At 45.2% G+C, this 213,484-nt stretch carries 170 protein-coding genes and 3 tRNA genes; 102 read left to right on the forward strand and 71 right to left on the reverse strand.

Features of this window, described 5'->3' with window-relative positions; translation table 11 throughout:
• The first annotated feature begins 80 nt into the window (after nucleotides 1-80).
• The 3 genes from ABDW33_RS12590 to ABDW33_RS12600 all read left to right on the forward strand — a co-directional run bounded on the left by ABDW33_RS12590 (nucleotide 81) and on the right by ABDW33_RS12600 (nucleotide 2,194).
• Nucleotides 81-1,082 (forward strand): type IX secretion system membrane protein PorP/SprF, encoded by a 1,002-nt coding sequence (locus ABDW33_RS12590; protein WP_343690422.1) that lies wholly within the window; start codon nucleotides 81-83, stop codon nucleotides 1,080-1,082.
• Nucleotides 1,083-1,271: 189 nt separating this feature from the next.
• Nucleotides 1,272-1,583, forward strand: a complete 312-nt coding sequence (locus ABDW33_RS12595) for a transposase (protein ID WP_183288263.1) — start codon at nucleotides 1,272-1,274, stop codon at nucleotides 1,581-1,583.
• Between the two features lie 368 nt (nucleotides 1,584-1,951).
• Complete coding sequence (locus ABDW33_RS12600; protein ID WP_343690423.1) at nucleotides 1,952-2,194, forward strand: hypothetical protein; 243 nt, start codon at nucleotides 1,952-1,954, stop codon at nucleotides 2,192-2,194.
• A gap of 103 nt (nucleotides 2,195-2,297) precedes the next feature.
• On the opposite strand, the gene ABDW33_RS12605 is transcribed toward ABDW33_RS12600, so the two are convergent.
• The gene (locus tag ABDW33_RS12605) at nucleotides 2,298-4,202 is read right to left on the reverse strand and encodes a glycosyl hydrolase family 8 (RefSeq protein WP_343690424.1); all 1,905 of its coding nucleotides are present in this window, start codon (nucleotides 4,200-4,202) and stop codon (nucleotides 2,298-2,300) included.
• 348 nt (nucleotides 4,203-4,550) lie between these two features.
• Here ABDW33_RS12605 and ABDW33_RS12610 point away from each other — a divergent pair, with 348 nt between their 5' ends.
• Nucleotides 4,551-5,798 carry an ectonucleotide pyrophosphatase/phosphodiesterase gene (locus tag ABDW33_RS12610; RefSeq protein ID WP_343690425.1) on the forward strand — a complete coding sequence of 416 codons (1,248 nt, stop codon included), beginning with the start codon at nucleotides 4,551-4,553 and terminating at the stop codon, nucleotides 5,796-5,798.
• On the opposite strand, the gene ABDW33_RS12615 is transcribed toward ABDW33_RS12610, so the two are convergent.
• Nucleotides 5,784-6,959, reverse strand: a complete 1,176-nt coding sequence (locus tag ABDW33_RS12615) for a serine hydrolase (RefSeq protein ID WP_343690426.1) — start codon at nucleotides 6,957-6,959, stop codon at nucleotides 5,784-5,786. The genes ABDW33_RS12610 and ABDW33_RS12615 overlap by 15 nt on opposite strands.
• 79 nt (nucleotides 6,960-7,038) lie before the next feature.
• Between ABDW33_RS12615 and ABDW33_RS12620 the strand changes: the two genes are divergently transcribed.
• Nucleotides 7,039-9,399: a GAF domain-containing protein gene (locus ABDW33_RS12620; protein ID WP_343690427.1), complete on the forward strand. Its 2,361-nt coding sequence runs from the start codon at nucleotides 7,039-7,041 to the stop codon at nucleotides 9,397-9,399.
• Between the two features lie 340 nt (nucleotides 9,400-9,739).
• Here ABDW33_RS12620 and ABDW33_RS12625 read toward each other — a convergent pair whose 3' ends face one another.
• The 3 genes from ABDW33_RS12625 to ABDW33_RS12635 all read right to left on the reverse strand — a co-directional run bounded on the left by ABDW33_RS12625 (nucleotide 9,740) and on the right by ABDW33_RS12635 (nucleotide 11,905).
• On the reverse strand, nucleotides 9,740-10,471 hold the full coding sequence (locus ABDW33_RS12625) for a T9SS type A sorting domain-containing protein (RefSeq protein WP_343690428.1): 732 nt from the start codon (nucleotides 10,469-10,471) through the stop codon (nucleotides 9,740-9,742).
• 278 nt (nucleotides 10,472-10,749) lie between these two features.
• Nucleotides 10,750-11,133 carry a DUF3037 domain-containing protein gene (locus ABDW33_RS12630; RefSeq protein WP_343690429.1) on the reverse strand — a complete coding sequence of 128 codons (384 nt, stop codon included), beginning with the start codon at nucleotides 11,131-11,133 and terminating at the stop codon, nucleotides 10,750-10,752.
• A complete protein-coding gene (locus ABDW33_RS12635) occupies nucleotides 11,111-11,905 on the reverse strand; it encodes a HipA family kinase (protein ID WP_343690430.1) in 795 nt (264 codons plus the stop codon). The genes ABDW33_RS12630 and ABDW33_RS12635 overlap by 23 nt, the downstream gene beginning before the upstream one ends.
• Nucleotides 11,906-12,570: 665 nt before the next feature.
• On the opposite strand from ABDW33_RS12635, the gene ABDW33_RS12640 reads away from it, so the two are divergent.
• The 6 genes from ABDW33_RS12640 (at nucleotide 12,571) to ABDW33_RS12665 (ending at nucleotide 24,113) form a co-directional block, all read left to right on the forward strand.
• Nucleotides 12,571-13,155, forward strand: coding sequence for an RNA polymerase sigma factor (locus ABDW33_RS12640; RefSeq protein ID WP_343690431.1), 585 nt, complete (start codon nucleotides 12,571-12,573; stop codon nucleotides 13,153-13,155).
• Between the two features lie 54 nt (nucleotides 13,156-13,209).
• The gene (locus ABDW33_RS12645; RefSeq protein ID WP_343690432.1) at nucleotides 13,210-14,343 is read left to right on the forward strand and encodes a FecR domain-containing protein; all 1,134 of its coding nucleotides are present in this window, start codon (nucleotides 13,210-13,212) and stop codon (nucleotides 14,341-14,343) included.
• 249 nt (nucleotides 14,344-14,592) lie between these two features.
• Entirely contained in the window at nucleotides 14,593-18,129 is a 3,537-nt protein-coding gene (locus ABDW33_RS12650) for a SusC/RagA family TonB-linked outer membrane protein (protein WP_343690433.1), read from the forward strand.
• Complete coding sequence (locus tag ABDW33_RS12655) at nucleotides 18,129-19,487, forward strand: RagB/SusD family nutrient uptake outer membrane protein (protein ID WP_343690434.1); 1,359 nt, start codon at nucleotides 18,129-18,131, stop codon at nucleotides 19,485-19,487. Before ABDW33_RS12650 ends, ABDW33_RS12655 begins: the two co-directional genes overlap by 1 nt.
• 76 nt (nucleotides 19,488-19,563) lie before the next feature.
• Nucleotides 19,564-21,561, forward strand: a complete 1,998-nt coding sequence (locus ABDW33_RS12660) for a TlpA disulfide reductase family protein (RefSeq protein ID WP_343690435.1) — start codon at nucleotides 19,564-19,566, stop codon at nucleotides 21,559-21,561.
• On the forward strand, nucleotides 21,561-24,113 hold the full coding sequence (locus ABDW33_RS12665; RefSeq protein WP_343690436.1) for a prolyl oligopeptidase family serine peptidase: 2,553 nt from the start codon (nucleotides 21,561-21,563) through the stop codon (nucleotides 24,111-24,113). Before ABDW33_RS12660 ends, ABDW33_RS12665 begins: the two co-directional genes overlap by 1 nt.
• 75 nt (nucleotides 24,114-24,188) lie before the next feature.
• On the opposite strand, the gene ABDW33_RS12670 is transcribed toward ABDW33_RS12665, so the two are convergent.
• On the reverse strand, nucleotides 24,189-24,947 hold the full coding sequence (locus ABDW33_RS12670) for a DUF72 domain-containing protein (protein ID WP_343690437.1): 759 nt from the start codon (nucleotides 24,945-24,947) through the stop codon (nucleotides 24,189-24,191).
• The gene (locus ABDW33_RS12675; protein WP_343690438.1) at nucleotides 24,944-25,609 is read right to left on the reverse strand and encodes a hypothetical protein; all 666 of its coding nucleotides are present in this window, start codon (nucleotides 25,607-25,609) and stop codon (nucleotides 24,944-24,946) included. The genes ABDW33_RS12670 and ABDW33_RS12675 overlap by 4 nt, the downstream gene beginning before the upstream one ends.
• Nucleotides 25,610-25,654: 45 nt before the next feature.
• Here ABDW33_RS12675 and ABDW33_RS12680 point away from each other — a divergent pair, with 45 nt between their 5' ends.
• A complete protein-coding gene (locus ABDW33_RS12680) occupies nucleotides 25,655-25,852 on the forward strand; it encodes a KTSC domain-containing protein (protein ID WP_343690439.1) in 198 nt (65 codons plus the stop codon).
• 46 nt (nucleotides 25,853-25,898) lie between these two features.
• Here ABDW33_RS12680 and tkt read toward each other — a convergent pair whose 3' ends face one another.
• The 3 genes from tkt to ABDW33_RS12695 form a co-directional block, all read right to left on the reverse strand.
• Nucleotides 25,899-27,920 carry a transketolase gene (tkt, locus tag ABDW33_RS12685; RefSeq protein ID WP_343690440.1) on the reverse strand — a complete coding sequence of 674 codons (2,022 nt, stop codon included), beginning with the start codon at nucleotides 27,918-27,920 and terminating at the stop codon, nucleotides 25,899-25,901.
• Nucleotides 27,921-27,983: 63 nt separating this feature from the next.
• Nucleotides 27,984-28,652 (reverse strand): FAD-binding oxidoreductase, encoded by a 669-nt coding sequence (locus ABDW33_RS12690; protein WP_343690441.1) that lies wholly within the window; start codon nucleotides 28,650-28,652, stop codon nucleotides 27,984-27,986.
• A gap of 80 nt (nucleotides 28,653-28,732) precedes the next feature.
• The gene (locus tag ABDW33_RS12695; RefSeq protein ID WP_343690442.1) at nucleotides 28,733-29,140 is read right to left on the reverse strand and encodes a hypothetical protein; all 408 of its coding nucleotides are present in this window, start codon (nucleotides 29,138-29,140) and stop codon (nucleotides 28,733-28,735) included.
• A gap of 123 nt (nucleotides 29,141-29,263) precedes the next feature.
• Between ABDW33_RS12695 and ABDW33_RS12700 the strand changes: the two genes are divergently transcribed.
• Complete coding sequence (locus ABDW33_RS12700; protein WP_343690443.1) at nucleotides 29,264-29,716, forward strand: DUF4157 domain-containing protein; 453 nt, start codon at nucleotides 29,264-29,266, stop codon at nucleotides 29,714-29,716.
• Nucleotides 29,717-29,752: 36 nt separating this feature from the next.
• Here ABDW33_RS12700 and ABDW33_RS12705 read toward each other — a convergent pair whose 3' ends face one another.
• Together ABDW33_RS12705 and ABDW33_RS12710 are read right to left on the reverse strand one after the other, a co-directional pair.
• The gene (locus ABDW33_RS12705; RefSeq protein WP_343690444.1) at nucleotides 29,753-30,715 is read right to left on the reverse strand and encodes a hypothetical protein; all 963 of its coding nucleotides are present in this window, start codon (nucleotides 30,713-30,715) and stop codon (nucleotides 29,753-29,755) included.
• Between the two features lie 224 nt (nucleotides 30,716-30,939).
• Nucleotides 30,940-31,317 carry a hypothetical protein gene (locus tag ABDW33_RS12710; protein WP_343690445.1) on the reverse strand — a complete coding sequence of 126 codons (378 nt, stop codon included), beginning with the start codon at nucleotides 31,315-31,317 and terminating at the stop codon, nucleotides 30,940-30,942.
• A 351-nt stretch (nucleotides 31,318-31,668) separates the two neighbouring features.
• Between ABDW33_RS12710 and ABDW33_RS12715 the strand changes: the two genes are divergently transcribed.
• On the forward strand, nucleotides 31,669-32,253 hold the full coding sequence (locus ABDW33_RS12715) for a hypothetical protein (RefSeq protein WP_343690446.1): 585 nt from the start codon (nucleotides 31,669-31,671) through the stop codon (nucleotides 32,251-32,253).
• Nucleotides 32,254-32,342: 89 nt separating this feature from the next.
• On the opposite strand, the gene ABDW33_RS12720 is transcribed toward ABDW33_RS12715, so the two are convergent.
• A complete protein-coding gene (locus ABDW33_RS12720; RefSeq protein ID WP_343690447.1) occupies nucleotides 32,343-33,779 on the reverse strand; it encodes a serine hydrolase in 1,437 nt (478 codons plus the stop codon).
• Between the two features lie 483 nt (nucleotides 33,780-34,262).
• Here ABDW33_RS12720 and ABDW33_RS12725 point away from each other — a divergent pair, with 483 nt between their 5' ends.
• A complete protein-coding gene (locus tag ABDW33_RS12725; protein ID WP_343690448.1) occupies nucleotides 34,263-35,819 on the forward strand; it encodes a sulfatase-like hydrolase/transferase in 1,557 nt (518 codons plus the stop codon).
• Nucleotides 35,820-36,019: 200 nt separating this feature from the next.
• On the opposite strand, the gene ABDW33_RS12730 is transcribed toward ABDW33_RS12725, so the two are convergent.
• The 4 genes from ABDW33_RS12730 to ABDW33_RS12745 form a co-directional block, all read right to left on the reverse strand.
• Nucleotides 36,020-36,092 (reverse strand) — tRNA-Gly (locus ABDW33_RS12730).
• A gap of 205 nt (nucleotides 36,093-36,297) precedes the next feature.
• Complete coding sequence (locus ABDW33_RS12735; protein ID WP_343690449.1) at nucleotides 36,298-38,457, reverse strand: TIM-barrel domain-containing protein; 2,160 nt, start codon at nucleotides 38,455-38,457, stop codon at nucleotides 36,298-36,300.
• Between the two features lie 22 nt (nucleotides 38,458-38,479).
• Entirely contained in the window at nucleotides 38,480-40,210 is a 1,731-nt protein-coding gene (locus ABDW33_RS12740) for a RagB/SusD family nutrient uptake outer membrane protein (RefSeq protein ID WP_343690450.1), read from the reverse strand.
• A gap of 11 nt (nucleotides 40,211-40,221) precedes the next feature.
• On the reverse strand, nucleotides 40,222-43,209 hold the full coding sequence (locus ABDW33_RS12745) for a SusC/RagA family TonB-linked outer membrane protein (RefSeq protein ID WP_343690451.1): 2,988 nt from the start codon (nucleotides 43,207-43,209) through the stop codon (nucleotides 40,222-40,224).
• Between the two features lie 222 nt (nucleotides 43,210-43,431).
• On the opposite strand from ABDW33_RS12745, the gene ABDW33_RS12750 reads away from it, so the two are divergent.
• The 19 genes from ABDW33_RS12750 to ABDW33_RS12840 all read left to right on the forward strand — a co-directional run bounded on the left by ABDW33_RS12750 (nucleotide 43,432) and on the right by ABDW33_RS12840 (nucleotide 77,353).
• The gene (locus tag ABDW33_RS12750; RefSeq protein ID WP_343690452.1) at nucleotides 43,432-45,042 is read left to right on the forward strand and encodes a DUF6377 domain-containing protein; all 1,611 of its coding nucleotides are present in this window, start codon (nucleotides 43,432-43,434) and stop codon (nucleotides 45,040-45,042) included.
• Nucleotides 45,043-45,093: 51 nt separating this feature from the next.
• Complete coding sequence (locus tag ABDW33_RS12755) at nucleotides 45,094-46,896, forward strand: ATP-dependent helicase (protein WP_343690453.1); 1,803 nt, start codon at nucleotides 45,094-45,096, stop codon at nucleotides 46,894-46,896.
• A 160-nt stretch (nucleotides 46,897-47,056) separates the two neighbouring features.
• Nucleotides 47,057-51,139 (forward strand): two-component regulator propeller domain-containing protein, encoded by a 4,083-nt coding sequence (locus ABDW33_RS12760; protein ID WP_343690454.1) that lies wholly within the window; start codon nucleotides 47,057-47,059, stop codon nucleotides 51,137-51,139.
• A gap of 258 nt (nucleotides 51,140-51,397) precedes the next feature.
• The gene (locus tag ABDW33_RS12765; RefSeq protein ID WP_343690455.1) at nucleotides 51,398-52,525 is read left to right on the forward strand and encodes an endo-1,4-beta-xylanase; all 1,128 of its coding nucleotides are present in this window, start codon (nucleotides 51,398-51,400) and stop codon (nucleotides 52,523-52,525) included.
• A gap of 224 nt (nucleotides 52,526-52,749) precedes the next feature.
• Entirely contained in the window at nucleotides 52,750-55,917 is a 3,168-nt protein-coding gene (locus ABDW33_RS12770) for a TonB-dependent receptor (RefSeq protein ID WP_343690456.1), read from the forward strand.
• Nucleotides 55,918-55,935: 18 nt separating this feature from the next.
• Nucleotides 55,936-57,720, forward strand: coding sequence for a RagB/SusD family nutrient uptake outer membrane protein (locus tag ABDW33_RS12775; RefSeq protein WP_343690457.1), 1,785 nt, complete (start codon nucleotides 55,936-55,938; stop codon nucleotides 57,718-57,720).
• Between the two features lie 133 nt (nucleotides 57,721-57,853).
• On the forward strand, nucleotides 57,854-59,101 hold the full coding sequence (locus tag ABDW33_RS12780) for a hypothetical protein (RefSeq protein ID WP_343690458.1): 1,248 nt from the start codon (nucleotides 57,854-57,856) through the stop codon (nucleotides 59,099-59,101).
• A gap of 30 nt (nucleotides 59,102-59,131) precedes the next feature.
• Nucleotides 59,132-60,145 carry a non-reducing end alpha-L-arabinofuranosidase family hydrolase gene (locus tag ABDW33_RS12785; RefSeq protein WP_343690459.1) on the forward strand — a complete coding sequence of 338 codons (1,014 nt, stop codon included), beginning with the start codon at nucleotides 59,132-59,134 and terminating at the stop codon, nucleotides 60,143-60,145.
• 114 nt (nucleotides 60,146-60,259) lie between these two features.
• The gene (locus ABDW33_RS12790; protein WP_343690460.1) at nucleotides 60,260-62,218 is read left to right on the forward strand and encodes an alpha/beta hydrolase-fold protein; all 1,959 of its coding nucleotides are present in this window, start codon (nucleotides 60,260-60,262) and stop codon (nucleotides 62,216-62,218) included.
• A 171-nt stretch (nucleotides 62,219-62,389) separates the two neighbouring features.
• Nucleotides 62,390-62,938: an RNA polymerase sigma-70 factor gene (locus ABDW33_RS12795; protein WP_343690461.1), complete on the forward strand. Its 549-nt coding sequence runs from the start codon at nucleotides 62,390-62,392 to the stop codon at nucleotides 62,936-62,938.
• 60 nt (nucleotides 62,939-62,998) lie between these two features.
• Nucleotides 62,999-64,117, forward strand: coding sequence for a FecR domain-containing protein (locus ABDW33_RS12800; protein WP_343690462.1), 1,119 nt, complete (start codon nucleotides 62,999-63,001; stop codon nucleotides 64,115-64,117).
• Nucleotides 64,118-64,276: 159 nt separating this feature from the next.
• Nucleotides 64,277-67,582, forward strand: coding sequence for a SusC/RagA family TonB-linked outer membrane protein (locus ABDW33_RS12805; RefSeq protein ID WP_343690463.1), 3,306 nt, complete (start codon nucleotides 64,277-64,279; stop codon nucleotides 67,580-67,582).
• A gap of 14 nt (nucleotides 67,583-67,596) precedes the next feature.
• Nucleotides 67,597-69,024, forward strand: coding sequence for a RagB/SusD family nutrient uptake outer membrane protein (locus ABDW33_RS12810; protein ID WP_343690464.1), 1,428 nt, complete (start codon nucleotides 67,597-67,599; stop codon nucleotides 69,022-69,024).
• 18 nt (nucleotides 69,025-69,042) lie between these two features.
• Nucleotides 69,043-69,831 (forward strand): DUF4843 domain-containing protein, encoded by a 789-nt coding sequence (locus ABDW33_RS12815; RefSeq protein WP_343690465.1) that lies wholly within the window; start codon nucleotides 69,043-69,045, stop codon nucleotides 69,829-69,831.
• Nucleotides 69,832-69,845: 14 nt separating this feature from the next.
• Nucleotides 69,846-71,336: a PKD-like family lipoprotein gene (locus ABDW33_RS12820; protein WP_343690466.1), complete on the forward strand. Its 1,491-nt coding sequence runs from the start codon at nucleotides 69,846-69,848 to the stop codon at nucleotides 71,334-71,336.
• Between the two features lie 28 nt (nucleotides 71,337-71,364).
• A complete protein-coding gene (locus ABDW33_RS12825; RefSeq protein ID WP_343690467.1) occupies nucleotides 71,365-72,297 on the forward strand; it encodes an ABC transporter ATP-binding protein in 933 nt (310 codons plus the stop codon).
• A 5-nt stretch (nucleotides 72,298-72,302) separates the two neighbouring features.
• Nucleotides 72,303-74,753 carry a Gldg family protein gene (locus tag ABDW33_RS12830; protein ID WP_343690468.1) on the forward strand — a complete coding sequence of 817 codons (2,451 nt, stop codon included), beginning with the start codon at nucleotides 72,303-72,305 and terminating at the stop codon, nucleotides 74,751-74,753.
• A gap of 1 nt (nucleotide 74,754) precedes the next feature.
• Nucleotides 74,755-76,056 (forward strand): DNA mismatch repair protein, encoded by a 1,302-nt coding sequence (locus ABDW33_RS12835; protein WP_343690469.1) that lies wholly within the window; start codon nucleotides 74,755-74,757, stop codon nucleotides 76,054-76,056.
• Between the two features lies 1 nt (nucleotide 76,057).
• Complete coding sequence (locus ABDW33_RS12840; protein ID WP_343690470.1) at nucleotides 76,058-77,353, forward strand: DNA mismatch repair protein; 1,296 nt, start codon at nucleotides 76,058-76,060, stop codon at nucleotides 77,351-77,353.
• 76 nt (nucleotides 77,354-77,429) lie between these two features.
• Here ABDW33_RS12840 and ABDW33_RS12845 read toward each other — a convergent pair whose 3' ends face one another.
• Complete coding sequence (locus tag ABDW33_RS12845; RefSeq protein ID WP_343690471.1) at nucleotides 77,430-78,050, reverse strand: hypothetical protein; 621 nt, start codon at nucleotides 78,048-78,050, stop codon at nucleotides 77,430-77,432.
• 288 nt (nucleotides 78,051-78,338) lie between these two features.
• Between ABDW33_RS12845 and ABDW33_RS12850 the strand changes: the two genes are divergently transcribed.
• From ABDW33_RS12850 to ABDW33_RS12870, 5 genes are all read left to right on the forward strand, one after another.
• Nucleotides 78,339-79,178, forward strand: coding sequence for an SGNH/GDSL hydrolase family protein (locus ABDW33_RS12850; RefSeq protein WP_343690472.1), 840 nt, complete (start codon nucleotides 78,339-78,341; stop codon nucleotides 79,176-79,178).
• Between the two features lie 352 nt (nucleotides 79,179-79,530).
• Nucleotides 79,531-80,370 carry an SGNH/GDSL hydrolase family protein gene (locus tag ABDW33_RS12855; protein WP_343690473.1) on the forward strand — a complete coding sequence of 280 codons (840 nt, stop codon included), beginning with the start codon at nucleotides 79,531-79,533 and terminating at the stop codon, nucleotides 80,368-80,370.
• 370 nt (nucleotides 80,371-80,740) lie between these two features.
• The gene (locus ABDW33_RS12860; protein WP_343690474.1) at nucleotides 80,741-81,475 is read left to right on the forward strand and encodes an AraC family transcriptional regulator; all 735 of its coding nucleotides are present in this window, start codon (nucleotides 80,741-80,743) and stop codon (nucleotides 81,473-81,475) included.
• 72 nt (nucleotides 81,476-81,547) lie between these two features.
• Complete coding sequence (locus ABDW33_RS12865; RefSeq protein ID WP_343690475.1) at nucleotides 81,548-82,081, forward strand: dihydrofolate reductase family protein; 534 nt, start codon at nucleotides 81,548-81,550, stop codon at nucleotides 82,079-82,081.
• A gap of 124 nt (nucleotides 82,082-82,205) precedes the next feature.
• Nucleotides 82,206-83,594: a hypothetical protein gene (locus ABDW33_RS12870; protein ID WP_343690476.1), complete on the forward strand. Its 1,389-nt coding sequence runs from the start codon at nucleotides 82,206-82,208 to the stop codon at nucleotides 83,592-83,594.
• A gap of 474 nt (nucleotides 83,595-84,068) precedes the next feature.
• Here ABDW33_RS12870 and ABDW33_RS12875 read toward each other — a convergent pair.
• The 3 genes from ABDW33_RS12875 to ABDW33_RS12885 all read right to left on the reverse strand — a co-directional run bounded on the left by ABDW33_RS12875 (nucleotide 84,069) and on the right by ABDW33_RS12885 (nucleotide 85,331).
• A tRNA-Leu gene (locus tag ABDW33_RS12875) sits at nucleotides 84,069-84,154 on the reverse strand.
• Nucleotides 84,155-84,205: 51 nt separating this feature from the next.
• Nucleotides 84,206-84,278 (reverse strand) — tRNA-Gly (locus ABDW33_RS12880).
• Between the two features lie 201 nt (nucleotides 84,279-84,479).
• Nucleotides 84,480-85,331, reverse strand: a complete 852-nt coding sequence (locus ABDW33_RS12885) for a hypothetical protein (protein WP_343690477.1) — start codon at nucleotides 85,329-85,331, stop codon at nucleotides 84,480-84,482.
• 145 nt (nucleotides 85,332-85,476) lie between these two features.
• Here ABDW33_RS12885 and ABDW33_RS12890 point away from each other — a divergent pair, with 145 nt between their 5' ends.
• Genes ABDW33_RS12890 through ABDW33_RS12900 form a run of 3 tightly spaced genes read left to right on the forward strand, consistent with a single transcriptional unit; the run spans nucleotide 85,477 to nucleotide 87,749 of the window.
• On the forward strand, nucleotides 85,477-86,409 hold the full coding sequence (locus ABDW33_RS12890) for a DUF3667 domain-containing protein (RefSeq protein ID WP_343690478.1): 933 nt from the start codon (nucleotides 85,477-85,479) through the stop codon (nucleotides 86,407-86,409).
• Between the two features lie 8 nt (nucleotides 86,410-86,417).
• Nucleotides 86,418-87,197, forward strand: coding sequence for an enoyl-CoA hydratase-related protein (locus ABDW33_RS12895; RefSeq protein WP_343690479.1), 780 nt, complete (start codon nucleotides 86,418-86,420; stop codon nucleotides 87,195-87,197).
• Between the two features lie 33 nt (nucleotides 87,198-87,230).
• On the forward strand, nucleotides 87,231-87,749 hold the full coding sequence (locus ABDW33_RS12900; RefSeq protein WP_343690480.1) for a hypothetical protein: 519 nt from the start codon (nucleotides 87,231-87,233) through the stop codon (nucleotides 87,747-87,749).
• Between the two features lie 55 nt (nucleotides 87,750-87,804).
• Here the strand turns inward: ABDW33_RS12900 and ABDW33_RS12905 are convergent, their stop codons facing one another.
• A complete protein-coding gene (locus ABDW33_RS12905; RefSeq protein ID WP_343690481.1) occupies nucleotides 87,805-90,081 on the reverse strand; it encodes a Tex family protein in 2,277 nt (758 codons plus the stop codon).
• Nucleotides 90,082-90,242: 161 nt separating this feature from the next.
• On the opposite strand from ABDW33_RS12905, the gene mazG reads away from it, so the two are divergent.
• Nucleotides 90,243-91,004 carry a nucleoside triphosphate pyrophosphohydrolase gene (gene mazG / locus ABDW33_RS12910; protein WP_343690482.1) on the forward strand — a complete coding sequence of 254 codons (762 nt, stop codon included), beginning with the start codon at nucleotides 90,243-90,245 and terminating at the stop codon, nucleotides 91,002-91,004.
• Complete coding sequence (locus tag ABDW33_RS12915; protein ID WP_343690483.1) at nucleotides 90,998-94,765, forward strand: HAMP domain-containing sensor histidine kinase; 3,768 nt, start codon at nucleotides 90,998-91,000, stop codon at nucleotides 94,763-94,765. The genes mazG and ABDW33_RS12915 overlap by 7 nt, the downstream gene beginning before the upstream one ends.
• 162 nt (nucleotides 94,766-94,927) lie before the next feature.
• Here the strand turns inward: ABDW33_RS12915 and plsX are convergent, their stop codons facing one another.
• The 3 genes from plsX to ABDW33_RS12930 all read right to left on the reverse strand — a co-directional run bounded on the left by plsX (nucleotide 94,928) and on the right by ABDW33_RS12930 (nucleotide 96,706).
• On the reverse strand, nucleotides 94,928-95,869 hold the full coding sequence (plsX, locus tag ABDW33_RS12920) for a phosphate acyltransferase PlsX (RefSeq protein WP_343690484.1): 942 nt from the start codon (nucleotides 95,867-95,869) through the stop codon (nucleotides 94,928-94,930).
• Between the two features lie 43 nt (nucleotides 95,870-95,912).
• Nucleotides 95,913-96,107: a 50S ribosomal protein L32 gene (gene rpmF, locus ABDW33_RS12925; RefSeq protein WP_072356725.1), complete on the reverse strand. Its 195-nt coding sequence runs from the start codon at nucleotides 96,105-96,107 to the stop codon at nucleotides 95,913-95,915.
• Between the two features lie 65 nt (nucleotides 96,108-96,172).
• On the reverse strand, nucleotides 96,173-96,706 hold the full coding sequence (locus tag ABDW33_RS12930; protein WP_343690485.1) for a DUF177 domain-containing protein: 534 nt from the start codon (nucleotides 96,704-96,706) through the stop codon (nucleotides 96,173-96,175).
• Between the two features lie 193 nt (nucleotides 96,707-96,899).
• Here ABDW33_RS12930 and ABDW33_RS12935 point away from each other — a divergent pair, with 193 nt between their 5' ends.
• Complete coding sequence (locus ABDW33_RS12935; RefSeq protein ID WP_343690486.1) at nucleotides 96,900-98,909, forward strand: ATP-binding protein; 2,010 nt, start codon at nucleotides 96,900-96,902, stop codon at nucleotides 98,907-98,909.
• Here the strand turns inward: ABDW33_RS12935 and ABDW33_RS12940 are convergent, their stop codons facing one another.
• Nucleotides 98,910-99,788, reverse strand: a complete 879-nt coding sequence (locus ABDW33_RS12940) for a fructosamine kinase family protein (RefSeq protein WP_343690487.1) — start codon at nucleotides 99,786-99,788, stop codon at nucleotides 98,910-98,912.
• Nucleotides 99,789-99,805: 17 nt separating this feature from the next.
• On the opposite strand from ABDW33_RS12940, the gene ABDW33_RS12945 reads away from it, so the two are divergent.
• Nucleotides 99,806-100,891 (forward strand): DUF3810 domain-containing protein, encoded by a 1,086-nt coding sequence (locus ABDW33_RS12945; RefSeq protein WP_343690488.1) that lies wholly within the window; start codon nucleotides 99,806-99,808, stop codon nucleotides 100,889-100,891.
• 16 nt (nucleotides 100,892-100,907) lie between these two features.
• Nucleotides 100,908-103,520 (forward strand): glucosidase, encoded by a 2,613-nt coding sequence (locus ABDW33_RS12950; RefSeq protein ID WP_343690489.1) that lies wholly within the window; start codon nucleotides 100,908-100,910, stop codon nucleotides 103,518-103,520.
• Between the two features lie 74 nt (nucleotides 103,521-103,594).
• On the opposite strand, the gene ABDW33_RS12955 is transcribed toward ABDW33_RS12950, so the two are convergent.
• Nucleotides 103,595-104,542, reverse strand: coding sequence for an arginase (locus ABDW33_RS12955; RefSeq protein WP_343690490.1), 948 nt, complete (start codon nucleotides 104,540-104,542; stop codon nucleotides 103,595-103,597).
• 240 nt (nucleotides 104,543-104,782) lie between these two features.
• Here ABDW33_RS12955 and ABDW33_RS12960 point away from each other — a divergent pair, with 240 nt between their 5' ends.
• From ABDW33_RS12960 to ABDW33_RS12975, 4 genes are read left to right on the forward strand one after another with little or no spacing between them, the layout of a single operon-like run.
• Nucleotides 104,783-105,922 (forward strand): acyl-CoA dehydrogenase, encoded by a 1,140-nt coding sequence (locus tag ABDW33_RS12960; RefSeq protein WP_343690491.1) that lies wholly within the window; start codon nucleotides 104,783-104,785, stop codon nucleotides 105,920-105,922.
• 11 nt (nucleotides 105,923-105,933) lie between these two features.
• Nucleotides 105,934-106,131 carry a hypothetical protein gene (locus tag ABDW33_RS12965; RefSeq protein ID WP_343690492.1) on the forward strand — a complete coding sequence of 66 codons (198 nt, stop codon included), beginning with the start codon at nucleotides 105,934-105,936 and terminating at the stop codon, nucleotides 106,129-106,131.
• 43 nt (nucleotides 106,132-106,174) lie between these two features.
• Nucleotides 106,175-106,852, forward strand: coding sequence for a YggS family pyridoxal phosphate-dependent enzyme (locus ABDW33_RS12970; RefSeq protein WP_343690493.1), 678 nt, complete (start codon nucleotides 106,175-106,177; stop codon nucleotides 106,850-106,852).
• 38 nt (nucleotides 106,853-106,890) lie between these two features.
• A complete protein-coding gene (locus ABDW33_RS12975; protein WP_343690494.1) occupies nucleotides 106,891-108,129 on the forward strand; it encodes a TlpA disulfide reductase family protein in 1,239 nt (412 codons plus the stop codon).
• An 80-nt stretch (nucleotides 108,130-108,209) separates the two neighbouring features.
• On the opposite strand, the gene ABDW33_RS12980 is transcribed toward ABDW33_RS12975, so the two are convergent.
• From ABDW33_RS12980 to ABDW33_RS12990, 3 genes are all read right to left on the reverse strand, one after another.
• On the reverse strand, nucleotides 108,210-108,512 hold the full coding sequence (locus tag ABDW33_RS12980) for a YtxH domain-containing protein (protein ID WP_343690495.1): 303 nt from the start codon (nucleotides 108,510-108,512) through the stop codon (nucleotides 108,210-108,212).
• 98 nt (nucleotides 108,513-108,610) lie between these two features.
• Nucleotides 108,611-109,339: an SRPBCC family protein gene (locus ABDW33_RS12985; RefSeq protein WP_343690496.1), complete on the reverse strand. Its 729-nt coding sequence runs from the start codon at nucleotides 109,337-109,339 to the stop codon at nucleotides 108,611-108,613.
• Nucleotides 109,340-109,446: 107 nt separating this feature from the next.
• Nucleotides 109,447-110,076, reverse strand: coding sequence for a hypothetical protein (locus ABDW33_RS12990; protein ID WP_343690497.1), 630 nt, complete (start codon nucleotides 110,074-110,076; stop codon nucleotides 109,447-109,449).
• Between the two features lie 103 nt (nucleotides 110,077-110,179).
• Between ABDW33_RS12990 and ABDW33_RS12995 the strand changes: the two genes are divergently transcribed.
• Complete coding sequence (locus ABDW33_RS12995) at nucleotides 110,180-111,022, forward strand: DUF1080 domain-containing protein (protein ID WP_343690498.1); 843 nt, start codon at nucleotides 110,180-110,182, stop codon at nucleotides 111,020-111,022.
• A gap of 44 nt (nucleotides 111,023-111,066) precedes the next feature.
• Here ABDW33_RS12995 and ABDW33_RS13000 read toward each other — a convergent pair whose 3' ends face one another.
• Complete coding sequence (locus ABDW33_RS13000; protein WP_343690499.1) at nucleotides 111,067-111,249, reverse strand: hypothetical protein; 183 nt, start codon at nucleotides 111,247-111,249, stop codon at nucleotides 111,067-111,069.
• A gap of 145 nt (nucleotides 111,250-111,394) precedes the next feature.
• On the opposite strand from ABDW33_RS13000, the gene ABDW33_RS13005 reads away from it, so the two are divergent.
• The 6 genes from ABDW33_RS13005 to ABDW33_RS13030 all read left to right on the forward strand — a co-directional run bounded on the left by ABDW33_RS13005 (nucleotide 111,395) and on the right by ABDW33_RS13030 (nucleotide 118,668).
• Nucleotides 111,395-112,048 carry a DUF2625 domain-containing protein gene (locus ABDW33_RS13005; protein WP_343690500.1) on the forward strand — a complete coding sequence of 218 codons (654 nt, stop codon included), beginning with the start codon at nucleotides 111,395-111,397 and terminating at the stop codon, nucleotides 112,046-112,048.
• A 142-nt stretch (nucleotides 112,049-112,190) separates the two neighbouring features.
• A complete protein-coding gene (locus ABDW33_RS13010) occupies nucleotides 112,191-112,901 on the forward strand; it encodes an RNA ligase family protein (protein WP_343690501.1) in 711 nt (236 codons plus the stop codon).
• Nucleotides 112,885-113,991, forward strand: a complete 1,107-nt coding sequence (locus ABDW33_RS13015; RefSeq protein ID WP_343690502.1) for an AAA family ATPase — start codon at nucleotides 112,885-112,887, stop codon at nucleotides 113,989-113,991. Before ABDW33_RS13010 ends, ABDW33_RS13015 begins: the two co-directional genes overlap by 17 nt.
• 267 nt (nucleotides 113,992-114,258) lie before the next feature.
• Nucleotides 114,259-114,903, forward strand: coding sequence for an START domain-containing protein (locus ABDW33_RS13020; protein ID WP_343690503.1), 645 nt, complete (start codon nucleotides 114,259-114,261; stop codon nucleotides 114,901-114,903).
• A gap of 341 nt (nucleotides 114,904-115,244) precedes the next feature.
• On the forward strand, nucleotides 115,245-116,693 hold the full coding sequence (locus tag ABDW33_RS13025) for a DUF1080 domain-containing protein (protein WP_343690504.1): 1,449 nt from the start codon (nucleotides 115,245-115,247) through the stop codon (nucleotides 116,691-116,693).
• Nucleotides 116,694-116,721: 28 nt separating this feature from the next.
• Nucleotides 116,722-118,668 (forward strand): c-type cytochrome, encoded by a 1,947-nt coding sequence (locus ABDW33_RS13030; RefSeq protein WP_343690505.1) that lies wholly within the window; start codon nucleotides 116,722-116,724, stop codon nucleotides 118,666-118,668.
• Between the two features lie 119 nt (nucleotides 118,669-118,787).
• Here the strand turns inward: ABDW33_RS13030 and dcd are convergent, their stop codons facing one another.
• On the reverse strand, nucleotides 118,788-119,324 hold the full coding sequence (dcd, locus tag ABDW33_RS13035) for a dCTP deaminase (protein WP_343690506.1): 537 nt from the start codon (nucleotides 119,322-119,324) through the stop codon (nucleotides 118,788-118,790).
• A gap of 33 nt (nucleotides 119,325-119,357) precedes the next feature.
• Here dcd and ABDW33_RS13040 point away from each other — a divergent pair, with 33 nt between their 5' ends.
• From ABDW33_RS13040 to lpdA, 7 genes are all read left to right on the forward strand, one after another.
• Nucleotides 119,358-119,972 (forward strand): 4'-phosphopantetheinyl transferase superfamily protein, encoded by a 615-nt coding sequence (locus ABDW33_RS13040; RefSeq protein WP_343690507.1) that lies wholly within the window; start codon nucleotides 119,358-119,360, stop codon nucleotides 119,970-119,972.
• Between the two features lie 27 nt (nucleotides 119,973-119,999).
• Complete coding sequence (locus ABDW33_RS13045) at nucleotides 120,000-120,509, forward strand: shikimate kinase (protein WP_343690508.1); 510 nt, start codon at nucleotides 120,000-120,002, stop codon at nucleotides 120,507-120,509.
• Nucleotides 120,502-120,903, forward strand: coding sequence for a DUF423 domain-containing protein (locus ABDW33_RS13050; RefSeq protein ID WP_343690509.1), 402 nt, complete (start codon nucleotides 120,502-120,504; stop codon nucleotides 120,901-120,903). Before ABDW33_RS13045 ends, ABDW33_RS13050 begins: the two co-directional genes overlap by 8 nt.
• A gap of 8 nt (nucleotides 120,904-120,911) precedes the next feature.
• Entirely contained in the window at nucleotides 120,912-122,336 is a 1,425-nt protein-coding gene (locus ABDW33_RS13055; RefSeq protein ID WP_343690510.1) for an alpha/beta hydrolase, read from the forward strand.
• A gap of 268 nt (nucleotides 122,337-122,604) precedes the next feature.
• A complete protein-coding gene (locus tag ABDW33_RS13060; RefSeq protein WP_343690511.1) occupies nucleotides 122,605-125,205 on the forward strand; it encodes a DNA translocase FtsK in 2,601 nt (866 codons plus the stop codon).
• A 188-nt stretch (nucleotides 125,206-125,393) separates the two neighbouring features.
• Nucleotides 125,394-126,062, forward strand: coding sequence for an outer membrane lipoprotein carrier protein LolA (locus tag ABDW33_RS13065; protein ID WP_343690512.1), 669 nt, complete (start codon nucleotides 125,394-125,396; stop codon nucleotides 126,060-126,062).
• Between the two features lie 218 nt (nucleotides 126,063-126,280).
• Nucleotides 126,281-127,687, forward strand: a complete 1,407-nt coding sequence (gene lpdA, locus ABDW33_RS13070) for a dihydrolipoyl dehydrogenase (protein WP_116855940.1) — start codon at nucleotides 126,281-126,283, stop codon at nucleotides 127,685-127,687.
• 87 nt (nucleotides 127,688-127,774) lie between these two features.
• Here lpdA and ABDW33_RS13075 read toward each other — a convergent pair whose 3' ends face one another.
• Nucleotides 127,775-130,534, reverse strand: a complete 2,760-nt coding sequence (locus ABDW33_RS13075; RefSeq protein ID WP_343690513.1) for a S8 family peptidase — start codon at nucleotides 130,532-130,534, stop codon at nucleotides 127,775-127,777.
• Nucleotides 130,535-130,999: 465 nt separating this feature from the next.
• Between ABDW33_RS13075 and ABDW33_RS13080 the strand changes: the two genes are divergently transcribed.
• Nucleotides 131,000-131,830, forward strand: a complete 831-nt coding sequence (locus ABDW33_RS13080; RefSeq protein WP_343690514.1) for a M57 family metalloprotease — start codon at nucleotides 131,000-131,002, stop codon at nucleotides 131,828-131,830.
• Nucleotides 131,831-132,031: 201 nt separating this feature from the next.
• Here the strand turns inward: ABDW33_RS13080 and ABDW33_RS13085 are convergent, their stop codons facing one another.
• Together ABDW33_RS13085 and ABDW33_RS13090 are read right to left on the reverse strand one after the other, a co-directional pair.
• Nucleotides 132,032-132,928: a class I SAM-dependent methyltransferase gene (locus ABDW33_RS13085; protein ID WP_343690515.1), complete on the reverse strand. Its 897-nt coding sequence runs from the start codon at nucleotides 132,926-132,928 to the stop codon at nucleotides 132,032-132,034.
• Between the two features lie 105 nt (nucleotides 132,929-133,033).
• Nucleotides 133,034-134,656 carry a methylmalonyl-CoA mutase family protein gene (locus ABDW33_RS13090; RefSeq protein ID WP_343690516.1) on the reverse strand — a complete coding sequence of 541 codons (1,623 nt, stop codon included), beginning with the start codon at nucleotides 134,654-134,656 and terminating at the stop codon, nucleotides 133,034-133,036.
• Between the two features lie 48 nt (nucleotides 134,657-134,704).
• Between ABDW33_RS13090 and ABDW33_RS13095 the strand changes: the two genes are divergently transcribed.
• Nucleotides 134,705-135,631 (forward strand): M23 family metallopeptidase, encoded by a 927-nt coding sequence (locus ABDW33_RS13095; RefSeq protein ID WP_343690517.1) that lies wholly within the window; start codon nucleotides 134,705-134,707, stop codon nucleotides 135,629-135,631.
• A gap of 38 nt (nucleotides 135,632-135,669) precedes the next feature.
• Here ABDW33_RS13095 and ABDW33_RS13100 read toward each other — a convergent pair whose 3' ends face one another.
• The 5 genes from ABDW33_RS13100 to ABDW33_RS13120 form a co-directional block, all read right to left on the reverse strand.
• On the reverse strand, nucleotides 135,670-136,143 hold the full coding sequence (locus ABDW33_RS13100) for a hypothetical protein (RefSeq protein ID WP_343690518.1): 474 nt from the start codon (nucleotides 136,141-136,143) through the stop codon (nucleotides 135,670-135,672).
• Nucleotides 136,144-136,323: 180 nt separating this feature from the next.
• Complete coding sequence (locus tag ABDW33_RS13105) at nucleotides 136,324-137,523, reverse strand: pyridoxal phosphate-dependent aminotransferase (RefSeq protein ID WP_343690519.1); 1,200 nt, start codon at nucleotides 137,521-137,523, stop codon at nucleotides 136,324-136,326.
• A 105-nt stretch (nucleotides 137,524-137,628) separates the two neighbouring features.
• The gene (locus ABDW33_RS13110) at nucleotides 137,629-139,248 is read right to left on the reverse strand and encodes a S8 family serine peptidase (protein ID WP_343690520.1); all 1,620 of its coding nucleotides are present in this window, start codon (nucleotides 139,246-139,248) and stop codon (nucleotides 137,629-137,631) included.
• Nucleotides 139,249-139,305: 57 nt separating this feature from the next.
• Nucleotides 139,306-140,022, reverse strand: a complete 717-nt coding sequence (locus ABDW33_RS13115; protein WP_343690521.1) for a DUF4397 domain-containing protein — start codon at nucleotides 140,020-140,022, stop codon at nucleotides 139,306-139,308.
• A gap of 40 nt (nucleotides 140,023-140,062) precedes the next feature.
• Nucleotides 140,063-141,247 carry a serine hydrolase gene (locus ABDW33_RS13120; protein WP_343690522.1) on the reverse strand — a complete coding sequence of 395 codons (1,185 nt, stop codon included), beginning with the start codon at nucleotides 141,245-141,247 and terminating at the stop codon, nucleotides 140,063-140,065.
• Between the two features lie 255 nt (nucleotides 141,248-141,502).
• On the opposite strand from ABDW33_RS13120, the gene secDF reads away from it, so the two are divergent.
• Both secDF and ABDW33_RS13130 read left to right on the forward strand, forming a co-directional pair.
• Nucleotides 141,503-144,688 (forward strand): protein translocase subunit SecDF, encoded by a 3,186-nt coding sequence (gene secDF, locus ABDW33_RS13125; protein ID WP_343690523.1) that lies wholly within the window; start codon nucleotides 141,503-141,505, stop codon nucleotides 144,686-144,688.
• A 182-nt stretch (nucleotides 144,689-144,870) separates the two neighbouring features.
• Nucleotides 144,871-144,996, forward strand: coding sequence for an alanyl-tRNA synthetase (locus ABDW33_RS13130; protein ID WP_343690524.1), 126 nt, complete (start codon nucleotides 144,871-144,873; stop codon nucleotides 144,994-144,996).
• Between the two features lie 97 nt (nucleotides 144,997-145,093).
• Here the strand turns inward: ABDW33_RS13130 and ABDW33_RS13135 are convergent, their stop codons facing one another.
• The 6 genes from ABDW33_RS13135 to nusB all read right to left on the reverse strand — a co-directional run bounded on the left by ABDW33_RS13135 (nucleotide 145,094) and on the right by nusB (nucleotide 151,579).
• Complete coding sequence (locus ABDW33_RS13135) at nucleotides 145,094-146,185, reverse strand: cellulase family glycosylhydrolase (protein WP_343690525.1); 1,092 nt, start codon at nucleotides 146,183-146,185, stop codon at nucleotides 145,094-145,096.
• Nucleotides 146,186-146,210: 25 nt separating this feature from the next.
• The gene (locus ABDW33_RS13140; protein WP_343690526.1) at nucleotides 146,211-149,060 is read right to left on the reverse strand and encodes a DEAD/DEAH box helicase; all 2,850 of its coding nucleotides are present in this window, start codon (nucleotides 149,058-149,060) and stop codon (nucleotides 146,211-146,213) included.
• A 113-nt stretch (nucleotides 149,061-149,173) separates the two neighbouring features.
• Nucleotides 149,174-149,770: a dephospho-CoA kinase gene (coaE, locus tag ABDW33_RS13145; protein WP_343690527.1), complete on the reverse strand. Its 597-nt coding sequence runs from the start codon at nucleotides 149,768-149,770 to the stop codon at nucleotides 149,174-149,176.
• A 74-nt stretch (nucleotides 149,771-149,844) separates the two neighbouring features.
• Nucleotides 149,845-150,192: a preprotein translocase subunit YajC gene (gene yajC / locus ABDW33_RS13150; protein ID WP_343690528.1), complete on the reverse strand. Its 348-nt coding sequence runs from the start codon at nucleotides 150,190-150,192 to the stop codon at nucleotides 149,845-149,847.
• A 41-nt stretch (nucleotides 150,193-150,233) separates the two neighbouring features.
• Nucleotides 150,234-150,668: a DUF1573 domain-containing protein gene (locus ABDW33_RS13155; RefSeq protein ID WP_343690529.1), complete on the reverse strand. Its 435-nt coding sequence runs from the start codon at nucleotides 150,666-150,668 to the stop codon at nucleotides 150,234-150,236.
• A gap of 14 nt (nucleotides 150,669-150,682) precedes the next feature.
• Nucleotides 150,683-151,579: a transcription antitermination factor NusB gene (gene nusB, locus ABDW33_RS13160; protein ID WP_343690530.1), complete on the reverse strand. Its 897-nt coding sequence runs from the start codon at nucleotides 151,577-151,579 to the stop codon at nucleotides 150,683-150,685.
• A 355-nt stretch (nucleotides 151,580-151,934) separates the two neighbouring features.
• On the opposite strand from nusB, the gene ABDW33_RS13165 reads away from it, so the two are divergent.
• The 3 genes from ABDW33_RS13165 to ABDW33_RS13175 all read left to right on the forward strand — a co-directional run bounded on the left by ABDW33_RS13165 (nucleotide 151,935) and on the right by ABDW33_RS13175 (nucleotide 155,265).
• Nucleotides 151,935-152,216 carry a co-chaperone GroES gene (locus ABDW33_RS13165; protein WP_072356767.1) on the forward strand — a complete coding sequence of 94 codons (282 nt, stop codon included), beginning with the start codon at nucleotides 151,935-151,937 and terminating at the stop codon, nucleotides 152,214-152,216.
• Nucleotides 152,217-152,272: 56 nt separating this feature from the next.
• Entirely contained in the window at nucleotides 152,273-153,907 is a 1,635-nt protein-coding gene (groL, locus tag ABDW33_RS13170) for a chaperonin GroEL (RefSeq protein WP_343690531.1), read from the forward strand.
• 137 nt (nucleotides 153,908-154,044) lie between these two features.
• A complete protein-coding gene (locus ABDW33_RS13175) occupies nucleotides 154,045-155,265 on the forward strand; it encodes a hypothetical protein (protein WP_343690532.1) in 1,221 nt (406 codons plus the stop codon).
• Nucleotides 155,266-155,407: 142 nt separating this feature from the next.
• On the opposite strand, the gene ABDW33_RS13180 is transcribed toward ABDW33_RS13175, so the two are convergent.
• Nucleotides 155,408-156,196 (reverse strand): 2OG-Fe(II) oxygenase, encoded by a 789-nt coding sequence (locus tag ABDW33_RS13180; RefSeq protein ID WP_343690533.1) that lies wholly within the window; start codon nucleotides 156,194-156,196, stop codon nucleotides 155,408-155,410.
• Between the two features lie 237 nt (nucleotides 156,197-156,433).
• Between ABDW33_RS13180 and ABDW33_RS13185 the strand changes: the two genes are divergently transcribed.
• From ABDW33_RS13185 to ABDW33_RS13195, 3 genes are all read left to right on the forward strand, one after another.
• Entirely contained in the window at nucleotides 156,434-156,919 is a 486-nt protein-coding gene (locus ABDW33_RS13185) for an FKBP-type peptidyl-prolyl cis-trans isomerase (protein ID WP_343690534.1), read from the forward strand.
• A 265-nt stretch (nucleotides 156,920-157,184) separates the two neighbouring features.
• On the forward strand, nucleotides 157,185-158,615 hold the full coding sequence (locus ABDW33_RS13190) for an L-serine ammonia-lyase (RefSeq protein WP_343690535.1): 1,431 nt from the start codon (nucleotides 157,185-157,187) through the stop codon (nucleotides 158,613-158,615).
• 336 nt (nucleotides 158,616-158,951) lie between these two features.
• Nucleotides 158,952-161,741 (forward strand): hypothetical protein, encoded by a 2,790-nt coding sequence (locus ABDW33_RS13195; RefSeq protein ID WP_343690536.1) that lies wholly within the window; start codon nucleotides 158,952-158,954, stop codon nucleotides 161,739-161,741.
• A gap of 406 nt (nucleotides 161,742-162,147) precedes the next feature.
• Here the strand turns inward: ABDW33_RS13195 and ABDW33_RS13200 are convergent, their stop codons facing one another.
• From ABDW33_RS13200 to ABDW33_RS13210, 3 genes are read right to left on the reverse strand one after another with little or no spacing between them, the layout of a single operon-like run.
• Nucleotides 162,148-162,642: a hypothetical protein gene (locus tag ABDW33_RS13200; RefSeq protein ID WP_343690537.1), complete on the reverse strand. Its 495-nt coding sequence runs from the start codon at nucleotides 162,640-162,642 to the stop codon at nucleotides 162,148-162,150.
• 58 nt (nucleotides 162,643-162,700) lie between these two features.
• Entirely contained in the window at nucleotides 162,701-165,352 is a 2,652-nt protein-coding gene (locus ABDW33_RS13205; protein ID WP_343690538.1) for a valine--tRNA ligase, read from the reverse strand.
• A gap of 45 nt (nucleotides 165,353-165,397) precedes the next feature.
• Complete coding sequence (locus tag ABDW33_RS13210) at nucleotides 165,398-166,420, reverse strand: GntG family PLP-dependent aldolase (RefSeq protein ID WP_343690539.1); 1,023 nt, start codon at nucleotides 166,418-166,420, stop codon at nucleotides 165,398-165,400.
• Nucleotides 166,421-166,748: 328 nt separating this feature from the next.
• Between ABDW33_RS13210 and ABDW33_RS13215 the strand changes: the two genes are divergently transcribed.
• The 8 genes from ABDW33_RS13215 to ABDW33_RS13250 all read left to right on the forward strand — a co-directional run bounded on the left by ABDW33_RS13215 (nucleotide 166,749) and on the right by ABDW33_RS13250 (nucleotide 172,387).
• Entirely contained in the window at nucleotides 166,749-167,606 is an 858-nt protein-coding gene (locus tag ABDW33_RS13215; RefSeq protein WP_012793808.1) for an RNA polymerase sigma factor RpoD/SigA, read from the forward strand.
• A 167-nt stretch (nucleotides 167,607-167,773) separates the two neighbouring features.
• Complete coding sequence (gene trxB / locus ABDW33_RS13220; RefSeq protein ID WP_343690540.1) at nucleotides 167,774-168,727, forward strand: thioredoxin-disulfide reductase; 954 nt, start codon at nucleotides 167,774-167,776, stop codon at nucleotides 168,725-168,727.
• A 57-nt stretch (nucleotides 168,728-168,784) separates the two neighbouring features.
• The gene (locus tag ABDW33_RS13225; protein ID WP_343690541.1) at nucleotides 168,785-169,135 is read left to right on the forward strand and encodes a dihydroneopterin aldolase; all 351 of its coding nucleotides are present in this window, start codon (nucleotides 168,785-168,787) and stop codon (nucleotides 169,133-169,135) included.
• 80 nt (nucleotides 169,136-169,215) lie between these two features.
• Nucleotides 169,216-169,971 (forward strand): hypothetical protein, encoded by a 756-nt coding sequence (locus ABDW33_RS13230; RefSeq protein WP_343690542.1) that lies wholly within the window; start codon nucleotides 169,216-169,218, stop codon nucleotides 169,969-169,971.
• Between the two features lie 70 nt (nucleotides 169,972-170,041).
• A complete protein-coding gene (locus ABDW33_RS13235) occupies nucleotides 170,042-170,917 on the forward strand; it encodes a DUF3822 family protein (protein WP_343690543.1) in 876 nt (291 codons plus the stop codon).
• Complete coding sequence (locus ABDW33_RS13240; RefSeq protein WP_343690544.1) at nucleotides 170,908-171,459, forward strand: RsmD family RNA methyltransferase; 552 nt, start codon at nucleotides 170,908-170,910, stop codon at nucleotides 171,457-171,459. The genes ABDW33_RS13235 and ABDW33_RS13240 overlap by 10 nt, the downstream gene beginning before the upstream one ends.
• Before the next feature lie 7 nt (nucleotides 171,460-171,466).
• Entirely contained in the window at nucleotides 171,467-171,937 is a 471-nt protein-coding gene (gene coaD, locus ABDW33_RS13245) for a pantetheine-phosphate adenylyltransferase (RefSeq protein WP_343690545.1), read from the forward strand.
• Nucleotides 171,938-171,955: 18 nt separating this feature from the next.
• On the forward strand, nucleotides 171,956-172,387 hold the full coding sequence (locus ABDW33_RS13250) for a hotdog fold thioesterase (protein WP_343690546.1): 432 nt from the start codon (nucleotides 171,956-171,958) through the stop codon (nucleotides 172,385-172,387).
• A 60-nt stretch (nucleotides 172,388-172,447) separates the two neighbouring features.
• Here the strand turns inward: ABDW33_RS13250 and ABDW33_RS13255 are convergent, their stop codons facing one another.
• A complete protein-coding gene (locus ABDW33_RS13255; protein ID WP_343690547.1) occupies nucleotides 172,448-173,074 on the reverse strand; it encodes an NUDIX domain-containing protein in 627 nt (208 codons plus the stop codon).
• A gap of 161 nt (nucleotides 173,075-173,235) precedes the next feature.
• Between ABDW33_RS13255 and pyrE the strand changes: the two genes are divergently transcribed.
• Nucleotides 173,236-173,874, forward strand: a complete 639-nt coding sequence (gene pyrE, locus ABDW33_RS13260; RefSeq protein WP_343690548.1) for an orotate phosphoribosyltransferase — start codon at nucleotides 173,236-173,238, stop codon at nucleotides 173,872-173,874.
• Nucleotides 173,875-173,913: 39 nt separating this feature from the next.
• Nucleotides 173,914-174,291: a heavy-metal-associated domain-containing protein gene (locus ABDW33_RS13265; protein ID WP_343690549.1), complete on the forward strand. Its 378-nt coding sequence runs from the start codon at nucleotides 173,914-173,916 to the stop codon at nucleotides 174,289-174,291.
• A gap of 69 nt (nucleotides 174,292-174,360) precedes the next feature.
• Here the strand turns inward: ABDW33_RS13265 and ABDW33_RS13270 are convergent, their stop codons facing one another.
• A complete protein-coding gene (locus tag ABDW33_RS13270) occupies nucleotides 174,361-174,816 on the reverse strand; it encodes an LEA type 2 family protein (RefSeq protein WP_343690550.1) in 456 nt (151 codons plus the stop codon).
• 328 nt (nucleotides 174,817-175,144) lie between these two features.
• Here ABDW33_RS13270 and ABDW33_RS13275 point away from each other — a divergent pair, with 328 nt between their 5' ends.
• Together ABDW33_RS13275 and ABDW33_RS13280 are read left to right on the forward strand one after the other, a co-directional pair.
• Complete coding sequence (locus tag ABDW33_RS13275) at nucleotides 175,145-175,777, forward strand: WbqC family protein (RefSeq protein ID WP_343690551.1); 633 nt, start codon at nucleotides 175,145-175,147, stop codon at nucleotides 175,775-175,777.
• Between the two features lie 235 nt (nucleotides 175,778-176,012).
• Entirely contained in the window at nucleotides 176,013-177,410 is a 1,398-nt protein-coding gene (locus ABDW33_RS13280; protein WP_183288118.1) for an arginine decarboxylase, read from the forward strand.
• A gap of 503 nt (nucleotides 177,411-177,913) precedes the next feature.
• On the opposite strand, the gene ABDW33_RS13285 is transcribed toward ABDW33_RS13280, so the two are convergent.
• On the reverse strand, nucleotides 177,914-178,753 hold the full coding sequence (locus ABDW33_RS13285; RefSeq protein WP_343690552.1) for a hypothetical protein: 840 nt from the start codon (nucleotides 178,751-178,753) through the stop codon (nucleotides 177,914-177,916).
• 123 nt (nucleotides 178,754-178,876) lie between these two features.
• Entirely contained in the window at nucleotides 178,877-179,344 is a 468-nt protein-coding gene (locus tag ABDW33_RS13290; RefSeq protein ID WP_343690553.1) for an Hsp20/alpha crystallin family protein, read from the reverse strand.
• Nucleotides 179,345-179,575: 231 nt separating this feature from the next.
• Here ABDW33_RS13290 and ABDW33_RS13295 point away from each other — a divergent pair, with 231 nt between their 5' ends.
• From ABDW33_RS13295 to ABDW33_RS13360, 14 genes are all read left to right on the forward strand, one after another.
• Nucleotides 179,576-179,989, forward strand: coding sequence for a BrxA/BrxB family bacilliredoxin (locus ABDW33_RS13295; protein WP_072356791.1), 414 nt, complete (start codon nucleotides 179,576-179,578; stop codon nucleotides 179,987-179,989).
• Nucleotides 179,990-180,179: 190 nt separating this feature from the next.
• Entirely contained in the window at nucleotides 180,180-181,478 is a 1,299-nt protein-coding gene (locus tag ABDW33_RS13300) for a prolipoprotein diacylglyceryl transferase family protein (RefSeq protein ID WP_343690554.1), read from the forward strand.
• A gap of 2 nt (nucleotides 181,479-181,480) precedes the next feature.
• Nucleotides 181,481-181,909 (forward strand): hemerythrin domain-containing protein, encoded by a 429-nt coding sequence (locus tag ABDW33_RS13305; protein WP_343690555.1) that lies wholly within the window; start codon nucleotides 181,481-181,483, stop codon nucleotides 181,907-181,909.
• Nucleotides 181,910-182,297: 388 nt separating this feature from the next.
• Entirely contained in the window at nucleotides 182,298-184,745 is a 2,448-nt protein-coding gene (locus tag ABDW33_RS13310) for an outer membrane beta-barrel family protein (RefSeq protein WP_343690556.1), read from the forward strand.
• A 173-nt stretch (nucleotides 184,746-184,918) separates the two neighbouring features.
• A complete protein-coding gene (locus ABDW33_RS13315; protein WP_343690557.1) occupies nucleotides 184,919-185,488 on the forward strand; it encodes an RNA polymerase sigma factor in 570 nt (189 codons plus the stop codon).
• Nucleotides 185,488-186,039 carry a hypothetical protein gene (locus tag ABDW33_RS13320; protein WP_343690558.1) on the forward strand — a complete coding sequence of 184 codons (552 nt, stop codon included), beginning with the start codon at nucleotides 185,488-185,490 and terminating at the stop codon, nucleotides 186,037-186,039. The genes ABDW33_RS13315 and ABDW33_RS13320 overlap by 1 nt, the downstream gene beginning before the upstream one ends.
• The gene (locus ABDW33_RS13325; protein WP_343690559.1) at nucleotides 186,023-187,111 is read left to right on the forward strand and encodes a hypothetical protein; all 1,089 of its coding nucleotides are present in this window, start codon (nucleotides 186,023-186,025) and stop codon (nucleotides 187,109-187,111) included. Before ABDW33_RS13320 ends, ABDW33_RS13325 begins: the two co-directional genes overlap by 17 nt.
• Nucleotides 187,112-187,146: 35 nt before the next feature.
• Nucleotides 187,147-187,863: a head GIN domain-containing protein gene (locus tag ABDW33_RS13330; protein WP_343690560.1), complete on the forward strand. Its 717-nt coding sequence runs from the start codon at nucleotides 187,147-187,149 to the stop codon at nucleotides 187,861-187,863.
• Between the two features lie 171 nt (nucleotides 187,864-188,034).
• On the forward strand, nucleotides 188,035-188,526 hold the full coding sequence (locus tag ABDW33_RS13335) for a YajQ family cyclic di-GMP-binding protein (RefSeq protein ID WP_343690561.1): 492 nt from the start codon (nucleotides 188,035-188,037) through the stop codon (nucleotides 188,524-188,526).
• Nucleotides 188,527-188,686: 160 nt separating this feature from the next.
• Nucleotides 188,687-188,938: a type B 50S ribosomal protein L31 gene (locus ABDW33_RS13340; RefSeq protein ID WP_146966223.1), complete on the forward strand. Its 252-nt coding sequence runs from the start codon at nucleotides 188,687-188,689 to the stop codon at nucleotides 188,936-188,938.
• A 72-nt stretch (nucleotides 188,939-189,010) separates the two neighbouring features.
• Complete coding sequence (locus ABDW33_RS13345; protein ID WP_343690562.1) at nucleotides 189,011-190,180, forward strand: putative sugar nucleotidyl transferase; 1,170 nt, start codon at nucleotides 189,011-189,013, stop codon at nucleotides 190,178-190,180.
• A gap of 31 nt (nucleotides 190,181-190,211) precedes the next feature.
• Nucleotides 190,212-190,973 carry a triose-phosphate isomerase gene (gene tpiA, locus ABDW33_RS13350; RefSeq protein ID WP_343690563.1) on the forward strand — a complete coding sequence of 254 codons (762 nt, stop codon included), beginning with the start codon at nucleotides 190,212-190,214 and terminating at the stop codon, nucleotides 190,971-190,973.
• A gap of 203 nt (nucleotides 190,974-191,176) precedes the next feature.
• Nucleotides 191,177-191,788 (forward strand): 2'-5' RNA ligase family protein, encoded by a 612-nt coding sequence (locus ABDW33_RS13355; protein ID WP_343690564.1) that lies wholly within the window; start codon nucleotides 191,177-191,179, stop codon nucleotides 191,786-191,788.
• A gap of 648 nt (nucleotides 191,789-192,436) precedes the next feature.
• Nucleotides 192,437-192,715 carry an acylphosphatase gene (locus tag ABDW33_RS13360; protein WP_343690565.1) on the forward strand — a complete coding sequence of 93 codons (279 nt, stop codon included), beginning with the start codon at nucleotides 192,437-192,439 and terminating at the stop codon, nucleotides 192,713-192,715.
• A gap of 136 nt (nucleotides 192,716-192,851) precedes the next feature.
• Here ABDW33_RS13360 and ABDW33_RS13365 read toward each other — a convergent pair whose 3' ends face one another.
• The 7 genes from ABDW33_RS13365 to ABDW33_RS13395 all read right to left on the reverse strand — a co-directional run bounded on the left by ABDW33_RS13365 (nucleotide 192,852) and on the right by ABDW33_RS13395 (nucleotide 201,131).
• A complete protein-coding gene (locus ABDW33_RS13365; protein WP_343690566.1) occupies nucleotides 192,852-193,985 on the reverse strand; it encodes a C1 family peptidase in 1,134 nt (377 codons plus the stop codon).
• Between the two features lie 118 nt (nucleotides 193,986-194,103).
• A complete protein-coding gene (locus ABDW33_RS13370; protein WP_343690567.1) occupies nucleotides 194,104-196,095 on the reverse strand; it encodes a M56 family metallopeptidase in 1,992 nt (663 codons plus the stop codon).
• Nucleotides 196,096-196,106: 11 nt separating this feature from the next.
• Nucleotides 196,107-196,499 (reverse strand): BlaI/MecI/CopY family transcriptional regulator, encoded by a 393-nt coding sequence (locus tag ABDW33_RS13375; protein ID WP_343690568.1) that lies wholly within the window; start codon nucleotides 196,497-196,499, stop codon nucleotides 196,107-196,109.
• Nucleotides 196,500-196,800: 301 nt separating this feature from the next.
• Nucleotides 196,801-197,436, reverse strand: coding sequence for a hypothetical protein (locus ABDW33_RS13380; protein WP_343690569.1), 636 nt, complete (start codon nucleotides 197,434-197,436; stop codon nucleotides 196,801-196,803).
• Between the two features lie 86 nt (nucleotides 197,437-197,522).
• The gene (locus ABDW33_RS13385; protein WP_343690570.1) at nucleotides 197,523-198,401 is read right to left on the reverse strand and encodes a DUF4249 domain-containing protein; all 879 of its coding nucleotides are present in this window, start codon (nucleotides 198,399-198,401) and stop codon (nucleotides 197,523-197,525) included.
• 5 nt (nucleotides 198,402-198,406) lie between these two features.
• Nucleotides 198,407-200,785: a TonB-dependent receptor gene (locus ABDW33_RS13390; protein ID WP_343690571.1), complete on the reverse strand. Its 2,379-nt coding sequence runs from the start codon at nucleotides 200,783-200,785 to the stop codon at nucleotides 198,407-198,409.
• A 130-nt stretch (nucleotides 200,786-200,915) separates the two neighbouring features.
• Nucleotides 200,916-201,131, reverse strand: coding sequence for a hypothetical protein (locus ABDW33_RS13395; protein WP_343690572.1), 216 nt, complete (start codon nucleotides 201,129-201,131; stop codon nucleotides 200,916-200,918).
• A 94-nt stretch (nucleotides 201,132-201,225) separates the two neighbouring features.
• Between ABDW33_RS13395 and ABDW33_RS13400 the strand changes: the two genes are divergently transcribed.
• Nucleotides 201,226-202,224, forward strand: a complete 999-nt coding sequence (locus tag ABDW33_RS13400; protein ID WP_343690573.1) for an AraC family transcriptional regulator — start codon at nucleotides 201,226-201,228, stop codon at nucleotides 202,222-202,224.
• 18 nt (nucleotides 202,225-202,242) lie between these two features.
• Here the strand turns inward: ABDW33_RS13400 and ABDW33_RS13405 are convergent, their stop codons facing one another.
• From ABDW33_RS13405 to ABDW33_RS13450, 10 genes are all read right to left on the reverse strand, one after another.
• Nucleotides 202,243-202,872: an NAD(P)-dependent oxidoreductase gene (locus ABDW33_RS13405; RefSeq protein ID WP_343690574.1), complete on the reverse strand. Its 630-nt coding sequence runs from the start codon at nucleotides 202,870-202,872 to the stop codon at nucleotides 202,243-202,245.
• A 56-nt stretch (nucleotides 202,873-202,928) separates the two neighbouring features.
• Nucleotides 202,929-203,342, reverse strand: a complete 414-nt coding sequence (locus tag ABDW33_RS13410) for an Rrf2 family transcriptional regulator (protein ID WP_343690575.1) — start codon at nucleotides 203,340-203,342, stop codon at nucleotides 202,929-202,931.
• 234 nt (nucleotides 203,343-203,576) lie between these two features.
• The gene (locus ABDW33_RS13415; RefSeq protein ID WP_343690576.1) at nucleotides 203,577-205,790 is read right to left on the reverse strand and encodes a sodium-translocating pyrophosphatase; all 2,214 of its coding nucleotides are present in this window, start codon (nucleotides 205,788-205,790) and stop codon (nucleotides 203,577-203,579) included.
• A 133-nt stretch (nucleotides 205,791-205,923) separates the two neighbouring features.
• Nucleotides 205,924-207,438 carry an NAD(P)H-hydrate dehydratase gene (locus tag ABDW33_RS13420; protein WP_343690577.1) on the reverse strand — a complete coding sequence of 505 codons (1,515 nt, stop codon included), beginning with the start codon at nucleotides 207,436-207,438 and terminating at the stop codon, nucleotides 205,924-205,926.
• Between the two features lie 71 nt (nucleotides 207,439-207,509).
• Complete coding sequence (locus ABDW33_RS13425) at nucleotides 207,510-208,022, reverse strand: hypothetical protein (protein WP_343690578.1); 513 nt, start codon at nucleotides 208,020-208,022, stop codon at nucleotides 207,510-207,512.
• Between the two features lie 64 nt (nucleotides 208,023-208,086).
• On the reverse strand, nucleotides 208,087-208,545 hold the full coding sequence (locus ABDW33_RS13430) for a hypothetical protein (RefSeq protein ID WP_343690579.1): 459 nt from the start codon (nucleotides 208,543-208,545) through the stop codon (nucleotides 208,087-208,089).
• A 63-nt stretch (nucleotides 208,546-208,608) separates the two neighbouring features.
• Complete coding sequence (nhaA, locus tag ABDW33_RS13435; protein ID WP_343690580.1) at nucleotides 208,609-209,703, reverse strand: Na+/H+ antiporter NhaA; 1,095 nt, start codon at nucleotides 209,701-209,703, stop codon at nucleotides 208,609-208,611.
• Between the two features lie 9 nt (nucleotides 209,704-209,712).
• Nucleotides 209,713-211,800: an OstA-like protein gene (locus tag ABDW33_RS13440; RefSeq protein ID WP_343690581.1), complete on the reverse strand. Its 2,088-nt coding sequence runs from the start codon at nucleotides 211,798-211,800 to the stop codon at nucleotides 209,713-209,715.
• Nucleotides 211,801-211,808: 8 nt separating this feature from the next.
• Entirely contained in the window at nucleotides 211,809-212,807 is a 999-nt protein-coding gene (locus tag ABDW33_RS13445) for an MlaD family protein (protein WP_343690582.1), read from the reverse strand.
• 330 nt (nucleotides 212,808-213,137) lie between these two features.
• Nucleotides 213,138-213,484, reverse strand: a 347-nt coding sequence (locus ABDW33_RS13450) for a hypothetical protein (protein ID WP_343690583.1), incomplete at its 5' end; no start/stop codon positions are given.

Below are 213,484 nucleotides of genomic sequence, written 5' to 3' on the forward strand. Positions count from 1 at the left end.
ACCTGATGGACATGAACCATCAGTTCCTGCATCGCCGCGATATACAAAGGTTATGTTGAGTTGATTACGAGATAAGCAAAATGATTAAAAGAATTTTTACCATATCATTTTTCATCCTGTACTTCCTGCGTGCGCATGCACAACAGGAAGTACAGTTCAGTCAGTACGTTTTTAACGGGCTGAGTGTAAATCCTGCATACGCAGGATACAAAGAACAACTATACCTTCACAGCAGCTACAGGCAGCAGTGGGCAGGATTTCCGGGAGCACCGGTCACCGGTACCATTTCTGCAGATGGGCTCACTGATTACTCGGATGGAAGAGTGGGATGGGGAGTTTTAGCTGCTTTCGAAAAACTGGGTCCGCAATCCTCAACAGCGTTATTTGTAAATTATTCATACCGTATTCCCATGGGATGGGAGGAGGAAAAACGGTTGGCAGTAGGATTAGGCGTGGGCGTTACAAATTATAGCGTGGATGGGAGCAATCGTAAATACGTAGATGCCGATGACCCCGAAGTGATACTGGGACGTCAGACGACACTTGTACCCGATGCAAGGGTAGGCGTTTATTACAACTCCGCCACTTCCTTTGTAGGTCTTTCTGTATTGAACCTGTTTTCTGCCTATACCAGCGGGAAGATATTTTTAGGGAATGGTTTGCTGTATTCTACTTTGCGCAAATCAAGACACATGTACCTTTCTGCCGGTACCATATTTCCATTGAACCAGGATGTGCAGCTGAAACCTTCAATTATGGTAAAGGGCGATTTTAAAGGCCCCGTGAATGTCGATGTGAATGTCTTTGTTTTACTGCAGGAGACATTGTGGATCGGCGCTTCTTACCGTACCGGGTTCAATTACCCCGGTAATACGAGTTTACCACCCAATTTAGACCCTAATAATGCCTTCAGCCTGATGATGGAGGTATATGCCTCTGACAACTTCAGAATAGGCTATTCTTACGACTTTTCTACCAACGGCATTTCACGTTATCAGCGAGGTTCCCACGAACTGAGTATAGGCATTACAATACCCACCAGCGCAAGCATGAATAAGGTGCAGTGTCCGCACCATTTTTAATGTACAAGTGATTGTTTTTCAATAGTTAATTCGATGCTGAAATATGTGGATAACTTTATCCACATAGGGGGCACTACGCAGAATCAATAGTAAGTGAAAGGGTAACTTTGATATTGAACAAAATAACCTGGTACCCGGCATCCATGCAGCAGGGCGAATCAATCAATCACAAACAAAAGAATTAAAGATATGCGAGGACAACACACTCTTTTCAATCATTTCATCGAAAACCCTGTCACCAAAACAGTGCGCAAAGGTCGCTCCGCCGATATGATCGCCCTGAGAGACGAATGCCTGCTGCACCGGTATTATTATTACATCAAGCTACAGCAAAAAAGGTACGATTCCGCTATCGAGGAATTATCCAAGGAGTTCTACATTAAGAACAGTAATATTATTTACCGCATGCAATGCAATAGCGAGCGCCTTGAACAGATTATGAAAAGAGAACAACCCGACCTGAAGCAATTGCGGTTGCTTTATCCATGGCTGACCTGGTAATGTCAGTGATTGTTAACCCTTAAAAAAAAGCCCGTATCTTAATTGATACGGGCTTTTTTAAATGTTGATGGATTTGTTTTTTGTTCACCCTGAACATACTTTTTAATTGTATGTCGGCAGCTTTTTCTGAGTGAATAATCCAGGTAAGTACCGCCCCGATCAATCGCGCAAAAATGCAATTCATCAATGATTATACAAAATATAAAATCTGAACAGACAATTAAAGCATAAACATTATTTCACGATTTTTTCAGCGTACAGAAAAGTGGTTCCTTTGTATTGTTATCGCTTGCAACACACATGAAAGAAGCATTGGAAAATACATAAAGAAGCACCTATCCGTTTAAACCCTAAATTGTTAACCTCAGATGTTACTATTAAATGAAATGATTGATGTTAACCCCGGAAACGTCCTCTTCCAGCGGCTTGGAGACCAGGCCTTCTCTGTAATTGTACTCATCGGCATCGCGTGGATATTGTGGAAGCGCCAGATCAAACTGGAAGACCGCCTCGCGCAGTATCTCAATGATGATCGTGAAAAAATGCAGGGAGTGATAGAAAATAATACAAAGGTCATGGAGCGCCTGGAAAGCGTACTGGAAAGACGTTAGAATTGTCCCCTGTTTAAAAACAAAAGCACCCTCTGTCAAGAGGGTGCTTCCCTGTTTGCAGGCTGAACCAGGCGGCTGTCCGGTGCAGCAGCCTGGTTCTCTCTTAGTTTTTAATGATTTTCTTATTGATCATTTTCCCGTTATGCACCAGCTTTAGTAAATACACACCTGCCGGGATATTAGTGGCATTAAAAGTACGTGTATGTTGCCCGGCATTTAATATTTCGTTTGACAGCACACGCACCTGGTGTCCATCCATTGCATATACAACCAGTGAAGTCTGCCCCGCATCCTGCAGCGTAAACTGAACGGTCATGTCCTGCGAGAATGGGTTGGGATAAGCATGCACAACAGCCGCCTTGCCGGAAACGTCATCTGAAACAGCCATCTGCATTTTACTGTTACTGCTTTTCTTAATTTGTACTTCAGTAATACTATTCCACGCATTTACACTATTGCCATGCCCTACAATCCGAACATATTTCGCACTTGCGGGTGCAACTGAGAAATGCTCCAATGCCAGTGAGGTGCCACTACTCTTCAATCCGGCAGCCGCGGTCGTCCAGGTATTGCCCGTTGTACTGGTCAGGATATCAAAAGTCGCCACCCGCGTATTTCCCTGGTAAAACGCAATGTCAGCACCCGTCACAGTCGTCACTGCATCCAGGCAGAACTGTAAATACTGGCCGTCTCCAGAGGCAGACCACCTGGTATCGAAACTTCCATCCAGCACATTTCCCGGTACATTTCCATCATCTGCGCTTGCACTCACGGGCACGCATGTATTTGCCGCTGCCTGTGGCTTCCACCAGTTACCAGAAATAAACAACTGGCAAAGCAAACTATAAGAATCGCTGTAATAACCGGATTTCCTGGTGGTTAAAAATGTCCAGCCGCTGTTCAGGAAAGACTGATTGCTGCTGTTTACGACGGATGCTGCTACAAAGGGTGCGACAAATACAGCTTCGGGATCACTGCCCCTGGTAGTTCCATCTAATTTATAGCCATCCTTAATATTAGAAGGATTGCCGCCTGATTTCGTAATAATCCAGGTTGCCATTTTATTTGCCAGTGTATAAGCATTGGCATTACCATACAATGCATAATCCATTACCACTCTCAATGGCACGCGACAGGCATTGTAATTGTATTCATTTGTTTGCGGACCTTCATCAATAAAATTCTGAGGTGCCGGTTCGGGAGGATTCTTGACTACGAAGTCGGAGATCAGGCCTGTATTAGGTGAATACGTGGCAGTAAATGAATTGTATACGCTGTACAGGTTATTGATCAGCGTGAGCCAGGTTGCATCCCCTGTCTCCTGGTAGAACGCGCGCAGGTGACTCAACATCCAGTCAGACGGCCTGGTGTTCAGTGCACTCTTGCTATCCCAGTCTCCCAGGTTCAGGCGATTGGTACTGGTCACATTCGCTGCTTTGATACCGTTTGTGATCATCTTCTTTGCTTCATTGAGGTAGTTGATAGTACCATTGCTACCCCACTGATAATGAGCCAGGATCAGCGAATAGGCGATGTCAATATCACCATCTGTGGCAGAATCGAAATGACCCTGTGCCCCGGTGGCATCCGCTACCACCCAGCCCATCAGGTTTGAATTAACAGAACTGTGAAAGGCCCTGGCTGTTTTAAACAACCCGTCAAAGATGGTTTTTGCATTTGGATCATGTCCCGCCATGAGTGCCGTGATCACCATGCCATAACCCTGTCCCTCGGAAGAGCCCAGCGGGGTATAGCCCTCCGCGTCTCCGCTGATCTCTCCTTTGATGTAATAGCCACCAGGAAGGGTAGACAATGTTTTTACATACCTGGCTTTCCAGTAATCATAATAACTTGCAACACTTGCATTCATGGACGCCTGTGTCACGTTACTGGGTTTGATACAGTTAGCATAGGTTACAGCCTGTGGAAAAGGTTTGTTTTGCGCTTGTACAGAACTATTGACAATACAGCAGGTGCTGATCGCCAATATAGCAGATCGTAGAATCATGTGGTTAATTTTAAGGGTGACTGAAATTGATATAGGTTTTACCGGAATTTTTAATTTGCTGAAAAGCAATGAAAAGCTTGTTGAATAAGTGGTTTTAAAGTTGTTAAATAAGGGTTGCTACAGGTCGTCAGATAACGGGTGGATAACGGGCGTCAAATAAGCGTATTAAACGTTCGCTAAGAGGGACCTTAACAGGTTTTTAAATAAATATGGCAGTTCTCAGTCAGTATAGTCATACTAAAAATAGGGAATTTGCAAACGATTGCAAAATAAAAGAAACAACGTTGATTTAATACCCGTTTTAATAGATTCCTTCCGACATTTGCAGCTCAAGAAATCAAGACCAGTATGAAACACATTACCCTGGCGATGCTGATCTCGCTGTCAACTCATTTCGCTGTTGCACAGGATACGGCACAACACATTGTTCAAGGACGTACCAACAGCAGGGAACAGGAAGTAAAGCCTTATGTCATTATGATTTCCATTGATGGCTTCCGGTATGATTATGCAGAAAAGTTCCAGGCAAAAAACTTGCTGCAGCTGTCTGGCGAAGGCGTGAAAGCTACGGCCATGCAGCCATCTTATCCCAGTCTTACTTTTCCGAATCACTATACTTTGATCACGGGCCTCTATCCGGCGCATCACGGGCTCGTAGACAATGGCTTTTATGACCGCGATCGTAAACAGTCCTATGATATGAAGAATAGAGATGCGGTGGAGGATGGCACCTGGTATGGAGGAACACCGCTGTGGGTAATGGCTGAGAAGCAACACATGTTAAGTGCCAGCTACTTCTGGGTAGGATCGGAAAGTCCTATTCAAAATACACGCCCTACCTATTACTATCATTACCAGGAAAAAACGAAGATCGACGATCGTATTCAGTCTGTCGTAAACTGGCTGAAACTACCTGAAGCACAGCGACCACACCTGATCACTTTTTACTTCCCCGAAGTAGATCATGCCGGGCATACCTATGGCCCTGCATCTGAGCAGTTGGCTGAGCAGGTGAAATTTGTTGATGAAAGTATTGGTAAAATGGTAAGGGCGGTAAGTGCGCTGCATCTGCCGGTTAACTATATCGTGGTATCTGACCATGGGATGGCTGCTGTTGATACCGTACACCTGATCCAGCTGAAAGATATGGGCCTGAAAATGCAATGGGGTGGACAGCGGGTCATGTATTATGGCGATGACACAGCGAAGGTGAATGCGGCATATGCGTACTACAAATCGCACGAAGAGCATTTCAGGGCTTACAGGAAAAATGAAATGCCTGCAAGATGGCATTATGGTACTGAAGATAAATACAATCGTATTGGTGATATCGTACTGGTACCTGATGCTTATTATATTTTCGCACAGCCTGAAAAGGAAAAACAGCATATCGGTCATCATGGCTTTGATAATAATCTTACAGACATGAATGCCGTGTTTATGGCCTGGGGACCTGCTTTTAAAAAGCATCAGCAGATCGGCACATTTGCTAATATACATGTGTATCCGCTGGTAGCTGAAATATTAGGTTTACAAATTACTGAACCGGTAGATGGTCAGCCTGAAGTATTACAACCTATATTAAAGGGCAGATAACACTCTTTTCACCATTTCATCCATTGCTTTGTACTCTATCCACCTCATCACCACTACCAGGTCATGTTCCGGGTCCACATAGATCAGGTTACTCCCATTGCCTACGTGAACAAAGGCCTTCTCCGGCGCATCCGGTAATAGTTTTTTATCTGTATTCAAAAACCAGTTCATATAGCCATACCCTGTATTCGCTGATGTTGGTGTCAATGCCTGTTTTACCCACTGCTCTGACAGCAACTGTTGTCCGTTCCAGTTACCTCTGTGTAAAGTGAGCAACCCAAATCTTGCCATATCGTATGCATTGATAAACATACCGCCACCCCAATGACCGCCACCACTCACCGACTGTACCGGTGCACCGTCCAGCACAATCCATGCATTCCTGTATCCGTACCATCTCCATGTATTCGAAGCCCCGATCGGATCCATGATCTGTGCTTTTAATACCTGTGGCAATGGTTGCCGCCATACACTGGTTGCGGCCAGTGCCAATGCATTGACCCGTACATCATTGTATTTCCACACGCTACCCGGCGTATGCCTGGGCCTTGTTTTCCACTCCTGGTAATTCCCTTCAGGTCTGTCTGCCCAATCAGGTTTTCCCCAGAGTGTACCCTCCCAGTCACTCGTCTGGCGGAGCATCACCTCCCATGTCAGCGAACGGTTATGTACCGTAGCAAAAGGATAGATAACTTCTCCCGTCCCGTATATTTCAACAGGTGGAACATATGCGGCCACCGTATCATATACACTACGGATGAGTCCTTTATCCACTGCTACGCCAATAACGGCATTCAGAAAACTCTTGGTCACACTATGCGTCATATCCACCCTTGCAGGGTCTCCCCATTTACCTACGATATATCCTTTATATACAATGATCCCCGTCGGAGCCCCTCGTTCTGCAAAAGGACCTACGCCTGCACTGAAGGGTTCTTTCCCAAAGGAAATGGCCTGGGCGAGCTCCATATCCCGGGGCGCTTTTGTTTCATTCTGAATAGCAAAGGCAATGGCTGAATCGAGTTTTACCGGGTCAAGTCCCATAGTTGCAGGCGGCTTTTCCTGCCAGCCACCCGGGGGTGGAAAATACCCCTTTCTGGATTGGGCAACGCTGTACCAGGAGATGCTAATGAGCAGGAAAACAAGGATGGGTGATTTCATATATGCAAGATATGAAGAATTGAATGTATGGTGCCAAATTTGCTATACGTATACAGCTTTTCGCTATCTTCAAACAGCAATGGAAAAAATAACGCTGAATGTATCGGGGATTGAGGTCTCCAGTATGGAGCTGGATACCGCTATATCATTCCAACCATTTATTAATCGCCTTCGCGAACGGATCAATCATGAGCAGACGGTGAAGAATGCACTGTATGAACAGGTGCTGGCTACCTACGAGCAATACCACCTGCTGCAGGAAGAGATCCCGCTGGAAGACATTCACCAATACGAAGCTTTACTGGAACAGATGTATGCCTGTCTTTCGCCTGTCATGACGGACGAAAAGGAATTGGCATGGGCCATGAACATGCCTTTCCAACCGGTTATCTTCTACGGGACAACCCTGTTTTATGAACTGATGCGCAACCGGCGTGATGACCACGATATTTATGTGACCACGAAAACGATTGACGACTACAACCGCGATCGCCTCAAGTTATTATACTCCTTCATATTGCAGAAGCTCTATAACTTCCACGCGCCTGTGCAACAGGCGGATGTACATGCAGGTATTAATGTGACCACCGGTTTACTGCAATACTATACCATGAAGATCGATATGGATTACATAGAAGTCACTGCCAAAGGTCCGCTGCCGGAGCTCGATTTCAGTGAACTTTACATGCGCATGAGCGAAGGAGAGGGGTACGATATCCTGCAGGAGATGTTGCCCCTGTCGCTCTTTAAAATAAGAGGTATCTGTATCCTTAACCTTACCGACGTCACTGCCGAAAAAGCAGTGGAGAATATCGAGCGGGTTCGCCTGAACCGGACGCCGGATAATGATGGCGAGAATTACCAGTATGTGATCAAATCCCTGAAAACGCTTGTGAGGAATAATGAGATTGAATTTGATCTCTTTCCGTTTGTGAGGGTCAATAATGAACCCGTTTACGGATATGTAAAAGGTGGTACGGGGATCCTATTCGAAGTATGGGGGGAGGGCCGTGTATCTCCTGAAGTATTCCGCCGGCAGGCCAGGGGGTACTTCTCTAATCCTTCTTTCTTTTTTTCACCAGATATTTTTTCGGAGAAACAGCAGCGGCAGGATTACCTGGATCATTTCCGTAAACTGGGCGTGCGTTCCCTGGCGCTGATGCCGGTGTTTCACAACCATGTACCGGTAGGGGTAGTCGCGATCCATACGTGGCAGGATGCTTCCTTCGATGAGAAGATCGTGGTATTGTTACAACCGGCGCTGGCAGCCATAGGCCGTTTATTGCAAATCTATATTGATGAGTTTAACTATGAAATAGAGGGAATCATCAAGGAAAAATTTACTTCTATTCAGCCAGCAGTGCAATGGAAGTTCAATGAAGTAGCCTGGCAGTATCTGCATGACAAGAAACGGCATTTGCCTGAAAAGGAATTCAACATCCGCTTTGACGGTGTCTATCCGCTATACGGTGCCGTAGATATCCGCAATTCAACAATAGAGCGGAACAAGGCCATTGTAGCCGATCTGGACGCACACCTGTGTTTACTGGCAGGTACGTTGGCCACCTGCCAGGAACGTTATCCTTCCTCTCTGCTGGAAGAGATGATCTACAAGTGCTGCAAGTGGCAGGAGATCCTGGCATCCGGCCAGTTGTATGCCAATGATGAAGACAAATTGCATACTTTTCTGAGAAGTGAAACAACGCCTTTCCTCAGTCATCTTGCATTGCAGCATGCTGATACGAAGGTATTGATAGATGAGTACCTGAAAGTGCTGGAGTCCTTCAACAACAGTACTACGGGGGAAAAGTATTCACTGGAAGTGTCTATGCAGATGGTGAATGAAGCGGTGAATGAGTATTTTGAGAATGAGAAAAACCAGTTGCAGTCCCTGTATCCCTGCTACTTTGAGAAGTTCAGGACAGATGGGATAGAGTATGATGTTTACATTGGTCAGTCAATCGCGCCAAAGCATCCTTTCAATCATTTTCATGTCAAGAACCTGCGGCTCTGGCAGTTATCATCTATGGCAGCAATTGCACGCATTACACGTGCCCTGTTGCCAGACATGCCAAAGGTGTTGCGTACTACACAGCTTATTTTTGTTCATAATCATACAATAGATATCAGTTTCCGGGCCGATGAGAGACGGTTTGATGTGGAGGGAGCTTACAACATCCGTTACCAGATGATCAAGAAGCGCATTGATAAGGTACACATTAAGGATACAGAAGAACGGCTGACACAGCCTGATAAGATTGTGTTGATCTATTCTGATGATAAGGATGTGGAAGATTACCTGCCTTTCATTGAATACCTGCAGGAGAAGGAAACCCTGTGCAATGACCTGGAGTATTTGTTGCTCGAGGACCTGCAGGGGTTGAGTGGGCTGAAGGCATTGCGTGTAGGAGTCAATTATGATAATTCAGTGAACGATTAGATGTTTTGTGTTCTGATTCTGCCAGTGATGAATTGTGGCATATATGCTCATTGAACGATTGGCTGCTTTCTTCTGGTGCTGTCGATAGTGAGTGCAACATTCCTGCTCAGGTGAACGATCAGGTCTTTTTTCTGATTCTTTCAGTAGTGAGTGCAATATTCCTGCTCAGTGAACGATCCGGTCTTTTTTCTGATTCTTTCAGTAGTGAGTGCAACATTCCTGCTCAGGTGAACGATCCGGGCTTTTTTCTGATTCTTTCAGTTGTGAGTGCAATATTCCTGCTCATTGAACGATCAGATCTTTTTTCTGATTCTTTCAGTTGTGAGTGCAATATTCCTGCTCATTGAACGATCAGTTTCTTTGTTTCCTTTATCCCTTTTGATGTGAGTCGTACGAGGTACATACCTGATTCCAGGTCGCTAATGCCTACATTCAGCCGGGTGGTACCTTCCTGCAATCCGCCAAGGAATGATTTCACCAGGGTACCCCTGCTATTATAGAATTCAATTAATACTTCCCCGGCCTTTGGTAAGGCATATTTGATATTAACATTGCCGGAAGCTGGATTGGGAAACACGTTCAGGTTCGCGGTTTCAGTTTTTTCTTCCTGCGGGGATACGGAGACAGCGCTCCAGGTAAACGTGGTCCCGGTATTGATAGCTGCACTGTTACAATTCAGGCTGAGCAGGTTACTTTCCATAAATACATATTCCCCTTTCAGGTTTTGCAGGGCTACTGTATTGGTGCCTAGTCCCACCCATTTAAAACGGCTATTGCGGTCAATCAGGGTACTGTTACAGCGTATAGGACTGGTAGCGGTTACATAGCGGCCATTACTGCCTTGCAGGGCGATGGTGCTGTCGCCTGCATCAACGACGATGAATTGTTCAGTAGTACCGATAGTAGTGTGATTGCATTTCATAGGGCCGTATGGATCGGCGGCAGACATGAGCCAGACATCATTAAGCAGGTAGATAGTGCTGCCCACAGGTGCAGGGGGGATGGTATCCTGGCCTTGTACAGACAGGATAGTCATCAGCAACAATATGCAACATAAACAATAATGTTTCATGGATAGGTTTTAGTATCGATCAATAAAAGATATGGCATAGCGTGATAGAACGGTATTGACCCGTTTTCAGGTGTTAGTGGCAGCCGCAGGTATTCGCATATTATAAAACAAACGCGCTACTGATCTCATAACAGCACAGACACAGGAGATCCTCCTTTAGCGCCACTATCGCCATCCGTCACCGATACAATATAAATGAGCCCCTGCCTGATAACAGCACAGGCAGCAGAAGAAGCCTTCATGCTGCCTGTGATAATAACGTAGTAAATAAAATTTTATTATAAAACTAATTGTGCATGCAGGCGCTGCAAGGTGCCGGGCAGGTCCCCGCACAACCCCGGATGGATCTTTGAAGATTGAATAACCGTACTTCTTGTAGCCGTCAGCCATCTGAAACGGGAGGGGAGATCCAGTTTGGCAATAGGCCCGCCATCAGGTTGTCCCGCCGCGATCTTTTCAAATGCCACCAGGTAAGCCATCAGTTCCTCCAGGTCAAATTCCGGTGCCAGGGCCCTGATCTTGTCTTCATTTACAGAAAAAAGGGTTTGCAGGTACCGCTGTTGTTTACAATACAGGATCACACCTATATTGAGAAACTCTTCGCGTACCACATTGGGAACTACGCGAATGACAGCATACTCATATAAGTGCTTCTCTTGCATGTTGTGCTTCTTTTACAAATATTTCAGACGCGGCGAGGCGTGTAGTTAAGAATTGATAGTAAACTTCCCTGACCCCATCCGGAGATTCGCCGGAAGGCCATTCCTGTAACCAGTCGTCAGGAATCAGGTTGACGATTCCCCGGATCTTTTCAGCAGAAAGGAGGGGGCGCAATTGCGCATCTGCTTCAGCAATTTTACTGGCCTGGGGCAGTAGCACATGGTCTTTTACCTGAACAAAAGGTTTTTGGGCAGATGCTTCCCAGTTACTCCAGTTGTGGTGGAAATAGAGAGAAGCACCATGGTCTATGAGCCATAGTTCCCTGTGCCACATCAACATATTGGTATTGCGGGGGGTACGGTCTACATTGGTGAGCAGGCAGTCCATCCACACGATACGGGAAGCCAGTTCAGGGTCTATCCGGGTCACTACGGGATCGTAGGTGACAGAGCCGGACAGGTAATGAACACCCAGGTTCAGGCCAACACTGGCCTTGAGCAGGTCCTGAATTTCTTCGTCGGGTTCGGTACGACCGAACGCGCTGTCCAGGGTGGCAAATACGATCTCGGGCATTTTAAATCCCAGTGTACGGGCTATTTCTCCTCCTATCAGTTCGGCGATCAGGGCTTTGATACCCTGGCCGGCCCCCCGGAATTTCAGTACATATAAAAAGCCATCATCGGCTTCGGCAATGGCCGGTAAAGAGCCACCTTCCCGAAGCGGCGTGATATACCTTGTTACGCTAACGGTTCTAAGTTCAGGTTGTTGATTCATGGCTGCAAGTTAACGAAAAGTGCACACCTGGATGGATTGGCCCGTGCGCAACGTGTACACCTATATTAGGCCCGGACCAGCATTGTAAACTTCAAACAGGACTAATTAACCAGCTTGCACTCCTATATTAGGCCCAGACCAGCATTGTAACCATCAAACAGGACTAATTAACCAGCTTGCACACCTATATTAAGCCCAGACCAGCATTGTAACCATCAAACAGGGCTAATTAACCAACATGTACACCTATCAGGCTCAGACCAGCATTGTAACCATCAAACAGGACTAATTAACCAGCTTGCACACATATGTCAGGCCCAGACCTGCATTGTAACTATCAAATAGGGCTAATTAACCAGCTTGCACACCTATATTAAGCCCAGACCTGCATTTTAACCATCAAACAGGGCTAATTAATCATAGTGTAAACCTATAGCAGGACTAGACCGGACCAGACCCTTCTTCGGAGATATCCCGCCTATATCCCGCAGATAACCCGCTTATAACCCGCCCATATCCCGCATCTATAAAAAGGCGGGATATCTGCGGGTTATCCCCGTAATATCCCCGGGTTACTTCCACCTCTCAGTTAATCTTGAATAGGATTTCGTTACCTCAACATGCTTTTTAGCCGTATCTTGCACAATAATTTCTTCTTATTTCATTTGACGGATCAGATCATAACATGGGTGCGTGAAGCGGCAGACGGTAATCAGCTGGCATATGGTTATTTATATACCCATCATTACCCGCGTTTGCAGGTAGCTATCACGTTTATTACCCAGGATAGGGATGAAACTGAAGAGATCCTGCAGGAAACCTTCCTCCGGATCTGGAAAACCAAAGAGAAACTACTACTGGTCCGTTCATTCGAAGACTTTGCCTTCCGCGTAGCCAAAAACCTGCTTTTTGACCACTTAAGACGTAAAAAGGTGCACCTGAAAGCCATCGATGCCATCACCCGCCAGCAGGATGAGGCCATCATCGGGGGAGATCAGCAGCTCGTCTATAAGGAATACCACGACATTGCTACCCGGGCAATCGATACCCTTGACCCCCAGAAAAAAGAAATTTTCCTGCTTCGTACACAGGAAGGACTGAGTTTTGAAGAAATTGCCGATAAATATGGCATAGCTGTAGTCACCGTCAAAAAACATTTTTACGCCGCCTTTCATACCCTCAAAAAGCTCCTGAACGAGCATGGTGGCGTGTTTACCTTTCTGCTTATCCTCTGGTCCAGGGGGCGCTGAAAAAAAAGTTTTAAAAAGGCGTATACAAATCTTTCGTGAGTTCGTCTCTACTATATGCGCGACGAAGAGATCATCCGTTTAATTCATAAATACAGGAGCGGTACCCTGACCGAAACAGAAGAGCTGGCTTTTTTTAGCTGGTATGCTGATGTGGAATCAGAATCGTTTCATCGTATCCTGCAACAGGCAGGGGAAGTGGATTATGCGCCAGCGTCGCCAGCGTTCCTGTCTTCACTGGAGGAGCGTCTACAACAGAAAGAAGTAGTAGTCAGGAAAATGCCGATCCTGCGCCGTGTTGCTGCCGCGGCAGCCATCATTGTACTGGGCGCCTCCGCCTGGTATGTTTTCCAACCAGCCCGCAGACCATTAACACCTATAGTTGCTGCGAAAGTGAATGATGTACAGCCCGGTAAAAGTGGCGCTATGCTGACCCTTGCCAATGGCCAGGTCATTGCCCTGGACAGTACAGGCAATGGCGTAATCGCCAACCAGAATGGTACCACGGTTACATTAAAGAATGGTAGTCTCGCCTACAATGCAGACAAAGCTGCCGCCGTGAGTTATAACATGATCCGTACACCCAATGCCAGACAATTCAAACTTGTCTTGCCGGATGGTACGACGGTATGGCTCAATGCAGGTAGTTCCCTCAAGTATCCAACTGCTTTTACCGGTAAAGAGCGAATCGTCACTATTTCAGGTGAAGCCTTCTTCGATGTGGCAAAAGATGCAGCGCATCCTTTTGTAGTCGAGGTAACCGATCAGCTGAAAGTGCAGGTACTGGGTACACAGTTCAATATCAATGCCTATACCGACGAGAAGCAGATCAACACCACCCTGCTGCAGGGTAGCGTCAAAGTAAACAAAGGCGCTGCATCGGTTATTTTACAGCCGGGACAACAGGCACAGGTGAAAGAGGGAATCACTGTGAACAATCATATAAACACAGCACAGGTAACAGCCTGGAAAGATGGGGTCTTCAACTTTGATGATTTGGGGGTAGAAGCTGTCATGCGTCAGCTGGCCAGATGGTATGATATAGAGGTGGTTTATGAACAGGGTATTCCGACCAACAGGTTCTATGGCGAAATAGGCCGCAACCTGAGCCTGGCACAGGTGCTGGAAGGACTAAAAATGTCAGGAGTGCATTTTAAAATTGATGGTAAGCGTCTGATCGTTTTGCCGTAAACACCACAACCATGTGAATTGTTTTTCAATATAAGTTCGTCTAAACGAAAAAACCGCCCAGAGGTAGGATTCTGAGCGGTCAGGGTCTGGATGCACTGAATAGACAATTATTTAGGGACAACTGAATTTTTCAATCAACCAAACCAAATGCAAGGTATGCAAAAAATTGCTTTTTGTGACCGGGTCGACCGTGTCATGCCTTTTTACCGGCTTTATGGAAGCCGGTTGTCAGCCAAAATCATGTTAGTTATGAAGCTAACCATCGTATTAATGACCGTTGCATTCATGGGGGTATACGCAAGTGGTCGATCTCAATCAGTGACAATGTCCGGCAATAATATCTCGCTGGAAAAGACATTTTCTACTATTCGAACACAGACGGGATATCTCGTTTTCTGTGACCGCGAATTATTATCAGCAGCAGCACCAGTATCTGTTGCAGCGACTAATATGCCGCTGAACCAGTTCCTGGAATTGATCTTTAAGAATCAATCCCTGCAATACCTGATCCGTGAGCAGACCATCTTTGTGAGTAAGAAGGTGAAGCTGCCGGGAACTCCTGAGGTGCTGAGCTCAGTGCCCGTGGAAGGTATTGTGCATGCAGAGAACGGTTATCCGCTCGAAGGTGCAACCGTGAAGGTAAAGAATGGCCCTGTTTCTGTGATCACGGATAGCAAGGGTTACTTCGACCTGAATGCCAATGTAGGTGATGTATTGGTGATTTCTTTCGTGGGTTTTGTACCACAGGAAATAAAGATCACCAACAGTACCAAGCTGGATATCACGATGAAAAGACAGGTGATAAATGTTGATGAAGTGACGGTAAGTGTATCTACAGGTTATCAGACCATCTCTAAAGAGAGAGCGACTGGTTCTTATGGTACTATTACCGCAAAAGAACTGGAGAGAACACCTTCTAATGACATCCTGCAAAGACTGGAAGGTAAGGTGCCGGGTGTGAATGTCGATGTAAATTCTGGTAAAGTACAGATCAGAAGTGTAAATACGTACACGAATAATTCAGAACCCCTGATCGTTATTGACGGTTTCCCGATGATTGCGATTGGCGATAAACAGTCACTCGTATCAAAAGGTGGGGTACTGATGTCTAATAACGCGATCCTTTCCACTATCAACCCGGCAGATATAGAACAGATCACCTTCCTGAAAGATGCGGTGGCAACTTCTGTTTGGGGTGCCAAGGGTGCCAATGGTGTAATCGTGATCACGACCAAGCATGGTAAAAGAGGGGTGCCTAGCCTTAATTTCTCTACAACTGTAGGACTGGCTGCTGCACCTAAGTTTTCGAAAATGCACTGGATGAGTACAGCGCAGTATGTGGATCTGGAAAAGGACCTGGTGAACAAAGGCTTCATTACTGATAGTAAGCAAAGCCCATACTACGACCCGCTGTATACGCAAAATCCCAGTGAAGTTCAGGAATGGCTCTTCAAAGCACAACGTGGCGAAGTAACACAGGCGGAAGCCAATGCAGCGATCGATGAAATCTCCAAACGTAACAATGAAGGTCAGATCAGGAAATACCTGCTGCGTGAAGCCATTTCCCAACAGTACAATTTATCCCTTTCCGGTGGAAATGAGGTGAACTCATACTATATAGCAGCTAACCACAATAGGGATAACCCTATTTACAAAAGTAATGGTAGCAATAACACGAACGTGACTGCTAACCTGACCAACAAACTCTGGAGCGATAGAGTGACGATCAGTACTGGTTTTATGTACCAGTTTAATAATAATAACTCGAATCTTGCAGCGGTAGATGCATTAGGGGCTACTTCAACTTCCCTGCGCCCTTACGATATGCTGGTGAACAGTGATGGCAGCCAGATCAAACGGAATATTCAGTTCCGTCCTGAATTTGCAGATAGTCTTACGAAACTTGGCTATTTACCCTTTACCTATAACGCTATTCAGGAGCTGAACTATAGTACTACCAAATTGAATTCTATCACCGCCCGTTTTTCTTCTGGTATCAACGTGAAGATCTCTCCATGGCTGACTGCAGACGTATCCGGTCAGTACCAGCGCTATAACAGCACTATCACTACCATCAATGATATTGATAGTTATGCGGGCCGCATGTTCATGAATAATTACACGACGGTTTCTTCTGTTACTAATCGGGTAGTTTACAGCGTACCTTACGGAGGATCCTATTACCTGGCACAGTCCATGAACAGCGAATATGCGATGCGCGGACAACTGAACTTTAATAAAACTTTTCTTAGCAACCATCACATCACCGGACTGGCGGGTACTGAAATCCGTCAAACATATACCAAAGGTGATAACTCAACCCGATATGGGTATGACAAGGATGCAAATACTTTTGGTGCCATCAACCCTACTGACTATTATATGACCATGTATGGTTATACCCAGCAGATAGGTAATAACCTGAGTGGGATTTCAGAACAAAGAAATCGTTACCTGTCTTACTTCGGTAATGTAGCATATAATTACAAGGCGAAGTACGACTTATCTGGTAGCGTACGTTTTGACGACTACACACTCTTAGGTATAGAACGTAGCAAGCGTGCAAAACCTTTCTGGTCTGTAGGTGCCAAGTGGAATGCACAACAGGAAAATTTCCTGCAGCCTTATACATGGCTGAGCAACCTGAGCCTGAGAGCAACCGTTGGTACCGGTGGCTCCGTGCCGCTGGGCGGGTACAAAACGGCTATTGTCAACCTGGGTAATACCGACCCTAATACACAATTGCCATACGGTACTATTTCTAACCCGGCTAACCAGCAATTGCAATGGGAAACAACCCGTACCCTGAATGGTGGACTGGATATCGGTTTATGGAATAACCGTCTCACTGCCAGCCTGGATGTGTACCACAAATGGAGTTACGGAATTCTTGTGAGCCAGCCGTATAACAGTGCTTATGGCTGGTCTTATCTCGACTTCAACTCCGGTAAGATGCAAAGCCACGGTATTGAACTGGGCCTGACTGCTACCTGGCTGCAAAATAAAGACATGGCCTTCAGGACCACCTTCAACTTTGCATACAGCAATAGTAAGGTGACTGATAGCCGTTATAACAACCTTGCTGTCTATTCCTTGTTAGGAGGTTCTGCCATCGTCAATAATTATCCGATCGGCGCTATGTTCACCTATCGTTCCGCAGGCCTGGACGAAACCGGGCAGACACAAATCTATGATAAGGACGGTAAGATCATCAATAGTACACAGAATTTACCAAGTACTTTTAGCATGGCCGACCTGAAATTTGTAGGTGTGAGAAATTCACCATACTTCGGCGGTTTAATGAACAACTTTAGTTATAAAAATTTTGATGTGCAGGTGCAGATCACTTATTACATGGGTGGTAAGTTCATCAAGCCTTCTGTTAACGGTTATCCGCAATACTCTTCTTTCTACGGTACACTGGGTAAGCAGGAAGATTTTGCTAAAAGATGGCGTGTAGCGGGTGATGAAGCAAACACGATTGTACCTGGCCTGGATAACCTGAACTATAATAGCTTTGTCCGTTATGCCAACTCTGATAAGCTGGTAAGAAGTTCTGATAATATTCGCCTGCAACAGATTTCACTGGGTTATCATTTCCCGCAGTCTATGTTGCCTAAAGGGGTGATCAAGGGACTTTCTATTAGTGGTAACGTGCGTAACCTGGGTATGATCTGGGCAGCCAACAAGGAGAAGTATGATCCGCAGTACCTGAATAACAGTAACCAGTTTTACAGTGCACCTCCGGTAACCAGCTATTTGTTTAACATTAATGCATCATTCTAATGAAAAAAGTAATTTTCTATATAGCGGTTGCACTGTTAGCCACAGGTTGCCGCAAATACGTGGAGATAGACCAGATAGGTACAAGAACCATGACCTATACCAGCGATTACAGGGCACTGATGGATAACAGCGGTGAAATGGAAAGCGTATGTGGATTACAGATTTATTCTAACGATGATACCCGTATCCTGGATGCTAACAAACAAACCCAGCTGACAGATATTTACTACAATGCTTACCAGTGGAAAGCTGCCTATTATTCTGACACACAGGCCGATGCTGACTGGGATAGAATGTACCGTACCATTTACAACAGTAACCTGACACTGGAAGGCGTGCTGACCAGCGAGAAGGGTACCGATGCCGATAAAAAGCAGATCTATGCAGAAGCACAGGTACATCGTGCATTTACATACTGGACATTGGTAAACATCTATGCTAAGCAATATGACAGTGCAACAGCTTCCACTGACCTCGGGGTGCCGATGGTAGTCAGCACCAATCTGTATGCAAGTCTGAAAAGAGGCAGTGTACAGGCAGCATATGACCTGATCCTGAGCGATCTGCTGGCAGCTGTGGACGCATTGCCTGATCTGCCTGACTACAATACACGTCCCTCCAAAGCTGGTGCTTATGCTGTACTGGCAAGGGTATACCTCAGTGTAAGACAGTTCGACAAGGCACGCAGCTATGCTGAAAAAGCACTGGCATTGCAGAATGGTTTGCTGGACCTGCGTAACTACCAAACCAGCACTGCCTCTTTCCCCCAGCGTCTCAATGACCCTGAAGTGATCTTCTCCAAAGTGAGTAATGGTTATTACCAGGGTATTCAGCTGGATACTGCTTTGCTCACATTGCTGGGTACCCGCGATCTTCGTTATAAACTTTTCGTAAGACCAGGTAGTTCTTTCCGTCCTTCCTTTACCGGTTACGGCTATTGGAGATATACCTACACCCGTGAGTTCAGCAAAATGTATCAGGGACCAAACGTACCTGAAATGATGCTGATCGTGGCAGAAGCAGCAGCCCGTTCTAATGATGCCAATACTGCTGTGAGCATGATTAACGCCATCCGTGAAAAACGTTTTGCGACCACTGACTACACTGCTGTGAGTGCAGCTGATGGGGCAGCAGCGATGCAACTCGTGATCGCCGAAAGAAGAAGAGAATTCTTCGGCACCGGTCTCAGATGGTTTGACCAGAAACGCCTGAACAAAGATGCCGCTTATCAGATCACTGTCACCCGTGATTTCAAAGGTGTCACTAGCACGTTGTTGCCAAACAGCAATCGTTATGTATTCCCGATTGCCAACAAATACATTCTCTTAAACCCGGAAATACAACAAAATCCAGAGTAACAATAACCAACCATAATAAGGTGTTCCGGAGGGAGTGTCACAGCTCTCTCCCATACACCTTGAAAACAACCCAACAATGAAGTATACATGGATCAGTGCGCTGGCTATGGTGCTGGCAGTGCCCACAATGGGCTTTAGCCAGCAGACGGATAGCAGCAGGTTACAAAAAAATGGAGTGCCGGTAGCCGGCGATACAATGACCATTCATTACAATCCCGCCGGCGGTCCGCTGGCCGGAAAGGATCATATCCGCGGTATGGTGTACACTTTCAACAACTACAGGTGGGGATTGGACGATGTGAACCTGCAGTTGCACAACGGCGTATATGATGCTAAATATTTTGTACCTGCAAACTGTGCATTCCTTGCATTCAAATTCTATGTAGAGCAGGATGGTCAGATCGCCGCATCTGACAACAACAATGACCGCGGCTTTGTTGAAACGACTGTTAACAAGGAGGGAATGGCATTGCCTGGTGGTGCACTGGCATGGGGTGTATTCCGTAAACCTTCTTTCGGCAGCGCGCCGCAGGGATACTTCGATAAATTCGAAATTGGTGATGAAGCGATTGAAATGTGGATACGTAAGGAAATGCGCAACTATCCGCAATACATGCCCCGTTACTTCGGTGACTACCTGACTATGTTGAAAAAGAGCCTGGGTGATGAATACAATGAAAAGGTGGAAAGAAACCTGGTTCGACTGGCTGGTTTACCGAACATAGACGAATCTAATTATTACCAGATCTTCAGTGTGTACCAGTTTGAACTCAAAGATACCCACAAGGCTGATTCTGTAAAAGCACTGATTCTCTCTAAATACCCGCATGGGCACCTGGCACGCCACGAAGCGTATACAGCGGCTTACATGGGTCAGCACAATGAGGCGAGCATAGAAAAGATGGAGAAATTTCTGCAGGATTTCCCGGTAGTAGAAATGCGTAAAGATTCCAGTGCAGACCAGCAGTTTATGTATTATGGTATCTACAGGGAATTGGCAATAGCTTATGTCGCATCAGGAAAAATAGATAAACTGATTGCTTTACTGCCACAAATGGACTTCGCTTCCCTGGCAGAGATCTATCGCTGGGATGTTGAACGTCATTTTATGACAAACAGCATGCCGGTAGATAGTGTATATCCTTTGGGTAAAGCTGTCATCACCGAAGCTATTGCAAAGGTGCATGATGGTTCTTTTAAAGAAAATTTACGCTTTACGCCGCAGCAGGCAGATGAATTTGCCATTAGTCAACTGGATAAAAGACTGGCAGCACACGTGCGCCTGCTGGATAAAATGGGGCGTTATGCAGAAGCTTTGACTTACCTGCGTATGATCTCTCCTGAATTTATCTACACCAATGCAAAACTGAACGATGCGCATATCGACATCCTGGAACATACCAACAATGCTGTACAGGCAGCAGCAGTACTGGAACAGGGCGTGCGCAATAATGCCGCTACACCGGCTATGATTGAGAAACTGAAAAAGGAGTATGTAGCGAAGAATGGTAAAACCGATGGTTTCGATGCTTATATGGAAAGTCTGAAACCCGCCGCTGATATAGAAAAGTTCAGAGCTGAAATTAAAGCAGCCCTGATCAACGAAAAATACACACCATTTAAACTGAAAGACCTGGCGGGTAAGGTTGTCAACAGCGCGGAGTTCAAAGATAAGATCGTGGTGCTTGACTTCTGGGCTACCTGGTGTACGCCTTGTAAGTCTGCCTTCCCGGGTATGCAGATGCTGGTAGATAAATATGCAAAGGATAAGAACGTGGCAGTTTATTTTATAGCTACGCAGGCAGCCAGCAAGAATTATAAAGAGGAAATCAGGAACTATATCAGCAAATCAGGTTACCGCTTTAATGTACTGCTGGATGAAGTGACTGCCAAAGGTGCACAGGACCAGGTATTCAGATCTATGGCACCTGTGTTCAAGTCATCCGCTATTCCGCGCAAGGTAGTTATAAAGAACGGCGTCATTCGCTGGACTGCTGAAGGGTATGGTGGTAGTGCCAGCAAACTGGTGGATGAACTGAGCTATGTAATTGAGCTGTTAAAAAATGAAAACTGATGAAAGGAAAATTAATGCTGGCAGCGCTGCTGGGAATGCAGGTGGCAGTTGCCCAGAAGAAAACGATCGATACATCAGCGTATAATGAGTGGAAGCGGGTAAGTTCACCCTCCTTGTCTTACGACGGACAATGGATGTTGTATCACTATAGCCAGGATGAGCAGGAATTACAGTACCTGGTCAACACAGCCACTGGCAAATCCACCACTTTCAGCGATATGAGCAGTCCCGAGTTTATCGGGCAGGGCAAGTGGATGAAGTTTACCCGGAACGATTCTATGGTGCTGAGACGGCTGAAAGACGGGCATGAGGAATACTGGACCAGGAGCAGCTATTTTATTGGGAATGACAATGGTACTACGCTGAGCTACAGTGCCCCCGGCAAGCAGGTCGTAGTAGATCTCAATACCGGTGATAGCACGGTGTTAAAAGATGTGAACAGATGCAACTTCTATGATGGAGGTGTGGTGTATGTGAAAGGAGACCAGCTATTGGCAGGTCCTTTAAAAGGCAAACATAAAGTGCTGTTTACCGGAACGATTGATGATTTCAGTTTTAACAAAAGTGAAGGTACCATCTTATCCGGGACGAAGCTGTATTATTATAATGTAAAAGGTGGCCAGGCTACTTTCGTGCTGGACTTCAATGATATCAAAGCACCTGCTGGTTATAACGTTTCCCGGCAGGCATTGAACATCACTGCCGGTACCAAACAATTTTTACTGGATGTAACGCGTGCAGATGAGCAGTCCAGGCGCCCGCAACCGCCTCAGAAAAAAGATTTTGAGCTGGAACTGTGGACATGGAATGAGCCGGTGACACAGCGTTTACAGCGCAGAGGGGTGTATGACAAGAACATGATGAACCAGGCGAAGTTCGTTTACAACGTGGATACAAAGACGGTTGTAGAAGTAGCACCTGAGATGTCTGGCCAGGTGCTGGCTCCATCCAGCGGGACATTCGATTATGTGATTGCACTGGACCCTGCCCCTTACAAAGTGGATATCGATTACCGCTATAACAGCAATGTAGATATCTACCTGGTAAATGTGCATACAGGTGAAAGAAGACTGATTGCAAAAGATAGTTATGAGACGCCCAGCTGGAGCCCGAATGGTCAGTTTGCGATCTACTATGATACACAAAATAAAGTGTGGGAAAAGATTGATCTGAGTACCGGCAAGTTTATAGATATCTCCGGCCAGATCGGTTTCCCTGTGAATGATGAAGAATGGGATCAGCCGGGCCGTAATCCTGCTTATGGATTAGCTGGGTGGCTGGATGGTGGTAATACCGCTGTGCTATATGACAGGTACGATATATGGGCAGTAGATATGACCGGAAAGCAAAAACCTTATTCGCTGACAGGTCAGTATGGTCGTCAGCATAAGGTGGTGTTACGTATGTATGGCGCAGAATACGTAGAGGGTATGAGCCTGAGCAAGCCACTTTTACTCCGCAGTTTCAATGAAGCAACCAAATCGCGCGGTTTGTACAAACTGCAATCGCTGGCGAAGGTAGAGAAGGTGGTAGACAATCCTGACTATGATGTGAAAATTACTGATATTTCAGGGGATGGCCGTTCCTGCATTTTTGAAAAGGAAAACTTCCAGATCAACCCGGATGTATGGTACGGAGATATGGATTTTAAGCATTCAAAACAGCTCACAGATTACAACCCTCAGCAGAAAGATTATAAATGGGGGAGTGTAAAGGTGATAAAATGGAAGACGTTCGATGGAAAAGAGGACGAGGGCCTGTTGTATATGCCGGAAGGATATGATTCCACTAAGCAGTACCCGATGATTGTAGATTTTTATGAAACACATACGAAGGATCTGCATGATTATATTGTGCCGGAGTACAGCACCAGCACGATCAATATTACTACCTATGTCAGCAATGGCTACCTGGTGTTTCGTCCGGATGTACATTATGTAATTGGTAAACCAGGTGAGAGTGTGTACAATTGTGTAGTAAGTGGTGTGAAATACCTGACTGATAAAGGTATTGCAGATAAAGACGCAGTCGGATTACAGGGACATAGTTTTGGCGGATTTGAGGCGGCTTACCTCGTGACGAGAACAGATGTATTCAAGTGCGCGAATATCGGTGCAGGCGTTGTGAATATGACTTATAACTATACCGCGGTGAGACAGAATGGTGCTCCATGTCTCTTTAAGTTTGAATCAGAGCAGTATAGAATGGGAAAGAGCCTGTGGGAAGATAAAGAAGGATATGTGGCCAACTCCCCGATTTTTAATGCGGATAGAATTCATACACCATTAATGATCTTCCATAATGATAAAGATGGAGCCGTACCATTCACGCAGGGCCTGGATCTTTTCCTGAGTATGCGCAGACTGCAACGTCCGGCCTGGTTACTGAATTATAAAGGAGGAAATCATACACTGGAAGAATTGCCTGCGCAGAAGGACTTTACCCTTCGTCTGCAGGGCTTCTTTGATCATTACTTGAAAAAGAAACCGATGCCACGTTGGATGAGTCAGGGTATTAGTGTGGATGAGCGGAACGTGGACCCGAAATATTAAGCACTTTTGGTTAAGAGCGTAAATACTTTGATTAAATTTTTTGATTTTGATTTTGGTTGATAAAATGAGTCGCCACTACCTTTCAAGGTGGTGGCTTTTTTTTAAATTCTCTAAGAGTGTACGTGCGTTCCTGATGGCATAACCATTACCGTCATTGTTGAAGAACACCCATATATGATGGCCGGCCTGCTGCCATTGTACGATCTTATCAGCATACTGCTGCAGAAAGGAGGCGGAGTAACTGGTCGCATAATTACCTTCAGGACCATGAAAGCGGATGTAGATATTTTTGGCTGTGATAAATTCACCTGAAGGGAAGCGGTTACCGGAATGGGCAATGACAAAGGCAATTTTGTATTTTTTTAGCAGTTGTATGGCCTCCGGCGTCATCCAGCTTTCATGCCGGGGTTCCAGCGCAAAATGGTATCCCTTGTATTGCACAAGTGCCTCGAAAAAAGTTTTCACTCTTTCCTCATGAAAATGCAGGTTAGGAGGGAGTTGCAGCAATACCGGTCCCAGTTTTTTGGTAACATGATCAAATACTTCAAAAAAGCGGGGAAGGGTCTGGTCGGGATCGTTGAGCTTTTTCGTATGCGTTACGTACCTGCTGATTTTAGGACAGAACCTGAAGCGGGGCTGAACGGTAGCCACCCAGTCCTTTACGGTCGAAACCAGTGGCAGTCTGTAGAAGCTGGCATTGATCTCTGCGGTACTAAAATACTGCGCATAGTAAGCCAGGTAATCTGCTGTTTTTACCCCGTCCGGATAGAAATTCCCTTTCCAGTGTTTGTAATGCCAGCCTGAGGTGCCGATGTAAATGTTTCCTGCTTTCATAGTTCATCGAAATATTCCATGACCACATTACCGATGGCTTTCACCAGTTTCTTATCTTCCACAAGATCCATTTTCCATCCGCTTTTTGCGTAGCGGAGTATGCCCAGGTGTTCATCGTTGAGCGTTATATCAACTTCGTAGCAAATCCCTTTTTCGCAGGTTTGGGAAACGGGTATACCTTCTCCTTTATACGTGACGCCATCGTACTCAAACGCAATGGGGATAGGTGCTTTTTCTAACTGGTCAATGATCTCTTTCAGGAATTGAACGAGGTGTTTTCTTTGGGTAGGCCCGGAGATATTCCACTTGCCTTTATCCGCCCGCTTGTGTGCCAGTTTAAATTTCAGGCCCGTCATAGTAGTAGAGTAGTCATTGGCGTTCAGCTTGGTGACATTTTGATGTGCGAGAATGTACCATTGATAGCCTGTGCCCACAGGAACACCGGAACCTTCGGGGGCATGGCCGGTTCTGCGCTTGGTCACGGCGTAGGATATTTCCCAGAGGTCGGGTGTGATCTTGGTTTCCTTCCAGTCGCCCTGGTCGTAGTGCCAGTGGTGACCTCTGCCAATTTGTACGCCTGTATATTGTTTCCCTTCGTATGTTTTGAAGCGGTTGTAGGATGCGGACAGATCTTTTGTCTTTTTTCGGGTTTTTGTAGCCATAAGAAAATGCTTTTGTTTTGGCATAATCTTTTAACCCAAAAAATCATGCCTTCATCAGTAATCTCATATATGACTTACGACCGGGAAGCACAACGGCTGCGGGTTCACTTTTTATCGGGAGCGATTTATGATTATATTGATGTGCCTGAAGAAGTGTATCTGCAAATGAAGTCGGCAAAGTCGAAGGGGATCTTTCTTAATAAGCGGATAAAAGGGAAGTATTCATTTGATAAAATAAATTAAGGGAAGGCTTCCAATAGGAGGCCTTCCCTTTTTTATATGCTTGCCATTAACCGATAAGTTGCTTAGCCTCGGCGACCACATTCTCTACAGAGAATCCCAGTTCCTTCAGCACTTCTTCTCCCGGTCCGGATTCACCATAGCGATTCAGGCCTAATACCTTTCCTTCAGTACCTACATATTTATCCCATCCAAAAGGTGTGAGGGCTTCGATAGATAATCTTTTTACTATTTTTTTAGGGAGCACACTTTCTTTGTAAGCAGCATCCTGTGCTTCAAACAGCTCCCATGATGGCATGCTGACCACTCTGCTGGAAATTCCTTCTTTAGTCAGTTGCTCCTGCGCGGCCAGGGCCAGCGATACTTCAGAACCTGTAGCGATGAGGATGAGTTGTATATTGTCGCCACTATCTTTCAGGGTGTAAGCACCTTTGCGAACATGCTCAGCAGAAGGGAATACTGACTGATCTAATACGGGTAGTTTCTGACGGCTTAAGATCAGTGCCACGGGGCCTTCTTTTCTCTCCAGCGCCAGTCGCCATGCCTGCACTGTTTCATTGGCATCAGCAGGACGAATAGTGACCAGGTTCGGTACAATTCTCAGGGCTGCTACCTGTTCGATCGGCTGATGGGTAGGACCGTCTTCACCCAGGCCCACGCTATCGTGCGTAAAAATATAAGTGACAGGCGCTTTGGTGAGCGAGGCCAGCCGGATGGCCCCTTTCATATAATCTGAGAAGGTCAGGAAGGTACCGCCATATACACGTACGCCTTTATGTGCCGCCATACCGTTCATGATGGCTCCCATGCCATGTTCACGCACGCCGAACCAGATGTTGGTTTCTTCGTAATGATCGGGTTGGAAGCTCAGTTTGGAATCCAGCGGCATGTCATTGGAAGAGGCAAGGTCAGCACTACCTCCAAAAATGTACGGAATAGCCTTTTTTAAGGCCAACAGCGCCTTCCCATGTGCCTGGCGGGTAGCTAGTGCTCCATCGGCCGGCGTAAATACAGGCAGGCTCTTTTGCCATCCTTCCGGCAGCTCATCATGTGCTCCCAATTCCAGTTCTTTTCCTTCATCTGGGAAGGCGGCTTTATAAGCATCAAATTGTTTGTTCCATTCTTCCTGCAGTTTAGCGCCTTCTTTTGTGCGGAGCAGCATATGTTCCTTTACTTCAGCAGGCACATAGAAATGTTTATCCGGGTCCGCGCCGTAGAATTCTTTTGTCTTACGTACATTTTCTTCGCCCATGGCGCTGCCGTGTACTTTATTGGTATCAGCGAGCGGGCTACCATAACCGATAATGGTACGTACGGCAATGATAGAAGGTTTGTCAGTGACCTGCTGTGCGTTTTTGACAGCGGCTTCTATGGCATCCAGGTCATTCCCGTCTTCCACGATCTGCACATGCCAGTCATACGCCTCGTATCGCTTCAGTACATCTTCTGTAAAGGCGAGGTTGGTAGGACCATCCAGTGAGATCTTGTTATCATCATACAGGCATATGAGTTTCCCGAGTTTCAGGTGGCCGGCAAGTGAGGAGGCTTCAGAAGCGACGCCTTCCATCATGTCGCCATCGCTGGCAATTACGTAGGTGAAGTGGTCTATGATCTTGTGATCAGGACGGTTATATTTAGCAGCCAGGTGTGCTTCCGCCATGGCAATACCGATAGCGTTGCCGAGACCTTGTCCCAAAGGACCAGTAGTGACTTCCACACCTGGGGTGAACATGCTTTCAGGATGCCCGGGCGTTTTGGAATGTAGTTGTCTGAATTGTTTCAGGTCATCGAGAGAAAGGTCATACCCTGTAAGGTGGAGCATGCTGTATAGTAAAGCAGAGCCATGTCCGGCAGAGAGTACGAATCTGTCGCGATTGAACCATTTCGGGTCGCTGGAATTGTAGCGCATGAAGCGGGTGAACAATACATACGCCATCGGAGCTGCGCCTAATGGTAGTCCAGGGTGACCGGAGTTGGCTTTTTGAACGGCATCGATAGACAAAAACCGAATGGTATTGACAGAAAGATTGTCTATTGAGGTAGACTTTACAGTTGCTGAAGTGTCAGACATAAAATTGATTAATTAGGTGAGTGTATGTGTAGTTTATCTACAGGTTGGTAAAAAAGGGCGTCATTATTTTTCGAATACAACGGCATCTGGTTTTGCGCCCAGTTCTTCCAGAGCGGCACTGATGTCCTGCACCATCTGGTCAGGGCCGCATACATAAAAGTGTTTACTAAAATCCGTGATCTGCTCCTGCAGGTAGCTGGCATCTATTTTCCTGCTGTCGAAGCCCTCTTTCTTTTCCCTGGTGAGGGTAAAGCAGGCGTTTTTGCCAAGCATGTGGGTTAGCTCCGACTCATAAATGATATCAGCAGCTGTTTTGTTCGAAAAGAACAGATAATTATCGGTTATTTTATTGTCTTTGTACAATTGACGAAGGATGGCGATAAAGGGAGTAATGCCTGCACCGCCGGCAATAAAGTAACCCGGGCCTTTGTAAGTGACGGCACCCCATACATCATGAATATTTATGGTATCTCCCGGCGTGAGGGCATGCAGGCGTTTGGTAACACCATTATGATCCGGATATCCTTTGATGGTGAATTCCAGGTAAGGTGCCTCGTTGAGTGCCGTGAAGGTGAACGGGCGTCGTTCTTCTTCCCAGCCGGGAACAGAAAGGGTGATCTCAGTAGCTTGTCCGGGGACAAAAGTGTATCCATTGGGCTTTTCCAGTCTAAAGCATTTAACGTCGTGTGTCACATCGTGGATTTCGATGATCTTAACGGCATGTGATTCCATAATTCCTATTTGGGGAATTGGCAGCATATAAGATGCCACAAATTCATTAACAATAGATTATACAATAAATTGAAGGGAAACTACAATGAATAAGGCAACTCGAACTGTTCAGCCGGCTCCCAGAGCATTGAAGGTGGTTTCTGATCCGGGTTGTGAAAGAATTCAGTGATGATTTCCATGGCTTTTTCCCGGGAGACAAATGAGAAAAGGGGAACATGGTATTCATCACCTGCATCGGTGAGGATGGTAGTATTAGGTTTGGTAACGCCAAACCATGCAACCCCGGGATGATCATCGTACCGGAATGAAATATTTTCAGGATCCTGTACTTTGCAGGTCATGACCAGCGTGTGATGCGGGGAGTCAAAACAGCCGTCGTTTGAACACCTGATATCTTCCGGCCGGATAGCACGGATGGTATTCAACACCTGTTCCAATGAAAGTATTTCATTGTTTATTTGAGAAAATAAACTCGTCTTAATACTCATTGAGGTTAATTTGTATTAAATTAGGAAAAATTTCTGAAGTAAGGAAGTCCTACGCCTGTCAATATGGCCCCGGATTACCTGAAATTCAATATTTTTCGACAGATTACAGTAGATTCAGATCTTATGACCTACGAACCTCAAAAGACCCACAACGCACCGTCCGTTACAGACGAATCTCATTCTCATGCGGGCATCTCCCATGAAGCGGTACAGGCTTTCCCATTACAACGAAAGGAAAATAATACGGGTATGCCAGAAAACCTGAAGGCGGGTATTGAAGACCTTTCGGGGATGGCGATGGATGATGTGAAGGTGCATTATAACTCATCGCAACCGGAAGGGTTGCAGGCACATGCCTATGCGCAGGGAACGGATATCCATATCGCGCCCGGGCAGGAGCGGCATTTGCCACACGAAGCGTGGCATGTCGTGCAGCAGAAGCAGGGGAGAGTGGAGCCGACCACACAGTTGAAAACCGGCGTACCTATTAATGATGATGACGGGTTGGAAAAGGAGGCCGATGTGATGGGCGCCCAGGCAGGCCGGTATGAAGACACCATTTCAAAACCGGTGTAACTATTTGAAATAGTGTTCCCGTTGTACAACCCCTTTTTACCCTTTCAGCTTCTGTACAATTATCTGGTACTTTGCCACTTTCTTACCCGGCATGATATGCGCTTCACAACTCTTCATCGTAATCTTCACCTGGAAAGTATCATCTCCAAACGTCAGCATGGGGGTACTGCTACCCGGTTTTAATTCCAGTGTCTGTGCATTGTGGTCGTTTCTGTTCACGGTTACTGAAATAGCGCCCGTCTGTTCATTGATATTATTCACCTTTACAGCAATCCCTTCAATGATCTCACTGGTATTGCCCAAAGCCGTATACCTGTCCAGGTCATATACAATCTCATAGTTCTTTTCAGCCGCAGGCAACGAAACGGGTGGATGGATCATGCGCTCGGCTGCATACTTTTCTGCGTTCAGTTTGATATTCGCAAACCTGTTCAACCGTAACTGGCTTGTTGAAATACTATCTCTCAACTGTTCCTGCTTCTCCTGAAGCTTTACTATTTTCTCCGCATTGCAGTCAAATGCTTTTGCTTTCGCGAGGGTATTGATCTTTACTTCCAGGTCCTGCTGCGCCTGTTTGAAACTATCCACTTTTATAGATACGACCGAAACAGAGTCCTTGTACCGGCCGATAGAGTCCGTGATCACCTGGATCTTTCCCTGAAAATAACGTCTCAGTGAATCCCATCTTTTTTGCATTTCTACATCGGTAGTCGCAATTGACAGGACTTCGAACATCTCGGCAATCTTATCATATTTACCGAGGGAGTCAGCGGTGTACAGGTTGTTGTATTGGGTAATGTAGGAGTTGAGATATTCATTCTCCGTTTGCCGGGAAGATATTTTCAACTCATAACCTTTGTAAATACAGGTAGTGATAATGCCTGCTGCGCCGATGATGAAAGTACCCAGGAAAAACTTCCAGAAATCGTAACGGTACTCTTTGATTTTAATAATAGCCTCCTCTGAGAGCGGTGTGGTGTTCTCTTTTGATGTAAGCATAGGAATATTCAATAGGATCTGAAAACAAATGCAAAAATACATTAATATTTTTTATAGTCCGGTAATAAACCCTTGTTTCTTCATTTCATTGTACACTGCTTTTGAAGAAGACTTCATGAGTTTATCAACGCCGGTTGTCCCGCCAGCTCTGTTCGATATGAGTAGAACTGCAACTGCTTATGCCAATGGCCAGCACTAATGCACAAAGTATCTTTTTCATCAGCTTATATTTCTGTGATCTGGTATTTGGGTGACAGGGAGTGTACTTTGGTGTACGATCCTGCACCAATTTCAAATAAACCCACTAGTACGTATGGAATCCAGGATACTTCCCAGAAATCAAATACCCAGGGTGCTGTCATTAAAACCATTCCGCTTAATACATCTATTGTGAGATGGGCACTCATCTTTATCCTGCGGAAGACGCCAAGCTCATAATCGGTGAACAGGCTGTAAACAATAGTGGACACGCCCATTGCAACAGGTACCCATACTTCTCTTCCGCTGTCCGCTGTACCAAAGATGACCAGTGGTGCAATGATTAAAAGGAAGCCGACCAGGTAGTCTATTATTCCATGTAACCGCGTATTGATAATTCCCATTGTGATTGTTTTTCCTATAGAAAAACATACGCCATGCCATCTGGCCGGGAGCGGATTTGCAAGGATGAGGCAAGCATAGAAGTGTTGACTGGTTTCCCTGTTAAGGGTAAATATAACCGGGTTGGATGTTAAGAAAGCACATGAAGGAGCTAATGGGGAAAAAAGGTCGTGCCTGCATAAAAATGTTTCTCTCTGTTCAGCATAGCACTGCATTTGTACGGGAACGGGAAATTACATCATGAGCCTGTTGTGGCACAGGATATATCAATGAAATGATGTGCGATACATTTGAGATAATACGTTAGGTATTAATGCTAACAATTCTTTACATTTAGTGCCAAATTACAACCTGTGAACTATAAAATTGTACTGTTAGCTTGTACCCTTGCATTATCCGTAGCCTGCAATAAAGATAAAAATGAAGTTGCCCAGGTCTGGTTGTCTACGCCAGAACAGGTGTATTCTTTTGTTGGCAAAGACTGGAGTGTCGTGCAGCCTGCCATTAGCAACAAGAAAGACTACCTGTATGCCGAGTTGGATAACCAGCAGGTAAAATCTTATGTAGAAGTAAAAGGTATTGACACAGCAGCACCAGCACAGCATTATAAATTGTCATTCAATGTAGGAAAGGATAATAAAATTACTTCTCTGATTTATTCATGTACAGATCAACTGGACAAGTCCACCGGCAGTAAGAACTTTATTTATTTCTACGAGCATGCGGCACTCAAAATGACAGGTGTTACACAGCGGCACCAGTGGGTGCAGGAGACCTATAATCCTCAGCAAATGATCACCCCCGATTCCTTGTTGGTGGCATTGCATGCAGGTAGTGCCACACAGCCTTTTCTTGACTGGTATACTGACAGCAGAAGGGTAGGCCTGGTGTATTTTAGTACAACCGGAGAGTTCAGAATGGAATTAAACGGTTATTAAAAGATATATAGCAATATCTTCCTGCATTGAATCCGTTCGGATGCGGACCGGAACAATATGCCTGGTGACAGTTGTGGTATCCACAGCAACTACTTGATTTTTTTTGCTTCCTGTTGTTGTCCATTTTGATAAAGTATCAGGGCATTTATTTTCCCGGTGGTATCCGCTGTGAATTCAAGGTATGCTGCAAATTCTCTTGGAAAGAACCTGGTCTGTGTTTCCGCTACCAGTTCAAAACTTCCCTGCCGGGTAGCCTGTGCATATATTACTTTCCCTTCTTTGTAGATGGTGATAATAAAGTTAGGGGTGAGTTCATATTGTCCAACGTAGCTTTTCAGTATTGAATCCGGTACAGTTACTGATGTTTTGACGGTAGATTGGTACAGTCCTTTGAAACCATAGACCTTTGCCACACTGTTTGTCACTTCCTGCAGAATGCCACCGTTGTCGGAGTTCACCATCACGACGAGTCCATTCCCGTCTTTCAGGCTACCGTAGTACTGGGAGCGAAATCCATCATTGGCACCGCCATGTTCAAAATATCCTACACTATCCGTGTCAATAAATACGCCTAAAGCCGCGCTTTTATCGAGGTAGGGGGTTAGTCTGAGCCGGGTCGTTGCCTGGTTCAGTACTTTGGCAGACCGACCTTCATAAGCCAGCTGTGTTTCGATGATGTATTTTGCGAGGTCGGTTGGATTTGTCCATAATCCTGCGGGCGCTTGTTCTGGATAGATATGGTAATTCCCCTTTACGGGTGTTCCATCTCCGCGATAACCGGTAGCAAGGAGTGTCGGCTTAGTATCTACAGGTGGTTGTGAGAATGTACTGGTGGTCATGCCGAGCGGTAGTAATACCTCTTTTTTCATGTAATCGGCATAGGGCATATGTGTTACATCCATCACAATCAGCTGAGATATCACCGTACCTCCACCTGAATATTCGGATTTTATGCCAGGTGCATACATTGACCGTACGCGGGCTGAATTAGCCGGTTGCTCACCATTCAGTATCTGTACGACTGTGGGGAGCGGAGCGCCCGGGGTGTATCCTTCGAAACCATGTACAGTCAATCCGGCTGTATGACTCAGCAGGTTTGCGATGGTGATCTTTTTCCCATTGGCTATGCTGTCATAAGGGAAGTGCCAGCTGGTAAGGTAAGTGTTGATATCAGTATATAAATCAAGTTTTTTATCCTGTACGAGTTTCAGTACACCCACGCCATTTAAAGATTTACTGATAGAGGCTGCCTGGAACAGCGTTTTTGTTGTTACCGGTATTTTTAAGCTGTCGTTTGCCCAACCATAACCTTTGGCCCAGACCAGCTTATAATTTTGTATGACGGCGATACTTAATCCCGGAATTTTGTAATGTACCATTCGTTCCGCTATTGTCCAGGGCTTTTCATCCGCCAGTTGTATCGTCCCGACGAGGTTTGTCTCTACTTGTGCTATTTTTTCTTTGTCGGTTTGCGCGTAAATGGTCAAATGTATTAACAGCAGAAGTGGGAGAAGGAGTGGTTTCATTATTGGGAATTTGGGTGATTAAATGGGACATACTAATATACGGAATAGGTGGGAACCAGGGAGGCTACATGAGCAGTTGCCGCAGCATTCATTGACGGTAAACAAAACAGTGCATATCTGGAAATGGAAGAAGACGAAGTTTTTTGAACAAAATGGAGAATATTTAGTTTATTATATACGAACATTGAAAGTGACAAGATGCTGCTAACGCTCGTATTGGAATGAATGCCTTCGCAATCGTTTATGAGAATAAAAGATTGGTCTGATTTATCTTTTTCGTTCTAACATTATAAACTACAACAATAGCGTATTCACGGATATAATCAATACAGTGCAAAATATGCTGAGTGCCTTATGGGCAATTCCACGATATATTTAACCTGGTTATCCACCCCTAATTTAGCTTGATCCGATATAGCCACAACATGAAAATTATTCCAGTTTAGCTGGTATTATATGAACTCCCAAATAAATACATTCACCATGGACATTAAAAAAAAGTTAGCACAACTTGGCAAGCAGCCAGACATTATCCTTATTATAACAGATGAACAGCGGGCTACACAACATTTTCCTCCGGGATGGGAGGAGAAAAATCTTCAGACATTGACATTCCTGAAAAAGAATGGTTTCAGTTTCGACAGGGCATTCTGCAATACCTGTATGTGTTCTCCCAGCCGCGCTACATTATTTACAGGAATTTATCCGGCTAAACATAAGGTTTCCCAAACACTGACGATTGGTGGCCCGTTATCTCCTGCTGAACCAACGCTCAGTACTTCCCTGCCTACCATTATGAATGTGCTGTGGAATGACGGTTATGACGTACAGTACCGTGGTAAATGGCACATGAGTAAAGGTGTTGCCGGCAATGGGATGGTGACCAATTACGATAACCTGACACCGGCGGACATCTCTTTATTTGGCGCCATGGGCTGGATAGCTCCGGATGCAGGAGAAGATGTAAATCCGTTAAACTTTGGCGGTGGATTTGCCAATCATGATGCCCGGTATGTGGCAGAAGCCATCAAATATCTGCAGGAGGTAAAAATAAAAAGGGCCGCAGGTCAATATCAGCCTTATTGCCTGATCGTATCGCTCGTAAACCCACATGATGTACTGGCTTATCCCAAGACTGCAGGTACTTCCGGATATCATCCTGAAGCCTGGTCACAAAGGGACATTGGATTGCCTGACACGGTGGACGAACATTTACTGGCTAATAAAAAACCTATGGCGCAGGAACAGATCTTATTAGCCATGGATGCTTCATTAGGGGCATTACCTAACGTAGAACAGCAATTAGATTATATAAATTTTTACGGGTATCTATTAACGCTTGTCGACAAAGAGATCGGTAAACTGATCACTGAGTTGTATGCCAAAGATGGAAATGGAAACAGCCTCGCTGATGCAGCGATAGTGACTTACACGTCTGACCACGGAGAAATGGGGCTTGCACATGGCGGACTACGCCAGAAAACCTTTGTGGCTTATGAAGAAGCATTACGGGTGCCCCTTGTTATATCCAACCCTGTTTTATTTTCAGATCATCCTATTCAACAATCTATGGCGCTGGCTACGTTGGTGGACATTATGCCTACGTTTATGGAGATTGCCAATGTAACTAATCCTCCTGCGGGACTGGCAGGCGTAAGCCTGTTGCCGGTAATAGCGGATGGTACGGCTGTACAGCATAGTATATTGTTTACCTACGACGATACGAAGGCAGGATCAAATAGCAAATGGTCGGCGGTGAATGCTGCAAATCGTATTCGATGTATCCGCACAGAGAAGTGGAAGTATAGCTGCTATTTTGATGCTTCGGGTGCTTATTACAACCAATATGAACTCTATGACCTGGTAAACGATCCATCTGAATATACCAATCTTGCATATGATCCTGCTTACAACGAGATTCGGAGTGAGCTGGAAGCACAGTTGCATCAATTGGAAACAGAAAAACTAAGAGTGCAGACACCTCCCCAGGATGATAGCGTCCAGGAACCCCAACCGCATTATATGTTAGCCAGACCATAAAAGCATTATCAACAATCATCCTGCATGGTTTAAAGCAGGTATCTGACGGCAGGGGGGCTATTGATAATTGCGGGGGAGAATATGTTCCACGGAACTTTTAAAACAGGATCGCTGCTGAATGAAGTTTGATGGGAGGAACATCATAACGTGCTAAAAGAAAGAGGGTACTCATAAATAAATGAGTACCCTCTTTTTCTATGAGCGGAAGACCGGGCTCGAACCGGCCACCCCGACCTTGGCAAGGTCGTGCTCTACCAAATGAGCTACTTCCGCTTGCGTTTTTATTTGTTTCCCGTTGAAATAACTGGTGTTTGTTTCGTTGGGAGTGCAAAGATATGTATTTAATTTTATAAAAAGCAAATTTTGTATAAAAAATGTCAGTGATAATATTGACGAATTATTGTGGGCAATTCTATACGCTAAAAAAAAGCACCGGCAAATTGCCGATGCCTTTTACGTGGACCTGATTCAACCATAATTAATAATTTGACCTTATCTCTCCGCCTTTCAGCTGTATTGTACCTTCGTATTTTTGTCCATTTTTTAATACGACTGCCTTTACAACTTTCACATCCATTGCTATATCATACTTCCCTGTCCGTGAAGACAGTTTAATTTTCGTCACTCCGTTTTCTTCTTTCGCCTGGTAATGCAGGTAGCTATATACTCCTTTCTTAAACTCCCATCCCTCACCAGCATCCCAATATAATTCTCCATTTGCTTTACCTGTACCATCCAGGCAAATAAACAATGTCAGTTCTGACAGTGAATGATCATTTGTATACTGGATCTTTGTTCCTACAGGCAGGATACTCCCGCCTTTCAACAGCAGTCTTGCCTGGTGCGCATCCTGGCTATCTCCATCCACCAGCTGCAATTGTTCCCATTTTCCTTTGGGTAACGCAGGGTTTTGTGCAAAGGAAGGAATTACAAGCAGGTCATCGCCCAGCAGGAAAGCCTGCTCTTCGGCTCTGAGCCTGCTATCTGCAGGATCATTAAAGAAGACGGGCTCCATGATCGGTAAACCTGTCTGATGGGCTTTATAAAACAAGGTATAGAGGTAAGGCAGTAAGCGGTACCTGCGTTCCAGTGCAATGCGGGATGTTTTTTCAATATCCGGTCCGAATGCCCAGGGCTCTTTGTTATTCGTACCTGCACAGGCATGACCTCTTGCAAATGGCAGCAATGCACCAAAGCCAATCCAGTCTGCCCAGAGTTCACTGGATGTATTTTCCAGGAAACCGCCAATATCTGGTCCGCTGAATGGTTGTCCTGATAACCCCAATGTAATTGACATGGGTACGGACACTTTCATAAATGGTGTAGCTGCCAGGTTATCGCCCGTCCATGTTGCGGCAAAGCGTTGTCCACCCAGCAGATTGGCACGGGTGAGGATGAAGGGGCGCTTATCCGGGTTCGCTGCCATTACACCTTCGCGGGTTGCCTGTACCATTAATCTGCCGTAAGCATTGTGGTATAATAAATGCGGACCTGCGGGTAATGTACCACCGCCGCGATGTGGCGTATGATATGGCATGGTACCCAGCCTTAATGCTGCCGGTAGTTCACCGTCCATTACTGCAGGTTCATTCATATCATTCCAGATCCCATCGATATCATTGGCCATGAAATTGCGATACAAGCCTGCCCACCACTGCCGTGTACGTGGCATGGTAAAATCAGGAAATGCACAATCACCCGGCCATACTTTACCATGATATTCTTTCCCGGTTGTATCCTTTACCCACACGTCCTGGGTAGTACCGGACCGATACACTTCGTAAGAAGGATCTGCTTTTACACCGGGATCAATCATGAACACGGAATGAAAGTTTTTTGCATGCAGGTCTGCATTCAACTGTTTCGGATCAGGGAAGTTGTTTTTGTTAAATGTAAAGACCCTGAAGCCATCCATATAATCTATATCCATCCAGATCGCATCGCAGGGGATTTGTTTGAGCCGGAAGGTATCGGCAATTTCCCTTACACGTTGAGCTGTGGCATAGGAGAATCTACATTGCTGATAGCCTAGTGCCCATCTGGGCGGCATCTCCATTGTACCGGTGAGTGCTGCGAGTCCTTTCACTACTTCCTGTGGAGAAGACCGATCGATCACAAATACCCGGAAGCGGGGACCTCCCTCCGTATTAAATGATATCTTGTCGGAGTGGGTGGTCAGCGTCGCTTTCCACTGGCTGTCGAACAGGATACCGAAGGCTGTTCCGTTTTTCCTGACACCCATCACCCAGGGGTGTGTCTGGTATAATCTTCTACCACTATCGGCTCCATACGCGCCGTTGTCTGTATTCCAGAGGTGAATGGTCTGTCCGTTTCTCAGCAAGGGACCTGTTACTTCTCCACCCCCATACAAACTCACTTCACCATCCAGAGATACACTGGCGCCTGTTGCTGAAAAGGAAGGGACTATCTGCCAGTCTGCCGGCACCCTGCCTTTGATAACCGGCTCCTGCTGCAGCATTAACGACGGCGTTTTCGATAGATCAAAGCCTTCCGGGATAAACACTGCAATTGAATTGCCTACCAGGCCTGACTGCTTCACTGGAATTGTTTGCGCATTCATCGCGCCCCAGTACATGACAGTAAGGATAAACAGGAAACGTTTTGAAACTTGAATCATCTATTGTATTGTTAATTAAAAATCATTCATAGCCGGGGTTTTGTACAAGCTGTGGATTCGCACCCATGATATCTTTACCGATGGGGAAGATGGCGGTATGATTGTCAGCATCAGGTTTTTTGTCCCACCAGGTGCCGGTGTTAAATACGCCCCAGCGAACCAGGTCTGTACGACGACGATTTTCACCCAGGAATTCTCGGCCCCATTCATCCAGCATTTCCTGGTCGGTGAGCTGGCTGCCATCCGCCTTATACAGGCTTGGAGACCCTTCCGGATAGTTCCGCCTGCGTACTGCATTCAACAGTGTGGCGGCTGTTGCTTTATCGCCTGCCCTGTATTTGCATTCGGCCAGGGAGTAATAAATTTCTGACAAACGTACTTCAGCGTAAGCAGATGTAATACGATTTGGATCAGGCGTAGGGTAGAGTGGATATTTGAGCAGGAAGATGCCTGAGTTGTGGTCTGCATGATTCATGTCAGATTCTTTGTCTGAAATCTTTGTACCTGGTTTGGCATCGAGGAACCAACCCACCTGATCGCGGATAAATAAAGGATAGGGTCCTTTGTTGCCACGAACGGTATCGGTTACGGTGTTGCCATTCACGACGCGCTGGTAAGGCAGGTAGCCAAAGAGGAACATTCCTTCGCGGGTACTGTTGCCCAGGTTCTTGTATAGTTTAAGGCGATAATCGTCCGGATAACGCTGGAACTTTACAAAGGGTTTACCAAGTGCGAATGGGTATTCCACGCTGTCTACATCTCTGCCGGGTTGCAATGCAAAGCGGGGATTGGCCTGGCCAAAGTCAGTAAACTTACAGTACAGGGGGGCTGCATCGTAAGTCATACTCCAGAAGAACATGCCACCGTCGTACTGCCAGTGGGTACGTGAAAGACTACTTGGGAATCCGTAGATGGTTTCTGAATTGACGGTACTGTTTGTATAATCAAATGGCGCATCCCAACGGGTATCCAGTACATAGGTGCCGTACTTGCCATTGATGATGTCCTGTGCTACGGTGGCACAGTCTGTGAACCTGTCCTGACCGATGTATGCCTGTGCATTCAGGTACAGGCGAACCAGCAATGCGGCAGCGCCGGCCTGTGTCCATCGGCCAATGCCATTATTGCCCAGGTCAGCTCTTTTAGGCAGATCAGGTATGGCAGCTTTTAATTCTGACTCGATGTAAGCAAAAGTTTCTTCAGGTTTAGACTGTTTATTACCTGTGGTGGTATGTTTTACATCCGTGATGATTTCGATGTTGCGATAGAAATCAAATGCCCGTAGGTAGAACCATGCCCTGAGTGTTCTCAGTTCTGCTTTGAAATCGGCCAGTTCAGTAGGGGTGATGTTGAGCTTTGCGGGGTCGGTGATGCTTTCCATATCCTGCAGGGAATTGGTCGATAATACAATTCCCTGGTAGAATGCTGTCCAGGCGCCGCTTGTAAACCCATCCTGTGTGGTCCAGGTGTGGTAGTGCATGCGTTGGTAATAGTTACCATCCTGCCAGTCACCCTGCCTGTTGTAGGTCGCTATTTCGTCAGTAGCGTTTTCACTGGCAGCATAGATATCATTCCCCTGGATGCTCCAGTAGGCGTGTTCAAAAGGGCGGAGAAAGTCCCTGATCACATCATCTCTTCTCGTGAGGAACTGGCCAACGTCGACCTTGTCGTAAACGGTTTCATCCAGTTTTGTACAACTGCCCAGCAAAAGTAAAGTGGCCAATGCAGCTTTTACTATATAGTTATTTTTCATGATTATCTTTTTTAGAAGGTTACCTGTACGCCGCCCAGGAACTGGATGGTAGCCGGATAGAAATTTAAATTGCCCTGAACGCCTGGTGCAATGCCGTTTACGGGATACAGGTCGGGATCACCGCCTTTGAAGCTGGTGAATGTATGCAGGTTGCTCGCGGCTGCATATAACCTGAATGCCTGCAGGTATTTTGAATTGACTTTGCGGCTATAGCCCAGTGTCACGTTGTCGAGTTTTACAAAGGAGCCTGATTCCAGGAAGTAATCAGAGGCCAGTGACAAAGTAGAAGAGCTGGTCAGCTTGTTGTATTTACTACCGGCATCGTAAGCAGATCGCAACGTATTGGCATCCGTTTGTGTAGCAGGTGTACCTATATAGAAGGCCTGCATGTTAAATAGTTTGTAGCCGAAATTGCCACGGAAGAAAATGTTCAGGTCCCAGTTCCTGTAGGTGAACATGTTGCCCAGTGAACCGGTGAACTTAGGCAGGCCATTGCCTACAAACTGTTTGTCATCGGCATTGGCATTGTTGGCTGTTACGACAGTACCATCTTTCTTATATACCAGCAGTGCACCATTCTTATCTACTCCTGCGGATTTCAGCATATAGTAGTCTCCAATGCGGTGACCTTCCTGCACACGCTGAATCGTACCCGGACTACCCGGTGCAGGTAGTCCTGCTACATCGAGGTAAGGAGAGCCCTGATATATCTTGTTGGAGAAGGAAACGAATTTGTTATTATTGAGCGCAGTGGTGAGAGAGACATTGTAATTAAAGTCACTTTGCCTGATGACCTGTGCGTTCAACTGTATCTCAAGTCCTGAGTTCTTCATAGTACCCACATTGGTGAAGGTCTGTGACTGTGGGTTGGGAGGTAGTGGTACATTATAATAACCCAGCAGGTCTTTATTGGTCCGAACGTAATAGTTCACGGAACCACTCAGCCTGTTGTTGAGGATATCGAAATCGATCCCTGCGTTGAAGTTGATGGCTTTTTCCCAGCTCAGGTCAGGGTTCACGTTTTGTGAAGGGCCATACACCTGGTAGGTGACACCATTGAAAGTAAAGTAACCATATCCACCGTAGAGTAGCAGGGAGAGATAGTTACCAAAATCCTGGTTACCGGTGATGCCATAGTCGGCTCTCAATTTCAGGTCGTTCAACCAGCTGATCTTATCTTTCAGGAAGCCCTCGTCAGAAATGCGCCATGCAACAGACACGGCGGGGAAATTTCCCCATTTATTGTCCGTACCGAATTTGGAGGAGCCTTCATGCCGGAGGCTGGCGGTAATGATATATTTATTATCGAAGTCGTAATTGATCCTGCCAAAAAATGCCGCCAGTCGGGAATCATTTTGCGTAGAGGAAACGGCGCCCTGGCCATTGCCCTGTCCGCCACCATTCCAGGTACCGGAGCCGAGGTTATTCCATTCGAAAGTATCGAAGGGAAAGTCGTAGTTGTTGGCACTGAATTGCTGATAATTGAAGTAGCTGTAAGAATAACCGCCCAGCAATTTGACATGATGCCGTTGCAGGTTGAGGGCATAGTTCACCGTCCATTCAATATTCTGCTGATTGTTGTCTACCTGCTCCTGGGAAGCGTAGTTGGTTTTGGTGGTCTGCCCGCTATGTACTATAGTCGTCATGGTAGACGGCTGGAAGTAAAGATTTTTGTAGGAAGACCTGATATTGGAGATGGTAGCGGTAGAATACAGGTTCTTCAGGATATTCACTCTTACAGAACCACTCATATCCAGTTCCTTGATCTCGGCCTGGCTTTTAATCAGTTTGGCATTTTCCACCGGGTTGTTGGCAAAGAAGCCGGTATTGAGGTAATGAAAGCCTGAGCTGTCATATACAGGTTGTGTTGGATTGAGGGTGATTGCGTTATTGAAGTTGAATTGATCGGCATTGCTGGTTTTCATATACCGTGGTGCTACGTTCAGCGATACGGAATAGACGTCATTTTTTGAAATATGATTCAGGTTCAGGCGGGCGCCGTATTCCTTTTTCCAGGCACGCAGGTCAATACCGTTGGCGTTGCGGTAGTCGGCAGAGGCAAAGTAATTGTCATTGGCAGTACCGCCGGAGAGCTGCAAGGTATGTTTCTGCCCGTAGGTGGGATTGCGGGTCACGGCTTTCATCCAGTCCGTATTGGCGCCATAGTCGATACCCTGGGTAGGGGTGGCATGAACGCGGTATTGCCTGAATTCGTCTGCCGTGAGTACGCGGGGAGCCATGGTGATCTTATCGATGCTGACGTAGCCATTGTAGACCATTTTTGAATCGCCTGTTCCTTTCTTCGTAGTGATGATGATCACACCATTGCTACCACGGGTGCCATAGATGGCAGACGCAGCACCACCTTTGAGTACATCGATCGATTCGATATCGTTCTGGTTAATATTATCGATATTACCGCCGGGTACACCGTTCACAACATACAATGGACCCAGGCCGGCACTGCGGGAGGATACCCCCCTGAGCTGGATGCTGGGAGAGGAGTTAGGGTCCGCAGTGGCAGTATTGGTAATGGTAAGCCCCGCTACTTTGCCCTGCAGGGACATAAGGGGGTTATTGCCCGCGACGGATTTCAGTTCATTCGCGCTGACATGCGTAATAGCACTGGACACCTCTCTCTTATTCAGGGTGCCATAGCCAACACTCACTACTTCCACCCCTTTTAGTTCCTGAACATTTTGGGCCAGTTTTACTAATAAGGTATTTTGATTGGAGAGTTGAATGGTTTTCGTCAGGTAGTCAATAGATGAAAATGTGAGTGCCTGGTCGGTTGTAGTGACGGACAATACAAATGAGCCGTTGGCGTCAGTAGTGGTACCTGTTTTGGCACCTACTACCCTGATTGTCACCCCCGGCAAAGGATCATTGGTGGTAGAATCAATGACCTTGCCTGAAATTGCCCTGTTTTGGGCAAAGGTGGAATTCCCCAGTGTGATGAAAATGAGACAAGTAAAAAGTCGTAAAAAGTTTTTTAGCATAACGGAGTGCTTAAATAGTTCACGTGGATTTTTTTTAATATCGCTGCAGCAGGTCAAAATAAATGAGTAATTAAGGGAGTTGTGTAAGGGTGTCATTTTACAAAGCGAAAATCTAACTGTTTATAAATGCAAATTTTTGATTGTCAGTGTATTGCTGCGTCGGGTGGGGCGAAAAATCTAAGGGGCCTAAGAACAAAAAATGTACTTTTAAGGTACTTATATATGAATAGAATATTATTTATCACTGTTTTTTTGCTGTCTTTTTTTCGGGGATATGCACAGCATATCGATGCCGATAGTTTGATCGATGTACTAAAAACAGAGCTGAAAAAAGAAGGTGTGTACGACCAGGGCCGGCAAAATCGGATTGCAGTATTGCGCGATTCATTGCTTCTGGCAGACAGCAATAACTTTGACTTACTATATAGGCTATATTCCGGCATATATGATGAGTATTCGTCGTTTAAGTTTGATTCTGCCTATGTATATGTAAAGAAAAGGATTGCGCTGGCAGAGCAATTTCATAAGAAGGATGAGTTGATAGCGAGTGAGATCCAGCTGGGATATACCTTATATTTTTCCGGGTTTTATAAAGAAGCGTTCGATGTGATTGGAAAAATGGATACCCTTCATTTTTCAAAAACGCAGCGGAGCGATTACCTGACTATGCGGGCCAGGTTGAACCAGAGTATTGCAGATTATGACAACGATCCATTTTTCTCAAAGGGGTATTATGAGCAATCAGATCTGGATTTCAGGAGTGCACAGGTGATCACTCCATTTAATGAATTTGAGAAGAAGATAGACATGGCATTTTTGCCGGATTCAATCAGGCCCCAAAATCTGACCCCTGATTACTTTTTCAATCTGATCATACAACAGGATTTGTCGCCCCATCGCGTAGCGATGGTAGCTACCCGTATCAGTGCTGCCTATAGGGGGAAGGACAGGGTGATGTTTTTAGCATTGGCCGCGATAGGGGATATCCGGTCTTCCACCAAGGAAACGCTGGCTATTTTTCTGCTGGCGCAGGAGTTGTACCATATGAACCAGACAAATGATGCATACATATTCATGCAGGCGGCAGCCCGCAATGCCAACTTTTATGGTACGCGCAACCGGGCGGTGCAGATAGAATCGCTGCTGCCAATGGTGGCCGGGAAGGTGATAGCCGCAAAGCAGCACCAGCGGGATAAGTTATTGATAGGCTTCCTGACTTTCCTGATCGTGGCAGTCGTGTTGTTCTTTTTGTTGTTCATCTACCGAAAGCAGCTAATGCGGATAAAAGCAAGTGAGGCCCTGATAAAGGAGAAGAATACACAGCTGGAGAATGTGAATGAACAGCTGTGGGAGTCATCGAAGATAAAAGAGGAATTGATCGGGTTATTTTTAAAGACCTGTTCTTCTTATATAGAGACGTTGGAAAGGATGAAACAATCAGCTTTGCATAGCATTAAACTGAAAAAGTATGGCGAGGTGAATGACCTGATGAAGGGGATGGACGTCAAAGAGGAGAAGGAGCGTTTGTATACAATGCTGGATACCGTGTTCCTGACGATGTTCCCCAATTTCATTACTTCATTTAACGGTTTGCTGAAGCCGGAAGATCAGATCTGGCCCAGGTCGGGCGAGACACTGAATGCCACGCTCCGGATATTTGCGCTGATGCGGCTGGGCATCCATGAGCATGAGGCCATTGCAAAGATCCTTGATTATAGTGTGAGTACAGTATATACATATAAAACGAGGATAAAATCGAGGGCATTGGTGCCGGCAAATGATTTTGAGCACAAGATTATGGAGATCAAGTTTATAAACGGGGAAAATGGTTAAGTTTGGACGAATCGCTTTTTTATTTCGGGGTTTAGCCGGTAATTTGCAGTTATGGAACAAGGGAATGGCTATTCTTCAGTAAAGTTAACAAAGGAGCAGGTTGCGATCATTCAATCGAAGGGCAGTGTCCGGATCAATGCCATTGCTGGCTCCGGTAAGACGACAACTATTATAGAATATGCTGCATCCAGGCCGGGCAACCCTTCTATATTGTACCTGGCATTTAACAAATCGGTAAGGCTGGAGGCGACCCGTAAATTCGAAGCGAAAGGGCTTTCGAATGTAAGGGTGGAAACTGCGCACTCGCTGGCGTATAAGACGATTGTATTTCAGTATAATTACAAGGTGCGCGGACAAGGGTATAAGAATGGGGAGATCGTGGATATATTAAGATTGAAGGGAAATGGTGATAAGCATAGTGAGTATGTGATAGCCACGCACATTAATAAGTTCCTGTCTTACTACTGTAATAGCAGTACCGTTAAAATAGTAGAGCTCAATTACCTGGAGACGCTGACAGATAAGGAGGCCATCGCGTTTGTTACAAAGTTCTATACAACGATAGAGAATGGCACCAGGGCCATGCTGAATAAAATGAATACCGGTGAGATAGAGATTACCCATGATTTTTATCTGAAAAAATTCCAGCTGGTCAATCCTGTTTTATACTACGATTATATTCTTTTTGATGAGGCACAGGATGCTTCGGGGGTGATGCTGGATGTAATATTAAAACAGGAAGGTACGAAGGTGATAGTAGGGGATGTACACCAGCAGATCTATGGCTGGCGGCATGCAGTGAATTCACTGGAGAAAGCAAATTTTGACCTGCTCAGGTTATCCACGAGTTTCCGTTATGTACAGGACGTAGCCAACCTGGCAGCGGAAATCCTCTACTGGAAGAATCATTTGACAGCTACTCAAAAGGTCACCATCTTTGGTAGGCCTAAGCCGGTAAAACCGGGCAACCTGAAAGCGACGATAGCAAGAACGAACCTGGGCTTGCTGCTGAATGCAATAGATTTTATAACAGATCATCCAAAGGTAAAGCATATTTATTTTGAGGGGAATATCAATTCATATACCTATGCGGATGATGGTACGTCGTTGTATGATGTATTAAACCTGCAGAACGGAAATCTCGACAGGGTGAACGATAAGGTGGTGAAGTCTATGAGAAACCTGGAAGAGCTGGAGGAGTATATAGAAAAGACAGAAGATGTGCAGCTGGGTACAATGGTGGAGATTGTGAAAGAATACGGGAATGAGATCTTCGGAATCATGAAGAAACTGAAAGCACTGCATGTGGGAGATGATCAGCGGCATAAGGCGGAGATGGTATTTTCTACAGTGCACCGGGCAAAGGGAATGGAGTATGATACTGTATACCTGGTGAATGATTTTATTGCGGAAGAAAAGCTGAAGGAACTGAATAAAAAAGAAGATTCAGATGTAGACCGGTTGATGGAAGAAGTAAACTTATTGTACGTGGCTGTGACCCGTACCAAGGGACAGTTGAATATCCCTGAAACATTAGTGCCTGCCGGTTTCCCCAGCTCTCCTTATATCAATGTACTGAAGGTGAAGGCAGAGGGAAATCCTTATAATAATATCAAGTCATCATCACTACGACGGTTAAATAAGCATACACCGGAAGAAAATAAAGCAAAAACATTTATAAAGAAGAGAGAGTCAATTAAAGAGGCGGGTAAGCCGTGGACGGCGAGGCAGGACGAGGAGTTGAAGATCATGTTTGAAAAAGGAATGCCGGTGAGCCGGCTGACAGTTTACTTTGACAGGACGAAGGGTGCAATATTAGAGCGATTAAAGAAACTGGGATATTACCTGGATTAAGATATATTCAATTAATGGGTCGGTTCCTGGTTTTACCCCGTGCATCGGGGCAGCCGAAAAAAATATGTTCTCCTATGTTATCATGCCGATAAATTCATTAAATTGTCAGAAATACACTTTACCTGTCAATCTATAAGAGACCCACTAATTCCATGTTTTTGTGAAATATATTTTTTATATATTATTCCTGTTGTTTGTCCCACAGGTAGTTATTTCGCAACAGAGTGATTTCAACTTTGTCAATTTTACTACCGGTAATGGTTTGTCTTCCAACACAGTAAATGCTATTCTGAAGGATAAGTATGGATTTATGTGGTTTGGAACTGATGACGGACTGAATCGGTTTGATGGGCTTACATTCACGGTTTACCGGCATAAAGAGGGAGATTCATCCAGTCTGGGCGGTAATTCGATATTCGCTTTGCACGAAGACCGTTCCGGTAATTTATGGATAGGTACCAACAATACATTGTCATGTTACAACCGTAAGCAAGACGCCTTCATCAATTACAAATTTACCTTTAATAATACAGCGCGCACCCTTTTCTGTGATCATACCGGGCAGGTGTGGATCGGGAGCTATATCGGTCTGTTCAGGTTAAATCCCCGGACTGGGGGAGTAGTCCGTTATACGGCAAATCCCGGCAAGCCGGGCTCGCTGTCGTCTAACGTCATTACCTGTGTAATGGAAGACAGCCGCCACCGGCTATGGATAGGAAGCAATGCAGGCTTGTACCGGTACCAGGCGGAAGGGGACTACTTTAAGCATTTTAGCCATGAGCCGGCAGACTCACTTTCTTTGCCTGACAATTCCATCAAAGCCATCACCGAAGATCATAACGGGAACTTGTGGATCGGTACAGAAGATGATGGGTTATCAATGTTACTACCCGATGGCGGGCATTTTCGTACTTATAGGCATAGCAACACCGATAAGAATTCCCTGAGCAGTAACCGTATCTGGTCTTTGGCAGCAGAAAATGCAAACCGTATCTGGGTAGGAACCGAAGAAGGGCTGAATATTTTCGACCTGCAAAAGAAGACCTCGCAGCGCATAGAGCACGATGCCAGGAATCGTTATAGTTTACAGGGCAAGTCAGTACGGAGCATATACATCGATAACAATGGTATTTACTGGGTGGGCACCTACCAGGGAGGTATCAGTAAATACGACAGGAACCTGGCTTTTTTTAATCTCAGGGAGAGTAACCCGTTCGACCCGGAGGGATTGACGGCTCCGATAGTGACGTCTTTTTCTGAAGATGCCAATGGCGACATTTATGTGGGCACAGACGGCGGGGGGATCAATCTTTTTCACAGGAATACAGGCCTGTTCAGCCATCCCGTTTTCTATGAGGAGGGCAAGCCCCCGGCGGTACTTTCTCTTGAACATGCTGACGGGCTACTCTGGATAGGTACTTTTATGCATGGCATCTACACACTGCATCTGCAAACGGGTAAGGTGCATCATTATTTAAAAGGCGATGATGATCATCAACCCTCCGGCAATGATATTTTTTGTCTGAAAAAAGACAGCCGGGGTAATATCTGGATTGGCACTAACGGGAATGGTGTGAATGTGTATGACCCCGTATCCGGCGTGTTCAAACGTTTCGATCCGGTCATCCATTATAAAAATGACAGCATTACGGTACTACACCAGGGTTTTATCAGAACGATAGAGGAAGATAAAGCAGGCAATATCTGGATAGGAACAATTGGGGCAGGCATATTTATGTTAGATCCATCAGGTAAGATCATCAGGACGTTTACCATGCAGAACAGTGACCTTCCTGCTAACAATGTACAAACAATATGCGCCGGGCAAAGCGGTAGAATCTGGGTAGGTATTCACAGTGCAGGACTATGCCTGTTAGATCCAAAAACCGGCAAATTTCAACGTTATGCCGAACAGGAGGGATTATCCAATGCCGTGATCTATAAGATCCTTGAAGATGATGCAGGGAAGGTATGGGTCAGCAGCAATAAGGGAATCAGTAGTTTTGACCCGTCCACCAGCACCTTTAAGAACTATTACCAGTATAATGGGTTGCAGCGCAGTACTTTCTGCCTGGGAGCAGGGATAAAGACAGAACGGGGAGAACTTTTTTTCGGCGGACTGGAAGGGTTTAATTATTTCAATCCCAGGTTCCTTAATTACAACAGGATTGTGCCCCGCATTGTATTGACTGATCTTAAAATTGGCAATACCTCCGTGATTCCGGGAGCACATGCGCCTATCCAGTCACATATATCGTTAGCGGATTGTATCCGGCTGGATTATAAGCAACACTTCACCATCAATTTTGCTACGCTGAACTATACGGCACCCCAGGAGAGCCGGTATTCCTATATGTTGCAGGGGTTCGATAAAGGCTGGAATGATATAGGTTCATCCCGCATGGCCGTGTTTTCAAATCTGCGGCCGGGCAATTATGTATTCAGGGTCAGGGCCAGCTGTGATGATGGGGCATGGCATACCGAGGAAGCTGTTATCAAGGTATATGTCAGACCTCCTTTTTGGTTGACTATTTATGCATACCTGTTTTATCTCGTAGCAGCTATTGCAATTTTGTGGGGACTGCGGTACAGGGCTATCCGCAAACTGAAAGCCCGGTTTGCACTGGAGCAGGAAAGGATACAGGTGAGGCAGGCGATAGAAATGGACCGGAAAGAAGCAGAAAGACAACGAGAATTTGAACAGGCGAAGATCAAATACCTGGTGAACCTGAGCCACGAATTCCGCACACCGGTTTCGCTCATTGCCGGGCCGGTTGATAAACTCATCCATAACGAAATGGCGCCTGAAAAACTGAAGCAACTGAACCTGGTGAAGCGGAACGCGCGGCGCCTGTTGAACATGGTCAACCAGTTACTGGATTTTCGAAAACTGGAAGAACAGGAGACGAAACTGGACCTTACCCGCGATGACATTATCACATTTATAACTGAGGTGATAGAACTGTTCAAGGACATCTCTGAGCACAGGCAGATCAGCTTTATGTTTACCAGCGCTATTCCTCATTATTGCACCGCTTTTGACAGGGATAAGCTGGAGCGGGTGTTGTTTAACCTGCTTTCCAACGCATTTAAATTTACCCCGAAAGGCGGTGCTATATCACTGAGTGTAGACCCAGACCCGGAAGCCGGCATTATCATTAAAGTGACGGATACTGGTATTGGTATGACGCCAGACGTGCAGGGCAAGATCTTTCATCGCTTTTACCAGGGAAATGAGAATCCCGCTATTGTGAACCAGGGTAGTGGCATAGGGCTTTCTATAACAGCTGAATTTGTGAAAATGCATGGCGGGTCTATCAACGTGGAGAGCATTCCCGGAAAGGGAAGCACATTTACCGTCTTACTGCCATTGGAAAGATTGGAGGAGATGGAAGTACCGGACGCAGAGACAACGGAAGAACCGGAGGTACTTCAACCTGTATCCTGCCAACATGCGGAAGTGGCTGCTGCAGATAAACTAACAGTGCTGCTGGTGGAGGACAACGAGGACTTTCGTTATTATCTGAAAGATAATTTACAGCCATTTTATAAAGTTGTGGAGGCGGCAGATGGGAGAGAAGGATGGCAGAAAGCGCTGTCTGCACATCCGCTGGTCATAGTGAGTGATATCAATATGCCTTATATGGATGGCATACAATTAAGCCGGAAGGTAAGGTATGATAAAAGGACCAGCCACATTCCGGTTATTCTCCTGACAGCCCTTACCGGAGATGCCTTTCACATTCAGGGACTGGAGACGGGTGCCAGTGACTACCTGACCAAGCCTTTTAATATTGATATATTAAATATCCGGATCAGGAACCTGCTCTTATTAAATAAACGTCTTAAAGACACCTATAGGCGGCAGTTGGATGTAATGGTCTCTGTGGAGGATGTGGAATCAGCAGATGAAAAGTTCCTGGTAAAAGTGACACAGTATATAGAAAGCAATATTAACAACGACAGTCTGAGCGTAGAGGAATTGAGCCGGCATCTTTTTATGAGCCGGGCTTCCCTGTATAATAAAGTTGTGCAGCTGACGGGAGAAACGCCGGTTGAATTTATCCGTTCTATCAAACTAAACAAGGCGGCTTGTTTGCTGGAGACGAGCGATATGAAAATTGCCCAGATTGGTTATGCCGTAGGATTTTCTACGCCCAACTATTTTGCGCGGGCGTTTAAAGCCAAGTTTAACCTGCTACCTTCTGAATACCAGGCCCGGAAGAAGAGATCCGCCGATTGATAGTATGTGTAATTGTTTTTATGTATTAAGTGTTGTTTATTAGTTTTAATGTTAGCGATAGTGGCGACTTTAAACATTTGTGCTATTCATTTTTACAAATAAGCTACTAATAATGCAGCTGTCCACCTACATTCGTTCATGTAATTTCCACGACCAGTAAATCAACTAAATCTGATAGGATGCTGCGCTCTGATTGCAACTGCCCGCAGGAATGCAGATAGTTGCATAGCAGCGTCCATCCTTTAAAAGTCAGGCATTATGGATAAAGTGATTTCTTTTGTCCTTGTAGTTTTTATCTGTTGTATCTGCACAGGTGGCAATGGCCAGTCTGCTGCCGGGGAGATCCCTTCCCTGAAAACCGTCTTTAAAGAAGATTTCCTGGTGGGTGCGGCGCTTAACAGGCACCAGGTGAATGAGACTGATCCTATGGCTACTGCATGTATAGCCAGGCAGTTTAATACCCTTACACCTGAAAATGATATGAAAGCTGCACTGATACATCCTGAATGGGGTCGTTATAATTTTACAGAGGCAGATAAGATCATTGCTTTTGGTGAGCGGCACCAGCTGCAGATCAATGCGCATACACTTATATGGCACAGCCAGTTACCCGCATTTGTGATGCATATGCATGACAAGGATTCGCTGCAACGTTTCTTTAAAGATCACATCAGTGTAATTGCTTCACGGTACGATGGGAAGGTATATTCCTGGGATGTGGTCAATGAAGCCCTGAATGAGGATGGTACTATGCGCAAATCGCTGTTCCAGCGAACTCTCGGGGATGATTATGTAGTGCAGGCATTCCAGCTGGCCGGGCAGGCAGCCCCGCATACAAAATTGTATTATAATGATTACAACATAGAGCGACCTGAAAAACGTGCCGGTGCGGTGGCACTGATCCGGAAAATACAGGCAGCAGGTGTGCGTATAGATGGTGTCGGTATCCAGGGGCACTGGCACCTGGGAAGGGTGCCTTTGAAAGATATTGAAGAGAGCATACTTGCATACGCTGCTTTGGGAATTGATGTCATGTTCACAGAACTGGATATCAGCGTGTTGCCAGATCCCAAAGGTGTGGAAGGTGCAGATGTAAACCAGCAGAAAGGGTATAACAATGCACTGAATCCTTACGCCGGTTCATTGCCTGACAGTGTGCAGCAACAGTTGGCCAGGGACTACGAGAACCTGTTCCGGCTCTTCCTGCGATATAAAGATAAGATAGGCCGGGTCACTTTCTGGGGGGTGAATGATGGCGATTCCTGGTTAAACAACTGGCCCGTACCTGGCAGAACAAATTATCCATTGTTATTTGACCGGCAATTCAATCCTAAAATGGCTTTTAATAAAGTAATAGCACTTAAAACTGGTACTGTAACAAAATAACAACCACAGATACAACTATAGCCCTAACAAATAAAGCAACGATGTTATGAAGTAACTGCTTTCCATCAGGAAAACGTCCTGGCGACTGATGGAAATATCAACCAATTCCCTGCTACGATAGTAGAACAGATTTATGTACGCCTCATGGTGTCAATATTCCCTGCATTTTAAGCATGCAGGGCCGGGACTGCTTTTTTTAGAAAAACTGAATTAAAACCACGATTATGAATTTTTCTTTTACGCATCAATTACAGAAGGCGTCATCCTCTTTTAGTTTACTACTGAGGATAACGATGCTGTTATTTATTTTCCTTTGGGGCACGTCTTATGGGGTAGGACAACAAATTACTGTCAGCGGACGCATTACCGGCGAGGACGGTAACAGGATACCTGGTGCCAGCATCCAGGTAAAAGGCACAAAGGTAGGGGTGCTCAGTAACGATGAAGGTTATTTTAAGATCAACGCGCCTGCCACCGGTACCCTCATTATCACATCTGTAGGGTTCGTGAACAGGGAGGTGAATGTAAACCGGCAGACGACTATCAACGTTTCGTTGAAACCCTCTGTCAGCGATCTCGAACAGGTGGTCGTAATTGGTTATGGTACCGCAAAAAAGAAAGATGTAACAGGCGCCACCGTATCTGTGAAAGGAGAAACACTGCGGGAACTGGGGGTGCCGAACGTATACAATCAGCTGCAGGGTAGGGCTGCAGGGATTGATATCGTGAACAACAGCTCCAGTATAGGAGCCGGTGGAGAGATCAGGATCAGGGGAAACCGTTCCCTGGCATCAAGTTCATCGGCCAATAATTCGCAGAATGGTCCGCTGATTGTAATTGATGGGATACCACTTTCCGGCGGTAGTATAAATGATATCAATCCCAACGATATTGCTACTATCGACGTATTGAAAGATGCTTCTGCTACTGCTATTTACGGTTCCCGCGGCTCAGGTGGGGTGATTATCATTACAACCAGGAGAGGCCGACCCGGCAAATCTGTTACCAGTTATGACGGATATATCGGCATGTCCGAAGCGACCAATACTTATAAGCTTTTTAACGGCCAGGAATATGCAGCATTTAAAGACGCAGCAAAACAGGGACAGCCGAATCCGAACAATCCTAACCCTAATGCACTCACTCCTATTGAGCAGGAAAACCTGGCTAAAGGTGTCAATACAGACTGGCAAAAATTACTGCTTACCAATGCCCTCCGCACTGATCATAATGTGAGTGTGGCAGGTGGTAATGAAACGACACTATACAGCTTCGGGTTTGGTGTATTCCGCGAAACAGGTATCATACCGGATCAACGATTCGACAGGGGATCATTTCATATCGCTATCGATCACAAGATGAGTGAACGGTTAAAAGTGGGACTTACTACTACAAATACAATGAGCTGGGCCAATCGTGTCAACACCAGTGCACTGGGTGCGGCAACGAGACTGAGCCCGCTGTACCTGCCATACAACGAGGATGGCAGTATTAATTTTCAGCCTGCCATACAGCAATCCAATGATGCACAACAGATAAGTCCTCTTACATCGATCGGTAACAATGATAAGATAAAAGCCCGCACACGCAGGTTCAGAACATTGACCAATGTATATGGAGAACTGGAGATTATAAAAGGACTGAAACTGAGATCCAGCCTGGCGCTTGACTGGATACAAACAATGAACAATAACTATAATGGTCCTGGTACTGTATTTAACACCAATACCACTACAGCAGGCGCTACGCTGAGCCAGTCCAACGACGAAACATGGAGCTATACCGTCGATAACTCACTTACCTACGAAAAGACAATTGCAGAAAAACATAAAATACAGGTGACGGCCTTGCATGAAGTGGTGAAGAACTTCAATCAAAGTCAGAATATAAACGGGCAAGGTGTACCGGCAGACTATATCCAGGATTATAATTTACAGTTAGCTAATTCACTGACTGCAGATCCTTCGGGCTACAGTAACAGGGGGCTGTTGTCTTATATGGGACGTGTTTTTTATACCTATAATGACAGGTATATGTTAACGGCGACCGTGCGTACAGATGGTGCTTCTGTGCTTGCCCCGGGTAACCAGTGGTTTACCTATCCGGCTATATCAGCAGGCTGGAACATCGCGAATGAAGGATTTATGCACGATGTAAAATGGATCAATAACCTGAAACTTCGTGTAGGATGGGGTATCAGTTCAAACCAGACGATCGCACCTTACACAACGATCGGTAGTCTTTCCTCCAATTTTTACAACTATGGGTCAGGTACCTCAGCGAACATCAACTATGTATCAGGCTACCTGGTGAATACGTTGCCTAATCCAAAGCTTACCTGGGAATCTACGCGGGGATATAACCTGGGGCTTGACTTTGGTTTGTTTGACAACCGTATAAACGGTGCTGTTGAATATTATAATGTCAATACAAGAGACATACTTTTAAGCAAAGAATTACCCAGAAGCAGTGGTGCCAATTCTGTACTTGTGAACCAGGGAAAAACGGCCGGGCATGGGCTTGAGATCACACTTAGCAGCCTGAATGTAAAAAGCCGTAACGGATTTACCTGGAGTACAGATCTTAACTTCTCCATGGCGAGAGAAAAGATTGTAGCGCTGCAACCCGGATTGAAGCAGGATGTGGGTAATGGCTGGTATGTAGGGCAACCACTGACTGTTATTTATGATGTAAAGAAAACAGGCATCTGGCAGACCAACGAGAAGGACAAAGCGGCTACCTATGGCGCTGCACCGGGTGATATTAAAATCCAGGATGTAGATGGCAACGGTACGATTGGCGCTGAGGACAGGCAGGTGATTGGCAATTTTCAACCCAATTTTGTATTCGGTTTCAATAACAGGTTTACCTACAAGAATTTCGATCTGAACATTGTAACCTTTGGCCGTATAGGTCAGACTGTGGTCGTGACCTATCTGACTGCCGATGGGGGCGCAGCTGGCTATCCTTTCTTCATGAACGGAAGGGTGAACCAATACAAAGTGAATTACTGGACACCTGACAACCCTACGAATGATTTTCCGCAGCCTGATGCCAGCAGGGATGCATTGCAATACACCTCTACATTGTCTTACCGGGATGGGTCGTTTATAAAGGTCCGGACCATCAACCTGGGATATAGTCTTTCTTCAAAAATTACAGGAAAAATAGGGCTCAGTTCATTGCGTTTTTACCTGGCGGTGCAGAATCCATTTATTCTCTGGGCACCATTGGTACGGGATGGCCTGGGGATAGATCCGGAAGGTAATGGCAACGGTAACGCTGTTGGTTCTACTGCCGGTGGAACCCCGGTGGTAGCGCGCGCCATCACCGTTGGTATGGGCACGCCTCCTACAAGGCAGTATATGTTTGGTGTTAACGTGAAATTTTAATTCTGAAATTAAGTTATTATGAAATTCAATATAAAATTATACGGGCTGGTTTTATTGTCATTACTTACAATCAGCACGGGTTGTAAAAAGATCCTGGAAGAACAACCCCGTGCGACTATCGATCCTGCATACTTCAAAACGCCGGAGGGTTTAGCAGGCGGTGTGGCCGGTATTTATTCTTCTTTTCGCGGTCATTGGGGTACGCAGATCTTTACGCAGTTGTTCAATGGAGGTACTGACGAGATGATCAGGGGTGGCGCCGCAGATGTGCAGCATAACTTTACCTATTCGCTGCTGATGAAGAGTAATACGAATGATTACAGTGGTTTCTGGAACTCTCTTTACATAGATATCAATACGGCCAATGGCGTGTTGCAGTTCGGACCGGGAGCAAGCATGGATGAAACGAAGAAAGCGCAACTGCTGGCCCAGGCCAAATTTCTCCGGGCATTCTGTTATTTCCAGCTGGTAACAACTTTCGGGGATGTGCCTTTGCATCTTACATTTAATACAAACGTTTCAGCGGCTGATAGCAGAACGCCTGTTGCTGATGTATACGAGGCTATCATCAGTGATCTGAAAGATGCAGCAGCCAGTCTGCCAGATCAGCCGGCACCAGGATTGGGCAAACCGGCATTTAAAGCAACCGCTTTGTACCTGCTTGCAAAAACCTATTTATGGAGAGGGTGGTCTACTGCCGCAAAAGGAACTGATTTTACCGATGCATTTAATACGGCAAAGAGCATCATTGATAATAAAAGTGCTTATGGCCTTGACTTATGGCCTGTATTTGCACAGGGATTCCTGGAAGGGAATGAATATGGCAGGGAGACACTGATGGTCGTAGATCATACAAAGGATCTGAAGTTTGGAGAGAACTCCCAGACTGGTACCGGTGCTTCTAACCTGAAAGAAAATAAATCCAACTTTTTCTTCCGGCCAAACTATCCGACCGTGAATGCAAATTATCCTGCTACAGGTGGTGCTTATGTATGTGTAAGAGATATACAGAACGGTCGTCCATGGCAAAGAATAAGACCTAATATGCGCTATGTACTGAGTGTTGCTTTTGCGAACCGGGCTACGGATTCAAGGTATAACGGCACGTTCCAGACCATCTGGTTGTCTAATAGTGTAGCGTCGTCTGTAAAAGGCACTACAGGTGCTGTTACGCCCAGGGGCACCCTGGTGAATGGCGTAGATACTGCGATATGGATGGCAGACCGGGTGGTGACGCCTGCAGAAAGGGCGGCATTCAAGGGGATTATCTTTGAACCGGATTACCTGCCGGGGGCTACCGTACCCTATACCAGCCTGTTATATCCTTCTTTACGGAAATGGGATGATTCGACAAGAGCAGATATGAATGATTATTCTGACAGACCTTACATCCTGTTCCGTTTTTCAGAAGTATATCTCATCGCAGCAGAAGCCGCACTGAAGGGCGGTGGTACACTGCAGCAGGCTGCAGATATGTTAAATGTGCTCAGGATCAGGGCCGCCCGCATACCAGGCCAAACGGATGATCAGTATGCGGCAGCTATCGCGGCACAGACAATCACAGCTGCAGACGTGACCCTTGATTTCATACTTGATGAGCGCACCCGTGAATTGTATGGCGAATGTAACAGGTGGTATGATCTGTCAAGAACGAAGACACTGGTTGCAAGGGTACAAAAATACAATACAGAGGCAGCTGCCAATGTGGTAGCCGAACATATGCTGAGACCTATTCCGCAGCAGCAGATCGACCTGGTTACTGAAGGTCCTGCATTCCCTCAAAATCCATGGTATAGTAATTAACAAGTATAACCATCAAATTGAAAGACCATGAAAGAAAACCCACCTATCTAGCTGCCTATAAAAGGCTCACACAACTGGTGTGGGCCTGTTGACAGCCATTTAGAAAAACAGTTAAGTAACAAACAATGAAACTATGAAAACAAACCCTTTTCTCAGTAACCTGGGAGTATCTTTTCTTTCCCTCATTTTAATGATTAGTTCCTGCACAAAGCCGGGTGCAGATGTATCTGCTGTAGACAACAAGCAAAGCGGTGATGCAACAGCAGCAGCCGAAGTAGGTGTGATGGCAACAGCCATCGTCGATGCCAATACTTCGCAACAGACAGTCCAGGGATTTGGTGGTATGAGTGTGCCAATCTGGATAGGTGATTTAACAGCCGATCAGCGAACAAAAGCTTTTTCTACCAGCAGTGGTATCGGGTTGAGTATTTTGAGAGTAATGGTGCCTCCCAACAGTAGCCAGTTTGCCGCCGAAAAAGCAACGATTGATGCTGCCAAAGGTTTTGGTGCAAGGGTGATCGCCACTGTATGGAATGCTCCTGCAGGCATGATGGATGGTGCTTACCTGAAGGCCAGCTCGTGGGCTGACTTTGCCGCACATTTAAGGTCTTATACGCAGGCAGTGGGCGGTGTATATGCATTGTCGCCCTGGAATGAACCTAATTACCTGGCGTCAGAATGGATGCATGCTTCAGCTACAGAGGTCGCCAATTTCGTGGCGGCGTATGGTGATAACTGCGGTGCCCCGATCATGGCGCCGGAACCATTTAACATGGATCAGACATTTATCAATACATACCTGAGCAATGCAACTGCGAAATCGAAAACACTTTTCGTCAGCGGTCACATTTATGGCAAAACCCCTTATAACCTGGGTAATATCGGTAAGTCGGTATGGATGACAGAGCATTATACAAATTCATCTATCAGTGGTAATGACTGGGCCAATGCCATGAATGCAGCCAAGGAGATCCATGATTGCATGACAGCCGGTTGGTCAGCATATGTATGGTGGTATATCCGCCGGTTTTACGGGCCAATTGACGAGAACAGTGCTATCACCAAGGTAGGTTATGTAATGGCGCATTTTGCCAGGTATGTGCGTCCGGGCTACGTTAAAATTGCCTGTGCAGCCAATCCCAGCACTGGTGTATATACAACAGCTTACCGGAACGGATCAAAGATTGTGATCGTAGCTATTAATACAAATGCAGCTGTGACCTATCAACCATTTACAATCGCCGGGGTAACAGTTAATAGTTTCAGTCGTTATGTCACAACAAGTGCTTCTAACCTTGCATCAAGTTCGCTGAGCATTTCCAATAATGCATTTGGCATTAACCTGCCAGCGTCCAGCATCACAACGCTGGTTTCGAACTAATCCTGGTCTTTCACCATAATTGTTACCAATATGAAACAGCTAAGATACATAGGTGCGGGTATGCTATGTTTATTGATGTATAGTGCCTGTACAAAGAAACCGTTGGATGGGGCAGGAGTAAAAACAGAGAAAAACGGGGTAGCCGTAACAGCTGCTGCCATTGCTAATCCCACCTGGTATGCAGAGGCGAGATGTTTCCTGGATGGGCCTGCGGGCGCATTTGATGACCTGGCAGTAAAAGATCCGTCGATCGTTTACTCCGGCGGCAAATACCATCTCTTTTACACTGGCCGGGACAAGGGAACAGGAGGACTCTGGCGGATGGGGTATGCAGCTGCTACATCTATAGCCGGGCTCAAAACTGCCAGCCGCACCTACATGAGTGCATTGAATGCAGGTTCCTATTTCTGTGCACCACAGGTATTCTGGTTTCCTGCCAAGGGAAAGTGGTTCCTGATCTACCAGAGTGGACAGGGTGCTTCTTTTTCGACATCGACAGATGTAGGTAATCCGGCATCATGGACACCTGTAAGAAGCATGGGATTTACGGATGGGATTGATTTCTGGTGCATTTCTGATGGTACCTACGTGTATTGTTTTTATTCAGCCCAGGATGGTTCGCGCACGATAAAAAGGCGGAGAACAACGGTGGCCAATTTCCCATATAACTGGGAGGCGCCTACTGTAGCTGCCACGAATACCTTTGAGGCGGTACATGTGTATAAAAGCAAGGCAGATGGAAAGTATTATATGATCGTAGAGGACATCAACCGTTACCAGGAACTCTGGACAGCCAGCTCCCTGGGAGGTACGTGGACACAGGTGGCCGAGAAGTGGGCCGCCCGGGATAACCTCCGGTTCCTGTCAGAAGTATGGACAGACCAGGTCTCTCATGTGGAAGCGATCCGCTCCGGTACTGACGACAAGCTGGAGATCGATAATATTGACAGATGTCAGCTATTGATACAGGGTGTGCCGAACGGTAATTATGGCGACTATGGTAATATTCCGTACGATCTTGGTGTGATCAGGAATTATCAGTAAAATACGATAATATACAGGATAAACAACGCAAAATGACCGCACTGAAAGTGATTACATTGAGCGTTGTTTATCCTGTATCATAGTCATCCATGCAATTGTTGTAAAAATCCACATATGAAGTATTCATTTTTATTGCCGGCCCTCCTTTGCGTATTTGCATTGACTGGCTATTCCCAGGAAATTGTTCAGCAGGCACCATCAGGCTTTGATTCGCTGCGTGCAGGTATTCCTCATGGTACCATTGATACCATTCATTATCCCTCCAAAACTGTGGGTGTGACCAGAAAAGCGTTGGTATATACACCCCCTGGTTTTTCGCGTGGGAAAAAATATCCTGTATTATACCTGCTGCACGGCATTGGTGGCGATGAGAAAGAATGGTTGACGGGTGGAAAGCCGCAGGTGATCCTGGATAACCTGTACGCGCAGGGAAAGATTGCACCGATGATAGTGGTGTTGCCTAACGGCAGGGCAATGGCGAATGACAGGGCGACCGGCGATATCATGGCAAAGGATAAAATTGAGGCTTTTGAGAGATTTGAGAAGGATCTGCTGAATGACCTGATCCCCTTTATCGAAAAGAAATACCCGGTGCTCTCCAACAGGGAAAGCAGGGCTATTGCAGGATTGTCAATGGGAGGTGGACAGTCGTTGAACTTCGGACTGGGTAACCTGGATAAATTTGCATGGGTGGGAGGTTTTTCTTCTGCACCTAACACGAAGGCGCCGGAGCAGTTGGTCCCTGATCCCCAAAGCGCCGCCAAACAACTCAAATTACTATGGATATCCTGCGGGGCAGATGACCGGCTGATCAGTTTCAGTCGCCGTACGCATGAGTACCTGGTAAAGAATAACGTACCACATATTTATTACATAGAGCCGGGGGTTCATGATTTTAAAGTATGGAAAAACGGCTTGTATATGTTTTCCCAATTGCTGTTCAAACCTGTAGATACTTCTCTCTATTCAAAGTATATCTATTCAGGACCGGGCACGCCTGCCAACACGAATATTCCTGGTCAGAAATATCCGCAGATCATGCCAGACAATCGCGTGGTGTTTCGCATAAAGGCGCCGGAAGCCGCGCATTTACAAATTGACCTGGGCAGGAAGTATGATATGAAAAAAGATACAGGGGGCTATTGGACCGTTGTTACAGACACTATACCTGTAGGATTTCATTATTATTCGCTGATCATTGATGGCATACCGGTGGTAGATCCTGCCGGGCAGACTTACTATGGTATGGGACGTATGGCAAGTGGAATAGACATCCCTGATCCTGATGGGGATTATTATGTGATCAACAAGGTCCCTCATGGACAGGTACGGTCAGTTTCCTATTATTCTGCGATTACCGGCAGCTGGAGAAGTGCGCTTGTATATACACCTCCTGGCTATGACCGGGATATTGATAAAAAATATCCTGTGCTTTACCTGCAACATGGGGGTGGGGAAGATGAAACGGGTTGGCCAAGGCAGGGGAAGATGAATATCATCATGGATAACCTGATAGCGTCAAAAAAAGCAGTGCCCATGATAGTAGTCATGGAGAGAGGGTATGCGACCGATCCCCGGCAGCCCGTTGCCAGTCAGCCAACAGGTCTTCCTGGCATGTCCGGCAACGTTTTCCCGGATGTATTGGTCAACGAGGTGATTCCCATGATCGATTCATCGTTTCGGACACTTACTGATAGAAAAAACCGGGCCATGGCCGGGTTATCTATGGGCGGCTTTCAGACATTCCAGACGACAATGACGCACCTCGATCTGTTTTCTTATATCGGCGGCTTTAGCGGGGCAGCTTTCCTGCAGCCAGATATTGATATCAGGAAGGCGTTCAATGGCGTGTGGGAAAATGCTGCTGCATTTAATGAGAAGGTGAAGTTGGTATACCTGAGCATAGGAACAGCAGAACCCGAAAGAATGTACAAGAGCGTGAATGGTTTTCATGAAGCGCTGGACAAGGCAGGTATTAAACATGTATATTATGAATCGCCAGGTACTTCACATGAATGGCAAACCTGGAGGCGGTCATTGCGGCAATTCGCCGGTATGATCTTCCATGAATAAAGTAGCAGGGAGTGATCACCGGTGTCCTGCATACCGGTGCTCCCTGCATCCTTGCAAATCCGGCCATAAATCCATAAGTTTGTATCCATACATCATGCATTCATGTGTTACCACCAAAACCACCATCGATAAAATTAATAAACTCAACCAAAAACTAATTGTCAGTCAAGCTTGGACAGTACCAATCATAATAAAGCATCAAAAGCCGCTTTCAAAGCAGTGTACGATAAATACTGGGAAGATCTGTTTCAGGCTGCCTACAAGCGTACCCGCCATGCAGCAGATGCCAGCGACCTCGTCCAGGATCTGTTTATCTCTCTCTGGGATCACCCGGAACGGCTGCAGCAGGAAGAGGATCTGGGAGCATATCTCTTTGTTGCACTCAGGAACAAAATTTTCAACTATTTCGAAAAAAAGACGGTGCGCCTGAATTATCTCCTGGCGCAGCCATTTAAACCTGTAGAATCAGAGGAAGCCATTTTCAGCAATATTCGCACCCGCGAAATAAAGAACTGTGTAGCGGCTGCCATCTCTGCCATGCCCCCCCGTATGAAAGAAATATATATCCTCAGCCGTGAACAGCACCTGTCTATTGCTGAAATAGCCGGACTACTGGGTATATCTCCCCAAACGGTTAAAAATCAATTGCATACGGCCCTTGGAAAAATCCGCACCCAGCTGAACGACAACGGTCTTTCGGCTTTTTCCATTTTTTTTTAGCTACTTATAGTACTACCTGATTAGTTACCTGTTCTTGTATATAAACAGGCATACTACACCGTGAATGCAACACCAAAGAATATATCTGAGCTATTAAAAAAATACCGTACCGGCAAAGCTACTCCGGAGGAAAGCGCATTGCTGGAAGCATGGTACCATGCCCTGGAGTATGATACCACGATGTTTACAGATGAGGAGCTGGTGCGGCAAATGCAGGCAGAGGGTTGGGAGAAAATCAGGAAAAGAACGCCTGTTGTACGCCTGGTGGGGCGTTACTGGATGGGTATGACGGCAGCCGTATTGCTGTTGCTTGCCGGGGTTTTCTATTACAATATGCAAAGAAAACCTGTTGTTCCCGTTTATGCCGTCATTCAACCGGCCAGTGATAAGGCTACGCTGACACTCTCCAATGGCCGGCAGATCATACTGGAAGATGCAGATAGCGGAATGATAGCAGAACAGAATGGCAGCCAGGTAGTGAAGCAGCCAAACGGGCAGTTGACCTATCTTAAGCACAATGATGATCACTTACCAAACGTATATAATACATTGACTACGCCCCGCGGAGGTCAGTATAAAATAGTGCTGCCTGATGGTACAGTGGTGTGGATGAATTCAGCCTCTTCGTTAACTTATCCGACAGCTTTCAATGACCATGAGAGGATCGTGAAACTGAGTGGAGAAGCCTATTTTGAAGTGGCTCCCCGCGCTGCACAACCTTTTAAGGTGCAGGTAGATCAGACGATTGTGGATGTGTTAGGAACAGCCTTTAACATTCATGCATATGCAGATGAACCGGCTGTAACAACGACCCTTGTAACAGGCAGTGTACGGGTAACGCACACGATGGCTGCAGGTAATAAATCAGCGCAACTGGTGCCGGGACAGCAGGCCATTGGCGCGGCCACTTACCTGGTAACCAGGAAAGCTAATATGCGCCAGGTATTGTCATGGAAGAACGGACTTTTCATTTTTGAAGATCGTAAGCTCATCGATGTACTCCGTGAAATATCACGCTGGTACGATATAGATATTGATATGCAGGCAGGGGACAATGATACGCGTTATGGCGGTGTCATTAACAGGAACAGCCCGCTGCCAAAAGTCTTAGAACTGCTGGAAAGCAATGGAATCAGACATTTTAAAATAGAAGGAAGAAAAGTGATTGTTCTTCCATAAATCAACCAACCGCTTGTATTTGTAAACAATTGCCTATGATGTAAAGGGGACTTACAATGATGTAAAAAGAAATCAATCAAAATCAACAATGAAACAGTATGCCATCCTTATAAAGGATAAGGAATGCTATTGCTGTAGCCACCAGAAATTATTGCTTTTATGAAACTTTCTACCTTACTTATCACCCTGGGGTGTATGCTGATTGCTGTAGCAGCATTATCACAGAAGGTGACGCTTTCTGTAAAAAAGCAACCTCTGCATGAGGTGATCAATGAAATTGCTGCCCAGACAGGGGTGAACATGATCTATAACATGGAGCAGCTGCGGAGTGCGGCACCTGTAACGGTCAATTTAAAACAGGCATCACTTGACGAAGCGCTGAAAGCCATCTTTAAAAACCAGCCTTTTAGTTATGAATTAAGAGATGGAACGGTCGTCGTTATCCGGCCGAAGAATGGAATTGTTGTAGCCGTGCCGGTTCCTAATGGGAGTGAAACAGCCATGGACTTTCTCGATGTCAGCGTAAGAGCGGTTGATGAGCGAAACAGGCCTGTTCCTAATGTGACTGTAAGTATTAAATCAAGGCAGGAGATCCTGATCACCGATGCGAACGGCCTCGCATTGCTGAGGAAAGTCTTGCCGGGTACCTTAGTCACCTTTACCAGCATTGGCTATGAAGAACAGGTATTACCTGTGACACCTGGCATGCAGGAACTGGTCGTGCGCATGAAGCAGAAGATCAGCCAGCTAAGCACGCTGGAAATCAGTACAGGGATATCTTCGCGTAAGCAGGAAAGTTTTACCGGGTCTGCCACTGTGTTCACTGGTCAGCAACTAAAGACAACCGGCAACAGGAATGTACTGGAAAGCCTGAAAAGCCTGGATCCTTCGTTTGTAAAAGTGACCAATAACCTGGCAGGCAGTAATCCGAATAAACTCCCCAACTTTGAAATAAGAGGCAGAACCAGTATCAGTACTATCAACCTGAACGACCAGTTTAATGCTGATCCTAACCAGCCTTTATTTATCCTGGATGGTTTTGAAACCACCCTGCAGGCCATCTATGACCTGGATATGAACCGGGTGGCTACCATTACAATTTTAAAGGATGCGGCGTCGACAGCATTGTATGGTTCCAAGGCAGCAAACGGTGTTGTCGTAGTGGAAACAAAGCGTCCTAAACCCGGTAAATTGCAGTTGAGCTATACAGGCGATTTTTCTGCAGATATACCGGACCTGAGCAGTTATAACCTGATGAATGCATCGGAGAAACTGCAGTTCGAAAAGTTGTCAGGCAGATACAGTAGTAAAGGTGAACAGGCGTGGCGGAATGAAGAAATTTATAATGCGCGGCTGGCTAATGTACAGCGGGGTATCAATACCTACTGGCTAAGTGAACCGGTAAGAACAGGCGTTTCGAACCGTCATTCTGTACAGATCACGGGCGGTAATACTGACCTGATGATGAATGCAGGTTTTGTGTACGGCATGCAGGAAGGTGCTATGAAAGGCTCTAATCGTGAAAACTGGAGTGCAAATCTCAACCTTACTTATCGCAGGGGTAATGTGAATATATCAAACCTGTTCACTGTAAATGGAAATGATGCACATGAATCACCGTATGGTTCTTTTGCTACATATGCAAAAGCAATTCCCTATTACAGCAAGAAAAATGCGGATGGTACGATCCCCAGGTACCTGGATCCTTTATACGATACTACATTGATCAACCCCTTGTACGATGCTTCACTTTACAGCAGGAATGAAACCTCGCAGTTCAGTTTTCAGAACAACCTGCAGGCAATTGTGACACTTTCGCCTGACTTACGGTTACAGGGAGGATTGTTACTTGGAAAAGGCAATAGTAACGGCATTGTATTTATTCCACCCGATAACTCCGCATTTGTAACACTGCCGGCCAATCAAAAGGGAAATTATATCAATACCCGTCAGGAAAACAGCCGGTATAACGGTAACCTGATGCTGACCTACTCGAAGGTGACCAACCAACATTCATTCACTGTAATGGTAAGAGGGGAGGTACAGCAGGCGACAGCATCCAGTGTTGGATTTACGGCGGTGGGTTTTCCTTATGGAACAGATGGCAGTCCTGAATTTGCCTATGGTTTCCTGCCTTACAGCACACCACAATCCAGTACTGTTACCAGCAGAAGTGTAGGTTTTCTTTCAAGCCTGAACTATGTATATGATCAGCGTTTCATGTTCGATGGTGTGTATAGATTGGATGGTAGCAGCGTCTTTGGCAGTGACCGTCAGTTCAAACCATTTTTGTCAGCGGGCATGGGCTGGAACCTTCATCACGAATCCTTTATACGGGATATAGAATGGATCAGTCTTTTAAAGCTGAGAGGGAATATTGGCTATACCGGCAACCAGAACCTGGGCAGCTTTAGTTCCATATCCCTGTACAGTTATAATGCGGGGAATGTAAACAATTTTGGACAGGGGCTTAACCTGGCATCATTGGGCAACCCGGGACTGGATTGGCAAAAAACACTGCAGGCCAGTTATGGTGTTGACTTTGCCATGTGGAATAACCGGGTAAGTGGCTCGCTGGAATATTATAATAAAAGAACGGATCCACTGGCAGTAGGAGCTGTTGGTACATTGCCATCATCAGCAGGTGTAAATGAAAACTATGTGATCAACCTGGGACACCTTACTACCAAAGGTTATAGTGTGAATGTACGGGTTTCTCCGGTGTACAATATGAAGGACCGCATTATCTGGACTGTAGGGGTAATGGGTAACAGGAATGTAAGTACATATGGTGGTTTCAATAACAGGCTGGCAGAATTGAATAAAGCAGAACTGGCAGCGAAGGGATTGAGCAGGTACTACGACGGTTATAGTCCCGACGATATGTGGGCTGTAAAATCACGCGGAGTGGATCCGGCCACCGGTCAGGAAGTATATGAGAAGAAGAATGGTACGCTGACTTTTGATTATGATCCTGCTGATATCGTAAAAGTAGGTAATACCCGGCCTGTGGCGGAAGGTAATATCAATACCAGCTTTGCCTGGAAAGACTTCACCTTCAATGCGGTCATACGGTATGAAATAGGTGGCTATGTTTTCAATGGTGCGCTGTTTAATAAGGTCGAGAACTTTTCCGCATTGGGTACTAACCAGAACCTTGACAAACGTGCTTTGTATGACCGTTGGCAGCAACCCGGTGATATCATGCCATTCATTGGTATCAATAGCTTCTCGAATGGTGTCATGTCCTCCCGCTTTATTCAGAAAGACACTCATTTCACCGGGGAATCTTTCAGCCTGGCCTATCGTATCACACAGGGCTGGATTAAAAAGCTACGGATGCAATCGCTGAACCTGAGTCTTTACATGAACGATATTTTCCGTATTGAGAGTATCCTCAGCGAAAGGGGCATTGATTATCCCTATGCCCGTACCGTATCATTTAGTGTGAATGCATCCTTCTGATAAAAATGAATAGTATGTTACAGAAATATAGACTCTTATTATGCTGTTTTTTATTTACAGCGATCAGCAGTTGTAAAAACTACCTGGATGTTCAACCTAAAGGTGCTTACACCGCCGACCAGGTATTCAGCAATTCTTCTGCCATGCAACAGGCGTTGAATGGTCTTTATATCAGCCTGGCAGATAGTACGCTATACGGCCAGTTTATGACGACTACTATCATTGAGATGCTGGGGCAGCGTTACCAGCCGCCCACCGGTACGGAGTCAGATAGCTGGTTCGTGGGGCAATTTGAAAATTACCAGTATTCGGATCCCAATGTACAGGCAGCCTTTGATGCACTGTGGAAAAAAGCATATGGCACCATACTGGCCGCCAATGTATTTATAAAGAATGCCGGTGATGCTGTGAACAGGCATGTAGTAAGTGATAAAGAAGGGCAACAGTTGATAGGAGAGGCCATTGCAATCAGGGCTATGCTCCACTTCGACCTGCTTCGGTTATTCGGACCGGTGTATGCATTGAACCCGGAGGCGCAGGCGATTCCTTATTATTCCGGTACGGATGGCAATGCTCAACCTTTACTGAGTGCCAGCAAAGTAATGGAAAGGGTATTGTCAGATCTGAATACAGCAGCAGCAATGCTGTCTGCAGATCCTGTGATCACAGGTGGTGTTGTCAGCGTGAATGATTTCTATTATGGTTACCGCAATCAGCGATTGAACTACTATGCAGTGAAGGGATTAATGGCGCGCGCCTACCTGTGGGCGGGGCAAAAAGACCAGGCGCATAAACAGGCGCTGGAAGTACTCACGCAGGGAGAGAAGTGGTTTCCCTGGACAGATCCGCAGGCCATACAGCCGCTGCAGGATAATCCTGACCGTATCTTCTCAAATGAGATCCTCTTTAGTGTATATAATCCCAGGATGTATAATGCTTACTTCACGTTCTTTAGTCCGGACCTTGGAAATGATCATGTACTGACAGCTGACCCTGACAGATTGCAGGAAGTGTATGAAGGCATTGCCAACGATTACCGTTATAATGAGAATACATGGAGGGCTACTATTATCACCAAGAAGACCTTTTTCAAATTTGCTGATGTACCGGATATTTCCCGGCCATTCCGTTTCCTGCAGCCAGTGCTGCGCAAAACAGAGCTGTATTATATTCTGGCTGAAACAGAAACTTCTCCTGCACAGGCGTTGCAATACCTGAATACAGTGCGCTATAACCGGAATCTTGTTGACCTCACGGGCGATGCAGATATCACGGTGGAAACCGCGAAAGAGTATATGAAAGAATTCTGGGGAGAGGGTCAGCTGTTCTTCTATTACAAGCGAACAAACACCAGCTTCCTGCCTAGCGGAGAAAGCCCATATTATTCAGTAGTGCCTTCTTATGTAGTGCCATTACCGCTTTCAGAAACCACTCCCCGATAAACATCAAAATGAAGTAACATGCGAATAGCTTTTTATAAATTATTCATCGTATCGTTACCGGTATTACTGTTTGCCTGCAGGAAGGATAAACTGATGACTTATAATGCCGGTGACAATATTTATTTCCAGTATAAGGTGGGCGTGGATTCTGCCGCAAATCAGCAGGGGTTTATTGACGATACCCTGGATTACACCTTTGCTTACTCTCCGGACAATGTGAAGGATACACTATTCCCTATTCCTGTTGCAGTGACCGGCGAGCCTGTTAATTCCGACAGGGTGTATAAGGTGATTGTAGACCCTCATGCTTCAGCAGTAGAGGGAACGCATTATGAATGGCCTGCTTTAGTGATCCATGCGGGCCGTGTAAAAGACACGCTGTATATGCGTTTTAAGAGAACTGCTGATCTCCGTAAAGGAAAAGTGGAAATGACATTGCACCTGATGCCCAATGAAAATTTTGCGACGAACCTGCCATTTATACTGGCACATTCGATAGATACCATTGATGTGCTCCATCTGCATATCTCATTGTCAGATGTACTTACTGCCGGTCCGGATTGGGATATATACTTTGCTTCTTACTTCGGCACTTTCAGCGAAAAGAAAATGCGACTGATGAATGAGGTCGTCGGATTGCCGCTTGACTTCTGGGCAACGTCCAGTATGAATAGCGCACAGGTAGCAGCGGCTACTTATTATGCAACAGCTATGGGGCGTTACCTGCGACAGCAGGCATTGAGCGGGAATGTCATCTACGAGGCAGACGGTATTACACCGATGAGAATGGGCGACGATTATCAATAAATTAAAAGTACTACATGCAAAAGAAACTGATATACCTGATAGCAATCATCGGCTGCTGCTTTGCTATGGGGTGTTATAAAGACAAAGGTAATTACGATCTGCATCCGATCAACGAAGTATCTGTCAGTGCATTTGATACTGTACAGGGATATGTGGCTTACTTTGGAGATACACTGCGTATCCAGCCGGTAATTACGGGATCGCTTGACATGAGTGGCAGCGCTGTGTATGCTTACGAATGGTCAATACAGGATCCTACTTTGGTCACTACGGTGATTGGCACGGAAAAGAACCTGCAATATAAGATAGACAAGCTGCCAGGGGACTATTCACTCCGTTTAAAAGTAACTGATAAGGCATCTGGAGTGCTGTATCATTTCAGGACGAATTTACAGGTAAGTACAGCAGTGTATGAGGGCTACCTGGTGCTGAATGACGTAAATGGTCAGTCGAGGCTGGATATGCTGAGCTATCAAAACAACACACAGCAGTTTACCCAGATTACAGATGTATTGGCAAAGATGGGTTCTTCGCTGCCGCCACAGGGAAAACCTGTCAACATCTTTTGTATGCAGACCAGTGTTAACGTAGCCGCAGATATCAACTCCTACAAGATATACCTGTCTACCGCATCCGGGACGAATAATCTCAATTCTGAAACTTTTGATTATAAAGAAACCCAGAACATCAGTTATGAAATGATCGGAGATGTGCCGGCAGGTTTTAAAGCGACAGGATTTTTTGGAACGTTACGTTTTGGCATCATTCCTACTATTTACATGGTGGCAGATAACAGTGTATTTATCCGTCAGAACGGATCCCCGGTATTTCCGTATGCACCTATAAATGCCTATGAAGGGGCCGCGACGACATTTAAAGCATCTCCCTACATCGCAGCAGATCCTAATTTTTGTATGATATTTAATATGGATAAGCGCACATTTACACGCACGGCATCATTCTCTGCTACCAGTGTGTACGACATGCCGGCGGCATTGAACTATCCAACCGGTAAGGACCTGGTGTATATGGAAATGTCGTATACCAGCGTGATCCATGCTATCCTGAAAGATCCTTCGTCCGGGCAGTATTCTATCATTCGTTTCTTCCTGGGGGCAACGCCCACCTATAACGAGGAGATCACCGCAACAGATTTCGACCAGGCCACTCATTTTGCCATGAGTCCTGATCGTGGATACCTTTTTTACAGTACCGGTGGAAAGGTCTACGAGTACGACCTTTCATTGAAGACCAGTAAGCTCATGCTGGACAAAGGAAATGAAGAAATAACCTACCTGGCTTTTCAGAATTTCTTTTCCCGCACGTTCAACAATAACTATAGTAACTGGGCCAATCTGCTGACAGTAGGATCATACAATGCATCGTCCGCAAATGGTACACTGGAACAATATACAGTGCCGCCGGTAAACGGACAGCTTGTGAGAACCGCGCGATGGAGCGGATTCGGGAAGATCACGAGCATCGCCTACAGGGAAAGAAGATAATCATTTATAACAATCAATAAAACAGACAATGCAACATACGATTGTCAGGATCGAACATTTGTCACACCGGTATACAACCGCCTGGGCTATCCGGGATATTAACATGGAAATACCCAGCGTTGGTATCGTTGGCCTGCTTGGGTCTAATGGTGCGGGTAAAAGCACGACAATGAATATTCTTTGCGGAGCACTGAATCAAACGGAAGGCGAAGTCATTATTGACGGCATCAATATGCGGGAGCAGCCCCGGGAGGCTAAAAAAGCAATAGGGTTCCTGCCACAGCACCCCCCATTGTACATGGATCTTACCGTGGATGAATACCTGCATTATTGCGCAGGTCTCCGCCTGTTACCGAAAGAAAAAATGAAACAGGCGATAGACGAAGCGAAGGAACGCTGTGGCATATCACATTACAGTAAGCGGCTGATCGGTAATCTGTCTGGCGGGTACCGCCAGCGCGTAGGTATTGCCCAGGCAATTGTGCATAAACCCCGGCTCGTAGTACTTGACGAACCCACCAACGGGCTTGATCCTAACCAGATCACAGAGGTAAGGGCCCTGATCAAAGATATTGCTGCAGAGAGGGCTGTGATCTTTTCTTCTCACATATTATCGGAGGTCCAGGTATTGTGCAGGGATATTGTGATGATAGAAAGTGGAAGGATTGTATTTGCAGATACAATAGATGCATTTAACAATTATGTAGAGCCTCATAGTTTGCTGCTGCACCTGGAAAATCCACCTGCTGCTGCAGAACTGGAAAGGATCCCCGGCATCACGAAAGTTGACTTCCTGACGGAAAGACAGGTACGCCTTTATTTCAGCGGTGACCAGGAGATTGCGGAACAGGTAGTAGCTACCAGTGTACAGCAAGGCTGGCGCCTGAGAGAGATCAGTCTGGACAAAACAGCACTGGACGAAATATTTAAACAGTTGTCTTCAAATAAAGCGAATAATTAATCAGAATGAAAACAATCATACGGGTAGCGAAAACAGAATTAAAGCTGTTATTTTTCTCACCTATCGCCTGGTTCCTTTTAATTGTATTTCTCATTCAATGTGGTGTCACGTATTTCAATGCCATGTCCGGTTTCGTCCGTTTGCAGGATATGGGCGATTTTGGAACGCGCTTCCTGGATACATTGACCTCCCGCGTGTTTTTAGGTAGAAGTGGATTGTTCGGCTCAGTTATGCAGAACCTGTTCCTGTACATTCCATTGCTGACAATGAGCCTGATCAGCAGGGAGGTCGGCAGCGGTACCATTAAATTATTGTATTCTTCACCTGTCAGCATTTACGAGATCGTATTAGGCAAGTACCTGGCGATGGTTGTATATAGTCTGCTGCTGGTGGCGGTGATAGGCATATTTGTAGTCTGTGGGGTATTCAATATTGTCCATGCAGAAACACCGATGTTGCTGTCTTCATTACTGGGCTTCTTCCTGCTGTTATGTGCATATGCAGCCATCGGTATTTTTATGAGCAGCCTTACCACTTACCAGGTAGTCGCTGCGATCTGTACCTTTGTAATGATTGGCATATTAAGTTATATTGGTTTACTGTGGCAACGTGTTGCTTTTGTGAGGGAACTGACCTACTTCCTCTCTATCAACGGACGTACTATGAAAATGCTGTCAGGGTTGATCACAACAAAAGACCTGGCGTATTTTCTGGTAATAGTGTATATATTTCTTGGTCTCACCATTTACAAACTGAAAGCCGGTACAGAATCTAAAACCCCGATGGTGAAGACTATCAGGTATGCAGCCGTGATTGCTTCCGGATTGATGATCGGGTACATTGCTTCTATTCCTGCGCTGACTGGTTATTTTGATGTAACCTTCAATAAGAATCGTACCATTACTCCCCGTGTGCAAAAGATACTGGCGGACCTGGGAGATGCTCCGCTGGAAGTAACGGCCTATGCCAACCTGCTGGATCAAAACGGATTCATGGGCAACCCTGAGTATTATAATGATAATGAAGCGCACTGGGAGTTATATCGCCGTTTTAAGACGAACATCCATCTGAAGACTGTCGCTTATTACGACTCTGCCTATGGCAATTCAGTCATATTTAACGGTAGGGAAGGGCAGACGTTGAAGGAGCTGGCAGAACAATCGGCAAAGATGAATGATATGAAGCTCAGTTATTACATGACGCCGGAACAGATCCATAAAATCATTGATCTGCGGCCGGAAAGTAACCGGTATGTTATGCAGCTGCAGTGGAAAGGTAAAAAGACATTCCTGCGGGTTTTTAACGATCAGATGGTATGGCCGGGTGAAACGGAGGTAGCAGCTGCATTAAAAAGATTACAGGATGCAAAGGTGCCGGTGATTGGATTTCTGACAGGCGACCTGGAAAGGGACATAGATAAGATGGGAGATCGTGACTATAAGGGGCTGGCGAATCTCAATTCCTTCAGGAACTCATTGGTCAACCAGGGCTTTGATGTACAGACCATCTCACTTGAAAAAGACGAAATTCCTGCCAGTTTTGCTGCGCTGGTACTGGCAGATCCCAGGATTGAACTAACGCCTGCGGCTGTTTCAAAAATTCAGCAGTACATCAGCAATGGTGGGAATATGTTTATTGCCGGGGAGCCGGGCCGGCAACAGTTACTGAATCCGCTGCTGGCCCAGATAGGTATCCGGCTGGAAGGAACAGTATTGCAGGAGGATCCGGATGATTCACCGGAAAAGATACTATGTACAGCAACTCCGTTTTCCGTAGATCTGTACAAACCAATGGAAAAGATGATAGCAGACAGTATGTTGCTGCGTATGCAAGGTGCTACTGCTGTTAACTATGAGCAGGCCAGTGGTTTTACTGTCCATCCGTTGCAATTGTCCGATGCCAGGAAATCCTGGAAAAGGGTAAAGCCGGTAGATCCTGAGATGCTCATCAATGGAGCCGCAGGACCGGTATCAATGGGAGGTGATGTAGTAGCGGTGGTAGAGGAAGGAAACGGATCGTCCCATGCAAGATCATCTGCAGGAAATAAGCCTGGAGAGCCCTCTTCGCGGCCTGGTGCTGACAGGGCGGCGGCAGGTACGGTGCATTTCTCACCTGAAGATGGCGATCAGAAAGGGCCGATAGTGACGGTCGTGAGCATGGCCAGAAAAGTAAATGGAAAAGAACAGCGGATCGTCGTGGCAGGAGATGCAGATTTTCTTGATAACAAGGAACTGTTATCTCCGGGCAGGTCTAACTTCCTGTTTAGTACATCTATCTTCAGTTGGCTCAGTAATAATGAGTTCCCGATCGATACATCGAGACCGGATGCTAAAGACAAAAGGGTGACTATTAATTCCGACCAGCTCGAGATGTTACGTATCGTATTGATCTGGATATTACCTGCGCTGATATTTGCATTTGCGGCTATTCTACTGATCCGGCGTAAAAGAAAATAAGATGGTATTTAATACGGACAAACAAACCCGTGACGATCTGAAGATACTGGGAAGACAGGGGAGCGATGCCATATCGAATTTATTCCAGCGCTGTGTTACCCGTGGGGGAGCAGCTATGCTGGAAGAGATGTTCCTGTATCCACTGTCAGATGAAAGAGCTATTAACCGGCGAAGCTGTATGATCCGGTATTTTTCATCGAAAGGCGAACGTTTTCCATTTAGTGTAGCGTTATTCGATCCGGTAGAAGCTTATCTGGCTAATACAGATAAACGCTCACTGTTAGCAGACCGGACCAATTCAGTCAGCGACCGCATCGGAAGGCTGGTGGGCAATGACGTGGAAGCGCAACAACTTTACCAGGGACTGGAATCCCTGGTAAAGTTGCTGAAGGAAGTGAAAAGGTTTGTCGAACAACCGGGCGATACATACGGTGAAGAGGCGGCTATCCTGGCAATCCTGTCACATCCTGACCTTACTCCCGTTTTTGCAACGGGGCAGCCGGGTATATCAGCCTGTGATGAGTTGCTGCGTTTTCACCACCGGGAGGCCATGTTGCAGCTGTTACGACATCTTTACCTGCTGGATGTATACATTGCTGTCGGGATAGTAGCGAGAGAAAGAAATCTTTGTTTTGCAACTGCTTTACCGGGTGAGGAGGCAACACTTTTACTAGAAGGCGTGTATCATCCACAGTTGAAAAACGCGGTTCCCAACCAGCTGGATATGAAGGCAGACAGTAATCTTGTATTCCTGACGGGAGCGAATATGGCGGGTAAGTCTACATTCATGAAGTCGGTTTGTATTGCGGTATACATGGCGCATATGGGATTTCCGGTGGCAGCAGCAGCCATGCAATTCAGCGTGCTGGACGGAATTTATACCACCATTAACCTGCCGGATAACCTGGGTATGGGCGCCAGCCATTTTTATGCAGAGGTATTGCGGGTAAAAAAGATAGCACGGGCATTGCAACAGCAGCAACGGTTGCTGGTCGTTTTTGATGAACTGTTCAGGGGAACAAATGTAAAAGATGCCTGCGATGCGACAATAGCCATAGTAGGAGGATTTGCAGCGAAGCAGCGTAGCCTTTTCATCATCAGTACGCATATTATGGAGGCAGGAGAGGTGCTGCAGAAGAAGTGTCCTTCCATACAATTTTTGTTTATGCCGACGACAATGCGGGATAATAAACCTGTATATAGTTATAAGGCATCGCCCGGTATCAGCGAAGATCGTCATGGAATGGTGATCATACGAAACGAGGGCATACTGGATTTACTGCGCAACGGTAAAAAGAAATAGGATGAAATTCATAATAGACAATCACACGCTGGAAGACTTAAACCTGTTAGGGAAATTTAAACCTAATTCGATATTCAGCATTTTCAACAGGGTAAAGACAGCAGGAGGAGAGCGCCTGCTGGAAAAGTACTTTAAGGAGCCATTGACAGATCCGGCTGCCATAAACAGCCGAAGTGGTATGTTTCAATATTTCGCGGAGAAACAGTTGCGATTCAGTTTCGAAGGTATAGAAGAGATGCTGCAATATATGGCCCTTCCGGGAGCATCTTCGTTGCCACTTGCGATAGCGGGAATGGTGAAAAATAAGCTGCTTAAGAGCCTGGTGCATGACGACAGGTATGATAAGGCAGACCAGGGGCTTCGTGCCACTATATCGTGTCTGAATGCCGTTAAGTCTTTTTTGCCTTTGCTTTCAGGTTATCCGCAGCCTGAGCAGCTGCAGGAGGTGCAGCAATTATTGCAGCAGGATCGTTTAAAATGGCTGCAGGATGTGTTGCCATCAAAACTGCCTGCGCGCTGTCACTATCTGATGCACCATGTATTCAGGCATGAGATAGAAAATCTCATATCGTTATTGTACTACTGGGACGTGATGATGGCAGTAGCGGGCGTAGCACGTGACAGGGGATTCTTTTTTGCCCGGGCATTACCGGCGGAGGCACATGCATTTAAAAGTTCCGGTATCAGTCATCCGGCGCTGAGCAATGCGACGGCTAATCCTATTGCTGTTGATTCCCGGCAGCATTTGCTCTTCCTCACCGGAGCAAACATGGCAGGTAAATCTACATTGATGAAGTCCTTTGGTATAGCGGTTTACCTGGCACACCTGGGTTTTCCTGTAGCGGCCAGGGAGCTGGAATTTTCGGTGATGGAGGGATTATATACTTCCATCAATTTACCTGATAATCTGGCACAGGGATACAGTCATTTTTATGCGGAGGTACTCAGGGTGAAGAAGGTGGCAGAAGACGTGAGCAAAGGACATCACCTGGTGGTGATCTTTGATGAGCTTTTTAAAGGAACAAATGTAAAGGATGCATATGATGCCACGCTGGAAGTAACAAAGGCATTTGGTGAATATGAGAATAGTTTCTTTATGATCTCCACCCATATATTAGAAGTGGCAGATGCATTGGTGGAGAGTAATACGCCGGCAACCTTTTTGTACCTGCCTACCATCATGAACGGTGCGGTGCCTGAATATACTTACAGGCTTACCCCGGGAGTGACGAATGATAGGCAGGGAATGGCAATAATAGAGAATGAAGGAATATTGGAAATGCTGGAGTTGAAGTGAAATCATTGACCAACCATTTTGTAAGCCCGGTAGTGTCTATTACCGGGTGTTTGTTTTGTAGGTTTATGTAGGAGTGTTATCTCGGTATCAATGAATACCGGGCTTCATTAAAATAAAGATTGCCGGTGAGGTAGGAGGGATCCGCTTTGATTGTTTTTCTTTTTAGTTTGACCTTTTCTTCAATACAGTTTACCGTGCAATTGAAGAAGGAGACCCATTTTTTGTTTTCATAGCCAACAACATCTACATTATAGACACCACGTTGTTTTGTTGAATTGAAGTGATAAAAGATGGAATCACCTTTGTCTTCCAATTCGAATCTTTTAGCGGCGACATGAGCATTGATAGCTATCAGTCTGATCGCGCTTTCCGGAGAGGCGGTTACTGTTCTCAGTTCACGGTTAAATTTCTCTTTCCAGTTTTTTCCGTATTTGGCGACCAGTGGCCTTTCAGCAATCTTATTACATGCCTGCAGGCTATCCATTTCCTGTTGTGTGACGACACAACCCATTTCTTCCCTGTAAAATCCCCATTTTGTGCACAGGTTTGATTCTTCCGGGTAAGTGGGAAAGTGGGGCATCCCAAAGGTATAGAGCCTGATCAGGGTATCGGGTTGTTGGTGTCGGGTGATGGCTGTATGGTAGGTGCGGCACTGGCAGAGGGTGAATAGAATGAAAACCGGGATGATATATTTCATGTTTTTTATAGTTTAGGATTGAGTCAGATGCTATGGTAATTATTTAAGGCCCTCGTCCTGCTCCAAAAGTAAATCCAAATAACAGTATTGCAAATTGTTGATTGTTTTGAGTGAAGATGAGGTTGTTTTGGGTAATGGCGGAATAGGCGGCAGTCTTGACGAGATCCTCATCCAGAATTGTTGAAAAAAGGAGAGAATGTGGTGGTTGTTCTATATTAATTTATTTTATTATTATAAATATTTAACAACCATAAGTCGCTTTGTTACGTATATAGCACAAAAATTACGATGAAAGCGTACAAACTATTTCCACTGTTACTCTTATTGACAGTGGTATTCAGCTCATTTATGCCGCCTGGAGAGATTACCTGGACCGCTATTGGCGATTCATTTACATATTTGAACGATCACCTTAATGAAAGCGAGTACCGGGTAAAAAAAGGCTGGATCACCAGAACAACTGAACTGGTACCGGGTCTGACTTATACGAACCAGGGCCACAATTATTGGACAGCGAAAGAAATTGCTGAAAAGATAGAAAAATTCGACCTGGAGTCATCGGATATTTATACCATATTCCTGGGTGCCAATGATTGGTGGGTAGGTGTGAAACTGGGAACGATGGACGATTATGTCAATAATACAGGTGCTGGTACAATGTATGGGGCTTACCGGGTGATTATTAATAAATTAAAAAGCCTGAACCCTAAGGCGCATATCATATTGATCACACCTATGCAGCGGGGTGATTTCGTTTATCTGCTTAATACGAGGATCAATGGTTATGGGTCTTACAGGGATAAGAATGGTCAAAGCCTTGAATCTTTTGCAGATGCGGTGAAGGCGATAGCAAAAGCAGAGCAGTTTGAGGTAGTGGATCTGTATAAGGAGCGCAGGTTAGGTATCAGGCAGGCGGTAAAATTTAAATACCTGCGGGATCCCCAGACATACGAGTATAAAGAATATACTTATCCCGATTATGTAGATATTCCATATAATGAGGCAGACGAGTATCCTTATCCTACAAGGGCGATCGATATGACGTATGATGGTATTCATCCTTCAGATAAAGGTTGTGCGGTGATAGCGGAGATGTTGGCCAAAGTGATAAAGACGATTCAGTTTTAACGGAGGTTTTGCTTATAAACGGTAATCATAAAGAAAGGGCATCGACAAACTGTCGATGCTTTTTTATGTTTATGATAGTTGGTTTGAGAGGGTATTGCAGTTAATGAAGGCTTCCGGAGTAAGCGGCTTGCATATCGTCTTATAACATCCGGGAAATGGAAGAGTATAGATTTCAGGTGTTCGAGTTGTAGACCAGTTGTTGTGTGACTTCACCCGGTGGTGGTGGAGTGATTCCTGCATTTTGAGCGTGTTTATCTTTTGGGGCAATAAGTGATAAAAGAAATAGTATAATTTACATAAAACATACAACCAAAGTTTTATATAATACGTATATGCTATTTAAAACTATTTTATGCAGGTTCGTATATTGTTACCACTGTTGTTACTTTTGACAGTGTCGATGAGCTCCTTTATACCACAGAAAACCATCACCTGGACCGCCATTGGCGATTCGTTTACGTACTTAAATGACCACCTTGAAGAGAGTCAAAATCGTGTAGGAAAGGGGTGGATAACAAGAACTGCGGATCAGGTACCGGGTCTGACGTATATTAATAAGGGTCAGAATTACCTGACGAGTGTTGAGATTGCATATAAAATAGATGACCTGGGACTGACGTCTTCGGATATTTACACCATATTCCTGGGTACTAATGACTGGTGGCTTGGCGTAAAACCGGGTACATTGGATGACTATAAGAACAACACCGGGATTGCTACTTTAAATGGTGCATTCAGGGTGATCATCGATAAATTACGCAGTCTTAACCCGAAAGCACATATCATATTGCTGACGCCCATGCAGCGTGGCGATTTTGTTTACCTGCTCAATCATAATTTCAATAGCTGGGGATCCTATAAAGACCAGGAGGGGCAGAGCCTGTTGTCTTTTGTGAATGCGGTAAAAGCGATCGGTAAGGCGGACAACCTGGAAGTGGTGGATCTTTATACTGAGCCCAGATTGAGTATAGAAAATGCGGTTAAATTTAAATTACTCAGGGATCCTCAGACGCGGGAGTATAAGGAATATACTTATCCTGAGTATACTAAGATACCTTTTTATGTAGGGGATAAATATCCTTATCCTGAGAATGCGATAGATGTGACGTATGATGGGATACATCCTTCGGATAAAGGAGGGGCTATTATTGCGGAGATATTGGCCAAGGTGATAACGGGTATTCAGTTTTAGAAGACCGGCGATTTGCGAGGTAAAAATAATGGAGGGCATCGACGGGAGTCGATGCCCTTTTTTTGTTAAGGGGGCTGCGACGAATTTCTCCTGTTTTTGCTGTTCTTCCTATAGCCATTTGAATAGGTTATTAAGATATCAACAAATTGAGAGTGATATCATTCTCCCCGAGCCTTGTGCCGGCAGATGCTCATACCGGTTTGAATATTCAAAGAATATGTGTAGCTATACCATGAATTTCAAATTTAACTAGAAGTACCATTTGTATAAGTGGGGATTTTTCCTGTATTTATGAAAGTTTCGCATAGATGCCTGCTAATATAGAATCGTTATTTTTGAGTGGTTATTATAAAAAAGACACCTTGCACAAATGGAGTATAAAGAAATAAAACCTTGTAAAGGATTAGCCTCTTTTATTCATTCTTACTGGGAGTTAAAAGGTAACGAACCTGATAGACAATGGGAGCGAATTTTTCCAGATGGCTGTGCCGGGCTGGTCATAAATGTAGGTAGTACCTGTTTAACAGACAATGGTGCTGTTAATATGGCGTTTGGGAAAACTTATGTTGTTGGTGCGATGACTACATTCAAAGATAGTTTTATTGACAATGGAACGCATCTATTAGGTGTGTGCTTCAAGCCCGCAACATTTGATAAATTTTATAATTACGCTTCGCAAAATGAGTTGATTAACGATACTGTTGAGTTTGAGAAAATCAATTCATTTAGCATTGATAAAATACTTGACAATCCATACAAATACCTGAATCAGTTTTTTTCTGATAGAATCCAAAACAAATCCAATCTGCTGGAATCCGTTATCAATGATATTCGTACAACAAACGGACAAATTAGTATTTATGAACTATCTAAGAGAAATTTCACAACGGTAAGACAATTAGAACGGTATTTTAAAAAGTACATTGGATTATCTCCGAAGGAATATGTTAATATCATTCGCTTTCAGCATGCTTTGACCATTATTAAAAATTCAGATAAAGACCGGAGTTTACTAGATATTGCTTTTGAATGCGGCTATTATGATCATGCGCATCTTACCAATGAAATCAAGCGACATACAGGACTTTCCCCATCATTGCTTTAATTTGTCGCATTTTTACAAAGTATGATTGGTTGGCAGGAAGTAATTTTGCAAAAACATTAAAATTCAAAACAGATGCGAAAGATTTCACTTTTCATTGCGACAAGTTTAGACGGCTACATTGCAAAGCCTAATGACGACCTTAGCTTCTTAAAACTCGTTGAAAAGGAAGGTGAAGATTATGGTTATGCGAAATTTACAGATACGATTGATACGTTGATCATCGGCAGGAAAACTTATGATTATGTCGTTAAAGAGATTGGTCCCTCTCATTATGACAATGGACAAAGAGATGTGTATGTAATAACAAGAACTGAAAGGCCACAGGTGGGTAGAACGATTTTCTATAGCGGGAGTTTGGTTGAATTGGTTGACCGGTTAAGATCGGAGGGTGGTAGGAATATTTATTGTGACGGTGGGGCAGAGGTGATCAATGAGTTATTGAAGAGTGGGTTGGTAGACGAGTTTATTATATCGGTTATCCCGGTTTTATTAGGTAATGGGACAAGGCTTTTTAAGGATGGAAGGCCTGAGCAGGTGCTTGAATTTGTGGATGCGAAGGTGTTTGAAACTGGGTTGGTGCAGTTGTGTTATAGGCGGAAGGGTTAATACCTGTAGAATTTGCAGGCTTACATTGAATGATCTGGCAAGTATTCCTTGGAAAAATACAAACTAGTTGGTATAGGTAAATTAATGCATCTCTGTTAATTTCACGCTATAACAACTTACCCCCATGAAGACTGACCCACAACTTTTAAAGCGATATGGTCTTATCGTATTGTTTTTTACCCTACAGGTCTCGCTTTATGGGCAGGGTTCCATAAATTTTGATGCTTTTAAGGTTGACAATGATGGCCATAAAAAGTTAAATGACGAAAACTCATTCAAAAGACTCATTAATGAACAGTTTAGTGCACTAATTACGGGGAGTACGAAAAATAGCTTGGGTAATTTTGCGTCCGTAGATCTTGCGGATGCCTCTGTTTCACTCGCTGGCAATCTTATCGCAAAGAATGGTTCAATATTTACCGTCAAAGCTAATGGTGGTACAACGGACGGTTTCTTCGCCATTTTTGATAACTCAAAACTAAACACCCAGGTCGCTATTGATCTTCAGTATAACTTTCTTTCTTTAGACCAGCAGCAGCTTCAATTTAATACAGATTCGGCTGATGCTTACAACGGCAGCATTAACAAAATAGCATATGACTATCATCTGAAAAAGATAGAGCTGGTTCCGAAAAGGAATGCTGATTTACTGAACTTACAGCACAAAAAAGATACATTAACCCAGAAAATTAGCCAGTTAAATGACCGGCTTAAAACTGAGACTGATCCTGATAAAGTATTATCGTTGCAGACAGATCTGGCTAAAACACAGCTATTAGCGGATTCCATAAATAGCGCAATTACAGATTACCCCTCACTTGGTCAGCAGACATTGAGCCTTGAAAATATTACACTGGCAAAATTGAACGGACTTTCATTTTCATCAAAAATAATAGGGTTCGCTTTTGGCTGGTTTTCTGTTGGCTATAAAGTGAACAACAATGCGTTTAAGTGTTTTAATCCAACTGCGGCATATGATTTACAGGTAACAGATACTTCTTTTGTAAGCCATGAAGTAAGACTCCAATATTCCTATTATAAATGGGCAAACAACAGTCGTTCATATTTTTATGATGCAGGAATTGCATTTGATTATACGGATAATTTCGACCAGCTGAAGAAGAAAACCATTACAGAGAAAAGAGATTATGGCAGTACTGTTGATGAGAGAAGCACTACAAAACAATATAATGCTTATCAAGGTACGTATCAGCGGGACCTGAAACAGTTAAAGTTCTATGGTGATGTGTACTGGTTTTTCTTTAACAGAGGGGCATTTCACCTGGCACCGGAGTGGTTGGTTAAAAGTAATGAGAAGCCTATAGGTAATGCCTCTATAGGTTTTTTAATGGGCTTGAAAGATAGTAAAAAGAACGATGGCTCTATTGTTAATATTGAGTTGTACTATAAATTCCTGGACGTATTTAAAGCTACGGACACAGATTATAAATTGTTTGAACGCAACAGTATCGGCCTCAGATTTACCTTTCCTTTACAATTTAAATATAAATAGTTATGGGTGACTCAATATATTATCAGGCCGTTTGCGATGATTGTGATTTTAGTGGCGACAAGAGGAGCCTTAAATCAGACGCATATGATGATGCATTGGCGCATAAGGCTGAACTGGGCAAGCAAAATCATACGGTAAATGTTATTACGACAACAACAAAAAAGCCGCGATTTTTAAGTTTTATACATAGGGGGAAATAGAAATCAAGTTTCTTTATTGGGTACAAAATTCTCTTTTTTAGAATAAGGTACAGACTGATAGGAATATAGTGTCGCACTCTTGGTTGCGGGGAAGTTTCCGTTCTCAAGACAATAGGTTAATTAGGTTTTATATGACAGTCTTGGTTGAGAAGTTATTTACTGGCATGTCCGCGATAATAGGAAAAATAGACAGGAGTATTATTTAGTAATAAAAAAGGCATCGCTCATCGCGATGCCTTTTTTATCAACTATTTCGAAGCGCCAGCTTCATCTGTACCCGGGATGGGAGTTGAACCCACACTCCCATTGCTGGGAACGGGATTTTAAGTCCCGCGTGTCTACCAATTCCACCACCCGGGTATCCTCAAAACAAAAAATCCAAACTGCAAGCAATTTGGAAGTCTGTTCGGGAGCGGAAGACCGGGCTCGAACCGGCCACCCCGACCTTGGCAAGGTCGTGCTCTACCAAATGAGCTACTTCCGCTTGTGTGTAAGAACTTTATTTCCCTCAGAAACAACCCGTTGTTTTTTCGTTGGGATTGCAAAGATAGGATTTGTTTTATAAAAACAAAAAAATCTTATCCTTATTTTTTGAAATTTGTCTCTCTACCCAGCAAACCCAAGCCCAGCAAAGTATTAAAGTAAATAAAAAAGACTGCGATATCGCAGCCTTTTCTAAAAATCTTTAAAATTTATATTTATACCTGACCACACCCACCTGCACTTTCTGCCTTCCATACACATCCTGCCCCTCCAGCAAATTCATGTCATTATACGTATTTCTATAAATGATATAATCCCCCGTTTCCACATTGACCGTTGTCGTAGCGCCAATCCTGTTCTTTGCATCATAATCAAATACATAATCAGGCAACATTTTCTGTTTGGATGGGTAGTAGCGGTAAATGTCCGTCAGTAACCCCTGATCATTGTACTTGTAATAGATCTTGCCCTTGCCCGTTTCCTGCTCTTCTACAATACGCCCTACACTGTCCTGTACAAACTTTACCGTTGTGGAGTCTTCCAGCTTTTCGCCCCGGAAATGGATCATCCTCACTGGTTTATTGAGAGAGTCGTATACATACCTTCTCGTCTCTGATACCGAATACTTATTCTTAGGATCTTCAGTTTTTACGTAGATCTCTTTGATATTATGTGACGAATCGTATTTATCGTACGTGTAAATAGTAGTGGTAATAATGCTACGGGTACTATCTATAATCTTGGTCAGATGTCCTTTGGTATTGAAGTAAGTCCGCATAATCGAACGGCCCGTTGCTGCTGAAGCAGTCACTGTCACCAGTTGCCGGTAGTTGTCAGAGAAATCACGCTCACTTCTGAAATCATAATCCGTTTTACGCCCCTCGGCATCCAGGCTGAATACGATCTGTGACACCACCTTGGCCTTTTTATAATTGGCCTGGTTTTCCTCCGTCTGCCTGGTATTGAGAATGTCCAGGTAGTAAAACTGTGCATGGGCCCCGGTGTAAAGTCCCAGAAATATGGCTATGGCAAATAAAGTTTTTCTCGTGTACATATTAAATGCAAAAATAATGATTTAGGGAATGTTACGTATGAAGGATTTGTAAATTGTTGAGATCCAGTACAATCCCCTTTTTTATTCCCCTTAAACGTAAAACAGATTAAAAAAATTATATTTATAGGACTAACACTTTAACCATTTGAAAACACAACCTATCCGGGCAGAAAAAAACTGCCTTAACTGCGGCACGGAAGTTCCGGAGCGTTACTGTACCCATTGCGGCCAGGAAAATACTGTTCCCCACGAATCTTTCGGCCACCTGTTCAACCACTTCTTTGCTGATGTAATTCATTATGATTCAAAGACCCTGATCACCCTGAAATACCTCCTGTTCCGACCGGGATTCCTCACCCAGGAGTATATTGCCGGCAAAAGGGTACGGTATGTGAACCCGATCAAGTTCTACATCTTTACCTCTTTCGTCTTTTTCTTTAGCTATTTCGCTTTTACACACGAAGAGGAGGGAAAAGATGTAAACTCCACAGTGATTGTGGCCGAAAGTTACCATCCGGGCGATTACGACAAAACTGATAGTATTGCCAATACCTGGGCAAAGAAACTGGACAGGTACAAGAATGAAGAAGATTACTTAAATGCCCAAAAAGCGCTGCCGGCAAATAAGCGGGACGGTGCTTTTACCAGGCTGGCCGTGCGCCAGTACTTTAAACAAAAAGAGCGGAAGGAAAAAGGAGAAGCAGGAATGGATGAGCGCTTTCAGCACAACTATCCCAAGATGATGTTCATCCTGCTACCGCTATTTGCCCTTTATCTTAAATGGTTTTATCGGCGCAGTAAAAAATGGTTTTATGCTGACCATGCTATTTTCTCGCTGCACTTCCACACATTTTTTTTCATTTTCTACCTGTTCACGACCATACTTGACTGGTTGTTCAATGTAGATTTCATTTCCCTGGCCGGTCTTGTTGTCATCTTCATTTACCTCATACTTTCTCTCAAACGGATCTATGGAGGTAAACCTTTCTGGAAGGCTTTCTGGCTGGTATTATTGTATAGCTTCACCCTGCTGGTGGTCTTTACCGGGTTTACAATAATCATCAGCTTTTTGATGTAAATTAGGAGATGCAACCTGAATTTATAATCATACACCAGCAAGTGGCGCCCTATGTAGCCCACATCCAATTGAACCGCCCCAAAGAACTGAATGCCCTCAATCTGCAACTAATGACAGAGCTGAAAGAGGCTTTAAAAACACTGGATGCAGACGATAGTGTACGCGTAATCGTAATCAGTGGAAATGACAAGGCATTTGCGGCCGGTGCTGATATTAAACAGATGGCAGGGAAAACTGCCATGGATATGTATAATATCGATCAGTTCAGTACCTGGGATACAATAAAGAAAACAAAGAAACCGTTGATTGCAGCAGTAAGTGGTTTTGCTTTAGGCGGTGGTTGTGAGCTTGTTATGCTTTGCGACTTGATCGTTGCCAGTGAAACCGCCCGCTTCGGACAACCGGAGATCAAGATCGGCGTCATGCCCGGAGCAGGAGGGACCCAGCGCCTCACCAGGGCCGTAGGCAAAGCGCTCGCCATGGAAATGGTGCTGACAGGAAAATTTATTACCGCAACCGAAGCATTAAATGCAGGACTAATTAACCGTATCGTTCCGGTTGAACTATATTTGCAGGAAGCATTCCAGTTGGCAACAGAAATTGCATCACTGAGTCCACTCGCTGTTCGTATGGCGAAAGAGTCTGTATTGAAAGCCTTTGATAGCTCGCTGGAAGAAGGTTTGCATTTTGAAAGGAAGAACTTCTACCTGCTGTTTGCCTCCGAAGATCAGAAAGAAGGCATGCAGGCTTTTGTAGAAAAACGTACACCTGTATTTAAAGGAAAATGATAGCGGCTTTGGAAAGCCGTGAACAATGAAATCATGACATTTACCAAACATGTGACAGCCATGACTGTGTTGGCTGCATGCATCTTAGGATGTAAAGAACCCACTACGACTAATGCAAGGGAAAAAAAAGACAATATTGCAGCACCGGAGACCGATACCATGATTACCACCAACGACGCAGTTGAACCGGTGAAAGTTACGTCGTGGAAGCATTTTGAACAGTACGACGGTAAGTATATTACAGAAACAGATATACTACAACATGAACCGCTCAAATCGCGGCTCAGAAGTTTACTCGGAAATGAAAATAATACCCTGCAGCAACGCTTTGATGTCGCTCCTCCTATCGAGGTTGAAAACGATATTCTGTATAACCAGGGATGTCGTAAACACTATTGTGGGGCCGACGAAGCTGCGATCGCAATCGATATGAAACATGATGTTGTGTATGCAGGTGTGGCGGTAAACGGGGTTGTAAAGCTGTATACCGAAGATGCGGCAACACGATATCCTGAGAAACTCCTGAAGTGGAAAGAAAAATTTGGTGAATAAGCACATAAAAAAGCGCCCATTCTTGTACAGAATGGGCGCTTTCCCTATAAAACTATTAATTGAATTTCTTCTTCAATTCTGCCAGTTTAGCCTGAAAATCATTCAATGGTGCAGGTGCGCCGCTCTTTCTGTTCCCGTTGTTATCCGGTCTTCTGTCTCCCGTACCCCTGTTCTCCCTTCTCTGACCACCGCCTTGCTGTGCCGGCTCATTGGTCTTCATAGACAGTGATATACGCTTACGGCTCGGATCTACTTCCAATACGGTTACAGTTACCTTCTGGTTCAGCTTCACTGCTTCATTTGGATTACTGATATACTTATTGCTCAGATGAGAAATATGCACGAGACCGTCCTGTTTCACCCCAACATCCACAAATGCGCCGAAGTTAGTAATGTTAGTTACCACACCCGGCAATGTCATACCGACTCTCAGGTCTTCCATGCTCTTAATGCCTTCCGCATATTCAAAGATGGCAATTTCATCGCGAGGGTCACGACTTGGCTTATCCAGCTCCTTCAGGATGTCTTCCAATGTGAGCAGACCCACTTCTTCACTTACATACTCCTTAGGATTGATTTGCTTACGCAGCTCTTCCTTTGTCATCAGGTCCTGTACAGTACAATGCTGCTTGGTTGCCATGCTCTCAATCAGTTTGTAGCGCTCAGGGTGTACTGCTGAATTATCCAGTGGATTATCGCCATTCTCAATACGCAGGAAGCCCGCACATTGTTCGAATGCCTTTTCACCCAGACGGGTTACCTTCTTCAGTTGTAAACGGTTGCTGAACGCACCATTCTCCTTGCGGTACTTTACAATATTCTCTGCCAGTGAAGGTCCTAAACCAGACACATAGGCCAGCAGGTGCTTCGAAGCTGTATTCAGGTTCACACCTACATTGTTCACGCAGCTTACGACCACCCTGTCCAGGCTCTGTTTCAACTGTGACTGGTTCACGTCATGCTGGTACTGGCCTACACCAATTGCTTTCGGATCAATCTTTACCAGCTCAGCCAGCGGATCTATCAGTCGGCGACCAATAGATACAGCACCACGTACCGTTACGTCAAATTCCGGGAACTCCTCACGCGCTACTTCCGATGCAGAATACACAGAAGCACCACTTTCATTCACCATGAATACGTTGATCTTTTTACCAAAATCAATCTTCTTCACAAATTCTTCAGTCTCTCTGCCGGCAGTACCGTTACCAACCGCGATAGCAGAAGTATCATAGCGATCCGCCCATTTTTTCAGCAGGGCCTCCGCGTCATCACGTTTATAGTTCTTTTCCAGTGGATAGATCACATCATTATCCAGCATATTACCCTGGTTGTCCAGCGCTACTACCTTACAACCGGTTCTGTAACCCGGGTCTATGGCAATCACGGCTTTAGGCCCCAGTGGTGCAGCAAGTAACAGCTGACGCAGGTTCTCTGCAAATACTTCGATGGCTTCCTGATCTGCCCTTTCTTTTGCAAGTGCACGGAATTCATTTTCCAGCGATGGACGCAGCAAACGCTTGTAAGAATCGGTGATGGCCTTTCCTACCTGCTCGCTGGCAGCATTTCTGGTGGTAATGAATTGTTTCTCCATGATATCGATCGCTTCTTCTTCGTTAGGAGCGATCGTACCATACAGGAATCCTTCGGCTTCTCCACGCAGGATGGCCAGTACACGGTGAGAAGGAATCTTGCTGAAATCTTCATTAAAATCGAAGTAATCTTTGTATTTATTACCCTCTTCTTCTTTGCCTTCGATCACTTTGGAGGTTAAAACAGAAGTATGGGTGAAAAGCTTACGCATTTTGTCACGCAGCTCAGCATTTTCGTTGATCCACTCTGCCATGATATCACGGGCACCTTTCAGGGCTTCTTCCGTAGACGCTACCTGCTCATTAAGGAACTGTTCTGCAAGGGATTGTGGTACACCATCCTGTTGTTCGAACAGCATTTTAGCCAGTGGTTCCAGACCTTTTTCGATCGCCACAGTAGCCCGGGTCTTACGTTTGGGTTTGTATGGCAGATAAATATCTTCCAGTTCTGTCAGTACCCAGGTGTTTTCCAGTTTGTCCAGCAGTTCCGGAGTCATTTTCTCCTGATCTGTAATGGTTTTGATAATGAACGCACGACGTTCATCGATTTCCTTGTAACGTTTCTGCAGGTCTTCGATACGGCCTATCTGCACCTCATCAAGGCTGCCTGTCACTTCCTTACGGTAGCGACTGATAAAGGGTACAGTAGACCCCTCTGCCAGCAAATTCATGGTATTCTCAGCTGAACGGGCTGGAATGCCCAATTCAGACGAAATAAGTGCAATGTGTTTGGTATTCATGAAACGAAAATTAGTCTTTTTACGGTTATTAAACCGGCCGACAAATGTAACTAAAATGCCTTTGTCATCAACAAAAAGAAATTAACATATGATGGCCGCCCGGCTACCCTCAAATTTCGGCCCGAATTTAGCAGCGGAGACATATTCCTTATATTTGACAAATGGAAAATAACGCAGCCTTCGAACGGCTACTCAGTATCATGGATGATCTCAGGGAAAAATGCCCCTGGGATAGAAAACAAACCATCCACACCCTGCGTCAGCAATCAATTGAAGAATTATATGAACTGGCAGATGCCATCACCACTTCTGACTGGACTTCTATTAAAGAGGAACTGGGTGACCTGCTGCTCCATATCGTGTTTTATGCCAAAATAGGCGCGGAACAAGGCCAGTTTACCATTACAGACGTGATCAATGGCATCTGTGAAAAGCTCATTTCCCGCCACCCGCACATCTATGGAGATGTGAAAGCAGAGGACGAAGAAGCAGTAAAACAAAACTGGGAGAAACTGAAACTGAAGGAAGGCAAAACCTCCGTACTCAGTGGCGTACCTCAATCCCTGCCTGCGCTGGTAAAGGCAATGCGCCTCCAGTCCAAGGCCAAAACAGTAGGTTTTGAGTGGGATACTACCGAACAGGTATGGGAGAAAGTAAAAGAAGAAGTACAGGAACTCGAAGAAGTAGTGGCAACTGGTAACCCTGAGGAGATAGAAGGGGAATTCGGCGACGTACTCTTTTCTCTGGTAAACTATTCACGGTTCCTGAAAATAGACGCTGAGAACGCACTGGAACGCACAAATAAAAAATTCATTCGCCGCTTCCAGTATATCGAAAAGAAAGCGGCCGAAAAAGGCAAAACGTTGGATGAAATGACGCTGGGAGAAATGGATGAACTCTGGAACGAAGCTAAAAAATGTTAGACATTAAAGAAATACGGCTCTTCTTCATCCGGCACGGATACTTACTGATCGTAGCAGCGTGGCTGTTTACCTTTTCCTTTCTGTTTAGTAACTACTGGTCGTATTATTCCTCTCCGATGGGGGTAAAGCGCAGCCTGGAAAAGAGCATCTCCCAGCGCGAAGCGTCATTTGAGAAATTGATCAAAGACCAGTTCCTGCTCAACCATCTTTTTTCAAGAAATTATAATGAGAAGGAAATAAAAAGTCTGGATACTAAGGACTTTTACGTGTTTGCCTACGATAGTAGCGAGGCCGGCCGATGGCTGGTATTCTGGAGCACCAACATGGTAATGCCGGAAGAATGGCAGGTGCCGCTGGTAGATGGGAACCACTTTGTGCAATTGAAGAACGGATACTACGAAGTGCTATGTCGCAAGGTGTTTAGTCCGGAGGCCGGGCATGAACGCTTTATGGTCGGTGTGATCCCGGTAATGATGGAATATAGTTTTTCAAACAATTACCTCGTTAATCATTTCTACGATAAGCCGGCACTGGGAAAAGAATACAGCATCAAACTCAAGGCGCCGGGTATACCTGTGCTCAATGGGAAAAATGTGATCCTTTTTTACCTGGACTATGACCGGGCCATGGATACGAAACCGCCTAACCTGCTAAGTGTCATACTCAGGGTCATGGGCTGCATCTGTGTGCTGATCTTTATTAACCTGTTTGCCGCAACGCTGGCCAGACAAAAGAGTGCGTTGAACGGTTTCCTCTTTCTGGCGGCAGTGGTGGTCATTTTCAGGTTATTGAGCTACCTGTACCCGTTTCCATTCAACCTGCGCACGCTCAATATCTTCACACCTCTGATCTATGCAAAGGATGAGATCTTCCGTTCGCTGGGCGACCTGTTAATAAACGTATCGCTCACTTTCTGGCTATTGCTGTTTTTCAGACAACATGTGAAGTCCATCAAGGCACCTCCCGTAAAGAATGCATGGCAACAAAGGCTGGTGATCATACTGAGCAGCTACGTCATGTTTGTGGTAGGCCAGTTCCTGTCTGAACTCATTCAGAGCCTGGTAATTGACTCCCGCATCTCTTTTGATGTGGCTAACCCGTTCAGTCTGAATGAATATAGTATCATCGGAGCCATTATCTTAGGGTTCATTGCCTTCAGCTTTCTTTTCTTTTCTCAGATTGTCAATTCGCTGCTCAATGAGCTCACCAGTTTCAGGCATCGTACCAAGTATGTATTCCTGGCTATCGTCGGCGGACTATGGTTAGTGTTCAGGATACATAATCCTGAGCTCCATTATTCCATTGCACTGGTGATCTGGCTGGTGATCTATGTGATATTGCTGGATGTACTGGCCGTAAAGTTTGAGAATAGCCTGGCAACGGTGCCATTTTTGTTCTGGTTGTTTTTGCTCACGATCACTACCTCTGCTGTGCTGGTATATTACAATGACCAGAAAGAACAAAGCCAGCGTGAACGCATGGCAAGGGAATTATCCAAGCAGAAAGATCCATATCTGGAGATGCTGCTCACAGATGTAACCAAGCAGATGGAGCAGGACGAATTGTTGCAATACTTCTTCCAGCAGAACAATGGAGGCAATATGCCAAGAAGTACACTGGAAAATGAGTTGAAGCAAAAGTATTTCAAAGGATACCTGGGACGATTCAAGGTCGATATTTACGCCTTTGATGAGAATGGGATGCCAATTTATGGAGGGGATACCAGTTCTTTCTATGGCTTAAGCAGGAAGATGCTGGTGGAGTCCGAATTGATCGGGAATGACCTCTATTATAACTCAAGAGGATTCAATGACTATAGTTATATCGGGCAAAAGGATTTTTATCGCAACGGTGAAAAGGCCGGATACCTTGTATACGAACTAACGCCCGCGGTCGTTAATTCACAACGATTGTATCCTGAATTGCTCGTGTCAGGCGAAATTTATGACCCTGAAAAGGAATCGAACGCCGCATATTCTTATGCCATTTATGACAAGGGACAATTGGTAAGTAATAACAATGATTACGCTTTCCCTGTCAGGTTGTATGATTCGGATGTGCCTGCGGATGAAGTGACGGTAAAGAAAGTGAATGGATATTCGCTGATGTACTACAAAGCTTCCAAGGAAAAGGTGGTGATTGTGGCGAAAGAGATCAGGAGTTTTATAGAATTCATCACGCTCTTTGCCTACATGTTCTGTTTGTTCCTGCTTATTATCGCAATTTATCGGGTGCTGGATCTGATGGTCAAGGCGCGGATGCGGATCAGTAATATGAAATCACTGGTAAACGTAAATATCAGAAGAAAGGTAACAGGCACCATCATATTTATCGTCGTATTTGCATTTGTGATCCTGGGTTTGACGACGGTATTATTCTTTATTGATCGTTCAGAGAGAGAAAATAAGGAGCGGCTGAGTCATACAATCAATGAGGTAACGCATGATGTAGAGAAGGTGTTTGCCAACCAACGGATGTTTGACGACCTGGAGGACCTGTATGATCCGATTTTCCAATCCAGTTTGTCAGAATCGATCGGGGAGATTGCAGATGAGCGGGCATTGGATATCAATATTTATGACAGGGATGGCAACCTGCAGGTAACTACGCAGCCACTGATCACAGAGAAAGGGTTGTTATCAAGGAAGATCAATCCGGACGCTTATATGCAGTTGGGCCGTCAGCAAAAGATTCAGTGGATCCAGAAGGAAAAGATAGGTTCCATGGGATATTTATCAGGTTATGCGCCTTTACGTAATAACGGGGAGATCTTCGCTTATCTGAACGTACCTTACTTTGCCACGCAGACGGAATTGAATCAACAGATTTCGAACTTCCTTGTGGCGCTGATCAATTTCAATGCATTCATTTTCCTGATAGCAGGTTTACTGGCATTGCTGATCACGAACTCAATTACCAAATCGTTCTCACTGGTTACTGAGCGTTTGCGACATGTCAGTTTAGGGCAGCAGAATGATGAGATAGAATGGGAGAAAGATGATGAAATTGGCGCGCTGGTAAAGGAATATAATAAGATGGTACGGAAACTGGAGGTAAGTGCGGCGAGACTGGCAAAGAGTGAACGTGAGGGTGCATGGCGAGAGATGGCGAGACAGGTGGCACATGAAATCAAGAATCCGCTTACACCGATGAAACTGAGTATTCAATACCTGCAAAGGGCCATTGATAACGATGCACCAAACGTAAAACAGCTGTCTCATAATGTAGCCCGCACACTGGTAGAGCAAATAGAGCACCTGGCGAATATCGCTTCAGATTTCTCTGCATTTGCAAGAATAGGGGAGGCGAATAGCGAGGTGTTGCTGCTCAATGAGGTATTACATTCATTGCGGGAGTTGTACCAGAGTCACGAGCATAGTCAGATCCTTTTTAATCACCCGGGGCATGCATTTTATGTATTTGCAGATAAAACGCAGATGAACAGACTGTTTACCAATCTCTTGCAGAATGCAATACAGGCAATACCGGAAGATAGGGAAGGGATGATCACGATTAATATGGAGGAGGTAGATCCCGGTTGGGTAACGGTGAGCGTGTCTGACAATGGAGATGGTATTCCCCCCGAAATTCAGTCTAAGATCTTCGTGCCGAACTTTACGACGAAGAATTCGGGAACCGGTCTAGGATTGGCCATGTGTAAGAATATCGTAGAGCAGGCGAGGGGAGAGATCTGGTTTGAAACGCAGTTGACAGTGGGCACTACATTTTATGTAAAACTGCCGTTAGAAAGTAATCAATAGTGAAAAGGATGTATCTCAGATAGCACAATAGCTGTCTTCATCCCATAAAGGAATTAAAAAGGGCCGGTATCTGGAAAAAGATACAGGCCCTTTTTAATTGCCATAAAAAAATACCGGTCTGCAGACCGGTATCAATAATTTTTAGTTCAAATAGGATGTAAATTATTTCACAAAACTTTCCCGGATTTTCTCCAGCAGTTTCGTTTCGATCATTTGTTGTGCCAGCACGATCATGTTCTTAAAGGCTGTATCTTTCGATATACCATGACCAATGATCACCGGCTTTGATACGCCTAGTACAGGTGTACCGCCATAGCTCTGGAAGTTAAACCGGTCCATGTACTCATCTTGAATGTTCCGCTGTACTGCAATGTCATGCAGCGATTCGGCCATTTTGAGCACAACATTACCTGTAAAACCTTCACAAACAATGACATCAGCCTTGCCGGTCAGTACATCACGACCTTCCACATTGCCAATGAAATTCAATTCCGGGTGTTCCTTCAGCAAAGGGTAGGTGGCTTGTGCCAACAGGTTACCTTTACCTTCCTCTTCTCCGATATTGAGCAGGCCTACAGTAGGATTACTAACATTCAGGATATGTTTGGAATAGAGAGAACCCAGTATTGCAAATTGGAGCAGGTTCTCGGCTTTACAATCGGCGTTGATACCAACGTCAAGTAACAGCCCGATAGAGCCGTCCAATCTTGGCACCGGTGTAGATATTGTTGGTCGCTGAACCCCTTCAATTGCTTTGATGGAATAGAAAGTACCAACCATCATTGCTCCAGTGTTACCTGCACTGATGAAGGCATCTATCTTCCCGCTCTGTAACAGGTGGAACCCGATACTGATAGAAGAATGTTGCTTTTCCTTCAGCGCCTTGGTAGGATGTTCATTCATCCCAATTACCTGGGATGAATGAACAACTGAATATTTTGATTGGTCCAACTGCGCTTCAGATAATAAGGGAGCCAGGGCCGCCTCATCACCAATCAGCACCAGATGTGCATCTGCTGCAACAGTATCTAAAAATAATTTTACTCCTTTTACTGCTTCGACGGGGGCATAATCACCACCCATCATATCTAGCCCGATTCTCATGAACGTTTAAATTTGTCTTTGCTCGGGGGTAAAAATAGTAAAATTATTTAGCGCTGCTTTGTTTTTCCAATACAACTTTTCCTCTGTAGTACAGTTTGTTCTCTACCCAGTGAGCACGATGTCTCAGGTGCACTTCACCAGTTGCGCTATCTGTGCTTAAAGTATCCGCAAAGGCCTTGTAATGCGTCCTTCTCTTAGCTGATCTTTGCTGAGAATGTCTGCGTTTCGGATTTGGCATCGTATTTAGTTTTTAATTGTCCTAGTTTAATGTTTCAATAAGTATCTTTTCCTCAAACCCCCGGCTCAATTACTCCGGAATTTGTCCAGGTCTTTCCAGATTGGATTGTCCTGAGCATCAGATTGTTTGTTCATCTGGTCCAGCATCTCTAATACTTTCGGATCACAGGTGCTCTTACCATCTACATCCGGGTGTATTTTCTGCATAGGAATGCTCAGGTTGATGAATTCATATATCCATTCACCGACATTCAGGTGCGATTCCGTCCTCGAAATATAAGATACTTCCGGATCCTCATCACCTTCCATCTCCTCAGGATTCTCCACCATCTTCACTACCTGGGTGAAATCATCCCAGAGCTGAAGATTAAATGGTTGCCCACAACGGTCACAAATTACGCTCACAGTTCCGCCAATTTCAAACTTTAACAGGAAAAAATCACTTTTCTTGTCCAATGTCAGCTTTACTGTTGCTTTACAGTCGCTGAAATCCTGCGGTCCGTAGTTTTCAAAAAAACTATCCGTAACTTGGTATTCAAACGTATGCTCTCCGGGTTTGAGTCCCACAAAGGCAATTTCAAATTGACGGAGTTGTTTCATAATAAAATCCTCACTTTTAGAGGGATGCAAAGGTAACCAAATATTTGCAAATGCAAAAATTTCCTACATTAGCCTTTTCACAATAGCCCAAATATCAGGATTATACAGTTAGGTTAGTGAAAACCAATTAATTAATTATTATATTCGTGCAGTATAAAATCCTGCATCACTGTACACCCTGCATTCATAACCAATGGCCCGGATCAAAGGTACGAGAAAACATCCCATTACCCGAAGCATTTCGCCACCGGACATATTTTCATTGCCAATCAGCGTCTACTTCCAGCATACCAATGCTGGTATTCTTCTGCTCGATGCCGAACAGGAACTCGTGTGGGTAAATGCTGTGTTTCAGCAATATATAGGGAGCGATATCGACCTGGTACCCGCCCTGCCCTTTGTCACCATTGCCCGGCACCTGGCCCGGAGAGCCCGGAATCCGGAAGCCTTTCTCGCCACCGTCGAAGACCTCCTGCAACAAAAAAATCCTTATTTCGGACAGGAACTTCCTTTCTCCGATGGGCGCATTTTTGAACTGAACTATACACCACTATGGCATAATGGTGTCTTCAATGGCAGTATGTGGAAGGTGACCGACGTTTCCCGGCGACAACTCCAGCAGGCCACCCTGGAGCAGGCCCGTCAGCAGGCGGAAGACGCCCGGGGCGCACAAAAAGAATTTCTGGCCAGTATGAGCCATGAAATCCGTACACCCCTCAATGTCATTATCGGCATGACCCACCTGCTCGAAGAAACTGAGCTCGACAGCCGCCAGCAGGACTACATTAATATATTAAAACACAGTTCCAATATCCTTCTTGGACTGATCTCTGATATCCTCGACATCTCAAAGATCGAAGCAGGGGAACTCCAGGTCAATCAGCGGGAATTCAACCTCACTGCCCTTGTCCAGTCTCTCCGCCACACTTTTGAACTGAAACTGGGCCAGCGCCCCGTAAAAATTTCTGCTACCATCGATCCCCGGATCCAGAATCGCCTGGTCGGAGATGATACACTTTTGAACCAAATCTTAATGAATCTGTTAGGAAATGCAGAAAAATTTACACCGGAAGGGGAGATCGCTATCCGCGTAACGCCCGAAAGCTGGCAGGATGATAAAGTGTGGATACGCTTCCGTGTATGTGACACAGGAATTGGCATCAGCAACGACAAACTGAACCTGATATTCAAAAATTATAAACAGGCAGAACAGGAAATCAGGGAAAAATACGGTGGCACCGGTCTTGGACTCGCCATTTCCAAACAACTTGTTGAATTACAGGGAGGAACAATCTGTGTGGAAGAAAGTGCGGAATACAATACCTGTTTTTCATTTAACCTGCCTTTTATCGATACCCGGAAGTCCGCCGTCGTTACGCCAGGCGCCGGATCACATAGCAAACAGGCCAGTTTCTCAGGGTCAAGTGTACTTGTGATTGAGGATAATGCAATGAACCTTCATTACATTAACAGCCTGTTGGAAAAATATAATGTACAGCACCAGCTTGCTACCAATGGTCCTGATGCTTTATATTTCCTGAATTCCAGGCAGTATGACCTGGTATTAATTGACATCCGTATTCCTGGCCTCAATGGATTGGAGCTGGCGGGCAGGATCCGCGAAGATGAAGATAAACCAAACGTTGCTACCCCACTGGTAGCCACGACAGCCCTCGCCATGGAAAGTACTTTTACCCAGGCAAGACAGGCAGGCATTACTGATATACTAACGAAACCATATACGCCGGATCAATTGTTACAGATATTGAACAAATATCTCAATGAGGACGAAACTGAACTTATAATGGAAGAAACAAACAACATGTCTGGATTTGAGTTCCACAAAGATCTTGATGTAAAATATCTCAATACCCTGTATGAGAACAATATCTCGTACGCGGCAGATCTTTTTGAAATATTCCTGAAAACGATCAGGGAAGAACTGGTGAAAATTCAGGCTTTAGTAGATGCGCGGGATTGGGAACAGCTGAAATTTCAGGTACACAAACTAAAACCCAATTTTTCTATGGTGGGACTTACATGGATCAGTGCCCGTATGCAGAATCTGGAAAATACTTTAAATGCAAACACATCCCTGCCTCCCGAAGAAGTGGATGCGTTATTTGCCAATATCTCTGAAGAAGTGGAAAAATTCTATCCTATTATAGAAGCCGAGTACGATAGAATGAAGATCTATCAGTAATCAGAATTCATCAAGAATCTCTTTCACACTATTATAATAGCTGCCTCCGAATAAAAGCAGGTGAACCATAAGCGGGTATAACTGGCAGACACCAATTCTGGACTGCCATCCCTCAGCCAGGGGATACATGGTCTGATAGCTGAAGTAAAAACGCGTATCAAAACCACCAAACAGTCTGGTCATCGCCAGATCCATTTCCCTGTGCCCATAATAGACCGCCGGATCATATACACATGCCCTGCCATCCTTGCCTACCATAAAGTTGCCAGACCAGAGATCACCATGCAGCAATGCCGGTTTCTCGTCAGGGAACATCGCTGGCAGCTGCTTCCACAGGTGCTCCATTTGCACCACCATTCCCTTATCCATCACCTGCTGGTCGTAAGCCGCCCTGGTGAGGGGCTGCAACCGGTTAAAGGCATAGAATACAGGCCAGCTGCTGTAAGGTGTATTATATTGCTTGAGGGTACCAATGTAATTGGTCTCGGGAAAACCATAGTAAGTCTGGGTATGGCGATGTACTCTCGACAGGCTGGCCCCGAAGTTTTCCCAGAAATCAGGCGTAACACCGCCTTTTTCCATAAATTCAGTCACCAGAAATCCTTTGTCTCCAACAGTACCCGTTGCTAAGGGGCGGGGTACGTTGATGGCATTGGTATTGCGAAGTATATTGAGCCCGTTTAGCTCTCTGACGAACATGTCCGGATAAATATGCGCATCATTCATCTTCAGAAACAATGATCCGTCGTTTGTGGAGAGCTTATATGTTTCATTAATATCTCCGCCGGATATTTTTTCTGCGTAATTAATGTGTATTTTCACTCCTGACTGGCAGGATAGCGCTGTCGTAAGTTCGCCCAGTAAGATCTCATCTGTCATTTTACGCGCTGATTAGTATGGATACAAATGCAAAGATAAGGCACACAGGAGTACGTATTTTGGTAACAATTTTGTGCGTCATCATTTTGAAAGGGCTGTTCACATTCAGCCATAGGTTTGAAGGGTGGTATTTTCATAGGTTCTACTTTTGGATAAGTAACTTATTAAGGGCGGTATTGGGATCCATACCCTTTAGTGTTGGCGACGTAATTTATGCCGCCTGGGTTATAACAGGTAGCATTTATTTGTTAAAATTATGTTATAAACTGATCAAAACCCAATGGAAAGAAAGTTTTTTATATTTCCTGAAGGGAGTCAGTGCCATTTTAACACTATACCTCGCCTTCCTGGTACTGTGGGGCTTTAATTACGATCGCTTTTCACTGGAGAAAGATATGCAACTGCAGGTCAATGAATATGGTACACAGCAGTTGTACAAATTAGCCGATACATTGTTGCAACAGGTAAATGCCAACCGGGTGGAAATGGAAGACACCGTGCATGCCACACACCCTGGCGCAGACAGCGCACAGCTGTTCCAGCGGGCTGTAGTGGCATATGATCAGGCAGCACAGCAGTGGCCGGTGTTAAATTACACCCATCCCTGTCTGAAGAGATCCCTGTATGGTACCTGGATGAATTACATGAACGTGGGAGGTTACCTCAATCCCTTCACAGGCGAAGCACAGGTAAATGTAACAACGCCCGGATTTTTACACCCTTTTACGATCTGTCATGAAGTGGCACATCAATTGGGATATGGGGCGGAAGAACAGGCTAATTTTATCGGTTACCTCGTCGCTGGTCATGCAAAAGATGTTCGGTTCCGGTATGCTGCTAATTTTGAGATGTTTATGTATAGCATCCGGCAGCTGCGATGGCAGGATACCACCATGGCAAAGGAACTCTGGCAGAAAGCCGTTCCCGGCGTGCATGAAGACTACAAACAGCTAAAGAATTTCTATCACAAATATAATAGCCCGGTAGACGATTATACTTCTATGATCTATGATCAGTACCTGAAGGCTAACAAGCAGGAAAAAGGAATACGTAGTTATAGTGAAGTGGTGGGATGGCTGGTAGCTTACTTCCATATTCAATGATCAAAAGCAGCATACGATGAATCAGGAACAACAACGCCTTCAGATACAAGGCTGGAAGAAATGGGGATCTTATGTGAGTGACAGACAATGGGGAACTGTACGTGAAGATTATAGTGAGAATGGCAATTCATGGGACTACACCACCCATGATATGGCAAGAAGTAAAACCTGGAGATGGGGAGAAGAAGGAATCGGCGGTATTTGCGATGAAAAACAACTATTGTGTTTTTCATTGGCATGCTGGAATAAGAAAGACCCCATCTTAAAAGAACGTTTTTTCGGGCTGAATAATGCAGAAGGCAATCATGGCGAGGATGTAAAGGAATTGTATTATTACCTCGATGCAACCCCGACCCACTCATATATGAAGATGCTGTATAAATACGTACAGCAGGAGTATCCCTACGATCAGCTGATACGGGAGAATGCCCGCAGAGGCAAAGAAGAAGAGGAATATGAACTGATCGACACCGGGCTCTTTAATGAAGATAAATACTTTGACATCTTCATAGAATATGCGAAGGAGGATATGGATGATATCCTTGTAAAAATCACTATTCACAACAGGGGTAATGCCGATGCACCCTTAACTGTATTGCCTACCGTATGGTTCCGGAATACCTGGGTATGGGGGCGCCGGCCTTATAAACCTGCTTTGTGGCAGGAAGATGCAAAGACAATCCGTTTTGAACATGAGAAACTACAGGTACAATACCTGTATCAGGAAGGAGGACAGGAGATGCTGTTCTGCGAAAATGAGTCCAATAATAAGCGGTTGTATAATATAGATTCCATTACCCCTTTTCCAAAAGATGGGATCAATGATTATATTCTACACGGTGCAGATACAATCAACCCGGAAAAAAAAGGCACCAAAGCTGCTGTGCACTATGAATTGAACATACCTGCTCACGGTTCCCACACTATCAGATTAAGATTGACTGACAAAGCAAAGGAGCAACCCTTTGCTGGTTTTGAAGATCTTTTTGCAGCAAGGGTGGCAGATGCCAATGCCTATTATAGCGAATTACAGTCAGAGATCAGCGATGAGGATGAGAAGTTGATACAGCGGCAGGCACTGGCGGGAATGCTGTGGAACAAACAATTCTATTATTACAAAGTACAGCGCTGGCTGGAAGGAGATCCTTCCCAACCCATGCCTCCGAAGGAACGTTGGAACGGAAGAAATAAGGAATGGAAACACCTGGTGAATGAGGATATTATCTCCGTGCCGGACAAATGGGAATTTCCATGGTATGCGGCCTGGGATCTGGCATTTCATTGTGTGACACTGGCAATGGTAGACCCGGATTTTGCCAAACACCAGTTACTGCTGATGACCGAAGAATGGTACATGCATCCCTCAGGAGAATTCCCGGCATACGAATGGGCCTTTGGAGATGTGAACCCTCCTGTACATGCAGGTGCTGTATACCGTGTATTCAAGCAGGATGCGGCACTAAAAGGGGAAAAAGATTACCATTTCCTGGAAGCCTTATTCCATAAACTACTCATCAACTTTACCTGGTGGGTGAACAGAAAAGATAGTAGCGGCAGCAATATCTTTGAAGGTGGTTTCTTAGGACTGGATAATATTGGTGCGTTTGACAGAAGTCTGCCATTACCGGATGGTGTTCGGGAAGAACAGGCCGATGCTACCAGCTGGATGGCGACATATGCTTTGAATATGCTGCATATTTCACTGGAGTTGTGTAATCATAACAGGGTGTACAACGGAATGGCAACGAAGTTCTTCGAACACTTCATGTATATTGCCGGCGCAATGGCAAGTATGGGTACAGGTAATAGTGGATTGTGGGATGAGGAAGATGAATTCTTCTACGATCAGTTGCGTGCCCCTGATAACCGTATCCTGAAATTGAAGTTCAGGAGCATGGTGGGATTGATTCCTTTATGTGCGGTCGAAGTTATTTCAAAAGAAGCGTTAGAAAACAACCCTGTATTTGCCGAACGTATGTCGTGGTTCCTGCGTCACCGGCCAGATCTGGCGCAATTGGTATCAAGGTGGTATGAAGAAGGAAAAGAAAATAAACACCTGCTGAGTTTATTGCGAGGGCATCGTATGAAACGATTGCTATACCGGATGCTGGATGAAACCGAATTTCTCAGTGAATATGGCGTGCGCTCCCTTTCTAAAAAGTATGAAGCTGATCCGTACCGGCTACAGGAAAACGGTACTGAACTCATTGTAAAATACGTACCCGGCGAAAGTGATACCATCACATACGGCGGTAATTCAAACTGGCGCGGGCCGGTATGGATTCAAATGAATTTCCTCCTGATCGAAAGTCTGCGCAAATTCCATTACTTCTACACAGATGATTTCCGTATAGAATATCCAACATCATCCGGATGTTATTATTCTCTGAAAGAAGTGGGTACCTTTTTGGCAGATCGTTTATTAAAGATCTTCCGAAAAGACGAGAATGGCCGCAGACCTGTGTTTGGAGATAATGAGAAATTACAGAAAGATCCTCATTTTGCTGATCTGATCCAATTCCATGAATATTTTCATGGAGATAGTGGAAAGGGGTTGGGCGCCGCACACCAAACGGGGTGGACGGGGTTGGTAGCAAACCTGATCAGGATGAAGCACACAAATCCATGATAAAACAAAGTAGCCTGTATCTAAGAAGAAAGATACAGGCTACTTTATTCGTAAAATCAATTTCAATACGTCAATTAATTCATCAACAACACATTCACACTCCGCTGCAATATATTAAACGCAATTTCCGCCATCAGGTTCTCTTTATCTAATGTCGGATTCACCTCCGTAATCTCAAAACAACAGATCTTCCTATGCTGCATAAATTTAGCAATCAGGTCTTCCACCTCCCGCTCTCTCAGCCCATTTGTCACGGGTGTTCCTGTTCCTTTTGAAATAGACGAATCCAGGCTATCCACATCAAATGAGACATAGATATACTCGCAATCACTCAGGTATCTGAACACAGCTCTCGCCACCTGTTCAGCACCCTTTCTCCTTACTTCATTTGTCGTGATTACTTTCATCCCATACTGTTTAATCAACGCGTCTTCCTCCTTCTCATAATCTCTCAATGATATAAACACAATATCCTCCGGCAACACTTTTGGTGCAATACCGCCAATGTTCTTTAACGCTTCCCACTGCTTAATCGTATTATCATCCAGGTCATGCACCTTACACTCCAGGTTGTCTTCTGCAATTGAGATCGCTACCGGCATCCCATGCATATTCCCCGAGGGAGTTGTATAGGGTGTATGGAGATCTGCATGCGCATCGATCCATATCGCTCCTATTTTTGCTTTTGGACGGGCCATTTTCAATCCTGCAATCGTAGCACCGGCCGTACTATGATCTCCTGATAATACTACCGGAAACCAGTTCGCTTTCACGGTTTCACACACACTTTTACTAATCCGCTCATATAAAGCCACCGTACCTTTAATCCTTTTCGCATAAGGGGATTCTATTGGCTCAAACAGCAGTTTATTTTCTGTCTCAATTGTTTCAGTAGGGAAATGCACAAAAAAGTTGCTCATAAAGTCCAGTGCAGCTATCTTGATCGCTTCCACTCCCAGGCTGGCGCCACGTGTTCCCGCGCCAATCTCTGATTTCACCTCAATGATCTTAATATTTTTCATAAAAGGATGTTATTCCTGTTTAGCAAGCTAATGGTTTTTAAATGAACGGGCGGCCGGCCTTACTGTGGAGGTATATACATACCTGCATGAAAACATATAATAATTCCAATAAGGACACAGTATCTTCAAATAATCTTTAATGTTTTCACGATAAAAATGGATAAAGATTAAATGTGGAATTACCATGTATAAAAACGATAAATTCGTTCATATCAATAACTCCTACAAAACGTAAATTCCATGGACTTTCAACTCACTGAAGAACACCTGATGATTCAAAAGGCTGCCCGGGACTTTGCCCAAAATGAACTATTGCCCGGCGTCATAGAAAGAGATGAAAAACAAATTTACCCCGCAGCACAGATCAAAAAACTGGGAGAGTTGGGATTTCTCGGAATGATGGTAGATCCAAAATATGGCGGATCCGGTCTGGATACCATTTCCTATGTACTGGCAATGGAAGAAATTTCAAAAATTGATGCTTCCACCTCTGTGTGTATGAGCGTTAATAATTCATTAGTCTGCTGGGGCCTGGAGCATTATGGCACAGAAGAGCAGAAACAGCAATACCTGGTACCCCTGGCCAAAGGTGAAATCACAGGCGCCTTCCTGCTCAGTGAGCCTGAAGCTGGCTCCGATGCAACCTCTCAGCGTACAACCGCCGAAGATAAAGGTGACTTTTACCTGCTCAATGGTACGAAAAACTGGATCACGAATGGCAGCAGTGCCAGTGTGTACCTTGTAATTGCCCAAACCCACCCCGATAAAGGCAGCAAAGGTATCAATGCCCTGATCGTAGAAAAGAACAGCCCCGGCGTTACGATAGGAGCCAAAGAAAACAAAATGGGTATCAGGGGTAGTGATACCCACAGCATCATGTTCCAGGACGTGAAAGTACCCCGGCAGAACAGGATAGGGGAAGATGGATTCGGTTTTAAATTTGCCATGAAAACACTGGCAGGTGGCCGTATCGGGATTGCCTCCCAGGCATTGGGTATCGCATCAGGCGCTTACGAATTAGCAGTCAGCTACTCTAAACAACGCAAGGCTTTCGGAAAAGAGATCAGTCAGCACCAGGCAATACAGTTTAAACTGGCAGATATGGCTACCCGTATTGAAGCAGCCAGGTTGCTTTGCTTCAAAGCAGCATGGGAAAAAGATCAGCATAAAGACTACACCCTCAGTGGCTCGATGGCAAAGGTATATGCCTCGGAAACAGCAATGTGGGTAACTACAGAGGCCGTACAGGTGCATGGTGGCTATGGATATGTGAAAGAGTATCATGTAGAGCGACTGATGAGAGATGCAAAGATTACGCAGATCTACGAGGGTACCAGCGAAGTGCAGCGGATCGTAATCGGGCGTAGTATACTCGGCTAAAATCCGTTTTTATGTCAAATAAAAAAGATCCCTCCGGCGATTTTTCTCATTTCCTGAAGCTCACCATCATCAGTGTGGCGCTGTCAGTTCCCTTTTGGTTTATTGCCCCTTCTGTAGCGGCAGTAGCATTTATGATCCTGCTGGTATCGCTGAATGCAGCCTGGAATAAAAGGCAGGAAAAACGGGAAAAGATCGGTGGAGGGTCTTAAATTCTTCCTTGCAGCCGCAGACCACAATTACTACCTTTGCGGCATGTCAGTAAATCTATCCGCTTATAATAAGGTCATCGCCGAACTGGCTCCTTACCAGGCCCAACTCGTGGCTGTCTCCAAAGTGAAACCGGCCTCCGACATACAGGCTCTGTATGACGCCGGCCAGCGTATCTTCGGTGAAAACTACGTGCAGGAACTACAGGAAAAACAACCTATCCTCCCTGCCGATATCGAATGGCACTTTATCGGCCACCTGCAATCTAACAAGGTAAAATACATCGCTCCCTTCGTATCTATGATCCACGCAGTCGATAGCCTGCGCCTCCTGGAGGAGATCAATAAACAAGCCGCCAAACACAATCGCATTATCCGTTGCCTCCTGCAGGTCCACATTGCGGAAGAGGAAACTAAATTCGGGCTGGACGAAGCAGAATTGACAGATATCCTTTCCCAATGGAAAGATCAACCCGATAAATTCAAACATATCCAGATCGCCGGCTTTATGGGCATGGCTACCAACACAGACAATATGGAGCAGGTGAGAACCGAATTCAGACACCTGAAATCCCTGCAGCAGCAGTTGAAAGCTTCCTTTGCCCCGGAAGGGAACCAGCTTACCACACTCTCTATCGGTATGAGCGGCGATTATACCATCGCCCTGGAAGAAGGAAGTACCATGGTCCGCATTGGCAGCATGCTTTTTGGTGCCCGGTATTAATTCCCTATCTTTACCCCATAAAATTAATAGACTAATCTATGTTCAAGCATTGTTGGTTGCTGGCGGTACTGCCGGCATTTATATTCGGTAAAAGCCTGGAAAGATACGACCTCCCAAACGGCACCTGGAAAGGTAGCCTGCATCGCGCAGATGGTGCAGACATCGTGTTTAACTTTGAAGTGAAAGACAGTGCGCGCAGGAAAGTGGTCTACATCCTCAATGCACAGGACCGTATGCTCGTGGATGATGTGAAACAGAAGGGAGACTCCGTATTTATCAAAATGCCTTTCTTCGATTCTGAATTCAAAGCGGTCATCGTCAATAATGATGCACTTAAAGGATTATGGATCCGTCACCTTCCTGCCGGAGATGTGACCATCCCATTTTCCGCTGCATATAACGTAAAGGAGCGTTTTCACCCCCAGGCGCCTGCTGGCGTAAACGTGACCGGCCGCTATGCCACCTGGTTCTTTAACGCAGGTAAACCGGATTCTTCCTTTGCAGTAGGGGAGTTCAAACAAAACGGCAGTAAAGTAACAGGCACCTTCCTCACTTCTACCGGTGACTACCGTTTCCTGGAAGGGATTGTCGATGGCGATAGCCTGAAACTCTCTACTTTCGACGGTTCCCATGCTTATTACTTCACTGCACAGGTGAAAGATGGATCCCTCGAAAACGGAACTTTCTATGCAGGGATCGGCGCAGGCAAGGAACAATGGGTAGCCCGTAAAGATGATAAAGCCGCTTTGCCGGATGAGCGTTCACTGGCCACTACCAAACCGGGGAATAACCGCCTCGATTTTACTTTCCCTGATATGAACGGGAAAAAGGTAAGCATCCGGGATAAGCGTTTTGCAGGAAAGGTAGTAGTAATTACACTGATGGGTAGCTGGTGCCCGAACTGTATGGACGAAACCGGTTTTCTGAGTACCTGGTACAAAGAGAATAAAGCCCGTGGGGTAGAAGTGATCGGACTTTCCTACGAAAGAACCACTGATTTTGCTACCTCTAAAAAGGCATTGTCCGGATTCCTGAAAAGATTTGATGTGACTTATCCCGTATTGATCACAGGTGTGACACCGGGCGATCCGCAAAAGGCAGAAAAGTCCTTGCCACAATTGACAGGAATTAAGGGATTTCCAACTACAATTTTCATTGATAAGAAAGGAAACGTGAAAGAAGTACATACCGGTTTTTCCGGGCCGGGTACAGGAGAACATTATGAAGCATTCAAGAAGGAGTTTAATGCGCTCATAGATTCACTACTGGCTGAATAAATATCATTATAAATAAAAAGGTCCTGCTGAATAAGCAGGACCTTTTTTTTTGAATTGCGTGGCCATCCGTTTATATGATCTTACGAAAGTGCCTCTTTCTTAAACTTGCTGTAAGATTGATTACTTTCATCTATAATCTTAAGTACACGTTCCTTCACGTCATCTTTCAACCCGGTTGTCTCATTCTCGAAAATGTACTTCAGCTCTGACAAACCATCTGCACCTTTCCCAACAATGCGTTTGAAACGATTATTCACATCACGGGCAGATCTTTTCAGTTTTTTTCTTGTTTCTTCACCACTTTCTGGTGCAGTCAATATACCGATTGCAACTCCCGCTGCCAATCCTGCTAATGCGCCGTATATTAATTTCATTGTACTCATAAAAAAAGTTTATAAGGTTAAACAAAATGCATGTATCAAGTGCCAAATATCAGGCCAGACACAGCCTGTCGAATGTGAAAAAAATGTGAAACCGTGCGTTACAAGGCCGTGATCTCTCCTGTTTCAACATAGTTCTTAAACCTCAGAATATCTTTTCTGATCATGTTCTCAAACGCAGGGTTCAGAATCCATGCCAGTCCCGTACCTACATAGCCTGCAGGAGGACGGTACGTAATGATGACTTCCATTTCAGTACCACCACTGATCGAGTCACTAAAGGTAATTTTACCAGCAGTTACTAAGTCAGAGCCGGGTGCAGATCGCCAGCCAATCAGTTCACCGGGTTCATCTTTTATGATCTCAGCATCCCATTCTATGGTGCCGAGTTTGCCAGGACCGGTAGCTACCCAGTGAGAATGATGACTATCTTTTTCAGTCACTACAGCTAAATGACGCATAAAATGCGGTAAGTTCTCTACAGAACGCCAGAAACTGTACACTTCAAAACGTGGCTTGTCAACGATGAATTTAGTACGGATATTGATCGCACTATTGTGCTTATCAGACGAGCTTCTTCCCGCCATAGCCGAGATGGGACAATTCCCTGAAATACCCCTGTATAAAAGATAACCGCCGGCAATCAGTCGGATCAAACTGCGAATGGGATGTTTGCTGACATTACTGATAGCATTGGTTGTCATCATGGCGCCGCCTACGATAGAGGCAATTCGCCCGGGTTTACTCACATTCAGTACATTGGAGTGTTCGTATAAAGCGGTGGCTCTGGGTTCGCCATGACCATTCAAAGGATGATTATACTTGCTCATAATAACACTTTTTAAAATTTACAACGCTAAAATGCTGCTAAAGGTTCAAGTGGTTGATATTCAATATTTATTAAGAAATTTAATTGAGTAACGAATTTCACAGACTGCTAGTCTTTATAATCAGCAGCCAATTGCTCGTAGATATCATTCCCCCAGTGAGGGGCAAGGGCATTGTCTGGTTTGAAAGCGGCAAATCGCTGGCCAGCTGCTGCAACCAGTGGCGCTGCCTTCTTTTTACCGCCTCCGAATAGGGCAGGAGTATGATATACGACTAATGCCTTCAGCAGATAGGCTCTTGGGTTGGTGCTGTCTGCCGCAATTGCTTTATCAGAATAATCTTTACTATCACCTCCCAGGGTTGCGCCCCTGGTAGGACTTGCATTTATTCTTGCTGACAACCAATACTCCATCAGCGTGAGTGCCTCCGTATTTTGCGGCATCATACCGAGCGCTTTTTTTACGTAAGTTGCTGCCTTTTCAGTCAATGGTTCAGCTTGTCCTTTCGGCGCCTGGAAACTGGATTGCGTACATGCCCAGCCCGTGTAATATTGTAACAGGAATTCACCCGGGTGAGCTTTGGTCAGGGTCTCCAGCGAATCTATGTTCCGTAACCAGGTATCATAAGCCCTGGCAGTATCCAGTTGGGTTAATACTTTTTGCAGGGGTTGTTGCCATGCGTCCTGTGCGAAACTGACATAACCGGAAAGGAGAAGGAGGACAGTGAACAATGCTTTCATGCGAAGATATTTAATGAGAATTGCCCCAATAACATGCCAACCCATATTATGAAATATTGTCAACATGACATATCTTAATACTTCTAAAATCAAAAACAGAGTTATGAAAAAACTGTTGACGGCTGGTTGCCTGCTTTTGTCCCTCGCTTGTTCGGCCCAGCAAAAATCGAAAAAAGGATGGATTCAACTCTTTAACGGTAAAGACCTGAAGAACTGGGATATCAAGATCAGAGGCCATAAAATGAACGATAATTTCGGTAATACTTTCCGTGTAGAAAACGGTATTCTCAAAGTGCGTTATGATCAGTACAAAGAATGGGGAGAGCGCTATGGCCACCTGTTTTATAGAAAAAATTTCTCCGCATATCTGCTAATTGCAGAATATCGTTTTGTAGGCGAACAGGTGAAAGGCGGACCCGCATGGGCATTGCGTAATAACGGCCTGATGCTGCATGGCCAGAGTGCGGCCAGTATGGGATTGAACCAGGATTTTCCCATCTCCCTGGAGAATCAGTTGTTAGGAGGGAATGGCAAAGATCCCCGCTCTACAGGTAATTTATGTACACCCGGTACAAATGTCGTGATGGACGGAAAGCTGATCACAGAACATTGTATCACCAGTACATCCAAAACCTATCATGGAGAACAGTGGGTAAAAGTAGGCGCCCTTGTGTTAGGTGACTCTGTAATTAAACACATCGTATTTAATGATACCGTGATTGTATACAATAAACCCCAGGTAGGCGGTGGAAATGTGACAGATGCTGACCCGGCGCTGCTGAAGGAGGGACGTCTGCTGACTGAGGGTACGATCTCCATACAGAGTGAAAGTGCCCCGACTGATTTTAGAAAAATTGAATTATTTGACCTCTCACCTTACATGAAAGATCCTAAAAAGCTCGATGCGATCATCCATAAATTGCAGGAAGAAACAAGAACAAAATAATTTCAGATCAAAGAGGCTTCTGCTATAGACAGAAGCCTCTTTTTTTATCTTATGGCTACCACCGGTGCCTGGAAGCTGGTATCCGGTATCATTACATGAATAGCTCCATGGGGTGGTGCTGGAGGCTTTGGTGGACTTGGTGGTCTTGGCGGACCATTACGCGGAGGTACACAACTGGCTCCCCACACGATTATCCCCAATAACAATGGAATGAATCTGTGTTTCATATAGTAAACATTTAGTTTCACAGGTGAAAAATCAAATTGCATGCCTACCTTTGCCAGTAATCCCAAATTGCACCTTATGAACTATATATGGCTACTGTCATGTTTATTATCTTTAACCGTTAACACATTTGCACAAACTCACCCAATGCGCTCAGTAGAAGAACTCATCAATAATGAAGATCCGGGATGGCCAGTGGTACAGGAATGGATTCAACATGCAACGAACGCCGTGGAAGTACTCGCCGTCGATGCTGAAAAGGGAAGGGACGCACTTTATAAAACACAGGTAACTACCCGCTCTCCAATGGGAGCAATTGTATACAGTACCGGAGGTATCTTCATCGATCATGGATGGATCAGGATATTGGGCGGTGGCAGTCCCCGCCTGAACCGAAGTCTGCCGGAATGGAACAAGGGTAAAGGCATGCCCGGTTATGACCAGTATGCTGCCTATCTGCTTATTGCTGATGATGCCGTGGGTGGATACTTTGCACTAAATGGCGGTGGGCTGGGCAATGACCGGGGGAAAATATATTATTGGGCCCCGGATACGCAGGCATGGGAATCATTGGATTTATCCTATTCTGACTTCCTGGGTTGGTGTTTCGGTGGTGATCTCAATGATTTTTACAAAGGATTTCGCTGGCAATCCTGGCAGGACGATGTTGCTAAGCTGGATGGCAATGAGGTGTTTAATTTCTTTCCGCTATTATTCACTGCAGAAGGAAAGGATATTAACAAGGTGTCCAGAAAACCGATGGCTGTAGATGAACAGTATCGTCTTAATTTCGAAAAGTAATCCCTATCTTTGCGCCCAATAAAAAAACAATTCAAACCTTGCGCCATGTAATCTCACAGGCATATTAACCACTGCTCCTGCCACCTGCATCCTTGCAGGCATGGCCTGTGAAATCTTTTTCTTTTACTAAACCCTGAACAACATGGCTATTTCTGAAAAATATGGCCGTACCTATCATTTTCCGTTCTCACCGGGTACCACCAGTGATGATCGTATCCAGCATGATTATTGGAAATACATCAGCACCATACCCTCACTCATACATACGGAGAAGTTAGACGGTGAAAATAATTGTCTCTCCCGGCATGGTGTATTTGCCCGCTCACACGTAGCGCCTACTACATCTCCCTGGACAGAGAGCCTGCGCCGCTATTGGCAGCTGATAAAAAACGACCTGGGTGACCTGGAAATATTCCTGGAGAATGTATACGCTATTCACTCTATTGCCTATCGCAATCTGGATCACCATTTTTATGTGTTTGCTGTCAGAGAAAACGGGCAGTGGCTCAGCTGGGAAGAAACCTGCTTTTATGCAGCAATGGTAGATTTGCCGGTAGTACCGGTAATAAAAGAAATGTCTGCACCTACTTCCCGGCAATCATTTGAAAGTGAACTGCTCGACATTGTCAAAGGCCCGGGCGCCTTTGCGGCACACGATGCATTCACAGGTGCTCCGGTCACCATGGAAGGCGTGGTTACAAGAGATGCAGGTAGTTATCCTGCCACCTCATTTGCTGAACACGTATTTAAGTATGTAAGAAAAGGGCACGTAAAAACAGACGTGCATTGGACGCGGAACTGGCGTCGTGCCCGGTTAAATTTTGAAGGAGGTCAACATGTGGACTATCAGTGAAAATAAATCATGGGAATATCTGGAAGCGCATTACGATCGGATTAAAAGAATGCGCGATACACCGCAGGATCCTACGCATCATGCAGAAGGAAATGTTGCTGTTCATACGCAAATGGTGATTGATGCATTGGTGAACTTACCTGCCTACCACGCACTCGACGGGCAAACACAGGAAATGATGTGGGCGGCTGCTTTACTGCATGATGTAGAAAAAGCAGGCACCACAGAAGTCCTGCCCGATGGCAGGGTAACGTCACCTGGACATGCCCGGAAAGGAGAAATGACCACCCGGCAGCTCCTTTATAAAGAGTTACCAGCACCATTTGCTATCAGGGAACAGATCGCAAAACTGGTGCGTTTTCATGGCCTGCCTTTGTGGATATTTGAAAAACCAGATCCTGTAAAAGCTTTGATCATAGCAGCTTTGCAGATAGATATGCGATTGTTGGCTATGCTGGCGAAGGCAGATGTATTGGGTAGAATTTGTCCTGATCAGGAAGAGCTGCTGTACAAAATTGAATGTTTTGAAGAGCTGTGCAAAGAGCAGCAATGTTGGGGCCAGGCACCTTACTTTGCCAATGCACATGCAAGAATGAATTACCTGCAAAAAGCCGATAGTGATCGTAGTTATGTACCCTTTGGTCAGCCTGCAACAAAAGTAGTGATCATGAGCGGTTTGCCGGGGGCAGGAAAGGATACTTACGTACAAAAGTATTATAAAGACTGGCCTGTAATATCGTTAGATGCTATCAGGATAAGTATGAAAATTGCCCCTACGGATAAATCAGGTAATGGACGCGTTATTCAGGAGGCCAAAGAGCAGGCCAGGGTATACCTGAGGAACCAGCAGCGTTTTGTATGGAATGCAACGAATGTCACACGTTCTATGCGGGAACAATTAATTTCATTATGCTTACAATATACGGTGGAGATAATCGTCATATATGTTGAAGTCCCGTATAAGGCATTGTTTAAACAGAATAGTGCACGGGAAGCAATTGTACCGGCTGCTGTGATGCAGCGGCTTGTACATAAGCTGGAAGTACCGGATATTACAGAAGCGCACGAAGTGAGGTATGCTGTGAGCTAGTATAGAAAGCCCCTATGTTGAAAATGAAGTCATCACAGGTTTGTCTTCAATTGCTCAAATAGGAAACTTTCTGCAGGGCGCTGGTTCCCAAATTCTCCGCAAATTGCTTTGCTCGGGGTAAGGAGCTTTCCTGGTAACTGTTATAGTATTGCTAAATTGTAGTACTATCACTCAGGAAAGCGCCTTCCAAACTTCGCTAAAATATTTAATCCGTAAATTGCAAGCAACCGGCCAATTTGCTATCAACCATTTGGCCAAGGCACAGATATGAAGAAAAGTTTAATGATCATTAGCGCGGCTATGCTGTTTCCCCTCTTTTCTTACGCCCAGAACGACTGGAAACTAAAAGACGATAAGGACGGGATTAAGATTTACACAAAGACAGTCGAAAACTCCAACTTGAAAGCTATACGCGTTAAAGTTGCGGTACCAGCTACGCTTAGCCAACTGGTAGCTATTATCCTCGATATTTCATCGGCAAAAGACTGGGTATACAGCACAAGATCGGCCACCTTGCTTAAACAGGTGAGTCCATCTGAGCTTTTTTATTATTCTGAAGTAGCATTACCGTGGCCTATTACCAACCGCGATTTTGTGGCGCACCTCGTTGCCACGCAGGATACCAAAACAAAAGTCGTTACCATCGATGGACCGGTCGTACATGATTACGTACCTGAGAAAAAAGATATTATCAGAGTACGTAATTCATATGGTAAATGGGTGCTGACTCCATTACAGAATAACATGGTGCACATCGACTACACACTTGAAACCGATCCGGGCGGTTCCATTCCCGTGTGGTTAGTCAACCTCTTTGCTACCAAAGGGCCGATGGAAACATTTAAAAAGCTCAAGGTACAATTGGCTAAACCCGCTTATAAAAATCTTCACCTGGCATTTATCAGGGAATAAGAAAAGTCGCTTACTATCCGTTTTTTCTTCGACGCTTGTTCGATGCTTGTTCGACGCTTCTTCGATGCTTGTTCGATGCTTGTTCGATGCTTGTTCGATGCTTCTTCGATGCTTCTTCGACTAACCAATATTATCCAGAGGATGACCGGTATACTCCACCCCCCACCAACCCATCGCCATTCATCCTTAACCAGTTGCTTCCCCCTCACAGCATTCACCCCACCCATCATCATTCCTCCCCAACCCCTTGCTTCTCCCAAATTCAATTTCTATATTGCATAATCGTCAGAAGGTCTCAACGCAAAAATTTCACTTCTTTTGGCGCAACTTATTGTAACGTTATGGTACTTAGATCGAAAAATCATGCTAGCCGGTCTCTGATGGGCTTCCTTTGCCTCTGTGGTATGGGGATGGCTGTTGTCAACCCAGCATCCGCACAATCAGGCAGTCTGCCACTACAGGACTTATCCTCTTTTCATGACCCAGGCCCCAGCTGGTCCATCGTCGCCGACGCTGCTGCTGCACTGGATAAACCGCATGAACTGAGTTTCTCCCCAGGTACCGGTGTCCTCCTGAACTTACCGGACAAAAAACATCCGGGGCAAGACCTTTTTACCAATACCGAATATGGAGACATAGACCTGGAACTGGACTATATGATGGCACCCGGTTCCAATTCAGGCGTATATCTCGAAGGTAGATACGAAATCCAGCTGCTGGATAGCTGGAGCAAAACTAACCCTACTGCCGGCGATAACGGCGGTATCTACGAACGCTGGGAAGATAGCCGTCCGGCAGGATTGCAGGGGTATGAAGGTCATGCACCCCGCTACAATGTAAGCCGTGCACCGGGCCTCTGGCAACACCTGCAGGTTTCCTTTCAGGCACCTCGTTTTGATGCGAATGGTAAAAAGATCGCCAACGCAAGAATGCTCCTCATTACCCTGAATGGCACGGTCATTCATGAAGATGTGGAACTACTGGGTGCCACACGTGGTGCAATGGATGGGGGTAAAGAAAGTGCTACCGGTCCACTTCGGCTCCAGGGTGACCACGGTGCCGTAGCTTTCAGGAACATCAGCATCAAAAAGAGAGCAGCCGGCAATGAGGCACAGAACAACCGTCGTGACAATGTAGACCCTATCTACGTAGACGCGCCTGTAAATACCATCCTCCGCAGCTTTATGGATGTACCAGGTTCCCGCATTGTGCACGCCGTAAACGTAGGTAGCCCTGAACAGGTGCACTATACCTACGACATGGACAGAGGTCTGCTGGCACAGGTATGGAGAGGTGGTTTCCTCGACGCCACGCCTATGTGGCATGACAGGGGTAATGGTACTTCCCGTCCGCGTGGTACTGTACAGACTTTAGGCAAACCGGCCTTCACACTGGCCAAACTGGCCAATGCGCAGGCTGCATGGCTTTCCGATACGACCGGCACCGGTTATCGTCCTAAAGGTTATGTGCTCGACGACAAAGACCGCCCGACTTTTAAATACCTCATCTATGGCACAACAGTAACCGACGAAGTACGGGTACTCGCTGAAGGTCATGGTGTACATCGCGAAATAAACGTCGCAAATCCTGTAGATGGACTGTATGCAAAGATTGTAGCAGGTAGCAAAATTGAACCTGTTTCAAAAGATCTGTACATCGTAGATGGCAAAGCCTATTACCTGCAACTGGAGAATACCGGCAATGAAAAGCCGATCATCCGTGATGCCGCTGAAGGAAAGGAAATGATCATTCCTATTCACAGTAAGCTGAGCTATGCCATCATTTTCTAATCGTTCCTTAATCTTTTGAATCCTGCACATGAAAAACATATTAAAAAAGGCGGTGCTTTGCGGCATGATGCTGGCCGTAACCTCGATGGCCACAAAGGCCCAGGAAACGCCTAAAGAAGAAGACTATTTTAAGATCTTAAAAATGAAAGCCCCCGAAGGCATCCTGCTGGAAGTAGGCGGGCTTTGCGTATTACCCAACGGCGACCTGGGGGTATCTACCCGCAGAGGAGACGTCTGGATGGTACATGCGCCCGATAGCCGCAACCCCTACTGGACAAAATTTGCCAGTGGTCTGCACGAAATTCTGGGCCTCGTTTATAAGGATGGTGCCTTGTATTGCGCTCAACGGGGTGAACTGACAAAACTCATGGATACCAACATGGACGGGAAGGCAGATGTATATGAAACGGTATATGCATGGCCATTGTCCGGGCACTATCATGAATATAGTTTCGGACCCAAATTAGCCCCCGACGGATCTTTCTTTGTATCCGGCAACGTAGCTTTTGGCGACGAAGAATGGTGGAGAGGAGAGAGCCGTGTTCCCTGGAGAGGCTGGATGATGCACATCTTTGAAGATGGCCATATGGAACCATATGCAACCGGCTTCCGTTCCCCATGTGGGCTGGGTATGATCAACGGTGAATTATTCTACTCCGAAAATCAGGGCGACTGGGTAGGTTCCGGTGGTGTATGGCAGGTGAAGAAAGGTGCCTTCATCGGGCATCCTGCAGGCTTACGATGGTCTCAGGAACCTAATTCCCCGGTAAAAGTAACCGAAAAGCAGTTCTATTCCCTGGTAGACGGTCGTCGTGTGAAAGATCCGGAAGGCCGTTATATCAAACCAGAAAATGTGGTGAACGAGAAATTCGTCACGCTGATGGATGTAAAGAAAGAAATACCTGATTTACAGTTGCCGGCAGTTATCCTGCCACATGGTATACAAGGTATTTCCAACTCTGAGATCGTACAGATCCCCGAGGGCAGCTTTGGTCCTTTCGCAGGTCAGTTGCTCGTAGGTGACCAGGGGCAGAGTAAGATCATGCGTGTGGTAATGGAAAAAGTAGACGGTGAATACCAGGGGGTGTCTTTTGATTTCCGCCAGGGATTCCAGTCTGGTGTGCTGAGAATGGCATGGGCCAAAGATGGTAATACTTTATTCGTAGGTGAAACCAACCGCGGATGGGGTTCTGCAGGTGATGCTAATGAAGGTCTGCAACGACTGGTATGGAATGAAAAGATGCCATTTGAAATGAAAACGATCAAGGCCATGCCGGATGGTTTTGAAATAGAATTCACTCTGCCGGTAGATAGGAAATCTGCAGAAGACCTGGCTTCTTACCACGTAGAGAACTTCACGTACAAGTACCACGCCGTGTACGGTAGCCCAATGGTGAACATAGGTCAGTGCCCTGTTAAAGGAGTAAAGGTATCTGAAGATGGCCTCAGGGCAAGGATCATTGTAGATAGTCTGCGACTGGATTATGTACACAATATCGTGTTGGACGGAGTGAGAGAAAAAGAACATTTCTATTCCCTGATCCACAACAATGGATATTATACCTTGCACCACATACCGCAGGGTGCGAAGTTGCCAATTGCACAGGCAAGCACTTACAATTCAGAAAAAGTAAAGGCAAAAGCTGCAGCGGCTACACCTGCAAAAACAGCGGCTACGCCGGCTACTGCTGCTACTACCGCCGCTGCTGCCAGGAAAGCGCCTTCTTTTGAAGAAGTGAAACCTTTGCTTGCCAAATACACTTGTCTTGCCTGTCACAATGCAGAAAAGCGCCAGGTAGGTCCGGCGTACAAAGACATTGCAAAAAGAAAATACACCAGCGATCAGATCTTAAAACTGATCGCTAATCCTAAGCCACAGAACTGGCCGGATTATGCGACGGAGATGCCGCCTATGCCACAAGTGCCGAAGGCAGATGCACTGAAAATCGCAGCATGGATTAATTCCCTGAAATAACAAGCAGGCAATGAGCCCGGCAGTACAACGAACCTGCTGCCCCGGCTTTTGCTTTGCATCCAAATAAAAAAGCTTTTGCCGGAAGGCAAAAGCTTTTTTTATAGCTATTTAAATAAAATCTAAAACTGGTTCTTCCACATCATGCTCTCCACCGGCTTTACCGTCCTGCCATTATATTTCGCATTCCCTTTCTTGTTATAGAAAGTCTCTACATCACCCTCCACCACGAAATAAATCAACTGTCCGATCGGCATGCCCGCATAGATCCGCACAGGCTGTGCACAGCTGATCTCCAGTGTCCAGGTATTACAAAACCCTACATCACCCTTCCCGGCTGTTGCATGAATATCAATCCCCAGGCGTCCGGTACTGGACTTTCCTTCCAGGAAAGGTACATGTGCGTGGGTTTCAGTATACTCCTCAGTCACACCCAGGTACAGTGTGCCGGGTTGCAACACATACCCTTCTTCCGGTATTTCAAAATGTTCAATTTCATTGTGTTCACGGGCATCCAGTACACGGTCTTTATAAGTAGCCATGTATTTGCCAAGATGTACGTCGTAAGAGTTGGTGCCGAGATATTTCCGGTCGTAAGGTGAAATGACGATAGTGCCTTTCTCAATTTCCTCCAATATCCTTTTGTCAGACAGGATCATATATTTGGTTAATTAGTATTAATTTGGCAAGATATGCCATTAATACGTACGATACAAATATCTCCCGGCAGCCGGCTGGGAGTATGGCAGATCGGAGAGGACGAAACCTTCTTCAGGAAAAGGGTGAGTATATCGCCCGCCATTCATCATCCGCATAAACGCCTGCAACATTTTGCCGGGCGGTATCTGCTCACAGAACTATTTCCGGGCTTTCCGCTGGATAGTATCCAGATCATGGAAAGCAGAAAACCGATCTTAGCCTGCAATAGTCTGCATTTTTCTATCTCTCATTGCGGCGATTTTGTGGCTGCCATCGTGAGCCAGGAAAGTGCCGTAGGTGTGGATATCGAGCGCATGAACGACAAAATTGAGAGAGTGAGCCATAAATTCCTTTCACCCACGGAACGGGAATTTATTGATCCGGCCAATTCGCTGGCCCACAAAACCATTTGCTGGAGTGCCAAAGAGGCTGCTTTCAAATGGTACGGCCTCGGGCAGGTTGATTTTAAAGAGAATATGCAGCTGGAGCCATTTCCATATCAACAATATGGCTTCATGCATTGTAATTTTAACAAAGTAGATAAAAAAGCACGGCTATCTTTGCAATATATGATTGCGGACGGCCTGTGCCTATCCTGGACTATTTAGTGCATTCACCTTTTAAATATACACTGCTTGAAAATATTTTTATTGGGTTTCATGGGTGCCGGCAAATCCTATTGGGGAAAACAGCTGGCCGAGCACCTGGAGTTACCATTCTATGACCTTGATGACGTAATTGTAGAAGCAGAGGAAATGTCCATCAGTGATATCTTTGCCACCAAAGGAGAAGATTACTTCCGGGCGAGGGAAAGCTTCTGGCTGCGCGAACTGTCAGAAGGAGAAAATTTCCTTATTTCCTGCGGGGGAGGGGTGCCCTGCTTCCAGGACAATATGGATGTGATGAATGAGAGAGGAACCACCATCTGGCTCAATCCGGAACTTCCTGTGATTGTAGACCGGCTGAAGCGGAAGAAATCAAAACGCCCGCTCATCGCAGATCTGCCAGACGATGAAATACTCGCTTTTGTAGAGAAAAAACTGGCGGAAAGGCAGCCTTTCTATCAACAGGCACAAATTACAATAGCTGAAACTGACACCGTAACATTAGAAACATTTACCAAAAGACTGAACGATAATGCATAAGGGCTTTTTGATCTGGGCAACGATATTTGGCATGTTAGGCGTAATATTGGGGGCTTTCGGCGCACATAAATTATACGATCTGGCCACTACAGAAGCAATGAAGAATACATTGGAACGGGCCTATAAAACAGGCGTGAATTACCAGTTTCTCCATGCTTTTGCCTTAATAGCCGTTGCACTGCTATATGCTTATTTCCCCGGTTCCCTGACCCAATGGGCCGGGCGCTGCTTTATCACAGGGGTGATCCTGTTCTCCGGGTCTCTTTATCTGTTAACGTTGAAAGGATTCGGAAAGATAGACTTTCCATCAATCATCGGTATCCTGACACCAATCGGCGGCGTGTTCTTCATTGCAGGATGGCTTTGCCTGTTGCTGGCAGTAATTAAGAAATAAAAGAACGTATGCTTAGATATGTGGTTTTGACCTGCCTGGGCCTTTGTCTGGGAGGGTTCGTATTTGCACAATCCGGTCCTGATATCAGCGGAAAGTGGTATGGTATTCTGAAAACCCCGCAGGGGCAGAAGCAACGGCTGGTGCTCACCTTTACCAGGGAAGAAGGAGAGTGGGAAGGGACAATGGTAAACCCCGATGAAGAAGATGCACCGGTAGAAATGGATACCGTAGCAGTGACCGGTGATAGTCTCAAGTTTGCCATCCCCCGTATTGGCCTGGTGTTCATGGGCGAATGGACGAACCGTAATACTTACAACGGCTTCTTTTATCAGGTGAACAATAGGGTGAGCATTTACTTCTCCCGCAAGGAACTCAAAGAAAATGATCTGTCGGCCGACCGGCCACAAACGCCGAAGGGCACATTTGCCTACGATACAGAAGAAGTCAAATTTGTCAATAAAGTAGATAAAGTACTCCTCGGCGGCACATTGACCATACCGGGCACGAAAGCAAAGGATGGATTTAAAGTGGTCATACTCATCCCCGGCGCAGGTCATCCCGATCGCGACAACGAGATGTTTGGCCATCGCCCGTTTGCCGTAATCGCAGATTACTTTGTAAGAAAAGGGATCGCTACCTTACGATTTGATCAGCGGGGAGTAGGTAATAGCACCGGGAACTACGATTCTGCCAGCATTGGTAATCTGGCCAATGATGTGCAGGCTGCACTCGATTTCCTGAGAAGCAGAAAGGATATCGATTCAGTAGGTATCGGATTGCTGGGCTATGGCGAGGGCGGCGCAGTGGCCGAAATGGTAGCAGCCAATGATAAAATGATCGCTTACCTGTTGCTCATGGCTGCACCAGGGGTAGATGGACAAACACAGTATGTCAATAAAATGATGACAACGGCGGCATCTTATGGCGATTCTCCCGATCGTATCAGGGACTACAAAGCCTACTATCAGCCATACCTGAAAGTACTGGTCAATCAAAAGGATACAGCTTCCAGGAAGACGATTGCCTATAACTATTTAGGTGCTGTTTACAATCGCTTCGGAGATAGTACAAATGTGGCTGGCAAACAGCAGTTCATTCGTGAAGTATATGCCGCAGATATTCGTCCCAGAGCATTGTCATTGCTGAAGTTTGATCCGGCACCCTATCTGGCAAAGATCAAATGCCCCGTGCTGGCGTTGAATGGAGAAAAGGATGTGGAAACAGCGGCCATCATTAATCTCCAGGGTATTCAGAAAGGATTGAAAGCCGGAGGAAATGAAATGGTGACCCTGAGGAGTTTTGCCGGGTTGAACCACCTGTTCCAGCAATGCACTACCTGTAGAATAGAGGAATATGGCGCGCTGGATGAAACAATTCATCCTGATGTGATGACATTAATGGCCGCCTGGATCGTAAAACTCTATGAAGATTGATCATTAAAACGGAATTAATCATTAAAAAATAATTACTGAAATGGTTTTGCTTCGTGGCAAAACCATTTTTTTTGCACTGAAATCATCCTGACCATTCACAGGCATGCTGGCAATCTGTCAAAAGGAATATTATCCTGGCAGCTGCAAAGCCTGAAAAAGGATCTCTTCCATGCTGCCACAGGCCAATATCATGGCTATTTTCAGGTATATATGAAAATTAATTCTTAATATATCAACCTGTGGCCTTAATTTTGGAGCGCAATAAAATATGTCTAAGAACAAACTGAAAACTGAAAAACCAGAAAGCAAAAAAACTCCTCGTGCTAATGACCCCAACGTATTGAAGCAGGAAAAAGAAGCGGAGGTAAAAGTAAAGGAGCTGGTAAAAGATGAGCGCACCCACAAAGTACTTGGGGTGATCTCCCTTTTATTGTCCCTTTATTGTTTCATTGCTTTCACCTCATACCTTTTCACCTGGCAGGAAGACCAGGACAAAGTATTCCGTTACAGCGCCAACATCCTCCTGATGGACAACGACGCTGTAAAAGTCGAAAACCTCCTCGGTCGTTTGGGGGCATTTGTTTCCCATTGGTTCTTTTACAAAGGATTTGGTATCGCTTCTTATCTCTTTTGCTACCTGTTCTTTATTCTTGGTGTCAACTTCATCGTTGGTCGCCGGGTATTCAAAGTATGGCGCAATGTTAAATACATCCTCTTTGGTTTACTGTACCTCAGCACAGCCGCTGCATTTGTAGCCGGCCTCGCCGCTGCGGATTTTGCATGGGGCGGCGCTATGGGTGACAGTGTTAGCAAATGGAGCGTTGGTTTCCTCGGTACTGCCGGCGCAGCCTTACTCCTGATGGTAGCAGGCCTGGCATGGAGTATCTGGAAGTACAACCTGGATTTCAAATGGGTATTGCGCAAACCAAAATTACCGAAGCCTCAGTTGGCCGGCATGCCGGAAGATGCACTGGCAGGAGAAGAAGTAGCTGCATCCCCCGCGAAAAAAGAAGCTAAACGCAAAAATGGACTGAAAGAAAATGGTACGAACGTAATCGTACCATCCCTGGAAGAACCGGAAATGGAAGAAATGCAGCTGGTGGAAAAAGAATTGCCACTGGTTGTTGTCAACCCTCAGGTCATTGAAGAGGAAGAGGAAGAATTGATTGAAGAAGAGGAAGAAGAGGATCCGGGTCCTTTATTGTATATCGAAGAAACGGTAGAGCAAACCAATGCCCGCAATAAAAAAGACAAAGGCATCCAGGATGTAGCCTGGGAAATCAAACCCAGTAAAGACGAGACGGAAGATGAGCTGCCCGAAGCTACCGGTACCGTAGGAGAAGCCGCACAGAGAGATCCCTATGATCCGTCTCTGGACCTGCGTGATTATAAACACCCTTCTCTCGAACTGCTCGATAGTCACAATACAGAAAAAGTAGTGCAGGATGCTGCTGAACTGGACAGAAACAAAGACCAGATCATCAGCACCCTCAAGAACTATGATATTTCTATCCAGAAGATCAGTGCGACCGTAGGACCTACCGTCACCCTTTATGAAATTGTACCTGCGGCAGGTGTACGTATCTCCCGGATCAAGAACCTGGAAGATGATATTGCATTGAGCCTGTCTGCATTAGGCATTCGTATTATCGCGCCAATCCCGGGTAAGGGTACTATCGGTATTGAAGTACCTAATGTGAAAAAGAGCATGGTATCGCTGCGTGCCCTGCTGGCTTCCGAGAAGTTCCAGCAGAGTAATATGGACCTGCCGATCGCTATAGGTAAAAAGATTGACAATGAAAACTTCATTGCAGATCTGGCCAAAATGCCGCACCTGCTCATGGCGGGTGCTACCGGTCAGGGTAAATCGGTGGGTATCAATACCCTGCTGGTGTCCCTGCTGTACAAAAAACATCCTTCCCAGCTGAAGTTTATCCTGGTAGACCCCAAGAAAGTGGAGCTCTCCCTCTATAAACTGATTGAGAAACACTTCCTTGCCAAGCTACCAGGCGAAGAAGATGCCATTATCACAGACACCAAAAAGGTTATTCATACCCTGAATGCTTTGTGTATAGAAATGGATCTGCGGTACGACCTGCTCAAAGAAGCCGGCACCCGCAACATCCGTGAGTATAACAGTAAATTCGTACAGCGCAGGCTGAACCCACAGCGGGGACACCGCTATCTGCCATTTGTGGTACTCGTGATCGATGAGTTTGCAGATTTGATCATGACAGCAGGTAAGGAAGTGGAAATGCCGATAGCACGCCTGGCCCAGTTAGCCCGTGCGGTGGGGATTCACCTGATCATTGCTACCCAACGTCCTTCCGTAAATATTATTACAGGTACGATCAAGGCCAACTTCCCTGCACGTATCGCCTTCAAAGTATCAAGTAAGATCGACTCCCGTACCATCCTGGATATAGGAGGTGCAGAGCAGCTGATCGGTCAGGGGGATATGCTGGTGTCGTTCAACGGCGAACTTGTACGACTGCAATGTGCATTCGTAGATACCCCGGAAGTGGAGAAAGTTGCGGAGTTTATTGGTGAGCAGCGATCCTATCCAGAGGCGTACCTGTTGCCGGAGTATGTGGATGAGAAGGATATGGAAGGTAAAGAGGTCAACCTGCAGGACAGGGACCCCCTGTTCGAGGAAGCCGCCAGGGTGATCGTGCAGAACCAGCAGGGATCCACATCGCTGTTGCAAAGAAGAATGAAACTGGGGTATAACAGGGCAGGCAGACTGATGGATCAGCTGGAAGCAGCCGGTATCGTAGGGCCAAATCTGGGCAGTAAGGCGAGGGAGGTAAATGTGAAGACCGAGACAGACCTGGAGATGATCCTGAACGATTTAGGGGGAGGATTTTAGGCATTTAAACCTTTTACCTTTATACTGGTCTAAGTATGGTTTTGCCTGACCAATCGCTAATGAGACATCAGGAGGAATAAACCAGCCTCAGGCGATAAAGTCCGCCTTTTTGGCACAATCTTAACAAACCGGGCATGTCCCGGCATAACATTTGTTTTTACTACTACAACAATAAAAAACTTACCGTAATGAGGAAAATTTTATTCATGAGCATGTTGGCAGGGAGTGTAGCAATGAGCGGCATGGCTCAGACAAAAGGTAGCCTGGGTGCGAATGACCCAAAAGCAAAGGTGATCCTGGATAATGTCAGCAAGAAGTTTTCAACCTTCAAAACTGTTGTAGCTAACTTCGTATTGAAAGTAGAAGGCGGCAACAATAGTGTAACAGATTCCAAGAAAGGAACTGTATATGTAAAAGGAAGTAAGTATAAAGTAAACCTGGAAGGGCAGGAGATTATTAGCGATAATAAGACCAGCTGGACCTACCAGAAGGATGCTAATGAGGTGACAATCAACAATGTAGATCAGGGTAGCACACAGCTGACGCCTGCTAAACTGTTCACTAACTTCTACGATAAGGATTATCTCTACCGTTTGGATGCAGAAACTACTGAAAAAGGTAAAGTGTATCAGAACATTGAGATGACACCTACAGACAAGTCTAAGAATGTTTTCAAGGTAATTGTGTCAATTGACAAGAAAAACCAGAACATTTCGAAGATGAAAATGTTTGAAAAGAACGGAAATCGTTACACTTACGAGATTACCAATTTCACACCTAATACTAACCTGACCGATGCGACATTCAGCTTCGATGCCAAGAAGTATCCGGGTGTAGAAGTGGTGGATCTGCGATAAGATACCGACAAGATATTGATGGATCTTCTAATTGAAGAGAAGAAAAGCCTGGCTATTTTTGGCCGGGCTTTTTCGTTTAAACCGGCTGGTATTTCGTCAGTTCAGGAGGCTAATGGGATTTCTCCTGCCGGAAGAAGTTGAAAAGGCTGTTTACAAGCATACTAGCAATTGCACATTTTTTTACTACCTTTGGCAAGTTTTAATTAAAATTAAGCATTATGGCATACGACGTAATCGTAATTGGTAGTGGCCCCGGTGGATATGTGGCTGCTATCCGTGCTTCTCAGCTGGGATTTAAGACGGCAATCGTTGAAAGGGAGAACCTGGGCGGTATTTGCTTGAACTGGGGTTGTATCCCTACTAAGGCATTGTTGAAATCTGCACAGGTACTGGAATATATACAGCATGCCAAGGCCTATGGAATCAACGCAGGAGAAAGCAGCGCTGATTTTGATGCTGTTATCAAGCGCAGCCGTGGTGTTGCAGACAAGATGAGCAAGGGTGTGCAGTTCCTGATGAAGAAAAACAAAATTGATGTTCTGCTGGGTACCGGTAAGCTGAAAGCTAAAGGCCAGGTAGAAGTTACAGATAAGGACGGTAAAGCTGTAGTACACGACGCTAAGTACATCGTACTGGCGACTGGTGCTCGTGCCCGCGAACTGCCTAACCTGAAGATTGATGGTAAGAAAGTGATCGGATACCGCGAAGCAATGGTACTGCCTAAGCAGCCTAAATCCATGATCGTAGTAGGTTCCGGCGCTATCGGCGTTGAGTTTGCTTACTTCTATGCTACCCTGGGTACCAAGGTAACAATCGTCGAATTCATGCCGCGTATCGTACCGGTTGAAGACGAAGATATCTCTAAAGAACTGGAGAAGATCTACAAGAAGAAAGGTATCGAAATCATGACCAATGCATCTGTTGAAGCTGTTGAAGCCAACGGAGAAGGCGTGAAAGCGAAGGTGAAGACCGCTACCGGTGAAATCAGCCTGGAAGCAGACGTAGTACTGAGTGCTGTAGGTATTCAGGCTAACATCGAGAACCTGGGTCTGGAAGCGCTGGGTATCAAGACTGACAAAGGTCGTGTACTGGTTGACAAGTACTACCAGACAAATGTACCAGGCATATTCGCTATTGGTGACATGGTTCCTGGTCAGGCACTGGCACACGTTGCTTCTAAGGAAGGTATCGTTTGTATCGAGGCGATCGGTTACAACGAAAAGAAATATGCTCACAAACCTGAGCCTATTGATTATATGAACATTCCTGGTTGTACCTACTGCGCTCCCGAAATCGCTTCTGTAGGTTACACCGAGAAAGCAGCGAAAGAAGCTGGTTACGAAGTGAAAGTTGGTAAATTCCCATTCTCTGCATCAGGTAAAGCAACAGCTGCCGGTGCAAACGAAGGATTTATCAAAGTGATCTTCGATGCGAAGTACGGTGAGTGGCTGGGTACGCATATGATCGGTGCAAACGTAACCGAAATCATTGCACAGACCGTAACCGCACGTAAGCTGGAGACTACTTACCAGGAAGTACTGGATTCTATCCACCCACACCCAACCATGAGTGAGTCTGTAAAAGACGCCATCGAGGTTGCTTATGGTGAGGCTATCCACCTGTAATAGAAGGTATTAGCACTATATAAAAAGTCCCGGAGGTTACTCCGGGACTTTTGCATTTTAGCAGTACCTTACTGGAAACAGGGGTACTTAAAGCTTGACGAGTTTTGTGGTAAAGACCTTCTTACCATTGTTGAGCAGTACACATACGTAAGTACCTGGTGCCAGTTCACTGACTGCAATACTCTCCTGCAGACTGGCCACTACTTTTGTTAAGATCAGCTTACCACTCATATCAAAAACCTGCATTTGCAGCTGATCCACCTGCCTGCTCAGAACAGTTACATAGCTGCTGGCAGGATTCGGGAAGATCATGTAATCATGCTGTCTTAAAACATACACACTGGCAGGAGCGGAATAGAGTCCCCTACCATCGGCGGTAACAAGTTTTACCCGGTAAGTCAGCAACCCCTCCGGCGTATTATTATCTGTATACTCATAAATTGTATTGGTATTGACTGTCACTGAATCCAGCGTCACATAACCATTCCCCGAAAGCCTTTCCCAATACAACCGTTCCAGCCGATAAGTCGTACCTAATGATAAATGAAGCAATACATTTTCATCACCATTCTCTGTAGCAAGTAAGCTCTTGAAATAACATCCGGTACCTTGTAACTGGTAATTGGTGGCATAGCTTTTCAAACCATTCCATCCATCCGTATGCAACGGACTCACTGCATAATAAGGTGAATTGCCGGCAGCCGCAATTGTGAGAAAAGTATCTGCTGTTTGCGTATAAGGCAGGAGATAAGTCGTACCCATATTGTACAACTGATAGCCGCCCGCATGCGGTAAGGTATTCCAGAAGATCATGGCACTGTCTCCGCAATCATAACCAGTCTGCAATGCAAGGCGCGGCGACAGGTAAAATGTATCACTCACAAAAGACGTATCTGGTGTTGTATACTTCAGTAAAGCGACAGAAAATGTATCCGGAATCGTCCAGTAATATAACCCCGTACTTGTATTCAATCGTGTGGCGATGCTTTGCCAGGTAGCACCTTTGTCATAACTGCAGGAGATATTTCCTTTTGCTGTAACATTCGATGTCCATCGTAAAGGAGTGGGAACCGGACTACCTGCTGCTATTACCTCTTTAGGCCCTGGATTTTGCCATTCAAAAGTATTTTTAGCTGAGTACCCGTATGCTATATAAAAAGTCTGACCAGGCTCCTTTAAACGATGTGCAGATACATGGATCTGTACATTCCCGGCAGCAGGATTATCTATGGTGATCTGCTCTACATTATTCAGGCTATCGCGGGATCTGTGTGGCGAAGCTGATAAGGAATCCAACACAGGCACTGAAGATAGTACCCAGGGAAGATATTGACTGCTCCCTATTGTTACAGACAGATCCAGGTCATTCACCAGGGCACTTGCTGCATTTGCTGCTGCGGCAGGATCATTCCAGCAAAGCGTTATTTTCAATTGCTGTACACCTGCAGGTACCTGTATAGTAAAATCGCCACCGTCGGTACCGCGTAAAAAATGTTTTTGCTCCAATGTCTGCATGGCATGCAATGCATGTAAACTACCAAACCCACTGATATAACTGATGCCTTTACCAACGGCGCTATTGATCAGGATAGCTTTCACCAGTGCTGCCGAAGGCATAGCATGATACACCTGTTGATATCCCTGTTGTAATAACGCTGCTACACCACTTGTCAGCGCTGCGGATCCTGAAGAGCCGTCTATGCCAAATGCCACCAGTTCCGGTTTAATACGCCCGTCGTAAGCGGGCCCTTTCGAACTGATCCCCGGCACATGCAGTGAATCGTCTGTTGCACCTACTACCAATACATTTTTTGCCTGCTTAAACGTACCTGTCAGATTTGCAAACCCGTTCAGGTTTTGATAGATACCAGTCGTGTCGCCCGTAGTACCTACATTACCGGAAGAGAATACATGCAATATCGTATCTGCCTGATACACTTCTTCATCGTACGCTACTGCTTCCACACCATAATAGTTTTCGATCCCCGTACCATAAGAATGATTTTGTACAGACACCCGGTAATCATGCATATAAGCGCTATCCTCCGGCATTAAACTATACGAATAATCTGCAGGGCACAACAATGCCTGCGGGGCCGCTCCCAGACCTTTTTCACCGTTATTCCCGGCACCTGCTATCATCGTCGCCATAATCGTCGCATGCGAAGAAAAATTCAGAGAAGCATGTGCATTATATAAAAACCTTCCTGCCAGATCAAGATCAGTCGTATCAAACAAATCTTCTTTCAGTGATACAGTGATGTGAGTGCCTTTAATCGCCGGATACTGCTGCTGCACAGTATTGATTGCATTAGCAGAAATATCCGCAGAATTGATCCTTTGTTCGGGGCTTGCTTTTCGCTGCACATCAGCAAATGAAATAAAAGATTGCGCAATAAAATCATCCCAGTCTTTGGTGAATAACAAGATGGAATAATTCTTTCCATGCTGCTGCAATACGCGACAATAAGCAGGTGTGGCAGATGCCGTAACGATTAAATGCAAACTGTCTTCCAGCGAAAGAGAATGCAATAATTTCATACTTGCCTTCCAGTTATTATTTGCCGGCATTACATACACAACACGCTGTTGTAAACAACTATCAAAATGTGTATTCTTTAGAATAAAATGTACCTGGCTCAATGATTTTACTACCCCATAATCACGCAGTGATTCACCGGGATATTCACGGAACTTTACGAGGTAATAAACTGTGTGTTTACGCGATGATGTCGCTGAAATATCTTTACTGGCGTACCTCGCAGCTACCTGGTCAGGTAACTCCTGTGCGCCTGCTGACAATGATTGGCATACTAATAAGTGTAACAAAACCAGGGTTGCTCTCATAAAGATTTTGGGTTGACAGGTTGCTCGTTGCTTCAAATAAAACTAAAGTAATTCATTCATAACTTTGATTAGCAGGGGAAGAAAAATTTTTTTTGGTTTCATGGAAAGTTGTAATATTGGTCCCGAGCAACTAAAATCTAACCGTCGAAGCAATTGATCCAGAGATGAAGCATACAGCCATTTTTTGGCGTTAACCAAATGAATCAGAACAATTATTGAAGACCCGGAGAGGACGCGGATTTCGTCGTACCGTTTCTTTCACCCGCATTACTTTATGAGCACTAAAAATTATGTATTAACAGTAACAATTCAACATGCATGCTGCACGTAGTGTGCACCAATTGTACGAGCAAGTTATAATCTGTCGTTAGCTGTATTTACTGATGATGAATACGTCCATTTTTCATCAGCGGATCAGCTAATAATATCTTCATTTTCCTGAAACCCAAACCCAAATCTAAATGTATGCGTAAACATTCATTCAACGCCTTATTGTGTCTGATGGCAGGCATTGCTGTAGCCACTGTGTCCTGTAAAAAAGATAATGTAAGCAGCACTAAATCTGCTGAAACTATTTCTTCTGAAACCCTTGCTAAGATCGAAGCACTGGGCTTCAGCTCCGCTGATGTTCACAAGTTCGGCGATGATTACATTGTGGAAGGTGATATTCGCCTCACTGAAGCTGATCTGAATAGCAAATACACGGGGCCTGTACTGCGTGTCGCTAGTTCAGAGCAATATCGCACTACCAACCTTGTAACAGGTACACCTCGTAATATCACTGTAAGAGTAGCCAGCAGCCTGGGTAGCGCTTTTGTAGCAGGTACTGATACCGCTATCGCGCGTTACAACCGTCTTGGCCTGGCTATCACTTTCTCCCGTATCACCAGTGGTACCGCTAATATCACGATCTCCGGTTTCAATCAGGGACCTAGTGGAGGATTCATCACCCTCGGTTCTTCCGGTTTCCCAACCAGTAGCGGTAATCCTTACAGCTCTATCCAGATGAATACAAACTCCCAGGCCTATGGCAGCAATCCAAATGTACTGTATGTAGGATCTGTTATTCAGCATGAAATCGGTCACTGTATTGGTTTCCGTCATACTGATTACTTCGATCGTTCTTATAGCTGTGGTGGTACTGCTACCAACGAAGGTTCAGCTGGTGTAGGTGCTATCTGGATCCCAGGTACGCCAACCGGTGCCGATGCCAACTCATGGATGCTTTCCTGCTCTAACGGTGGCAACCGTACTTTCAACGCGAACGACATTATCGCATTAAACTACTTGTATTAATTAATAAGTGAGATATTCTTATTAGCTGATGCATGAGCAAAGAAGCCGGTAGCCATGGCTACCGGCTCACTTTATTTAAAAAGGGCCTGTACCCTTTATAAGATACAGACCCTTTCCGGTATTCACGTTATTTTATACCAGCAATTCATATCCGGTTTTTATTGTCGGCTACAATCTTCGCAGGATGAATTGGATGGCTATTTACTCTGCTTTACATTCATATACAACAGAACTACACCTGTCTACATCCTTCAATCCTTTTCTCCAGGATATAAACCCATTCCAGAAACCTTTGAATAACCCATTCCCACCCGTCTTATACTTTTCACTCAGCAAACTCACATAAAAACCATCAAATACCATTGGATGCTTTTTCACCACCCGGATCTTATGTTGCTTCAGCAATACTTCCATGGAGGCAGGGGAGAAGTGGTACAAATGCCGCGGTACATCGTAAGCCGCCCAATATTCACCATAATGCACAGCATCGGAAGAGTTATAGTTAGGCACCGCGATCAGCAGGGCGCCTTCCGGTTTCAGTAAGGTACGTATCTGACGGATATAGTCATGTAAGGTATGTACATGTTCCAGTACATGCCACATGGTGATCGCATCAAATGCTCCGGCAGGTAGTTTATAAAGATCCTCTGAAGGACGAGGTTCAATGTTATATAATGTCTTTGCATTCTGACGGGCAGTATCATCTGGTTCAAGACCGGTGATCTGCCAGCCACCCTGTTGCATGAAATGAAGGAAAGAACCAGTACCACAACCGATGTCGAGGATGGCACCTTGTTTAAGACCTGTTGCTGCTTTTACCCAGTTTTGTTTGCTGCGCAGCGTGATTTTCCTTACGCTGTGGTATAAACGGTTGATGAGGCCCTGGCGGGTTTCCGAATGGGAAATGTATTCCTGTGATTGATAATAACGGCCAATGTTAGCATTGTCCGGAACGTTCTGCGTATATCGTACACTGCAATGTCCGCAATGGTTAATATCGAAAGTTTCCTTTGAAACGGTGTAATCTTTGGCTGTCAGTACTTTATGTGAAGTTGCAGCTCCACATACCGGACAGGTTTGATGGTAGATAAAAGACATGGCCAAAAATACTGAAAAAACATATCGAAAAAATCGCCAAAGCAGAAGCAGGAGCGATTTTTTCGCAGGCAGGGCCGGCATTTGCCGTTACCCCAACGCATGCACCTATTTATACTCCCCAAAAACCTTCCGCAGGGTATCTGCTATCTCTCCGAGAGTACACATCCTTTCCACCGCCTCCACCACGATCGGCATCAGGTTTTCCGCTGTAGATGCCGCTGCCTCCAGTCTTTGCAGGATCATCTTCACCGCTTCATTGTCCCGGCGGGCACGCAGGTCCTGCAGTCTTTCGGTTTGTAACTGCCTGATACTATCGTCAATTCTAAAAATCTCCGGCGTTCCTTCTTCCTTCACGGTAAACTTATTCACGCCTACTATGATCTTCTCCCCACGCTCAATCTCTTGCTGGTATAAATAAGCACTCCGCGCTATCTCATCCTGTATAAAGCCCTGCTCTATTGCACTCACGGCACCCCCCATCGCATCTATCCGGTGTATCAGCTCCCAGGCCTTGGCTTCCACTTCGTTCGTCAGGGCTTCTACATAGTAAGACCCTGCCAGCGGATCAACTGTATCGGCAATCCCACTTTCATATCCTACTATCTGCTGGGTACGCAGGGCAATGCGGGCCGCTTCTTCTGTAGGTAATGACAGCGCTTCGTCAAATCCGTTTGTATGGAGGGACTGCGTACCGCCCAAAGTAGCAGCCATGGTTTGCACAGCTACGCGTACAATATTATTATGTGGCTGCTGCGCAGTCAATGTACTGCCACCGGTTTGTGTATGAAAGCGCAGCATCTGGGCTTTGGGGTCAGTCGCTCCTAATTCCGCTGTCATATTGGCCCACATCCTCCTGGCGGCCCTGAACTTAGCCACCTCCTCAAAGAGATGATTATGTGCATTGAAAAAGAAAGATAACCGCCTTGCAAATACATTTATCTCCAATCCTTTCTCGATCGCCGCTTTTAAATAGGCTTTCCCGTTAGCCAGCGTGAATGCCAGTTCCTGTACTGCATTGGCACCTGCTTCGCGGATGTGATATCCCGAAATGGAAATGGTATTCCATTTCGGCACCTCTTTACTGCAATATGCAAAGATGTCTGTAATCAGCCGCATAGAGGGTTTGGGCGGATAGATAAAAGTCCCTCTTGCTGCATATTCCTTGAGTATGTCGTTCTGAATAGTGCCCGATATTTTATGCAGATCAGCACCCTGTTTTTTAGCAAGGGCAATATATAAGGCGAGTAGTATAAACCCTGTTGCATTGATGGTCATACTGGTCGAAATATCTTCCAGTTTGATCCCGGCAAAAAGCCTTTCCATATCCTCCAGAGAGTCGATGGCTACACCCACTTTCCCCACTTCACCCTCCGACATGGCATGATCAGAATCGTACCCGATTTGTGTAGGAAGGTCAAATGCCACACTCAGACCCATTACCCCCTGGCTCAGTAAGTAGTGATAACGCTGGTTCGAAGCCTCCGCCGTACTGAAACCCGCATATTGCCGCATGGTCCATAGCTTATCACGGTACATGCTGGCATGCACTCCTCTTGTAAAAGGGAATTGCCCGGGCAACTCATCCATGGGTATCGGTTGGGTATATACTGGTTCAATGATAATACCGGCATCTGTTTTGATGATATTTTCCATAATATGTGCATTCGTGGAATAATAATGTACGATAAACAATGTTACATAATTATTATCGTATTCCGCGAAGGCCAAATTTTGATAATTTGCAGGACCATTCCTGAAAGATTTACCGAATAAGCTATGTTTATTTACGCGCTGTTATTTTTGACTTTTGCTTTGGCCCTGTTCAGCATTTTCTTTACATATACTGCTGCCGCAGCCCTATTCCGACACAACTGGTCCCGTCTTTTAGCCGGTTTGTCACTCGGTGTATTCATTTATCTCTATGGTACCTGGGTATATCTTACAATAGAAGCCAAATATGGTTTTGGTATCTGCTTATTACTGGCACTATTTACAGGGTTCCTGCGGCGCAGCAGGAACAAAAGAGCCTCCAGAACCTGGCAGATCGGCTTTAATCTGTTTTTTACCGCCTGTTTGACGCTATTAAGTGTGCTCTATTTTACCGGTACCACCGGCAAACCGGACACCATCGAGCTGGCTTTTCCCATGAGAACAGGCCGCTATTTTGTGCTGCAGGGAGGAAAGGGCTTACCTACCAACCTGTTTCACTACAGCCTGAGAGGGGCGATTTATGCGATGGATATCGTAAAATTGAAACCAGATGGCAGGCGTGCCAATAAGATCTTCAGCAAGAAGTTAACAGACTACGAAATCTTTGGGGATACTTTATATAGCCCCTGCGATGGACGGGTGCTGAAAGCATATGGCAATAATCCGGATAATATCCCGCCTGATATGAGCCGGGGGCCGAATAATACGAACCAGGTGATCATTGAGACCAGCAGCAGTTACATCTTTTTAGGACATATGAAGGAGGGAAGCGTAATTGTGCATGACGGAGACCTGATTAAGAAAGGACAGCCAATGGGTTGTGTGGGCAATTCAGGATTTAGTACAGAACCTCACCTGCATATCCAGGCGCATAAAAAGGTGCCGGGTATACCCTGGTATCAGGCGCCGCCGCTTTACATTCATTTTAACGGAAAGGGGTATTTGCTGTATGAGGTGATCCGGCCAAAAAGAGTGATGATGGTGACGAAATAATTTAAAAAGCCCGCCTGTTGTAAGGCGGGCTTTTTAAATTAAAATAACTTCCTGGCTTCAGCATTCACTATCTGCGCGGTCATTTCGGCAGGGGATGTCTCAGCCTGGAGAAATACTTCCAGAATCTGTTTATTAAGATCCATCGCAGATGCTTCGGCAGGGAGCTGGCTGGCTACCTGGTTAATGATCGTGATGGTTTGTTCTTTCAGCGTTTTTACTGCCTCCCAAGCAAGCGGGGAAACATAGATCTGCTGCGTAACATTGTGGTCAAATTCTGCCTTAATGGTATGAATCAGGCCAACCTGCATGTCTGTAGCGCCAAGCCCCGGCTGATATACCCGGCTGATCAGGTTTTGCAGATTGATGCGGTCTACCAGCAATGCCATTCTTTCATAGGCTTGTAATTGCAGGGGCAGTACTGCTTTGTCGCTGCTACGGGCTTCCGAAGCAGCTGCAGGAGCAGGTGTCGCCTCCTTGTCTTTAGGTTTTAGGAACATATCCCTTAAGGTCATATATAGAATAGTTAAGATGCCGATGCCTAATACAATAAAAAGCATGCTTTGAGTTGAGATACTACCCATGTAGAATGATTGTTTGCAGGTGCAAATATATAAATAAAAATGTGCAGATATAATGGCAAAAAAAAGCTTTTGCCGGTTAGACAAAAGCTTTTTCTATAGAAAATGAATTGATTAGCTCAGTTTTTCCAGGGCTGCTTTCAAACGCTTCATCCCTTCCTGCAGCTTCTCCATCGAAGCAGCATAAGAAATACGGATGGCATTGGGCTGCTGGAAGGCAGAACCCGTTACAAAAGTCACATTTGCCTTGTGCAGCAGGTACATACACAGGTCGTCCGCATTATTGATCGTCGTGCCTTCAAATGATTTTCCAAAGAAACTGCTTACATCCGGGAACATGTAGAATGCACCGTCCGGGTTGATCAGTTTCAGACCCGGCATCTGGCTCATCTGCTCAAATACAAAAGCCCTTCTCCTGGTGAACTCAGCCAGCATCACGTCTGCAGAATCTTTCGGACCATTCAGCGCTGCTACAGCTGCCTTCTGCGTAATAGAACAGGTGGCAGACGTAAACTGACTCTGGATGTTTTCCGCAGCCTTGGCTACTGCCGTTGGCGCTACCAGATAACCCAGACGCCAGCCCGTCATCGCAAAGCCTTTACTCAGACCATTGATAATAATGGTGCGTTCCTTCATGCCTTCAAACTGTGCTATGCTCTCGTGTTTACCTACATAGTTGATGTATTCATAAATCTCATCAGCCATCACATAGATACCCGGATATTTGGCAAATACATCTGCCAGCGCTTTCAGTTCTTCCCTGCTATATACTGAACCCGTAGGATTGCAGGGAGAGGAGAACATAAACAGCTTGGTCTTTGGCGTAATGGCCGCTTCCAGCTGTGCCGGCGTGATCTTAAATTTATTCTCAATACCGCAGGGAACAAATACAACTGTACCCTGGCAGAGTTTTACTAATTCTGAATAAGTTACCCAATATGGTGTAGGGATAATCACTTCGTCGCCCGGATTGATGACGCTCAATACTGCATTGGCAATACTTTGCTTGGCGCCTGTCGATACCACGATCTGCTCAGGCAGATACTCCAGGTTGTTATCACGTTGCAGTTTCTTCACCACCGCTGCCCGCAGATCCGGGATACCAGCTACCGGTGTGTAATGTGTAAAGCCTTCATCAATGGCTTTTTTTGCGGCCTCCCTGATGTGGGCAGGTGTATCAAAGTCAGGTTCGCCAATACTCAGATCTACAATGTCTATACCCTGCGCTTTCAGCTCACGGCTCAGCTTAGCCATTTTGATCGTTTGTGGCTCAGAGATCCTTGACAGCCTTTCTGCTAATTCCAAATGCTTCATAACAAAAATTGTTTAGTAAGGTGCGCGACCTGCAACAAACCTACAATAATTTTATAACTGATGGGAGAAGAAATCTGTAAAGGGAATTTGGAGAGCAGGAAAAACTTAGTGCTTCAGCAGTTTTACGACAGTCTTATCCATACCTTTTTGTCCTCTTAAATAATATATACCAGCAGGTAAGGAAGAAAAGTGAGCATCCCAGTTGTAATAAAAATAGGTCGTGGAGGCTGTGATACTGGCCGTCCTGATCCTGCGCCCATTGTTGTCATACAGGGCGAGTTCCACCTGTTGCCCGGTTGCTGCATGCATATATATTTTAATCTCACTGGTAAAAGGATTGGGTAATGCTTTCAGCCAGGTATGTTGCAATTGTGCAGAATCTGCGGTCAACGTGCTGGCTAGTAAAGTATTGTAAGCGGTCTGGAAATTGGGAATACCATACCCCTGGTCGTTATCCGGTTGGGTATATTGACTGCTGCTCGCCCTGATGGCATTGATAATCTGCTGGTTGGTGCTTTTGGGAAATGCCTGCCATAAGCATGCGGTAAGGCCGGCTATCACAGGTGTGGCAAACGAAGTGCCGTTCCCCACTGTCAATGTTCCATTAGGCAATATGATCCGTGCATACTCACCTACCGAAACAACATCGGGTTTGATGCGCCCATCGGCGGTAGGGCCATGGCCGCTGAATGCAGCAAAGGTACCTGCAGCATTGACTGCACCTACCGTCAATATATTATCTGCATCACCTGGCGTCAGGATATAATGCCAGGCAGTCGCACCCTCATTACCTGCTGCTGCGACTACTATCATTCCTTTAGCCGCGGCTATAGCAGCAGCACGGGCAATGATCGTCGTCTTTCCGTCCAGATCTGCATAGGAGTGATTATAAACAGGATCATCAAACGTGTTGTAACCAAGCGACGAAGAGATAATATCTGCCCCCGCACTGTCAGCGTATTCCGCAGCAGCCACCCAGTTATTTTCTTCAATGGGTTTCTCCCATTCTGTTTCTTCTGTACGTAAAAGAAGGTAACCCGCTAATGGTGCTGATCCTACCATTTCCTGCGGAAGGTTGGCTGCTAGTATGGAAAGTACTTCCGCCCCATGTTCGCCATAGTCGTATACGTTAGCCTGTGCCCTAACGAAATCCCAGGTACTGATGATATTCGTTTCAGTAAAAGCCCTGTTTACATTGACTGATGGGAAACCATTATCAATGACAGCAATGACCATATTCTGTCCCTTATAATTGTTGTCATGCAGGTAAAGAGCATGATGTAATTCCATTTGCGGTTTTGCACCTCCATAATATTCACTGCCGCTTATTTTTTCAGCGTTGGGTATCGAAGGGCGGGGAGTGGATTGCCGGCCTTCGCTCCGGCTGTTTACTACAAAAGGAAAGGATTGGATTTTTCTCAGTGCAGCAGTATCAGATGTTTGTATAATGATCTGGTTGAACCAGCGGGAAGTATAGAGAATGCGCACATTGCCCGCTGCGAGCAAACTGTCCTGGTAACCTGAAGATACCGGAAGATCTGTACTGTCTATAGAAAGGTGTTGTCGGGCTCTGCGTTCAAGGGCCCTGCTACTCAGGAATTGTGCCGGGTCATCAAGGGACCACCTGGTTTTTTGCTTATCGCGTAACTGAATAATATAGCGGGAGGTCTGGGCCTTACTAAAGGTATAGGAAAGCAGGAATATGATCAGGATAGGTAGCCTCATAGGGCTAAGATAGGGTAAAAACCCGCTTTTGTGATTGTCAAAAGCGGGTTTTTTCTATTAATAGTAGTTCTTGATATAACCTACATAAGGAGCCAGGGAACCACTGGTGGTATTGACATCGCCGGTCAGGAAGATGGTATATACACCGCCTGTTGACAAGCTGGTGGTAGAACCATTGTTAGTCGCAACAATTGTTTCGGTACCTGCTTTCTTCACAGTGATGCTATTAGCGTTGGAAACGGTAGTCAGCGCTTTGAACGTAGTAATTGGTCTCGCCATGGAGAAAGTGACGTTACTATCCACTTTGGTCGTGTTCAGATATACGTCAACCGGACCGATGTTGGAAGATAAGTTCCACACACGGATATTCAGTTTACCAGTGCTGGCACTTGAAAAATCATCCTTGATTGGATAGAACACCGGCGAAGTAGAATCACCGAATGCCACCAGGGTGTAGTAGGTCAGTGAATCGTAGGTGGCAGCGTTGGTAGAAACTACAGTTGTGCTGGTAGCAAATCTTTTCAGATCAAAGATGTGTGTACCACCATACGCCTGGTAGTTGTAACCTGCAAATCCAGTGGAAACGCTGTCTTTAATTTTGGTGGAGTTGTCATAGAAATCCAGTTTAGCCGCACTGCTAATACCGTTAATAACAACAAAAGCCGCTACTGGTCTGGATGGAGTTGTGTTGTTTTCAGTTTTCAAACATGCGGTAAATCCTGTTACCATTGCAAGAAGGGCCGCTACTGCCCCGAAACGTTTACTTGTTGCCATTTCACTCACTTGTTTAATATAGAATTAGAACTTGGTTTTTTCAAAAAGTTTTATTGGAATAGTCAATCCTGAACCTGGACAGGTCGGGGATATAGGCCCGCTGCCGCCGGCGTTCATAATTGTAAATAAGCTCACCTAAAGCCTGCATAAAAGGTTCGCCTACCTGTTTGAACTGGTAATTTTCGTCGGACAGGATGCCATTGCTGTCATTTACATAAACAGTTGTAGATAACATAAATTCTATCTGATGGGCAAAGTCCGCTATATAGGCCACGTCTGTCAGGGTGCCATATGCCCATCCGGGTTTATTAAAGCTGCGGACAAAACCACCGAACCGGTTGTTTTTCTCTGCACCAAACAACAGGAATTTCACATAATTATGGTGAAACACTGTCGAATCGTAAGTTGGTCGCTCCGATTCTGCCGGCTGTGCTGACATGCAGTGGTATAAAAATCCATAGTCGTCCTCTTTTAAACGGAAACGATTTGATTTTGTTACAACATCGGGAAAAATAATGCTTCTTAAAATATTGTGTAAGTCCGCCAGCCAGATCCTGTTTTTCTGAGAGGCATTCATCGGGCAGGGGACCAGTTCATTCTTTTCATTATAGTATGCCTTGCCGATTTCATCATTTCTTGGTGAAAAGGAAAGCGTGCTGAATAGTGCAGGTTGCCGGTACAGCACCTTTTTTCCCTGCCGAAAAGTGATGGCGTTGGTAGACCGGTTGTTTTCAGGAGAAATACCGGTCACCCCCAGCCGATGCAATACCTGTGCCCCGGGGTAGCCTTTGGCCCATAGGCTTTCATTGAATGATGCCTGCCCGATAAATTCATACAGCCGGTTAAAAGCATCATTGTCACTCACCAGCAGGATCTTCTTTATATAATTACCTACCGAAGGTAAACCCGACGGAGAGGAAGCGTCTGTAAGCGCTGCCGGGGTTGCCCCGGGCAAACTGTCAGTCAGCATGGGTGTATGTCGGTCCAGGCCCCGGACCGACAGGTCATTCAGCTTCTCAAGTGCGAGGGCCGCCGCTGCCAGTTTTACGGTAGAGGCCGGGTAAAAATACACATCCGGATCCAGTCTATAGGTAAAATCAGTGCAGTGAGGGTGGTTCCGGGCATCCCGGTCAATTCGGGTATAAATGATCTGCAACCGATATCTTTCGGGATCCCTGAATACAGGACCAAGGCGGGTTGCCTGCGTTTTTAACAAAGATTCCAAAAAAGAGTTATGGGGTGGGTAATTGGTGATTTGCATATTTTTATTAGTATTGCAACCTGCAAAGCATAGTATCAACCAGATAGAAAAGCATTGGCACACATTAGAGAAGACTAAAAAAAGGCGAAAAAAACCAGTTTATGAGTTGGAAACCAATATTTTCCACCTTTTTCCTTTTCTCCGTTTCTCCGGCTTTAATATATCAATTTAAATTCTATCTTTGCAACTCTTAAAAATTTTTTATAAACCCGAAACAATATGCAACTTAAAGGACTGGTTAGATTTTTTGCCGGTGCATTGATCCTTATCTCTGTGTATTACTTGTCTTTCACGTTTCTGGTACGCAGCTACGAGAGCAAGGTAGACCTGCAAGCCAAAAACGACATCAGCAAGCTTTATAAAAGCCCTGAGGAGAAGTATTCTAATGATAAAGAGCAGCAGGCTTTTTATCAGGATACACTGACTGAGCTGATTAAAGCAAGAAGACAAAGAATCCTGGATAGCACCAGCAATCAACAGATCGCGGGTTTTCCCTGGTACATTACCTATACCAAAGCCAAGGAAAGAGAGCTGAATCTTGGTCTTGACCTCCAGGGAGGTATGAACGTAGTGCTCGATGTGAGCGTGGAAGATGTGATCCGTTCCCTGAGCGGTCATTCGACTGACAAAGCCTTCAACCTCGCATTGCAGAATGCAGCTGAGGCTAAGAAAACCAGCCAGTCGGATTTCGTAACGTTGTTCGGGCAGGAATATGCGAAAGTGGCACCTCAGGGTCGCCTGGCTACCATTTTTGCCAACGCTTATCAAAAAGACATCAATTTCAACACTTCTAACGACGACGTTCTGAAAGTAATCCGTCGTGAAGCAGGTGCTGCAATTAAAAATACTTACCTCGTACTGCAAAAACGTATTGACAAGTTCGGGGTAGCTTCTCCAAACATCAGCCTGGACGAAAGTAAAGGTATTATCTCCGTAGAACTGGCCGGGGTAGACAACCCTGACCGTGTAAGGAAATACCTGCAGGCAAGTGCTAACCTGGAGTTCCGTGAAACTTACAGAAACGACGCTGACTTCGTGAACAACGTACTCGTGAAAATGAACGATGCGCTGAAGAATGTAGGTACCACTAAACCAGCTGTTGACTCAGCTGCTACTGCTAAAGCTGATACTACCGCAAAAACTGCTGTTGATACCACTAAAGACGGTAGCCTGGCTGCTTTCATGAACGACTCTGCAAAGGGTAAGAATGGTAAAGTAGACTCCGCTAAGCTGATGGCTGATGCAGAAAAGGAATTCATGAAGACCAATCCGCTGTTCGCGATCATGCATCCGCAGATCACACAGGAAGGTCCTATTCCAAGCGCTGTAGTAGGTAGAATCCTGCCTTCTGATACCGCTACCTTCAAGGCTTACCTGACCCTGCCTGCAGTAAGAAATGTAATGCCTAAAGACCTGGTATTTGCCTTCGGTCCTGAAAACAAGACCGACAAACACGGGCTGCTTGATGTATTCGCACTGAAAATTAACCCTGCTAATCCAACTCCACGCGTAAGCGGCGAAAGGGTAGTAGACGCTAAACAGGACTACGACCAGAATGGTAATGCTGAAATTGCCATGGTAATGGATAACGTAGGTGCAAGAGAATGGAAGAAGCTGACCGGTGAACTGGCTCCTAAAGGTGGTGCTGATGAAAATCGTGCGAACCTGAACTACGTAGCCGTTGTACTGGATAGCATCGTTTACACCGCTCCCTCTATTATTAATGAGATCCCTGGCGGTCACTCCCAGATCACCGGTAGCTTTACCGTTGAAGAGGCGAAAGACCTTGCTAATATCCTGAAGTCCGGTAAAATGCCAGCTCCGGCAAAAATCGTTCAGGAACAGATTGTCGGACCAACCCTGGGTGCTGAATCTATCGCAGCCGGTGCTAAATCCTTCATCATCTCCTTCATCGTGATCTTCGTACTGATGCTGGTATATTATAATACCGCTGGTATCGTTGCAAACATCGCGCTGGTACTGAACCTGCTGTTCACTTTTGGTATTCTCGCTTCGCTCGGTGCGACGCTGACGATGCCAGGTATCGCGGGTCTGGTATTGACTGTAGGTATGGCCGTGGATACAAACGTAATCATCTTCGAACGTATCAAGGATGAACTGGTACATGGCAGAACCTACCAACAGGCAGTAGAATTCGGTTATAAGAGATCTTACGCGCCTGTACTGGATGGTCACATTACCTCCCTGCTTACAGCAATTATCCTGTTCTACTTCGGTTTAGGTCCGGTACTGGGCTTTGCTACCACTCAGATCATCGGTCTGTTACTGTCCCTGTTCTGTGGTATCATGATCTCCCGTATCGTAACTGACTACTATACCAATAAGAAACGTCACTTCGAGTATTTCACGCCGATTTCTAAGAAGATCTTCAAGCATGCTGCTTTTGACTTCGTAGGTAAGAGAAAGTATGCTTATGTGATCTCTGGTATCATGATCCTCCTGGGTGCTTCTTCCTTCTTCCATGGTTTCCGTCACGGTGTTGACTTTGACGGTGGTCGTAGCTTCACAATCCGCTTCGAAAAACCAATGCATACTGAAGAAGTACGCACTATCCTGGAGAAAGAATTCAATTCAGAGCCGTATGTGAAGACTATCGGTAACACCAATCAGCTGAACATTACTACCAACTATAAGATCAACGAACAGACACCTGAAGTTGATAAGGAAGTAACGCAGAAACTGTACAATGGTCTGAAACAGTTCTATGAGCCAAATGTAACTTATGAAGTATTCTCTTCACCTCGTTATATCGTAGCTTCTCAAACAGTGTCTCCAACCATCTCCGATGACCTGCGTGCAGGTGCGGTGAAGGCAACGATCCTGTCACTGATAGTGATCTTCCTGTACATCCTGCTGCGTTTCAACAAATGGCAGTATTCTATAGGTACAATCTTCTCCCTGTTGCACGACGTGATGGTAACCCTGGCTGTATTCTCTTACTGCCGCGATATCGTTCCGTTCCCACTGGAAGTTGACCAGCACTTCATTGCAGCGATCCTGACGGTAATTGGTTTCTCCATGAACGATACCGTGATCGTATTCGACCGTATCCGTGAATACTTCCGCGGCGGTCAGATGAAAGGTCAGTCAAGAGACAGCATCATCAACAAGGCCATCAACGATACACTGAGCCGTACAGTAATGACGTCTCTGACAGTATTCCTGACCATCCTGATCCTCTTCATCTTCGGTGGTGAAGTAACCCGTGGTTTCGCATTCGCGATGCTGATCGGTGTGGTCACTGGTACTTATTCTTCCATCTTCGTAGCTGCACCGGTACTGGTGGACTTCGATAAGAAGAACGAGCTGGCCAACGAAAGCGAAGCAATTCCTGCAAAAGATGTAGAAAAGAAAGGCTTAGCTGGCGCTGCTGTTAAGAAATAGTGTTCAATTAAATGTTTGATAAACAAGAGCCCTTCGGTGTAACCGAGGGGCTCTTTGCTTTTGATAGGATAAATAACCAGGGAGCAGGAGCAGCTGCTAAATGATGTTTCTATCGCAGTATAGATAATAGTAATATCGACTTATTGATGCATTGCGGTACTTTGCAGGTAAATAAGTTACTTATGGCAACAGCAACTGAGAAAAAATCCTGGGTAAAATGGATCAGAAGGATCGGTATCTGGGGTTTCCTCTTCTTCCTGGCGAAAGGGCTTTTATGGCTGGCGTTGGCTTATTGGATTATGAAATAGTGACAACAGTCAGCCCGGGTAAACAAAAACACAACATGATATCAGCAAAAAAAACGGCTTTGTCGCCAGACAAAACCGTTTCATTATTCATTATTCTTTAGTCCTTAGTGAGTAACTTCAGCAACTTGTCATCCTCACTTCCATCCGGCTGCATAATTCCAAAGTCTCCTTTATACGTCCACACAGTCCAGGGAATCGCATTTTTATCCAATGCCTTTTTCATGTCCTTGTACCACCTCATCCGGTCTTTTCTTGGTACAAGACTCGTACACCCCCATTCACCACATATCAGTGGCGCTTTGAACTTCCTGGCCACTTTTGCAGCAGTTGAAATCTGGTCGGCTATCACATCGTCATTGTAATCCTGTGTACTACCTGCCAGCAGATTCCTGATAGTAGCAGGTTGCTCGTTCAGCTCCCTGGCAGTAATGGTCGCACCTGGGTAATGAACCGGTCCACTGTAATCCTGCTGCCTGCTGCCGTTGTAGCGATAATGTGTGAAGTATATTGGTTCAAAGTAGTGGAAATTCAAAATGATATGATTGTCTCCCTCCGGCAATTTCAACTGTGAAAAAGTACTATAGCTGCCATTTTGGTTACTACTTACTACAATCACCCGTTTAGGGTCTATCTCACGTATTGCCTTAATGGTTTTGGCCAGCAGATCATTCCACTCGGCAGCACTGTCTGCCACCGGGCTACTCAACAGTTCATAAGCAACCAGGTTAGCCGGATACTTCTTAAACTCCTGCGCCAGTTCCTGCCAGATCTGAACAAAACGGTCCTGCTCATCGTCACTGGTCCACAAGCGGTGACCTTTCAGTGTCTGCAGATCTATGATTACTCTCAGCTTATTGTTTTTACACCAGCCAATGGCCGAATGTAAATACTTAAAAGCATCTGCATATTTCTCGTTCTTGTAATTCCATAATTCACCTTCTTCAATAGGGATACGAAGATGATCAAAACCTTTCTGTGCCAGTAAGGTTACATCCTGTTCACCGAAAAAATCTACCTGCGCTGTGCCATTGCGACCACTTGCATCCGACAGCCAGTATCCAATGTTCACCCCTTTCTGAATATTAAATCCTTCAGGGAATTTAGGTGCCGGTTGCTGGGCGCGAACCGTCAGGGAAGTGGCTACAAACGCCACCATAAGCATGATGATTGACCTGGAGTTATTTAACATACTACAAATTTCGTCAATAAATTTATTAACTAAACAAAAACGCTACATCATCTTCCGTCAGTTTCTTCACAAAGCCGGTATCTTCACTGATCAGGTCATCTGCAATCATCTTTTTCCGTTGCTGTAATGCAAGGATCTTTTCTTCCACACTATCTTTACAGATCATTTTGTAAGCAAACACTTTATTCTGTTGTCCGATACGGTGGGTCCGGTCTATGGCCTGCTGTTCTGCCGCCGGGTTCCACCATGGATCTACCAGGTACACGTAATCCGCGGCTGTCAGCGTCAACCCTACACCACCTGCTTTAAGACTGATCAGAAACACACGCATCTCTTCTTCTTCCTGAAACTGATTCACCAGTTGCTGGCGGTTCTCAGCCTTTGTGCTGCCATCCAGGTAGAGAAATTTCAATCCTTCCTGTTCCATTGCCTTGGCAATCAGTTGCAGCATGCCGGTGAATTGAGAAAAGACCAGTACCTTATGGGAACCGGTATTTTCACTGATCTCGCGCATCAATTCATCCAGTTTTACAGAATGGGAGATATGCGATTCTGATTCCACCAGCTGAGGGGCATTACAGATCTGCCGCAGCCGGGTCAGACCTTCCAGTACATAAATCGTGCTAGCTGCAATACCCTGCTCCTGGATACGGTTGAAGACCTTCTCTTTGTACAGGTCACGAATCCTGTTGTAAGCCTGCCGCTGCTCTTCGCCCATTTCACACCACATAATGATCTCTGTTTTGTCAGGCAGATCCTGGGCTATCTGTTCCTTGGTACGCCTCAGCAGAAAGGGGAAGATCAGGCGACGTAACTGGCCTGCTTTTTCTGCATCCGAATATTTGTCGATAGGCATGGCAAATTCCGAACGGAAAAAGGCCTGGTTACCCAGCAGACCCGGATTGGCAAAGTTCATTTGCGCATACAGGTCCATCGTATTGTTCTGTATAGGCGTACCACTCAGTATAAGCCGGTTACGTGACTGCAGAATTTGCAGCGCTTTGGTGGTCTGAGATGCCGGGTTCTTGATCACCTGACTTTCATCCAGTACTACATAGCCAAATACATGGCCCGCAAAGATATCCTGATCACTACGTACCGTACCGTAGCTGGTGATCACCAGGTCAGACCCGGCGGGGTCAAAGTGTCGGTTATTGCCATGGTACACCGCATATCGCAGCTGGGGGGCAAACTTTTTCAGCTCACTTTCCCAGTTGTAAATGAGGGAAGTCGGGCATACCACGAGATGAGTTTCGCCCGGGTATTTATCCCTGAGGTGTTGTAAAAATGTAATTGTCTGAAGGGTTTTACCAAGACCCATGTCATCTGCCAGGCAACCTCCCCAGCGCATGGCATCGAGTAGGCACATCCACTCAAAACCTGCCTGCTGGTAGTTACGCAATTTTGCCTGGATCGCCGAAGGCACGGGGAAATGTGCCCCCGGTTGCGCCTGTAGCCGTTGCAGCCGTTGCAGGGTATCTTCGGAATGTTTTCCCTGCATCATCATCTCCTGCGCCAGTGTAAAGTGCAGGCGGGAAAGTTTGAGCTTGTCTTTGGTTACCTGGCCCAGTTTCCAGAGCAGGTCATATTTGTGCAGCCATTCTTCTGGAATGACACCAATGGTACCATCTTTCAGCAGCAGGTGTGGCTGCTTGTGCTGCAGCGCTTTTTGCAGGTCTGGCAGCGCCACGGGAATATCACCGTAATGGATTTTTATTTCCAGGTCGAAAGCATCTTTGTCTTCCCCGCTCCATTTAATGTCCATCACAGGCACATGGGTATTGTACCTGAAATGTTGCAGCTGGTCCATGCCATACACACCAATGTTACGATCGGTGAGTTTACGATAACATTTTACAAACCACTGGTTCTTTTCAGCATCCGCAAAAGGCAGGTAGAAGTAGCCATTGCGCTGTTGCGCAAAGCGGGCATGCAGCGAACGGATGAAGGAGAGGATCTCTTTTTCTTCATCCAGGTGTCGCCTGATTTCGAATTGTGTATCGCCTTCGGTGCGGAGCACTACCGCATCCGGCGAATCTTCAATGATAAAATCTCCATACTGCCATTGCGGCGTAAGTACGAGAAACGATTTGTTCAGTTCACTGAGCCAGATGTTGCAGGAGGGCGATACATCGATCTCCTCCCTGTCCAGCAGGATGCTTTTATTGACAGGAAATAGTTCACTCAATGGATTGACGACCTGTTGCAGGAAAGCACCTTCTTCACCGGGGATAGCATCGATGTACCCGCCGGAGAATTTTGCAATAGCATTGGCATTGGCAGGAGGTAGTATGAATAGTTCTCCGCGGTTGCGCAACAGGAACCCGAAATGCTCAAAGTCGGAGAGAGGCAGCAGTTGATTGTTGATATTGACAAATGCCACGATACGGATCACACCATCGTCTCCCTGTACCAGCTCAAAGGAGAGAGCAGGCGTATAGTTGCTGACAGTCGCAGGTCGTGTATGTTTCATCAGCATACTATCATCAGTGATCATCGTATACCAGGGCAATACGGGTGTAAGCGGGCGGAGTTGCTGTAAGGTATGGTAGAGATATTGTTGCATACCATCCTGTACATATTGGTGAATGGTGAGTTCTCTTACCGGGGCATCCCTGAATTTTTCTTTCAGCTGCAGTTCCTTGTACAGCATGGCTTCCTGTGTACATGGCGCCAGTAAGTGCTGTACCCCGGCCGGCAGGGTACTGAATATGGATAAGGATTTTTTATCGTGCAGGGGCATTCGCTGACAGGTACGGCCACCGGCGTCTTCCTTCAATAATCCGGCGCTGATCCTGATAGGTTCCGGGTGATTACTTTGCAGCTCCAGGAGCAATACGGGTGTAGCTTTAGATGAATTGACGGTTTTCCCCATGCAGATATTTTGTTAGTGGCTCATGTTCGGCTTATCAATCAGCATTAATATTTAATCAAGCTGCCTATCAACAATGAATACAAAATGAGCGAAGATCGGTATGTAAAGGTTATTTATTGAGCGCCTGCCAGTTCCAGCAGTTGGGCATGGAGGGCAAGGACCTGAGGTATGACCATCTGTTGTTCATCGTTGTGAATAACGTAGTCACACAATTTCATTTTGATGGGTTCTTCTATCTGTTTATACATGCGTGCCAGCACATCTTCGCGGGTGACATTGTCGCGCTTCATGACCCGGAGTATACGCAGGGGCTGAGGAGCGGTCACGCCGATGATCTTGTCCAGGTAGGCAAAGGATCCTGATTCGAACAGGAGGGCGGCCTCCTTGATGATGTAGGGAGCCTGCTGCCTGTCTGCCCATTCTTCGCTGTGCCGGATGGTGGCAGGGTGTACGAGGGAATTGAGCAGTTCCAGTTTGTCTTTGTCGTTAAAGACGATCTTGCCCAGGGCAGCGCGTTGCAGCTGACCATTTTCGTCATACATCTCTTCACCAAAGTGTTCCTTAATACTGGCTTTGAGCAAAGCGTCGGTATGCATGATCTCTTTGGCGGCATCGTCCGCATAGTAAACGGGGATACCGAGCAGGGAGAAGATCTTGCATACAGTGCTCTTGCCGGAGCCAATGCCCCCTGTGATACCTATTTTTAACATATGTCCAAAGATCAAAAAAAATCCCAAACTCCGGCAAAGGAATTTGGGACCTGTCATCCTTGCGGATGTAGTATTTATTTAGCCGGTGCTTCAGCAGCTTTCTGCTGAGCAGCAGTATATTCCATGGAAATCGCAGAACGTTCGATAGTCAGGTAGGTACCTGCGCTAACTTCGATCTTTACGGTATTGTTTTCAGGGAAGAATTTATTGATCTTACCGTGGATACCGGCGATGGTAACAACTTTATCACCTTCTCTCAGGTTGGAGATAAAATCTTTCTGTGCTTTAGCTTTTTTTGTCTGAGGACGGATCATGAATAACCACATCACCAGGATCATACCCCCAAAAAACAGCAGCTGCACCATACCTCCGTTACCGCCCTGGGCTCCACCCGGAGCTCCCATCAGTAAAATGTTAAGCATGTTTGTGTACATCGTAAATGTTTGTATTTGTTGTTGTTAGTTTATTGTTTTACCACCGTGCAAATGATCTTTGGTCCCTGTACCAACTCAGGTGTAGTGTTGGCATGGAGGATGATCTGCTTGGTAGTGAAGCCGGACTTGCCTGCGCTGTTAAATACTACTTTGAGATAGCTGCTTTTTCCTGCCTGGATGGGCTCTTTTGGCCAATCCGGAACGGTGCAGCCACAACTGGAGGTAGCGTCTGTAATGACCAGGGCCGCATCGCCAGTGTTTGTGAACTTAAATGAGTATTCTACTTTTTCACCTTCTACCACGTTGCCAAAGCTATGTTCCATTTCTTCGAAAGCGATGGCAGGAGTGCCTTTTTTTACCTCCGTAACGGTTGTACCAGGGCCTTTTTTGCTGTTCTTAATGTCTCCGCTGCAAGCTCCTAAGAGGAGGGTACTGCATGCGAGCAGGTAGAATACCTTCTTCATAGTCTCAAAATTAGCTATTTTTTATTACGGTCTACTTTCTTTATCTGATTTGCCGCATCCAGGTCTTTCAGGATATTGTCCAGTATGCCGTTTACGAACTGACCGCTCTGCGGCGTACTGTACGCCTTTGCCAGGTCAATATATTCGTTGATTGTAACCTTGGTAGGAATAGTGGGGAAGAAGAGGAACTCACATACGCCCATTTCCATAAGAAGCATATCTACAGCGGCAATACGTTCAGGATCCCAGTTCTGCAATTTTGGCTTGATGAGTTCCAGGCTGTATTCCTTCTTGTCCAGCACAGTGAGCAGGAGTTCCCTGGCATATTCCAGTTTTTCCCTGCTGATCAGCTGGAGGAAGTTAAACAGGTGTGGTTTGTGCATGTAGTTCGCAATGAGCAGGGACATCATCTCCGCATCGTCGCCCCAGTGAAGGAACGTATCTTCCATGTGCTGGAGGAAAAGCTCGCTCTGGGAAAGGATTTCCTTATAGATATATTCAATAATTTCTTTCTCGCTCTTTTTATTACGGGAAGGCTCCTTAATGTATTCCTGGTAGATGTCTGACGCTACAAGGGTATTGTAGAGCTTACGCAGCATATCCTGTTCCGGCAGGTGTCTGAGTTTCCAGGTTTCCAGATTTACCTGGAATCCTTTGTCATTAATGATCTGGAAAATGAATTCGTTACCTGCAATTTTGGTGTTTACGGTCAGGTCTTCGGCTGAGGGAAGGTGCTTGGAAGCACGTTGTTGTGCGTCTATTTCAGCATATTGCGCTACCTGCGTAAGGCAATAAAGTAAATAGGTAAAGATCTGACTGGTCTGGTCCAGCTTCTCGTTCAGTAAGCTGGTAGCCGTACCTGGCTTAATAGTACCTGGCTCCATCGTTTCCAGGGCATAAAGGGTTTGCATGACCTTTACCCGGATATTTCTTCTGCTAATCATCTTATAATCAAGAACTGTATGAGGGCGCAAAGCTATTGAAAAAAATGGGGATTCGAACATACGGGGGGACATTTTACGTAACAGTCTGATAGGAGGGACTAAAAACCGCTGTACCTTTAGGTAAAGTAACAGGCTTTTAATCTGCTAGTTACCCACATTTCAGAATGTTTTGTCAGTTTTTGCTGAAAAATTGGCATTTTTGTCAGATGTCCACGGGATGGAATGTAATGGTTCCTGAAAAAATGACCCGAACGGGGCCTTGGCACAATTATCGAGGGCCAAGGAGCATTAAATCATCTTATCTTTTTAAAAAGTATATTATATGGCAAAAGATTTAAGTATTAAACCCTTAGCTGACAGGGTGATTGTGAAACCCGCAGCAGCAGAAGAAAAGACCGCTGGTGGTATCATCATCCCGGATACTGCGAAAGAAAAACCACAGAGAGGCACTGTCGTAGCAGCAGGTCCCGGTAAGAAAGATGAGCCGGTTACTGTTAAAGTTGGTGATACTGTACTGTATGGTAAATATTCCGGTACAGAGATCAGCATCGAAGGCGGCGATTACTTAATCATGCGTGAATCTGACATTTTAGCAATTGTTTAATTACAATTAGTGCACACACAAAACAAAAGGTAAAACTTTAAAAATTACAAGCTATTATGGCAAAGCAAATATTCTTTAACATCGAAGCCCGCAATAAAATGAAGAAGGGCGTTGATATCCTGGCAGATGCTGTTAAAGTAACCCTGGGCCCAAAAGGTCGTAACGTTGTTATTGAAAAGAAATTTGGCGCACCTGGTCTGACTAAAGACGGTGTTAGCGTGGCTAAAGAAATTGAACTGGAAGACCCTATCGAGAACATGGGTGCCCAGATGGTGAAGGAAGTTGCTTCCAAAACCGCTGATATCGCTGGTGACGGTACTACTACTGCTACCGTTCTGGCACAGTCTATCATTGCAGAAGGTCTGAAAAACGTTGCTGCCGGTGCAAATCCAATGGATCTGAAACGCGGTATCGACAAAGCTGTTAAAGCAATCGTTGAAAACCTTGCAGGTCAGTCTGAAAAAGTTGGTAACGACATTCAGAAGATCGAGCAGGTGGCTGCTATCTCTGCAAACAACGACGCTACCATTGGTAAGCTGATCGCTGAAGCTATGAGCAAAGTAACCAAAGACGGTGTGATCACTGTAGAAGAAGCTAAAGGTACTGATACTACTGTAGAAGTAGTAGAAGGTATGCAGTTCGACCGTGGTTATCTGTCTCCTTACTTCATCACCAACAGCGAGAAAATGCACGCTGAACTGCAGAACCCTTACATCCTGATCTACGACAAGAAGATCAGCACCCTGAAGGACATCCTGCACATACTGGAAAAAATCGTTCAGAACGGACAGCAACTGCTGATCATCTCTGAAGATCTGGAAGGTGAAGCACTGGCTACCCTGGTAGTAAACAAACTGCGCGGTCAGCTGAAAGTTGCTGCCGTGAAAGCACCAGGCTTCGGTGACAGAAGAAAAGAAATGCTGCAGGATATCGCTACCCTGACCGGTGGTATCGTGATCAGCGAAGAACAAGGTTACAAACTGGAGAATGCTGACCTGAGCTACCTCGGTCGTGCTGAATCCGTAACTATCGATAAAGACAATACTACCGTTGTAGGTGGTAGAGGCGAAAAAGAAGCTATCCAGGCTCGCATCAATCAGATCAAAGCGCAGATCGAAGTAACGACATCTGACTACGATCGTGAGAAACTGCAGGAGCGCCTGGCTAAGCTGAGCGGCGGTGTTGCTGTACTGTATGTAGGTGCTGCTACCGAAGTTGAAATGAAAGAAAAGAAAGACCGCGTAGACGATGCGCTGCACGCTACCCGCGCTGCCGTTGAAGAAGGTATCGTTCCAGGTGGTGGTGTTGCTTATATCCGCTCTATCGAGTCTCTCGACAAACTGAAAGGTGATAACGAAGACGAGCAGACCGGTATCGCAATCGTTAAACGTGCGATCGAAGAACCACTGCGTCAGATCACTGCAAACGCAGGTATCGAAGGTTCTATCGTAGTACAGAAAGTGAAAGAAGGTAAAGGCGACTTTGGCTTCAACGCACGTACTGAAGTGTATGAAAACCTGTTGGCTGCCGGTGTTATCGACCCAGCTAAGGTGACTCGTATCGCTCTGGAAAATGCAGCTTCTATCGCCGGTATGCTGCTGACCACTGAGTGTGTAATCGCAGACAAACCAGAACCTAAATCCGCAGCTCCTGCAATGCCAGGTGGCCACGGTATGGGTATGGATTACTAATTTTGGTAATTATTATACTGAAGGAAGCCGTTTCATTTTTGAGACGGCTTCCTTTTTTTATGTAGAATATTTTTTTTTACCTGCGTAAGGGTATACCTTCCTCCCGGTTGTCAACTAATACACTTATCGAGATGCTGATGAAATATTTCCCGAAGCACCTGTTGTTTTGTACTGCTATAATGTTGGTTAGTTTTTCCTTGTACGCCCAGTTGAGTCAACGCGTCATTACTATTACCCGTCCTACCATGGACATACCCGGGCTGGCAAAGACGATCGCTGCACAGACAGGAGTGGAGTATTCGTTAAACATGCAAAATACATCGCTGAAAAAGTATGTGCAGTTAAAGCCGGGTAAGTGGAAACTGGAAGATGTAATGAAAGCAGTGCAGGAGCAGGCAGGGCTGAATTATAAGATCATCGGGGATCATATTTTGTTCACGGACTATAAACACGTAAAAAAGGATACCGTAATATCGGCAAAACCGGCGAAGGTTCCCCTCGCAAAGATAGTGCCCCCAAAGGTGATTCAACCAGCCCCTAAAGCAGTCCATACACAGCGCAGTACTACCAGGCATAAAAAGCCAACGACTGAAGCAACCGTCACTCCTCCTGAAAGTGAACCAACACCTGGTTCCACTTCTTATCACCTAAGCCCCTTACCCTTACAAACCGGGTGGCTGTTGGGCCAGCCTGGTTTGAATACGAAGCTGGAAAAATTAACCATAACGGCAGCAAAAGAAAGTTTGCTGAAGGGAACAACTACCAAAGAAAATATAGCAACAAAAGGTGACGCAAAGGCAGTAAAAACTTCCAAAGAAAGAAAACACTTTACCTTTCCTCCATTAGGCGACCTCCCCCTTGCAGAAGTTGGCATTACCGCAAATGACATCGTTTATCTGAGTGCCAGCGCCAAAGCGGGTATTCAATATATTTATGGCATCGGTACCCTCGGTGTCTCCTCCGGCGGCATGCGGTTCAGGTACGGGGCTGGTCTGCGCATTCCACTGAATGAGTCTGCCGCCATACATGCTGAGTTTACCACCGGTGGGCTGTCAAGAATTTCGACTGACTCCACGACGAAAAAAACGCTTTTGCGGGAACGCCTGAATGCTTACGGCCTCTCCTGGTCAAAGACCATCCGGCCACGCTTAAATCTGCAGTTGGAACTGAACTATTCAACCCTTAAAAAATCGAGCGATTCCACCCTGACCATTAAAAATAATGAAATCAATTATTATAAATATGGCAAACCGCTCTACAATGCCAGGATTGCTGCTAATGGGAATGACTATGTATTAAATTCCTGGGTAGGCCTCCGGATCTCCCTGTTTTATAATTTAAGAAGGAACAACTGGTAAAGCAGGCTTGTTGTCTAAAAGAAATTACTGGTTATACTGCTCTTACCATCAGCTTAGGCAAGCGCAGTACAACCGGTAATATCTTACTGATACAAGGTGCTTATGTCTGGCATTATCAACAGCAGTATCACCAGCGAACACCTTACCGGGTAAGGGCCTTCAGCAATACCGGGGGTATCCATTCTTTTAACTTTTGTTTGAAACTATTGCTGGTAGCATCTTCTTTTCTTAGCCTGAAGATAGTATTATGACTGGCAGTCGCTTCTCCGGCAGGTCTGCCATTGGTATAGTAATATAAGGCTATTGACCTGCGGGTACGGTTTTCCGGACATGTTAAGGGATCAGGATGCCCATGGTAGGAATGAGAGGTCGTTGAAAAGATGGCCATCCTGTTATATACCGGCAGTATCTTTACCATCGCCTTTTCCATATCCTTATCCCACAATTCGAGGTGACCGCCATAAGATTCTTCCCATTCCTTATTCAGGTATACAAGTACATTCAATCGTCTGTCAAGCCCGGTGACAGGATGTTTATTAAAATCAGCATGTACTTTAAGCATACCACCTCTTTTGATCATATGCAAGCCACCACCTTCCAGGTATGGATCGGGAATCAGTCCATTGATGCCAGTGAGGGTTTCCAGGAATTCAATGAATGGACGTGAATTGAGTGTATGAATAAATTGACGGGTGAAATCCCCGAAATCCTGCTCGTTTTTTGCCGCCAGTTTCACTTCTTTATTGTTGTCAAACTGTTGCCAGTTAGCGGTTCTGGTAGTAGGAAATTCTTCCAGAATAGTTTCCAGTACCTGCTCAGGGAATATATTGTCAAGGTAAATGTGTGGGAATGGTGCAGCGTAATTGTACTTCTCCTGTTGTTCCTTTGCAATGGCCTGCAAATGATCGGTGTCTGGCTTGTAATAAATCATAGAAAAGTGGTTTTTATACCTCTTCAGACAACTGGTAAATGCAGATACCCTTATGCCTGTGATGTTAAATTGTCCTCAACTTCCAGCTTCTCTCTTCGCATCCCTTGTCAGGGATCTATACCAACTGCCGCCGGCAAAAGTTCGCTATTTCTACCAGACCCCATTTCTCATCGGTGCCGGCTCTTCTTTTACCGACAAGGATTGTAACTTTACAACAATATTTTGCGTTATATAAGCATGAAGTTATTTTTACAAGCTATCTTTTTCTTACTGTACCTTTCTGCCTGTTCTAAATCGGCAGATGGTAACCTGAATGCCAGTAGTCCTTCTACAGTAGTATCACAGGAGTATTCCATCCAGTCATATATTTCGAGTCATGGTCTGGCTATGACAAGAGATACCAGTGGCATGTACTACAAGATCATGGACATAGGAGATACCACCAAAATAATGAATCTCAAATCTATACCAACCCTCATTTACACCCGTAGCAACCTCAGGGATAGCCTGCTGGATGCCAGCTTTGGTTCTACCGATTTCGATGGTCGCCAGTTGAAAGATCATATCGCAGGCTGGCAGATCGGCCTTCGTAAAATCGGCAAAGGCGGAACGATCTTCATGATTATACCAAGCAGGCTTGGATTTGGTGATGTGGCTGTGGGTAATATTATTCCGGCTAATACCGTATTGGTGTGTACAGTGCAACTGGTGGATTATAAATGATTCTTACCCGGATACATATGCCTGCATCCATTCAGTAAATTTCCCTGTCAGCCAACTACTCCCTTTTACCAGACTGCACCTTATCTTCCCTATAGTGCGGTTGTTTGAATGATCTTACCAGCACCAGCAGAAAATAGCTTTCCTACTGCCTTTAAGCGAAGCTTACTAACCTGTAATTTCCGGTGTATTTCACTACAACATAACCCTCCTGTCGTATATTTTAAATGCTTGCAGGAATGCATTATTTTTGGTGAAATTACTACTAGTGGCACACGAATGCATATCCGTTTTTGATATTTTCAAAATAGGAGTCGGTCCTTCCAGCTCTCATACCTTAGGCCCCTGGCGGGCAGCATTGCAATTCCTGGCCGAACTGAAAACAGCCGGCAGAACCCTTTCCGAAGTACAGCATGTCAGCGTGCTCTTATATGGCTCCCTGGCCAAAACAGGCCATGGACACGGTACGGATATTGCCGTACAACTGGGATTGTGTGGGGATGATCCCGTTACTTTCGACGTAAATAAGATCAATGAAAAAATGGATGACATTCGCCGCAGCAAAACAATGCTGGTTGGCGGTGAAAAATTAATCGCATTCGATCCATTGGAAGACATCAGTTTTCTTTATGAAGAATCCCTGCCTTTCCATCCCAACGCCCTTACTTTCTTAGTTACGTTTGAAGACGGCAACCAGCAGGCCAGCACATATTACTCTATCGGTGGAGGCTTTGTGGTGAAAGAAGGAGAGGCGGCAGGTGCCGCTTCGCAGGTAGACCTGCCTTTCCCGATCGATACCGCCCGGCAGCTATTGCAATTCTGTATCAAGACGGGATATGCCATCTCTGAAGTGGTGATGGAAAATGAACTGGCCTGGAGACCAGAAGCTGAGACACGTGCCGGCGTACTGAACATCTGGCGGGTGATGAAAGAATGTATTTACAGAGGCAGCCATACTGCAGGCGAACTTCCCGGTGGATTGAAAGTAGCCCGGAGAGCCGCTGCACTCAATAAAAAATTACTGAATGGCAATACCTATACTGACTACGATAGCTGGATCACGGCGATCCGCCAGGGAGGTAACCATTTTGCCTATACACTGGACTGGGTCAGCTGCTTTGCACTTGCGGTAAATGAAGAAAATGCCAGCTTTGGCCGTGTGGTGACTGCACCTACCAATGGTGCAGCAGGTGTGATCCCTGCCGTGCTGCAATACTTCATTACCTTTTGCGACGGTTATTACGAGGACAAGATCCTTCAGTTTATATTGACCGCTTCTGAAATCGGGAGCATCTTTAAAAAACGCTCTACTATCTCCGCCGCGATGGGTGGCTGTCAGGCAGAAATCGGTGTGTCTTCAGCAATGGCAGCGGCTGCACTGACCGAATGCATGGGAGGCTCCCAGCGGCAGGTACTAATGGCAGCAGAAATAGCCATGGAACATCACCTTGGGCTGACCTGCGATCCTATTGGCGGATTAGTACAGGTACCCTGTATCGAACGAAATACTATGGGCGCTATCAAGGCGATTACAGCGTCGCAGCTGGCGTTGCAAAGCAACCCTGAACTGGCAAAAGTGTCGCTGGATGCAGTGGTAAAGACAATGTGGGATACGGCGCTGGATATGAACAGCAAATACAAGGAGACTTCTGATGGCGGGCTGGCAGTGAATATTCCGATTAGTTTGCCAGAGTGTTAGTGAAAACTACCCGCATGCCCTTGCCGCTTACCGGGTAGTTCATTCAGGGGCTCGCCCGGTATACCGGAATGTTTATATGATTTACCGGTTTCCTTTACCCAATAAATCATTTAGATGACCATCGGTGTACAGGAATGGTGCTATTTACCAGCATGTGCATCGCGTATTTACCGGCTCCTGATGATATTTTAATGTAAGGAATGACTTTACCTGAAAAGGCAAGTCATTCCTTCTTACAAAAATCCCGTTTCAACTACCCCAAACCCCTTCTCACCGAAACCTCTCATGGCTTACCGCAATAATTATGTATATTGTCAGGCTATACCTACAAATGTTATGAGATTAGTTGCGTATCTCCTGTTGATACTTTTTCCTGCCAACCTGCTAGCCCAGGTGTTTGGCGGAAATCCTCCTTCGTTAAAATGGCACCAGATCAATACAGACACTGTCCGCGTGATCTTCCCTGCCGGCCTTGAAAAAGAAGGTCGTCGGGTAGCCAGCATCGTCAGTTACCTGGATGCCAATACCCGTGGTTCCATTGGTAACAGGAAGATGAAAGTGAACATCGTTCTGCAGAACCAAACCCTGGAATCCAATGGCTACGTAGCACTCGGCCCTTTCCGCTCAGAGTTTTACCTTACACCGCCACCTGGCCCCGATCTGGGCTCACTGAAATGGGAAGAACAGTTATCCATCCATGAATACAGGCACGTATTACAGAACAGCAACTTCGATCAGGGGGCGTCAAAGGTAGTTTCCTACATCTTCGGACAAATGGGCCTCGCCGCCGCCACCAGCATCGCGGTACCCAACTGGTTCTGGGAAGGAGATGCCGTGACCATGGAGACAGCCCTGAGCAACCAGGGGAGAGGACGCCTGCCTTCTTTCTTCGATGGCTTTCGCGCACTATCACTTGAAAATAGGAACTACTCCTTCATGAAGATGCGTAATGGTTCTTATGTAGATTATACGCCCAATCACTACCCCCTTGGTTACCTCATGAGTATGTATGGCCGTGAACACTATGGACGTATGTTCTGGAAAGATATTACGACGGATGCTGTTCGGTACAGGGGATTGTTTTATCCTATGAGTCATAGTCTGAAGAAACATACAGGCCAGAACGTGGTAGGTTTTTATCACAACATGCTGAATGAATACCAGGCGCAATGGAACAACTATGCAAAAGACTCGGCAGTAGCAGGTGCGCCTTTGATGAAAGCCCCCCGCACTGTTACCAACTATAAATACATATACACCGTAAAGCCCGGGCAGTGGATCGTCTACAAAGATTCTTACAGAACCGTCGCCGGTTTTTACCTGGTAGACAGCACGGGCAGGCAAACCCTGTTAACAAGGCCGGGTATTCAGTTCGATGACTATTTCAGTTACAGGAATGGTCGCCTGGTATGGACGGAAGCCCGCTATAATCCGCGTTGGGGCTGGAAAGATTACTCTGTGATCAAACTATACGATAACGCCACAGGAAAGAAAAGCACCCTTACCAAAGGCACCCGTTATTTCTCACCTGATATCAGTGCAGATGGTACAAAGATCATTGCTGCCTATACTTTATCTTCACAGGTATTTGGATTGCAACTGCTGGATGCCAGGGATGGCAAGGTGATTGCGACATTGCCCAACCCGCAGAACTGGTACTATACGTATCCAAAATTCGCTGCGGATGAACAAAGCATTGTCAGTGCCGTACGCAATGCGAAAGGAGAAATGGCCCTCATCAGGCAGTCGCTCAGTAATGGTGAAACGGAGCTGCTCACACCGTTCAGCTTCAATATGCTGAGCATTCCGAATGTACAGCATGATACAATTTACTATACGGCCAGCTATAAAGACGTAGATAATATTTACGCACTTACCCTCGCGGACAAACAGATCCACCAGGTCACCAATCATGACAATGGGGTGCTGCATGCAACCATCGAAGACAGCGGCGTGGTATACAGCGGTTTTACATCAAGAGGTTACCAGTTATATACAGACAGCATCTCCTGGAAACCGATCGATGCAGGTGTAAATTATCATAGCAGCTGGCTCAGACCTGATTTCCAGGAAGGTGGCAATATCCTCTCTACCGTGCCTGACAAGGATTACAAGATCACCACTTACAGGAAAAGTACGAAGCTGATTAACCTGCATAGCTGGTTACCTACCTTCGATGATCCGGATTATAGTCTGACGATCTACGGCGATAACATCTTAAATACAGCTTCCACTACTTTAGGTTATACCTACAATAGAAATGAAGGTAGTTCAGCCCTGAGCGGGAACTTCATTTATGGTGCACTGTTCCCGTATTTACAGGCAGGTGCTACGTATACTTTAAACCGCTCAGATCTGTATGCCAACAGGGGTAGATTGTACTGGAATGAAATGGATGTACACGGCGGTATCACCATTCCGTTGACACTGTCAAGGGGAATGTACAGCCGGAGTATTTCCTTCTCCTCCATGTATCATTACCTGGAACGGTATCCACAGGGAAATTTCAAGTTCCTGCATCCCTCCCTGCAATACATTGGCAATACCTTTGTGTTCTACAATGCAAGGAAAAAGGCGACACAGAACCTGTTCAGTCACTTTGGCCAGTACTTATTGCTCTCTTACAGTCACTCGCTGGACAAGCTCTTCGCAGAGCAGTTTTTTGGCCGGTTTGACCTGTATTTACCAGGCCTGAGCCAGAATCATAACCTGATTTTACAAGCGGCTTTCCAGCAGCGGGATACGATGAGGAACTACTCATTCTCGGATAACTTTGCCTACGCCAGAGGATACAATACGCCTTACTATAAATGGGTATATAAGCTGGGGGCGAATTATCATTTTCCCATTGCTTATCCTGACTGGGGCTTTGGACAGCTGATCTATTTTATGCGTGTGCGGGCAAATCTGTTTTATGATTATAGCAAGGCCTATAACTATCTCAATAAAACCCATAACCAATATACTTCGGCGGGTACAGAGGTATTCTTCGATACCAAGATCGGGAATGTACTGCCTTTCTCTTTTGGTTTCAGGTATAGTCATTTGTTTGACAAGGATCCGGCAGATAATGCAAAAGAGCGGTTTTCTTTCATTATTCCGCTGCAACAGCTATTTAACTATTAATAGGATAAGCGGATGTACCAGTAATTTATAAAAGACACTTTTTCCTCACGTACCCGGATAAAAAAAACATATAGCGGGAATTCCCCGTAGAAAATAAAGACTGTTTTCAGCAAAAGTAGCCTGTATCCAAAGAAGGATACAGGCTACTTTTTTTGTATTCACCCATGCTTGGAATAGCTGCCGGCAATAGTGCAGCTATAGTACTACTATTACACCAAATGAGTACTAATACATCACCAAAAGGGCACCTCAATATCCAATCGATATTGAGGTGCCCTTTTGGTGTACTACTGGTGTCCTTTTGATGAACGGTTGGTTGTATTGCTACACTATCGTTTCCATAAACAAAGAGGGTATCTCAAACTGAGATACCCTCTTTATGATGACGGTTATAATTAGCGGCTGATTATCTTACAATGAATTTCAGTTTTGGTGCCCTGTACAGTTTATCGCCGGTATAGTTTACGATAATATTATCGAAATAGAAAACCTCTCCTCTGTCCAGCAGTTCCTTAATTCTTGTGACCCACAATGCCGGCAGTTTATCACCTTTAAAACTGTCGCCTACATATTCTGTGTAGATACCAGGCTTGCCGGTGGTATCATTCAGGTAAAATTCCTTGTTCTCATAAGTAAAATCGAATGATACAACAGGGTATTTGTTATTTTTCTCGTCGCGTACTACCAGTGCAGAATCCAGCAATTTCATTATTTCCGGGCGGGGGATACTATCGCTCAGGAAAAGTCCCCAGGTACTTCTGAAACGTAATTTGGTGATGGTTTTAGCTGGAGTAGCGGCTGTTTTTTTTGCAGGCGCCGCCTTTGGTTTTCCTGACTGAGCATACAGTGAGAAAGCAGACATGACAACCAGGATGACAGATAGTATAAGGTTTTTGCGCATAGTACTGTAGGGTATAAAAAAATCGCCCGGAGAGTTAACGTCCGGGCGATGTTGAAAATTATAAAGATTTCAAACTTTCCGTAATGGCGGCAATCTTTGCTTCGGCATCCGCTTTCTTTTTCCGTTCAAGTTCAACGGCTTCCGGCTTGGCATTCTGAACAAACTTTTCATTGCTCAGTTTCTTATCCACGGAGGCAAGGAAGCCCTGGTTGTATGCCAGGTCTTTCAGCAGTGCTTCTTTCTGTGCAACAGGATCCAGTTCAGTTTCCGTTTCCAGGTAGAACTTATCTTTTTGTATTACCAGTGCGATACAACCACTTACAGGTGAATTGACATAATTGATTGCTTTTGCATTTACCTGCTTGATCAGCATATCTTCAATCTGTCTGAAGGCATTTTGCTGAGCGGTATCGATATGCACGGCGATTGGATCTTTGGGTTTGATCTGGTTCTTCGCACGGGCATCACGGATACTGGTGATCACCTCTTTAGCCAGTTCGCCCTGTGCCAGGATATTGGCATTTACGGCAGCTGGAGCAGTGTATTGTTTGATAACCAGGTCATCTCCGGCTTCGCGGGTAGCAAGGAGCTGGTAGATCTCTTCTGTCACGAACGGCAGGAACGGATGCGCTAAATGCATCAGTTCTTCGAAGAAGTAAACGGTTTTCCTATAGATGGCGGCATCGATTGGCTGTTCGAATCCTGGTTTTACCCATTCCAGATACCAGCTACAGAAGTCGTTCCAGATCAGGTGATTACAGATCAGGTTCAGGGCCTCACTCAGTTTGAAGTCTTTGAACAGGTCGATCACCTGTGCTTTCACTTCATTCAGCCTGTTTTCAAACCAGTTGACAGCAAAGTGAGCTTCTTCACTGGAGCTGGCACCTTCTGCCACGCGGGACTCCCACATTTTCACCAGTTTCAGGGCGTTCCAGATCTTATTATTGAAGTTACGTCCCTGTTCACAGCTTGAGTCGTCGAACAGCAGGTCATTACCGGCAGGAGAAGCGATCATGATACCAAAACGAACGGCATCCGCACCGAAACGATCAATGAGTTCCAGCAGATCTGGGGAGTTACCCAGCTGTTTACTCATTTTACGCCCCAGTTTATCACGCACCATACCGGTGAAGTATACATCGCCGAAAGGCTTTTCGTTTTTGTATTCCATACCTGCCATGATCATACGGGCTACCCAGAAGAAAATGATATCCTGTCCGGTCACCAGTACGTTGGTAGGGTAGTAGTAGTTAATTTCTTCGTTGTTCGGATTGGAAACACCGTTGAACACTTCCATGGGCCAGAGCCAGCTGGAGAACCATGTATCCAGACAGTCATCATCCTGGCGCAGGTCTTCTGCCTTTACGTCTACGCCTCTTGCCTTGAACTGTGCAACCGCGTTGTCAAGGCTGGTAGCTACCTCGAAAGTACCGTCCGGTGCGTAGTAAGAAGGAATGCGCTGTCCCCACCAGAGCTGCCGGGAGATACACCAATCCTTTACATTTTCCATCCAGTATTTATAAGTAGCGAGGAAGCGATCACCGGGATGAATTTTTACATCGCCATTTACGACTGCGTCGAGGGCTGGTTTTGCCAGTTCTGCCATTTTCACGAACCACTGGGTGCTGATGCGGGGTTCAACTACGGTGTCAGGGTTACGTTCGCTGTAACCGAGACGGGTAGTGTATTCCTGTTCTTTTACCAGCAGGCCTTGTTCTGCGAGGGCAGCTACCACCAGTTTACGTGCCTTGAAGCGGTCTTCACCGATGAATACACCGGCAGCAGCGCTGAGGGTACCATCGTCATTGAGGGTATCTACTACCTCGAGGTTGTGTTTCAGACCGAGGTTATAGTCATTGATATCATGCGCAGGGGTTACTTTCAGGGCACCGGTACCAAATTCCTTGTCAACATAAGTATCGAAGATGATAGGTACACGACGGTTGACCAGTGGTACCACTGCGAAGTGACCTACCAGGTGTTTATAGCGCTCGTCATCAGGGTTTACGCAGATAGCGGTATCACCCATGATGGTTTCAGGACGCTGGGTAGCGATAGTGATAGATTCGCCGGTGAGGTTGCCATCACCATCTTCCAGTGCATATTGTACGTGGTACAGTTTACCCTGCAGGTCTTTGTACAGTACTTCTTCGTCACTGAGGGCCGTTTTAGCTTTAGGGTCCCAGTTGATCATACGGGCACCCCTGTATATTTTACCTTTATTATAGAGGTCTACAAATACTTTAATAACTGCTTCATAGTAGTGGTCATCCATGGTAAAGGTGACACGATCCCAATCGCAGGAGCAACCCAGTTTCTTGATCTGGCTGTAAATGATACCGCCATATTTTTCCTTCCATTCAAAGGCATGTTTCAGGAATTCTTCGCGGGTAAGTTGTGATTTTTCAATGCCCTTTTCAGTTTTGAGCATGTTTACCACTTTCGCTTCAGTAGCGATGGAAGCATGGTCGGAACCTGGTACCCAGCAGGCATTATAGCCACTCATACGGGCACGGCGGACCAGGATATCCTGGACTGTTTCGTTCAGGGTATGGCCCATATGCAGTACGCCGGTGACGTTTGGCGGAGGTATTACAACGGTAAAAGGAGGGCGGTTGTCAGGTTTGCTGCTGAAATACCCTTTATCTATCCAGTGTTGGTACCACTTGCCTTCGGCAGTAGCAGGCGTATAATTTTTAGAAAGTTCCATGCTATCGATATATCTAATTATATAAGAGTGTGCAAAAATAAGAGATTATTCCATTTCGGCTATTACAGCGCAGGTTTTTGCTACCATAGCAGGGGTAATATCAAGGTGGGTGACCATCCTGACAGCGTTGTCAGTTACAGGATTGGCCAGGATTCCTTCCTTTTTCAGGTAGTCACAAAAATAGCGGGGCGTCCATTCACCGCCGGTGATATCGAAGCTGATAATGTTGGTTTCTACCGGCAGCATATGGCCTACGAATGACTTTTCGAGCAGGGCGTGTGCAATGTCTTTGGCATGAAGGTGGTCCTGTGCTAACCGCTCAATATGGTTTTCCATGGCATAAATACCAGTTGCTGCCATGAAGCCGGCCTGGCGCATACCGCCTCCGATTCTTTTTCGCACACGGCGTGCTTTGCGGATAAATTCAGCACTGCCAATCAGAACAGAACCCATGGGGCAGCCCATTCCTTTGTTAAGGCATACTGACAGACTGTCAAATATTTCCCCGTAAATGGCAGGGTTTTCCCCGGTTGCTACGAGTGCATTGAAAAGCCGTGCACCGTCCAGGTGGAGTTTCAGGTCGTTTTGAAGACACACTTCCCTGATCCTGATAATTTCTTCTATGTCATAACAACATCCGCCACCACGGTTCATGGTATTTTCAAGGCAGACCAGGCTTGTAGCGGCTTTATGAACATCGTCGGGATTAATGGCTGCCAATACGTCTGTGGCAGTGAACATACCTCTGTCACCTTCCAGCGGGCGGCTTTGGGCACCGGAGGTAGCGGCAATACCGCCGCCTTCGTAAATATAAATGTGCGCTAAGTTGCTGTGAATCACTTCATCTCCGGGTTGCGTATGGACTTTGATGGCGATCTGGTTGCTCATCGTGCCGGTGGGGCAGAAGAGGGCAGCCTCTTTTCCGAAATAGGCAGCCATCATACTTTCTAATTTATTCACGGACGGGTCTTCACCATATACGTCATCTCCGGTATCGGCAGTGTACATGGCATCGAGCATAGCGGGTGTCGGGCGGGTAAAGGTATCACTCCTGAAGTCAATTATCATTATTGAAGAATTTGCAAACGATTGAAGAATAAATTAGTGAAGTTATTAATTTGAATGAGATTCTTTTTCAAACGTTAAAATTTATATAAACCATTAAAAATACCTACTAAAGGGCTATAAAATTTCGTTTATATAAAGTACTTTGTTATACGAATAGTGCGGCAAAAGAAGAATTTGGTAGTGTGAGGGATTAGCACGATCTTTGCAGGCTAATTTGTTAAAACGAGAGTATGGAAGAGTGGAATATTTTGTAAGATATATATTTTACAAATTTCAACAAAATAAATCTTCTCGTGTTATCTAATTTATAAACTAATACACTTTCAATATGAGGCAACTTAAAATTGCCACCCAGATCACGAACCGTGATTCGCAGGCGGTAGAAAAATACCTGCAGGAAATTTCAAAGATCCCTTTGTTAACACCTGAGGAAGAGACTGTATTGGCGCAACGTATCAAAATGGGCGACCAAAAGGCTCTTGAACGTTTAACTACAGGAAACCTGCGTTTCGTAGTATCTGTTGCAAAGCAATATCAACACCAGGGCTTAAGCCTGAGCGACCTCATTAACGAGGGTAATTTAGGGTTGATCAAAGCTGCGCAAAGGTTCGATGAAACGAAAGGTTTTAAATTCATCTCCTATGCTGTGTGGTGGATTCGTCAATCCATCCTGCAGGCTTTAGCAGAACAAGGACGTCTGGTACGTCTGCCGCAAAATAAGATCGGCACTTACAATAAAGCGAACAAAGCCTACATGGCATTTGAGCAGGAAAACGAGAGAGAGCCATCAACAGAGGAGTTAGCTGAGATCCTGGAAATGTCTGAATCAGAAATCAACAATATCTTCCAAAGCAATACCCGTCACATGTCTCTCGATGCACCTGTACACGAGGCAGAGGACGTAGCTATGGGTGACCTGCTGGAAGGTGGCGATATTACTGATGATGATGTAATGCGTGATTCATTGCGTGAGGAGATTCGTCGTGTGCTGAAATCACTCAGCCCACGTGAAGCTGAAATTGTGAATGCGTATTTTGGTCTGGATGGAGAAAATGGAGCAACGATCGAACAAATCGGTCAGAAGTACGACCTGACGAAAGAAAGGATTCGTCAAATTAAGGAACGCGCCATCAAAAGGCTGCAAAAGGCCCGCTACAGCGGAGCACTCAAATCTTATCTGGGATAATAGTAAAACGTGCGCAGAGAACCTCTGCCACCTGAATTATAAATCTATTATGTCTATAACTGCACCGGCTGTAATTTTTATAGCCGGTGTTTTTTATTATACAAGGAAGTGTACTTTTGCAAGTCAAATGAATTTCGAGCCACACTTTATTAATTTACATAGCAAGTATGGAAACTAATCAACAGCAAGAGCATGTGCACCTATTGATCATAGGTTCCGGCCCGGCAGGTTATACCGCTGCCATCTACTCGGCCCGCGCCAACCTGAAGCCGGTGCTTTACCAGGGTATCCAACCTGGTGGTCAATTGACTATAACAACTGAAGTAGAAAACTATCCGGGCTATCCTGAAGGTATTCAGGGGCCTGAAATGATGGTTGACTTTGAAAAACAGGCCACCCGCATGGGGGCTGATATCCGCTATGGCCTCGCCACTTCTGTAGACTTCAGCAGCCAACCTTACAAAATTACTATCGATGAATCTAAAGTGATCACTGCCGATGCTGTGATCATCGCAACCGGTGCTTCTGCAAAATGGCTGGGCCTTCCTTCCGAGCAGCGCCTGAACGGTAGCGGTGTATCTGCATGTGCTGTATGTGATGGATTCTTCTTCCGTGGAAAAGAAGTCGCAATCGTAGGTGCCGGTGATACCGCCGCCGAAGAAGCACTGTACCTGTCAAAAATGTGTTCTAACGTACACATGATCGTTCGCCGTCATGAAATGAGGGCTTCCAAGATCATGCAGGACCGTGTACTGAAGACTTCCAATATCATGGTATACTGGAATTCCGAAACACAGGAAGTGCTGGGTGAAAATAAGGTAGAAGCGGTAAAACTGCTGAATACCGCGAAAAACGAAGAGCAGACTATTCCTGTCAGCGCATTCTTCGTCGCTATCGGTCACCAGCCTAACTCCGATATCTTCAAGGATTACCTGGAGCTGGACGAGCAGGGATATATCAAAACAGTTCCTGGTTCTTCCAGAACGAACGTAGAAGGTGTATTCGCCTGCGGCGACGTACAGGATAAGATCTACCGCCAGGCAGTCACTGCTGCAGGTAGCGGTTGTATGGCCGCACTGGACGCAGAAAGATATTTGTCTGCGAAAGAACACCAGGCTTAATTTTATTTTTATACAAACCAACCGGATGAAAGTCTGGTTGGTTTTTCTATTTTTTCCATGCTGACAATAGGACTCGAACAGGTACATTTTCATGCTTACCATGGTCTTTATCCGGAAGAGAAGATCATCGGGAATGATTTTATCATCGACGTATATGTAACAATACCGGGTACCTCGCCCATTGACAAGATATCAGAAACTGTCAATTACCAGGGCTTGCTGAATGTAGTGAAGCCTATTATGGAAATTCCCCAGCCCCTTTTGGAGCAGGTGGTATATGCTATTACTGATGCCATTAAGCACAAATATCCTGAAGTGCAGAAATCAGTTATTTCTTTGCGCAAAATGAACCCTCCCATGGGCGCTTCCGTACGTAACTCTATCGTTACTCTGGAGAAGACTTATTAGTTTAATATTTTCAACTATGGAAATTATCTTCAGAATGTATTAAATTTAGTTATTTTAATATATATGAAAAACTCCTTCCTATGTTGAATAAAGCACTGGTACTTGCTTTTGTATTACTCATTCAGGGGATTGCGTATGGACAAACAACTGACGAAATGATCGATCAGGCAAAGACCCTGGAAAAACAAATGAAAGAGGCAGCAGCACTGAGCCTCTATAAAGATGTGCTGAAAATCCAGCCAGATAACCTCCCGTCGCTGATCATGGCGAGTGAACTTTGTAGCCGTCAGGGCTATCGTGCCACCGACAAAGAAGAACGATTAAAAAACTATAACGATTCGAAAATGTATGCAGAGCAGGCGGTAAAACTGGCGCCTGAAAATGCAGATGCCAATTACGTAATGGCAGTCGCCATGGGACGCCAGGCACTGATAGCCGGCGCTAAAGAAAAAGTAACCGCTGCCAAAGAGGTAAAACGCTATGCCGATCTGGCCATCAGGTTCAATCCAAACTATGCAAAGGCCTACCTCGTGCTGGGGAAATGGAATATTGAGATGGTCAACCTGAGCACTTTGGAGAAAACCGCTGCCAAATTACTCTTCGGCGGTTTGCCGGAAGGCTCCCTGCAGGAAGCGATCAATAATTATGAAAAGTGTCGTAAACTCGACCCCTCCATTCTTTTAAATTATCTTGAGTTGGCCAAAGCCTACAAGCAAAACGACGAGCAGGACAAATGCATAGACGTGCTGAAGAAAGCCATGGGCCTGCGAAATGTGTTCCAGGATGATACCGGCATCAAGGCGGAATGCAAGAAAATGCTCGATGAGATGCAATAACCAGAATATAACATAGGGCTAAAAGTCGCTATTTTTGGTTATTATTGTGCCCATATCTAATGTATTAATAATGTCTGTGACGTATAACATACATCCTGCTTTTGCCGCGGATGATGCTTCGCTGCTTGAAACAGACCTCACTACCTGTCAGCTGCTGGTATTGGTGGGGAAAGGCTCCTTTAATTATGTGGTATACAACCCGGCTACCAGGAAGTTCCTGGCCCTGAAGTCGTACCGCTTTGCTCCCCAGAAAGCCACCATAGCAGATATCGAGGTGATCGAACAGGTGTTTGATACAGATAAGCTGCTTTTTACCAACTTCAGTGATGTATTGCTGGCATTCGATGGGGGCAACAGTACCCTGGTACCCGAAATGCACTTTGATCCTGCCATCAAAAAAGACTACCTGCACCTGATCTATCCTGAACAGGCACAGGAACTTGTAATGGCAGACACCATCTCCGACCAGCAGATGGTCAATGTCTACGCTGTAGACAAAGACCTGTTCGGGTTCCTGCGCAAAGAATTCTCTACCGATAAGTTTGCACATATGAACACCGGTTTGCTGAAAGGCTACCGTTTCGATAACGACTACTTAGAGCTGAACGGGATTATCTACCTTGATATTCAGCAACATAAATTTACGTTGACGGCTTACCGCTTCGGCAAACTGTTATTACAACAGGAAATGAATTCCCAGACCGGCCTCGATGTGGTTTATCACCTGATCAATACCATCCGGCAGACCGGACTGGACGAATCGCAGGTAAAAGTGAAAGTAGGCGGTCCTGTGACCCAGGATTCCCAGATCTACGAGGAACTGCGTCGTTTTGTTCCGAAACTGGAATGGGTACCCCGGCTTACAGGTTTCTGGTACATCAATAAAATGGAAGAAATTCCCGGGTATTATTTCAACAATCTTTATTCCCTGGCATTATGCGTATAATTGGAGGAGAGAAGGGGGGATTACGATTTCAACCACCCGCAAACATGCCTCATACAAGGCCCACCACCGATATTGCAAAAGGTGGCCTGTTCAATATCATCGAAAATAACCTCGACCTGCCTTCGCTGAAGACACTGGATATCTTTGGGGGCACCGGCAGCATCAGTTATGAGCTGAACTCCCGTGGCGTAGAAGACCTGACGATCGTGGAGAAAGACAATGAGATGGCAGATTTTATAAAAAGGACAGCGAAGGACCTGAATGTTCCCCTCAAGCTGTATAAAATGGATGTGTTCCAATACCTGAAGCAGTGTACAGAAAAGTACAACTTCATTTTTGCCGGCCCTCCATATGCCTTGACAACCATCGATCAGTTACCTATTCTTATATTTGAAAAGGAACTGCTGGAACCCGAAGGATGGTTTGTGCTGGAACATACTCCCCGTAATAATTACAAATCATATCCATATTACCGGGATGAAAGGAATTATGGCACCACCATTTTCTCCATCTTCATCAACCGGCCGGAACTGAAGAAATAATTACAACATGCAGCGTATTGCTTTATTTCCAGGTAGTTTTGACCCGATTACCCTGGGTCATACCGATATCATCGATCGTGCCCTGGATCTGTTCGACGAAATTGTGATCGGTATAGGTACTAATTCCAGTAAGACACCCATGTTCAGCCTTGAGCAACGAACGCAATGGATCAGGGATATCTACGCCCATACTCCGAAAGTGAAGGTGCTCACTTATGCTGGTTTAACAGCTAAGTTCTGCGGGGAGATCGGTGCGCGTTTTATATTGAGAGGCATCCGTGGTGTAGTGGATTTTGAATATGAAAAGGCGATTGCAGATGTGAACAGGATGATGGACAATAAACTGGAGACCGTATTTTTGAGTTGTACACCTAAATACTCTACGATTGCCTCCTCACTGGTACGAGATGTACTGAAGTATGGGGGAGATCCGACGCCGTTGTTGCCGGAGCAGGTGTTAAAACATATTAATCGTTAACTATTAATCAGCATAGCAATGAAACCTATCTGGCATTCCTTAAACGTATCCCTGGACCAGTTGAATGATAATGGGGAGAATACGATGGCTGCTTTTCTTGGAATGGAATTTACAGAAATTGGCCCTGACTACCTGAGAATGATGATGCCGGTAAATGAGCGTACCCGTCAGCCATATGGTTTATTGCACGGTGGCGCTTCGGCAGCACTGGCAGAAACAGTAGGAAGTGTGGCATCTGCGCTGATAATAGATCCGGCGAAACAATTTGCAGTAGGGCTGGATATCAATTGTAACCATGTAAGGGGCATCAGGGAGGGGTATGTACATGCCATAGCCAGGCCATTACATATCGGGGGTACCACGCATGTGTGGGACATCAAGATCTGTGATGAACACAATAAGCTGATTTGTGTAAGCCGGCTGACAGTGGCCATCCGGGATATTAAATAAAACTAACTGAATCAATCAGATATAACTAACAAAGAGACGGGGCGACCCGTCTCTTTGCTTTTATACAGCATAGCCGTCCAGGATAAACACTGCCTTAATGTTCAGGTAAGAGAACTTGAGATACCTGCCCAGGTGTTCCGGTTTGATCCATTGGATATCGACAATGCCTTCTTCGATCTGAGGAATGGTCAGTTCCGTACCTGTGAATTTCATTTTGTACCAGTAGGTGTGCTTTAATATTTTCTTTTCCTTATAGGTGTAATAATGGAAGGTTTCGGTGATCTTGTGCTCAATGTGCACGTTGTGCAGTCCTGTTTCTTCTCTTACTTCTCTTAAAGCACAGGTTTCCAGACTCTCTCCTTCATCCAGTTTTCCTTTCGGCAGGTCCCATTTATCATTTCTGAACATCATGAGTACTTCTTCTTCCGCATTGGTGATGAGACCGCCGCCGGCAACGAGTACAGTAAAGTAGCCTTTGATGGTTTCAAGCAATTCATGCGGATCGGGATGTATGAAGATAGCGGATTCGGATTTTCCCGTTTCCAGGGCCTGGAGGGTGGTTTCGATTGTATTTGTATCTGGTTCCGTGAACAGGGCTGCATCCTTATATTCGGCCGGTATAGCCTGATGGGTAGCCAGGATGAACAGTGGGCGTTCGTTGAGGTAAATAACAGTATCCTTTTGCATGGGGCAAAAATAAAGGAAAGAGGGGAATTAAATAATCGGGGGCAGATTTACCGGGAAAGTGAGCGTTGGCGGCATCGGTTGCTGAATTATTAACAGGAAATGTCGAAAAAGTTGACAAAAAGTTGCACGCTGTTACACTTAATTACGCAATTTTGCGGATTATGAATAAGATCAGCGAAAAACAGGTAGCAGAAAAACTGCTCCAGATACAAGCCGTAAAGTTAAGTCCGGCTGCTCCTTTCACCTGGGCATCTGGTTGGAAATCACCAATTTATTGCGATAACCGCAAAATCCTCTCTTATCCTTACGTGCGCGACTACGTAAAATCGGAGCTTTGCAACGTGGTATTTGAAACCTTTCCTGAAGCTGCTGTACTGGCAGGCGTAGCCACTGGTGGTATACCACTCGGTGCCCTCGTGGCTGACCAGCTGAAGCTGCCATTTATTTATGTAAGGGCCAAAGCAAAAGAACATGGTATGGGCAACCTCATTGAAGGCGTGCTGCAACCAGGTCAGCCGGTGGTCGTGGTAGAAGACCTGATCTCTACGGGTAAGAGCAGCCTGGAAGCTGTAAATGCCATCCGCGCAGCAGGAGGGGAGGTAATTGGTATGGTTTCTATCTTCAACTATGGTTTTGACGTAGCTGTGAAGGCATTTGAAGCGGTCGGAGTACCTTTTTACTCGCTGAGCAACTATGGAGCGCTGATAGAACTGGCTGCAGAGAAGGGTGTGGTATCCGCCGATGAGCTGGCCCTGCTGGAAGCCTGGAGAAGTGCTCCTGACCAATGGACTGGTAAATAAGCGAAGTTTTTGCTATATTAGAACTATAAAACGTAAAACATGCGTATTGTTAGATTAGTAATGGTATTAATGCTGGGCTGCTTTGGAATGACTGCCATGGCCCAGACAAAGAAAGGTACACTGGTGACTGCCAAGATCAGCACACCGACTGTACGTTGCGAACAATGCAAAAACCGTATTGAAAGATACCTGGCTGGAGAAGAAGGAGTACAATCTTCTAAAGTGGACTTCAGGAAGGGACAGACCACGGTAAAATTCTATAGCGATCGTACCAATATCGAAAACGTGAAGACAGCTATCGCAAATGCCGGTTATGATGCGGATAATGTGACAGCTAACGAAGAATCTTACAAGAAGCTGCCTACCTGCTGCAAGAAACCGGAAGATGGCGGTAACCCTGACAAAAAGAAAAATTAAGCGTTAGTAAGTAGATACAAAAAAAGCCACCGTGAATGTGGCTTTTTTTATTTTCTTTGCTGTAAGAACTTAAAAGAAGTTAAGTGGCTGTTTCGTCTCGCATTTTATCGGAAAAGGCAGAAAAACGCCCCCCTTACCAACTTTACAATTTCCCGAAGCCTTGATAGTCACTTCCTTATTCATGAGTGCGCCAAGCGCATTCTTAAATACATTTTCCATACTCACTTCCAGTTTAACAGGGAAGTAAAATGTATCCTTTGCAGGAATCATGATCATGGTGTCCTGGATGGAATGGCCGACCTGGGTATCATCAAAGTAAAGATCAAAATTCGCGTCTTTGAGTTTCAGGTTAAAACCGTTTGGATTGTAATATGCCAACGTCATCCGTACAATGCTCTTTTGAAAACCGAGATTGTCGAGACTGATGCCGGCGACTCTTACAAATTCCAGATCCTTGAACTTACCACAAGAGCTTGCCATGCCCCAGATCAGGAAAACGTAGATCGAAAGACGTAAATACTTCATGATGTCTATTTGGATTTCGCCAAAGTTAATGCATTTTCTTGCCGGCAAAAGACGATTTAACGTATTCTACATACTCCCTCTGTTTCATATTTTACTTGAAGTAATTATCCCCTGAAAATGAATGCAAAACCTACTAAACTATTTAGTAAATTTGCAGTTTTCCGATTTTGATAGTCAAGTGCGAGAATGCTAATAGTAATAGCATAATTTTTTAAATGCTATGAGCTGTTTAACAATTACTTATAATAAATTGTTAGACAATTATTCATAAGTACCTCCACTTCTTAAATTAAGAGACATCAGGCGATTAACATCAAAAATTGACATCATGGCAAATGAGACTAATCAAAAAACCTTATTGATTGAATCTCAATATTTTCCCAACTTATTCTTCTATAAAACTTTAATCAATCACGACATATTACTGATTGAGAAATACGAACACTACCAAAAGCTCAGTTTCAGAAACCGTTGTTACATTGCCGGACCTAATGGAAGCATCTTATTAAGTGTTCCACTGGCACGTGGAAAGAACCAACGAACGGTGATGAAGGATGTGAGAATCAGTAATGAAGAAAGGTGGCAGGCACAGCACTGGAAGACATTGGTTTCTGCATACCGTCGTTCCCCCTGGTTTGAATATTATGAGGAAGAGCTGGGCGAGCTGTACGAAAAGCCATTTGAATTTTTGATGGATTGGAACGAGGCCTGTTTCGAATGGGCGAATAAGGTAATTGGTGTATCCTCCCCTATTATTTACACAACGGAGTACCAGAAGGAATATACCGATCCGGGTGTAACAGACGCCCGGGATATCATGGTACCTGGTACTGAAAATGCGAAAACTGACCTGGTGGCGTACACACAGGTGTTCCAGGACAGGGTGGGTTTCCTGCCAAATCTCAGCATTCTGGACCTTATTTTCTGTGAGGGAAAACGTAGCTTGACGTTATTAAAATAAGGGAAAATTTACATATATAAAAGTATTTAACATATTGAAAGCGTTAGATTTAGCTTAATATCTAACCGTTTAAAAAAAAAAGAAACTTTTTGTCCGGCCAATTGGACAAAATATTTAGCTTTGCAACCAATTTTGCTGGGCTTTCAAGAACTGACGTAGGTGTGTAAACCAGGAGTTTTCCAGCGAGGGTTGTGATTGCTTTTTACTAATCCTTAAACATGTATCGCAGGTTTAAATGAACAGCACCTACACAGATCTCGTTAACCAAACCTTCGAGTTCCCCCAGGAAGGGTTTGACGTACAGGATAGCTACCTGGAATTTAATGGGGTGAATATTAAGGCGTTAATTGACAAGTACGGAACACCTTTCAAACTGACCTATCTGCCCAAAATTGGCATGCAGATCAATAAGGCCAAAAAGATGTTCCAGGACGCCATTAAGAAGAACAGGTATGATGGTAACTATTATTATTGTTACTGTACCAAGAGTTCTCACTTTTCCTTTATCATGGAAGAGACCCTGAAACACGGGATACACATCGAGACCTCTTTCGCATACGACATTGATATTATTACCAAGTTGTATGAAAGGAAGAAGATCAACAAGGAAACCAAAGTGATCTGTAATGGTTACAAGACCAAAGCGTACACAAAGGCTATTTCCAAACTGGTCAATACAGGGTTCAAAAATGTAATTCCGGTTTTAGACAATAAAGAGGAGCTGGAGGATTACCAGAAGTTCATCCGGACAAAGGAGCGGGTAAAGCTGGGACTGCGTATAGCAGCGGAAGAGGAACCTACCTTTGATTTTTATACCTCCCGTCTGGGTATACGTTCCCGCGATGTGCTGGAATTTTATATCGACAAATTGAAAGGTAATGAGAAGTTCGAGCTGAAAATGCTGCACTTCTTCATGAATAAAGGGATTAAGGACGACGTTTACTACTGGAGCCAGTTCAACAGAGTATTGCAACTGTACTGCCAGCTGAAGAAAATTTCTCCTGAGCTCGATAGTATTAATATAGGAGGTGGTTTTCCTATTAAGCACTCCCTGGGTTTTGACTACGATTACAATTACATGGTAAATGAGATCGTAGCGACTATCAAGAGTGTTTGTAAAAAGAACAAGGTACCGGTACCGGATATTTATACTGAATTCGGTTCGTTCACGGTGGGAGAGAGTGGTGCTGTGATCTATAGCGTAGTGGGCGAGAAGATGCAGAATGACCGTGAGATCTGGTACATGATCGATAGTTCTTTTATTACCACACTGCCTGACACCTGGGGTATCGGGGAAAAGTTCCTGATGCTACCCATCAATAAATGGGAACAGGAATATCAGGAAGTGCACCTGGGCGGTTTGACCTGCGACGGATATGACTTCTATACATCCGAAGAACATATCAATGCAGTGTTTCTGCCAAAAGTGTCTGAAGGGGAACCTTTGTATATCGGTTTCTTCCACACAGGCGCTTACCAGGATCAACTCAGTGGATATGGTGGTATCAAGCACTGCCTTATCCCGTCACCTAAGCACGTGATTGTTGGATATGATAAAAATGGACAGCTGAAAGATTGGTTGTATGCCAAGGAACAGACTGCCCAGAGTATGCTGAAGATTTTGGGTTATTAAAAAAATGGGTTAGTAATCCACTGACACACCCCGCGATTATTCGCGGGGTTATTTTTTTCTATTAGTTGCCTGAAATTTCCGGATAGATCCATGTTGTATTTATTCCCTGGAATGGATACCTGGTTCCGGCCTGCAGAATTGCCCCTATATCAATAGCGGTTTCCTACGCAAAGTTCCGGGAATAAAAAAAAGGCTCCCCCAGCAAATCAGAGAAGCCTATTTCATGGCATAGGTTTATCATCAAAAGCATAAAGGAAAATAAGACAAGTAGGGATATAAGGTACGTTTGTATAGGGAGGAATAAGACAACTTAACGTTGTGGTGTATCAGGAAAATAGTGTTCCTGTTCTACGATGATACAAAGATAGTCTGGCTGGAAGCATAGAAAAATACCCGAAAGTTGTAATTTTTTAACCTGTTTATGTCTCCAGGTTCCTTAAAACCGGTTAAATCCACAACTGTATTCATTTCGCAATGCTCACACAGACGTGTAGGCTGCGTACTCAGCTTTCTGATAGTTTCCCGTTGTCCAGGTAATCGATGGCACTCTCACATTGTTTTTCGATCTCCACGAGGCAGGCTTCCAGCAATTCCTTATTTCCATCCAGGTATTTGGATTTACCTGACCGGCTTAGTCCTTTCAGGATAATAAACTGTTTGGTCAGGTGCTGGTTGAGCAGGGAAGAGTGCTGTTTTTGTTTTTGCAGCGTAAGTTCATGCTCCAGCATAAAGATATTACGGTAGTGTTTGCCAAATACCCGCATCAGGAATAAAAGGTACAGAGCGGCATACAATGCCATGAATGGCGACAATTGTTCCGGGATGTAGCCATCTGAAACCGGGAATGCCAGGTGGTGAATTTTAATATAGGATACCAGGCCCAGGTAAGCACATAGCATACTGCCCAATATAAAGGTAGTCCTCCTGTTGATAGTGATATAGCAGAACAACAGGCTGAGCATCCAGGTAATCGTATATCTGGGTGATACATCCTGATTATTAAAAAACGACGATATCATGGGGAGGAACAGGGTGGCGAATGCGACCATGAAACTAACCATTTTGGGGGATGCCCCTTTTTTCAAAAGGAGCATTGCGCCAGGTAATATTAATATATAAACTGACAGTAGTAACAGGTCCGTGCTATTCTGATAATATAGTGCTATTAGCAGTTTAGGTATCAGCAGCAGTATATGAAAGAAGAGATAGTCAAAGATCAACTTGAGCCTACACTGCAATCTGGTGTTGGTGGTAACCTGTAAAGCGTTGCCTATCACTGCATTTTCAGTAGTGACGTATATCTTTCCCGCCAGGGATCGTATACTTTTAAATAGTTGAGGCATAGGCCATATGGTTATATGGCAAATTATCCCATAAAAACAGTATAACCCTTAAACGTTTGTGTGAATTATAAAAAAATCCCCCCTGTAAATACAGGAGGGATGTATAACTATTACGTTTAATCCTTATTCCACAACAATCGCTTTGGCAGCGGCTTGTATAGTTTCTTTCTTAGGCAGGACTAATTTGAGAATACCATTCTCGTATTTAGCCTGAATTTTTTCGGCATCAACTTGCTCATTGATGTTGAATGAACGTTTGAAAGAAGAACGGATACCAAATTCCTTACGGGTTTGTTTGGGTGCTTCGTCCTTGTTTTCAGCAGCTTTTTCTGGTTTTTCGGCACTGATGGTCAGGGCTTTGTTTTCTACATTGATCTTAATTTCTTCTTTTGCCCAACCTGGCACCAGGAGTTCGATGGTATAACCATCCTTGCCTTCGTAAATATTTACAGGGGGATGAGCGCCAAAAAAGTCGTTGGTTAAGAAATCGTCTTTCAGGGCTTGCTTGAATCCATTATTATTAAAAATCTCTTCTACTAAACCGCCAAATGCTTTAGCTGCAGGATGCTGATTAAATTTTACGTATGTCATGGTTTTATGAGTTTTAGTTTTTGTTTTAAAAATTTGAACGATTAGGTATAATCAAATGGAATACCATGGCATAAAAACTGCTATTTTGTTAGGGAATGGCCGACTGTGTAGGACAAAAAGTCTGATTGTGCTTGTTTTTAACGACAAAAAGTCATATTCATTCAAGTTTTTCTATTTATCCGCTGATTGTTTAACTTTGTAAAAATTGACGAACAAAAAAATTATACTCATATGTATCCAGCAGCACTAGTAATGCCTATGAAGGCAGAGTTAACAGATAACGGTTTTGAAGAATTGCTGACACCTGATCAGGTAGATGAAACATTAAAAGGTGCTGGTACTACACTGGTGATGATCAACTCTGTATGTGGTTGTTCTGCTGGTAGTGCACGTCCAGGTGTATTAATGGCGGTTGCGCACAGCGAAAAGAAGCCGGACAGACTGACTACCAGCTTTGCGGGTTTTGATACAGCTGCTATTCAGCAGATCCGTACTCACCTGCTGCCTTATCCTCCATCTTCACCTGCTATCGCACTGTTTAAAGATGGACAGTTGGTGCATTTCATTGAGCGTCACATGATCGAAGGTCGCCCTGCACAGATGATCGCAGCGAACCTGGTTGATGCGTTCGAACAATATTGTTAAGATCAGCTTACGTAAAGTGTAGAATGCCTGGCGCTAAATATATTTGAATTTTGTGTCAGGCATTTCACATTAAACGTAAATATGATTTGGAATTTGCGATTTTTACAGCTTACTTTGGTGGTTTGATTTTCCTTCCTGACTAATTCGGCTTTGTTCATAGGAAAACTCAGATCACCAATTTTTTTTGGCTATGTATCCTAATTTATATTACGCATTCAAGGACCTGTTAGGTGTAGAACTTCCTTTCTTAAAACTGTTTCAGACCTTTGGCTTTTTTGTAGCCATTGCATTCCTTGCAGCTGCCTATACCTTAACCAGTGAGTTGAAAAGGAGAGAGCGCCTTGGACTATTGAAGGCTGTCTCTGAAAAAATTACAAAAGGCAAACCAGTAAGTACATCAGACATTCTCATTAATGGTGTAATCGGTTTTATTCTCGGTTTTAAAATCATTGGAATTGTAGCTGACTGGGAGAATGTTTCTCAGGACCTGCAATCTTTTGTGATGTCTGCCAGGGGGAGTTTCATAGGCGGTATTATCGTAGGTGGCATTGCTGCTTACCTTAAATATAGGAGTGGTCAGAAGGCGAAAGCTGAAAAAGAGGTAACCGTGTCTGAACTGGTATATCCTCACCAGCGGGTGCCTGACTTCACTGTGATGGCCGCTGTAGCTGGTCTGATCGGGGCAAAGATTTTTCATAACCTGGAAAACTGGGGCGACTTCATACAGAATCCGATCGAGTCCCTGCTCTCGTTCAGTGGTCTCACCTTCTATGGTGGTTTGATTGTAGCGAGTATTGTGATTATTCGCTATGCCCGCAAAAAACAAATTAATGTATTACATCTTATAGATAGTGCTGCACCGGGACTTATGTTGGCTTACGGTGTTGGGCGTATGGGGTGTCATTTCTCTGGTGATGGTGACTGGGGTATTTACAACAGCGCTTATGTGACGGATACTACCGGGCATGTAACACAGGTGGATCCCTCCAGGTTCCAGGAAGTACTTAAAGCCAACGAGCAGTTCTTTGCCCGCCAATATGGTGGCCTGGAGCACATTCCCCACGCCGCATTTGCCAAACCGCAGGGGCTCAGCTTCCTGCCAGACTGGTTCTTTGCATATGGCTATCCGCACAATGTAATTAATGAAGGGGTACTGATGCCAGGATGTACAGGCAGGTATTGCAGTGTGCTGCCAATTGCTGTATACCCAACAGCACTCTACGAGATTATCGCATGCCTGCTGTTGTTTGCATTATTATGGAGTATCCGCAAAAAGATCAAAGTACCGGGTATGGTTTTCGGTATCTACCTGATCCTGAACGGCGTTGAGCGTTTCTTTATTGAGAAGATAAGAGTGAACACTAAATATGATATTTTCGGATTTCACCCTACCCAGGCTGAAATCATTTCTACACTCATGGTAATAGGCGGAGCTGTGTTGATCTGGTATTGCCGTAAACTTTATACTTCGGCTAAAACCATATCCTGAACATGCAACGTCATTCTACTTTAGTGCCTCTCTCGCAGGAGCACCAGCGTTTATTATTCGTATGCCGCTATCTGAAAAACGATGCTGCTCCCTATGAAGGCTTTCCACTTGAAACTGATGCAAAACTGGCATATATCGTAAAAGTATTTCAGGAAGTAATGGTGCCACACATCCAGAAAGAAGAATACCTCTTTGAATTGTGCCAGGGCAAAAATGCAGAAATAGATCACCTGCTCAGTGAACTGCACCAGGAGCATTCCATTATCTCCCGCATGTACAGCGCGCTGACCGTTACAGATGAAAAAGACATGATTCCTGCACTGGATCTACTCGCCCGCAGCCTGGAAGATCATATCCGCAAAGAAGAAAGAGTTTTCTTCGAGAAAGTACAGCAGGAATTGCCCGATGTACTGGATAGCATCAAATGGTAAAATTGAACGTACTTGATAATAAAATCGCTTTTACTATGAGTAGAGGCGATTTTTTTTTGCAACCTTTTCACTCTTCTCTCGTCTCCTATACATAGAGTGAGTAACTCCCTTCTGACTTTTAGAGCCGGCTGCGTCCACATTTTTCCCGGTGGTCAATGTATAATAATAGATAGTATAGGTGGATGCTCCCCACTGGCTTCGACAAAATTTTACCAATCATCCCTTTCTGGCGACCGTTTATGTAAAGTTATGTACTATGCAATACAAACTACCTACCTTTACACTGTAGTTGATAAACAAAGGAACTAGATTAATAAAGGTTCTATATTATCAACTGCTATCCAACTTAATAAAAAACAGAACGTTAGACATCCTTAATCCGCCTTATATGAAGACAGTAGCTTTTATTTTATCAATCATGACCCTGGGTTTTGCTGCGCAGGCCCAGACTCCTGGTTCCGGAAAAGTGACCGGCCAGGTAGTTCAGACCGGTGATAAGCCCGTAGAGTTTGCCACCGTTACATTACTGAAAGCATCCGATTCCTCCCTGGTAAAAGGAGCGATCGCAGATATAAATGGTAAATATGAAATCGAACCGGTAAAAGAAGGGAAGTATCTCGTAGCTGCTGCTTATGTAGGTATGACCAAGGCATATAGCCAGCCATTCGAAGTAAAAAATTCACCTGTTAAAGTGAGCGCCCTCACCCTGAGCACTGATACCCGCAACCTGAAAGCCGTAAACGTGACTGGTAAAAAGCCATTCGTAGAACAGCGCGTAGACAAGATGGTGGTGAACGTTGAAAACAGTGTAGTAGGAGCAGGCGCCAATGCCATGGAGGTGTTGGAAAAATCACCAGGTATCACTATAGATAAAGATGATAATATCAACCTGAAAGGTAAAAACGGGGTTGTTATCATGATTGATGGAAAGCTCACCAACATGAGTTCCCAGGACGTTGCCGCGCTGCTGAAATCCATGCCCAGTAGCAATATTGAGCAAATAGAACTGATCACCAATCCTTCCGCCAAATACGATGCAGCAGGCAACGCCGGGATCATCAATATCAAACTGAAGAAGAACAATACCGTAGGTACCAATGGTAGCCTTGCCCTGGGTGGTGGCTATGGCGCGACACCTAAATATAATGGTAGTCTGAACCTGAACCATCGCAATGCCAAATACAATGTGTTCGGTTCTTACAATTACAATCACCGCCAGAATAACCAGACGTTGCTACTATATCGTAGTTACCCTGCAGAAGGAAAGGTGAATGTATTCGATAACAGGAACACACACAACCAGACGTCTGACTACCATGGTGCCAAAGTAGGGGTAGATTATTTCATCAATAAAAATCACACCATTGGTGTAATGATAGATGCAGGGCTGAGAAACTATACCATGCCTTCTAGTTCTGTAACACAGATTGGTAGTATCGGAGAAGTCGATTCAACCTTGCGTACAGATTCAAAAAACCCTGGTGACTGGAACAGGATGGCTTATAACATCAATTATAAAGGTGTACTGGACACTACCGGCAAGGAACTGAGCATCGACCTGGACTATGCACGCAACCATGACAGCAAGCGCTTAAATACTTTCTCAAACGTGTATGATGCCAGTGGTAAAAACTTTAACCATGGTGATACTACCCGTAATATGCAGCCGTCAACAATCGAAATCAAAACTTTTAAAGCTGATTATGTCAATCCATTGAAACACCAGGCCAAACTGGAAGCAGGGGTGAAGCTGAGCTTTGTAAAGTCTGACAACGATGCACGTTTTGACTCTTTGCGATACAATAACTGGGTGTATGATTATAACCGCTCCAACCATTTCATCTACAAAGAAAATGTAAATGCCGGCTATATCAATTTCTCCAAACAGTTTAAGAAATTAACATTGCAGGCAGGTCTGCGTGGTGAGCTGTCGCACATTGAAGGTAACTCAGTGACCATTTCCAAAGTGACAGATACCACTTACTTCAACCTGTTCCCAAGTTTGTTCATGAGCTACAACCTGGCAAAAGATCATCAACTGGGCATTTCTTACAGCCGTCGTATACAGCGCCCGGATTACGAAGACCTGAACCCCTTCGAATTCTATCTGGACAGGTATACCAAGATTGCAGGCAACCCTTATCTGAAGCCATCTTATAGCAACAATTTTGAAGTGAGTCATACCTTTAAACAGTTCCTGACTACTTCTGTAGCCTATGCACATGCATCTGATAAAATGACACAGGTGGCAGAGTCAGAGAAAGATCCGGCAACCGGCGATACCTCCATCCTTCGCTACAGGTACCTGAACATTGCTAAGTCTGACAACTTCACCTTTAGTATTTCAATGCCTTTCCCGATCACCAAATGGTGGAACAGTTACACTTACCTGCAGGCATTGTATGCGAAATATTCAACTGTCGTAGATAATAATCTGGTGAATGTGGAATCAGGTGGTTTTATGGGCCGTACCCAACACACATTCACACTGCCTTGCGGTATCACAGCAGAAGCTACCTTCTTTTATCTGTCGTCTCAGATTGCAGATGAAGGTTTAATGAGAATGAAGCCTATGTATGCACTCGATTGTGGATTGTCTAAATCCATCCTGCATAAAAAAGGTAGTCTGAAGCTGACCGTAAATGATGTATTTAATCAACAGCGCTTCCGCGGCACCTTTACCAACGCCGGTCGCTTTATGTCGGTAGATTCCAAATGGGAATCAAGACAGGTTCGCCTCGCCTTCAATTACCGCTTTGGTAATATGAATATCAAGGCTGCCCGCAATCACAAGACCGGCCTGGAAGATGAACAAAACCGTGTGAAGAGCAACTAACACCGGCCTGTTTTTTAGGTACATATAAGGATGGATGGGACGTAACCACGGGGTTACGTCCTTTTTTTGAACCATAATTGCTTGATTGATAGGTATTTGACTGCTTTTAACGCCAGTTTTCCTAAAATAATCCCATCAGCGGTGCAACCTTTTTTAAAAATATTGTCTTTATTATGCAAGCATCAGCCAACAACTTGAATCAGACTATAATAACAGATCACCTGGTAGCCCAGTGCAAAAAGGGAGATGTTCGCGCATTTCGCGAGCTGTACAATGCTTATTCAGAAGCTATGTACAATATCTGTTTGCGTATGACCGGCAACGCGGCTGATGCTGAAGATACACTGCAGGAGGCCTTTATGCAGGTATTCCGGAACATTGACCGCCTTGAAAATGCGGGTAGTGTGACAGCCTGGATCAAAAGGATCGTGGTGAATCACTGTTTAAGTCACCTGCGTAGAAAGAAAGTGTATTTCGAAGAAGTAGACAATATAGAAGTCGCCGAAGAAAAAGCAGGAATGGACGAAGATAGTTTTGCATGGACAGTGTCCGCTATCAAAGATGCCATACAGGGATTGCCGCATGGTTACCGTACAGTGCTGAATCTCTCCATCTTTGAAGAATACTCCCATAAGGAGATTGCTGTCATGCTGGATATATCGGAGTCTACTGTGAAAACGCAGTACATGCGTGCAAAAGACAAAGTGCGGCAGATCATTAAACAAAAAAATGCAATACGCTGATGCCAGAACAGAGTTTTGAGGAATTTATCAGGCAACACCGTTCAGAATTTGAGCAGCCCGGACCCAGACCCGCATTGTGGGATAAACTGGAGAAGGAGCTGGTACCACAGAAAAAAGGAAAAGTGTTGCAAATGTTGGGGCGCAATTGGCTCAAAGTAGCAGCAGTACTGGTACTGGTGGTAAACACTTTCGTGATCTTCCAGTTCCTGCAAATGAAAAAGCAACAGCAGGTAGCTGTTGTCTCGCCAGAGTTGCAGGAAGCCGGGATCTACTATACTTCCCAGATAGAAAAGCGCCTGTCGGAAATTAATGCCTATCCACCAGCTGTAGTAGGATTGGATAGTGCAACCCGCAAAGAACTGGAACTGCGTAACGATACTTATAAGGTGTTGGAAGCAGAACTGATACAGAATCCGGGTAATGAAAGAATCAAAGCAGCCATGGTCCGCTATTATCAGCTGAAGCTGGACCTTCTTGATAAAATACTTGATGAGTTGAGAGAGAAACAGCCCGTTAAGCAAAAGCAGTCAAACTATGAAAGAGAAATGTAAAATATTACTATTACTGTTATTGCCGGTAATGGCATTTGGTAAGAAGGGTGACAGCGAGTTCAAACGTGTTATATCGAAAGATTATGCGAATGGAAGTAATTCGGCACTGTCTATTTCAAATAAATATGGTAAGATCATTATCCATACCTGGAAACAGAACCATGTGAAAGCGACTATTACCATCACAGGTTTTGGAAAGAATGCAGGTGAAGCACAGAGCTCCGCAAATATGGTAGACATTGATGAGAGCAATTCCAACGGAGAGATCGCATTGCAAACCAGCTATCATCCGCTCGGCACCACGGGTAAACTGTTCAACTGGGGAGCCAAAAGAGATAGTAAAGATTACGTGAATATTGACTACGAAGTCTACGTGCCGGAAGATCTGCGCAAACTGGCGCTGGACAATAACTTCGGAGATGTATTCACCGATGTGCTGAGTTTTCCCGCTACCATTGGCATGAATTACTGTACCTACGATATCAGGGAAGTACAGAAGTCTTTAACCCTGAATATGAATTATTGTGATAAAGGCCGCATTGGCAAAGCAGATGCGCTGACAATACATGGTAATTATTCCAACCTGAAATGTGAGAGTGTTGGTGCATTGTATACACGATCCAATTACTCAGAGTATGAGTTGGGTACAGTCAACTTGCTGGATGCAAGGTCTAATTACGATGATTATAAGGTAGCAAAGACCAACTCAGTTAACATCACCTGCAATTATTCAGATTTTACGATCGGAGAATTACACGCGGATGTCAATGCAAAGCTGGTCTATGGAGACCTGAAAGTGAAGAGTGTTGGCAATAATTTCAAAGGTGGGGTAATCAGCCTGACTTATGCCGACGTGAAATTGCAGGGGTTACCAGCCCGTATACCATTGCAGTTTAAAATCGCGCTACACAGTGGTGATGTCCACAACAGCGGGCTGGCTATGAAAAGTGAGAGCACGGTGAAGAAAGCTTCCAACACGAACTATACTGCGATTTCTGCCAATGGTAGTGAGCAGTCGCCTGCACTCATCATCAATGGTACATACAGTGATGTTTCCTTTGGTACAAACTAATTCCATCCCTTATAAAACTTTTAAATAACACTATTATGAAAACAACAGCTATTGCATTCCTGATGCTCGTGTGTGCCAGTGTGAATGTATTCGCACAGAGAGAACGTATAACAGGTAGCGGTAATATCAAAAAAGAATCAAGATCTGCCTCTTCTTTTAACAGTATTGCAGCTTCTGGTAGTTTCAATGTATACATTACACCTGGTGCAGGAAGTAACATTGAAATAGAAGCAGACGATAATCTGCTGCCTTACATCGTAACGGAAGTAGAAGGTGGTGAGTTGAAACTGCATTGGAAGAAGGGATACGAGCTGAAACCTACACAGAAAATTACTGTAAATGTGAGCATGGCCGAAGTGAAATCCCTGGCAGCAAGTGGTTCCGGCGGGTTTTATAGCAAAGGTACACTCAAGGGAAATAAAGTAGAGCTGGCGATCAGCGGTAGCGTTATAATAGATATGGATCTGAAGGCGGAAAAGCTGGAAGTAGGTGTATCTGGTTCTACCAAGATTGCGCTGAAAGGCGATGTAAGCAAGGTAGAATATGGCATTTCAGGATCAGCGAGTGTAGACGCCCTGAGCTTGAAATCAGAGATCGTTGAAGTAGGGGTATCAGGTAGTGGTGATCTGGCGGTGAATGTAGAGAAGAAACTGGACATCAGTGTATCTGGTGGTGCGAAAGTTCGATACAAAGGTAATCCTTCCATTAACCAGTCTTCTTCAGGCTCCTCAAAGGTGACAAAGATAGACTGATAAGAAAGAGAGTTGTTGGTCGCTTGTAGATTCAAGTGACACTGTTCCCTGCCTAGGAAGGGAATTACCCCGGGAAACGTCCCGGGGTTTTTCTTTTTATAGGCCACAATGGTCGCTATGTCCTAATTCATATTTATATTTGCCTTCTGTCACAAAAAAAATTACTCAATTATGCCATCCTTTGATATTGTTAGCAAAGTGGATACACAGACACTTGACAACGCGATAAATACGGTAAATAAAGAAATCACTAACAGGTACGATTTCAAAGGCTCTCATGTCAATATTGCCCTCAATAAAAAAGACCTGAGTCTGGCTATTGAAGTAGAGAGCGAAATGAAGCTGGACCAGGTGATAGACGTACTGATCAGTCGTACGATCAAGCAGGGACTGGATGCGAATATTTATGACCTGACCAAGGAACACTACCAGAGTGGTAAAGTGGTAAAAAAAGATATTACCGTACGTAATGGTATCAAGCAGGAGGATTCCAAGAAGATCGTAAAAATGATCAAAGACTCAGGTGCGAAGGTACAGGCCGCCATTATGGACGATATCGTACGCGTAACAGGCAAGAAAAGAGATGATCTTCAGGAGGTTATCCAGTTACTGAGAACGGGCAATCTGAACATCCCGCTCCAGTATGTGAATATGAAAGATTAAAATAATTCAGCTTAAAAGTCTGGAAATTTAAAATAAATGTTTACCTTTGCAGCCTGTATTATAAATATTGGTATGAAACCTAGCATTAGCGTTCATCAATTGTCGAAGAATGAATATGCGCGGTTGCATCTGGTAAAAAACAAAGAAAACTAAAATTCTGATGAAACAGGGAATCCATCCGGAAAGTTACAGGTTTGTAATATTCAAAGATATGTCTAATGGACATACTTTCTTGAGCAAGTCTACTGCTCCTACCAAAGAAACTTTAAAGTGGGAAGATGGTAATGAATATCCATTGATCAAGCTTGAAATTTCCAATACTTCACATCCTTTCTATACCGGAAAGAACGTGCTGGTGGATACAGCAGGTCGTATCGACAAGTTCAACAAACGCTACGGAAAGAAAGCCTAGTACAGGCCTGTCAAATAATTTAATGAGAATCCCATCGACTTTTTCGATGGGATTCTCTATTTTTATCCCCTTATGGAGCGGCGTTACATTCTATTTGATACTCCTGCACGGGATTTGTTGTACCCTTTTACTCATACCCGGCCGGTAGCGGCCATCCGTGTAGGGATACTTACCATAAGAGAAAAATGGGAGAGGTGGCTAAATGCCAGCGCCAGCTTCCAGACCCTTCCTTATTTGCAGGAGAAATTTCCCCTTCAATCGACGACAGTTGAGGATCAGTGTGTGCTGATCAATGGACATATACTTCCAGATCTTTCGCTGGTTACTGCTATTAATGCGCTGGAGACAGGGCAGGAGCTCTACAGGGATCATGTGCTGCTGGCAAAAGTGGTGCGGGGTGGAGATGGGGACTTCAATGCCTCCGGCAATCGGTTGGACTATCAGGAATCAGTACAGCAGCTGACGTATCCATGGGATATTTTTCGGCTAAATGATAGTGCTTTGCGGCAGGACTTTTCCCTGCTTACGGCAGGCCGTACTTCTGCCCCGATACCTGCTTCCAACCAGGTGAGCGGTGCAGAAAACATCTTTCTGGAGCCGGGAGCCGTGGTGGAACACAGCGTATTGAACGGGAATACAGGACCTATCTATATCGGCAAGGGGGCGGAAGTCATGGAAGGCTGCCTGATCAGGGGGCCACTGGCTCTTTGTGAAGGAGCGATGCTGAAAATGGGTACCAAAATATATGGTGCTACCACCCTGGGGCCAGGGAGTGTCGGGGGAGGCGAGATAAAGAATGTGGTAATGCTGGGATATTCCAACAAAGGTCATGATGGCTACCTGGGAGATGCCGTGCTGGGTGAATGGTGCAACCTGGGGGGGAATACAACCAATTCAAACCTGAAGAATAATGCCAGCACAGTGCGGGTCTGGGTAGAAGCCAGGAACGGGACCGTCGCAGCCGGCACCAAGTGTGGATTGATCATGGGCGATTACAGCCGCAGTGGTATTGGAACAATGTTTAATACCGGCACTGTAATTGGCGTTTCGTGTAATATCTTTGGAGGCGGGTTCCCGCCTAAGTTTGTGCCTTCCTTTTCATGGGGTGGAGTCGCCACCGAAACATACAGGATACAGGAAGCATTGCGGGATGCACGGCAATGGATGCAGTTCAAAGGACAACAGCTGGGCGACGTAGAGGAACGCTTGCTCAGGGCTGTATACGCAGCAGTAAAATCTTAGATTCAATATATCATTAACAATAGCGATAAACATGAGAAAAAAAATCGTTGCAGGAAACTGGAAAATGAACCTGACCCTGGCACAGGGTGAGCAACTGATCAATGACGTACTGGCGGCTGGCCTGCATCTGCAGGAAGGTCAGGAAGTAGTATTTGCTACCCCTTTCCCATATCTGGTAAAAGCAAAAGCATTAATCAGGAACAATCCTGGTTTTTTCCTGGCTTCTCAGAATAGCGCGTCAGAAAAATCTGGTGCTTATACCGGCGAGGTATCAGCAGAAATGTTGCAGTCTGTAGGCGTAGACTATGTGATCCTGGGTCACTCTGAAAGAAGAGAATACTTCCAGGAAAGCAATGCAGTACTGGCTAAGAAGATTGACCTGGCACTGGCAAACGGTTTAAAACCTCTGTTCTGTTGCGGAGAGCCACTGGAAGTGAGAAAAGCTGAAACCCAGAATGAGTTTGTTGCAAAACAACTGGAAGAAAGCCTGTATCACCTGACAGAAGAACAGCTGAAGAATGTTGTGATCGCTTATGAGCCAATCTGGGCGATTGGTACGGGTCTGACTGCAAGTGCAGCACAGGCACAGGATATGCATGCATTCATCAGATCACAGATCGCTGCTAAATATGGCCGTGAAGCTGCTTTGAATATCTCTATCCTGTATGGTGGTAGTGCAAAGCCTTCAAACGCTGTAGAACTGTTCTCCTGCCCGGATGTGGATGGTGGACTGATCGGTGGAGCATCACTGGTAGCAGCTGATTTTGTAGCAATTATCAAAGCACTGGCATAAGCCAATTACATATTTATTCTACGCCGGTATAGTAGCTGATTTATAAGGCTGCTATACCGGTTTTTTATGCCAGCGGCTGCTATGTTTTTTAGTAATTTAGAAATAAATACTAAATAAATTAGCAAATTAAAAGTAAAGGTTTTATATTTGTAATGTCAATATTCAAATAACCAATACACTTTAAGTTCAAAACTTATTTGGTTATGATTACAAATAATAACGTTATTCCTGAACAGGAATCATTGTATGACTACTTATTAGTAGTTAATCCCGGTACTCATATCAACAATGATGTAATGGCTTTAAAGCGGATGGTCGCACAGGAGCTGGGTATTACGACTACCCAATTCTCAGCGGCTAATATCAGTCTCTTCCGCTCTGTATTTCCAGTGCGTTTTGAAGATGACTTTGTCACCTTGTTAGATAATATTGCCGGCAAACAATCAGGTTTTACCTTGTACACATCACGGTTTGATCATTTCGAGCAGCAGCACGACAAGCGTACGATCTTTATCAATGTGGCGAATCCTAAGCCTATCGTTGAGTTGCACAAGCGGATCTTGCAGGAATTCGATATTAAATCTACTCCATATAAACCGCATATTACAATTGCAAGAGGAATGAATACGCGTGAGTTTGATCAGGTGTATGATCATTTTTACAACCAGGTATTTGTGCGCAGTTTTCAATGCAAGAGTTTTATGTTATTACGGAAACCAGCGGCAGGCGGGCAGTATGAGATGGTGAAGGAGTTCTTATTTGGTGATGAGGCAATGAGAGGAAGTGAGCATACATTGTTCAATTATGCAGCGTAAGTAGTAAAGGAGCGCAGTAGGCGGAGAAATGCAGTTAGATGGCAATAGACGTGATAACGTGATAGAAGATGATTTGTATTTGTCAGATAATGGACATTGTCTTTATGCATGCTGATTTATTGTCTTTATGCATCCTCATCGGAGGATGGTCATGCATACTTACTCATTGGGAGTGTGATCATGCATGCTCATTGGAGGATGGTCATGCATACTTACTCATTGGGAGTGTGATCATGCATAGTCATTGAAGGATGGGTGTGCGTACTTACCCACTGGGTGTGTGATCATGCATAGTCATTGAAGGATGGTCATGCATACTTACTCATCGGGAGTATGATCATGCATAGTCATTGAAGGATGGTCATGCATACTTACTCATCGGGAGTATGATCATGCATAGTCATTGAAGGATGGTCATGCATACTTACTCATCGGGAGTATGGTTGTGTATACTAATTAGCGTGTTTGTACTAAAAAATGGCACACCTCAAATGACCTCCATCACCGCTCCCAACCGCCGTCAACCGCACCTCAGCTACTATTCGTCAGGTACTGCCTGCTCCGGGTAGAATAATTTTTAATTCCCCCTTACTGTTCGTAGATTTAATATGTATACAACACATATTTTACAACCGTAACAGCACAACAATGCAAAAGATACACAAAGTCATTATTGTAAAAGGCAAAGTGCAGGGTGTCTTCTTCAGAACCAATACCAAGCGTACTGCAGATGGGCTTGATATCAAAGGACAGGTCAGGAACCAGCCAGATGGTAGTGTGTGGATTGCTGCAGAAGGGGAGGAGGGACCAATGGAAGCTTTTATTGCCTGGTGCCGCCAGGGCCCGCCGCTTGCCAAAGTAACCGGTATTACTATCGAGCCGGGGGAAGTACAGCACTTCAAGTCATTTGACATCTCGCATCCCTGAACTTCCGTCACTATACTGATAAATATATTGCCTTTTGCGACCTATGCCAGCAAATAAAAATCCGCCCCTGTCTTCGGACGGGAGCGGATTTTTGATATAGCAATATGTCATTACCCGATTGAATGGGTGGTTGCATTTATTTCAACGCGAGTTTACTCAGGGTCGCTTTATCCAGCACGGCTTTAGGCACTACTATTGTAATTGTATTGAGCGCAAAATAAGGTACAGACACATGCATATACCCCTCAAAAGGTCCGGCTTTAGGGCCCCATGAATTCTTCACAATAAAGAACTCCTTACCACCGGCTGATTTACCAAGCCCTGTGATCTGCATCAGGTGATCATCTTCTGTCACCAGCTCTTCATACAGACGTTGCCTGTCTTCCGGCGTCACCACTTTCTCACTCAGATCCGGGTTGAAAGGGACTTTTTTCAGCAGGGAATCTTCAGCGGGGTACAAGCCATACCCCTTGCCTGTCAGCCAGCCCCTGTTGCTCATATCCGTATCCCACGATATGGTATAGCCTTTATTCACAGCCGCTTTTGCCACATTCACGAACTCTTCCAGTGGCAGGTTATAATACGCACCATTAGAATAATTATCAGGCACCTGCACAATAAAAGGAGCATAGTAAGGATGATCCGTAAATGAAGTCAGGTTTACATAGTCATCTGGTGAAAACTTTACCACTTCTTTCGCAAAAGTTACGGGTGTATAGTTTTTACCATTGTACGTAAAAGAAGCAGGCGGAGCGCCCAGGTACTGGTCCAGAATACTGCTTACACGGGCGGTCCAGTTGTCCGGCAAAGGTCTCTTTACCTTCAGTAAACTATCCAGGTAGTTTTTCATCGCTTCTACCATCGGGCCATGGTTGTGTGTAGTACGGCCATTCGTCAGGCCGCTGTACACATTCTCCGGCATCAGGCCATAGATAGCAGCAGCGCGAATGAAATCATGCGACAGACCGCCTTCATCGAAGCGTGTAAACCCCTGTCTGTGAATGTAGTTTTTAGCTTTCTCCATGTAAATATTGCGAACAATATACATCTCCGAAAGATCTAATGCTGGCAGCCCTTTTCGCAGGCATTCTGATTCAACGACTGATGTAGACGAAAAGCACCAGCAGGTGCCGGTTTCGCCCTGATCTTTCACCGAAGTGGCAGCATTATTTTTAATAATTGTAAAATCCTGAATTGACTGATGACCTTCCTGTGCTACAGCGCCTGTAGACAATAACAGCATCAGCAATCCTTGTGAAATCTTCTTCATCCATGGTTGGTTTAGTACATAAAGATAAGGGGGAACCATGAAATAAAAACGCCACTGCCGTAGGAACGGCAGTAGCGCGGTATAAATGATAGGTTCTGGCGAAAAACCCGTTGAAATATTATTCTTCTACACTGATGGTAAGGTTATCTTCCTTGCCAAGAATAGACAGTTTTTTGGCAGCCCTCAGGTAAGATTTATATCTGTCTGCTACATCAGTTGACTGCTTAACGTCGTTGATGTAAAGACTACCGTCTTTCTTTTCGATTTTGTAGCCTTTGTTCGTATCAATAAGTTTATCAGCAGCCATCTTATCAATCATTTCCTTGTACTGTCCATCACCTTTGGCATGTGCCATGTCTTCACGGTATTTCGCTTCGGCGATGCGTTGTTTTTTCATTTCTGTTTTTGCGGTCGCCATCGCCAGCTGCATTTGCTTTTTAGATTCCTTCATCGCCTTTGCAGTTTCCTGACGGGCTTTCTCCATCGCATCTTTGAATTCCTGGCTGTTCATAGCAGCTCTGGCAGATTCTATACCCATCTGCGCTGCAGGGATTGCATCTTTCATCGCAGCCCTTGCCGCATCCAGGCCCACACGGATGCCTTCCTGGATAACGTTGGTGTCGATGTCTACACCTACATTGGAATGCATGTTGGAAGTTCTCAGACTTTCCTTCACCTGCTTGTTCACCTCACGCCAGTCAATTTGTTTCATGGCTTGCTCAACCTCCTTGTTCATCTGGTTCCAGTCAATTTGTTTCATAGATTGCGTAACATCTTTATGCATCTGGTTCCAGTCAACACTTTTCATCGCTTTCTCCACTTCTTTGTTGATGGCATCCCAATTCATTTCCTTCATCGCGTTAGCTACTTCATCATTCACATCATTCCAGTCTATATCTTCCATGGCTTCGTCTTTTGCGGCCTTTTTGTCCGCTTCCCGCGCTTCCTTGTCCATTTGCTCCGCGTCTTTTTCTTCAGTATGAACGGTGGCTTTAGGTTGAGTTGTATCACCCATGTAAGTGCGGGAGATGCTGGTCAGTACAGGTTCAGCTGTCTTCCTGGTGGTTTTCCTGGCACGTGCCTGAATGGGATTCAGCCATGCGATGGTGATCAGGCCCACGGCGATGATCATTACGGCCAACAGTTTTTGTGTATAATTAATATTTTTAGTTTTCATTTCCATGATGCGTTTAATGCGGTGAAATAGATGTTGTTTATTATCTGCCGCTGCCATGGCGAGTGCATTAACTGTTAACCGGTATTCTTCTAATGCTACCAGCGCTTTGGCATATTGCAGGGGTTGCACCTGACTTGCAATAACAAGGTCATCGCAACAGTGTTCTCTTTCGAGGCGGATGTTTTTAGTGATCCACCAGATAAAAGGATTAAAGAATAAAATTGTTTCAACGATAGATTGGAAGATATTGAGTAGATAATCATTGCGTTTGATGTGTGCCAGCTCGTGCAGGAGGATGGCTTCCAGCTGTTCGGCAGTCAGGTCGTTGAACATGGCTACAGGCAGCAGGATCAGCGGTTTCAGAAAGCCGATCATAACCGGAACCTGGATGTGTGTGGAGATCAGCAACTGCACTTTACGGGGAATCCGTAACCGGGCAGTTAGCCGCTCCAGGTGTTTTTCCCATTCTGCATCTATGGGTAGCACCTGTTTGTTGCGGATCTGTTTCAGTTGCACCAGATCCATAATCAGTTTAATACTCATGACAGCAACTCCCGTAACATACAAGGCAACCACGAGAGGAAACCACATTTCCAGTTGGGGAATGAAGTGCTTGATGGAGCTTTGACTCTGGTATATAGCAGGCATGTTCATGTGCTTTTGGCGCACGCCCGTTTCGATCATCACCCAGGTAGCCTGTCGTACACGCAGGGCAGCAGCGACCTGTTGCCAGAGCGTAATACAGAACCAGGTAAAGATCCCTGTCATTGACAGGTAACACAGGTTATACTTGATCCGGGCACTCATGTGCGACCAGATATACAATACAAGCCGCAGACAAGCAAAGATCAGGAACCCCTGCCAGATGGAATGTAAAAGCGCCCATCCAAAAGCCTGTATCAGAATGGTTGGGAGAACAAATTGTGCTGCCATAGAACTTGAGTTTACCTTTTTTGCTGGTCTTCTATATCATTCAGGTATTGCCTTATCTTGTCCAGTTCTTCCTTGGAAGAAGTATGATGACCAAGGGCCTGCATGACTAACTGAGAAGCAGAACCATTAAATACGGTATCAATCATTTTGTTCAGCAATTGCTGCTGGGTACTTTCCTGTGAAATAGCAGCAGTGTACACATGTGTTTTGCTGCTGGCATCCCTGTTTAAGTAGCCTTTTTCATGCATTATCTGCATTAGCTTCAGGGTAGTGGTATACCCTGCATCTTTGCTTTTTGACAGCTCATCGTGCACGTCCCTTACAGTAGCGGCACCTTTTTCCCACAGGATTCCAAGAATCTCCAGTTCACTTTCCGTCGGTTTGCTATTTTTTGCTGTACTCATTTATTTTCAATGATTATTGATCTACGAATATCTTCGTAAGTAAATGTACGACACTTTTCGTAATTGCAAAATTTATTTTTAAAAACTTTAGAAAAAGGGGGCAGTTAGGTTAACAGATAAAAAAAGCGCCTGTATCTTTTTGATACAGACGCTTATGGGGATACCTGGCAGACGCAGGTAGCATATTGTAAAAATGTGCAGCACATGCTATTATCTGTGAGCTATTAAAAACAGGCATGCCATCCTTCGGGCCCCCATTTCAGCAAGACAGAGCAGATAGCAATGCCTGGCATAGTATTGTTTAGAACTTACCTGCCTTAATTCCGAAATGGAATGAAGCCATGCTCAGATCTCCGTTTGATATATTGGGTGTATTTGAGCCCTGTACAAAGCGGTAAGTCGCTCCCAGGTCCAATCTCAGATAGCTGGTTACGTTTACTTCGATATTGGCAAATGGTTCTGCTACAAACAATTCGCTCCTGTCGTAAGAATGATAATGTATATCATCATCATTCAGATCAAAATTGGCTTTGTTTCTTCTTGCTACGGCACCGCCACCTACCAGTGCGCCGGCTGTCCAGTGAATTAACTTATCAGTATTGTGGATGTATTCCACAGCGAGGCCGGTATACCAGAAATTCAGATACTGCTTATAGCCGTTGGTCGCACTAGGTGCATAACTCGAAGTGATGTTGTTTGCGAGGGAATAGGCACCTGCGCCAAACATCCATTTCCTGTTGAGCAGCACCCCGCCATATCCTCCGGTCATGGAAGCGAATTTACCTCCGATGGATGTTAAATTGGCCGCAGGCACACCATACGCACCGATTTTGCTGGAAGTAGATTTTTTAGAGAATAACGTTTCAGTTTGGGCAGTCTGAGCCCAGGCCTGCTGTACTGCTAACAGTACCAGCAGCGCCAACAGCGCTTTTTTCATAAAATTAAGTTTAAAGAAAGAGAGAGAAGAAAGGAGAGTGGCCGGTTAGTTATGTTGAGAACCGGACCACTCCCTTATAAAGAAGATCAATTCGTAGTAATCGAGGTATCACTTACAGCGGAGGTTCCAAACCATCCAAGTATTTTACCTTTGCCACCACCATCGGTGACATTCTTAACATTCGTACCAACATTCGCTAATACTGTGGCAAACAATCCGCCTGACTGCATCTGTGTTTGCACGGACGTTACCCAAAAGTAGCTTGGATAAGTCAGAGAACGCAGTTTGATAATTGCCAGATCGCCTTTCAGGAAAGGATGCTCATAATCATTTACACTTTCGCCTACGAACTGTGGAAACTCCTGTCCATCAGACAAACCTTCGGAGAAACCACCATCTATCACGTAGTTATCTTCCAGAATGTTGCCTTTGCTCATGTCATTCCTGTAAGATCTGATCCAGGTATAATCTGTTTGACCAGCCATATCTTTTGCATAGAATCGTACATAGTAACCATCTTTACGTGCACCATCCGTATTTTCCTTCTTGTATTTATAATCCACATTGGTAATGGCTGCTACTGGTTTAATGGTGTCCGTCGCTTCGTAGATATTTGAATCATACTCCACACGCAGGCGGTAAGTGTGATTTACGTGACCTATCTGTCCGCTGCTGGGCTCACATTTGTACACTGAATCAGTAAATATGAAAGGATAAACATCACCAGTTGTTTCATCGTACAGTGTGATGGTCGCATTGCTGATAATTGGCGTTGCTCCTGATTGTGTGTAGGGTACAGACTTTGTAAATCTGATATACTGTGTACCCGGTTCAGTAGTGATCCACGCATCCAGCACAGGATAAGAAGTACCTTCAGGAACATTCAGATCAATTACATCTGTACAGGAACTAAACCCTGCTATTAAAGCTGCAAATATTGAGAGTCGGAAAAATTTCTTCTTCATGACGGTTAAAATTTAAAGTTGTAAGTAATACCTGGGATGACAGAACCAATGATAGACAGGCGGATGGCTTCTCTCTTGTTCTTATCATCTTCGTTCTGCTGGAAGTAAATAGAGTAAGCATTGCGACGTGCATACACATTGTACAGCGAGAATACCCACTCACCTTTCCAGCGTTTCAGTTGCTTGCCTTTCAGTGTCAGGGATACATCCAGACGATGGAAGGCCGGCATACGATAAGTATTACGTTTGTCAGTACTGTTGTAAGGAATATCCCATCCCTGGTATTCCAGGCGGCTGTCTGCATAGGTAGTTGGCGTACCGGTTGCATACACCCAGTTGGCCGAGAAAGAAGTTCGTTTGTTAATTTCATGTGTCACTACTACGTTCACGTTATGGGTACGGTCATAGCGGTTCAGGAACCATTCGTTCTGATTGATACCTTCTGTTTTACGTTCTGACTTTGACAGTGTATAGCTGATCCAGCCTGTAGTAGTACCAATTTCTTTCTTTGCCATTACCTCCAAACCATAAGAGCGGCTTTTGCTTGGCAGCAGGTCTGCTTCAATGTACTGGTTCAACTGCAGGTTGGCATTATCAATATAATCCAGCTGATGGTTCATGTTTTTGTAGAACACTTCAGCAGATATTTCATACTTACCACTTGTTGCATCGTATGCATAGCCAACGGTGTACTGATCAGCAACCTGTGGTTGAACATTGTTGGTACTTGGAGTCCAGATATCGAGTGGAGTAGGAGAGGCGGTGTTTGACAACTGGTGCATGTACTGTGTGGTACGGGCAAAAGATGCTTTCACGGCATTGTTGTCATTGATACCATAGCGAATGTTGATCCTTGGCTCCAGGTAGTTATAAGCTTTGATCAGCTCATTCGAACCATATGTTTTGCTACCAATGAGGGTTTTACGTACACCCGGTGTGGTATCATTGTAGTAATAAGCGGTGCTGTTACCAAGGAACTGATATTCAGAAAAGCGCAGGCCATACTGTACACCGAATTTCTTGCTGGGTTTCCACTCGTGATCAATGTAAGCTGCAGCTTCCAGACCATGTTGCTGTGTCAGGTTCTTTACGTTGGTGTTGGCACCATCCTGACTCACACCTTTACCGGGTTTGAATGTGTAGTAGATGCCCTGTACACCGAAGTGTACACTGTTCTTTGCATTCACATAGTAAGTAAAGCCTGGTTTAAAACCATAATTGATGATGTTGGATGTCCAGTTGTAGGCCTGGTAGTTATCGCTCTCATTCTTTGTAGAGCCGTTATTAAACTTAAGACTATAATCATAGTTACTATAAAAAGTAGTCAGGTTCAGGAACAATCTGTTGTTGAACACATGATTCCATCTTACAGTAGCCGTTTTATTACCCCAGTTCATATTCACATCCGTACCAAAACCGAATACGTCTCTACCCAGATAACCGCTCACAAAGAGGGTATTGGTCTTATTCAGTTTAAAGTTGGCCTTGGCTGTGATGTCGTAGAAGTTCAGTTTGGTATCCTTCGTATCACCACTCAGGAAAGGCTTCATAAGGATGTCGATATAAGAACGGCGGGCAGCTACGATAAAGGAAGATTGGTCCTTCACGATAGGGGCCTCGATGGAGAGACGGCTAAATACATTGCTGATACCGCCATTTATAGCCATATTCTGGTTGTTCCCGTCCTTCATGCGTATATCAAGTACTGAAGAAGTACGACCGCCGTATTCAGCCGGAAAACCACCTTTAATGAGATTTACGCTTTTTACCGCATCCGGGTTGAATACCGAGAAGAAGCCGAGCATGTGTGTAGAGTTGTATACAGGGGCTTCGTCCAGCAGGATCAGGTTTTCATCTGCCGCACCACCACGTACGTTGAAGCCATTGGCACCTTCACCTACGGTTTGTACACCGGGCAGAGTCTGTATAGAGCGCAGTACGTCTACTTCTCCCATGAAAGTGGGCATCTTTTTCATTTGTGCAATGTCGAGACGATTGATGCTGGTAGTCAATGTATTAACAGCTTTTTCTTTATTGTCGCCGATCACTGTTACCGTATTCAGCTGGCTGCTGGACTTATCCAGTTTAATATCCAGTGTCTGGTTTCCTTTCAGTGTAATATGGGTCTTAACAGGAGCATACCCTACGTAAGAAAACTGAATGTCATGGTCGCCGGCAGGCAGTGTGAGGGAATAAAAGCCATATTCATTGGTAACAGTACCGAGGCCTGTTCCCGCTTTGGAAACGGAGATCCCAATGAGGCTCTCACCGTTTTGCTGGTCTTTTACATATCCGCTTAATGTAAACCGTTGCTGCGCATTTGACTGTAGCGCCCAAAGCAAAAGAATGCCAATGGACAGTAGCTTTACTAGCCTTGTCTTCATAAAAGGATTTGATAGTTATAAATTTACAAATGTTGTAAGGTGCGCTTGTTGTAATCTAAACACGCATATATGACGTGGGATATTGGGGTTACCCCTATGGGTTGGCCGGGAAATTTTTAAAAAATATGGCTCAGTCGAGTATATCACATTGATAACCCATGCGTTGCAGTAGGAAAATAACTTCAGATTCGTTCACAGGACAATTTTGTCCTACAACCCTTAATACTTTATCGCAATCTTCAATATCTACAGTACAGGCTTGAATCCGGAATTCATGCCGGATGGCAGCAATCACCTTTAACTTATCCTGGTCTGTACTGATATTTGTTTTGAATATTCCGATCATTTGATTATAATATTTAGCTTTGTGCAAAGGTGGTGCACATCGTCTGGCTAACTGTTACACGAAAAGGATTAAATTTTATATTTAACGGATTATTATGGGCGTCCAGATCAGGAATGATATAAATGAATTATTGCTCGAGGAGGATATGGGCGATGACCTGCAGGAGAAACTCTTTTCTACAAGATTGGTTGAAGAGAAGCAGGAGATCAAGTACCATTTCGGGGAAGCGGTGTTCCGGGAAACCTTTTTTGACGGTTACCATATTTTCTCCGGCGATGCCTCTGTATATGAGAATCTCCATGTGAATGCTACTGAAGCTACACCGGCGGTATCGCTGTTCTTTATGGTAAAAGGGCAGTTCAATACCAATGTGGGGTATGAGCGGGAGCGCCTCTTTGCTTCCCGGGAGCACAACCTGTATTTTAATCCGGGGGGCGTGGAGAACGCACATATCATTAAACAGGACGGGCTGGCAGTAGTCGGTATGAACTTCAGCAAGGAGCGATTCCTGCAACTGGCCGATAATAATGGCCGAATTCTGGATATGCTGGCAAACAATGTAGCGGGCAATAAACCTATCATTTTAAATAAAAGAAGTAACCATCCGATCACTGCACGCATGCTGATGATCCTGGATGAGATCAGGAACTGCCAGTTTCAGGGAGGCCATAAAAAACTCTTCCTGCAATCTAAAGTCATAGAGTTACTCGCCTTGCAATGTGAACAGCACGAGCAGGCGGAAACGATAAGGAAGGAGCGGTTTGCGCTATCAGCAGCAGACAGAGAGCGGATTTACTTTGCGAGGGACTTTTTACTGATCCATATGCAGGCGCCCCCATCACTTACAGAGCTATCAAGGGCAGCAGGGTTAAACGAGTTTAAACTGAAAAATGGATTCAGACAAGTATTTGATAATACCGTGTTTGGATACCTGAACGATCATAAAATGGAGCACGCCAGGCAATTATTACAATCGCCGGTGCAATCAGTAACGCAGATCGCTGAGGAGCTGGGTTTTTCATCCGTACAGCACTTCAGTACTGCATTCAGAAAGAAATTCGGGGTAAGCCCGGCAAAATTAAGGGGGCTATAATCAGCCCCCTTTGTTATTTTAGTAAGCAGCAGTAAATCTTGCTTTCACATGTTGATTCTTCTCTACTTCATCAATCAGCGCTACTGCATAGTCCTTATTTGAAATCTTACTGTTACCTTCAGCATCTGTTACCAGCGTATCTTTACCCAGGCGGAACTTACCCGTACGCTCACCAGGGAAGATATAAGCAGCTGGGCTCATCACTGTCCAGTCCAGGTCATTTTGTTCTCTTAACCAGTAGAACCCTTCACGGGCTGCAGTGGCACCGCCTTTCCATTCAGCCGGGAAATCAGGGGTATCCAGCAGTTGCTTGCCCGGAGCGATTTCCAGGCTACCTGCACCGCTTACTACCAAAACACGTTTAATACCCGCTTTTCTCGCCCCATTTGCCAGGCCCTGGATCAGTTTCAGGTAAGTTGGTGTGTCATGGGCGTTGAATGAGCTGATGATAGCTGTGGTGCCCGCTACCAATTCAGCTAGTTTGTCAGCATCAGCTACGTCACCCTGCTTTACAGTCAGGTGAGGGTGGGTGAGGGTAATTTTCTCCGGGTTACGTACAATAGCAGTTACCTCATGTCCTCTTTCCAGTGCTTCAGCTAGTAATGCGCCGCCAATAAAGCCAGACGCGCCTACGATGGTTAATTTCATTGTTTTACTATTTTTATTATTGTTATTAAAATTGTTACAGTTTGGTGCAAAAAAAATCAAGACACTAACTGAGCGCTGAATTGCGCCAGTGTGGTACTCTTCAGTTTCTCATATACGGCCTGATCGATGATGTCAAAAAGGCCTTCCAGTGCTCCATTGATCTCTCTGCCTACAGGGCAGGCAGGGTTGGGAAGGTTGGGGGAGAAGCCGAAGATGTGGTTTTCCTTTACTATCTGGAAAACATCCGACAGGTAAATATTGTTTGCTGGCCTGGTCAGCCGGCTGCCCCCGTTTTTGCCTTCTTTGCCTTCTACAAGACCAGCCTCTTTGAGGGCCGCCAGTTCTTTACGTACCAGCGCGGGGTTGGTATTGAGTGAGCCGGCAATAATATCACTCGACAGCCACTCCGAATCAGATAGGCTGAGCAGGCTGAGGATATGAATCGAGATTGCAAACTTACTTTTAACCATACTGTAATTAAAATGATTACAGTACAAAGATAAAACCTTTTTTAATTCTACCAAATAAATTGATAACTATATAATATACAATCTATTAGATGGCGTTTCTATAAGCTCGCTATAAGCTTTCTTCGACGCTTGTTCGATGCTTCTTCGACGCTTCTTCGACGCTTGTTCGACTAAGCTATAACTAAAAAGCCCCGGCGGTTAGGCCAGGGCTTTTTATTATAATCTTCAGAATCATTACTTTTTAGCGATCACCTGTTCAACTTTAAGTGGTTGCTTTTTCGCAGTTGCAGGTTGTCCTGTATGATGGATCTCTGCCAGGGTGGGGGCTATTACCAGGCTTACAATAGACATCAATTTGATCAGGATATTCATAGATGGACCTGAAGTATCCTTAAAAGGATCACCTACGGTATCACCAGTTACGGACGCCTTGTGCGGCTCTGACTTTTTGTAATAAGTCTCACCATTGATCACCACTCCTTTTTCAAAGGATTTCTTGGCATTATCCCATGCACCACCCGCATTGTTCTGGAAAATTCCCATCAGTACTCCACTTACGGTGGCACCTGCCAGGAAACCACCCAGTACTTCCGGACCAAATACAAAACCAACTACAATAGGCGTGATCAGGGCAATCGCACCAGGCACCATCATTTTCTTGATAGAAGCCTGGGTGGAAATGGCCACACACTTATCATACTCCGGTTTGCCTGTACCTTCCATAATACCCGGAATGGTCCTGAATTGTCTTCTTACTTCTTCCACCATGCTCATAGCCGCCTCTCCCACTGCCCTGATAGCCAGGGAAGAGAAAATAAACGGAATCATGGCGCCGATGAACAGACCAGCGAGTACATTCGCTTTATAAATATCTATACCATTGATCCTGGCTACACCTACGAACGCTGCAAACAATGCCAGCGCTGTCAGAGCCGCAGATGCAATAGCGAAGCCCTTACCTGTAGCAGCTGTTGTATTACCTACTGCATCCAGGATGTCCGTTTTCTCTCTTACTTCCTTAGGCAGTTCACTCATTTCTGCGATACCACCGGCGTTATCTGCAATAGGGCCGAAGGCATCGATTGCCAGCTGCATAGCTGTAGTAGCCATCATACCGGCAGCCGCGATGGCCACGCCGTACAGGCCTGCACAGGCATAAGATCCATAGATCCCCGCAGCCAGTACAATGATCGGCAGCATTGTAGATTCCATACCCACTGCCAGCCCCCCGATCACATTGGTAGCATGACCTGTTGAAGACTGACGGATAATAGACAACACCGGACGCTTGCCCATCGCGGTATAAAACTCAGTGATGATACTCATCAGCGTACCCACAGCCAATCCCACGAATATAGCTCCTACCACACCACTCTGGGTAATTGCTTTGGTACCTTCACGTAAATCATTTGTTCCAGGTAAATAATCACGTTTCAGGTAAATTGATCCTTCAGGCAGGATCCAGTAAACCAACGCGGCACTGGCGATAGCTGATAGTACAATAGATCCCCAGTTACCCATATTCAATGCTTTTTGTACGGTGCTGGTGTTCAGACCTGCACTGTCAGAAATGCGAACAAACACGGTAGCGATCATGGAGAACAAAATACCAAAGCCAGCGATCATCATCGGCAGCAGGATGGGGCCAAGGCCACCAAATTTGTCGTTAGAGACAATTTCACTGCCCAGTACCATTGTCGCCAGTACAGTAGCTACATAAGATCCAAACAGGTCGGCGCCCATACCGGCTACGTCACCTACGTTGTCTCCTACGTTGTCCGCAATTGTAGCAGGGTTACGCGGATCATCTTCAGGGATGCCGGCTTCTACCTTCCCTACGAGGTCGGCGCCTACATCCGCAGCTTTTGTATAGATACCGCCACCCACACGTGCAAACAGTGCGATGCTCTCTGCACCCAGTGAGAAACCGGTCAATACTTCGATGGTTTTGATCATCTCGTTGGTGTTAGGAATGGCACCAAAGTAAGATTTCAGAATGATGAACAGGGCGCCGAGGCCTAATACAGCCAAACCGGCAACACCCATACCCATTACAGATCCACCGGTAAAGGAAACCTTGAGGGCTTGTGACAGGCTGGTACGTGCAGCCTGAGCGGTACGTACATTTGCTTTCGTTGCGATTCTCATTCCAATGAAACCGGCTGTAGCGGAGAATACAGCACCAATGATAAATGCAAGAGCAATAGTCCAGTCAGAGTTTTCATGAGATGCTCCCATTATCCCCAACAGGATAGCGGCGATAATTACAAAATAGGTAAGGATCTTGTATTCAGCCTTCAGAAAAGCCATTGCCCCTTCTGCAATGTAGCGGGCTATTTCTGTCATCCTTTCATTGCCGGCATCCTGGCGGGACACCCATGCACTGCGGACTGCCGTAAATAGCAGGGCAAGTAAGCCAAAACATGGAACGAGGTAAACGATATTCATATACGTGATTTTTTACAATTCTATAAATATAAACTTTATTCCTTTACGAATTGTCTGATGGGAAATAGATAAGTAACTGATAGGGAAAAGCCGTTATTTCCGGGTTTTTTGGGGTGCATATTGATGTAGTGCCTTATTTACGCAGGCCCAGAAAGGATTTACCGAGATGGTCAATCAGGTCTTCAGGTGTCATTGCTTCCTGGGAGAGCGTTTCAGCGGCATAGTCGCCAGACAGACCATGGATATATACGCCCATCAGCATTGCTTCCCTTGAACTGTAACCCTGTGCCAAAAGTGCCGTTAGAATTCCTGTTAATACATCCCCGCTGCCTCCTTTTGCCATACCAGGATTGCCGGTTGTGTTAAAATAAATGCTGCCATCAGGAAATGCCATCGCCGTATACCGGCCTTTCAACAAGATGCAGAGACCTTTTTCAATCGCATTGTGGGATAAAACCTGCAGTTGTTCCCTGTTGCTGGCAGTCTTGCCAAAGAGGCGCTCAAACTCTTTAGGATGTGGGGTGAGCAGGCTGCCCGCCGGCACCTTGTCGATCAGACCCGGTGTAGTCGCGATGATGTTGAGTGCATCTGCATCCAGTACCATCGGTTGACGATAGAGCTCAAAGAGTCGTTCCAGTGCCCAGGCAGTACCAGCAGCAGTGCCAATACCAGGGCCTATTCCAATTACTTTGTATGTTGAGGGGGCTGTCTGGAAACCGGAACTGTGATCGTATTGCTCATCTACTATGCACATAGCGGGAGGTACAGCGATCTGTATAATAGTATATCCGCACTTTGGTACGTGACAGGATAACAAACCCACACCCGCCCGCAGACAAGCTTTAGCACTCAATATCGCAGCGCCCATTTTGCCTTCACTGCCAGCTACCAGCAGGGCATGTCCATAGGTGCCTTTGTGGGCAAAAGGAGAGCGGGGTTTGTAAATACGCTTAATCAGGGCTTCATCACTGATATGAAAAGGGGTAGGTGTCTGCTGGATATAATCAGGGTGCAGTCCAATGGGTAAGACATGCACATCGCCTGTCAGGCCTGCATTTTCTGGAAATAAAAAAGCAAGTTTATAAAACTCAAAGCTTAGTGTATGGTGTGCTTTTACAACAGGCGAATGCAATGAAGAGCTATCAGCGCGCATCCCCGATGGCAGATCGATGGCAATAATGGTATGTGTAGTGTATAATGCCTGCAACTGATGAATAATACCTGCCAGCCAGCCACTCACAGGTCTGCTGAGTCCAGTACCCAATACAGCATCTATGATAAGCACACCAGCAGGCGGTTGTTGTATGGAAGCCGTATCAGGAATGTCATGCAGGGCATCCGGGTATTTTTGCTGCAGGGCTTCCCGGTTCGCCGCATGATCGGCCGATGCTTTCTCACTATGATGCAGTATATATGCATGAGCATCGTAGCCCCTGTTTCTAAGCAGCCGTGCGATGGCCAACCCATCTCCGCCATTGTTACCCATACCACAGTAGATATAAACAGGTGTCTCAGGGGCAAAATGTTTGCAAATCCAGGTTGTACAGGCGCCGGCAGCCTTTTCCATCAGGTCCAGGCTGCTGATGGGAGTATGTGCAATTGTAAATGCATCTGCTTCGCGAATCTGTTGTGCCGTGAAAATCTTCATACATATAAATATAAAAAAGAAAAAGCTTCTGTCAGCGACAGAAGCTTTTTCAATTGTAAAGTATATCCTTATTAGAAGGTGTATCTTGCAGAAGCACCACCGATCTCTTCGCCAATGTGGTGCGTACCACCTACGAAGTTTACATATGGTTTCAGGTCAGCACTGATCACCAGTGGAATCTTTTTGAATTTGTATTCCAGACCGATAATACCATCAACACCCGGAGTGGCATAAGAACCATCACCATGCTCAAAATAGCGATCACGATCATAATCCCAGCGATCATATACACCTACATGTACACCACCACCCGCATACATACGGAGCGGCGTATCACCCAGGTCAAAATGGTACTCATACAATGCAGTGAATGTCACGTTGGTACGACGGGAATAGTTAGTCGAAGCAATTGCCTCAAAAGCATGATTTTCAGTAAAGAAGTGCTGGAAAGTTGCACCTATGACCCATGGGTTCATTCTTACGCCTACCGCGTTTACGTAGTCTTTAGCGCTACCGCGACGTTGTGCATTAGCCTGAAATGCCATTACAGTACACAGGCTGAATAATAACACAAGTTGTTTCATATCTGTTTTTGGTTTTAAGAAAAAAGGTTGTTTCAATAATTTTTATAAAAGGTATTCCAATAAACTATTTTCCAAACGTATACCTGATGGATATGGCAAAATCAGTCAGGTCGTTATCTGTATTAAAATGAACTGCAGGTTTCCAGTCAATACTCAGGTTCAGCGGGAGCGAAGGAAAGGTGTAATCTACACCTGCAATACCATCTACGCCACCTATAAACTTTGTATTTCCCGATACTGTCCGGCTTCCCATATGAGCTCCTCCGCCTATGAACCATGCAAATCCCTGCGTAGTCAGCGCCGATAGGTCAAAATGATGCTCGTATAGTCCGGTGACAGTATAAGTTTGAGAATAAGCCCCTGCGATGCCTTCTACTGCGTTGGCATCGTCAAAAAAGTATCGTACTGTAGCTCCAAATGGTAAACCAGCGCGCACACCCAATTGCGGATTGCCTTTTGTTTGTGCCTCTGTAGTACTACTGTACAATCCTAATAGCAAGGCTATGAACAGGATCTTTTTCATTTGTTATTTGCAATGCTTCGCAATAACGGTGCCAAGATACAGAATATTGCGCGGATGAGACAGCTATCTTTTGTGTAGATAAAAATAGCCTGCCAGGCCAGCAATCAGGGACGCTGTCATGACTGCTATTTTACTATATACCTGCCATTCAGGATTTGTGTAGGCCAATGTTGCAATAAATATAGACATTGTGAACCCAATACCAGCCAGTAAACCGACGCCTGTTAGTTGTTGCCAGCTGCTTTGAGAGGGCAGGGCGGCAATGCGTGTTTTGACAGCTATAAATGAAAAGAAAAAGATGCCCAGCGGCTTACCCAATACCAGGCCGGCAATGATACCATAACTAATGGTATGCTGAAAGATATACCCCAGGTCACCGGGTATTACAATCGCTGTATTCGCCAGTGCAAACAATGGCATAATGATAAAATTAACAGGCTTGTGCAGGTGATGAATCAACGCATCAATCTTTGTAAGCGGGATCGTAAAGGCGAGTAATACCCCTGCAATAGTAGCGTGAATGCCGGAGTGTAAAACACAATACCACAGCAGGATGCCGGGAATGAAATAATATAAAAGCTGCTGTACCTTATATTTATTTAAAACAACTAACAGCACGAATATTCCAGCTGCTGCCAGCAAATACATCACATGCAATGTTGCCGTATAGAAAACGGCAATGGTTACTATCGCACCCAGATCATCTATAATGGCCAAAGCTGTGAGAAAGACTCTCAACGCCAGTGGTACACGTTTCCCCAACAATGAGATCACTCCCAATGAGAAGGCAATATCAGTGGCCATGGGTATACCCCAGCCATTTGCATACGGAGTTCCATGGTTGAACAATGCAAAGATCCCCGCCGGTACAAGCATGCCTCCTAAGGCCGCTAATACAGGCAGCGTAGCCTGCTTTAAGGATGATAATTCCCCGTTAACAAGCTCATTTTTGATCTCCATGCCAGCCAGGAAAAAGAAGAGCACCATCAGGCCATCATTGATGCCATGTGCTGCAAACGACCATCCCTGCAACCAGCTATCCTTTACAGGAGAATTAGCCAGCAGCAGGGATGTGATCGTACATATAATTAAAACAATTCCTGTGGCTCTGCTGTCATTAAAAAAGTTGTAAAAAGGAGAGAAGAGCCGTTTAATCATGATAATTGTTTAAGGTAAAGTATTTGTTACTGTTGTATCGGGAGCAGGTGCGGGTATCTTTTCTGTGACGCCACCCATCAGCTCGTATTTCGACTTCGGTCTGCGCTTGATATCCCATTTAAAATTAGGCAGCTGCATCTGATCGATAGGTCGCTGCCCGAATGGATACATCGTACCTTCCGGATCCTTGATGAAGTTCACATGATGCAATTGTCCTTCCAGGAAGTACATATTGATCACGCCACTCAGCGTTTTATTTACACTAATGATCGAACCATCATCATCCTGTACATAATAGATACTTTCTGCATTACCATCCACGTGCATCCAGTCAAGGTTCTGATTTTTAAAATACCCGGTGATGAAGTTACCCTTTATCTGGTCATACAGATCAGTGCTGACTTCTTTTACGATCAGACTATTTTGCGTGAGGTAGATCTTATCTGCAGTTTGATTTTTTGTATAGAGGTGAATGGTATCTCCACTCAACTGTGTGCCATTAGCCCACAATACCGGGTTACGATAAAAGCGGAAAACAGAATCCTTTGTAGAATAAAATACGCTATCAGCCACACCTTGTAATGAATCAGAGTAGATTTTTACATTGTGCCAGGCCATGACATACCTGATTTCGGTCGTGTCTTTTGCTTTGGAAGTATCTGGTTTATTCTGCAATACATCAGGACCTGCTTTTACCAGGCTGTCTCTTACTCCTTTTGGTAGCGCAGGATTTACAAGGGCCAGGCTGGCAGTATCCGTTACTACGCTCATGAGACTATCCCGTTCATGATCAGGTTGGCCGTTTGCTTTTTGCAGGCTTTCTTTGAATTTGTTAGCAGCAGGAGCGAGCTTTTCCGGAATCGGAGGATTACCTGGCTTACCCGGCAACGGCACTTGTTTAGCTATTGCAGGCATACTATCTGCTTTCAGACTATCCTCAACATTTACTTTAGCTAAGGACTGTATGCTATCCGATAAGGCCCTGGCTGTGCTATCAGGCAACGCTTTCACTATACTATCCGCTTTGGCCAGGTTCGGCATTGCTTTTTCTGCCGGTTTCTCCCGAACAGCATGACTTGTATCTTTCGGCGGTTTGCTTACTGAGAGGCTGTCCCTGCCTAAAATTGCGGAATACAAAGTGTCGGCAGACAGGTACAGGGTATCCGTTTTACCTTCCAGGATCATGAGCGGATGCTGGGTAGCAAGAATGGTTTTCTTCGCCTGGTTCACAGTACCATAGTTGGAAAGAAGACTCATATGCTGCGCCGTATCTCTGTAAACCATATTCCCGTAGGCATGCGCCATCCCGGATTTTTTGTCCATAATGATCCTGTCTGCAGTCACAGTGGTCGCACTATCTTCAATAGTAGGGCGGCTGTCGAAATTCCCTTCTCCACTTTCTGTGTTGTATTCGCCGGAAGTGGTATACATGATCGTCTTACCATCATTAATAGTGGTAGGCGCCACGATGGTAGCCACCTTGGTGACCGTATTATATAAGAGCGTATCAGTAGTGAGGGTATACTCAGGATCTACAAGCAATACATTCTTTTTGAAATAAACGTCTTTGGTATCGGCATAGTAAAAACCTTCCTGGCTGGTCAGTACGCTGGTACCGTTTACAAGTTTACCACCTTTGGTATAAGTACCGATCCGCGCATTCATGTCATATTGCAGCTCAGGACCGGAGATGGTGATCTTTCCATCGGTCAGGCGGGCATTGTCATGCATGGTAGCCAGGCGTGTCTCTCCTTCGTAATGAAGGTAATCACCATAGATATGAATACTGTCAGCCTGGTTGATATGAATATGACCATAGGCATCAAGCACATTGGTTGCCTTGTTGATAAAGGTACTATCACTATAAAACAACGTATTTCCCTGGCGGAAGATCACCTGATTAATAAACCGGTTCAGCGATACCCCGTTCTTCGTCACTACATTCAACGAGTCAGCATGAATGATATGGATGACTTTACCAGTATCATTCTTTTGCTGAGGAGTATTTTGCTGAAGGGTATCCTGCGCCCTGGCAGAGAATATACCGCCAAGGCAGATCCCGGTGAGGATAAGCCCGACTTTAGCTAAATGCTGCATGTTTAAAATCATTGTGCCGTAGCAGTATCTGATGGTATGGGCAGTGGTTTGGATTTCTTACCGAACAAAGAAAAGTGTACATACCTTTTTGGATTTACACGAAGGTCTTCCAACAATTTATTCAGGCTATTCAGTGAATTCTGCAGGTTCACATATACCTTCTTGTCGTTCAGCAGCATGCCCGCAGTACCATCTGTACTATTCAGTTTTGCAATGGTTTCATTCAGGCGGGTCGCCATCTGTTGCAGCTCCTGTAGCGTTTTATCCAATTGACCGTTAGACAGGGCCGCAGTTGTTTTTTCTGCATTGGCCAGAATAGCGGTGATCTTGTCGTTATTTGCTTTCAGGTTGGCAGTGAGTGACTGCAGGTTGTCAAAAGTAGCAGACACATTACCATGTTTGGGATCCAGCATATTATTCAGGGATGCGGAGGTACGGGTAAAGTTACCCATAGTGGCATTCAGATGCCCAATTGCTTCCCTGAGGTTCCCCTTGGTGGTGGTGTCAAAGATGGAGTTCACGGTCATGAGCACAGAGTCTACGGAGCCCAGCGTCCCTTCCAGCTTCTGCACCAATGGGTTCAGCTGTTCTTTCAGTGCATCTGTGACAGAACCGTCTACGGCAGCATATACCGTGTCGCCGTCTTTAAGATAATCGTTCGCGTTACCAAAATCGATCTGTACAGTCTTGGTGCCTAACAGATCACTGGTGATACGGGCAACTGAATTACGCGGAATATCAATCTTCTTCTTGATAGTCAGTGTTACGAGAATGCGGCCTGCATTCTTATCCATTACGTCCAGGTTGGCTACATTACCTACCACGAGCCCATTTACCTGTACGGCACTGGAAGGTTGGAGGCCATTTACCTGTGTATATACAGCATAAATAGTCTTGCTATGCGAAAAAAGGCTTTTACCTTTCAACAAATTAAAACCTAAAATCAGCATTGCGATAGCTACTGCAGCCAGGATGCCAACCTTAGTTTCGTTCGATACTTTAAGCATGTGAATACGTTATACGTTCTTGCAAAAATAATCAAAAAAGGATGCGGGCAATCAAATCCTGATTTTCAATTGCAAATACCACACCTGTTTTAACTAATATTTAAAAATGTAAATATAATATGAAGTATTGGAAATGATCAGGTTGGGAAAAAGTTGGGGGAAGGGTACAGGGGGAAAAACACTAAGGGGCGAGGGGAGGAGTTATCGTTGAGCCAGGGTATTTTGCTCAGGATCCATTATAAATGATGTTCCGGAATCCAGCTTTTTGGCACGGGAGAGTGCGGACCTCGCTTCACTAATAGAAGCAAAAGTGCCCCAGACGTACTTCTCTTAATGTTTTGCCTTCTTATCTTTCAGCAATATGCCTGTAGTACCATCAGTACTATTCAGTTTTGCAATTGTTTCATTCACGCGGGGCGCCATTTGCTGCAGTTCCAGCAGCGTTTTATCCAGTTGACCGCTAGACAGGGCCGCAGTTGTTTTTTCTGCATTGGCCAGAATAGCGGTGATCTTGTCATTATTTGCTTCCAGGTTGGCAGTGAGTGACTGCAGGTTGTCAAAAGTAGCAGGCACATTACCATGTTTGGGATCCAGCATATTATTCAGGGATGCGGAGGTACGGGTAAAGTTACCCATAGTGGCATTCAGATGCCCAATTGCTTCCCTCAGGTTCCCCT

Source organism: Chitinophaga sp. (assembly GCF_039596155.1).
Lineage (GTDB): Bacteria > Bacteroidota > Bacteroidia > Chitinophagales > Chitinophagaceae > Chitinophaga.

Excerpts from the sequence above, each read along its gene's own strand:
- ABDW33_RS12775 (WP_343690457.1), top strand. The coding sequence starts at position 55,936 with ATGAAATTCAATATAAAATTATACGGGCTGGTTTTATTGTCATTACTT.
- ABDW33_RS13440 (WP_343690581.1), bottom strand. The coding sequence starts at position 211,800 with ATGCAGCATTTAGCTAAAGTCGGGCTTATCCTCACCGGGATCTGCCTT.
- lpdA (WP_116855940.1), top strand. The coding sequence starts at position 126,281 with ATGGCATACGACGTAATCGTAATTGGTAGTGGCCCCGGTGGATATGTG.
- yajC (WP_343690528.1), bottom strand. The coding sequence starts at position 150,192 with ATGCTTAACATTTTACTGATGGGAGCTCCGGGTGGAGCCCAGGGCGGT.
- ABDW33_RS12725 (WP_343690448.1), top strand. The coding sequence starts at position 34,263 with ATGGACATTAAAAAAAAGTTAGCACAACTTGGCAAGCAGCCAGACATT.
- ABDW33_RS12620 (WP_343690427.1), top strand. The coding sequence starts at position 7,039 with ATGGAAAAAATAACGCTGAATGTATCGGGGATTGAGGTCTCCAGTATG.
- ABDW33_RS12590 (WP_343690422.1), top strand. The coding sequence starts at position 81 with ATGATTAAAAGAATTTTTACCATATCATTTTTCATCCTGTACTTCCTG.
- ABDW33_RS13175 (WP_343690532.1), top strand. The coding sequence starts at position 154,045 with ATGAAATATTTCCCGAAGCACCTGTTGTTTTGTACTGCTATAATGTTG.
- ABDW33_RS13325 (WP_343690559.1), top strand. The coding sequence starts at position 186,023 with ATGAAAGAGAAATGTAAAATATTACTATTACTGTTATTGCCGGTAATG.
- ABDW33_RS13400 (WP_343690573.1), top strand. The coding sequence starts at position 201,226 with ATGGGCGTCCAGATCAGGAATGATATAAATGAATTATTGCTCGAGGAG.
- ABDW33_RS13130 (WP_343690524.1), top strand. The coding sequence starts at position 144,871 with ATGGCAACAGCAACTGAGAAAAAATCCTGGGTAAAATGGATCAGAAGG.
- ABDW33_RS13340 (WP_146966223.1), top strand. The coding sequence starts at position 188,687 with ATGAAACAGGGAATCCATCCGGAAAGTTACAGGTTTGTAATATTCAAA.
- ABDW33_RS13050 (WP_343690509.1), top strand. The coding sequence starts at position 120,502 with ATGCATAAGGGCTTTTTGATCTGGGCAACGATATTTGGCATGTTAGGC.
- ABDW33_RS12700 (WP_343690443.1), top strand. The coding sequence starts at position 29,264 with ATGACCTACGAACCTCAAAAGACCCACAACGCACCGTCCGTTACAGAC.
- ABDW33_RS13335 (WP_343690561.1), top strand. The coding sequence starts at position 188,035 with ATGCCATCCTTTGATATTGTTAGCAAAGTGGATACACAGACACTTGAC.
- groL (WP_343690531.1), top strand. The coding sequence starts at position 152,273 with ATGGCAAAGCAAATATTCTTTAACATCGAAGCCCGCAATAAAATGAAG.
- ABDW33_RS13405 (WP_343690574.1), bottom strand. The coding sequence starts at position 202,872 with ATGAAATTAACCATCGTAGGCGCGTCTGGCTTTATTGGCGGCGCATTA.
- ABDW33_RS13250 (WP_343690546.1), top strand. The coding sequence starts at position 171,956 with ATGAAACCTATCTGGCATTCCTTAAACGTATCCCTGGACCAGTTGAAT.
- ABDW33_RS12960 (WP_343690491.1), top strand. The coding sequence starts at position 104,783 with ATGGACTTTCAACTCACTGAAGAACACCTGATGATTCAAAAGGCTGCC.
- ABDW33_RS12815 (WP_343690465.1), top strand. The coding sequence starts at position 69,043 with ATGCGAATAGCTTTTTATAAATTATTCATCGTATCGTTACCGGTATTA.
- ABDW33_RS13015 (WP_343690502.1), top strand. The coding sequence starts at position 112,885 with ATGTGGACTATCAGTGAAAATAAATCATGGGAATATCTGGAAGCGCAT.
- ABDW33_RS13080 (WP_343690514.1), top strand. The coding sequence starts at position 131,000 with ATGCGTAAACATTCATTCAACGCCTTATTGTGTCTGATGGCAGGCATT.
- ABDW33_RS12885 (WP_343690477.1), bottom strand. The coding sequence starts at position 85,331 with ATGTACACGAGAAAAACTTTATTTGCCATAGCCATATTTCTGGGACTT.
- ABDW33_RS12665 (WP_343690436.1), top strand. The coding sequence starts at position 21,561 with ATGAAAGGAAAATTAATGCTGGCAGCGCTGCTGGGAATGCAGGTGGCA.
- ABDW33_RS13210 (WP_343690539.1), bottom strand. The coding sequence starts at position 166,420 with ATGATAATTGACTTCAGGAGTGATACCTTTACCCGCCCGACACCCGCT.
- ABDW33_RS13355 (WP_343690564.1), top strand. The coding sequence starts at position 191,177 with ATGATTACAAATAATAACGTTATTCCTGAACAGGAATCATTGTATGAC.
- ABDW33_RS12615 (WP_343690426.1), bottom strand. The coding sequence starts at position 6,959 with ATGAAATCACCCATCCTTGTTTTCCTGCTCATTAGCATCTCCTGGTAC.
- ABDW33_RS12780 (WP_343690458.1), top strand. The coding sequence starts at position 57,854 with ATGAAAACAAACCCTTTTCTCAGTAACCTGGGAGTATCTTTTCTTTCC.
- pyrE (WP_343690548.1), top strand. The coding sequence starts at position 173,236 with ATGAATAAGATCAGCGAAAAACAGGTAGCAGAAAAACTGCTCCAGATA.
- ABDW33_RS13375 (WP_343690568.1), bottom strand. The coding sequence starts at position 196,499 with ATGAGTACAGCAAAAAATAGCAAACCGACGGAAAGTGAACTGGAGATT.
- ABDW33_RS12975 (WP_343690494.1), top strand. The coding sequence starts at position 106,891 with ATGTTCAAGCATTGTTGGTTGCTGGCGGTACTGCCGGCATTTATATTC.
- ABDW33_RS12740 (WP_343690450.1), bottom strand. The coding sequence starts at position 40,210 with ATGAAAAATAACTATATAGTAAAAGCTGCATTGGCCACTTTACTTTTG.
- ABDW33_RS13280 (WP_183288118.1), top strand. The coding sequence starts at position 176,013 with ATGAACAGCACCTACACAGATCTCGTTAACCAAACCTTCGAGTTCCCC.
- ABDW33_RS13185 (WP_343690534.1), top strand. The coding sequence starts at position 156,434 with ATGAAGTTATTTTTACAAGCTATCTTTTTCTTACTGTACCTTTCTGCC.
- ABDW33_RS13320 (WP_343690558.1), top strand. The coding sequence starts at position 185,488 with ATGCCAGAACAGAGTTTTGAGGAATTTATCAGGCAACACCGTTCAGAA.
- ABDW33_RS13255 (WP_343690547.1), bottom strand. The coding sequence starts at position 173,074 with ATGCAAAAGGATACTGTTATTTACCTCAACGAACGCCCACTGTTCATC.
- ABDW33_RS13310 (WP_343690556.1), top strand. The coding sequence starts at position 182,298 with ATGAAGACAGTAGCTTTTATTTTATCAATCATGACCCTGGGTTTTGCT.
- ABDW33_RS13065 (WP_343690512.1), top strand. The coding sequence starts at position 125,394 with ATGAGGAAAATTTTATTCATGAGCATGTTGGCAGGGAGTGTAGCAATG.
- nhaA (WP_343690580.1), bottom strand. The coding sequence starts at position 209,703 with ATGATTAAACGGCTCTTCTCTCCTTTTTACAACTTTTTTAATGACAGC.
- ABDW33_RS13095 (WP_343690517.1), top strand. The coding sequence starts at position 134,705 with ATGTTTATTTACGCGCTGTTATTTTTGACTTTTGCTTTGGCCCTGTTC.
- ABDW33_RS13370 (WP_343690567.1), bottom strand. The coding sequence starts at position 196,095 with ATGGCAGCACAATTTGTTCTCCCAACCATTCTGATACAGGCTTTTGGA.
- ABDW33_RS13360 (WP_343690565.1), top strand. The coding sequence starts at position 192,437 with ATGCAAAAGATACACAAAGTCATTATTGTAAAAGGCAAAGTGCAGGGT.
- ABDW33_RS12625 (WP_343690428.1), bottom strand. The coding sequence starts at position 10,471 with ATGAAACATTATTGTTTATGTTGCATATTGTTGCTGATGACTATCCTG.
- ABDW33_RS13240 (WP_343690544.1), top strand. The coding sequence starts at position 170,908 with ATGCGTATAATTGGAGGAGAGAAGGGGGGATTACGATTTCAACCACCC.
- ABDW33_RS12690 (WP_343690441.1), bottom strand. The coding sequence starts at position 28,652 with ATGGAATCACATGCCGTTAAGATCATCGAAATCCACGATGTGACACAC.
- ABDW33_RS12955 (WP_343690490.1), bottom strand. The coding sequence starts at position 104,542 with ATGAAAAATATTAAGATCATTGAGGTGAAATCAGAGATTGGCGCGGGA.
- ABDW33_RS12850 (WP_343690472.1), top strand. The coding sequence starts at position 78,339 with ATGAAAGCGTACAAACTATTTCCACTGTTACTCTTATTGACAGTGGTA.
- ABDW33_RS13235 (WP_343690543.1), top strand. The coding sequence starts at position 170,042 with ATGTCTGTGACGTATAACATACATCCTGCTTTTGCCGCGGATGATGCT.
- plsX (WP_343690484.1), bottom strand. The coding sequence starts at position 95,869 with ATGAGAATCGGGCTAGATATGATGGGTGGTGATTATGCCCCCGTCGAA.
- ABDW33_RS12855 (WP_343690473.1), top strand. The coding sequence starts at position 79,531 with ATGCAGGTTCGTATATTGTTACCACTGTTGTTACTTTTGACAGTGTCG.
- ABDW33_RS13445 (WP_343690582.1), bottom strand. The coding sequence starts at position 212,807 with ATGCTTAAAGTATCGAACGAAACTAAGGTTGGCATCCTGGCTGCAGTA.
- ABDW33_RS13390 (WP_343690571.1), bottom strand. The coding sequence starts at position 200,785 with ATGAAGACAAGGCTAGTAAAGCTACTGTCCATTGGCATTCTTTTGCTT.
- ABDW33_RS12600 (WP_343690423.1), top strand. The coding sequence starts at position 1,952 with ATGTTACTATTAAATGAAATGATTGATGTTAACCCCGGAAACGTCCTC.
- tpiA (WP_343690563.1), top strand. The coding sequence starts at position 190,212 with ATGAGAAAAAAAATCGTTGCAGGAAACTGGAAAATGAACCTGACCCTG.
- ABDW33_RS12810 (WP_343690464.1), top strand. The coding sequence starts at position 67,597 with ATGTTACAGAAATATAGACTCTTATTATGCTGTTTTTTATTTACAGCG.
- ABDW33_RS13270 (WP_343690550.1), bottom strand. The coding sequence starts at position 174,816 with ATGAAGTATTTACGTCTTTCGATCTACGTTTTCCTGATCTGGGGCATG.
- ABDW33_RS13290 (WP_343690553.1), bottom strand. The coding sequence starts at position 179,344 with ATGACATACGTAAAATTTAATCAGCATCCTGCAGCTAAAGCATTTGGC.
- ABDW33_RS13030 (WP_343690505.1), top strand. The coding sequence starts at position 116,722 with ATGAAAAACATATTAAAAAAGGCGGTGCTTTGCGGCATGATGCTGGCC.
- ABDW33_RS12845 (WP_343690471.1), bottom strand. The coding sequence starts at position 78,050 with ATGAAATATATCATCCCGGTTTTCATTCTATTCACCCTCTGCCAGTGC.
- ABDW33_RS12660 (WP_343690435.1), top strand. The coding sequence starts at position 19,564 with ATGAAGTATACATGGATCAGTGCGCTGGCTATGGTGCTGGCAGTGCCC.
- ABDW33_RS13385 (WP_343690570.1), bottom strand. The coding sequence starts at position 198,401 with ATGAAGAAGAAATTTTTCCGACTCTCAATATTTGCAGCTTTAATAGCA.
- ABDW33_RS12985 (WP_343690496.1), bottom strand. The coding sequence starts at position 109,339 with ATGAGCAAGTATAATCATCCTTTGAATGGTCATGGCGAACCCAGAGCC.
- ABDW33_RS13420 (WP_343690577.1), bottom strand. The coding sequence starts at position 207,438 with ATGAAGATTTTCACGGCACAACAGATTCGCGAAGCAGATGCATTTACA.
- ABDW33_RS12630 (WP_343690429.1), bottom strand. The coding sequence starts at position 11,133 with ATGCAAGAGAAGCACTTATATGAGTATGCTGTCATTCGCGTAGTTCCC.
- ABDW33_RS12900 (WP_343690480.1), top strand. The coding sequence starts at position 87,231 with ATGACATTTACCAAACATGTGACAGCCATGACTGTGTTGGCTGCATGC.
- ABDW33_RS13300 (WP_343690554.1), top strand. The coding sequence starts at position 180,180 with ATGTATCCTAATTTATATTACGCATTCAAGGACCTGTTAGGTGTAGAA.
- ABDW33_RS12930 (WP_343690485.1), bottom strand. The coding sequence starts at position 96,706 with ATGAAACAACTCCGTCAATTTGAAATTGCCTTTGTGGGACTCAAACCC.
- ABDW33_RS13345 (WP_343690562.1), top strand. The coding sequence starts at position 189,011 with ATGGAGCGGCGTTACATTCTATTTGATACTCCTGCACGGGATTTGTTG.
- ABDW33_RS12765 (WP_343690455.1), top strand. The coding sequence starts at position 51,398 with ATGGATAAAGTGATTTCTTTTGTCCTTGTAGTTTTTATCTGTTGTATC.
- ABDW33_RS12870 (WP_343690476.1), top strand. The coding sequence starts at position 82,206 with ATGAAGACTGACCCACAACTTTTAAAGCGATATGGTCTTATCGTATTG.
- coaD (WP_343690545.1), top strand. The coding sequence starts at position 171,467 with ATGCAGCGTATTGCTTTATTTCCAGGTAGTTTTGACCCGATTACCCTG.
- ABDW33_RS13200 (WP_343690537.1), bottom strand. The coding sequence starts at position 162,642 with ATGCGCAAAAACCTTATACTATCTGTCATCCTGGTTGTCATGTCTGCT.
- ABDW33_RS12635 (WP_343690430.1), bottom strand. The coding sequence starts at position 11,905 with ATGAATCAACAACCTGAACTTAGAACCGTTAGCGTAACAAGGTATATC.
- ABDW33_RS12720 (WP_343690447.1), bottom strand. The coding sequence starts at position 33,779 with ATGAAACCACTCCTTCTCCCACTTCTGCTGTTAATACATTTGACCATT.
- ABDW33_RS13430 (WP_343690579.1), bottom strand. The coding sequence starts at position 208,545 with ATGAAAAAGATCCTGTTCATAGCCTTGCTATTAGGATTGTACAGTAGT.
- ABDW33_RS13275 (WP_343690551.1), top strand. The coding sequence starts at position 175,145 with ATGGCAAATGAGACTAATCAAAAAACCTTATTGATTGAATCTCAATAT.
- trxB (WP_343690540.1), top strand. The coding sequence starts at position 167,774 with ATGGAAACTAATCAACAGCAAGAGCATGTGCACCTATTGATCATAGGT.
- ABDW33_RS12680 (WP_343690439.1), top strand. The coding sequence starts at position 25,655 with ATGCCTTCATCAGTAATCTCATATATGACTTACGACCGGGAAGCACAA.
- ABDW33_RS12645 (WP_343690432.1), top strand. The coding sequence starts at position 13,210 with ATGCGCGACGAAGAGATCATCCGTTTAATTCATAAATACAGGAGCGGT.
- ABDW33_RS12865 (WP_343690475.1), top strand. The coding sequence starts at position 81,548 with ATGCGAAAGATTTCACTTTTCATTGCGACAAGTTTAGACGGCTACATT.
- ABDW33_RS12735 (WP_343690449.1), bottom strand. The coding sequence starts at position 38,457 with ATGATTCAAGTTTCAAAACGTTTCCTGTTTATCCTTACTGTCATGTAC.
- dcd (WP_343690506.1), bottom strand. The coding sequence starts at position 119,324 with ATGATCCTGTCTGACAAAAGGATATTGGAGGAAATTGAGAAAGGCACT.
- ABDW33_RS12705 (WP_343690444.1), bottom strand. The coding sequence starts at position 30,715 with ATGCTTACATCAAAAGAGAACACCACACCGCTCTCAGAGGAGGCTATT.
- ABDW33_RS13410 (WP_343690575.1), bottom strand. The coding sequence starts at position 203,342 with ATGGTTAAAAGTAAGTTTGCAATCTCGATTCATATCCTCAGCCTGCTC.
- ABDW33_RS12915 (WP_343690483.1), top strand. The coding sequence starts at position 90,998 with ATGTTAGACATTAAAGAAATACGGCTCTTCTTCATCCGGCACGGATAC.
- ABDW33_RS12825 (WP_343690467.1), top strand. The coding sequence starts at position 71,365 with ATGCAACATACGATTGTCAGGATCGAACATTTGTCACACCGGTATACA.
- ABDW33_RS12980 (WP_343690495.1), bottom strand. The coding sequence starts at position 108,512 with ATGAGTACAATGAAATTAATATACGGCGCATTAGCAGGATTGGCAGCG.
- ABDW33_RS13330 (WP_343690560.1), top strand. The coding sequence starts at position 187,147 with ATGAAAACAACAGCTATTGCATTCCTGATGCTCGTGTGTGCCAGTGTG.
- ABDW33_RS13165 (WP_072356767.1), top strand. The coding sequence starts at position 151,935 with ATGGCAAAAGATTTAAGTATTAAACCCTTAGCTGACAGGGTGATTGTG.
- ABDW33_RS13005 (WP_343690500.1), top strand. The coding sequence starts at position 111,395 with ATGCGCTCAGTAGAAGAACTCATCAATAATGAAGATCCGGGATGGCCA.
- ABDW33_RS13415 (WP_343690576.1), bottom strand. The coding sequence starts at position 205,790 with ATGAATATCGTTTACCTCGTTCCATGTTTTGGCTTACTTGCCCTGCTA.
- ABDW33_RS12695 (WP_343690442.1), bottom strand. The coding sequence starts at position 29,140 with ATGAGTATTAAGACGAGTTTATTTTCTCAAATAAACAATGAAATACTT.
- ABDW33_RS12835 (WP_343690469.1), top strand. The coding sequence starts at position 74,755 with ATGGTATTTAATACGGACAAACAAACCCGTGACGATCTGAAGATACTG.
- ABDW33_RS12995 (WP_343690498.1), top strand. The coding sequence starts at position 110,180 with ATGAAAAAACTGTTGACGGCTGGTTGCCTGCTTTTGTCCCTCGCTTGT.
- ABDW33_RS13395 (WP_343690572.1), bottom strand. The coding sequence starts at position 201,131 with ATGATCGGAATATTCAAAACAAATATCAGTACAGACCAGGATAAGTTA.
- ABDW33_RS12860 (WP_343690474.1), top strand. The coding sequence starts at position 80,741 with ATGGAGTATAAAGAAATAAAACCTTGTAAAGGATTAGCCTCTTTTATT.
- ABDW33_RS13180 (WP_343690533.1), bottom strand. The coding sequence starts at position 156,196 with ATGATTTATTACAAGCCAGACACCGATCATTTGCAGGCCATTGCAAAG.
- ABDW33_RS12820 (WP_343690466.1), top strand. The coding sequence starts at position 69,846 with ATGCAAAAGAAACTGATATACCTGATAGCAATCATCGGCTGCTGCTTT.
- ABDW33_RS12990 (WP_343690497.1), bottom strand. The coding sequence starts at position 110,076 with ATGAAAGCATTGTTCACTGTCCTCCTTCTCCTTTCCGGTTATGTCAGT.
- ABDW33_RS13040 (WP_343690507.1), top strand. The coding sequence starts at position 119,358 with ATGCCATTAATACGTACGATACAAATATCTCCCGGCAGCCGGCTGGGA.
- ABDW33_RS13315 (WP_343690557.1), top strand. The coding sequence starts at position 184,919 with ATGCAAGCATCAGCCAACAACTTGAATCAGACTATAATAACAGATCAC.
- ABDW33_RS12710 (WP_343690445.1), bottom strand. The coding sequence starts at position 31,317 with ATGGGAATTATCAATACGCGGTTACATGGAATAATAGACTACCTGGTC.
- tkt (WP_343690440.1), bottom strand. The coding sequence starts at position 27,920 with ATGTCTGACACTTCAGCAACTGTAAAGTCTACCTCAATAGACAATCTT.
- ABDW33_RS13025 (WP_343690504.1), top strand. The coding sequence starts at position 115,245 with ATGGTACTTAGATCGAAAAATCATGCTAGCCGGTCTCTGATGGGCTTC.
- ABDW33_RS13055 (WP_343690510.1), top strand. The coding sequence starts at position 120,912 with ATGCTTAGATATGTGGTTTTGACCTGCCTGGGCCTTTGTCTGGGAGGG.
- mazG (WP_343690482.1), top strand. The coding sequence starts at position 90,243 with ATGGAAAATAACGCAGCCTTCGAACGGCTACTCAGTATCATGGATGAT.
- ABDW33_RS12755 (WP_343690453.1), top strand. The coding sequence starts at position 45,094 with ATGGAACAAGGGAATGGCTATTCTTCAGTAAAGTTAACAAAGGAGCAG.
- ABDW33_RS12965 (WP_343690492.1), top strand. The coding sequence starts at position 105,934 with ATGTCAAATAAAAAAGATCCCTCCGGCGATTTTTCTCATTTCCTGAAG.
- ABDW33_RS13140 (WP_343690526.1), bottom strand. The coding sequence starts at position 149,060 with ATGGGGAAAACCGTCAATTCATCTAAAGCTACACCCGTATTGCTCCTG.
- ABDW33_RS13295 (WP_072356791.1), top strand. The coding sequence starts at position 179,576 with ATGTATCCAGCAGCACTAGTAATGCCTATGAAGGCAGAGTTAACAGAT.
- ABDW33_RS12675 (WP_343690438.1), bottom strand. The coding sequence starts at position 25,609 with ATGGCTACAAAAACCCGAAAAAAGACAAAAGATCTGTCCGCATCCTAC.
- ABDW33_RS12945 (WP_343690488.1), top strand. The coding sequence starts at position 99,806 with ATGGATACAAATGCAAAGATAAGGCACACAGGAGTACGTATTTTGGTA.
- ABDW33_RS13020 (WP_343690503.1), top strand. The coding sequence starts at position 114,259 with ATGAAGAAAAGTTTAATGATCATTAGCGCGGCTATGCTGTTTCCCCTC.
- ABDW33_RS12805 (WP_343690463.1), top strand. The coding sequence starts at position 64,277 with ATGAAACTTTCTACCTTACTTATCACCCTGGGGTGTATGCTGATTGCT.
- ABDW33_RS12745 (WP_343690451.1), bottom strand. The coding sequence starts at position 43,209 with ATGCTAAAAAACTTTTTACGACTTTTTACTTGTCTCATTTTCATCACA.
- ABDW33_RS13085 (WP_343690515.1), bottom strand. The coding sequence starts at position 132,928 with ATGTCTTTTATCTACCATCAAACCTGTCCGGTATGTGGAGCTGCAACT.
- ABDW33_RS13195 (WP_343690536.1), top strand. The coding sequence starts at position 158,952 with ATGAGATTAGTTGCGTATCTCCTGTTGATACTTTTTCCTGCCAACCTG.
- ABDW33_RS13205 (WP_343690538.1), bottom strand. The coding sequence starts at position 165,352 with ATGGAACTTTCTAAAAATTATACGCCTGCTACTGCCGAAGGCAAGTGG.
- ABDW33_RS13285 (WP_343690552.1), bottom strand. The coding sequence starts at position 178,753 with ATGCCTCAACTATTTAAAAGTATACGATCCCTGGCGGGAAAGATATAC.
- ABDW33_RS13215 (WP_012793808.1), top strand. The coding sequence starts at position 166,749 with ATGAGGCAACTTAAAATTGCCACCCAGATCACGAACCGTGATTCGCAG.
- ABDW33_RS12790 (WP_343690460.1), top strand. The coding sequence starts at position 60,260 with ATGAAGTATTCATTTTTATTGCCGGCCCTCCTTTGCGTATTTGCATTG.
- ABDW33_RS12840 (WP_343690470.1), top strand. The coding sequence starts at position 76,058 with ATGAAATTCATAATAGACAATCACACGCTGGAAGACTTAAACCTGTTA.
- ABDW33_RS13075 (WP_343690513.1), bottom strand. The coding sequence starts at position 130,534 with ATGAGAGCAACCCTGGTTTTGTTACACTTATTAGTATGCCAATCATTG.
- ABDW33_RS12905 (WP_343690481.1), bottom strand. The coding sequence starts at position 90,081 with ATGAATACCAAACACATTGCACTTATTTCGTCTGAATTGGGCATTCCA.
- ABDW33_RS12935 (WP_343690486.1), top strand. The coding sequence starts at position 96,900 with ATGGCCCGGATCAAAGGTACGAGAAAACATCCCATTACCCGAAGCATT.
- ABDW33_RS12940 (WP_343690487.1), bottom strand. The coding sequence starts at position 99,788 with ATGACAGATGAGATCTTACTGGGCGAACTTACGACAGCGCTATCCTGC.
- ABDW33_RS13105 (WP_343690519.1), bottom strand. The coding sequence starts at position 137,523 with ATGAAGCATTTGGAATTAGCAGAAAGGCTGTCAAGGATCTCTGAGCCA.
- ABDW33_RS13060 (WP_343690511.1), top strand. The coding sequence starts at position 122,605 with ATGTCTAAGAACAAACTGAAAACTGAAAAACCAGAAAGCAAAAAAACT.
- ABDW33_RS13010 (WP_343690501.1), top strand. The coding sequence starts at position 112,191 with ATGGCTATTTCTGAAAAATATGGCCGTACCTATCATTTTCCGTTCTCA.
- ABDW33_RS13230 (WP_343690542.1), top strand. The coding sequence starts at position 169,216 with ATGTTGAATAAAGCACTGGTACTTGCTTTTGTATTACTCATTCAGGGG.
- ABDW33_RS12950 (WP_343690489.1), top strand. The coding sequence starts at position 100,908 with ATGAATCAGGAACAACAACGCCTTCAGATACAAGGCTGGAAGAAATGG.
- ABDW33_RS13425 (WP_343690578.1), bottom strand. The coding sequence starts at position 208,022 with ATGAAACAACTTGTGTTATTATTCAGCCTGTGTACTGTAATGGCATTT.
- rpmF (WP_072356725.1), bottom strand. The coding sequence starts at position 96,107 with ATGCCAAATCCGAAACGCAGACATTCTCAGCAAAGATCAGCTAAGAGA.
- ABDW33_RS12605 (WP_343690424.1), bottom strand. The coding sequence starts at position 4,202 with ATGATTCTACGATCTGCTATATTGGCGATCAGCACCTGCTGTATTGTC.
- ABDW33_RS13155 (WP_343690529.1), bottom strand. The coding sequence starts at position 150,668 with ATGAAGAAGGTATTCTACCTGCTCGCATGCAGTACCCTCCTCTTAGGA.
- ABDW33_RS13000 (WP_343690499.1), bottom strand. The coding sequence starts at position 111,249 with ATGAAACACAGATTCATTCCATTGTTATTGGGGATAATCGTGTGGGGA.
- ABDW33_RS12895 (WP_343690479.1), top strand. The coding sequence starts at position 86,418 with ATGCAACCTGAATTTATAATCATACACCAGCAAGTGGCGCCCTATGTA.
- ABDW33_RS12610 (WP_343690425.1), top strand. The coding sequence starts at position 4,551 with ATGAAACACATTACCCTGGCGATGCTGATCTCGCTGTCAACTCATTTC.
- ABDW33_RS13225 (WP_343690541.1), top strand. The coding sequence starts at position 168,785 with ATGCTGACAATAGGACTCGAACAGGTACATTTTCATGCTTACCATGGT.
- ABDW33_RS12770 (WP_343690456.1), top strand. The coding sequence starts at position 52,750 with ATGAATTTTTCTTTTACGCATCAATTACAGAAGGCGTCATCCTCTTTT.
- ABDW33_RS13305 (WP_343690555.1), top strand. The coding sequence starts at position 181,481 with ATGCAACGTCATTCTACTTTAGTGCCTCTCTCGCAGGAGCACCAGCGT.
- ABDW33_RS13380 (WP_343690569.1), bottom strand. The coding sequence starts at position 197,436 with ATGAAAAAAGCGCTGTTGGCGCTGCTGGTACTGTTAGCAGTACAGCAG.
- ABDW33_RS13110 (WP_343690520.1), bottom strand. The coding sequence starts at position 139,248 with ATGAGGCTACCTATCCTGATCATATTCCTGCTTTCCTATACCTTTAGT.
- ABDW33_RS12650 (WP_343690433.1), top strand. The coding sequence starts at position 14,593 with ATGAAGCTAACCATCGTATTAATGACCGTTGCATTCATGGGGGTATAC.
- secDF (WP_343690523.1), top strand. The coding sequence starts at position 141,503 with ATGCAACTTAAAGGACTGGTTAGATTTTTTGCCGGTGCATTGATCCTT.
- ABDW33_RS12785 (WP_343690459.1), top strand. The coding sequence starts at position 59,132 with ATGAAACAGCTAAGATACATAGGTGCGGGTATGCTATGTTTATTGATG.
- ABDW33_RS13100 (WP_343690518.1), bottom strand. The coding sequence starts at position 136,143 with ATGACCTTAAGGGATATGTTCCTAAAACCTAAAGACAAGGAGGCGACA.
- ABDW33_RS12655 (WP_343690434.1), top strand. The coding sequence starts at position 18,129 with ATGAAAAAAGTAATTTTCTATATAGCGGTTGCACTGTTAGCCACAGGT.
- ABDW33_RS13115 (WP_343690521.1), bottom strand. The coding sequence starts at position 140,022 with ATGGCAACAAGTAAACGTTTCGGGGCAGTAGCGGCCCTTCTTGCAATG.
- nusB (WP_343690530.1), bottom strand. The coding sequence starts at position 151,579 with ATGCAAACCCTTTATGCCCTGGAAACGATGGAGCCAGGTACTATTAAG.
- ABDW33_RS13135 (WP_343690525.1), bottom strand. The coding sequence starts at position 146,185 with ATGTTAAATAACTCCAGGTCAATCATCATGCTTATGGTGGCGTTTGTA.
- ABDW33_RS12750 (WP_343690452.1), top strand. The coding sequence starts at position 43,432 with ATGAATAGAATATTATTTATCACTGTTTTTTTGCTGTCTTTTTTTCGG.
- coaE (WP_343690527.1), bottom strand. The coding sequence starts at position 149,770 with ATGTTAAAAATAGGTATCACAGGGGGCATTGGCTCCGGCAAGAGCACT.
- ABDW33_RS12970 (WP_343690493.1), top strand. The coding sequence starts at position 106,175 with ATGTCAGTAAATCTATCCGCTTATAATAAGGTCATCGCCGAACTGGCT.
- ABDW33_RS12830 (WP_343690468.1), top strand. The coding sequence starts at position 72,303 with ATGAAAACAATCATACGGGTAGCGAAAACAGAATTAAAGCTGTTATTT.
- ABDW33_RS13265 (WP_343690549.1), top strand. The coding sequence starts at position 173,914 with ATGCGTATTGTTAGATTAGTAATGGTATTAATGCTGGGCTGCTTTGGA.
- ABDW33_RS12595 (WP_183288263.1), top strand. The coding sequence starts at position 1,272 with ATGCGAGGACAACACACTCTTTTCAATCATTTCATCGAAAACCCTGTC.
- ABDW33_RS13365 (WP_343690566.1), bottom strand. The coding sequence starts at position 193,985 with ATGAAGAAGATTTCACAAGGATTGCTGATGCTGTTATTGTCTACAGGC.
- ABDW33_RS12670 (WP_343690437.1), bottom strand. The coding sequence starts at position 24,947 with ATGAAAGCAGGAAACATTTACATCGGCACCTCAGGCTGGCATTACAAA.